187 protein-coding genes and 5 pseudogenes (1 of these 192 cut by a window edge) are annotated in these 230,686 nt (G+C 57.2%); 87 read left to right on the forward strand and 105 right to left on the reverse strand.

Annotated features, from left to right (window positions below):
- Nucleotides 1-622: 622 nt before the first annotated feature.
- Nucleotides 623-1,954, forward strand: a complete 1,332-nt coding sequence (locus tag PspCFBP13509_RS07955) for an ABC transporter substrate-binding protein (protein WP_065927721.1) — start codon at nucleotides 623-625, stop codon at nucleotides 1,952-1,954.
- A gap of 3 nt (nucleotides 1,955-1,957) precedes the next feature.
- On the opposite strand, the gene PspCFBP13509_RS07960 is transcribed toward PspCFBP13509_RS07955, so the two are convergent.
- Genes PspCFBP13509_RS07960 through PspCFBP13509_RS07980 form a run of 5 tightly spaced genes read right to left on the reverse strand, consistent with a single transcriptional unit; the run spans nucleotide 1,958 to nucleotide 9,511 of the window.
- The gene (locus PspCFBP13509_RS07960; RefSeq protein WP_137211777.1) at nucleotides 1,958-3,589 is read right to left on the reverse strand and encodes a dipeptide ABC transporter ATP-binding protein; all 1,632 of its coding nucleotides are present in this window, start codon (nucleotides 3,587-3,589) and stop codon (nucleotides 1,958-1,960) included.
- On the reverse strand, nucleotides 3,586-4,470 hold the full coding sequence (locus PspCFBP13509_RS07965) for an ABC transporter permease (protein ID WP_065927719.1): 885 nt from the start codon (nucleotides 4,468-4,470) through the stop codon (nucleotides 3,586-3,588). Before PspCFBP13509_RS07965 ends, PspCFBP13509_RS07960 begins: the two co-directional genes overlap by 4 nt.
- A gap of 3 nt (nucleotides 4,471-4,473) precedes the next feature.
- Nucleotides 4,474-5,424 (reverse strand): ABC transporter permease, encoded by a 951-nt coding sequence (locus PspCFBP13509_RS07970; protein ID WP_137211778.1) that lies wholly within the window; start codon nucleotides 5,422-5,424, stop codon nucleotides 4,474-4,476.
- Nucleotides 5,421-7,034, reverse strand: coding sequence for an ABC transporter substrate-binding protein (locus PspCFBP13509_RS07975; RefSeq protein ID WP_161985723.1), 1,614 nt, complete (start codon nucleotides 7,032-7,034; stop codon nucleotides 5,421-5,423). Before PspCFBP13509_RS07975 ends, PspCFBP13509_RS07970 begins: the two co-directional genes overlap by 4 nt.
- 44 nt (nucleotides 7,035-7,078) lie before the next feature.
- Nucleotides 7,079-9,511: a TonB-dependent receptor plug domain-containing protein gene (locus PspCFBP13509_RS07980; RefSeq protein WP_065927716.1), complete on the reverse strand. Its 2,433-nt coding sequence runs from the start codon at nucleotides 9,509-9,511 to the stop codon at nucleotides 7,079-7,081.
- Between the two features lie 527 nt (nucleotides 9,512-10,038).
- Between PspCFBP13509_RS07980 and PspCFBP13509_RS07985 the strand changes: the two genes are divergently transcribed.
- The 13 genes and pseudogenes from PspCFBP13509_RS07985 (at nucleotide 10,039) to PspCFBP13509_RS08040 (ending at nucleotide 23,765) form a co-directional block, all read left to right on the forward strand.
- Entirely contained in the window at nucleotides 10,039-12,912 is a 2,874-nt protein-coding gene (locus PspCFBP13509_RS07985) for a PAS domain-containing sensor histidine kinase (protein WP_137211780.1), read from the forward strand.
- On the forward strand, nucleotides 12,912-13,541 hold the full coding sequence (locus PspCFBP13509_RS07990; RefSeq protein WP_065927714.1) for a response regulator: 630 nt from the start codon (nucleotides 12,912-12,914) through the stop codon (nucleotides 13,539-13,541). Before PspCFBP13509_RS07985 ends, PspCFBP13509_RS07990 begins: the two co-directional genes overlap by 1 nt.
- A 316-nt stretch (nucleotides 13,542-13,857) precedes the next feature.
- Nucleotides 13,858-14,889 (forward strand): methyl-accepting chemotaxis protein, encoded by a 1,032-nt coding sequence (locus PspCFBP13509_RS31935; RefSeq protein ID WP_256098235.1) that lies wholly within the window; start codon nucleotides 13,858-13,860, stop codon nucleotides 14,887-14,889.
- A gap of 13 nt (nucleotides 14,890-14,902) precedes the next feature.
- Complete coding sequence (locus PspCFBP13509_RS08000; RefSeq protein WP_027605685.1) at nucleotides 14,903-15,271, forward strand: response regulator; 369 nt, start codon at nucleotides 14,903-14,905, stop codon at nucleotides 15,269-15,271.
- Between the two features lie 33 nt (nucleotides 15,272-15,304).
- Entirely contained in the window at nucleotides 15,305-15,622 is a 318-nt protein-coding gene (locus PspCFBP13509_RS08005) for an STAS domain-containing protein (RefSeq protein WP_065927713.1), read from the forward strand.
- Between the two features lie 4 nt (nucleotides 15,623-15,626).
- Nucleotides 15,627-17,759, forward strand: a complete 2,133-nt coding sequence (locus PspCFBP13509_RS08010) for a chemotaxis protein CheA (protein ID WP_137211781.1) — start codon at nucleotides 15,627-15,629, stop codon at nucleotides 17,757-17,759.
- A 23-nt stretch (nucleotides 17,760-17,782) separates the two neighbouring features.
- Nucleotides 17,783-19,300 (forward strand): annotated as a pseudogene (locus tag PspCFBP13509_RS31665) (MCP four helix bundle domain-containing protein); the annotation flags it as partial.
- 63 nt (nucleotides 19,301-19,363) lie between these two features.
- A pseudogene (locus tag PspCFBP13509_RS31670) lies at nucleotides 19,364-20,080 on the forward strand (methyl-accepting chemotaxis protein); the annotation flags it as partial.
- A gap of 123 nt (nucleotides 20,081-20,203) precedes the next feature.
- On the forward strand, nucleotides 20,204-20,716 hold the full coding sequence (locus PspCFBP13509_RS08020) for a chemotaxis protein CheW (RefSeq protein ID WP_161985719.1): 513 nt from the start codon (nucleotides 20,204-20,206) through the stop codon (nucleotides 20,714-20,716).
- 118 nt (nucleotides 20,717-20,834) lie between these two features.
- Entirely contained in the window at nucleotides 20,835-21,359 is a 525-nt protein-coding gene (locus tag PspCFBP13509_RS08025; RefSeq protein WP_065927710.1) for a chemotaxis protein CheW, read from the forward strand.
- 21 nt (nucleotides 21,360-21,380) lie between these two features.
- Nucleotides 21,381-22,184, forward strand: coding sequence for a CheR family methyltransferase (locus PspCFBP13509_RS08030; protein WP_027605691.1), 804 nt, complete (start codon nucleotides 21,381-21,383; stop codon nucleotides 22,182-22,184).
- Nucleotides 22,177-22,662: a chemotaxis protein CheD gene (locus tag PspCFBP13509_RS08035; RefSeq protein ID WP_065948700.1), complete on the forward strand. Its 486-nt coding sequence runs from the start codon at nucleotides 22,177-22,179 to the stop codon at nucleotides 22,660-22,662. The genes PspCFBP13509_RS08030 and PspCFBP13509_RS08035 overlap by 8 nt, the downstream gene beginning before the upstream one ends.
- Nucleotides 22,663-22,694: 32 nt before the next feature.
- Nucleotides 22,695-23,765, forward strand: coding sequence for a protein-glutamate methylesterase/protein-glutamine glutaminase (locus PspCFBP13509_RS08040; RefSeq protein ID WP_065948701.1), 1,071 nt, complete (start codon nucleotides 22,695-22,697; stop codon nucleotides 23,763-23,765).
- An 86-nt stretch (nucleotides 23,766-23,851) separates the two neighbouring features.
- Here the strand turns inward: PspCFBP13509_RS08040 and PspCFBP13509_RS08045 are convergent, their stop codons facing one another.
- The 9 genes and pseudogenes from PspCFBP13509_RS08045 to oxdA form a co-directional block, all read right to left on the reverse strand.
- Nucleotides 23,852-24,415: a TetR/AcrR family transcriptional regulator gene (locus tag PspCFBP13509_RS08045; RefSeq protein ID WP_065927797.1), complete on the reverse strand. Its 564-nt coding sequence runs from the start codon at nucleotides 24,413-24,415 to the stop codon at nucleotides 23,852-23,854.
- A gap of 58 nt (nucleotides 24,416-24,473) precedes the next feature.
- Complete coding sequence (locus PspCFBP13509_RS08050) at nucleotides 24,474-26,114, reverse strand: AMP-binding protein (protein WP_137211783.1); 1,641 nt, start codon at nucleotides 26,112-26,114, stop codon at nucleotides 24,474-24,476.
- A gap of 95 nt (nucleotides 26,115-26,209) precedes the next feature.
- A pseudogene (locus tag PspCFBP13509_RS32100) lies at nucleotides 26,210-26,476 on the reverse strand (methyl-accepting chemotaxis protein); the annotation flags it as partial.
- Nucleotides 26,477-26,479: 3 nt separating this feature from the next.
- Nucleotides 26,480-27,478: pseudogene (locus PspCFBP13509_RS31940) on the reverse strand (PAS domain-containing protein); the annotation flags it as partial.
- Nucleotides 27,479-27,497: 19 nt separating this feature from the next.
- On the reverse strand, nucleotides 27,498-28,757 hold the full coding sequence (locus PspCFBP13509_RS08060) for a GTP-binding protein (protein ID WP_137211785.1): 1,260 nt from the start codon (nucleotides 28,755-28,757) through the stop codon (nucleotides 27,498-27,500).
- A complete protein-coding gene (gene nthB, locus PspCFBP13509_RS08065; RefSeq protein ID WP_074846644.1) occupies nucleotides 28,754-29,416 on the reverse strand; it encodes a nitrile hydratase subunit beta in 663 nt (220 codons plus the stop codon). Before nthB ends, PspCFBP13509_RS08060 begins: the two co-directional genes overlap by 4 nt.
- 40 nt (nucleotides 29,417-29,456) lie before the next feature.
- Nucleotides 29,457-30,041: a nitrile hydratase subunit alpha gene (gene nthA, locus PspCFBP13509_RS08070; protein WP_137211786.1), complete on the reverse strand. Its 585-nt coding sequence runs from the start codon at nucleotides 30,039-30,041 to the stop codon at nucleotides 29,457-29,459.
- 84 nt (nucleotides 30,042-30,125) lie between these two features.
- Nucleotides 30,126-31,640, reverse strand: a complete 1,515-nt coding sequence (locus PspCFBP13509_RS08075) for an amidase (RefSeq protein WP_137211787.1) — start codon at nucleotides 31,638-31,640, stop codon at nucleotides 30,126-30,128.
- 277 nt (nucleotides 31,641-31,917) lie between these two features.
- A complete protein-coding gene (gene oxdA / locus PspCFBP13509_RS08080) occupies nucleotides 31,918-32,976 on the reverse strand; it encodes an aliphatic aldoxime dehydratase (RefSeq protein ID WP_074846650.1) in 1,059 nt (352 codons plus the stop codon).
- 240 nt (nucleotides 32,977-33,216) lie between these two features.
- Between oxdA and PspCFBP13509_RS08085 the strand changes: the two genes are divergently transcribed.
- Nucleotides 33,217-34,152 carry an AraC-like ligand-binding domain-containing protein gene (locus PspCFBP13509_RS08085; protein ID WP_065927700.1) on the forward strand — a complete coding sequence of 312 codons (936 nt, stop codon included), beginning with the start codon at nucleotides 33,217-33,219 and terminating at the stop codon, nucleotides 34,150-34,152.
- Nucleotides 34,153-34,429: 277 nt separating this feature from the next.
- Here PspCFBP13509_RS08085 and PspCFBP13509_RS08090 read toward each other — a convergent pair whose 3' ends face one another.
- Nucleotides 34,430-35,011: a helix-turn-helix domain-containing protein gene (locus PspCFBP13509_RS08090; protein WP_065927699.1), complete on the reverse strand. Its 582-nt coding sequence runs from the start codon at nucleotides 35,009-35,011 to the stop codon at nucleotides 34,430-34,432.
- Between the two features lie 156 nt (nucleotides 35,012-35,167).
- On the opposite strand from PspCFBP13509_RS08090, the gene PspCFBP13509_RS08095 reads away from it, so the two are divergent.
- Both PspCFBP13509_RS08095 and PspCFBP13509_RS08100 read left to right on the forward strand, forming a co-directional pair.
- Nucleotides 35,168-36,061: a DMT family transporter gene (locus PspCFBP13509_RS08095; RefSeq protein WP_065941370.1), complete on the forward strand. Its 894-nt coding sequence runs from the start codon at nucleotides 35,168-35,170 to the stop codon at nucleotides 36,059-36,061.
- Between the two features lie 223 nt (nucleotides 36,062-36,284).
- Nucleotides 36,285-38,093 (forward strand): ABC transporter ATP-binding protein, encoded by a 1,809-nt coding sequence (locus PspCFBP13509_RS08100; RefSeq protein ID WP_137211788.1) that lies wholly within the window; start codon nucleotides 36,285-36,287, stop codon nucleotides 38,091-38,093.
- A gap of 52 nt (nucleotides 38,094-38,145) precedes the next feature.
- Here PspCFBP13509_RS08100 and PspCFBP13509_RS08105 read toward each other — a convergent pair whose 3' ends face one another.
- Nucleotides 38,146-38,889 carry a GntR family transcriptional regulator gene (locus PspCFBP13509_RS08105; RefSeq protein WP_065927695.1) on the reverse strand — a complete coding sequence of 248 codons (744 nt, stop codon included), beginning with the start codon at nucleotides 38,887-38,889 and terminating at the stop codon, nucleotides 38,146-38,148.
- Nucleotides 38,890-39,025: 136 nt separating this feature from the next.
- Here PspCFBP13509_RS08105 and PspCFBP13509_RS08110 point away from each other — a divergent pair, with 136 nt between their 5' ends.
- The 4 genes from PspCFBP13509_RS08110 to PspCFBP13509_RS08125 all read left to right on the forward strand — a co-directional run bounded on the left by PspCFBP13509_RS08110 (nucleotide 39,026) and on the right by PspCFBP13509_RS08125 (nucleotide 44,060).
- Entirely contained in the window at nucleotides 39,026-39,865 is an 840-nt protein-coding gene (locus PspCFBP13509_RS08110; RefSeq protein WP_065927694.1) for an ABC transporter ATP-binding protein, read from the forward strand.
- Nucleotides 39,862-40,863 carry an ABC transporter substrate-binding protein gene (locus PspCFBP13509_RS08115; RefSeq protein ID WP_065927693.1) on the forward strand — a complete coding sequence of 334 codons (1,002 nt, stop codon included), beginning with the start codon at nucleotides 39,862-39,864 and terminating at the stop codon, nucleotides 40,861-40,863. Before PspCFBP13509_RS08110 ends, PspCFBP13509_RS08115 begins: the two co-directional genes overlap by 4 nt.
- Before the next feature lie 13 nt (nucleotides 40,864-40,876).
- Complete coding sequence (locus PspCFBP13509_RS08120; protein WP_065927692.1) at nucleotides 40,877-41,626, forward strand: ABC transporter permease; 750 nt, start codon at nucleotides 40,877-40,879, stop codon at nucleotides 41,624-41,626.
- Nucleotides 41,627-41,687: 61 nt separating this feature from the next.
- Nucleotides 41,688-44,060, forward strand: coding sequence for a hypothetical protein (locus PspCFBP13509_RS08125; protein ID WP_074846655.1), 2,373 nt, complete (start codon nucleotides 41,688-41,690; stop codon nucleotides 44,058-44,060).
- A gap of 229 nt (nucleotides 44,061-44,289) precedes the next feature.
- On the opposite strand, the gene glcF is transcribed toward PspCFBP13509_RS08125, so the two are convergent.
- Genes glcF through glcD form a run of 3 tightly spaced genes read right to left on the reverse strand, consistent with a single transcriptional unit; the run spans nucleotide 44,290 to nucleotide 48,128 of the window.
- Nucleotides 44,290-45,561 carry a glycolate oxidase subunit GlcF gene (glcF, locus tag PspCFBP13509_RS08130; protein ID WP_137211789.1) on the reverse strand — a complete coding sequence of 424 codons (1,272 nt, stop codon included), beginning with the start codon at nucleotides 45,559-45,561 and terminating at the stop codon, nucleotides 44,290-44,292.
- 3 nt (nucleotides 45,562-45,564) lie between these two features.
- Nucleotides 45,565-46,629, reverse strand: a complete 1,065-nt coding sequence (glcE, locus tag PspCFBP13509_RS08135) for a glycolate oxidase subunit GlcE (protein ID WP_137211790.1) — start codon at nucleotides 46,627-46,629, stop codon at nucleotides 45,565-45,567.
- On the reverse strand, nucleotides 46,629-48,128 hold the full coding sequence (gene glcD, locus PspCFBP13509_RS08140) for a glycolate oxidase subunit GlcD (RefSeq protein WP_065948711.1): 1,500 nt from the start codon (nucleotides 48,126-48,128) through the stop codon (nucleotides 46,629-46,631). Before glcD ends, glcE begins: the two co-directional genes overlap by 1 nt.
- A gap of 194 nt (nucleotides 48,129-48,322) precedes the next feature.
- Between glcD and PspCFBP13509_RS08145 the strand changes: the two genes are divergently transcribed.
- From PspCFBP13509_RS08145 to PspCFBP13509_RS08195, 10 genes are all read left to right on the forward strand, one after another.
- Entirely contained in the window at nucleotides 48,323-48,535 is a 213-nt protein-coding gene (locus PspCFBP13509_RS08145; protein WP_137211791.1) for a hypothetical protein, read from the forward strand.
- Between the two features lie 133 nt (nucleotides 48,536-48,668).
- The gene (locus tag PspCFBP13509_RS08150) at nucleotides 48,669-49,613 is read left to right on the forward strand and encodes a fatty acid desaturase (RefSeq protein WP_137211792.1); all 945 of its coding nucleotides are present in this window, start codon (nucleotides 48,669-48,671) and stop codon (nucleotides 49,611-49,613) included.
- Nucleotides 49,614-49,643: 30 nt separating this feature from the next.
- On the forward strand, nucleotides 49,644-50,675 hold the full coding sequence (locus PspCFBP13509_RS08155) for an ABC transporter ATP-binding protein (RefSeq protein ID WP_053187662.1): 1,032 nt from the start codon (nucleotides 49,644-49,646) through the stop codon (nucleotides 50,673-50,675).
- Nucleotides 50,672-51,301 (forward strand): ABC transporter permease, encoded by a 630-nt coding sequence (locus tag PspCFBP13509_RS08160; protein ID WP_074846667.1) that lies wholly within the window; start codon nucleotides 50,672-50,674, stop codon nucleotides 51,299-51,301. Before PspCFBP13509_RS08155 ends, PspCFBP13509_RS08160 begins: the two co-directional genes overlap by 4 nt.
- Complete coding sequence (locus tag PspCFBP13509_RS08165) at nucleotides 51,301-51,984, forward strand: ABC transporter permease (protein WP_137211793.1); 684 nt, start codon at nucleotides 51,301-51,303, stop codon at nucleotides 51,982-51,984. The genes PspCFBP13509_RS08160 and PspCFBP13509_RS08165 overlap by 1 nt, the downstream gene beginning before the upstream one ends.
- A gap of 49 nt (nucleotides 51,985-52,033) precedes the next feature.
- The gene (locus tag PspCFBP13509_RS08170) at nucleotides 52,034-52,939 is read left to right on the forward strand and encodes an ABC transporter substrate-binding protein (protein WP_137211794.1); all 906 of its coding nucleotides are present in this window, start codon (nucleotides 52,034-52,036) and stop codon (nucleotides 52,937-52,939) included.
- A 36-nt stretch (nucleotides 52,940-52,975) separates the two neighbouring features.
- The gene (locus PspCFBP13509_RS08175) at nucleotides 52,976-54,304 is read left to right on the forward strand and encodes an LLM class flavin-dependent oxidoreductase (protein ID WP_137211795.1); all 1,329 of its coding nucleotides are present in this window, start codon (nucleotides 52,976-52,978) and stop codon (nucleotides 54,302-54,304) included.
- 34 nt (nucleotides 54,305-54,338) lie between these two features.
- The gene (locus PspCFBP13509_RS08180) at nucleotides 54,339-55,112 is read left to right on the forward strand and encodes a phosphate/phosphite/phosphonate ABC transporter substrate-binding protein (RefSeq protein ID WP_137211796.1); all 774 of its coding nucleotides are present in this window, start codon (nucleotides 54,339-54,341) and stop codon (nucleotides 55,110-55,112) included.
- Nucleotides 55,113-55,530: 418 nt separating this feature from the next.
- Nucleotides 55,531-56,151: a TetR/AcrR family transcriptional regulator gene (locus PspCFBP13509_RS08190; protein ID WP_137211797.1), complete on the forward strand. Its 621-nt coding sequence runs from the start codon at nucleotides 55,531-55,533 to the stop codon at nucleotides 56,149-56,151.
- A gap of 387 nt (nucleotides 56,152-56,538) precedes the next feature.
- Nucleotides 56,539-57,810, forward strand: a complete 1,272-nt coding sequence (locus PspCFBP13509_RS08195; RefSeq protein WP_137211798.1) for an OmpP1/FadL family transporter — start codon at nucleotides 56,539-56,541, stop codon at nucleotides 57,808-57,810.
- A gap of 71 nt (nucleotides 57,811-57,881) precedes the next feature.
- Here the strand turns inward: PspCFBP13509_RS08195 and PspCFBP13509_RS08200 are convergent, their stop codons facing one another.
- Both PspCFBP13509_RS08200 and PspCFBP13509_RS08205 read right to left on the reverse strand, forming a co-directional pair.
- Nucleotides 57,882-58,667: an SDR family NAD(P)-dependent oxidoreductase gene (locus tag PspCFBP13509_RS08200; RefSeq protein WP_137211799.1), complete on the reverse strand. Its 786-nt coding sequence runs from the start codon at nucleotides 58,665-58,667 to the stop codon at nucleotides 57,882-57,884.
- A 39-nt stretch (nucleotides 58,668-58,706) separates the two neighbouring features.
- Entirely contained in the window at nucleotides 58,707-60,164 is a 1,458-nt protein-coding gene (locus tag PspCFBP13509_RS08205; RefSeq protein ID WP_137211800.1) for an efflux transporter outer membrane subunit, read from the reverse strand.
- Nucleotides 60,165-60,464: 300 nt separating this feature from the next.
- Here PspCFBP13509_RS08205 and PspCFBP13509_RS08210 point away from each other — a divergent pair, with 300 nt between their 5' ends.
- The 5 genes from PspCFBP13509_RS08210 to PspCFBP13509_RS08230 all read left to right on the forward strand — a co-directional run bounded on the left by PspCFBP13509_RS08210 (nucleotide 60,465) and on the right by PspCFBP13509_RS08230 (nucleotide 67,440).
- Complete coding sequence (locus PspCFBP13509_RS08210; protein WP_137211801.1) at nucleotides 60,465-61,574, forward strand: efflux RND transporter periplasmic adaptor subunit; 1,110 nt, start codon at nucleotides 60,465-60,467, stop codon at nucleotides 61,572-61,574.
- Nucleotides 61,571-64,660 (forward strand): efflux RND transporter permease subunit, encoded by a 3,090-nt coding sequence (locus PspCFBP13509_RS08215; RefSeq protein WP_065927677.1) that lies wholly within the window; start codon nucleotides 61,571-61,573, stop codon nucleotides 64,658-64,660. The genes PspCFBP13509_RS08210 and PspCFBP13509_RS08215 overlap by 4 nt, the downstream gene beginning before the upstream one ends.
- Nucleotides 64,661-64,841: 181 nt before the next feature.
- Nucleotides 64,842-65,747 carry a transcriptional regulator GcvA gene (gene gcvA, locus PspCFBP13509_RS08220; protein WP_065927676.1) on the forward strand — a complete coding sequence of 302 codons (906 nt, stop codon included), beginning with the start codon at nucleotides 64,842-64,844 and terminating at the stop codon, nucleotides 65,745-65,747.
- A gap of 74 nt (nucleotides 65,748-65,821) precedes the next feature.
- Complete coding sequence (locus tag PspCFBP13509_RS08225) at nucleotides 65,822-66,649, forward strand: DMT family transporter (RefSeq protein WP_065927675.1); 828 nt, start codon at nucleotides 65,822-65,824, stop codon at nucleotides 66,647-66,649.
- A 29-nt stretch (nucleotides 66,650-66,678) separates the two neighbouring features.
- Nucleotides 66,679-67,440 (forward strand): SDR family oxidoreductase, encoded by a 762-nt coding sequence (locus tag PspCFBP13509_RS08230; RefSeq protein ID WP_137211802.1) that lies wholly within the window; start codon nucleotides 66,679-66,681, stop codon nucleotides 67,438-67,440.
- A gap of 37 nt (nucleotides 67,441-67,477) precedes the next feature.
- Here the strand turns inward: PspCFBP13509_RS08230 and PspCFBP13509_RS08235 are convergent, their stop codons facing one another.
- Nucleotides 67,478-68,446, reverse strand: coding sequence for an AraC family transcriptional regulator (locus PspCFBP13509_RS08235; RefSeq protein ID WP_065927673.1), 969 nt, complete (start codon nucleotides 68,444-68,446; stop codon nucleotides 67,478-67,480).
- A 102-nt stretch (nucleotides 68,447-68,548) separates the two neighbouring features.
- Between PspCFBP13509_RS08235 and PspCFBP13509_RS08240 the strand changes: the two genes are divergently transcribed.
- From PspCFBP13509_RS08240 to PspCFBP13509_RS08260, 5 genes are all read left to right on the forward strand, one after another.
- The gene (locus PspCFBP13509_RS08240) at nucleotides 68,549-69,799 is read left to right on the forward strand and encodes an MFS transporter (RefSeq protein ID WP_065927672.1); all 1,251 of its coding nucleotides are present in this window, start codon (nucleotides 68,549-68,551) and stop codon (nucleotides 69,797-69,799) included.
- 49 nt (nucleotides 69,800-69,848) lie between these two features.
- Nucleotides 69,849-71,198: an MFS transporter gene (locus PspCFBP13509_RS08245; RefSeq protein ID WP_137211803.1), complete on the forward strand. Its 1,350-nt coding sequence runs from the start codon at nucleotides 69,849-69,851 to the stop codon at nucleotides 71,196-71,198.
- On the forward strand, nucleotides 71,195-72,847 hold the full coding sequence (locus PspCFBP13509_RS08250; RefSeq protein WP_137211804.1) for a N,N-dimethylformamidase beta subunit family domain-containing protein: 1,653 nt from the start codon (nucleotides 71,195-71,197) through the stop codon (nucleotides 72,845-72,847). The genes PspCFBP13509_RS08245 and PspCFBP13509_RS08250 overlap by 4 nt, the downstream gene beginning before the upstream one ends.
- 124 nt (nucleotides 72,848-72,971) lie before the next feature.
- Nucleotides 72,972-73,271 (forward strand): hypothetical protein, encoded by a 300-nt coding sequence (locus PspCFBP13509_RS08255; protein ID WP_065927670.1) that lies wholly within the window; start codon nucleotides 72,972-72,974, stop codon nucleotides 73,269-73,271.
- An 80-nt stretch (nucleotides 73,272-73,351) separates the two neighbouring features.
- A complete protein-coding gene (locus PspCFBP13509_RS08260; RefSeq protein ID WP_065927669.1) occupies nucleotides 73,352-74,134 on the forward strand; it encodes a hypothetical protein in 783 nt (260 codons plus the stop codon).
- 270 nt (nucleotides 74,135-74,404) lie between these two features.
- Here PspCFBP13509_RS08260 and PspCFBP13509_RS08265 read toward each other — a convergent pair whose 3' ends face one another.
- The 5 genes from PspCFBP13509_RS08265 to PspCFBP13509_RS08290 form a co-directional block, all read right to left on the reverse strand.
- Nucleotides 74,405-74,626 carry a hypothetical protein gene (locus tag PspCFBP13509_RS08265; protein ID WP_235865585.1) on the reverse strand — a complete coding sequence of 74 codons (222 nt, stop codon included), beginning with the start codon at nucleotides 74,624-74,626 and terminating at the stop codon, nucleotides 74,405-74,407.
- Nucleotides 74,627-75,190: 564 nt separating this feature from the next.
- Entirely contained in the window at nucleotides 75,191-75,547 is a 357-nt protein-coding gene (locus PspCFBP13509_RS08275) for a type II toxin-antitoxin system RelE/ParE family toxin (RefSeq protein WP_058426049.1), read from the reverse strand.
- Between the two features lie 2 nt (nucleotides 75,548-75,549).
- A complete protein-coding gene (locus PspCFBP13509_RS08280; protein WP_027605753.1) occupies nucleotides 75,550-75,840 on the reverse strand; it encodes a type II toxin-antitoxin system ParD family antitoxin in 291 nt (96 codons plus the stop codon).
- Nucleotides 75,841-76,041: 201 nt separating this feature from the next.
- Nucleotides 76,042-76,257 carry a hypothetical protein gene (locus PspCFBP13509_RS08285; RefSeq protein ID WP_058426048.1) on the reverse strand — a complete coding sequence of 72 codons (216 nt, stop codon included), beginning with the start codon at nucleotides 76,255-76,257 and terminating at the stop codon, nucleotides 76,042-76,044.
- Nucleotides 76,258-76,545: 288 nt separating this feature from the next.
- The gene (locus tag PspCFBP13509_RS08290) at nucleotides 76,546-78,201 is read right to left on the reverse strand and encodes a GGDEF domain-containing protein (protein ID WP_223271420.1); all 1,656 of its coding nucleotides are present in this window, start codon (nucleotides 78,199-78,201) and stop codon (nucleotides 76,546-76,548) included.
- A gap of 374 nt (nucleotides 78,202-78,575) precedes the next feature.
- Between PspCFBP13509_RS08290 and PspCFBP13509_RS08295 the strand changes: the two genes are divergently transcribed.
- Both PspCFBP13509_RS08295 and PspCFBP13509_RS08300 read left to right on the forward strand, forming a co-directional pair.
- Nucleotides 78,576-82,523, forward strand: coding sequence for a response regulator (locus tag PspCFBP13509_RS08295; protein WP_223271427.1), 3,948 nt, complete (start codon nucleotides 78,576-78,578; stop codon nucleotides 82,521-82,523).
- Nucleotides 82,516-83,631, forward strand: a complete 1,116-nt coding sequence (locus tag PspCFBP13509_RS08300; RefSeq protein WP_058426041.1) for an HD-GYP domain-containing protein — start codon at nucleotides 82,516-82,518, stop codon at nucleotides 83,629-83,631. Before PspCFBP13509_RS08295 ends, PspCFBP13509_RS08300 begins: the two co-directional genes overlap by 8 nt.
- A 109-nt stretch (nucleotides 83,632-83,740) precedes the next feature.
- Here the strand turns inward: PspCFBP13509_RS08300 and PspCFBP13509_RS08305 are convergent, their stop codons facing one another.
- The 8 genes from PspCFBP13509_RS08305 to PspCFBP13509_RS31685 form a co-directional block, all read right to left on the reverse strand.
- Nucleotides 83,741-83,986, reverse strand: coding sequence for a hypothetical protein (locus tag PspCFBP13509_RS08305; RefSeq protein WP_058426040.1), 246 nt, complete (start codon nucleotides 83,984-83,986; stop codon nucleotides 83,741-83,743).
- Between the two features lie 200 nt (nucleotides 83,987-84,186).
- Nucleotides 84,187-84,399 carry a hypothetical protein gene (locus tag PspCFBP13509_RS08310; protein ID WP_103451591.1) on the reverse strand — a complete coding sequence of 71 codons (213 nt, stop codon included), beginning with the start codon at nucleotides 84,397-84,399 and terminating at the stop codon, nucleotides 84,187-84,189.
- 45 nt (nucleotides 84,400-84,444) lie between these two features.
- Nucleotides 84,445-84,738 carry a hypothetical protein gene (locus PspCFBP13509_RS08315; RefSeq protein ID WP_135196284.1) on the reverse strand — a complete coding sequence of 98 codons (294 nt, stop codon included), beginning with the start codon at nucleotides 84,736-84,738 and terminating at the stop codon, nucleotides 84,445-84,447.
- A gap of 31 nt (nucleotides 84,739-84,769) precedes the next feature.
- Nucleotides 84,770-85,300: a hypothetical protein gene (locus PspCFBP13509_RS08320; RefSeq protein WP_103451589.1), complete on the reverse strand. Its 531-nt coding sequence runs from the start codon at nucleotides 85,298-85,300 to the stop codon at nucleotides 84,770-84,772.
- A 395-nt stretch (nucleotides 85,301-85,695) separates the two neighbouring features.
- A complete protein-coding gene (locus PspCFBP13509_RS08325) occupies nucleotides 85,696-86,151 on the reverse strand; it encodes a VOC family protein (protein ID WP_137211805.1) in 456 nt (151 codons plus the stop codon).
- A 472-nt stretch (nucleotides 86,152-86,623) separates the two neighbouring features.
- Complete coding sequence (locus PspCFBP13509_RS08330) at nucleotides 86,624-87,265, reverse strand: hypothetical protein (protein ID WP_065873175.1); 642 nt, start codon at nucleotides 87,263-87,265, stop codon at nucleotides 86,624-86,626.
- Between the two features lie 148 nt (nucleotides 87,266-87,413).
- Nucleotides 87,414-87,761 carry a chorismate mutase gene (locus PspCFBP13509_RS08335; protein ID WP_058426038.1) on the reverse strand — a complete coding sequence of 116 codons (348 nt, stop codon included), beginning with the start codon at nucleotides 87,759-87,761 and terminating at the stop codon, nucleotides 87,414-87,416.
- 88 nt (nucleotides 87,762-87,849) lie between these two features.
- Complete coding sequence (locus tag PspCFBP13509_RS31685) at nucleotides 87,850-89,712, reverse strand: NAD(P)-binding domain-containing protein (protein WP_242001057.1); 1,863 nt, start codon at nucleotides 89,710-89,712, stop codon at nucleotides 87,850-87,852.
- Nucleotides 89,713-89,831: 119 nt separating this feature from the next.
- Between PspCFBP13509_RS31685 and PspCFBP13509_RS08350 the strand changes: the two genes are divergently transcribed.
- Nucleotides 89,832-90,692 (forward strand): LysR family transcriptional regulator, encoded by an 861-nt coding sequence (locus PspCFBP13509_RS08350; protein WP_056859940.1) that lies wholly within the window; start codon nucleotides 89,832-89,834, stop codon nucleotides 90,690-90,692.
- A 1-nt stretch (nucleotide 90,693) separates the two neighbouring features.
- On the opposite strand, the gene PspCFBP13509_RS08355 is transcribed toward PspCFBP13509_RS08350, so the two are convergent.
- The gene (locus PspCFBP13509_RS08355) at nucleotides 90,694-92,106 is read right to left on the reverse strand and encodes an MFS transporter (protein ID WP_223271418.1); all 1,413 of its coding nucleotides are present in this window, start codon (nucleotides 92,104-92,106) and stop codon (nucleotides 90,694-90,696) included.
- A 267-nt stretch (nucleotides 92,107-92,373) separates the two neighbouring features.
- Here PspCFBP13509_RS08355 and PspCFBP13509_RS08360 point away from each other — a divergent pair, with 267 nt between their 5' ends.
- Nucleotides 92,374-93,132, forward strand: coding sequence for an SDR family oxidoreductase (locus PspCFBP13509_RS08360; protein WP_056860326.1), 759 nt, complete (start codon nucleotides 92,374-92,376; stop codon nucleotides 93,130-93,132).
- Between the two features lie 85 nt (nucleotides 93,133-93,217).
- Entirely contained in the window at nucleotides 93,218-93,718 is a 501-nt protein-coding gene (locus PspCFBP13509_RS08365; protein ID WP_056860327.1) for a nuclear transport factor 2 family protein, read from the forward strand.
- A gap of 60 nt (nucleotides 93,719-93,778) precedes the next feature.
- On the opposite strand, the gene PspCFBP13509_RS08370 is transcribed toward PspCFBP13509_RS08365, so the two are convergent.
- Together PspCFBP13509_RS08370 and PspCFBP13509_RS08375 are read right to left on the reverse strand one after the other, a co-directional pair.
- Nucleotides 93,779-95,173, reverse strand: coding sequence for a heavy metal sensor histidine kinase (locus PspCFBP13509_RS08370; RefSeq protein WP_056859942.1), 1,395 nt, complete (start codon nucleotides 95,171-95,173; stop codon nucleotides 93,779-93,781).
- Nucleotides 95,146-95,841, reverse strand: a complete 696-nt coding sequence (locus tag PspCFBP13509_RS08375; RefSeq protein ID WP_056859943.1) for a heavy metal response regulator transcription factor — start codon at nucleotides 95,839-95,841, stop codon at nucleotides 95,146-95,148. The genes PspCFBP13509_RS08370 and PspCFBP13509_RS08375 overlap by 28 nt, the downstream gene beginning before the upstream one ends.
- 215 nt (nucleotides 95,842-96,056) lie before the next feature.
- On the opposite strand from PspCFBP13509_RS08375, the gene PspCFBP13509_RS08380 reads away from it, so the two are divergent.
- The 4 genes from PspCFBP13509_RS08380 to PspCFBP13509_RS08395 all read left to right on the forward strand — a co-directional run bounded on the left by PspCFBP13509_RS08380 (nucleotide 96,057) and on the right by PspCFBP13509_RS08395 (nucleotide 99,470).
- Nucleotides 96,057-96,668 carry a hypothetical protein gene (locus PspCFBP13509_RS08380; RefSeq protein WP_056859944.1) on the forward strand — a complete coding sequence of 204 codons (612 nt, stop codon included), beginning with the start codon at nucleotides 96,057-96,059 and terminating at the stop codon, nucleotides 96,666-96,668.
- A 71-nt stretch (nucleotides 96,669-96,739) separates the two neighbouring features.
- Nucleotides 96,740-97,363 (forward strand): cytochrome b/b6 domain-containing protein, encoded by a 624-nt coding sequence (locus PspCFBP13509_RS08385; protein ID WP_056859945.1) that lies wholly within the window; start codon nucleotides 96,740-96,742, stop codon nucleotides 97,361-97,363.
- Complete coding sequence (locus PspCFBP13509_RS08390) at nucleotides 97,356-98,126, forward strand: molybdopterin-dependent oxidoreductase (protein ID WP_056859946.1); 771 nt, start codon at nucleotides 97,356-97,358, stop codon at nucleotides 98,124-98,126. The genes PspCFBP13509_RS08385 and PspCFBP13509_RS08390 overlap by 8 nt, the downstream gene beginning before the upstream one ends.
- 951 nt (nucleotides 98,127-99,077) lie before the next feature.
- Nucleotides 99,078-99,470, forward strand: coding sequence for a RidA family protein (locus PspCFBP13509_RS08395; protein WP_056860328.1), 393 nt, complete (start codon nucleotides 99,078-99,080; stop codon nucleotides 99,468-99,470).
- Nucleotides 99,471-99,624: 154 nt separating this feature from the next.
- Here PspCFBP13509_RS08395 and PspCFBP13509_RS08400 read toward each other — a convergent pair whose 3' ends face one another.
- A complete protein-coding gene (locus tag PspCFBP13509_RS08400; RefSeq protein ID WP_056859947.1) occupies nucleotides 99,625-100,566 on the reverse strand; it encodes an AraC family transcriptional regulator in 942 nt (313 codons plus the stop codon).
- Nucleotides 100,567-100,592: 26 nt separating this feature from the next.
- Nucleotides 100,593-101,426 carry an oxidoreductase gene (locus PspCFBP13509_RS08405; protein WP_058426034.1) on the reverse strand — a complete coding sequence of 278 codons (834 nt, stop codon included), beginning with the start codon at nucleotides 101,424-101,426 and terminating at the stop codon, nucleotides 100,593-100,595.
- An 874-nt stretch (nucleotides 101,427-102,300) separates the two neighbouring features.
- Between PspCFBP13509_RS08405 and PspCFBP13509_RS08410 the strand changes: the two genes are divergently transcribed.
- Both PspCFBP13509_RS08410 and PspCFBP13509_RS08415 read left to right on the forward strand, forming a co-directional pair.
- Nucleotides 102,301-102,525, forward strand: coding sequence for a hypothetical protein (locus PspCFBP13509_RS08410; RefSeq protein ID WP_137211806.1), 225 nt, complete (start codon nucleotides 102,301-102,303; stop codon nucleotides 102,523-102,525).
- Nucleotides 102,526-102,739: 214 nt separating this feature from the next.
- Complete coding sequence (locus PspCFBP13509_RS08415) at nucleotides 102,740-106,489, forward strand: hypothetical protein (RefSeq protein WP_137211807.1); 3,750 nt, start codon at nucleotides 102,740-102,742, stop codon at nucleotides 106,487-106,489.
- A 355-nt stretch (nucleotides 106,490-106,844) separates the two neighbouring features.
- Here PspCFBP13509_RS08415 and PspCFBP13509_RS08420 read toward each other — a convergent pair whose 3' ends face one another.
- The 8 genes from PspCFBP13509_RS08420 to PspCFBP13509_RS08455 form a co-directional block, all read right to left on the reverse strand.
- Nucleotides 106,845-109,511 carry an AAA family ATPase gene (locus PspCFBP13509_RS08420; protein ID WP_137211808.1) on the reverse strand — a complete coding sequence of 889 codons (2,667 nt, stop codon included), beginning with the start codon at nucleotides 109,509-109,511 and terminating at the stop codon, nucleotides 106,845-106,847.
- Nucleotides 109,512-109,729: 218 nt separating this feature from the next.
- On the reverse strand, nucleotides 109,730-111,601 hold the full coding sequence (locus tag PspCFBP13509_RS08425; RefSeq protein ID WP_242001058.1) for a hypothetical protein: 1,872 nt from the start codon (nucleotides 111,599-111,601) through the stop codon (nucleotides 109,730-109,732).
- Between the two features lie 91 nt (nucleotides 111,602-111,692).
- Nucleotides 111,693-113,636 (reverse strand): hypothetical protein, encoded by a 1,944-nt coding sequence (locus PspCFBP13509_RS08430; protein ID WP_137211810.1) that lies wholly within the window; start codon nucleotides 113,634-113,636, stop codon nucleotides 111,693-111,695.
- Nucleotides 113,633-114,283 (reverse strand): hypothetical protein, encoded by a 651-nt coding sequence (locus PspCFBP13509_RS08435; RefSeq protein ID WP_137211811.1) that lies wholly within the window; start codon nucleotides 114,281-114,283, stop codon nucleotides 113,633-113,635. Before PspCFBP13509_RS08435 ends, PspCFBP13509_RS08430 begins: the two co-directional genes overlap by 4 nt.
- A 980-nt stretch (nucleotides 114,284-115,263) precedes the next feature.
- Nucleotides 115,264-118,395 (reverse strand): ATP-binding protein, encoded by a 3,132-nt coding sequence (locus PspCFBP13509_RS08440; RefSeq protein WP_137211812.1) that lies wholly within the window; start codon nucleotides 118,393-118,395, stop codon nucleotides 115,264-115,266.
- Nucleotides 118,392-120,224: a trypsin-like serine peptidase gene (locus PspCFBP13509_RS08445; protein WP_137211813.1), complete on the reverse strand. Its 1,833-nt coding sequence runs from the start codon at nucleotides 120,222-120,224 to the stop codon at nucleotides 118,392-118,394. Before PspCFBP13509_RS08445 ends, PspCFBP13509_RS08440 begins: the two co-directional genes overlap by 4 nt.
- Entirely contained in the window at nucleotides 120,221-121,312 is a 1,092-nt protein-coding gene (locus PspCFBP13509_RS08450) for a trypsin-like serine peptidase (protein WP_137211814.1), read from the reverse strand. Before PspCFBP13509_RS08450 ends, PspCFBP13509_RS08445 begins: the two co-directional genes overlap by 4 nt.
- Nucleotides 121,305-122,717, reverse strand: a complete 1,413-nt coding sequence (locus tag PspCFBP13509_RS08455; protein WP_137211815.1) for a lipase/acyltransferase domain-containing protein — start codon at nucleotides 122,715-122,717, stop codon at nucleotides 121,305-121,307. The genes PspCFBP13509_RS08450 and PspCFBP13509_RS08455 overlap by 8 nt, the downstream gene beginning before the upstream one ends.
- Before the next feature lie 493 nt (nucleotides 122,718-123,210).
- Here PspCFBP13509_RS08455 and PspCFBP13509_RS08460 point away from each other — a divergent pair, with 493 nt between their 5' ends.
- From PspCFBP13509_RS08460 to PspCFBP13509_RS08495, 7 genes are all read left to right on the forward strand, one after another.
- Nucleotides 123,211-126,891 (forward strand): ATP-binding protein, encoded by a 3,681-nt coding sequence (locus PspCFBP13509_RS08460; protein WP_137211816.1) that lies wholly within the window; start codon nucleotides 123,211-123,213, stop codon nucleotides 126,889-126,891.
- Entirely contained in the window at nucleotides 126,888-128,057 is a 1,170-nt protein-coding gene (locus PspCFBP13509_RS08465) for a hypothetical protein (RefSeq protein WP_137211817.1), read from the forward strand. The genes PspCFBP13509_RS08460 and PspCFBP13509_RS08465 overlap by 4 nt, the downstream gene beginning before the upstream one ends.
- A gap of 39 nt (nucleotides 128,058-128,096) precedes the next feature.
- On the forward strand, nucleotides 128,097-128,780 hold the full coding sequence (locus PspCFBP13509_RS08470; protein ID WP_242001059.1) for an OmpA family protein: 684 nt from the start codon (nucleotides 128,097-128,099) through the stop codon (nucleotides 128,778-128,780).
- Between the two features lie 276 nt (nucleotides 128,781-129,056).
- Entirely contained in the window at nucleotides 129,057-130,271 is a 1,215-nt protein-coding gene (locus tag PspCFBP13509_RS08480; protein ID WP_137211818.1) for a restriction endonuclease, read from the forward strand.
- 432 nt (nucleotides 130,272-130,703) lie between these two features.
- The gene (locus PspCFBP13509_RS08485; protein WP_137211820.1) at nucleotides 130,704-131,939 is read left to right on the forward strand and encodes a phosphoribosyltransferase-like protein; all 1,236 of its coding nucleotides are present in this window, start codon (nucleotides 130,704-130,706) and stop codon (nucleotides 131,937-131,939) included.
- A gap of 186 nt (nucleotides 131,940-132,125) precedes the next feature.
- Nucleotides 132,126-133,301, forward strand: coding sequence for a reverse transcriptase family protein (locus PspCFBP13509_RS08490; protein WP_137211821.1), 1,176 nt, complete (start codon nucleotides 132,126-132,128; stop codon nucleotides 133,299-133,301).
- A 26-nt stretch (nucleotides 133,302-133,327) separates the two neighbouring features.
- Nucleotides 133,328-134,470, forward strand: coding sequence for a hypothetical protein (locus PspCFBP13509_RS08495; protein ID WP_137211822.1), 1,143 nt, complete (start codon nucleotides 133,328-133,330; stop codon nucleotides 134,468-134,470).
- Between the two features lie 373 nt (nucleotides 134,471-134,843).
- Here the strand turns inward: PspCFBP13509_RS08495 and PspCFBP13509_RS08500 are convergent, their stop codons facing one another.
- From PspCFBP13509_RS08500 to mobH, 3 genes are all read right to left on the reverse strand, one after another.
- Complete coding sequence (locus PspCFBP13509_RS08500) at nucleotides 134,844-136,238, reverse strand: hypothetical protein (RefSeq protein ID WP_137211824.1); 1,395 nt, start codon at nucleotides 136,236-136,238, stop codon at nucleotides 134,844-134,846.
- A 107-nt stretch (nucleotides 136,239-136,345) separates the two neighbouring features.
- Nucleotides 136,346-142,288, reverse strand: a complete 5,943-nt coding sequence (locus PspCFBP13509_RS08505; protein WP_137211825.1) for an AAA family ATPase — start codon at nucleotides 142,286-142,288, stop codon at nucleotides 136,346-136,348.
- Between the two features lie 584 nt (nucleotides 142,289-142,872).
- Nucleotides 142,873-144,600 (reverse strand): MobH family relaxase, encoded by a 1,728-nt coding sequence (gene mobH, locus PspCFBP13509_RS08510; protein WP_137211826.1) that lies wholly within the window; start codon nucleotides 144,598-144,600, stop codon nucleotides 142,873-142,875.
- Nucleotides 144,601-144,823: 223 nt separating this feature from the next.
- Between mobH and PspCFBP13509_RS08515 the strand changes: the two genes are divergently transcribed.
- A complete protein-coding gene (locus PspCFBP13509_RS08515) occupies nucleotides 144,824-145,018 on the forward strand; it encodes a DUF7740 domain-containing protein (protein ID WP_137211827.1) in 195 nt (64 codons plus the stop codon).
- Between the two features lie 139 nt (nucleotides 145,019-145,157).
- Here PspCFBP13509_RS08515 and PspCFBP13509_RS08520 read toward each other — a convergent pair whose 3' ends face one another.
- Together PspCFBP13509_RS08520 and PspCFBP13509_RS08525 are read right to left on the reverse strand one after the other, a co-directional pair.
- Complete coding sequence (locus PspCFBP13509_RS08520) at nucleotides 145,158-146,120, reverse strand: ArdC family protein (RefSeq protein WP_137211829.1); 963 nt, start codon at nucleotides 146,118-146,120, stop codon at nucleotides 145,158-145,160.
- 131 nt (nucleotides 146,121-146,251) lie between these two features.
- A complete protein-coding gene (locus PspCFBP13509_RS08525; protein ID WP_137211830.1) occupies nucleotides 146,252-146,581 on the reverse strand; it encodes a hypothetical protein in 330 nt (109 codons plus the stop codon).
- A 447-nt stretch (nucleotides 146,582-147,028) separates the two neighbouring features.
- Here PspCFBP13509_RS08525 and PspCFBP13509_RS08530 point away from each other — a divergent pair, with 447 nt between their 5' ends.
- Nucleotides 147,029-147,427 carry a DUF3742 family protein gene (locus PspCFBP13509_RS08530; protein ID WP_137211832.1) on the forward strand — a complete coding sequence of 133 codons (399 nt, stop codon included), beginning with the start codon at nucleotides 147,029-147,031 and terminating at the stop codon, nucleotides 147,425-147,427.
- On the opposite strand, the gene PspCFBP13509_RS08535 is transcribed toward PspCFBP13509_RS08530, so the two are convergent.
- The 5 genes from PspCFBP13509_RS08535 to PspCFBP13509_RS08555 all read right to left on the reverse strand — a co-directional run bounded on the left by PspCFBP13509_RS08535 (nucleotide 147,416) and on the right by PspCFBP13509_RS08555 (nucleotide 151,985).
- Nucleotides 147,416-148,957 carry a conjugal transfer protein TraG N-terminal domain-containing protein gene (locus tag PspCFBP13509_RS08535; RefSeq protein WP_137211833.1) on the reverse strand — a complete coding sequence of 514 codons (1,542 nt, stop codon included), beginning with the start codon at nucleotides 148,955-148,957 and terminating at the stop codon, nucleotides 147,416-147,418. The two genes, PspCFBP13509_RS08530 and PspCFBP13509_RS08535, sit on opposite strands and share 12 nt — an antisense overlap.
- 10 nt (nucleotides 148,958-148,967) lie before the next feature.
- Nucleotides 148,968-149,276 carry a hypothetical protein gene (locus tag PspCFBP13509_RS08540; protein ID WP_137211835.1) on the reverse strand — a complete coding sequence of 103 codons (309 nt, stop codon included), beginning with the start codon at nucleotides 149,274-149,276 and terminating at the stop codon, nucleotides 148,968-148,970.
- A 3-nt stretch (nucleotides 149,277-149,279) separates the two neighbouring features.
- Nucleotides 149,280-150,662: an integrating conjugative element protein gene (locus PspCFBP13509_RS08545; RefSeq protein WP_370467908.1), complete on the reverse strand. Its 1,383-nt coding sequence runs from the start codon at nucleotides 150,660-150,662 to the stop codon at nucleotides 149,280-149,282.
- Nucleotides 150,659-151,615, reverse strand: a complete 957-nt coding sequence (locus PspCFBP13509_RS08550; protein WP_096480581.1) for a TIGR03756 family integrating conjugative element protein — start codon at nucleotides 151,613-151,615, stop codon at nucleotides 150,659-150,661. The genes PspCFBP13509_RS08545 and PspCFBP13509_RS08550 overlap by 4 nt, the downstream gene beginning before the upstream one ends.
- A gap of 115 nt (nucleotides 151,616-151,730) precedes the next feature.
- Complete coding sequence (locus PspCFBP13509_RS08555) at nucleotides 151,731-151,985, reverse strand: helix-turn-helix domain-containing protein (protein WP_046062023.1); 255 nt, start codon at nucleotides 151,983-151,985, stop codon at nucleotides 151,731-151,733.
- 157 nt (nucleotides 151,986-152,142) lie between these two features.
- Here PspCFBP13509_RS08555 and PspCFBP13509_RS08560 point away from each other — a divergent pair, with 157 nt between their 5' ends.
- Together PspCFBP13509_RS08560 and PspCFBP13509_RS08565 are read left to right on the forward strand one after the other, a co-directional pair.
- Nucleotides 152,143-152,415, forward strand: a complete 273-nt coding sequence (locus PspCFBP13509_RS08560; RefSeq protein ID WP_137211836.1) for a LasR-specific antiactivator QslA — start codon at nucleotides 152,143-152,145, stop codon at nucleotides 152,413-152,415.
- Between the two features lie 247 nt (nucleotides 152,416-152,662).
- The gene (locus PspCFBP13509_RS08565; RefSeq protein WP_137211837.1) at nucleotides 152,663-153,946 is read left to right on the forward strand and encodes a hypothetical protein; all 1,284 of its coding nucleotides are present in this window, start codon (nucleotides 152,663-152,665) and stop codon (nucleotides 153,944-153,946) included.
- 197 nt (nucleotides 153,947-154,143) lie between these two features.
- On the opposite strand, the gene PspCFBP13509_RS08570 is transcribed toward PspCFBP13509_RS08565, so the two are convergent.
- The 9 genes from PspCFBP13509_RS08570 to PspCFBP13509_RS08610 are packed head-to-tail and all read right to left on the reverse strand — an operon-like array spanning nucleotide 154,144 to nucleotide 161,611.
- Nucleotides 154,144-156,897: a conjugative transfer ATPase gene (locus PspCFBP13509_RS08570; protein ID WP_137211838.1), complete on the reverse strand. Its 2,754-nt coding sequence runs from the start codon at nucleotides 156,895-156,897 to the stop codon at nucleotides 154,144-154,146.
- Nucleotides 156,897-157,313, reverse strand: a complete 417-nt coding sequence (locus PspCFBP13509_RS08575; RefSeq protein WP_137211839.1) for a TIGR03751 family conjugal transfer lipoprotein — start codon at nucleotides 157,311-157,313, stop codon at nucleotides 156,897-156,899. The genes PspCFBP13509_RS08570 and PspCFBP13509_RS08575 overlap by 1 nt, the downstream gene beginning before the upstream one ends.
- A complete protein-coding gene (locus PspCFBP13509_RS08580; RefSeq protein ID WP_137211840.1) occupies nucleotides 157,276-158,793 on the reverse strand; it encodes a TIGR03752 family integrating conjugative element protein in 1,518 nt (505 codons plus the stop codon). Before PspCFBP13509_RS08580 ends, PspCFBP13509_RS08575 begins: the two co-directional genes overlap by 38 nt.
- Nucleotides 158,783-159,595, reverse strand: coding sequence for a TIGR03749 family integrating conjugative element protein (locus PspCFBP13509_RS08585; RefSeq protein ID WP_137211841.1), 813 nt, complete (start codon nucleotides 159,593-159,595; stop codon nucleotides 158,783-158,785). Before PspCFBP13509_RS08585 ends, PspCFBP13509_RS08580 begins: the two co-directional genes overlap by 11 nt.
- Nucleotides 159,592-160,233: a PFL_4703 family integrating conjugative element protein gene (locus tag PspCFBP13509_RS08590; protein WP_137211842.1), complete on the reverse strand. Its 642-nt coding sequence runs from the start codon at nucleotides 160,231-160,233 to the stop codon at nucleotides 159,592-159,594. The genes PspCFBP13509_RS08585 and PspCFBP13509_RS08590 overlap by 4 nt, the downstream gene beginning before the upstream one ends.
- Nucleotides 160,230-160,643 (reverse strand): TIGR03750 family conjugal transfer protein, encoded by a 414-nt coding sequence (locus PspCFBP13509_RS08595; protein ID WP_137211843.1) that lies wholly within the window; start codon nucleotides 160,641-160,643, stop codon nucleotides 160,230-160,232. The genes PspCFBP13509_RS08590 and PspCFBP13509_RS08595 overlap by 4 nt, the downstream gene beginning before the upstream one ends.
- A 7-nt stretch (nucleotides 160,644-160,650) precedes the next feature.
- Nucleotides 160,651-161,022, reverse strand: a complete 372-nt coding sequence (locus PspCFBP13509_RS08600) for a TIGR03745 family integrating conjugative element membrane protein (protein WP_003174125.1) — start codon at nucleotides 161,020-161,022, stop codon at nucleotides 160,651-160,653.
- 17 nt (nucleotides 161,023-161,039) lie between these two features.
- Nucleotides 161,040-161,279 carry a TIGR03758 family integrating conjugative element protein gene (locus PspCFBP13509_RS08605; RefSeq protein WP_137211844.1) on the reverse strand — a complete coding sequence of 80 codons (240 nt, stop codon included), beginning with the start codon at nucleotides 161,277-161,279 and terminating at the stop codon, nucleotides 161,040-161,042.
- A complete protein-coding gene (locus tag PspCFBP13509_RS08610; protein WP_137211845.1) occupies nucleotides 161,276-161,611 on the reverse strand; it encodes an integrative conjugative element protein, RAQPRD family in 336 nt (111 codons plus the stop codon). The genes PspCFBP13509_RS08605 and PspCFBP13509_RS08610 overlap by 4 nt, the downstream gene beginning before the upstream one ends.
- Before the next feature lie 305 nt (nucleotides 161,612-161,916).
- Here PspCFBP13509_RS08610 and PspCFBP13509_RS08615 point away from each other — a divergent pair, with 305 nt between their 5' ends.
- Nucleotides 161,917-162,288 (forward strand): histone-like nucleoid-structuring protein, MvaT/MvaU family, encoded by a 372-nt coding sequence (locus PspCFBP13509_RS08615; RefSeq protein ID WP_137211846.1) that lies wholly within the window; start codon nucleotides 161,917-161,919, stop codon nucleotides 162,286-162,288.
- Nucleotides 162,289-162,559: 271 nt separating this feature from the next.
- On the opposite strand, the gene PspCFBP13509_RS08620 is transcribed toward PspCFBP13509_RS08615, so the two are convergent.
- The 12 genes from PspCFBP13509_RS08620 to PspCFBP13509_RS08675 form a co-directional block, all read right to left on the reverse strand.
- The gene (locus PspCFBP13509_RS08620) at nucleotides 162,560-163,291 is read right to left on the reverse strand and encodes a TIGR03747 family integrating conjugative element membrane protein (RefSeq protein ID WP_137211847.1); all 732 of its coding nucleotides are present in this window, start codon (nucleotides 163,289-163,291) and stop codon (nucleotides 162,560-162,562) included.
- Between the two features lie 90 nt (nucleotides 163,292-163,381).
- Nucleotides 163,382-165,487: a type IV conjugative transfer system coupling protein TraD gene (traD, locus tag PspCFBP13509_RS08625; protein WP_137211848.1), complete on the reverse strand. Its 2,106-nt coding sequence runs from the start codon at nucleotides 165,485-165,487 to the stop codon at nucleotides 163,382-163,384.
- 9 nt (nucleotides 165,488-165,496) lie between these two features.
- Nucleotides 165,497-166,012, reverse strand: a complete 516-nt coding sequence (locus PspCFBP13509_RS08630) for an integrating conjugative element protein (RefSeq protein ID WP_137211849.1) — start codon at nucleotides 166,010-166,012, stop codon at nucleotides 165,497-165,499.
- Nucleotides 166,009-166,557: a lytic transglycosylase domain-containing protein gene (locus PspCFBP13509_RS08635; protein ID WP_137211850.1), complete on the reverse strand. Its 549-nt coding sequence runs from the start codon at nucleotides 166,555-166,557 to the stop codon at nucleotides 166,009-166,011. Before PspCFBP13509_RS08635 ends, PspCFBP13509_RS08630 begins: the two co-directional genes overlap by 4 nt.
- Complete coding sequence (locus PspCFBP13509_RS08640; RefSeq protein WP_137211851.1) at nucleotides 166,539-167,258, reverse strand: TIGR03759 family integrating conjugative element protein; 720 nt, start codon at nucleotides 167,256-167,258, stop codon at nucleotides 166,539-166,541. Before PspCFBP13509_RS08640 ends, PspCFBP13509_RS08635 begins: the two co-directional genes overlap by 19 nt.
- 9 nt (nucleotides 167,259-167,267) lie before the next feature.
- A complete protein-coding gene (locus PspCFBP13509_RS08645; RefSeq protein ID WP_137211852.1) occupies nucleotides 167,268-167,939 on the reverse strand; it encodes a chemotaxis protein in 672 nt (223 codons plus the stop codon).
- Nucleotides 167,936-168,478, reverse strand: a complete 543-nt coding sequence (pilL2, locus tag PspCFBP13509_RS08650) for a PFGI-1 class ICE element type IV pilus protein PilL2 (RefSeq protein ID WP_137211853.1) — start codon at nucleotides 168,476-168,478, stop codon at nucleotides 167,936-167,938. Before pilL2 ends, PspCFBP13509_RS08645 begins: the two co-directional genes overlap by 4 nt.
- A 106-nt stretch (nucleotides 168,479-168,584) precedes the next feature.
- Nucleotides 168,585-169,331: a DUF5983 family protein gene (locus tag PspCFBP13509_RS08655; RefSeq protein ID WP_137211854.1), complete on the reverse strand. Its 747-nt coding sequence runs from the start codon at nucleotides 169,329-169,331 to the stop codon at nucleotides 168,585-168,587.
- 52 nt (nucleotides 169,332-169,383) lie between these two features.
- Complete coding sequence (gene radC / locus PspCFBP13509_RS08660; protein WP_137211855.1) at nucleotides 169,384-169,878, reverse strand: RadC family protein; 495 nt, start codon at nucleotides 169,876-169,878, stop codon at nucleotides 169,384-169,386.
- Nucleotides 169,879-169,978: 100 nt separating this feature from the next.
- Nucleotides 169,979-170,236: a hypothetical protein gene (locus PspCFBP13509_RS08665; RefSeq protein ID WP_048392834.1), complete on the reverse strand. Its 258-nt coding sequence runs from the start codon at nucleotides 170,234-170,236 to the stop codon at nucleotides 169,979-169,981.
- 70 nt (nucleotides 170,237-170,306) lie between these two features.
- Nucleotides 170,307-170,888, reverse strand: coding sequence for an STY4534 family ICE replication protein (locus PspCFBP13509_RS08670; protein ID WP_137211856.1), 582 nt, complete (start codon nucleotides 170,886-170,888; stop codon nucleotides 170,307-170,309).
- A 900-nt stretch (nucleotides 170,889-171,788) separates the two neighbouring features.
- Nucleotides 171,789-172,130 (reverse strand): helix-turn-helix domain-containing protein, encoded by a 342-nt coding sequence (locus tag PspCFBP13509_RS08675; RefSeq protein ID WP_048392839.1) that lies wholly within the window; start codon nucleotides 172,128-172,130, stop codon nucleotides 171,789-171,791.
- 208 nt (nucleotides 172,131-172,338) lie between these two features.
- Here PspCFBP13509_RS08675 and PspCFBP13509_RS08680 point away from each other — a divergent pair, with 208 nt between their 5' ends.
- A complete protein-coding gene (locus tag PspCFBP13509_RS08680) occupies nucleotides 172,339-172,596 on the forward strand; it encodes a hypothetical protein (protein WP_137211857.1) in 258 nt (85 codons plus the stop codon).
- Between the two features lie 43 nt (nucleotides 172,597-172,639).
- Here PspCFBP13509_RS08680 and PspCFBP13509_RS08685 read toward each other — a convergent pair whose 3' ends face one another.
- From PspCFBP13509_RS08685 to PspCFBP13509_RS08735, 11 genes are all read right to left on the reverse strand, one after another.
- Nucleotides 172,640-174,607 (reverse strand): DNA topoisomerase III, encoded by a 1,968-nt coding sequence (locus PspCFBP13509_RS08685; RefSeq protein ID WP_137211858.1) that lies wholly within the window; start codon nucleotides 174,605-174,607, stop codon nucleotides 172,640-172,642.
- Nucleotides 174,608-174,829: 222 nt separating this feature from the next.
- A complete protein-coding gene (locus tag PspCFBP13509_RS08690) occupies nucleotides 174,830-175,300 on the reverse strand; it encodes a single-stranded DNA-binding protein (protein WP_063321073.1) in 471 nt (156 codons plus the stop codon).
- Entirely contained in the window at nucleotides 175,297-175,815 is a 519-nt protein-coding gene (locus PspCFBP13509_RS08695) for a DUF3158 family protein (RefSeq protein ID WP_137211859.1), read from the reverse strand. The genes PspCFBP13509_RS08690 and PspCFBP13509_RS08695 overlap by 4 nt, the downstream gene beginning before the upstream one ends.
- On the reverse strand, nucleotides 175,812-176,567 hold the full coding sequence (locus tag PspCFBP13509_RS08700) for a PFL_4669 family integrating conjugative element protein (RefSeq protein WP_137211860.1): 756 nt from the start codon (nucleotides 176,565-176,567) through the stop codon (nucleotides 175,812-175,814). Before PspCFBP13509_RS08700 ends, PspCFBP13509_RS08695 begins: the two co-directional genes overlap by 4 nt.
- 144 nt (nucleotides 176,568-176,711) lie before the next feature.
- Nucleotides 176,712-177,899 (reverse strand): STY4528 family pathogenicity island replication protein, encoded by a 1,188-nt coding sequence (locus PspCFBP13509_RS08705; protein WP_137211861.1) that lies wholly within the window; start codon nucleotides 177,897-177,899, stop codon nucleotides 176,712-176,714.
- On the reverse strand, nucleotides 177,896-178,444 hold the full coding sequence (locus PspCFBP13509_RS08710; RefSeq protein WP_137211862.1) for a DUF2857 domain-containing protein: 549 nt from the start codon (nucleotides 178,442-178,444) through the stop codon (nucleotides 177,896-177,898). Before PspCFBP13509_RS08710 ends, PspCFBP13509_RS08705 begins: the two co-directional genes overlap by 4 nt.
- Entirely contained in the window at nucleotides 178,441-180,012 is a 1,572-nt protein-coding gene (locus PspCFBP13509_RS08715) for a ParB family protein (protein WP_137211863.1), read from the reverse strand. Before PspCFBP13509_RS08715 ends, PspCFBP13509_RS08710 begins: the two co-directional genes overlap by 4 nt.
- A 194-nt stretch (nucleotides 180,013-180,206) precedes the next feature.
- Nucleotides 180,207-181,049, reverse strand: coding sequence for a ParA family protein (locus PspCFBP13509_RS08720; protein ID WP_137211864.1), 843 nt, complete (start codon nucleotides 181,047-181,049; stop codon nucleotides 180,207-180,209).
- A 4-nt stretch (nucleotides 181,050-181,053) separates the two neighbouring features.
- On the reverse strand, nucleotides 181,054-181,284 hold the full coding sequence (locus PspCFBP13509_RS08725) for an AlpA family phage regulatory protein (protein ID WP_137211865.1): 231 nt from the start codon (nucleotides 181,282-181,284) through the stop codon (nucleotides 181,054-181,056).
- Nucleotides 181,285-181,392: 108 nt separating this feature from the next.
- On the reverse strand, nucleotides 181,393-182,148 hold the full coding sequence (locus PspCFBP13509_RS08730; RefSeq protein ID WP_137211866.1) for a hypothetical protein: 756 nt from the start codon (nucleotides 182,146-182,148) through the stop codon (nucleotides 181,393-181,395).
- Between the two features lie 295 nt (nucleotides 182,149-182,443).
- Nucleotides 182,444-182,935 carry a MarR family winged helix-turn-helix transcriptional regulator gene (locus PspCFBP13509_RS08735; protein WP_137211867.1) on the reverse strand — a complete coding sequence of 164 codons (492 nt, stop codon included), beginning with the start codon at nucleotides 182,933-182,935 and terminating at the stop codon, nucleotides 182,444-182,446.
- 50 nt (nucleotides 182,936-182,985) lie between these two features.
- Between PspCFBP13509_RS08735 and PspCFBP13509_RS08740 the strand changes: the two genes are divergently transcribed.
- A complete protein-coding gene (locus PspCFBP13509_RS08740; protein ID WP_137211868.1) occupies nucleotides 182,986-184,500 on the forward strand; it encodes an FAD-dependent oxidoreductase in 1,515 nt (504 codons plus the stop codon).
- Here PspCFBP13509_RS08740 and PspCFBP13509_RS08745 read toward each other — a convergent pair.
- Nucleotides 184,459-185,133: a TetR/AcrR family transcriptional regulator gene (locus PspCFBP13509_RS08745; RefSeq protein ID WP_137211869.1), complete on the reverse strand. Its 675-nt coding sequence runs from the start codon at nucleotides 185,131-185,133 to the stop codon at nucleotides 184,459-184,461. The genes PspCFBP13509_RS08740 and PspCFBP13509_RS08745 overlap by 42 nt on opposite strands.
- Nucleotides 185,134-185,253: 120 nt before the next feature.
- Here PspCFBP13509_RS08745 and PspCFBP13509_RS08750 point away from each other — a divergent pair, with 120 nt between their 5' ends.
- From PspCFBP13509_RS08750 to PspCFBP13509_RS08785, 8 genes are all read left to right on the forward strand, one after another.
- Nucleotides 185,254-186,456: an efflux RND transporter periplasmic adaptor subunit gene (locus PspCFBP13509_RS08750; protein WP_137211870.1), complete on the forward strand. Its 1,203-nt coding sequence runs from the start codon at nucleotides 185,254-185,256 to the stop codon at nucleotides 186,454-186,456.
- Nucleotides 186,457-186,469: 13 nt separating this feature from the next.
- Nucleotides 186,470-189,625, forward strand: a complete 3,156-nt coding sequence (locus tag PspCFBP13509_RS08755; protein WP_137211871.1) for an efflux RND transporter permease subunit — start codon at nucleotides 186,470-186,472, stop codon at nucleotides 189,623-189,625.
- An 845-nt stretch (nucleotides 189,626-190,470) separates the two neighbouring features.
- Entirely contained in the window at nucleotides 190,471-192,333 is a 1,863-nt protein-coding gene (locus PspCFBP13509_RS08760) for a DUF1302 domain-containing protein (RefSeq protein ID WP_137211872.1), read from the forward strand.
- A gap of 15 nt (nucleotides 192,334-192,348) precedes the next feature.
- Nucleotides 192,349-193,710 carry a DUF1329 domain-containing protein gene (locus PspCFBP13509_RS08765; protein WP_445261754.1) on the forward strand — a complete coding sequence of 454 codons (1,362 nt, stop codon included), beginning with the start codon at nucleotides 192,349-192,351 and terminating at the stop codon, nucleotides 193,708-193,710.
- Between the two features lie 204 nt (nucleotides 193,711-193,914).
- The gene (locus tag PspCFBP13509_RS08770; RefSeq protein WP_137211873.1) at nucleotides 193,915-195,678 is read left to right on the forward strand and encodes a thiamine pyrophosphate-binding protein; all 1,764 of its coding nucleotides are present in this window, start codon (nucleotides 193,915-193,917) and stop codon (nucleotides 195,676-195,678) included.
- 158 nt (nucleotides 195,679-195,836) lie between these two features.
- Complete coding sequence (locus PspCFBP13509_RS08775) at nucleotides 195,837-196,463, forward strand: cupin domain-containing protein (protein WP_137211874.1); 627 nt, start codon at nucleotides 195,837-195,839, stop codon at nucleotides 196,461-196,463.
- 175 nt (nucleotides 196,464-196,638) lie between these two features.
- Nucleotides 196,639-197,616 (forward strand): hypothetical protein, encoded by a 978-nt coding sequence (locus tag PspCFBP13509_RS08780; protein WP_137211875.1) that lies wholly within the window; start codon nucleotides 196,639-196,641, stop codon nucleotides 197,614-197,616.
- Between the two features lie 159 nt (nucleotides 197,617-197,775).
- A complete protein-coding gene (locus PspCFBP13509_RS08785) occupies nucleotides 197,776-199,152 on the forward strand; it encodes a spinster family MFS transporter (RefSeq protein ID WP_137211876.1) in 1,377 nt (458 codons plus the stop codon).
- A 149-nt stretch (nucleotides 199,153-199,301) separates the two neighbouring features.
- Here PspCFBP13509_RS08785 and PspCFBP13509_RS08790 read toward each other — a convergent pair whose 3' ends face one another.
- Nucleotides 199,302-200,267 carry an AraC family transcriptional regulator gene (locus tag PspCFBP13509_RS08790; RefSeq protein WP_137211877.1) on the reverse strand — a complete coding sequence of 322 codons (966 nt, stop codon included), beginning with the start codon at nucleotides 200,265-200,267 and terminating at the stop codon, nucleotides 199,302-199,304.
- A gap of 200 nt (nucleotides 200,268-200,467) precedes the next feature.
- Here PspCFBP13509_RS08790 and PspCFBP13509_RS08795 point away from each other — a divergent pair, with 200 nt between their 5' ends.
- Both PspCFBP13509_RS08795 and PspCFBP13509_RS08800 read left to right on the forward strand, forming a co-directional pair.
- Complete coding sequence (locus PspCFBP13509_RS08795) at nucleotides 200,468-201,088, forward strand: carboxymuconolactone decarboxylase (protein WP_137211878.1); 621 nt, start codon at nucleotides 200,468-200,470, stop codon at nucleotides 201,086-201,088.
- 195 nt (nucleotides 201,089-201,283) lie between these two features.
- The gene (locus PspCFBP13509_RS08800) at nucleotides 201,284-202,780 is read left to right on the forward strand and encodes a CoA-acylating methylmalonate-semialdehyde dehydrogenase (protein WP_137211879.1); all 1,497 of its coding nucleotides are present in this window, start codon (nucleotides 201,284-201,286) and stop codon (nucleotides 202,778-202,780) included.
- 89 nt (nucleotides 202,781-202,869) lie between these two features.
- Here the strand turns inward: PspCFBP13509_RS08800 and PspCFBP13509_RS08805 are convergent, their stop codons facing one another.
- Entirely contained in the window at nucleotides 202,870-203,583 is a 714-nt protein-coding gene (locus PspCFBP13509_RS08805) for an NAD(P)H-dependent oxidoreductase (protein ID WP_137211880.1), read from the reverse strand.
- Between the two features lie 272 nt (nucleotides 203,584-203,855).
- On the opposite strand from PspCFBP13509_RS08805, the gene PspCFBP13509_RS08810 reads away from it, so the two are divergent.
- Together PspCFBP13509_RS08810 and PspCFBP13509_RS08815 are read left to right on the forward strand one after the other, a co-directional pair.
- Nucleotides 203,856-204,848 (forward strand): GlxA family transcriptional regulator, encoded by a 993-nt coding sequence (locus PspCFBP13509_RS08810; RefSeq protein ID WP_137211881.1) that lies wholly within the window; start codon nucleotides 203,856-203,858, stop codon nucleotides 204,846-204,848.
- Between the two features lie 171 nt (nucleotides 204,849-205,019).
- Nucleotides 205,020-205,751 carry a TetR/AcrR family transcriptional regulator gene (locus PspCFBP13509_RS08815; protein WP_137211882.1) on the forward strand — a complete coding sequence of 244 codons (732 nt, stop codon included), beginning with the start codon at nucleotides 205,020-205,022 and terminating at the stop codon, nucleotides 205,749-205,751.
- A gap of 168 nt (nucleotides 205,752-205,919) precedes the next feature.
- Here PspCFBP13509_RS08815 and PspCFBP13509_RS08820 read toward each other — a convergent pair whose 3' ends face one another.
- The 9 genes and pseudogenes from PspCFBP13509_RS08820 to PspCFBP13509_RS08860 all read right to left on the reverse strand — a co-directional run bounded on the left by PspCFBP13509_RS08820 (nucleotide 205,920) and on the right by PspCFBP13509_RS08860 (nucleotide 216,324).
- Nucleotides 205,920-206,498: a plasmid pRiA4b ORF-3 family protein gene (locus tag PspCFBP13509_RS08820; protein WP_137211883.1), complete on the reverse strand. Its 579-nt coding sequence runs from the start codon at nucleotides 206,496-206,498 to the stop codon at nucleotides 205,920-205,922.
- Nucleotides 206,499-206,501: 3 nt separating this feature from the next.
- Complete coding sequence (tnpC, locus tag PspCFBP13509_RS08825; RefSeq protein WP_137211884.1) at nucleotides 206,502-208,007, reverse strand: IS66 family transposase; 1,506 nt, start codon at nucleotides 208,005-208,007, stop codon at nucleotides 206,502-206,504.
- Nucleotides 208,008-208,044: 37 nt separating this feature from the next.
- A complete protein-coding gene (gene tnpB, locus PspCFBP13509_RS08830; RefSeq protein WP_029571618.1) occupies nucleotides 208,045-208,389 on the reverse strand; it encodes an IS66 family insertion sequence element accessory protein TnpB in 345 nt (114 codons plus the stop codon).
- Nucleotides 208,386-208,682, reverse strand: a pseudogene (locus PspCFBP13509_RS32105) (transposase); the annotation flags it as partial. The pseudogene PspCFBP13509_RS32105 and the gene tnpB, both read right to left, overlap by 4 nt.
- Nucleotides 208,683-208,913: 231 nt before the next feature.
- Nucleotides 208,914-210,332, reverse strand: coding sequence for a sensor histidine kinase (locus PspCFBP13509_RS31695; protein ID WP_137211886.1), 1,419 nt, complete (start codon nucleotides 210,330-210,332; stop codon nucleotides 208,914-208,916).
- Nucleotides 210,329-211,042 (reverse strand): response regulator transcription factor, encoded by a 714-nt coding sequence (locus tag PspCFBP13509_RS08845; RefSeq protein ID WP_199275493.1) that lies wholly within the window; start codon nucleotides 211,040-211,042, stop codon nucleotides 210,329-210,331. Before PspCFBP13509_RS08845 ends, PspCFBP13509_RS31695 begins: the two co-directional genes overlap by 4 nt.
- A 75-nt stretch (nucleotides 211,043-211,117) precedes the next feature.
- Nucleotides 211,118-214,204, reverse strand: a complete 3,087-nt coding sequence (locus PspCFBP13509_RS08850) for an efflux RND transporter permease subunit (RefSeq protein ID WP_137211888.1) — start codon at nucleotides 214,202-214,204, stop codon at nucleotides 211,118-211,120.
- Nucleotides 214,201-215,406 carry an efflux RND transporter periplasmic adaptor subunit gene (locus PspCFBP13509_RS08855; RefSeq protein ID WP_137211889.1) on the reverse strand — a complete coding sequence of 402 codons (1,206 nt, stop codon included), beginning with the start codon at nucleotides 215,404-215,406 and terminating at the stop codon, nucleotides 214,201-214,203. The genes PspCFBP13509_RS08850 and PspCFBP13509_RS08855 overlap by 4 nt, the downstream gene beginning before the upstream one ends.
- Nucleotides 215,407-215,538: 132 nt before the next feature.
- Nucleotides 215,539-216,324, reverse strand: a complete 786-nt coding sequence (locus PspCFBP13509_RS08860) for a MipA/OmpV family protein (RefSeq protein WP_137211890.1) — start codon at nucleotides 216,322-216,324, stop codon at nucleotides 215,539-215,541.
- Between the two features lie 527 nt (nucleotides 216,325-216,851).
- On the opposite strand from PspCFBP13509_RS08860, the gene PspCFBP13509_RS08865 reads away from it, so the two are divergent.
- The 5 genes from PspCFBP13509_RS08865 to PspCFBP13509_RS08885 all read left to right on the forward strand — a co-directional run bounded on the left by PspCFBP13509_RS08865 (nucleotide 216,852) and on the right by PspCFBP13509_RS08885 (nucleotide 222,791).
- A complete protein-coding gene (locus tag PspCFBP13509_RS08865) occupies nucleotides 216,852-218,387 on the forward strand; it encodes an amidohydrolase family protein (RefSeq protein ID WP_137211891.1) in 1,536 nt (511 codons plus the stop codon).
- 111 nt (nucleotides 218,388-218,498) lie between these two features.
- On the forward strand, nucleotides 218,499-219,542 hold the full coding sequence (locus PspCFBP13509_RS08870) for a zinc-binding dehydrogenase (RefSeq protein ID WP_137211892.1): 1,044 nt from the start codon (nucleotides 218,499-218,501) through the stop codon (nucleotides 219,540-219,542).
- A gap of 55 nt (nucleotides 219,543-219,597) precedes the next feature.
- Nucleotides 219,598-220,041 (forward strand): DoxX family protein, encoded by a 444-nt coding sequence (locus tag PspCFBP13509_RS08875; RefSeq protein WP_137211893.1) that lies wholly within the window; start codon nucleotides 219,598-219,600, stop codon nucleotides 220,039-220,041.
- Nucleotides 220,038-220,871 carry a pirin family protein gene (locus PspCFBP13509_RS08880; protein WP_137211894.1) on the forward strand — a complete coding sequence of 278 codons (834 nt, stop codon included), beginning with the start codon at nucleotides 220,038-220,040 and terminating at the stop codon, nucleotides 220,869-220,871. Before PspCFBP13509_RS08875 ends, PspCFBP13509_RS08880 begins: the two co-directional genes overlap by 4 nt.
- A 261-nt stretch (nucleotides 220,872-221,132) precedes the next feature.
- Nucleotides 221,133-222,791, forward strand: a complete 1,659-nt coding sequence (locus PspCFBP13509_RS08885) for a bifunctional 3-(3-hydroxy-phenyl)propionate/3-hydroxycinnamic acid hydroxylase (RefSeq protein WP_137211895.1) — start codon at nucleotides 221,133-221,135, stop codon at nucleotides 222,789-222,791.
- Nucleotides 222,792-223,111: 320 nt separating this feature from the next.
- Here the strand turns inward: PspCFBP13509_RS08885 and PspCFBP13509_RS08890 are convergent, their stop codons facing one another.
- From PspCFBP13509_RS08890 to PspCFBP13509_RS08900, 3 genes are all read right to left on the reverse strand, one after another.
- On the reverse strand, nucleotides 223,112-223,963 hold the full coding sequence (locus PspCFBP13509_RS08890) for an SDR family NAD(P)-dependent oxidoreductase (RefSeq protein WP_137211896.1): 852 nt from the start codon (nucleotides 223,961-223,963) through the stop codon (nucleotides 223,112-223,114).
- 277 nt (nucleotides 223,964-224,240) lie between these two features.
- The gene (locus PspCFBP13509_RS08895; protein ID WP_242001060.1) at nucleotides 224,241-225,434 is read right to left on the reverse strand and encodes an amidohydrolase family protein; all 1,194 of its coding nucleotides are present in this window, start codon (nucleotides 225,432-225,434) and stop codon (nucleotides 224,241-224,243) included.
- Nucleotides 225,435-225,477: 43 nt separating this feature from the next.
- Entirely contained in the window at nucleotides 225,478-226,551 is a 1,074-nt protein-coding gene (locus PspCFBP13509_RS08900) for an amidohydrolase family protein (protein ID WP_137211897.1), read from the reverse strand.
- A gap of 387 nt (nucleotides 226,552-226,938) precedes the next feature.
- Between PspCFBP13509_RS08900 and PspCFBP13509_RS08905 the strand changes: the two genes are divergently transcribed.
- The 4 genes from PspCFBP13509_RS08905 to PspCFBP13509_RS08920 form a co-directional block, all read left to right on the forward strand.
- On the forward strand, nucleotides 226,939-227,550 hold the full coding sequence (locus PspCFBP13509_RS08905) for a TetR/AcrR family transcriptional regulator (RefSeq protein ID WP_137211898.1): 612 nt from the start codon (nucleotides 226,939-226,941) through the stop codon (nucleotides 227,548-227,550).
- Between the two features lie 91 nt (nucleotides 227,551-227,641).
- A complete protein-coding gene (locus PspCFBP13509_RS08910) occupies nucleotides 227,642-228,733 on the forward strand; it encodes a VOC family protein (RefSeq protein WP_137211899.1) in 1,092 nt (363 codons plus the stop codon).
- A gap of 115 nt (nucleotides 228,734-228,848) precedes the next feature.
- Nucleotides 228,849-229,805, forward strand: coding sequence for a fumarylacetoacetate hydrolase family protein (locus PspCFBP13509_RS08915; protein WP_137211900.1), 957 nt, complete (start codon nucleotides 228,849-228,851; stop codon nucleotides 229,803-229,805).
- Nucleotides 229,805-230,686, forward strand: partial view of an acyl-CoA synthetase gene (locus tag PspCFBP13509_RS08920; RefSeq protein ID WP_137211901.1) — the 5' end (the start) only. 1,020 nt of this gene lie beyond the right edge of the window; the window shows 882 of its 1,902 coding nt (coding positions 1-882); it begins with the start codon at nucleotides 229,805-229,807; its stop codon lies beyond the right edge, outside the window. The genes PspCFBP13509_RS08915 and PspCFBP13509_RS08920 overlap by 1 nt, the downstream gene beginning before the upstream one ends.

The following is a 230,686-nucleotide window of genomic DNA, read 5'->3' on the forward strand; positions in this document are numbered from 1 at the left end:
ACGCAGGCTTGAATCCGTGGGTAACCCGGCAGGACGCCGGGTTAGCCGTCCTGGGCCAAGGATGGCCCATGACGGCGGCCCACGGATTCAAGCCGGAGTGAGGGAACACCGAGCCTAAGCGAGGTGCCGAGTGTTGGGGCAAGAGCCCTTTTGGTTACTTTTGGGGCTCTTTTCCAAAAGTGACCCGCTGTAAGAGCGGAACCATAAGCAGCCGTGACCGCAGCAACGGATATGTACTCGGTCAAATCCAGCGCATGGTCGGCCCTAAGGCCGCCACGGAAGCAACCACCCTCACCACTCGGCACCTCGCCCAGGCTCGGTGTGCCCGTCACCCGGTGAGTGCAGCGACGCTTTGGCGCCGTCCGGGCCATACCAGGCGTACCCGTAGTAGCGGTTGGTGAGGTTTTTCAGTTGCAGGTCAACCCTGACGACCGAGCGCAGTGTTGGTAGCGCAACAGCGGTTCAATAAAGTGTTCGATTGTCCTGGTCGTGAAGGGTGACCGGTACAGCGCCAACCCTCGAATTTGAGGGCTTCCAGGCTTGGCATGAATTGTGTTGTGACCCGATTGGCGCTGACCCGACAACGGGAGGGAAACCTCACCTTTCATAAGAAACCACACCCATGCACAACGTCTTGCATCGCACAGTCATCGCCAGCCTGCTGGCACTCGGCGCCTTGGGCGGGCCGGTTGCCCAGGCCGCCAACGATCAACAGTTCATCCCGCTGGCCACCTACCGGGTCGGCGCCTACGCTTCCAGCGGCATTCCGTGGTGGGCGGGGGAGATTGATTACTTCCGCTACATCAACGAAGTCGAAGGCGGCGTGAACGGCGTCAAGCTGGTCTGGCAGGAGTGCGAGACCGAGTGGAAGACCGACCGCATCATCGAATGCTATGAGCGCTACAAAGCCGGTCTCGACGGCGCACCCACCGGGTTCTTCTTCACCCACAGCACACCGGCCTCCTATGCGCTGATGGACCGTGCCGCCATTGACCACATCCCGCTGATCGATGGCGCCGGCGGGCGTACCGAATCCACCGATGGCCGCGTGTTTCCCTACGCATTCCCGTTGTTGCTTAACTACTACGGCCAGGCGTCGGTGGGCATCAACTACATCGCCCAGCGCGAAGGCGGCCTGGACAAGCTCAAGGGCAAGAAGATCGTCACCGTCTATCACGACTCCGCCTACGGCCGCGAAACCCAGGCAGCCATGCAATTGCTGGCGCAAAAATACGGGTTCGAGAACATCCAGATCCCCGTGGCCGACCCCGGCAACGAGCAGTCGACCCAGTGGCGCCAGGTGCGGCAGATCAACCCGGACTGGGTGTTCCTGCGCACCTGGGGCGTGTCCACCCCCGTCGGCATCAAGACCGCCGTGCGCTTTGGCATCCCCGTGGACCGCCTGATCGGTGATGTCTGGGCCGGCTCCGAAGCCGACGTGATACCCGCCGGCACCGCCGCTAAAGGTTACCAGGCGTTGGCGCCGTTCCCCGGTGGCGACAGTTTCGACATCCATAAAAAGCTCAGGCAGTTCATCCTCGATCCCGGCAAGAGCAACCTCAAGGACCCCAGCTACTTCGGCAAGGTCTACTACAACATCGGCCTGATCAACGCCGCGATTGCCGTCGAAGCGCTGCGCACCGGCCAGGCCAAATTCGGCAACCGCGCGCTGAACGGCGAGGAAACCCGCTGGGCGTTCGAGCACCTGGACATCGACGCCGCGCGCCTCAAGGCCATGGGCTTCGAAGGTCTGCTGGCACCGTTGAAGCTGTCCTGCGCCGACCACGAAGGTGGCGGCTCCGCCCGGGTGCAGCAGTGGGATGGGCAAAAATGGGTGCTGGTGACCGACTGGCTGCAGGCCGATCGCGCCACCTTGCGTCCGTTGATCGAAGCCAAGTCCGCCGCGTATGCCCAGGAGAAGGGCATCGTGGCGCGTGATTGCTCGGCACAGTAAACCTCAGGCGGCGCTTGCCGTAAGTTGCCGGCCAGGGATGGCGGCAATCAGTTCGCGGGTGTAGTCGCTGGCCGGCTGGTTGAAGATCTGCGCGACCGAGCCTTGCTCAACCACGCGGCCATTGCGCAGCACCAGCACCTCATGGGCGAAGTTGGCCACCACTGACAAGTCGTGGGACACCAGCACATAGGCAATGCCCATCTCCCGTTGCAGCTCTTCCAGCAGGTCGAGGATGCGCGCCTGCACCGACACGTCGAGGGCGCTGACCGGTTCATCCAGCAACAGCAGGTCGGGTTTCAACGCCAAGGCCCTGGCGATGGCGACCCGTTGGCACTGCCCACCCGACAGTTCACGGGGCAGACGATCCAGAAAGCTCACCGGCAGGTGCACGCGGCTGATCAACGCCCGCGCCGCCTGCTCCAGGGCGGCGCCCTTGAGCAAGCCAAACGACACCAGCGGCTCCACAATGCTGTCGAATACCGTGAAGCGCGGGTCCAGCGCCGCGAAGGGGTTTTGTTGCACCAGTTGCAGGCGTTGGCGCAACGGGCGGAAGTCGCGCCAGCTCAGGTCGGTGACGTCTTGCTGCTCGAACCGCACCCGGCCCTGGGTCGGCTTTTCCAGGCCCAGGGCGATACGCAGCGCGGTGCTCTTGCCCGAGCCGGACTCGCCGACGATGGCCAGGGTCTGGCCGGGGTAGACCTCCAGGCTCAGATCCTCCAGGGCCACGAAGGTCGAGGGCTCGCCCTTGACCTTGGGCAGGGCAAACGTCTTGCCGACGTTGTGCAGGCTCAGGATCGGCTCACGTCCCACGTCGAGGTTGAGCAACGGTTCACGCCGCCTGGCGAAGGCGGGTGCGGCGGCGATCAGCGCGCGGGTGTAGTCGTGGCTGGGGTGCGCGAGGATCTGCCGTGGCGGACCTTGCTCGACCACTTCACCCTGTTGCATCACCAGGATGCGGTCGGCACGGTCGAGCGCCACGCCCAGGTCATGGGTGATGATCAGCAGGGAAATGCCGCGTTCACTGACCAGGCGCTGCAAGTGGTCGAGGATCTTGCGCTGCACGGTCACGTCGAGGGCGCTGGTGGGCTCGTCGGCGATGATCAGGCGCGGGTTGCCGGCCAGGGCGATGGCGATCAGCACGCGCTGGCGCATGCCGCCGGAGAGTTCATGGGGATACTGGCGTGCGCGAAGTACCGGCTTGTCGATGCCCACCTGTTGCAGCAGCTCGACAATGTCGGCGTCGACAGCGGGGTAGCGTTTGCCCTTGGCGAGTACCAGCGCCTCGGCGATTTGCTGGCCGATGCGCAATGTGGGGTTGAGGCTGACCATCGGGTCCTGGGGCACCAGGCCGATGGTGCGCCCACGCAGCTTGCGTTTCTGCCGTTCGCTGGCGTGGGTCAGGTTGTGGCCATCCACCCACAGTTCACCGGCGCCGATCTGCGCATTCTCGGGCAGCAGGCCTAGGATGGCGTTAGCCAGGGTGGATTTGCCCGAGCCGGACTCGCCGACAATCGCCACGGTCTCGCCCTGGGTGAGTGAAAACGACAGGCTGCGCACCGCCGGATTGAGCTGGCCGCCGGAACGGTAGTCGACACTCAGTTGGCGCACATCGATTAAAAGCGGCTGGGTGCTCATCGCTGGATCTCCTCGAACGTGCGGGCGATATGGTTGAGGCTGAACACCACGGCCACCAGGAACAGGCCAGGCAACAAGGACACCCACGGAGCAGTGATCAGGAAGTGGCGGCCGTTGGCTATCAAGGTGCCCCATTCCGCCGCCGGTGGGGCGGCGCCGAAACCGAGAAAACTCAAGCCTGCGGTGGCGAGGATCGCGGCGCCGAAATCCAGGGTCGCCAGCACGGCTACCGGGCCCCAGGCGTTGGGCAGGATGTGCCGCAACAACGTGCGGCCCCAACTGGCACCGCCCAGGCGAGCGGCTTCGACATAGGGCAGGGTTTTCACCCGCAGCACTTCGGCACGGGTGGTGCGGGCAAAGCCGGGAATGATGCCAATGCCCACGGCAATCGCCACGGGTACCGTACCGAAGCCAATGGCCGTGACAATCGCCAGGGCCAGCAACAGGCCGGGCAGGGCCAGCAGCACATCGACAAAGCGCATGATCAGGGCATCGATACGGCCACCGGCAAACCCGGACAAAATGCCCAGCCCCAACCCGCCCACCAGGGCGATGCCGACCGCCAGGGAGGCGGCCAGCACTGACAGGCTGGCGCCGTAGACCACGCGGGTGAACAGGTCGCGGCCCAGCTCATCGGTGCCGAACCAGTGGGTCAGGTTGGGGGCGCTGAGTTTGGCGGCGGGCGCGGTGGCGTAAGGGTCGAAGCTGCTCAGCAACTGCGGCGTCACGGCGGCGACCAGCGAGAACAGCACCACCAGCACCGCCAGGCTGAACCCTGGGCGGCGCAGCAATGGCAGGAGTGTCGCCGTTGCGCGTTGTAAGGGGCTGCGGCGGCGCCAGAGTGGTTCGCTGCGGATCAGTTTCCGGGTAAGCGTGGTCATGGTCTAGGACACCTTGGGCGTGTGGGAGATGCGCGGGTCGAGCCAGGGGTAAAGCAGGTCCACCAGCAGGTTCACCAGGACAAATGCCGCCGCCGAGACCGCGACGATGGCCAGCACCACCGGAATGTCCTGGCGCAGCACCGCTTCCTGGGCCAGGCGGCCGATGCCGGAGCGAGCGAAGATGGTTTCCACCAGCACCGCGCCGGACACGGTGTTACCCACCTGCAGGCCGATCAGGGTGAGGATCGGCAGCGCGGCGTTCCTGAACCCGTGGCGCGCCTGCACCTGGCCCCGGCTCAAGCCCTTGGCGTACGCAGTGACGATATAGGCCTCTTTCCACACGCCCTGGAAGCTGCGTTGCAGCACCTGGGCGTACACCGCTGCGCTGGGAATCGCCAGGGTGATCGCCGGCAGCACCAGGCTTTCAACCCCGCGGCTGCCAGTGGCGGGAAACCAACCCAGGCCAAACGCAAACACCTGGATCAACAGCAACCCCATCCAGAACACCGGCACCGAAAAGCCCAGGGACGGCAAGCGCGCCAATGCCTTTTTCAACAGTTGCCAGCGGATATACGCGGTGAGGTAAGCCAGGCCGATACCGCCGAGCAGCGAGAGCACAATCGCCAGGCCGGCCAGGGAAAGGGTCTGGGGAAGGCGTTCGGCGAGCAATTCGGCCACCGGGCGATTGAGTGACAGCGACTGCCCGAAGTCCCCGCGCAATGCCCCCAGCAGCAGGTCGATATATTGCTCGAACAGGCCTTTGTCCAAGCCGTAGTAGGCGCGCGCCTTGGCCAGGTCTTCCACCGACAGGGCGTCGGCTTCCATGCCGGACGCGCTGAGCATGATCGACAAGGTATCGCCCGGCAGCAGATAAAGGATGAAGTAGGTGATGCTATAGGCCCCCCATAGCACCAGCAGCGCCTGGCCGACCCGGCCGATCAGGTAGCGGCTCATGGCGTGCCGACCTCGATATCGCCCAGCAGCGCGAAGCCTTCGGCAGTCCAGCGGAAGTTTTTCACCTTGGGCGACGTCGCGGCCTGCCACACGCGCTCATACACCGGGAACGCCGAGCCCTCGTCGATCAGCAGGTCCTGCAGGTCGCCGTAGGCTGCCGCCCTTTGAGCGCTTTGGGTGGCGGTGATGCCGGCGTCAAACAGGCCCTTGGCGCGCTCAAGCACCTGCGGCTCAAAGATGTTCGTCGCTACGGTTGAGCTGTTGGCAGTACGTGGATCAAGGATGGTTTGCAGGATGATCGGATCGGCGCGGGTCATGTAGCTGATCGTCAGGTCGTAGTTGCCGGCGGAGTTGTTGGCGACCCATTCGGCACGCGTTACCACGCTGAGTTTTACCTCAATGCCGACTTTGCGCAGTTGGTCCTGCAGCAGCACATCGCCGGCGGTCTCGGCCTGCATGACGTTGTAGTTCAGGCTCAGGCGCTTACCGTCCTTCTGCCGATAGCCGTCTGCGCCTTTGGCCCAGCCGGCAGCGTCCAACAGGCGCTCGGCGCCCACCGGGTCATAGGCGAGCTTGGCGCCCTGGCTCTTGAAGTAAGGCGTGGTCACATCAAAGATGCCGTCTACCACCGCGAACTCGTCGTTGTAGACGGTACTCGCGTAGCTCTTGCGGTCGATGGCTTTCTGCACGGCGAGACGCACCTGTTTATCGGCCAATACGCGACTGCCACGGGTGTTGGGCAACAGGTTCAGGGAGGGCCCCGGCAGCGAGCGGCTCTGGATGGTGGCGCCCTTGGATTGGAACAGTTTCAGGTCGACTTCCGAGAACGGGTTGCGGGGCCACAGGATGTCGGCCTTGCCTTGCAGGAACAGGCCGTTACGCACGCTTTCCTCGGGGATGTAGGTGACGTCCACCGCATCCAGGTGCGCTTCGCCCTGGTTTTTCATATTGGCAGACGCCCAGGCGTAACCCTTGCGCTTGGTCAGGTGCGCGCCGACTTCCGGGGTGTAGCTGGCCAATACGAACGGGCCGGTGCCGATGATCTTGCCGAGTGAGCGTTCCTTGACGCTCAGCGCGTAGGAGGCCGGCGCGAGGATGGCCAGGTTGGTCGTGGAGGTCGCCTGCAGGAAGCCCGCATTGGGTTTGGCGAGCACCAGCTTGACGGTCAAGTCATCGACCACTTCGGCGTGATCAAAGCCTGCCAGGTACGTCGCGCCGAAGGTGGCCGGCAGCTCGGTCGCCAGTGCCTTGTTGCTGTCAAACGCGGTTTTCACGGCCTTGGCATCGAAGCGTTCGCCGTTGCTGAAGGTGACGTTGTCGCGCAGGTGGAAGGTGTAGGTCAACGTGTCGTCACTGACTTCCCAGCTTTTCGCCAGCCAGGGAATGATCCTGCCGGTCTGCGGGTCCTGGTCGGTGAGGGATTCGGCGATATTGCGCAGCAGCACCCGGTGTTCGAGCCAGTAGACCTGGAACGGATCAATGCTGACCAGGATGGTGTTGTCGCCAAAGAAGGCGATGTTCAGGGTCTTGCCGGCCTGGCTGTCACTGCCCGCAGGTGAGCAGGCGGCCAGGCTCAACATCAGGACGCAAGGGGCCAATAGACGGCTCATCAAGTTGGAGGTGTTCAATGGGATGCCCTCGTATGGCGATTGGCTTAGAAGTCGTAGGCCAGCTTGGTGTACCAGTAGCCACCGCCGGGGTAGAACGGCGGGTTACCGTAGGGCGCCAGGCCCAGGTTGCTGTAGACGGCGTGCCGGTCGGGGCGCACGTCGAAGATGTTGGTGCCGCCGATGCTGACGGTGATCTGGTCGACGAAGGTGTAGCTGACGTCCAGGTCGGTGATCCATTTCGCACCGAAGCTGCGGTCGCCGGAGGGGTTTACCGCCAGGGTCTTGACCGCACCGTAGCGGCTGGTTTGCAGGTTCACTGCGAGGTCCTCGACCTTCCAGTTGGCGCCCAGGATCCATTTGGTCTTGGGCGAGGCTTGCGTGAGATCGCCTTCGCGGTCGCGGCCCACCAGGGTGACGCCGGAGTTGGCCAGCGCACTCGGGGTGTCCCGTGTGCCTTCGATAGTGGTCTTGTTCCAGTTGAAGCCCAGGCTCCAGCGCACATCGCCCCAGGCATCCAGCGGCGTGGTGTGGTCGGCGACCACGTCCAGGCCACGGGTGCGGGTATCGAAGGCGTTGGTGTAGTAGTTGACCCAGGTCCCCGAGGGCACGCCTTGGGCGGTGAGGATGCCGTTGATCACGCCGTTGCCCTGATCGTAGATATTGCTGGTCAGGGCGATGCGGTCGTCGATGTCGATCAGGTAAGCGTCGGCGGTGATGCTGGTGCGCGGTGCCGGCTGCCAGGTCAAGCCCAGCCCGAGGTTGCGTGACTTTTCCGGCTTGAGGTCATCGCCACCCAAGGCCTTGGCCAGGTTGCTGCCCGACGGGGTCAGGCGGGTCACGGCGGGCACCACGTTGCCGTTCACGTCGACGGCCACCCGGTTGTCGGCCACGGTGTAGCCGATCTGGGTCAGGGATGGCGCCCGGAAGCCGGTGCCGACGGTGCCGCGCACGGCGACGCTGTCGGTCAACTCGTAGCGCGAATTCACTTTGAGGCCGAAGGTGTTGCCCGAGTCGTCATCGTAATGTTCGATGCGCCCGGCGACGTCGAGAAACCAGCGTTCGGTCAGGTCGAAGCCCAGGTCCAGGTAGCCGGCGTAGTTGTTGCGGATCAGGCTGACTTCATCCTCCGGGCGAATCGTCACCGCCGCCTGTGCGCCCGATGCCGCCGGGTAGGTGCCGGTGATATAGGCTTCGGGGTCACCGGCGAAGGTGCTGAAATGTTCCCAGCGATGCTCCAGGCCGGCCGACACTTGCACCGGCGAGGTCAGGTTGAACAGGCTGTCGTAGCGGCGGGTGACGTCCAGGTTGTTCACCCACTGCTCGAAGCGAAAGGTCGCCAGGTTGTCGAACCTGGTCGGCGAGGCGGTGCCCAGGGACGGGTTGATATTCAGGTCGCTGGAATGGTGGACGTTGTTGCGTCCGTAGGTGGTGCTCAGGTCCCAGTTCCACTCGGCCGCCTGGCCCTTGCCGCCGAACAGCAGTTGGTAGTCGCGGTCCTTGATGTTGTTCAGCGGGTAGTAGCCGTCGGGGAACACCTCGGGCACGGCGGCCCGGCCGGTCGGCAGGCGGAAGTAGTTGGCGGCCTCGGCATCGCGCTCGCCGTAGGTTGAGAACGAGTAGAGCGTCAGGTCTTCCAGGGGCAGTTCGGTGTTGTAGGCGAGGTTGAAGGCCTTCAGGTCGGGGTCGCCGTTCTTGATTGCCACGCGGTCCCAGGCCGCTTCCCTGGCCGGGTCGTTGAAGGCGCGTACGCTGCTGTCGGCCTTGTCGTTCCACGCGGCCTCGCCGCGTTTGCGGGCGTCGGCGGAGAGGTGGAAAAAGCCGCCGTCGCCCAGCTTGAAACCCTGGTCGCCGGCCACCTTGATCGTCTCACCCTGGCCGGAAAACAACTGGCCGTAGCTGGTTTCCAGATGCCCGCCGCTGTTGCCGGTCTTGAGGATGATATTGATCACCCCGGCCACGGCATCGGAACCGTACTGGGCCGCCGCGCTGTCTTTAAGCACCTCGATGTGGTCCACCGAACTGACCGGGATCAGGTCGATGTCCACCGCATTGGCGCCGCTGTTGTCGATCGACCCGCGCTGGCCGGTGGCGCCGTTGTGCCGGCGTTTGCCGTTGACCAACACCAGGGTATAGGCCGGGCCGAGGCTGCGGTTGCTCAGCGGACGCGTCACCGAGTTGTAGCCGGCGATATTGGTGCCGAAGTTGAACGACGGCAGCAGCTTGGCAATCGCCTCGGACAACTCGGCGCGCCCGGTCTTGAGCAACTGTTCGCTGTTGATCACGTCAATCGGTGCCGGGCTGTCGGCCACGGTGCGTTGCTGGCCACGCAAACCGGTGGAGATCACGGTCACCGTATCGAGCTTGGCCTCGTCGGCGGCGGCTTCGGCGAAGGAGGGCGCGCCGGCCAGCAGCAGGGAACTGGTCAGCAGTGACAGGTGGAATCTTCTGCGGGGTAGGGGGGCGGCGATGTCTGGCATGTCGGGAAGGGTCCATGTAAGCCTGCTGAAGGCTCCTGGTGATCGGGGGTACGTCCTCCGCCAGGCATGGGGTCGGTGTGTGGAATGAAGATATCCCTATAAAAAACCGTGGGGAAAGTCTTTTTTGGAATAAGCTAATTATTAGATATTGTTATCTTGTAAATTTATAAGATCATCTATTTTTATTATGTGCAGGGCCTTGGCGTGGGTTGAGTGTTCGACATCCAAAACATCGACGTGGGGTGGCATGCCTGAGGTCGGCGTGAGGATTCCCTGCGGCTGAACGTAAATCTTTAGTCTGGCTGGCGCCGGCCGTAAATGAGACTACGATAGTCTCCATCAAGTGCCGGGCAACGCTATCCATAGGGTGTTGTTTTTGTGGGCACCCGTTGGGCATACATTCAATTGACTGGTTCGGTTACCGGCTTCGCCAGATACCCAGGCTTTTATGGGCCGAACCAGCAACAACTTTTGAAGTATTTACGGTGGGGTCTTCATCGTAAGCGTGGACGTATGCAGGAGCGGTAATGGCAGTCAAGGAATTGCTGCAAACCCTTAAAGGCGTATTTGCCTGCCTGTCGGGTGCGGTTGTGGTCCTGGATCGATCTGCACGGGTCGTGTTGGGCAACCCTGCGTTTTCAACGTTGCAGTGTCAGAACGGCGTCTCTCCTGAGGCAAACACCGAGTTTCTGTCCTTGCTGCGCCCGCAGGACAGCCAGCTTTTTTATGCGGCGCTGGAAAAGGCCGATGGGCAATCCCGGGTGTGTTTCGAGGCGACCGCGAGGCAGTCCGGCCGGTTGAACCTGTCGATGACACCGTGGCGCGACGACTATTTTATTGTTGAAATCCTTCCCCTGTCTGGGCCCCCAACCGCGCATTCCCACAGCGAGCGCTTCTCCGAGATCCCCCTTGAAGCCATTTTCGATTCCTCCGGCACTGGCTTGGCCCTCGTGTCACTGGACGGTCGTTGGCTGAGGGCCAATAGCGTCATTTGCAGGCTGCTTGGCTACAGCGAGGCACAGCTGCAAAACACCACGTTCATGGCCTTGACCCACCCCGAAGACCGCGAAGTGGGCAAGCAGCTGATAGAAGAGTTGAAGGGCGGTGCACGGCAGGGCGCTACCTTGCATAAACGCTACATCCACCACGACGGCCAGGTTGTCTGGGTGCGCCTGACCGTGGGGCTGGTGCGGGACGACCAGGGGCAGCCGATCTGTTTTGTCTCCCAACTGGAAGACATCACCGAGAACTGGCAGCTTCGCGAAACCTTGCTGGGCAGCGAGCTGAAATTCCTCACCCTGGCGGAGAATTCCCCCAACATCATTGTTCGCTACGATCGCAACCTGTTGCGTACGTACGTCAACCCGACGTTCCTGCTCTTGACCGGCATGTCTTATGACGAGGCCATAGGCGCCAGCCCCAGGGAGCAGCCCGGCGATTACCTCGACCATCTGCGTCATGTGGCATCCACAGGCGAGACCGCTCAATTCCTCAACAGTTGGCCGGCCGGCCCCGGTGGTGAAGCGGTGAGTTGTGTCGTCAGCCTGATGGCTGAACGCAGCCCATCCGGTGAGGTGGCAGGCGTGCTGGCACTGGCCCACGACATCACTGAGTTGCGCAAACAGCAAGTGCTTGAGGACGCACGTCTGCGCATCTTCGAAACAATGGCCACGGGCGCCTCACTGGACGAAACCCTGGGGTTGCTGGTGAGCTATCTTCAACTGGCCTTGCCTCACTGTTCCTGTGGCGTAGTGCTTGCTGAACCGCAAAGCCTCGATTCGTCGGTATCCAAGCCTTCTTCCGCCTGCTGGTACGAGCCCATCCTCGACAATCAGGGGCAGACCCTTGGGGCTTTCGCGTTGTCGCGCTCGCCCGGCTCTGCGCTGGATGAGAGCGACCTGCAGCGCGTGCGCCAGACCTGCCACATTGCCGCGATTGCCATTGAACGCTGGCGCTCCGAATCCTTGCTCAGGGAGCGCGAGCGCCGCTACCGGGATATTTTCGACCATACCCTGGACATGTTGTGCCTGCTGGAAGCAGCGCCACGGGGTGAGCTGCGCTGTGTCGAGGTCAATCCGGCCCTGTTGCAGGTACTTGGGAAACCCCATGGCGAGGTTATTGGCGAGGCGCTGGCGTCGATCTTTGGCCGGCTCAACGCGGAAAGAATCCAGGCCCTCCATGACCAATGCAGGGCCGCCGGACGGGTGGTGGAGTCTGAGGAGAGCATGGTGCTGCGCAACGAAGTGCGCAACCTGCACTTTACCCTGGTGCCAGTCGCCGACTCGGGCAGCTTGGGCCCGCGGGTCTTGGTGATCGGTCGTGATGTGACCCATTTGACCCGGGCCCGACAGAAAGAACTGGAACGCCAGCACGACATCAACGCCCTGGTGGAAAACAGCCCGGACGCCGTCGCTCGCTTGAGTGTTCTCGGGGAGGTGCTTTACGTCAATGCGCAGTTGCGAAAATGGGTGGGCGGGGCCTGGCCGGAACTGATGGGCATGCCCATGGATGAAGTGGTGCCCCTGAACGCCCAGTCCCAGCTTTTTCGAGAATTGGTGGCCCAGGTGATTCGCCAGAATAAAGCCACGGAACAGGAGTTCTTATTGTCGGGTTTGAAAACCGCGCCCAAGGTGGTGTTGATCCACTTTGTTCCCGAGGTCGACGGCCAGCGCGTTGTCAGCGTGCTGGCCGTCGGGCGCGATATTTCCAAGCTGCGCGCGGCGGAGCGGCGCCTGGCCAATTCCAACGCACAATTACGCGACCTGTCGACCCGCCGGGAAACGGCGCGGGAAGAGGAGCGCAAACTGATTGCCAGGGAGATCCATGACGAACTGGGCCAGCACCTGACGGCGCTGCGCATGGGCATCTCGTTGCTGAGGTTTCAGTTCGGCGCCGATACGCCTGAGCTCACCCCTCAGGTCGAGCGCTTGATGGGGCTGACCGACAAGACCATCCAGGTCGTGCGCAATGTGTCCACGAGCCTGCGCCCCTCCGCGCTGAACCTGGGGCTGGTGTCCGGTCTTGAATGGCTGACAGCCGAATTCGTCACCCTGACCCAGGTTCCCTGTGCGTTGAACCTGCCGCTGATTCCCCTGACCCTTCCGGATACCCACGTGACCGCAGCGTTTCGCATCGTGCAGGAATCGCTGACCAATATCGCGCGTTATGCCCAAGCGACGCAGGTCAGCGTCACCCTGAGCCCGCAGGAGACGCACTGGGTGCTCGAGGTCCAGGATAACGGCAAGGGCTTTGACCCCGATGCCGTCGGCCGCCAGACCCTGGGCTTGGCCGGCATGCGTGAGCGCGGCCTGATGCTGGGCGGCAAAGTGATCATTTTCAGTCATCCTGGGCAGGGCACTACGGTCCAGGCGTTCATTCCGATGCACAAGGATAGGTATTGATGATTCGCATGCTGATCGCCGATGACCACACCATCATGCGCGAAGGGCTCAAGCAACTATTCTCGCTGGTCGCCGACGTGCAGGTGGTGGCCGAAGCCGAGAGTGGTACGCAACTGATCGAACTGTTGCGCCAAGTCGAGATCGACCTGTTGCTGCTCGACATGAATATGCCGGGTATCAGCGGCGAGATTCTGATTGCGCGCCTGCATACCCAATACCCGAAACTGCCGATTCTGGTGTTGAGCATGCATAACGAAATCCATATCGCGCAACGGGCATTACGCGCCGGTGCACTTGGCTACCTGACCAAGGACCGCGATCCCGAAACCCTGTTGGTCGCGATGCGTCGAGTGGTCAGTGGCCAACGCTACCTGGACCCCGGGCTGGCGGAACAGATCGCGCTGCAAAGCAGTGGCTTGAAGCAGCAGACCTTTGTCGAGAGTTTGTCCGATCGCGAGTTCCAGATCCTGCGCCTGCTGGCGCACGGTATGAGCGTCAACCAGATCGCCGAGCAGTTGGTCATCAGTAACAAGACGGTCAGCACCCACAAGACCCGGCTGATGGAAAAAATGGGGTTTTCCTCCACCGCAGACATTGTGCGCTTCGCCATGACCCTGGGTATTTCGTGAAGCGTGTACGGGGGTAGGGATTTTCCTAGGCGGTTTTCCAGGATCCCTACCCCAGAATAGGGATGCTCCGATGGTGGCAGTGCCATTATCGGGCCAGTATCTCTTTCAAGCAGTCGAATGACCGGTCAGGTCGTGACGACATGCCTTGACAGGGAGACAAACCGTGAGCGCACCGACACCACCCCCTTCCGCTGCTTTGACCCTGTTTCCGGTTGCGTTCGCGGGTCTGCTGGGCGGGCTTGCGATTGCCTGGAGCGAGCGCTTCAGCATGGTGTCGCTGGCCGCTGGTGGCGCCTTGTTTACGTTGTGTATCGGCATGGGCCTGTGGGCAAACAGCAGGTGCCGGGCGCAGTGGCGTGGCCTGCAACAGCAGCTCGATCAACCGGCATCCATTGCTCCGACGCTGGCCGTCGATAACGGCCTGGCACAGGTGTGCGTCAGCGTGCTGCCGATCTGGTCGCGGCAGATAGAAGCGGCGCGTTCGATCAGTGAAACCTCGATTCTCAGCCTCAGCGAGCGTTTTGGCGCGCTGTCATCCAACATCAGCCACAGCGTCTCCAGCAATGGCGGCCAGGACGCTTCGCAACAATTGGTCGACTTGCTGGAGGTGGGCCAGGCCGACCTCAACTCCATCGTCGTGGCCCTGCGCGCCGCGCTCACCAATAAGGAGAATGAGCTCAAGGAAGTCATGCAGCTCTCGGGCTTCACCGAGCAGCTTCAGCAGATGGCCAAGTTTGTCGGCGACATCGCCAGTCAAACCAACCTGCTTGCCCTCAACGCGGCTATCGAAGCTGCGCGAGCCGGGGAGGCGGGGCGAGGGTTTGCGGTGGTCGCCGATGAAGTGCGCAAGTTGTCGAGCATGTCCGGCGAGACCGGGCGCAAGATCAGCGAAACCGTGATCACCGTCAACGCCGCCATCGCCCGTACGGTGCAGATGTCCCGCCACCACGCCGAACAAGACACCCTGACCCTCGCCGATTCGGAGCGCGTGGTGTCGGAGGTTATCGAACATTTTCGCGCAACCGCCCAGACCATTGTGCGCAACAGCCATGACCTGCAGCAGCAGAGCGCCAACGTCGCCGACGAGATTGCCCAGGTGCTGGTTGCCCTGCAGTTCCAGGACCGCGTCAGCCAGATGTTGACCTTGATTACCCGCGACCTCGACAAGTTGCAGCAGCAGTTGGACGAACGTCATGAGTCGAGCCTCAGCGGACAGTCCCTGGCGCCAATGAGCAGTGACCGTTGGCTGCAGGAGCTGTCAACGGCCTACACCATGCCGGAGCAGCACGCCATTCATGGCGGTAAAGCGCCTGCCCAGGCCGCTGCCAACGAAATCACGTTTTTCTAGAGGAGTTTTTCCGATGAGCAAAACCATTCTGATCGTCGACGACTCGGCCTCCATCCGCCAGGTGGTGAGCATCACCCTCAAAGGCGCCGGTTACGACGTGATCGAAGGCTGTGATGGCAAAGACGCCCTGAGCAAACTGGACGGCCGCAAAATCCACCTGATTGTCAGCGACGTGAACATGCCCAACATGGATGGCCTCAGTTTCGTCAAGGCCGCCAAGCTGTTGCCGGCCTACAAGTTTACGCCGGTCATCATGCTGACCACCGAAGCCAGCGATGCGATGAAGCAGCAAGGCCAGGCTTCCGGTGCCAAGGCCTGGATGGTCAAGCCCTTCCAGCCTGCGCAAATGCTGACTGCCGTCTCCAAGTTGATCCTGCCATAGCGATGACCAGCGACCGCTGGCCAGGAGGTTTGCATGAAAAGCTCCGTCCCGATGCTACGTCGAATCCAGGTCATGGAGGGCCCCTTGACGATCTACACGGCTGCCGAGCAAAAGGACGTGCTGTTGTCGTTGTTTCCCCTGGCCCATGAAGTCGAGTTGGACCTGTCCAGTGTCGATGAACTCGACAGTGCCGGTTTGCAGCTGTTGATCCTCATCAAGCGCGAGTCTCTCAAGGAGGGCACCCAGCTGTTGCTGAGCAACCCCAGTTCGACGGTGAGCGAAGCCTTTCGCCTCAGCGGCCTTGACGACTACTTCACCAATGCGAGTTTCACCCAGTCGGTCGGAGCGTAAGCGTATGAACATGGATGACGTGCTGCAGACGTTCATTGCCGAAAGTCGCGAGCTTCTGTTGCAAATGGAAGATGCGCTGCTGCAGATCGAGAAGTCGCCCCAGGACCTGGACACCATCAACGGCCTGTTCCGCGTGGCCCACACCATCAAGGGGTCGGCCGGCCTGTTTGGCTTGATGCCGATCGTTGAGTTCACCCATGTCGCCGAAAGCGTGCTGGACCGGGTGCGCAGCCTGGAAGTGCGCGTCGACGAGGCGTTGAGTGCGTTGTTCCTCGACGCCCGTGACCATATCGGCCAATTGATCGACCTGCTGGCCGAGGACGGCAACCTGGATCGCCTGGACGAACCGGTGCGGGCTCAGGGTCAAGCGCTCATTGAGCGGCTGTCGCTGTATCTGGACGCGGCGGTCTCGACCCCGGCGCCTACCCTTCAAGCGCCGGCGCCGGCGGATGAGCCAGGCGCCAGTCCCGGCCATTGGCATTTGTCGCTGCGCTTTGGCCCGGATGTGTTGCGCAATGGCATGGACCCCTTGGCGTTCCTGCGCTATCTGAGCACGCTGGGGCGTTTGCTGCACACCGTTACCTTGTTCGATGGGTTGCCGCCCATGACCGCCATGGACCCGGAAACCAACTACCTCGGGTTTGAACTCGCACTGGCCAGCGACGCGTCCCTGGAGGTCATCGACGGCGCCTTTGATTTTGTCCGCGAGGACGCGCTGGTTCGCATCCTTGCGCCGAATGCCACGGTGCAGGCGTGTCGGACCCATCTCGACGAGTTGCCGGAAGACAACGCCGCGCTGATCGAGCTGCTGGTGCGTTGCGGCACACTGACCGAGGCCCAGGCCTTGCTCGTGACCCAGGACGCCGAGCAGGCACCGGTCGAAACGCGCAGCGAGCCTGATGTCCAGGATTCGACAACGCCGCCGGTCAAGGCCGGCAAAAGCGCGGCGAGTAACGAAGGCAACCTGATTCGGGTCGATGCCGCCAAGCTGGACCAACTGATCAACCTGGTCGGCGAGCTGATCATTGCCGGTGCCGGCGCCAACCTGGTGGCGGTACGCAGTGGGATTGGCGAGATGATCGAAGCCACCAGCCTGTTATCGCGGCTGGTCGAGGAAGTACGCGACTCGGCGCTGACCCTGCGCATGGTGCAGATCGGCGCAACCTTCACGCGGTTCCAGCGGGTGGTGCGGGACGTCTCAAAAGAGTTGGGCAAGGACATCGTGCTGCACATCGGCGGCGGTGAGACCGAGCTGGACAAGACCGTCGTCGAACGCATTGGCGACCCGCTGACCCATTTGGTGCGCAATGCCATGGACCACGGCATCGAGCCTGCGTCGACGCGCCTCCAGCGGGGCAAGCCGGCCCAGGGCACGGTACGCCTGAATGCCTATCACGAATCCGGCAGCATCGTGATCGAGGTGTCCGACGACGGCGGTGGCCTGGCCAAGGACAAGATCCTGGCCAAGGCCCGTGAGCGTGGTTTGGTGGGAGAGGGCCAGCAGCCGTCGGACAAAGACATTCTGAATCTGATTTTCGAGCCGGGATTCTCCACCGCCGACCAGGTCAGCAACCTGTCCGGGCGTGGCGTAGGCATGGACGTCGTGAAGCGCAATATCACGGCGTTACGCGGCAGCGTCAGCCTCGAGAGCGAAGTCGGGCAGGGCACCACGGTGCGCATCCGCCTGCCGCTGACGCTGGCGATCATTGACGGTTTCCTGATCGGGGTGGGCAAGGCTTCTTACGTGATTCCGCTGAACATGGTGGAGGAGTGTATCGAGCTGGCCCCTCAGCGGGGCACCGAAACCGGCTACCTGGACCTGCGGGGCGAGGTGCTGCCAATCCTGCGGCTACGCGACATGTTTGATGTGCAAGAGCCTGGAGGCAACCGGGAAAACGTGGTCGTCGTGCAATACGCAGGCTTGCGTGCCGGCCTGGTGGTCGATCGCCTGCAGGGGGAGTTCCAAACCGTGATCAAGCCACTGGGCAAAGTGTTTGGTGATGCCCATGGGCTGGGCGGGTTCACCATCCTCGGAAGTGGAGCCGTTGCGCTGATCCTGGATATCCCGAATTTGCTAGGACAGGTTGCCAAGGAAACCCCACATCGTTCGATCCCAAGCCCTTTATCGACTCATTGAAGCGTCATCAGGAGTGCCTCGCCATGACTGTTATTAGAAATATCATGTTGCTGGTTTTCACAGCCATGCTGGGTGTCTGCGTGTTGGGTGGCACCAGCCTGTACCTGGCCGGTGAAATCAATACGAGCGCCAGCTATGCCAACGTCAACACGGTGCCCAGCCTGCTGGAGATCGACCGCGCCGCCGCGGCCTTCACCGACCTGCACGCCTTGCAATGGCAACGCTTGAACGAGACCGACAAAACCAGCGTGCCGGCTTACGCGGCCAGCGTGGCGCAGGATTTCAGTGCCGTAGGCAAAGCCCTGGATCGCTATCAGGCCGAGTTGACCTCCGACGAGCACGATACGGCGTTGTTGAAACAACTGCGCGGCCACTTGGCTGAGTTTGCGGCGTTGCAGACGCACTTCGACAAGCTCATCGATGACGGTGACCAGGCCTCGGCCCGTGCATTGATCGAGACGAGCCAGCCCCTGCAGACCGCCGTGCTCACGGCGATCGGCGAGCTGCGTGAATACAACCTGGAACTGGGGCGCAAGGGCCAGGTGCTTGCCACCACCACCGAGAAGAACGCACGCACCCTCATCCTGCTGGTGAGCGGCCTGACCCTGGTGGCTACCCTGCTGATCGGTGTCTTGCTGGGGCGCAATCTGATGCGCCGGCTCGGGGCGGAACCTACCGTGGTGCAAGCCTATGCGGCACGTCTATCGGCTGGCGAGTTGAATGCCAAGGCAACGCTCAAGGCGGGAGACACCACCAGCCTGATGGCGAGCATGCAGCAGTTGGGCGCGAACCTGCATGAATTGATCGTGGAGATGGACCGTATGTCCAGTGAACACGACAAGGGCGAGATCGATGCACAGATCGATGCCGGCCGTTTTCATGGCAGTTACCGCTCCATGGCCCAGGGCATCAACGATATGGTCAACGGCCACATCGCGGTGAAGAAAAAAGCCATGGCCTGCATACGCGCCTTCGGTAACGGTGATCTGTCTGAGCCCCTGGAACAATTCCCCGGCAAAAAAGCCTTTATCAACGACAACATTGAGCTGTTGCGCACCAACATCCTGGCGCTGATCAATCAAATGCAGCACATGTCCAGCGAGCATGAAAAAGGTGACATTGACGTGATGATTGACGTCGAGGGCTTCTCGGGTTCGTACCGGGATATCGGCCAGGGCATCAATGACATGGTCAACGGCCATATCAACGTGAAGAAAAAGGCCATGGCCTGTATTCGCGCGTTCGGCGAAGGGGATTTGTCCGCGCCTCTGGAGCGTTTCCCCGGCAAGAAAGCCTTCATCAATGAAAACGTCGAGCAACTGCGCGCCAATATCCTGGCCCTTGTGGAAGATACCAGCGAGATCAGCGACAGTGCGCTGATCGGCAAGCTGGACACCCGCCCTGACGCCGCCCGGCACCAGGGCGATTTCCGCCGCATCATCCTCGGTATCAACGGTTCTCTGGACGCGATCATCGTACCGATCACCGAGGCCATGGAGGTGCTGTCGGCGATGGCCGCCGGCGACCTGACCCGCAGCATTACCGGCGACTACCAGGGCAAGTTCCTGGAGCTGAAGCACTCGGTCAATGGCACCGTGGAAAAACTCTCGGAAATCATCGGCGAAGTGCGCGGCTCGGCGGACTCGCTGTCGAGCGCTTCGGAAGAGATCTCCGCCACCGCCCAAAGCATGGCCCAGTCGGCTTCCGAGCAGGCGGCATCGGTCGAACAGACCTCGGCGTCGATGGAGCAAATGTCAGCGTCCATTTCCCAGAACACCGAAAATGCCAAGGTCACCGACGGCATGGCGGGCAAAGCCAACAAGGAAGCGTCGGAAGGCGGTCGAGCCGTGAAGGACACCGTGGCGGCGATGAAAACCATCGCCGAAAAAATCGGCATCGTCGATTCCATTGCCTACCAGACCAACTTGCTGGCGCTCAACGCGGCGATCGAAGCGGCACGGGCCGGCGAGCACGGCAAAGGCTTTGCGGTGGTCGCGGCCGAAGTGCGCAAACTGGCGGAACGCAGCCAGATTGCCGCACAGGAAATCAGTGAAGTGGCCAAGAACAGCGTGGCCCTGGCCGAACGGGCGGGCAACCTGCTGGACGAGATTGTGCCGTCGATTGCCAAGACCTCCGACCTGGTACAGGAAATTGCGGCTGCCTCGGAAGAACAATCCATCGGTTCCGAACAAATCAACAGCGCGATGTCGCAGATGAGCCAACTGACCCAGCAAAACGCGTCGGCCTCCGAGGAACTGGCGGCGACGGCCGAGGAAATGAGTGGCCAGGCCGAGCAGTTGCAGGAACTCATGGGGTTTTTCACCGTGCAAAGCAAACGTGCCGGGCGCAATGTCTCGATGCCCCAGATCAGCCGAGCCATGTCCACCCAGGACCTGGACAGTCGCTCCTCGGACGGCGGTTTCGTCCGCTTCGGGAGTTGACCCATGGGCACCTCAGCGGTCATGCAGGGCGCTGTCGAACCTGCGTCTCCAGTGGATGAACCCTTGCAGTACCTGACCTTCCTGGCGGCCGAGGAGATGTACGCGGTCAATACCCTGAGCGTTCGTGAAATCATCGAATACAACCAGGTGACCAGCGTACCGATGATGCCGGAATTCCTGCGGGGGGTTATCAACCTGCGCGGCTCGGTAGTGCCGGTCGTGGACCTCAAGGCGCGTTTCGGCAAGGGCACGACGGTACTGGGCAGTCGCACCTGCATCGTCATCCTTGAGGCGGCGAAGGAGGGCGAATCCCAGGTCCTGGGGGTGGTGGTGGACTCGGTCAGCGAAGTGATCGAGATACTCGAGATCGATATCAAGCCCGCTCCGGCGTTCGGCAATCACATTCGCACCGACTTCATCGGGGGGATGACCAAGGTGCGAGGCGAGTTCGTCACGCTCCTGCAGATCGAGCATGTGCTGTGTGTCGATGAGATAGCAGGCCTGATCTCTGTATAGGTATCTCAACGCTGAACCCCCCCGGCGGATAGGGCTGTTGTGGTGAGCGGGCTTGTCCCGCGCCGGGGTGCGAAGCGCCCCTGATGAAGACGAAAACGTATTTGAACCGAGGTGAATCATGGCCCCACCCATCGACAGTCCAGGCAATGCCAGCGTCTCGAGCCCGAGCCAGTACCTTACCTTTGTGCTGGGGGAGGAGATGTTCGCCGTGGGCACGCTCAACGTTCGGGAAATCATCGAATACGGGCCGATCACCAGCGTGCCGTTGCTGCCTCCCAGCATACGCGGGGTGATTAACCTGCGCGGCGCGGCGGTGCCCGTGCTCGACCTGGGGGTGCGCTTCCGTGGCGAACGCACGGTGCAGACTCCAAGGACCTGCTTTGTGATCCTTGAGGTACAGGCCAATGCCCAGCGCAAGCCGGTGGGCATCATTGTCGATGCGGTCAGCGAGGTCCTGGAGATCGCCGACCAGGACATCGAACCCTCGTTGAATTTCGGCACCGATGTCAGGGCCGACTTTTTACTGGGCATCGGCAAACTGGAGAGCGGTTTCGTGCTGTTGCTGGACATCGGTCGCGTGTTGTCCCTGGAACAGGTCGATGCGCTGGCCAACCTTGAGTCTTCGCTACCTTCGATCGCCTGAACAGGCTGGGGGAATGTCCTGATGAACGTGATCCTCTCTGACGCCGAGTTCGTGCAGTTCCGTGACCTCATTTATCAAATCGCCGGCATCAGCCTGTCCGACGCCAAGAAACAGTTGGTGAGCGCTCGCCTGGCCAAGCGGCTGCAAGTGTTCAAGCTCAATACCTACGGTGCGTACTACAAGGTGTTGATGAAGGACAGCGTGGAGTTGCAGGTCGCGGTGGACATGCTGACCACCAACGAAACCTACTTTTTCCGTGAGCCCAAGCATTTTGACTTCCTGCGCGATGTTGCGTTGCCCGAGCTGCGGGGCAGCGGGCCGTTGCGCATATGGAGTGGCGCCTGCTCGACCGGCGAAGAACCCTACACCCTGGCAATGGTGTTGGCAGACAACCTCGCCGGCCGGCCCTGGGAGATTGTCGCGTCGGACATCAGCAGCCGGGTATTGGAAAAAGCCCGCCTTGGGCGTTATCCCCTCGACGGCATACGCGGCATCCCCGAGGCGCTGTTGAACAAGTATTGCCTCAAGGGCGTGGGCGCCAACCACGGTTGTTTCATGGTCGACCCGGCGCTGGCGGCGAAGATCGATTTCCAGTCGATCAATCTGAATAACCCGCTGCCGAAACTGGGGATGTTCGATGTGATCTTCCTGCGCAATGTGATGATCTATTTTGACAACGACACCAAAGTGCAGGTGGTCAAGCGCCTGGTCAGCCACCTCAAGCCGGGCGGGTACTTTCTGGTCAGCCATTCGGAGAGCCTCAACGGCATCACCGATCAGCTGCGACTGGTCAAGCCTTCCATCTACCGGAGGCCGCATGCCTGACAGTCGACCGCCCAACGAGGTGTTCCTGAATCCCGGCGATTGGTTTTTCGGCTCGGGTGCGATTCGCCTGCGTACGGTGCTGGGATCGTGTGTTGCATTAGTGTTCTGGCATCCCCGGCGCTTGCTGGGGGGCATGTGTCACTACCTGCTGCCACAGCGCGCCGTGACCAAACAGGGCGTCCTGGATGGTCGCTACGGCAACGAAGCCTTTGAACTGTTGCTCGCTCGAATACAGTCGATCAAGGCCCTGCCGACGGAGTTCAGGATCAGCGTATTCGGCGGTGGGAACATGTTTCCCGGGCTTGTGCGCTCGGACAATGATTACGTCGGCCAGCGCAATGTCGAACAGGCCATGCGCCTGCTCGACCTGCATCAGTTGCGGTGTCAACACTTCCATGTGGAAGGCGTGGGTTATCGGACGATTGTGTTCGATCTGGCCAACGGCGAAATCGAACTCAACTACCTGGCCTTGAAGTGAACCCCCAGCAGCCCTCATGGAGAGCGTGCGACATGAGCCTTATCAAAGTGCTGATCATTGATGATTCCGCCGTGGTGCGTCAGGTGCTGACGGCGACCCTGGGGCAAGACCCCGCTATCGAGGTTATCGGCGCGGCGGCAGACCCGGTGTTCGCCATGGACAAAATGAACAAGCAATGGCCGGATGTGATTGTGTTGGACGTGGAGATGCCACGGATGGATGGCATCACGTTCCTCAAGAAGTTGATGGCCGAACATCCCACGCCCGTGGTCATCTGCTCCACGCTGACCGAAAAGGGTGCGGCCACCACCATGCAGGCGCTGGCGGCCGGCGCGGTCAGCATTGTGACCAAGCCACAACTCAACCTGCGCCAGTTTCTGACCGACAGTGCCGATGAATTGGCGGGGGCCGTCAAGGCCGCCGCGCGGGCCAATATGAAACGCATGGTGCCTTCCAGCGAGCGCGCTCCCGCCAGGCTGACGGCTGACGTCATATTGCCGGCGGGCGCCCAGGCAATGGCGCGCACCACCGAGAACATTGTCGCCATTGGTACGTCCACGGGCGGCACCCAAGCCCTGGAATTGGTATTGACCGCCTTGCCCAGGGTCTGCCCGGGCATCGTCATCGTGCAGCACATGCCCGAACACTTCACCGCCGCGTTTGCCGAGCGCCTCAATCGATTGTGCGAGATCGAGGTCAGGGAGGCGAAGAATGGTGATCGGGTTATCCCCGGTTGTGCGCTGATTGCCCCTGGTGGTCGGCACATGGTGCTCAAGCGCAGCGGTGCCCAATACCAGGTGGAAATTGTCGACGGACCTCCGGTCAGCCGGCATCGACCTTCCGTTGATGTACTGTTTCGTTCGGTGGCCCGCAGTGCCGGGAGTAACGCGCTGGGGATCATCATGACGGGGATGGGCGACGACGGCGCCCGGGGCCTGAAGGAAATGCACGACAACGGCGCCCGCACCCTGGGCCAGGACGAAGAGTCCTGCGTGGTGTATGGCATGCCCAAGGAGGCGTTCAAACTGGGGGCCGTGGAGCGTGAGTTGCCCCTTGAGCAGATATCGGCGGCGATTCTGCACTCCATGCATCAGCGCCGCTGACGGTTCGGGGTTCTGTGCTGATTGATGAGGCGTTCCGGCAATCCGTTCCGGGCCCGGCTGGCGTTTCAGTATGGGGCATGGTGGGCTCAGGGCAGGGAATCAATAGCCTGTAACACCGCACAGGCAATGGTCTTCGTAATGGTTCGACGTTGAGCGTTATCGAGCATCGGGCTTAACCAGGTGGGTAGACTGTTCAGCATGGGCAAAATGGCCGTGAGCGCACCCTCGCGCAACGGCCCGCCCGGTGGATGGCCTGCCTGGCCGATCAGATCCATTATTTCCGACTCATAGGCACGCCGCAGTTGCTGGACGCTTGCCTGCATCGAGTCGCCCAGGCAATTGGCGTCCATGACCGCCAGCTTGAAGTGTCCGGTCATGTGTTCATGCAATTGAAGGTGACAGTCGATCAGTTGGGCCAGGCGTTGATCGGGTGCCAATCCGCGATTCTTGATGCCGTGCACCTGGGACAACAGGGTTTGATACAGCTCCATCAACAGTTCGTAAAGCAGCGCCTCTTTGCTTTCCACATGGTGATAGATCGCCCCCGGGCTTATACCGACATGCGCGGCGAGTTCACGCATGCTGACCTGGTTGAAACTGCGCTCCTTGAATAACTCCGAGGCTTTGCGCTGGAAGTCTGATCGGTTCAGCACACGCCGTGCCTCGGATTGCGCACACGCCTGGCGCTCCGGCACACCGGCCACGCGTTCATGTCCCGGGCGCCTGCTGCCGGGCAATTTCCTGATTGCGCAGGATAAAGCGCTGCAACTTGCCGCTGGGGGTCTTGGGGAGTTGCTCGACGAACTCCACTTCCCGGGGATAGGCATGGGCAGCCAGGCGCTGCCGTACATGCAGGCGCAGTACTTCGGCCAGCTCGGCGCTGGGCTGGTACTGGCTGTCGAGCACGACAAAGGCTTTGATCAGCTCGGTGCGTTGCGGGTCAGGTTTGCCGATCACCGCCGCTTCGATCACCGCGGGGTGTTCGATCAGCGCGCTCTCGACGTCGAACGGCCCGACGCGGTAGCCGGACGTCGTGATCACATCATCATTGCGGCCGACGAAGCTGATACTGCCGTCGTCATTCAGCTCCACACTGTCGCCGCTCAGGTAATAGCGCCCCACAAAGGTCCGGGTGGGCATACCCAGGTAGCCATCGAACCAGCACAGGGGCGAGCGCTCGCGATCCACCGCCAGGACGCCCGGCTGACCCGCCGGCAATTCCCGATGCGCGTCGTCCAGCACGACGATGCGGTAGCCGGGCACCGCATAACCCGCCGAGCCCTCACGGACCGGGTGACGCAAACCATGGTGATTGCACAACACCATGCCGATTTCCGTCTGGCCGTAATGATCGTGAATGGTCACGCCGAGCTGCTCGGCAAACCAGCGGATCACGTGTGGGTTGAGCGGCTCGCCGGCACTGCTGACGGCACGCAGGCGGCCGCGCACGGCGTCGGCGAACGTTGCCCCCTCGGCGATCAGCAGGCGGTACGCCGTTGGGGAGCCGGCCAGATTGCTGATGGCGTACTTGGCAATGACTCGGCACGTACTCTCCACCGTAAAAGGGCCGTTGTAGAACAGCGTGGCATGACCACAGGCCAGCGGGCCGGTCACCGCGTAATACAGGCCATAGGCCCAGCCGGGATCCGCCAGGTTCCAGAACCGGTCGTCCTGCTGCAGGCCAATGGAGTCGCGCATATAACCCTTGAAGGCGAGAATGGCGCGCAACGGCACTTCCAGAGGCTTGGCCGGCCCCGTGGTACCCGATGTGCACATCAGCAGGAATGGCGCGCTGGCGTCCAGCAGTACCGGTTCGCACTCGACGTCTTGGCCGTCCAGGATGCTCCAGAACGGGTAGTCGCCGGGGTTCTGCGGGCCCTCGCCGGTTACGATCACGCTTGGGCAGTTGCCGATCTCATCCAGCTTGGGACGGTTCTGCGCATCCGTCACGATCCAGCGCGCGTTGGAGCAGCCCAATCGTTGCTCGATCGCCTTGGGACCGAATGCGGTGAAGAGCGGTTGATAGACCGCGCCCACCCGCCAGGTCCCCAAGATGGCAATCAGCAGTTCAACCGTGCGCGGCATCAGGCCGGCAACGCGGTCGCCCGGTTTTACCCCTTGCTCGCGCAAAAAATGGCCGAAGCGGGCGGCGCTGGCCTGCAATTGGCTGAATGTGTATTGGGCGGCGCTGCCATCCTGCGCTTCGCAATACAACGCCACGGCGTCGTCGTGGGCGTGCCGGTCGCAGCATTCGACGCAGGCGTTCAGGGCAGTCAGGTCGCCTTGCAAAGCCAGTTCGGCGGTCTGCTGGTAATTGAAGGATGTGGCCACAGCTTGATAATCACGCATAACGACACCTGGTTCTTATTGTTGGGTTTGTACGGCCAATAGTTGCGCTGCTCACGACTCGGCCCGTGGCGCTAGCTGTCCATCATGTCGGCCGCTTGCTGGGTCGCCTGGCTGGTGCGGGTCGCCAGCTTGCGAACTTCATCGGCGACCACCGCGAACCCGCGTCCGGCTTCGCCAGCGCGGGCGGCTTCAATGGCGGCGTTCAAGGCCAACAGGTTAGTCTGGCTGGCGATGCCCTGGATGGTGGCGACAATGTGCGTCAGCTTGCGCAGGGTCTCCTGCATTACTCGGTGCTGGTGTTCCTGAGCCTCACGCATGCTGTTTTCTTCATGGTGGGCATGGATATCGGTGATGGCGCCCATCACTCTTTGCGGGGAACCGTCCTCTGCGCGTCGCGTTTGCCCACGGCCGCGAAACCAGCGGTAATTGCCACTGCTGTGCTTGAGCCGATAATCGACATCAAAGGGTGTTTTTCCGCTGCGGTCTTCGACGTGGGCGACAAACGCCGCGATTGCCCGTGCGCTGTCGTCTGGATGCAAGCGTGAGGTCCAGCTTTCCAATGTGTTGGGAAATTCCTCAACCGTGGTGTACCCCAGCAGTCGCCGCATTTGCGAAGACCACCAGATGGTGTTGTTCGGGTTCGCCGGATCACCCGCCACCACCTCTATGTCCCAGAGCCCGTCATGGAGCATTTCACGGGAAATCTCGAAGCGTGTAGCCGCCAGTTCGAGTGACTCTTCGTGCAGGCGCTGTTCATGAATGTCACGCAGGCTTCCGCCGATGGCGACCGGTACGCCTTGCGCATCCCGGCGCGCCACACCGCTGATCCTGCGCCAACGATAGTCACCGTCTGATGCAAGGGCCATGCGTACGTCCAGCGCAAAGGGCGTTCGCCCGCTGCGATCACTCAGGTGCCGGGCCAGCGCGTCGAGAAGGCGTTGCCGGTCCGTCGCGTGCAGGTGCTCGTTCCAGCGGCCAAGTTGATCAATACCTTGGGTCGGGATCGACGCGGACCCTGTCCACCTCATGGCCCACTCCGGTGCGGGTGCAGCAACACCTGCCGGTTGCAGTTCCCAAAACAGGTCACCTGCGCCTTGAGCGATAAGTGCCCAGCGCGCCTCCTGCTCCTGTAAAAGCGCGTCGCGGCGGGCCAGGTGCTCGGCCAGTTGGGTGGCTTCCAATGCCAGCGCGTGTGTCTGTGCTTTCAGGGCTCGCCGCTCTTGCAGCAATGTCTCTACGCCCGCCAGGATGCGACGCAATAACGGGTTGCTCGACGACAGCGGTGTACTCGCCTGGTCAGGCTCATCCAGTCTGTCGGCAAGCGGAGCCAATACCCAGCGGCTGGTTCGGCTGAAAAAGAGCATGGGGCACCTCTATCTCGGATCAAATGGGGTCAATCGCCATGGGCTGTGTGGGTATGCGGGCAAGGGCCTGTTGGTCAAAGGCTGTCGCCCCTGGCAGCGCTTGCCAGGCCAGTGGGCCGGCGGCGATTTCCGGCGCGCTCAGCAGGCAGTGGTCGAGCTCGCGCTGTAACGCGTCGGTGTCGAGTCCCTGGCCGATAAACACCAACTCCTGCCGGCAGTCGCCGACCACGCTGTCCCATTTGGCCCTGATGCCCTGCAGCCGGTATTCGTCCCGGGGCCATTGCGACGGCTCGATGAAGTTCCACCAGCGCCCGACATAGTCCCACTGGAACCGCTTGCCGCTTTGCACCAGCAGGCCGGTTTCCAGGTGGCGGCTGGCGAGCCAGAAGTAACCTTTGCTGCGCAGCAACCGCCCGTTGCACCAGGGCTGCTGGAGAAAGTCGAGCAACCGTTGCGGGTGGAAAGGCGCGCGCTCACGGTACACCCAGGACGTCACGCCATAGGTGTCCGATTCGGACAACGGCGCGTCGGTCGCTTCCATTTTCCGCATCCAGCCCGGCGACGCCGCGAGGCTGGGTAAATCAAACAGATGGGTGCCGAGGAGGCTGGCTGATGGGATGTTACCGTGGGCCATCGGCATGATCCGCGCCGTCGGGTTAAGCCCTGTGAGGATCGCCTGCACGGCCTGGTACTGCGCGGCATCGATGAGGTCCAGCTTGTTGACGAGAATGACGTTGGCGTACTCCACCTGTTCGATCAGCAGATCGGCCAGGTGGCGCTTGGGTGCGTCTGGCGTGGCGTCGTCGCGATCAACGGTGTCCGGCGATTCGAGCAGTTCCTGGAAGCGACTGCCATCGACCACCGTCACCAAGGTGTCCAGGCGCGCCAGTTCGCTGAGGCTGAAGCCGTCAGCGTCAAGGAAGGCGAACGTCTCCGCGACCGGCATCGGCTCGGAGATCCCCGTGGATTCAATCAGCAGGTAATCGAAACGCTGTTGGCGTGCGAGCATACTGATCTGCTCGAGCAAATCGGCGCGCAGGGTGCAGCAGATACAACCGTTGCTCATCTCGATCAACTCATCGCGACCACGGTGCAGCGCGACATCGCGCTGCACCTCTTCGGCATCGATATTGACTTCGCTCATGTCATTGACGATGACGGCCACGCGCAGGCCTTCGCGATTGCGCAGGATGTGGTTGAGCAGGGTGGTTTTGCCGGCGCCGAGGAAGCCCGAAAGGACCGTCACCGGCAGTCGGCTTGCCTGGGCGCCGTCTGTCATGGGTTCACCGCGTGCGCGCCGGCGGCCTTGTCCAGGTAGCTTTCGAACAGGTCGACCACCACAAAACCCTCATCGGCCGCATCCCCCCACAGGTCTTTCACGGAAAACTCGACGTGGTAGGTGGGTTGATGGGCGGCGCTTACATCGCCATGCCCAATCGCGTCGGGGAACGGCCATTTCTCTGACGTGCGGTGCAGGACCACGCCTTCCTTGCCGCGCACGTAGGCGGGCATGCGGATGTGCCCAGCCACATATTCGTCTCGCACCACCACCCGATCCCCCACCTCGAAGGGCGGCCGCCCCGTGATCGCCGGGCGGCCCTCGGCATGGGCGGGATTCGCCAGCTTGAAGTGGGAGCCCAAGGCCTGATCAAGCTCCGCCTGGGTGATCACGCCGGTTTCGACCAGCAGGGTGGCGGTCGCGATGACGTAGCGTTCGTAGTACTGGGTGCCGACATGCTGGCGCACATCCAGGCGTTCGACGGCGTGACGCACTTCGTCCACGCTGAACTTTTTCAAGTGGTCGGCACCGATGAACATCAAGCTGTAGGCCAGATGCTCCCAGTCCTGCTTGAACACCTGTTTGTAGCTCAGGCTGTTGATGGTGTGAGGGACTTTTCCAAAGCCTTGGAAACCGCCGAGATCGTGAAAGCCATCCATAATCAAAACTCCGGGAGTGAACGATGATGAGGTGTTGTTTTCAGCCCACGCGGGGCAGGGCGACGCCGATCAGTACGTCTTTGGTCACCAGCGTTCGAAGCTGCTCTTCGCTCATGTGTGCTGAGCCTTCAGGCCTGACCGGCAGCACCAGGTAGCGGCTTTCGGCGCTGGTGTCCCAGACCTTGACCACCATGTCCCGGGGCAACTCCGTCCCCAGCTCGCGCAGTACCGTGCGCCCCTCCCGGACCAGGCGTGCGCGAAACTCGAAACCCTTGTACCACTCCGGTGGCAGGCCGAGGACCGGCCAGTTGGTGCAGGAGCACAGGCTGCAGACGATCACGTTCTTCAGCGTCGGCGTATCCTCCAGGGCGACGATGTATTCGCCCTGGGGGCCGGTGTAGCCGAACTGGGCGCAGGCCGCGGTGCCGTCCTTGAGCAACAGTGCCCGGAACTGCGGATCGACCCACGCCTTGGCCACCACACGGGCGCCGTTCTCGGGGCTCCAGCCGTGCTCCATCAATTGCGTGAGCTGCTCGACATAGCCCTCCGGGATGAGTTCCTTGCTCTTGAGGACTTGAAACAATGCCCAGGCTCTTTCGCCGGGCGTTGAAGTCGCTGTATTCATGGGGTCATTCCTATCAGTCAACGCGGTGGTAAAGTCATTGGATTTCTTATTGTTCTACGGGCGCCGGCGGCGCCCGTAGACGGCTCAGAGCGTGCGCCAGTCCACGGATGCTTCAAACGCCGCCGCAGCCTGGTAAAGGGTGCCTTCGGCATAGTGTCTGGCGACCAGCATCAGCCCGACGGGCAGGCCGTCTACCCGCCCGCACGGAATCGACAGGGCGGGATGCCCGGTGATGTCCTGTGGCGCGGTGTTGCCGATCATTTCCAGCGCGCGCGCGACGTACTCAGTGATCGAGCAATCCGCCGGTGGGTGAGGTTGGGCAATGATCGGCGTAGTCGGCATCACCAGCAGGTCGTAGGTCTGCAGCGCCTTGTCATAGCCCTGCCGGGCGAAGCGCGCGAGGTTTTGCGCCTTGGCGTAATAACGTCCGTTGTAGTGGTTCAGCCCGTATTGGCCGACGAACATGCACAGCTTGAGCGACGCGGACAATTGGTCGGCCTGCTCGCGCCAGCCGACCTGTTTGTCCAGCAGGCCGACATCGTAGAGGCCTTTCCAGTTAAAGCCCGCGCCGTTGCCATGCATCATCTGCATGGTCAAGCCTTCGCAGCCGATGGGGTGCCACAACGAGCCCGCCAGGTTGTGCTCGGGAACGGACACCGCCTCGACCTGTGCGCCCAACGCCTCGAGACGGGCGATGGCGTCACGCACTTTCTCGGCGACGCGAGGGTCCTGGTTGGCCAGTGCGAAGCCCTCTTGCAACACACCGATTTTGAGCCCGCGCACGCCCCTCGACAGGTAGCTGTGATAGTCGTCGACTTGCGGCGCAGCCTGGCGCGGGTCAAGCCCATCCGCGCCGGCCATGGCTTGCAGCATCAGCGCGTTGTCGCGCACGTTGGCGGTAATGGGCCCGACATGGTCGATCGTGGCTTCAATCGCCATGACCCCGGAGTAGGGCACCAGGCCGTGGGTCGGCTTCATGCCGTAGGTACCGCAGAAGGATGACGGGATTCGGATGGACCCGCCTTGATCACCGCCAACGGCCATGTCCACCTCTCCGGCCGCGACCAACGCTGCACTGCCCGAGGAAGATCCACCGGCGGCGTAACCGTGACGATGGGGGTTGTGCACGGGGGCAGGGTCTGAGGTGTGACTGCCGCCGGACAAACAGTAATGCTCACAGGTGGCCTTGCCCAGGATCGTTGCCCCGGCATCCAGCAGGCGCGTGACCACGGTGGCGTCGAATGACGGTACGAAACCGGCCAGCGGCGCGGCGCCGTTCATGAGCGGCACGCCTGCCAGGGCGACGTTGTCTTTCAGCGCGACGGTTTTGCCGGCCAGGAGGCCCTCCCGGGCCCCGTTCACTTCAGCCCGGTAGTACCAGGCGTTCAACGGGTTTTCCTTGTCCGAGGGTCGATAGCCCGAACTGCGTTCGTAGCGTACGGGCGGAACGAAATCAGGCAGCTCATCGACCAGGTCGTACGCGTCGAAACTCGGTTGCATCAGGTCCAGGTACTGCGCAGCCTGCTCCGGTGTCAGCTGCATGTGCAACTGGGTGGCGAGGTCCTGCAGTTGATCAAGCGTGGGTCGAATAATGGCCATGATTTTCCTTGATTTCATCGATGATCGGCGGGAAGACTTGAGGCTGTTCAAACACTTCCAGCACTTTCGGGGTCGGATCGTTCCGGGTCGTAATGGAGAACAAATTAGGCCTCTTTTGCCACTGCGGCTTGGTTGAACAGGACACTCGCTTGGCTGAACAGGACAGCTCAGCCCGGTGCCACTTCATGGTCAGATGCCTGTCAAAAAGTGGCCCCGACCCCATGCGCTAGAGATGAGGGCCAAAAAATAATCGGGACGAATGGGGCGGTGCCGGGTGTCAGCTTTGCGCGACACCTGCATCACGCAACATGCCGGTCTGCGGGTGGCAGTTGATGTACTCGAACAGCTGGCTCCTGGCGTCCGAGACCGACACTTCGTGGTACAGCCGCAACTTCACCAGGCCGGCCGCCACGCGGAAGAAGGTGACAAAGATGCGCAGGTGGGTGGGATGGGATTCCGCCCAGCGTTCCAGTTTCTCGACCGAGCGCCAGTGGCCGATGTTGTAGCTCATGTCGAGGAAGTTGCCGTCGAGGTCGATATTGCGCACGAATCGATTGCTGTAGCAGCCCAGGGGGGCTCCGTTATCGCGCAGGAAATCCATGCCGTCCTGCAATGTCGGCAAGATTTCGTCGAGGTACAGTGAACGCTCGTCAGCCTCGGCGTCAGCCCAATCCTGGCCGGAGCGAATCAGCGCGATGTTGTCATGGCCCATGACGATGACACGGCCACCTTTGGCCGGGTCTCCCTGCACCACCTTCAGTTCGCCCGTGGGGCTCATCCAGTCGGTCTGGGACGCCGGGAAACGATCGCGCATCGAGCCCCAGTAACCGTGCTCTTCGATCTCGCCGCTGGTGGTGTCCATGATCGCGCCCACCCCCGGCAACTGCGTCTGGAACGCATAGAGGGTTTCGAACTGCTCGGCACGCGGCGCGGTGATTTCGCGAAAATAACCCAGGCCGTCGTTCAGGCGATCCGGCGATGCCCACCAGTCATTGACGGGCGGTGATCGCAGCCAGCGGCAATAGGCTGCGGCGTCCTTCCAGTAGCCGACGATCATCAGGTTGTCGTAGCCACTGTTGTCCGTGTGATGGGTCAAGTCGTGGGTCTGCGGGCCGTCGGGCAGGCTGAAGCTGCCAACGATGTCGCGCATGGCCTTAAGGGCACGCTCACGCTGCGCCTCACCGCGAAACTGCACGCCCAGGTAAGCCATCGCTACCTGCTTCAATTGTTCGCCAGCGCGGCCGACCCACATAGGGAAGGGCGGCTGGTAGTCCTCGGGCACCCGGCGGGACAACGTCCGTGGGCATCTAAGGTGTTTGTCGATCGCAGATTCCATGGGCGGCTCCTTGTTTTTTTCAGGTTCAGGCGTAGCGGGCTGGACAGGCTGTGAGGTCATAGTCAGGCAGGTACGAACCGCCTCGCTTTGTTCGCCAGGACAACCGTTTGGTTGGAAAAGACAGATGCCCGATGCCAGGGCTCAGGAGTGATAAAGGGGCAGGGCGTGGTCTGAATTTTGCTTTCCAAGATCGACCGGCAGCGTGTCGCTGCTTCAAGTCGTTGCATTAAGGTGAGTGCCATGGCTCAGAACAATCACTATTCCACCCTTGCCGTTTCGCAACCGCGTCGCTTCGATTACTGGAAAGAAGTGGTGTGTCGCCATTGTCTTATGGCTGACAGCAAACCCTCGACCCAGAGCGATTTCAACGGAACGCTCCAGGTCTCCGGCGTAGGGGCGTTGGATGTCTCCAGGCTGTCGTCCCCGCTGCACCATTGGGTCCGTTCCGAGCGGCATTTACGCAGTGGCCCCGCAGACGACCTGTGGCTGGGCTTCACCCTCAATGGGTATGGCGAACTTGAGCAAGAGGGGCGCAAGGCCACACTGGGTGCGGGTAATTTGTTCCTTTATGACGCAACCCGGCCGTTCCGATTCAGCCTGGGGGGGAGCGAAAACCACTTGATGCGCATCCCTCGACAGTTGCTGACTGAGCGGTTGCCGCGTGTTGCGGAATGCACCGCAATGGTGCTGGATGACCGCCGCCCCGGCGTGGTGCCGCTGCGCGAGATGCTGCGCCAGATGGCGAACACTCCCGTGCTTCTGGAGGATGGAGGCATTTGCAATCGTTACTCCAACACGATAATCGACCTGCTCGTGATCAGCCTGGAACTCCAGGACCTGAAGACGACCCATCAGGAGCTGGATCTTTATGCGCGGATAATGACCTACATCCAGCACCACCTGAGCGAGCGAGAACTGTCGATCGAACTGATCGCCCAAGCTCACCACGTGTCCACCCGCACGGTGACCCGTGCATTCGCCCGTCATCAGAAAAGCCCGGTCGCGGAGATCTGGAAAGAACGGCTGAATGCCAGTCGCGCGGCTATCGAGTGCGGCCAGGTGCGCAGCGTTTCCCAAGCCGCACTGGACTTCGGTTTTTCCGATTTCTCCCACTTCAGTCATGCTTTTCGCAAGGCGTTTGGGGTTGCGCCGCACACGCTCTTGACGCGCAACTGACGGGGCCCCAAAAAAAAGGCGGGGGTTATTAGCGTCCTGCTCGATAAAATTGACGAGATAAAAGGGTTAAGTTGCTAGCGATCCCCCTGCCCACCTCACGGACTTGCCCCCCGTAGATACCGTCTTATCCAACCCCCATCAAGGCCCCCCGTAGCAGCTGCCGAGCGCAAGCGAGGCTGCGTCGGGCGCGCTGCCGATTCAAGCCCGAGTCGCGGCCGACGCCGCCTCGCCAGGGCTCGGCAGCTACGGATTTGACAGGCGTCAGGGTGCTCCCACCTCAGGAATGCTCGATCACCATCACCGCCGTGGTGTCCGCCTCAAGTGCCTCGAACACATGCGGCACATTCGCCAGGTAGCTGATGTAGTCGCCGGCGTTGAGCAACACCGGGCCACTCGCCGGGCCGATACGTGCACTGCCACTGCACAGCACCACATGCTCTACGGTGCCCTGCGGGTGAGGCTGAGACAAACGAACTTCGCCGGGCTGCACCTTGAGTCGGTAGATGTCGCGCTGTACGCCGGCCGGGCAATCGGCAAGCAGGGTCGCAGCGTAATGGGCCGTCTCGGCATAGGCGGTCATGCCCTCGTTGGCGCGAATCACCCGCAGGGCCTGCCGGGGTTGTTCGAAGAACCGGGTGACTTGCAAGCCCATGGCCATCGCCAGCGACCACAAGGTTTCGATGCTGGGGTTACCGATACCCGACTCCAATTGAGACAAGGTCGACTTCGCTACCCCGGCGCGCTTCGCCAGCTCGGTCAAGGAAAGCCCGGCGGCCAGGCGCTCGCGCTTGATTGACAGCGCCAGCAGATCGATTCGACTCAGATTATTTCCCGGCAGATTGTTCGTTATATCGGTCATTTGTTTTATAAACCATCCTTAAATGGGTTGACGCTCTTGGGCACCATGTTCAGTATATCGGCCATACGTTCATTATAAAGTTGTATTTGCCAGCCTATTTCCCCGCGAACGGTGGCTTGGGCCATGGCGATGTCGATAGCAAGGAAGCCGTGAGTGATGAAGTCGCAAACCCGTGGGACGCTCGAAATGATCTCGGCCATGGTCATCTCCGGCACAGTCGGCTGGTTCGTCGTCATGTCGGGGCAGAGCCCGGAGGCGGTGGTGTTCTGGCGTTGCCTGTTCGGCGCCCTGGCGATGCTGGTCGCGTGCCTGGCGCTTGGGGTGCTGCGTCGCTCCCGGATCACTGCCCGGCAATTCCTTCTGGTGTGCCTGGGCGGGGTGGCGCTGGTCCTCAACTGGGTGCTGCTGTTCGGTGCCTACACCCATTCCTCTATTGCCATTGCCACGGTGGTCTACCACGTTCAGCCGTTCATGCTGGTCGGCCTGGGTGTGCTGTTTTTTGCCGAACGCCTCAGCATCGCCAAGGTCGGCTGGCTGCTGTTGGCCTTCGCCGGGCTGATGCTGATCGTGTCCGCCAAGGGCCGTGGGCAGGCCACCGGTGCCGACTACGTGCTGGGCGTCTGCCTGGCCCTGGCTTCAGCCTTCTTCTATGCCGTGGCGGCGGCGATCACCAAGCGTCTCAAGGATTTGCCCGCGCACCTGATCGTGCTGATCCAGATGGTGGTCGGCGTGCTGGTGCTGGCACCGTTCGTGGACTTCACTGGGGGCGAAACGCTCAAGGGCGCCTGGACTTACCTGATCATTATCGGCGTGGTCCATACCGGGCTGATGTCGACCCTGCTGTACAGCGCCATCCAGAAAATCCCCACGGCGCTGGTCGGGGCGCTGTCGTTCATCTATCCGATTGTTGCCATCCTGGTCGACTGGGTAGCCTTCGCCCATCCCCTCAGCACCCTGCAGGTGATGGGCGCAGGCGCGATCCTGCTGGCGGCGGCGGGCATGAATTTTGGCTGGTCGCTGGGCCGCGCGGGGCGTCAGGACGTGACGTAAGGTCGGGCGCCCAACCGCCATCGAGTCAAAAGACGTCACGCCAACCACTGGCGACGACGCGCCAGGGAAGAACATCGATGAATGCGCGTGGTTCTGGCGTCACGGCCTGTCATAATCCGGGGCGCGCCTGGATCCGGGAGCGAGTGGCGCAGTGAACTGCCCATCTCCATGGCTCTCGGCCGTCCGGCCTGATTTCACCCCCCTCAAGGAGTCCGTGCCATTCATGGTGCTGTTCAATCGATTGAGCGCGTTTTCGACCCAGGCGCGCAGGGCACTGGGACTGGTGTGGGAAACCTCGCGGCCACTGTTCACGGGGCTGTTGCTGGCGACGATTGTCGCCGGACTGCTGCCTGCACTGGCCGCCTGGATTGGACAGCGCATCGTTGATGGCGTGGTCCACGCCATGCAGGTTCATGCGGCCGGCAGCCAGGCCCCCGTGTGGCCGGTGATGCGCTACGTGCTGGCCGAGGCCGGGGTGCTGGCTTTGTTGGCGGCGGCGCAACGGGCGCTGTCGATGCAGCAGTCGCTGTTGCGGGTGAAACTGGGCGTGAAGGTCAACCTGATGGTCCTGGAGAAAGCCCAGACCCTTTCGCTGCTGCAATTTGAAGACGCCGAGTTCTACGACAAGCTGGTGCGCGTGCGCCAGGGGGCTTCGACGCGCCCGCTGAGCCTGGTGACCAAAGGACTGGGGTTGGTGCAGAACCTCATTTCGCTGGTCAGCTTTGCAGTCCTGCTGGTGCACTTTTCGCCGTGGGCCCTGTTGATTCTGGTGGTCGGTGCGTTGCCGGTGTTCTTCGCCGAGACGCATTTTTCCGGCAATGCGTTCCGCCTGTTCCACCGGCGTGCACCGGAGACGCGCCGGCAGAACTACCTGGAATCGTTGCTCTCCCACGAGTCCCATGCCAAGGAGGTCAAGCTGTTTGGCCTGGCACCGCTGTTCCTCCAGCGCTATCGCGACAACGCCCAGCGTTTGTATACCGAGGACCGCCAATTGACGCTGCGCCGCGATGCCTGGGGCTTCGCATTGGGCCTGCTGGGCACCGCAGCGTTTTACCTGGCCTACGCCTGGGTGGTACTCGACACCGTGCGTGGCCAGACGAGCCTGGGCCAGATGACCATGTACATCGTGCTGTTCAAGCAGGGGCAGGCCGCAATCACCGCCAGCCTCAGCGCCATTGCCGGGCTGTACGACGACAGCCTGTTCCTCTCGGACCTGTATGAATACCTTGAAACCCCCGTGATCACGCCACATGGCCGGCTCACCCAGGGTGCGCGCCCTGGCGATGGCCTGCGCTGCGAGCAGGTGGGGTTCACCTACCCAGGCGCCGGATCCGCCGCGCTGCGCAATATCAGCCTGCACCTGGCACCGGGGAAAAGTCTGGCCCTGGTGGGTGAAAATGGTTCCGGCAAGACCAGCCTGATCAAACTGCTGACCCGTCTGTATACCCCGGATGAAGGCCGCATCCTGCTGGATGGCAGCGACCTGCTGGAGTGGGACGAACACACCCTGCGCCAGCGCATCGGCGTTATTTTCCAGGACTACATCCGCTACCAGATGAGTGTCGGCGAAAACCTCGGCGTGGGGGACGTCGAGGCCCTGGACGACCAGGCCCGCTGGCGCAGCGCTGCCACTCAAGGCGTGGCGGCGGAATTTATCGAGCGCTTGAGCCATACCTATTCAACCCAGCTGGGACGCTGGTTTGGAGGCCAGGAACTGTCCGGGGGGCAGTGGCAGAAAGTGGCCTTGTCGCGGGCGTACATGCGTCAGGATGCCGATCTGCTGATCCTCGATGAACCCACTGCCGCGCTGGATGCCGGGGCTGAAGCGGCGGTGTTCGAGCACTTCCGTGAGCATGCCAGGGGCCGCATGACCCTGCTGATTTCCCACCGTTTTTCCAGTGTGCGCAGTGCGGATCACATTATTGTGTTGGAACGCGGGCAGATTCTGGAGGAGGGCAGCCATAACCAGCTGATGGCTGCGGGTGGACGTTATGCCGAGCTGTTCGACGTTCAGGCGCGGGGCTATCGCTAGAAGACCCACCGTCGCGTATCTGCCGATCCCTCCAAATGACCTGTACAGATCGCTATTTGGCAGGGCTGGATTTGAATACGCCGCTGAGGACAAACGCATAGCGTTCCGGACGGATAAAGAAGGTGGTGCGGTCGCAGCAACGGCCGTCGGCAAAGTAAGAGCTGCGTTCCATCACCAGCAATGCGGCACCGCGTTTGACGTGCAGGGCACTGGCCAGGCTTGCATCGGCTGCTTGCGCACGAATGGCCAGGTCGGCACGGGTGACGGCCTGGCCGGTGATCGACTCCAGGATCGAGTAGATCGGTTGATGCTCGACGTCCGTCCAGACCACGCCGGCCAACTCGGCCGGTAGATGGCTGCGGCCCAGGGCGATAGGTTCGTCATCCACGAAATGCAGGCGCTCCAGCAGCAGGCAATCGTGGGCGCCTTCAAACAACTCCTTCAAGGCTTCCGGAACGGGCTGCAGCGTGTGGCTGATCACCTGCATGCTCGGTTTGAGCCCTTGCAATAACAAGGCTTCATGGAAACTGCGCAACGCATCCAGGCCATGCCGAACCTGCTTCGCGGCGACGAACGTGCCCTTGCCTTGCTTGCGCTCCACCACGCCGTCGTCGCTGAGCTTGCCCACTGCCAGGCGCACCGTGACGCGACTCACGCCAAAGCGTTCGCCCAGTTCGGCTTCTGACGGCAGTTTGCCGGTGGGTTCGAAATCGCCGCGCTGAATCTCTTCCAGCAAACGATGGGCGATCTGTTCGTAGAGCGAGGTGGTGCTGTCGCGCAGAATGGACGTGGACACGGTCGGCTTCCAGGGGCCTCGGAGTGGGGCGTTGCGCCTTCACTTCTAAGGTTATAAAAATAGGTTATTGGGACAACTTGTATTAATACGTATTATGTCAGGCATTCCCATTGTAAACGACCTGACGATACTTGCCATGCCCGACTCCTTGCCTTACGCACCAACGCAAGCCGACGCCCTGACGGTCGATCACATCAGTTTCAGCTACCCCAACGGCCATCGGGTGTTCAACGCGTTCAGCCTGAACGCCAAACCGGGCGAATTCGTCGCGATCCTCGGGCCGTCCGGCTGCGGGAAAACCACGCTGCTGAATCTGTTGTCGGGCTTTCAGCAACCCCAGAGCGGCCGGATCAGCATCAACCAGACCGCCGTGCGCCCTGAGCGCTCGGAGTTGGGGTATGTGTTTCAGGCGCCGCAGCTGTTTCCCTGGTTGAGCGCGCTGGAAAACGTGCGTTTCGGCCTGCGGATGACGGCGCAGCTCAGCGAGGCGCAACAGCGTGCCCAGGCGTTGCAGTATTTGCGCCTGGTCGGCCTGGAGAACGCGGCACAGCGCTTGCCCCATCAGTTGTCAGGCGGCATGCAGCAGCGCGTCTCCCTGGCCAGGACCTTGGCATTGGAGCCCAGCGTATTGCTGATGGACGAACCCTTCGCCGCGCTGGACGCCATCAGCCGCAACAGCATGAATGAAGAGACGCTGCGGATCTGGGCCGAGCTGGGTCAGACGGTGCTGTTCATTACCCACGACATCGACGAAGCGGTGTTCCTGGCCGACCGGGTCATCGTGCTCAACATCGCCCCCGGCGGTATCCATAGCGAACTGGATATTCATTTGCCGCGCCCGCGTTCCAACCTGAAAACCCGTCGCCTGCCGGCCTTTCTCGATTACCGCAATGAGCTGATGGAGCGCATTTCCCAGGTCATGGGCGCGGCCGAAGCCATCGCTAACCCCACCCGCCAACCCGAGTTAACCCCATGATCAAACGTTCGCTGCTTGCTCTTTCCTTGTCTGTTGCCGCCTTGGCAAGCAGCACAGGTGCCGTGGCCGCTGAAGAGAAACCCCTGCGTGTGGGGTATGTGTTCGCCATGGCCAACGCCCCGGCGCTGATCGCCGACAAGCAGGGTTACTACCGCGAGGAAGGCTTGAATGTTGACCTCAAGGCCTTGGGCGATGGCCCGGTGATCCAGCAGGCGCTGGCCGCCAATGAGCTGGACGTGGCCTATGTGGGCACGCCGCCGGTGTACCAATGGTTTTCCCGAGGTTTGCAAAGCCGGATTCTGGCCAAGGTCAATTACGGCCAGGCGGCGGTGATTGTCGATGCAAAAAGCCCGATCAACAGCCTGGAGCAGCTCAAGGGCAAAAAGCTCGCCGGGGTCAAGAAGGGCAGTGGCATGGACGTGCTGTTGCGCGGCTATGTGCTGAAAGAAAAAGCCGGGCTCAACCCGGACAAGGACCTGGACATCATCGACATGCCACCCGGCAACATGAACGCGGCGCTGGAGCGCGGCATCGTCGACGCGGCGTTTTCCTGGGAACCCTTTGTCAGCCAATCGTTGCTGCGCGGGTCGAGCCGGATTCTGCTCGACGTCAACCAGGCACTGCCGAACTACCCGTGGTACGTGGTGATCGCGCTGCCCAAAACCTTGCAGGAACGACCGGACGACGTGGTCAAGCTGCTGCGTGCGCACCGCAAGGCGATCGCGTTTCTCAACGAGCATCCCGACGAGTCGAATCGCATCATCGCCGAGGCGTTCAAGCTTGAAGCGGTCCAGGGTCCTGACGGCAAGACCATTGCCCCGGAGGCCATCGTCGCCCAGGCGCGCACGCGATTGGGCTGGTCGGCGGACTTGCAGCCTGCGGATATCCAATTCATCCAGCGCCTGATGAATTACTCCCACGACCTGGGCTTTATCGACACCACGCTCAAGACCGAGCAGATCGTGGATACCGCCTACCTGGAAAAAGCCTCGCGCTGAGTCTGAGCCTGTCATGTCCTTGCCAAAACCGAATTGGGGATGGGCTTCGCTGCCATTCCTGCTGTTGATCTGGATGGCCCTGGCCAGCCGCTTTCCCACCTACATCCTGCCGCAGCCCTGGGATGTGGCGCGCGAAGCGCTGCGTTGGCTCAGCGACAGTTCGCTGTGGCAGCACCTCAGGGCGAGCGTCCTGGAGGAAGTCGGCGGCTTCTGTGCGGCGGTGCTTGTCGCGATCGTGCTGGGCACGGCCGGCGGCTTGTCTTCGCGCTTTCGCGATTTCATCTCGCCGCTCAACAGCCTGTTCATGGCGATCCCGCCGATAGCCTGGGCGCCGCTGATCATGATCATTTTCGGCCTGGGTTATGTCTCCATTGTGCTGGTGATTTTCATTGCCGCGATGTTCCCCATGGCGGTGACCATCCAGGAAGGCGTACAGAGCATTCGCGGTGGCGAAGTCCGCGCGGCGCGCACCTTGGGCGCCAACCCCTGGCAATTGCTGGCCCACGTTTACCTGCCGGCCTCATTGCCCTTCGTGACGGCGGCCTTGCGCATCGGTTTCAGCCAGGGCTGGCGGGCACTGGTCGCCGCAGAAATGATCGGCGCCTCCCAGGGCATCGGCTGGATGGTCTCCACCGGCGGGCAGATCGGCAACAGCAGCCAGGTGCTGCTGGGCATCGTGCTGATCGGCCTGATTGCCTGGCTGATGGAGAGTTTTGTGTTCCGGCGCATCGAGCGCCACTACCAGAAATGGCGCGTGCAGTAAGCATCGTCCTTTGCTTTCGAACCCTTTCAAACCTTCAGTGGACCACTGCACGAGGTGTCATGTGAGTAACGTATTCGATCCCCGCGAAGCCGGGCATTACATCGCCCCCCAAGGCCTCTACGAGCGCAACAAGAAACGCCCGTTCCTCGGTAGCATCGACTGTGACCGAGACACGCTGATTGCCGGGCAATGGGATGAAATCACCCTGGTCTACGAGGTCGGCGGCAGCGGCCTGGCGGATGGCGCCTGGTTGAAACTGGCGTTCAAGTTCTACTCCGATTGGGCGCTGTTCCAGACCTCGAACCCGGCCGGTCCCAACTACGTCAGCGCCGAGTACCAGGCGGGCGAGTTGGTCCCCGGGCAGAGCCAGGCCACCGTGCAGCACCTGAAAGTGCGCTTCGACCAGAAGGGCCACGAACGGCCGTTCCAGAAAGCGATCATCATCGACATCATCGACGGCTACCTGAATCCCGGCGACAAGATCACTATTCGCCTGGGCGACCGTCGCCAGGGCGGGGCGGGCACGCGGGTGCAGAGTTTCGTCGAGAAAGACTTCCGTTTCCGGCTGTTTATCGACCCCTTGGGCAGCTCGAAATTTGCCGAGGTGCCAGGCGATCCGTTGCTGAACATCGTGCCGGGACCGGCGCAGCGTGTGCAGCTGATTGTGCCGCGCCTGATCAGCGCCGGTGAGGCGTTCGATGTGCTGCTGCGGGTCGACGATGCCTGGGGCAACACGTGCCGCAACCTGCCGCTCAACGGGGTGCTGACCCTGGTTGATCCGGAAGGCGGCGAGCGCCAGCAAGCGTTTACCCTGGCCAATGAAGGGTGGTCGACGGTGCGGCTCGAGGGGTTTGACCTCGGGGCGGTGGGCGAGTGGCGTTTGTCCGCCGAGGTGCAGGCGCCCGGCGTGCGTGGCGCCCAGGCGTTTGTCACGGTTGACCCGGCCGGCAGCGCATTGCGCCCGCTGTACGCCGACCTGCATGTGCACTCCGATGACACCGTGGGCACCAACGACACGCTCTACAACCTCAGCTATGGCCGCGATGTCGCCGGCCTCGATGTGCTCGGCTACACCGCCAACGACTTCAATATCACCGAGCAACGCTGGGATCAGGCGGTGAAGCTGATTCACGAACTCAACGAGCCCGGCCGCTTCGTCTGCTACCCCGGCACCGAGTGGTGCGGCAACTCCTGCGCGGGCGGCGACCGCAACGTGGTGTTCCTGCATGATCGCAAGCCCGAGTTTCCGTTCGATAACCAAGGGCGCCTGGTGCGCTCGTTCGAGTGGAACGAGTTCACTGCGGGCACCATCAAACCGGGGGCCTGGCCGGTGGACGAATTGTACGCGGCCTATGCAAAAGACCCGGAAGGTCACCTGATGATGCCCCATGTCGGCGGGCGCCGTTGCAACCTCGACTGGCACCATCCGGAGCTGGAACGCTTGATCGAAGTCGGCTCTGCCTGGGGCCAGTTCCATTGGGTCTACGCCGAAGCCCTTCAGCGCGGCTATCGGGTCGGCGCCGCGGCGAACAGTGATGAGCATCAAGGCCGTTGCGGCGGCGGGGTTCCGGCCACGGCGGTGTTTGGCTCTCGCGGCGGGCTGACCGGTGTGATTGCCGAGTCTTTCGATCGTTCGAGTGTCGGCAAGGCCCTTCGCGCCCGTCGCACCTTTGCCACGACGGGCGAGCGTGCGTTTGCCAGCCTGCGCCAGGGCCAGCATTTCATGGGCGAGGTCTTCACGGCCGATTCGAATGCCACCCTGGACTATCGATTGCTGGGTGAGGCGGGCTGGGAGCAGGTGGACCTGTTCGACGGCGATAAACTGATCTGGTCGCGCAACCTGCATCAGGAGCTGGGGTTTTCCGCCCAACGCATCCGGCTGCGCCTGGGCGGCGCACGCATCAAGGACCGTTATCGCGGCGCGTACTGGACCGGCGAAATCCGGGTGACGGGCGCGGTCATCAATGGTTTTCGCGCCCTGGGCCTCGATCATCCGGAGCAAACCGTATGGCGCAAGGACGCCACGACCCTGGCCTTTCGCACCGACACCAACGGCGACACCGACAGCATCGAAATCGACCTGTCGCAATTGGCCGGCGCGAGGTTGCAGGTCCGCAGCCGCATCGACAACTACATCAAGGTCGGCGATCCATCCGAACCGCAGCCCTACGTGCATGCACCGACGGTGCTGATGGAACTGTCCGGCGAAGAACTGCTGGCGCAATCCCAGGTGATCGAAGAGCTGCCCGGGGCTGAACTGAAAGTCTCCCTGGAAAGGACCACCGCCGAAGCGCTGCCCCGTGAACTGCAGGGGCAGATCGAGCTGGCACCACTCAATCTGCAAGCGGGTCGCGAGCATCCATTGTTCATCTGCGCGCGTCAACGCGACCAGTCCCGGGTCTGGACCTCGGCGCTGTTCCTCACGCTTGCTTAAGGCCGCCGTGTTCGAACCCGTTCGAGAGCGCGCAAAGAACCCTGTGGCGAGCGGGCTTGTTGTGGCGAGCGGGCTTGCCCCGCGTTGGGCTGCGCAGCAGCCCCAAAACCAGGCGCAGAGGCGTGCCTGATACACCGCATTCGTCTTCATCAGGGGCTGCTTCGCACCCCAACGCGGGGCAAGCCCGCTCGCCACAGGAGGCCGATTCAATCCAGGCATTGCGCCCCGGCTAGATTGCTGTGGGCTTCGGTGCGTGCAGCCGCAAGGATTCTGCAGTACCTGGTGAGGGCAACGCGGCCTCGACCAGTTCGATCCAGTGCCTGACCGGGGTGCGTCCTGCGCCGTCGAGGTGGGACTGGCAGCCAATATTGGCGGTGACGATGACGTCGGGGTGGCCGCTTTCCAACGCATTCAGCTTGTTATCGCGCAGTTGCCGCGACAATTCGGGCTGGGTCAGCGAATAGGTGCCCGCCGAGCCGCAGCACAGGTGGCCGTCGGGAACCGCGGTCAGGTTGAAGCCCAGGCTTGTCAGCATGGTTTCAACGGCGCCGCCGAGTTTTTGCGCGTGCTGCAAGGTGCAGGGGCAGTGGAACGCCAGGCGCTGGTCGCTGTGTACGCCGAGCTTATCCAGCGGCTCGCCACGCAGCACTTCAACCAGGTCCCTGGCCAGGGCACTGACCCTGTGCGCCTTGTCGGCATACGCCGGGTCGGTGCTGAGCAGGTGGCCATACTCCTTGATAAAGGCACCGCAGCCGCTGGCGGTTTGCACAATCGCCTCGGCCCCGTTTTCAATGCTCGGCCACCATGCATCGATGTTGCGCCGGGCACGCTCAAGGCCGGCCGCCTGAGCGTCGAGGTGATAATCCACCGCACCGCAGCAGCCTGCCTCGCGGGTGGATATGACGCTGATCCCCAGGCGATCCAGCACCCGTGCCGTGGCGGCGTTGGTATTGGGGGACAGACTCGGTTGCACGCAGCCCTCAAGCATCAATACCTGGCGGGCGTGGCGCGTGGTCGGGCGCGGTTTGGGCGGGTAGACGCGGCGAGGCAACTTGGCCTGCAAGGTGTTGGGCAATAAAGCTCGAAATAGCTGGCCACTGCCGATCAGCAGGTTGAACAGCGCGGGATTCGGAACGACGCTGCGCAACCCTTCGCGCAGCAAACGCTGACTGAGCGGGCGTTGCACTGCCGCGTCGACCACCGCCCGGCCGATGTCGAGCAAGTTGTGATAGTCGACGCCGGAGGGGCAGGTGGTTTCGCAGTTACGGCAAGACAGGCAACGGTCCAGATGCTCCTGGGTCTTGCGCGTGACTTCATTGCCTTCGAGCACCTGCTTGATCAGGTAGATACGCCCCCTCGGGCCATCCAGTTCATCGCCCAGCAGTTGATAGGTCGGGCAGGTGGCATTGCAAAAACCGCAGTGCACGCAACTACGCAGGATGCTTTCGGCTTCTTCGGCGCGAGGCAGTCGGCGGGCGTCTTCGCTCAAGGTGGTCTGCATGGTTCAAAGCTCCGCGTACAGGCGACCGGGATTGAAGATGCCCCGGGGATCGAGTTGCTGCTTCAGGTTCCGGTGGTAGCGCATCAACGTGTCGGGCAGCGGTTGGAAGGGACTGTCGATCAGGCCCGGGTGGTAGCAGGTCCCATGCCCGCCGGCTTTTTCGACCACCGCGCGAATGACGCTCGCGTCGGCGTCGGATTTGAGCCAGCGCTGGGCGCCACCCCAGTCGATCAATTGGGTACCTGGCAGCGACAATCGGGGTGTGTTGTGCGGCAAGGACAGGCGCCAAAGGGGCTGATCCTCATCGAAAAAAACCAACCGGTGTTCGTTCAGGTCTTGCCAGTAGGTCGCGTCCAGCAACTCGCCGCCCAAGCGCTCATGGGCCGCCGCCACCGAGCCTTCACCCCCTTCGAGCCGTAGGTGCAGGCGCTGGCCATCGTGACACGCGGCGCTGATCGGCAGCGGTTGCTGCCCCCATTCCGCCAGGCGCAGCAAGGCACGGTCGGTGTCCATTTCCAGGCTGATACTCAAGGTTTGCCGTGGTTTGGGCAGGACCTTGAGGGACACTTCGGTCACCACCCCAAGCGCGCCGTAACTGCCGGCCATCAAGCGCGACAGATCGTAGCCGGCGACGTTCTTCATCACCTCGCCGCCGAAGCGCAAATGCTTACCCTGTCCGGTGATGACCCGCGTCCCGAGGACAAAGTCGCGGACCGATCCTGACCAGGGACGCCGCGGCCCCGAGAGTCCGCAGGCAATCATGCCGCCGACGGTGGCGTGCTCACCGAAGGAGGGTGGTTCGCAAGGCAGCATCTGTTGCGCGGCGTCCAGCACTTCTGCCAACTCCGCCAATGGCGTGCCGCAACGGGCGGTGATCACCAGTTCCGTCGGGTCGTAGCTGACGATGCCCCGGTGGGCGCGGGTGTCGAGGACTTCCCCGGTGACTGCGCGGCCGAGGAACGCCTTGCTGTTGCAGCCCTGGATACGCAGCGGCGTGGCGTCGTTCAGCGCCTGGTTGACCTGCTCCAGCAGCGCTGCGCTGGCGTCGATAGGGTGTTCGCTGCGCATCAGAAACGCTCCAGGTCGGGGAAGGGCATCTGACCCAGATGAACGTGCATGGCGCCAAACTCGGCGCATCGATGCAACGTCGGGATGTTCTTGCCGGGGTTGAGCAATCCGCCCGGGTCGAAGGCGGCTTTGACGGCGTGGAACACGGTCAGCTCATCGCTATTGAACTGGGCACACATCTGATTGATCTTCTCGCGGCCCACACCGTGTTCACCGGTAATGCTGCCGCCGACCTTCACACACAATTCGAGGATCTTGCCGCCCAGGGCTTCGGCGCGGTCGAGTTCGCCCGGTTGATTGGCATCGAACAGGATCAGCGGGTGCATGTTGCCGTCGCCGGCGTGGAAAACATTCGCCACCCGCAGGCCGTACTCGCTGGATAACGCCGCGATAGCGTGCAGCACCCCAGGCAGTTCGCGACGCGGGATCGTCCCGTCCATGCAGTAATAATCCGGTGAGAGGCGGCCCACCGCCGGAAACGCATTCTTGCGCCCGGCCCAGAAACCCACGCGTTCGGCCTCATCCCGAGCCTGGCGCACTTCGGTGGCGCCGGCCTGTTCCAGCACCTGGCGCACGCGGTGGCAGTCGTCGTGGACGTCGGCTTCCACGCCATCGAGTTCACACAACAGAATCGCTTTGGCGTCCACCGGGTAGCCGGCGTGAATGAAGTCTTCGGCGGCGCGAATGGCCAGGTTGTCCATCATCTCCAGGCCGCCCGGGATGATGCCGGCGGCAATGATGTCGCCCACCGCACGGCCAGCCTTTTCGACGCAATCGAAGGCGGCCAGCAGCACTTTGGCGGTTTGTGGTTTGGGCAGCAGCTTGACCGTGACCTCGGTGATCACCCCGAGCATGCCTTCGGAGCCGGTGAACAATGCCAGCAGATCGAAACCCGGAGAGTCGAGGGCCTGGGAACCCAGGCTCACGTGTTCGCCGTCGACGGTCAGGATGTCGACCTTGAGCAGGTTGTGCACGGTCAGCCCGTACTTCAGGCAATGCACGCCACCGGCGTTTTCCGCCACGTTACCGCCGATGGAACAGGCGATCTGCGAGGAAGGGTCAGGCGCGTAATACAAGCCAAACGGCGCAGCCGCCTGGGAAATCGCCAGGTTGCGTACCCCCGGCTGAACCCGGGCGGTGCGGGCGGCGGGGTCGATGTGCAGAATGTTGTTGAAGCGCGCCATCACCAGCAGCACGCCTTTTTCCAGCGGCAGCGCACCGCCGGACAACCCGGTGCCCGCGCCGCGAGCCACCACCGGTACACGCCGCTCATGGCAGACTCGAAGCACGCCCTGGACCTGATCGATGTGGCGCGGCAGCACTACCAGCATGGGCGTGGTGCGATAAGCCGAGAGTCCGTCGCATTCGTACGGCTTGAGCGCTTCGCGCTGGTGCAGGATTTCCAGGTCAGGCAAGCGAGTCTGCAGGGCGTGCAGGAGTGCCTGTTTGTCGACGTCAGGCAGGACGCCGTCGACGCGTTCATCGTAGAGAATGTTCATAGTCGGTAGGCAACCCTCCGTTGTTTTTATTCGAGGTCTGTTCCGATGCAGCTGGCTTGCATCATTTGCCTGGATCACTTATTCATTTTAGGAATAAGCATAATAAAATATATTCCTTGATCGTATTAGTCATCATGCTACCTTGCTGTCACCGGACCGCCGGATATGTTCAATCCTATTGTTATGGTACGACTATGTCCGGCGCCCGAATCTTCCAAATCAGCCTTGAGGCTCTGTCACATGACGGCGCCCATGTCGCGATTTCTCACGCCGACAATATCAGCACCCGTCCTTTTTCCTCCATTGCCGTTCCATCCGTTACCGGCAAACCTCTCCCTTGTCAGGCCAACAGCGAAGCCTGCAGTGCAATCAGCGAAGGCTTGGCGTTTCTTCTCTACGCCATGTGAATCGTCGTTGTGGGGCACTTCCATACCGTTAGTCCAGCCAATCATCTTCAGGTAATCCCGGTTTATGGGTTGCAGCTTGAAGTGTGAGTGATTGGGCGCCCGTTCCGAGCACGTTCTATCGCGACTGACAACAATGCCAAACTATTTGGATGACGCTCATCGAGCGGAAATCGTCAAGCTGAGCACTACCCTGACCAGTAAAACCGAATGGCCCACCTGGCTTTTGTTAGTCGGGTTTTATCTGGCCTGGGCGTTTATTGTTTTTTATGGGCAAGTACTTGGCGAAGTATTCAGCCTTGTCCTGCTGGTGCCACTGGTTGTGCTGTGGATGTCGATTCAGCATGAGCTTATCCATGGTCATCCAACCCGTTGGCCCGCCATAAACAAGGCCTTGGGATTTCTGCCATTTGCCGTGTGGTACCCCTACGACATTTATAGGGACACCCATTTGGCACATCACAACGACGAAGTGCTGACGGTACCCGGGCAAGATCCGGAAAGTCGTTATGTCAGCGGTGCTTTTTGGTTGCGCTCGCCTCGATATATCAGAACGTTGTTATGGGTAAACAAGACCGTGGGCGGTCGCTTGCTTATGGGCGCGCCATTGGCGGTGACGGCCCTTGTGGGTAGCGAAATCAGAGGGCTGTTTCATACCGGTCGAATCGCTTGGCGGATGTGGGCCGCGCATCTACTCAGTGTTGGCGTAGTGCTGGCTTTGGTTGAGGAATACAGCGCCATCAGTGCCATACAGTACTTATTCCTGGTTTCGTTGCCGGCTTTGTCGATTGCCATGATCAGGTCGTTTTACGAACATCGTCCGTCAACGTATCCGGAACACCGCACGGTTATCAATGAATCGTCGGGGCTGTTGAGTTGGCTGTTTCTCAACCTCAATCTTCACCTGGTTCATCACGATCTTCCCGGTTTGCCCTGGTTTTACTTACCCAGGGTGTATAGAGCCAGGCGTGAACAATGGATCGCGCGAAACAATGGCTATGTCATTCATGGCTACTTCCAGTTATTGCAGAAACATCTGGTCAGTCCCGTGGATTGTCCTCGCCATCCTGCTGAGCACTAACACTAGGCAAGCTAATATGGGCGTCGGAAAATGATACGTTTTGAAGCCATCAGGAAAACTCATAAAGGCAGCCCGCGAATGGCCGTGAGCGATTTAACGCTTCACGTCCGGGAGGGGGAGATCTGTGTATTTGTCGGGCCGAGTGGCTGCGGCAAAACCACCATTTTGCGCATGATCAACCGGCTGGATACCCAGGACAGTGGCCGCATCTGTGTCAACGGCGTGGCGACCGATGAACTTGACGTCGTTACGCTACGCCGCGGCATTGGTTTCATGATGCAGAGCGCCGCCTTGTTTCCTCACCAGACGGTTGCCGAAAATATTGGCGCAGTCCCACGGCTGCTGGGCTGGAGCCAACATAAAATCCGCCAGCGCGTGAGCGAGCTCATTTCCCTGGTTGGGCTTCAGCCGGAATTTCTGGACCGCTACCCTAATCAGCTCTCGGGCGGGCAGCAAAGTCGTGTCGCCCTGGCAAGGGCATTGGCCTCGGACCCACCGGTTGTATTGATGGACGAACCCTTTGCCGCGCTTGATCCGGTGATACGCGAGCGACTGCAGGATGAACTGGTTGCGCTTCAGAGACGTTTGCATAAAACCATTATCCTGGTGACCCATGATATGGAGGAGGCCATCAAGATTGGTGATCGGATTGCGATCTTCGAGGGCGAAGGGAAACTTGTTCAGTTCGATACCCCTCACAACATCCTTGCCCATCCTGCCAGCGAGTTTGTGAGGAACTTTATCGGCAAAGATCCGCTGTTAAAAAGACTTTCGCTGATGAAGGTTTCTGATCTTCCGGTGGATGAGGTCAGTTGTGAATTCAAACTTCTACTGGATGACAAGTCCAACCCGTTGAAGTGGGTCAGTGACTCGGACATGCCTGTTCCGGAGCTGACAACAGTGTCGAGTCACGACTCGTTGCATCACGCACTGGTTAAGATGCTAACGGCGCCTATGGGTGTGGTTGTTCGCGTGGACGAGGCCGGCGGTTACGAAGGTTGCCTGTCGATTGCCAGCCTTCACAGCGCACTTAATGAACGCCGCTTCGGAAGTGCGCAATGATTGACTGGTCCTGGATCGTTGAAAACTGGCAGCAGATCGGCCAGCTGTTAGTCGATCATATTCAACTGGTGACCCTGGGCCTGTGTATAGGGATGCTGTTAGCGGGTGCAATGGTGCTCTTGACGTTGTGGCAGCCAGGATTGGCGCGGCCGATGATTTATGTCTGCGGCCTACTTTTTACCATTCCGTCCCTGGCACTGTTTATTTTGATAATGCCTTTTACCGGGTTATCCAAGACCACGGCGGTCATTGGTTTGAGCCTGTATGCCTTGCTTATTGTGTTGCAGAACACCTTGGCGGGACTTGCGAGTAACCCTGCGGACGTATTGGAGGAAGCCCGTGCGCTCGGGTATACGCGCATGCAGAGATTCCTCGGGGTTGAACTTCCACTGGCGCTGCCTGCGTTATTGGCGGGCTTACGAACAACCTCGGTTACTTTGGTGGGACTGGTGACTGTTACTGCCTTGATTGGTCAAGGTGGACTGGGCCAGCTGTTCATTACCGGGCTGGCTCAAAGTTTCACCACACCTGTGGCGGTCAGCCTGGTCCTGACCGTGATGTTGGCGTTATGTTTTGATTTTCTGTTTTATTCAATCAATAAATGGCTGGTGCCTTGGGTGCGCTGATGAACATGATCGCGGGTGTCTACCTTTGGTTTTCTCTACCTGATAATTGGTTGGGTGAAAACGGCATACTGACTCGGCTGGCAGAGCATATTTATTATGTGTCCTTGAGCCTGGTTATCGCTTGTGCAATAGCGTTGCCGCTCGGCGTACTGTTGGCTAACTACCGAAAAGGCGCGCAGGTGGCGATAGGGCTGTTCAATATTGGGCGAGCATTACCGTCCCTGGGTATTGTGATACTTGCAATCATGCTTATTGGCTATGAAACCAGCACGGTGATTATCGCGTTGGTGACCATGAGTATCCCGCCGATATTAACCAATACCTATGTTGGCATCGATCAGGTGGATACATCCCTGAAGCAGGCTGCCAGATCGATGGGCATGCGCAGAGGGCAGATGTTTTTTCAGCTCGAGTTGCCGCTGGCTTTTCCGTTGATCTTTGCAGGGTTCCGATCAGCCCTGGTGCAACTTATCGCCACGGCCACCATCGCCGCGTATGCAGGCTTCGGCGGGCTGGGCAGGTTTCTGATTGATGGACTGGGCCGAAATGATACGCCGCAAATCATTGGCGGCGCACTGATGGTGTCGGCACTGGCGATTGTCAGTGAGTGGGTTTGTTCAATGATAGAAACATTCATGGTTAGAAAATGGCGGGCGGGAAAAATCGAACTAAGCGCTACATGACCTGAGGCATTTGAAAGTGTGTATTAACTCTGCAGAGGTGCAAACCCACATGAAAAACAAACAACGTTCGAAGGCTCGCTCAGCGCACGCGGTTTCATTGTTGCTGGGGTTAGGCTTGCTGGTGGGCAGCGCGTTTGCCAGCGCTCAGTCCATCACCATTGGAGGGGCCAATTTTTCCGAGCAGACGATTCTCGCCAACATCTATGCGTCAGCCTTGAAAAATCAAGGGATAGACGTCAAGACCCGACTCAATCTGGGCAACCGCCAGATCATCGCCCAGGCCCTGGAAAACGGCGATATAGACGTCGTCCCCGAATACCTGGGGTCACTGTTGAGTTTCTATGACGACAAGACCGCCCTGACCAGCCAAAAGGAGATCCTCAGCGCTTTGCAACAGAAGTTGCCGGCGGACCTCCAGTTGCTTGAACCTTCGTCCGCGGGCTCCATTACCGCTTGGGCCGTCACCCAAAAGACCGCAGAAAAGTACAACCTGCGTATCTTGTCCGACCTGGCGCCCGTCTCGGGTGATTTCACCCTGGGCGGGCCTCCCGAAGTCGCCACGGCTGCGTTAGGCCTGCCCGGCTTGAAGGCGGTCTACGGCATTAATTTCAAGAGCATCAAGTCGCTGGACATGGGCGGGCCCTTGTCGCGGCTGGCGTTGAACTCCGGTGCTATCGACGTGGCCACGGTGGTCTCCACGCAAGGCATCCTGGCGAAAGAGCCTTGGGTTGTCCTCGAGGACGACAAGCACCAACAGCCCCTGCAAAACATCACGCCACTGGGTCGCAAGGCGTTGCTGACCCCGGAAGTCACCCAGGTGCTCAACGAGGTCTCTGCAAAACTGACCGATGACGACCTCAAGCAACTCAATCGCCTGGTTGATATCGATCACAAGGACCCCGCGAAAGTCGCGGCGCAGTGGGTTGCCGAACATACCGTCAAGACGGCCCAGTGAAAATCAATGCGACGTGGGTAAGGTCGCGGAGGCGTTATGTCGAATAAAAGTATGATTTTGAATTTGTTCTTTTTTAACCCCCAGGGCGATCATCGTTTTTCCTGGCGCCACCCGCTGGCACCGACCCAAGAGATATTGACCCTGGGTTACTACGTAAAACTGGTGCAGGCGGCGGAGGCGGCGAAGTTTGATGCGGTTTTTGTTGCGGATCACGTCGCAGTCTGGGACTCCGTGGCCAGCGGGTTGAGGCACTATGCCAACGCCCGCCTGGAACCGATTACGCTGTTGTCCGCACTGGCTGCGGTTACCGAGCACATCGGGCTGATGGGCACGGCTTCGACTTCCTATAACGAGCCCTTCAACCTCGCGCGCTATTTTGCTTCGCTGGACTACCTCAGCGCAGGGCGAGCCAGTTGGAATATCGTGACGTCCTGGCTGGAAGAAGAGGCTTCGAATTTCGGATTGTCAGGCGTGACGAAACACGGCGATCGTTATCAGCGGGCCGAGGAATTCATCCAGGTCGTCAAGCAGCTTTGGGACTCCTGGGAGGAGGGTGCGCTTGAATTTGACAAGGGCACCGGCGCCTTTGCCGACCCCTCGAAAATTCACCCGATCAATCACAAAGGCGCACATTTCAGCGTACGTGGGCCGCTTAACGTGCCGCGTCCACCCCAGGGCCACCCGGTCCTTGCCCAGGCGGGGTCTTCTGAAGCCGGCAAGAACCTGGCCGCCGCCCATGGGGACGTACACTTCTGTTTTATCAATTCGGTCGAGGAGGGAGTGGCGTACAGGGCCGATTTGAATCGCCGACTCGAGTTGAAGGGCAGGCATTCCAGTGATCTGAAAATCATCACCGGCGTGCTGCCGGTGGTGCTCGGGGATGAGACTGAGGAGGAACGACGTCGGCACCTGGAGGACAGCCTGATTATCGATGCGGTGGCGATTGACCTGGTCTCCAGCTACACCCGCCTGGACCTGACAGGACTATCGCCGGACGGACCATTGCCAGCGTTGCCGGATGAGTCCGAGTTTGATGGCATTCGAACTGAGCTGGCGTTGCTCAAGCAGTACGACACCTCCCTGTCCATCCGCGAGATAGGGCGCCGGTTGGTCAAGAGTTCAAGTACCTGGCTGCTGATCGGAACGGCGGAGCATATTGCCGATAAGCTTGCAGCGTTATACGAGTCGAATGCCGTCGATGGCTACAACCTCATGTTTCCGTTTTTGCCCACTGACTTCGAAACATTCACCCGTGGCGTGGTGCCTCTGCTCCAAGCCAGAGGGGTGTTCCGCCAGGAATATGAGCCCGGGACACTGAGGGATCGTTTGGGCTTGAAGACGCCGGCCAACCGTTTCCTGCTGTGAGCAGTATCAATCGCACCCTCTGAATGGATGTCATATGACCAGCGATCTATCCATGTACCTCGCTCCCGCCAGGGTTCTACACGCACAGGATGCCTGGCTTGAGCGCATCCTGGCGATTCTCGGCGAGCGCCGTGGGCAAACACAGATCGTTGATCTTGCGGCGCACTGGCTTTCCCCGGATCTGTTGTTATCCCAGACCTGCGGCTATCCATTCGTTACGTCGCTGCGGGGAAAGGTAAAGCTGGTAGGGCGCCCGAGCTATGAGCTTACCCATGGCTCTGGAGGGGACCATTGCAGTGTGCTGCTCTGCAGGGCTGATTCGGCCGTGACTGACCTGGCGGGTTTCCAGGGCCGCCATGGCCTGATCAACGCCCCGGATTCCAACTCTGGAATGAATTTATTTCGCCACACGCTGGCCGGGATCAGCGACCGAGGTTTCTTCTCGAAACTCACCTTCACCGGATCCCACAGGGAGAGCCTGCGAAGGCTTAGAGAAGGCGAGGGTGATTTGGCTTCCATCGATAGCATCACCTACGACTATCTTGCGAGAGATAACAGTGCCGAGATCGAAGGCCTCAGGATCTTGACACGAAGTGTGCGCAGTCCCTGCCTGCCTTACATCACCTCGATTGGTCAGGACGCCGCTTCAATCAGGAACGCAATGAACGAAGCCTTGGAGCAGCTTCCTGAGGTGTCCCGTGACCTGGCGATCAAGGAAGTCCTGCCCGCCAGTGAGGCTGACTATGAGTGTCTCCTGGAATATGAGCGCAGTGCGGCCAGTCGCGGCTTTTCGTTTGTAGCGTCCTGAGCGGCCCCATCTCAAACACCTGCTATGCAAAGGCCAACCCTTGATCTGCGTGCACACAGCCTGGGTGGAAATACCGTAGCGATCGTGCAACGACGGAAGCGCACCCGCATCGAAAAACGCGTCCGGCAACAGCTGACAGGGATTGACAGGGGAGACGCCCACGCTCGGTGGCGCGGGGTGTTTTTGGCCGGTCAGATTGAAGCCCCTTGGCTTGGAGGCCGCCGTTAGTGAGCTAGAGAGTTCGATGGCGGGGTACGGCGTTTGCACAACACGTCGAAAAAACTGATTGGGGGAGGTGTTTGACCCTCCGCGTAGAGACAATTGACCTGAAACCAACCCTGATCATTGCGAGCTTGTGACAAAAGTATAATTTGGTCACTCGTTGTCAAGCGCTTTTCGGATGCGTAAGCTAGCTCGTATGAACAAGACATCCATAGCTTCCCCCAGCATCCGTGGCCCTGCCGATCATGAGATCCGGAATCAGATCGTCGCGGCGGCCAATCAGCACTTCAGTCAATACGGCTATAGCAAAACTACGGTTTCCGACCTGGCGAAAGCGATCGGGTTTTCCAAGGCGTACATCTACAAGTTTTTTGATTCCAAGCAGGCGATTGGTGAGGCTATCTGTGGCAATTGCCTGGCGGAAATCATCGCGGCCGTAGAACAGGCCATTAATGCAGAGGACATCTCGCCGACCGAGCGTTTTCGACGTTTGGTGAAAACGCTGATCGCTACCGGGGTGAATTTGTTCTTCAGTGATCGAAAGCTCTATGACATCGCCGCATTTGCAGCGTCTGAGAACTGGCCCTGCGCTCAGCAATATGATGCGTTGGTCAGGGGCTTCGTGGTGCAGATTGTGCGTGAAGGCCGAGAGATCGGCGAATTTGAACGCAAAACACCCTTGGACGAAACAGTCGATTCGATCCACCTTGCGCTGCGCCCTTTCGTCAATCCGTTGCTTTTGCAATACAACCTTGACTTCGTCGAGCTGGCTCCGGTCCTCACCTCCAATCTCATTCTGCGTAGCTTGATGCCGTGAGCCTGCGTTAATCATCTCTATCACTTTGCTCTGATATCAACGCTTGGATGATGGTGAACACCGATCCAGGTGGACACCATTTTCCGGGGCGCGGTATTAATTCCAATCCGGGGCCTGATCCCCACATTCACAGCCATGTATCAACCCTCACTACGTAACTGAGTGGATTATCCGCGCAGCATTTGCCGCGTAGCCATGCATGCTCATTTGCTGAATTTGTGACGATTGACATAAATGGTCACATGAATAAATATGCTGTACCTATCCTGGAGGAATCGACGTGGCGCGCACGATCTTCGTAAATCTGCGCTGCGGCCCCTCCCGGTAGCCCGCGCTCAGCGTGACGCTCTCTACCGCTTTATCCCGATGATCTATCGAGTCCTAATAATGAAAAAAATACTGCGCAGGACCCCGCTTGGCCTTGCTGTTGCCCTCTCGTCGACTCAATTGTTCGCGAGCGGTTTCGCTCTCAATGAACAAAGCATCAGTGGGATGGGCTCCGGATTTGCCGGCCGTTCTTCATCTGCAGAAGACGCGAGTACCGTCTTCGGTAATCCGGCCGGTATGTCTCGCTTGAAAAAAGAGCAGGCCAGCGTCGGGGCGGCAACGCTTTTCGCAAAGGCCAATATAAGCCAGACGCGCAGCACATTCGGGGGGCAGGAGGACGGTGACATGGTGCCGACCACCACAGTGCCCATGGGTTACTACGTCAAACCCATCGATGAGCACTGGGCGTTCGGTGTGGGTTTCTATGTGCCGTTTGGGCTAATGACCGATTATGGCAGTGGGTTCGCCGGCCGCTACTACGCCAACAAAAGTGAGGTCACGACCCTTACGTTTCAGCCCACCATCAGCTATGCGTTCAACGACAAGGTCTCGATCGGTTTCGGACCGACCATCAACCGTATCAGTGGTGAGCTTTCCGGGATGGTGCTCAATCCACTCAGCCCGGGCCGCAATGACGGAAAACTCAAAAGCACCGGCGATGACACGGCGCTTGGGTTTAACGCGGGTATTCTAGTGCAAGCGACAGATCGAACTCGGTTGGGTCTGACCTATCACTCCAAGGTCAGCTACCAGTTGGATGCCAAGACCAAGCTCACCGACGGCATCTTCAGTGTGCTGGGTGTAAGCGGTACGAGCTATGACGCTTCCTTGGATGTGGACACCCCGGAATCAGTCGATTTTTCCGTGACTCATCAACTCAACAGTGACTGGACGCTCTACCTGGGCAGTACGTGGACGCGCTGGAGTCGCTTCAAGGAGTTGGTGTTCGAAAACAGTGGTTTGCCTGCGGCGTTGAGCGGAACACTGAGTCGCATCACCGAGGAGCAGAACTGGCACGACACGTGGGCGCACGCTATCGGCACGGCGTATAAGCTGAACAATCAGTGGGTTCTTCGCGCCGGCTTCTCGGTTGACCAGTCCCCCGCCAACAACGTCAACCGTGGGCCGCGAATCCCTACCGGTGACCGGAAAGTCATCAGTGTGGGGGCAGGGTGGACGCCGGCAGAGAATGTCACGATCGATGTGGCGTATTCCTACCTATGGGAGGAAAGCGTACAGGTCAATGACGTATCCGCCTCAAGAGGCGCCTACAGCTCGAAGTATAAAAATAGCGCGAGCGGTTTGGGGACTTCTGTCAGCTATCGATTCTGACTCACTGCGGGGCCTGAGAGCGGATACCTAGTGGATCAGGTATCCGTCGTCGGAGGCATTGCCTGGCCCGCTCAAACACCCATTACTCGCGACATCAGGCCCTGATGAAGTCGACGGGGTGTGGCCCAGGTCAAGACCGCAATAGCCTTGTTGCCAAAGCCCGGCACGACGCTCATGCGGCCTGCGTGCAACGCTTGTATCCCCGCTCGCACTACAGGCTCGGGTTGCATCATGACCCTCTTCAAGACCGGTGTTATCTTTTGTTTGGCACTTGCTGCAAACCCGGTATCCGACATGCCTGGACAAAGCGCTGTGACCACCACACCGTCTTGTTTGAGTTCACGATGCAGGGCGTCGGAAAATCTGAGTACGTAAGCCTTGGCGGCAGAGTAAACCGCAAAATTCTTCACGCCCTGGTAGGACAGCAGGCTGGCAGTCATCAAGATATGCCCTTTGTGCCTGGCCCGCATATCCTCTGCAAACAGACGAGTGATGGCGGTCAGGCTGGCGACGTCCAGGTCGATCATCGCCAGGGAACTTTCCAGGGGCTCATCCAGGAATGCTCCCTGCAAGCCGTAACCCGCATTGTTGATCAGGACATCGACCACCGTATTGCTGTCACGCAGGCGCCGATGCAGATCGATAATCACATTTATCGATGAAAGATCTGCTTGCTGCACCATCACGTCGACGTCGAAACGACTACGCAATTCGTCCGCGAGTGCTTCAAGCTCGTTCAGCCTGCGGGCTACCAGAATCAGCGATTTCCCTTTTGCGGCGTACTGTCGGGCAAATTCCTTGCCGAATCCGCTGGAGGCTCCAGTAATGAGCACCCATGAATTTTCTCTCACTGTCATCTTGCATACCCCTTGTTTGAATCTCGAAAACCACCCGTGTCATCGGCTCGTCAGTCGGCTATCCGAGGGCTGCCAGCCGCCGCCCAGCGCCTTGAACGCGGCGACTGCCGCGCGTGCCGATTCGGTTTGTGCCTGCGCCCGAGCGTCGGAAGCCTGAAGCAGGGTCTCGTCAGCGTGCAGAACGTCAATCAAGCTGGCCGTGCCTTTCTCATAAGCAGTGAACGACGATTGGCGCGCTTGCGTCAGAGACGTCTCGCCTCCAACGAGGGTGGTCGCTTGGGCGTCCCGATTCACCAGTGAGGAGAGCGCGTTCTCGACATCCTCGGTGGCGCGCAGCACAGACTGACGGTAAGCGGCCAGGGATTCGGCTTCCTGTCCCTTGGCTTGGTCGATTTGGGCGTTGATGCGGCCAAAGTCGAAGAGTCGCCAGCGCAGTCCCAGTACGCCCGACGATTGACTGGCGCCGCCGGAAAAAAGATTGCCTGCCGATACAGCCGTTGCACTCCCCAGTAATGCGCTCAGAGAGAACTTCGGGTAGTACTCGGCAATCGCCTCTCCGATGCGTGCGTTTGAGGCGGCAAGGCGGCGCTCGGCCACTATGAGGTCAGGCCTGCGGCGCAGTAAGTCGGCTGGCGTTCCCATGGCCTTTAACTGCGGCGCTGCCGGAATGCTTGCGACCATGGCAAGTTGCGTGCGATGAGTACCGGGTGGCGTGCCGAGCATGACATCGAGTGAATTCATGGCCGCATCCAGACCGGTCTGCAGGACCGGTACGGTGGCTTGGACCTGTGCTAAAGCCCCCTCGGTCTGACGAACCTCATGGCTGGCGGCAAGTCCCTTGCTGTAGAGCAATTGGACTTTCTCCAGCAGCCCCTGCTGGGTTTTGACTTGTCGATTCGCGATGTCCAGCCGAGCCTGCAGTCCGCGGACAGTGATGTAGATATCCGCAGTCTGTGCAGCGATGGCCAATCGCGTGGCTGCGGCGCCAGCCTCGGACGCTTGGTACTCGGCCAGTGCCGCCTCGCGTCCGCGTCGCAGGCCGCCAAAGACATCCACTTCCCAGCTGGCATTGAGGTCGGCCTCGTAGGAACTGCTATAGCGATCATAGCCGGGGGTTGAGTTCAGCACCTGGCCGAGTGGCGTCTCGACTGATTGGTAGGCGCGGGCGGCCTGACCGCTGATGTTTCCCGAGGGCCATAAAGCGGCATTGGCGGCGCCTAGTCCTGCCCGCGCCTGCGCGACTCGTGCCTGGGCCTGTGCCAGATCAAGGTTCTGTTCAAGCGCCTTGGCGACGAAGTCGGCGAGCAGTGGATCACCGAAGCCCTCCCACCAGATGACGAGGCTGGCAGGCGTCGCCCCTGGTCTCTGCTCGACAGAAGGCTGGCCCAGGTAACGGTCCGGGAGCGGGGTGTCCGGACGGCGATAGTCCGGACCGACCGCACAACCTGTCATCAAGCTGGCGCTGATCAAAAAAGCAGCGGGGCGGAGGGCGTGCATTGAGATTCCTTGAATCGAACATTGTTGGTGACCATAGTACTGTATGGTCACTCCCTGTCAATTGAGGCCTCTGGGCTAAATTCAGGCATGACTGAAAAATATCGTTCATCTCCGTCATGTGCTCCTTTGGAATATGCAGTCCTGCATTCGTCGGGTCTTGTTTCAAGGGGGGTATGAGCGATTGCGTTGCGGGGGAGCGCATCCCTCTGCGTTATTTGAGATCTCGATTGTGACCATTGACAATAATAGTCACCGGTCTGAATATACGATCCCTGTTCTTTCTATTCAATAAGGGAACCTATGCTCCGGCTCCGACCCATCCCCCTTGCAGCCTGCTTGCTGCCTCTCGTCCTGACGGCGTGTGGTGACTCATCCAACATTGACGATCCGCGTACGCAGGCTCCTCTGGTAAGGCCCGGAACGGTTGAGGGTTCCTCAGAGACGTCACGTTCATTCACGGGGGTAGTGGCGGCCCGCGTGCAGGGTGATCTTGGCTTTCGGGTCTCCGGCAAGATCCTCGAGCGGCTGGTCGATACCGGCCAGAGCGTTAAACGCGGTCAGCCGCTTATGCGCCTTGACCCTATCGACCTGGGGTTGCAGGCGCGAGCACAGCAAGAGTCGGTCACCGCCGCCAGGGCCCGCGCCAGGCAGACCGCCGATGACGAGGCGCGATATCGCGACCTCGTCGCCGCAGGGGCTGTTTCTGCATCGGCCTACGACCAGGTCAAGGCCGCAGCGGATAGCGCAAAGGCGCAGCTCAGCGCCGCACAAGCCCAGGCCGATGTCGCCCGTAACGCTTCCGGCTACGCGGTGTTATTTGCGGATTCCGACGGTGTCGTGGTGGAAACACTCGCAGAGCCCGGGCAAGTCGTCAGCCCGGGGCAGCCCGTGGTTCGACTGGCCCGCGCAGGCCAGCGCGAAGCCATCGTGCATCTGCCCGAGACGTTGCGTCCCGCAGCCGGATCCACCGCGCAAGCGACGCTTTACGGCAGTACCGCAGGGGCTGTTACAGCGAAGCTCAGGCTGCTTTCTGATTCTGCCGACCCAGTGACGCGCACGTTCGAGGCGCGGTATGTGCTTGAGGGCGCGCTGGCCAATGCCCCGATAGGCTCGACGGTCACGCTGCGGATCGCAGAAGGCGCCGCGCACGGGCAGGTGCTGCAAGTCCCCATCGCAGCCCTTTATGACCCAGGCAATGGCACCGGTGTGTGGGTGATCGCAGGCTCGCCGGCAAAGGTGAGCTGGCGTCCTGTTCAGGTGCTGGGATTGAGCGACGATGCCGCACGCGTGGCAGGCGATCTCAAGGTCGGTGAGCAGATCGTCGCGTTAGGCGCCCATCTGCTGCGCGATGGAGAAGACGTGAGAGTGCCCCGGCAGGATGAAGCCAATGTTGCCGGGAGTCATCCATGAGCGAAGGCCGCTTTAATATTTCTGCGATCGCCGTTCGTGAGCGATCCATTACGGTATTCCTGATCTTTCTGATCGCGGTTGCGGGCACCCTGGCGTTCTTCCAGCTGGGGCGTGCGGAGGATCCACCGTTTACGGTCAAGCAGTTGACGGTCATTACTGCCTGGCCGGGGGCTACCGCGCAGGAAATGCAGGACCAGGTCGCAGAGCCACTTGAAAAACGCCTGCAGGAATTGAAATGGTACGACCGCTCGGAAACCTATACGCGGCCCGGTCTCGCTTTCACCATGGTGTCGTTGTTGGACCGCACGCCACCCTCACAGGTGCAGGAAGAGTTTTATCAGGCACGCAAAAAGCTCGACGACGAAGCCACCAAGCTACCGGCGGGTGTAATCGGGCCCTTGGTCAACGACGAATATTCGGACGTGACGTTTGCGCTGTTCGCCCTCAAAGCCAAAGGCGAGCCGCAGCGGCTGCTGGTGCGTGATGCTGAGTCGTTGCGCCAGCAACTGTTGCATGTGCCGGGCGTGAAGAAGGTCAACATCATCGGTGAGCAGGCCGAGCGAATATTTGTTTCGTTCTCCCATGATCGGTTGGCCACCCTGGGCATTGCGCCTCAGGACATCTTTGCCGCGCTGAATAATCAGAACGTGCTCACGCCCGCCGGTTCGATTGAAACAAATGGGCCGCAAGTCTTCCTCCGCCTGGACGGCGCCTTGGACAAGCTGGAGAAGATTCGTGACACGCCGATTGTGGTTCAGGGGCGCACGCTCAAGCTCTCCGACGTGGCCACTGTCGAACGTGGCTATGAAGACCCGGCAACCTTTCTGGTGCGCAGTAACGGAGAAGAGGCCCTGCTGCTGGGGGTCATCATGCGCGAAGGCTGGAACGGCCTGGACCTGGGCAAGGCGCTGGACGCCGAGACGACCAAGATCAATGAAGGCATGCCACTGGGCATGACGCTGACCAAGGTGACCGATCAAGCCGTCAACATCGACTCGGCCGTTGGCGAGTTCATGGTCAAGTTTTTTGTCGCGCTGCTCGTGGTGATGCTTGTGTGCTTTCTCAGCATGGGCTGGCGTGTAGGCGTCGTGGTCGCAGCTGCCGTGCCATTGACACTGGCGATCGTGTTTGTGGTGATGGCGGCCACCGGAAAGAACTTTGACCGTATTACCCTCGGTTCATTGATCCTGGCGCTCGGGTTGCTGGTAGATGACGCGATCATCGCGATCGAAATGATGGTCGTGAAAATGGAGGAGGGCTACGACCGCATCAAAGCCTCCGCGTATGCCTGGAGTCATACGGCCGCGCCGATGCTCTCTGGCACACTGGTAACAGCGGTTGGCTTCATGCCAAACGGTTTCGCCCAGTCCACTGCCGGCGAGTACACCAGCAACATGTTCTGGATCGTGGGCATTGCTCTGATCGCTTCCTGGGTTGTCGCAGTGGCTTTCACCCCTTACCTGGGCGTGAAGTTGCTGCCAGACATCAAGCAGGTAGAGGGTGGGCATGCGGCTATCTACAATACCCCGCGCTACAACCGCTTCCGCCGGGTCCTGACCCGGGTCATCGAGCTCAAGTGGCTGGTGGCTGGCACGGTTATCACGCTGTTTGTCGTGGCCGTCCTGGGCATGGGCCTGGTGAAGAAGCAGTTCTTCCCGACGTCAGACCGTCCCGAGGTGATGGTCGAGGTGCAAATGCCCTACGGAACCTCCATCGAGCAGACCAGTGCCACTGCGAAAAAGGTCGAGGCCTGGCTGCAAAAGCAGGAAGAGGCAAAAATCGTCACGGCCTATATCGGGCAGGGTGCGCCGCGTTTCTTCCTGGCGATGGCGCCAGAACTGCCGGATCCGTCATTCGCCAAGATCGTGGTGCTGACGTCCAGCCAGGAGGCACGTGAAACCCTCAAGCTGCGTTTTCGCGAGGCGGTCGCTGCCGGGCTTGCCCCCGAGGCCCGTGTCAGGGCGACTCAAATTGTGTTTGGGCCGTATTCACCCTATCCCGTCGCCTACAGGGTAATGGGGCCTGACCCGACGAAGCTGCGCGAGATTGCGGGTCGTGTACAAGCGGTCATGCAAGCGAGTCCGTTGATGAGGACCGTCAACAGCGACTGGGGCCCTCTGGCGCCGACTCTGCATTTCAGCCTGGATCAGGATCGCTTGCAGGCGGTTGGACTGACCTCCAGCGCCGTCGCCCAGCAGTTGCAATTCCTGCTGACGGGCGTGCCGATCACGTCGGTTCGTGAAGACATTCGTTCAGTGCAGGTGGTTGGGCGCGCCGCAGGCGATATACGTCTGGACCCTGCGCGGATTGAAGGGTTTACATTGGTGGGCGCCGCGGGCCAGCGGATCCCGCTGTCCCAGGTCGGAGAGGTGGATGTGCGTATGGAGGATCCGATCCTCAGGCGCCGTGACCGTACACCGACGATCACCGTGCGTGGCGATATTGACGAAGGCCTTCAACCACCTGATGTATCGGGTGTGATCATCAAGCAACTGCAGCCGATTATCGACACGCTCCCCGCCGGCTATCGGATCGAGCAAGCGGGTGCAATCGAGGAGTCGGGCAAGGCAGGCCAGGCGATAGTGCCGCTGGTTCCGATCATGATTGCACTGACGCTGCTGATCATCATCGTCCAGGTGCGTTCGATCTCGGCAATGATCATGGTGTTTTTCACCGCACCGCTGGGACTTATTGGCGTGGTGCCGACGCTGCTGATGTTTCATCAGCCGTTTGGTATCAACGCCCTGGTTGGGTTGATCGCGCTGTCGGGCATCCTGATGCGCAACACGCTGATTCTGATCGGGCAGATCCATCACAACGCCCAGGAAGGCCTGGATCCCTTTCACGCCGTCATCGAAGCCACGGTACAGAGGGCCCGCCCGGTACTGCTGACGGCGATGGCGGCCATCCTGGCATTCATCCCGCTGACCCATTCTGTTTTTTGGGGCACGCTGGCCTACACACTGATCGGCGGTACTTTGGTCGGCACCATCATGACGTTGGTGTTCCTGCCGGCGATGTACGCCATCTGGTTCAAAATCCGCCCAGGCAACGCGAGCAAGGCTCAAGCAGTGCGACCTGCCTGAGCAAGGGGTGTTCGAGGGGAGGGCGCCGGTGTCCTCTCGTCGGTCAATTCGCCAAAGCTGCTGCTTCTGTAGGCGCGGACTGAACAAGGACGAGGATTCAAATGGTTACAGTGAAGTAAGCTGCTGCATGAGCTAACGTTCATGCATGCGCTTTTCCTATAACTCGCTGGATCCTGCCCCGATGAGAGACCTGCCGCCTACCGCGACCTTGCGCGCCTTTGAAGTTGCCACCCGCCACCCGACGTTTACTGCAGCCGCACAGGAACTGCATGTGACTCAAAGCGCGGTCAGCCACCAGCTCAAGCACCTTGAGGCGCTTTGGGGGCTGCCGCTGTTTGAACGTGGCAAGGCGTTACGCCTCACGGCAGCGGGGGCTGCGCTGGCGCCCATCGTGCGGGAGTTTTTCATCAGCCTGGAGGCGACTTTGGGTGACCTGCGCGAGCAAAAGGGCCGGGTTCGGCTCAGCGTCAGCACCACCTATTCCTTTGCGCTCAAATGGCTGCTGCCACGCTTGCCGCGTCTGTCTCGCCAGCACCCCGAGCTGCTGGTCTCGCTGGACACCACGGATAAAATCATCCACTTCTCGCACGGCCAGGCTGATGTTGCGATCAGGCTCGGCAAGGGCAATTACCCAGGCCTGTATTCGGAGTTCCTGTTTGGGGAGCAGGTATTTCCCGTGGCCAGTCCCGAACTGCTGCGGCGCGTTGGCACACCGCAAAGCCCGGCAGACTTGTTGCATTTCCCGCTCCTGACTCGGGATGGCGCCGAGTTGGTGCCAAAGTGGGAGGTGTGGTTTCAAGCCGTCGGGTTGGCCTATTTGCCGCTCCAGGAAAGCGTCAGGTTTGGCGATACCAACATGACGGTCGAGGCGGCTTTGCTCGGCCAGGGCGTTGCATTGGTGCGCAGCGGGCATGTGGAGAACGAAATCAGCGATGGCCGTTTGGTGCGGCTGTTCGACGTACCGCTTCCATCGCCGCTTGCTTACTACTTCGTCTGCCCCAAGGGCATCGAATCCCAGCCGCACATCGCCAGCTTTCGCCAATGGCTGGTCAGCGAGGCACTGAAAGTCCAGCGACCGGATGAATGAGTCATGAGTTTCCGCTCATGCTGCGCTGAGGAGACTTCGCTTTAGCCCCGGCGCCGGATTGCCTACAGTGGGGCATGCCTACTCATCTCATCCTCCTCGTGCTTTTCGCCGCGCTGCTGCATGCCAGCTGGAATGCGCTGCTGCGTAGCGGCGCCGACCGGCTGTGGTCCATGACGGTGATGTGCATTGCCATCGCCATCGCCAGTGTCGTCGCCGCAGCGTTCATGGTGCCCCCCGCGATTGAAAGCTGGGGCTACGCGGTGCTGTCGGGGTTGCTGCATGTGGGCTACAACCTGTTTCTGGTGCGCAGCTACCGCGTCGGCGACCTGGGGCAGATCTATCCGATTTCACGTGGATCGTCGCCGGTGCTGATCACCTTGGGTGCCGCCGTGTTTGCCGGGGAAAGCATCACGCCTGGCGAGTTGCTCGGTATTGCGCTGGTGTCCGGCGGGATTATTTCGCTGGCCTTCAGAGGGCGCAGTCTGTCGGTTCCCAGCCTGCCCTATGCGCTGGGAACGGGCGGCTTTATCGCGGCCTACAGCGTGGTCGACGGCATCGGCGCCAGGCTCTCCGGTGCGCCGCTTGCCTACACGGTGTGGATGTGCGCGCTGTGGGGCGTGCTGATGCCGGTGGTCTACATCGGCCTGCGCGACACCCGCAGCTTGTTCCGCGTCCGGCCTGGAACAGTGACCGCGTTGGTCGGCGGGCTGGTCTCTTTGCTCGCCTATGGAATGGTCATTTACGCCATGAACGAAGCGCCACTGGGCGCGGTATCCGCATTGCGCGAAACCAGCGTGCTGTTTGCGGCGTTGATCGGCTATGTGTTCCTCGGCGAGACGCTTACCGCACGCCGGATACTGGCATGCGTAGTGATCGCCAGCGGCACCCTCATCATCGGCTGATACAGCCAACGGCTCAGGAGCAATGTTTAATGGTCAATGTCTTGCAGGCACCGCTGATTCTAATCACGGGTGGAAGTCGTGGAGTGGGGGCGGCAACCGCCCGGCTGGCCGCCGAAAGAGGTTATGACGTCGCGATCAGCTACGTTGCCAACCAGTCCGCAGCGCTGGCGGTGGTGGCGGATGTAGAAGCATTGGGGCGCCGGGCTTTGGCGATGCGGGCCGACAGTGCGGACCCGCAACAGGTGGCCGATATGTTCGCGGCCATCGACCGCACGTTCGGTCGCATCGACGTACTGGTCAATAACGCCGGGATGCTCGCACCTCAGTCACGCCTTGAGGACCTTGGCTTCGAGCGGATGCAGCGCATCTTTGCGGTCAATGCCATCGGGCCGATACTCTGTGCCCAGCAGGCGGTTAAGCGCATGTCTTACCGCTACAACGGCCCAGGCGGGGTGGTGATCAATGTCTCTTCGGCGTCGGCACGCCTCGGCAGCCCCAATGAGTACGTCGACTATGCGGCGTCAAAGGGCGCGCTGGAGACTTTCACCATCGGGTTTGCCAAGGAGGTGGCCCGGGAAGGCATACGCGTTAACTGTATTCGCCCCGGACATATCTATACCGACATGCACGCCAGCGGCGGTGAGCCGGGGCGGGTGGATCGTGTCAAGGATTCGATCCCCATGGGGCGGGGCGGTCAGCCGGAGGAAGTGGCGCGCGCGATTCTATGGCTGGCGAGCGCGGAGGCATCCTTCGTTACCGGTACATTCCTCGACGTAACGGGGGGTAAATGAGTCAAAGGCTCGGATCATCGGCTACCTGCGCTCGGCCTCACGTAACAGCGTGCGGCCTCACCTTGCGACTCAAACCCGGTGTCTTGCCCGTAATGCGCTTGAATGCGCGGCTGAAAGCGGCCTGGGAGGTATAGCCCAAGCGCTGCGCCACCTCTTCAATCGGCAGCCTTTCGAGCGTCAGCCACTGGCTTGCCAGCCGCATTCGCAGTTCGGTGACGTAGCGCAGCGGGGTCATGCCAATCGTCACTTGAAAGCGGTCCGCGAAGGCCGAACGCGAGGTATTGCAGTGCTCGGCCAGCTGCGCAACGGTCCAGTCGCGGCCCGGTTGTTGATGGAGCGCCAGCAGGGCACCGGCCAAGCGTGGATCGCGCAAGGCGGCGACCAGGCCAGAGGCATTCCCGCAGGCGCACTCCACCCACCCGCGAACGACCATGGCGGCCACCACGTCGGCCAACCGCGCGAGGATACCGGCGAAGCCGATACGCGCGGCGCTGACCTCGCGCTCCATGGTGGTCAGGATCGGCACCAGTCCGGGGTAACGCTGGCCGCCGGCATCAATCAGCATCAGTCCCGGCATCAGCCGGCCAAGGCCATGGATACTGCCTAGTTCGAACTCCATGCAACCACTGAACAAAATAGTGCTCGGCGTGGGGCTGGCATCGGTTCCGGTATCCACCGCGCTGACGGTGTCACCTAAGGGCGCGCCGTCCAGGCGGTCGATGTCTTGAACAGGTGCGTCCGGATCGGAAAACAGTTGGTGGGCCGCGCCGTGGGAAATGAACACGGCGTTGCCGGCAGATAAAGCGTAGGTGCTGCCGTCCTCCATTCGCAGCACTGCGTTGCCCACGGCAATGAAGTGGAACCAGGCGTGCCCAGGTTTTTCCGCGAAGCTCAAACCAAAGGTTGGACCTGCCTGGATACGCCGGTATTCGACGCCACGCAGGCGCATGCCGCGCAACAGCTCGTTGATGAGGTCCGAGGAAAGAGCAAATTGATCTGCTGGCATTATTCAGGTGTTTTAGTCAAAAAGGAGAGATTTTTGATCATAGATCATCCAGCTTCCCGCGCCTAGACTTCGGCTCGCCATGAAGATTGGGAGATCCGTGCAATGACTGACTGTGTATGTAACACCGTATCCGACCGCCATTCCGGCGTCGGTGCGGACGTAGAGCCTGCGACGCCCGCGTGGATGGCAGTATTTTCGTTGGCAATGGGCGTATTCGGATTACTGACCGCTGAGTACCTTCCGGCCAGTTTGTTGACGCTGATGGCTAACGATCTGGGGGTGTCCGAAGCGTTGGCTGGCCAGGCGGTGACGGTGACAGCGGTGGTTGCGCTGTTCGCTGGCTTGCTGGTGCCAGGCCTGACCCGCGGCATCGACCGACGCTGGGTGCTGCTGGGTTTTTCCACGTTGATGGTCGCCTCCAATCTGTTGGTCGCCGTTTCCTCCAGCTTCGCGGTGCTGTTGGTGATGCGCATCTTGCTGGGCATTGCCCTTGGCGGGTTCTGGAGCATGGCGGCGGCGGTGGCGATGCGCTTGGTGCCGAGTGCGTTGTTGCCCCGGGCGCTGTCGATCATTTTCAGTGGCATTGCCGTCGGGACGGTCGTTGCAGTACCGCTGGGCAGCTATCTTGGCGGGCTGTACGGCTGGCGCAGCGCGTTCTTTGCCGCAGCGGCGGTAGGCATGGTGACCCTGGCTTTCCAGTCGTTCACGCTGCCGCGCCTGGCGCCGCGCCGGCCGGCACGTCTGCGCACTGTGCTCGAGGTGTTGCAGCGCCCGGGCATCGCCATGGGGATGTTCGGTTGTGTGCTGGTGCACAGCGGCCACTTTGCGATGTTCACTTATGTTCGGCCATTCCTTGAAGGGACGACTGGCATCGGCCCGCAGGGGCTGTCGTTGATGTTGCTGGGTTTTGGCGTGGCGAACTTCGCCGGCACGCTGTTGGCCGGCAGGCTGCTGGAGCGCCACCCGCTGGCCACGCTGGTGTTGATGCCGGCGCTGGTCGGCGTTGCAGCCCTGGCGTTGGTGCTGTTGCCGGCCTCGGTGCCGGGGCAGGCGCTACTGCTGGCGGTCTGGGGCTTGGCCTTTGGTGGTGTGCCGGTGGCGTGGTCGAACTGGGTCGCCAGCGCGGTACCTGACCAGGCGGAAAGTGCCGGAGGGATGGTAGTGGCCTCTGTGCAGTCGGCCATCGCCACGGGCGCTGCCGCTGGCGGTGCAGTGTTCAGCGTCGGTGGCAGCGCAGGCGTATTCGTAGCGGCGGCCGTACTGATGCTGCTGGCCGCGCTGCTGATTGCGCTGCGTGTCCGCGTCCCTTCTGCCCAGGGCGTACGTCAGCCCAAGCCCGCGTTGCACCTTTGATCCGGTTTGCCAAACCGCTTCGATCCCGTTCGTCACCAGGAGATACCCCATGAACAATACGACGTCTCACCAAGGACGCCTCAAATCGTTGCGCGCAGCCGGTATCGGCAATGCGCTCGAATGGTTCGACTGGACCCTGTACGCCACCTTTTCGGTGTACCTGGCAAGCAACCTGTTCGACAAGACCGATGCGCGCTCGGCGATGCTCGCGACCCTTGCGGTGTTTGCGGTTGGCTTTGTCGCACGCCCTGTCGGCGGCTGGTTGTTTGGCCGGCTGAGCGACCGACTGGGGCGCCGGGCCATCATGGTGCTCACCATGCTGCTGCTTGCGATCAGCAGCCTGGGCATCGCGCTTATCCCTGACTACCAGAGCATTGGCCTGTATGCGTCGGGCGCGCTGCTGTTTTTCCGGCTGATGCAGGGGCTCGCCCATGGTGGCGAGACAGGGGTGTCCTACACCTATGTCGCCGAGATCGCCCCAAGCAAGCACCGTGGCCTATGGTCAAGTTCCGTCTACGTGGGGGTGACGCTCGGGGTGATGGCGGCAACGGCCGTGGCGGCGACGCTGACCTGGCTGCTGGGTGCCCAGGCCATGGGTGACTACGGCTGGCGGGTCGGCTTCGCCATTGGTGGAGTGCTCGGTATTTACGCGCTGTTTTTGCGCCGTGGTGCGCAGGAATCTCATGTGTTCGTAGAGCAGCAAGGGCAAGCGCGGCCGCCGCGCAAGCTGTCCAGGGGGGAGATGCTACGGGTGGCGCGCAACATCGTCATGCTTGCTGCGGCCGCCAATGTCACTTACTACGCGTGGGTCACGTTTGGCGCTTCGACGGCGATTGCCCAGGGCATGGACGCCACGGGTGCCTATGTGGCCAGTCTGCTCGCGCAGCTCCTCTGTGTGTGCTGGTTGCCGGTCTGCGGGATGGTGTCCGATCGGGTAGGGCGCCGGCCCATGGTTATTGCCTGGGGCCTGGGCGTGATCGTGCTGACCTATCCCCTTTCGATAATGGTGACCACTGAACCCTGGACGCTGTTCCTGGCCCAGGTGCTGGGGCTGGGCGCCTGGTCGCTGATCGCGGCGATTTTCCCTGCTGTGCTGTCCGAGCAGGTGCCGACCCAGGCACGGGCCCAGGGCGTCGGTTTGGTCTCGTCGGTTTCAGTGGCGATCTTTGGCGGCACCGCCCCTTATCTACACAACTATCTCAGCGGCGCCGACCTTGGCTATCTGTACGTCAGCTATGTGATCGGGTTGGGCGTTGTCACCGTCCTGGCAGGGTTTCTTATCGACGAAACAGCGGGCATCGACCTTGCGCACATCAAGGCGCCTGGCGCTCGAGTCAGCGTAAATACATTGGCTGGTCGAGCTGCAGAATCAGCCGATCAAAGGAGTACGACTCAATGAATTCCACAGACCTCAAAAACGCCGCTGCGCGAGGCGAACGCCCGGGCGCCAACGTGACCGTCAGCCAGACTTCGGGCCCACGTCAGGCCGCACGCGAGACCTGGGTCGAAGTCCCTTGCGAGTCGGGCCCGGCGGCCGCCTGGTGCTATTCGGACCGCCGCGCCTATAGCCCGGGTGATTCGGTTTGCCTGTATCTGTCGTCGAACCGCCCGCACGTGCGGCTGCGGATCTATCGTGATGGCGCCATCGCCCGCACGCTGCATACCACCGACAGCCTTGACGCTCGATTCCACCCCATACCCGAACGTGCCTATGAGCATGGCTGCCAATGGCCTGTCTTCATGCAATGGTCAATTCCGGCGGATGCCGAGCAGGGTGGCTACATAGTGGAAGTGCGGGACGGCGACGACAGCGTCCTCGGGCATCATCTGTTTATCGTCAAGGCGCTGCGCAAGCGTGCCGATGCCTTGGTGCTCGTTGCGGCCACCTCGACGTGGGCTGCTTATAACGACTGGGGCGGAGCCAATCATTACTTTGGCGTTCATCCCGGCACGCCACGTGGCCGCTCACCGTTGCTGTCGGCACAGCGCCCCTGGGCGCGAGGGCAGGTGTGGCTGCCAACCGATGCGCCACGTTGCGTCAACGCGAGCCGGCCCCGCACGCCAGGGCCGGCGCGCTATGAGTTCATCGAATGGGCCTCCCTTAATGGCTACGCCAAGTACTACGCGCTGGCGGGGTGGGCTTCCTTCGAGAGACCTTTTGTAGTCTGGGCCGAGCAGCAAGGTTATACGGTGCATATCGTGACCCAGGACGATTTGCATCACGACCCCCACGCGCTTGAGGGCTACGCCTGCGCCGTCTTCATCGGGCACGACGAGTACTGGACGCGGGAAATGCGCGACCATGTCGACGCCTTTGTCGAGGAGGGCGGCAAGGTCGCGCGCTTCGCCGGCAATTTCATGTGGCAGATTCGCCTGGAGGATGAAGGCCGGCGGCAGGTGGCCTACAAGTACGACGCCGGTGCGCTCGATCCTGTGGCCGCTACCGAGCCTCATCGGCTAACGGGGGCATGGGAAGATCCGAGGGTGAATCACCCCGGGGCAACGACGTTCGGGGTGAATGCTCTGCGAGGGATTTACGCCAGCTTTGGAGGCATGGCGCCGCGCAGCCCGCGCGGCTACACAGTCTTCAGGCCCAAGCACTGGGCGTTCCTGGGGACGGGCCTGGGTTACGCGGATATGTTCGCGGACGAAGCCAACATCTTCGGCTATGAGGTGGATGGCCTGGAATACACCTTCGTCGACGGCCTCCCGGAACCGCTCTACACAGACGGGGCGCCCTGCGGATTGCAAATTCTCGCCATGGGCTGGGCGACCAATGCCGAGCATGGTCGGTCCGAGGATGCCTATTCATTCATGCTCGGCGATGGCGATGCACGGTTTCGTGCTTCCATCCTGGCGCCCGACCTCAGCGACGCCAGCATCGATTTGCATAGCCGCGGGGCCGGCATGGTGGTGCACTTCCACAAAGGTCGAGGCGAGGTGTTTACCGCCGCCACGTGCGAATGGGTGCATGGGCTCATGCAGGCGGACATTTACACGGTGATGATCACAAAAAATGTGCTTGAGCGTTTCTTGCGCAATACGTAACTATTGAGAGCTAGGTCCGCCGCGTGCTTAACCACCGTTGGCGCCGTTGACCTGCCGATGTTTGGAACGACCGTCAATGCCTGTCAGTCTATCTATACCTACTCATTTGGTAAGGTATAGCGCCATGGATAAGACCATCACCGTGGATCAATTGGATACTACCGACCTTGGATCAATCAACGAGATATGGCTCGGCGCAACTCATGCCCAACTGTGCCTATGGCGTGGCGAGCAGGTCTTCACTCACGAGATGATGAGCGAGGGCACCCACGATCAGAATGTCCGACGCCTGTGCGTGCAGTTGGTCAATCCTGATGATCAAGCCGCAGTGGCCCGGGTTGAGATAATGGTGCGCGAACGGCTGAAAAAGAGTGGGAAGGCTGGCGAGTTTTATCCCGCTGAGGAGGCGGACTCTCATCAATAGTAAAAGGAGTATTGGGCAGGCAGAGAGGTCCTTGGGATTACCCACTTATTTCAGTAACAAGACGGAGCAGACCACTGTTTATGGATATCGAATTTCGCGGTAATGGCATGCGTGAGAACCCGTCTGTAGGTACATGCGATGAGTACGGCGTAAGCGGGATTACCCGCTTTGACGATCTGGCTGAAGCCCATCGTAGGATTGCTGAGTTGCACCCAGGCTTTAAACCTCTGTTCTCGCTCGATGACTTGCACCAAGCCCGCTACACCTCGGGGCATGCGCGCAACAATTCAGGAATGGACGATGCATCGGAGCAGGACATCGCGGCGTTACCGCCGGAGTGCTTTGAGAATGGTGAATACATTGGCTATCCGACAACGAAAGCGGAATTTGCAATGTGCTTTCGCAATTTCATGAACCTGGTTGCATTCACCTCTTTCGAAGATGCTTGCGCCCATGGCTTGACGCTTGATGAGCAGGCCCTACAGGAGTGGATCGCTTACCAGAACGACCCTGTCTCTCTTCTAGATCAGCCCCTTTCAGCGCTCTTGGTACCCGTTCAGCAGTCGTGCGAGGCACTGGCGGCTTTTCCGAACGGCTATTTCACTTCAGATCTTGATCCTGCAAAGAACTTTGCGGTGGCGCATCATTTTTTACTGGCGCATGGTTATGAACTGATGGGAGTAGGTGCCTCTTACATCGGCTTCATTCGTGCTGAGCCGCCTGACCTGGCCCTGGCTAATCTGGTTGCCAAAGACATTTGTGCGCTCTACAACACTAGCGATGAATACCTGCAAGCACGCCACCTCGCAGTCGCCCAGGCGATCTCCGGTCGGACCCATCTTTGGCTGCGTTATGTGGAATGACCGCGATCGTGGCACGTACTTGGCCTTAGTTTGCATTGCTGCAAAATGGCCACGCCTGGCGAGTTGACTGGTATTTCCAACTTGCTCCCTTGCGTGGGATTCAATTTATCAGTCAGGGCGCACGTCGACAGATCCGGAGCAGCTGCGTGGGCACTGGCTAGTCAGATGTTTCCCGGCCTAGCCGCGTGATGCAGGGGGCCTATCGACGAGTTTTGGCCCAAAGCGTATGTGGTCGCAGGCCGGAGCGGTTTTGGGCTGCTGCGCCAGGTATTAAATGTCGAGTTCAAGGTGTCGATGCAGTTTATTGCCGATAGCAGGCAAGATGAGGTTACTCAGCGCACCACTAGACCCTGTAATGGATTTGGTCACCCGTTCGGCAGACTTAAATGCTAGCCATTGCTTGGCGACATACTCGAAGGTGCGCTCTTCATTGAGCAACTGTGCCTCGAAGTTGGCGGTCTTGGCCTTGAGCGGGGCGATGTGGTTGACCACGTCGCAGCGTGCTTGTCGGGTTCATAATGTTTTATATCCGTTTATAGAGCCTGGTAGAGTTTTTTTACAAACTCTCGGGGTCCCCAAAGAACATTTTGACTAGGCTCTAGGACAGTAGTTTCAGCTTGAAAAAAGCGAATTATGCCCCCATTTATGCCCCCAATTGCACAGGGTGTGCGAGCGATCGCGAATGGCGATTTCTGACATGGATCTGGGTGGCCGTCACTGGTATTCAGTGCGCCTCCGTATACTGGATGAGCAACCCGTATCTGGCAAATCCTTGGTCGCTCGGAAGAGGATTTGGGTAATGAGTCGACATCCTTAAGTGGAGTTGTCGGGTCTGTCTCTCTGCACCTATCCTGAAATTGACCCGCGAGATGCTCGTGCTCTGCGTGATGTTGCCAGGGCTCTGGTCGTGGGTCTCGATAGCCCGGTGGACACCGAACCTCCCGCCTCAATTGGCCGCCAAGTCGGCTGACAACGAGGGCGCTCAGGTTGAGATATAGAGGGGACGCCTTACCTTCGCTATTCCTGGCCAGTTAAGCCGTTGGGCCAGGTCGCTGATCAGTCGTTAGGTAAGTGCAACTGCACTTCCATGGCGTCATGAAGGAGTCGGACGACCTCGATCACGTCGTCATTTGCCAAACGATAAAATACGACGTGGCGTGGGCTTTTGACCGTTCCATGGGGATGTCTGGCCTGCTGGCGTGAATAGGTGAGATGATAGCTGCGAAGGCCCGGTGCAAGCTCATCGCGGTCATGGCTGCCAATGCAATAAGGCGTGTCGGCAAGCGCTTGCAGCGCCGCGAGGATCAGCGCCTGGTAGCGCTGGCGTGCTTGATCGCCGAACTGCGCTTGGGAGAGCCTGAGGATGTCGACAATGTCGGCACGCGCCGCGTTGGAAATCCGATACTGCGGCATGCTCAGTGTTTCTCTCGCGCGGGGAGGGTGGCCTCCAGGCTCAAGCCCTCGAGGTAGTGCTCCAGATCTCCTTCGTTCACCTGAGTAAAGCGCCCGTGCTCAAGGTCCATGATGCCGATCGAGGTCGCCTGACGCAGGGCCTCAATTTTGGCGGTATCTTCGGCGACGCGTTGCTCCAATAGCCTTAAGCCTTCTCGCATTACTTCGCTGGCATTTTGATAACGGCCGGACTGGACCAGGTCCTGGATAACCTGTTCTTGGTGAGGGGTGAGCACAACGTTTCGCGTCGCCATCATTAGCTCCAACTCTGGGCAAACATATTGTTTCGAACGTTGGCATATTATGCCATTTTACATAAAAGCAGGGAGTTTAGGATTTGTACCTGACGAACTGTAAAGTGTGGGGTCATCCTTTGCGCCGAACAGATGGCCCGGACTGTAAGCGCACAAAGTCCAAGCAAGGCTGTCGCATGCGGGACGTCGTGGACAGCTTAATTAGTGTGGGCCTCGGGCCTTCAGTTTTGCCAAACCTTGTTTGATGTGTCCGGCGTTCTCTCCAATCGTTTGTAGCGCGCCGCGGATATTGTCGCCTGTGTCCGTCGTACCCTTGCGCTCAATCCACAACGTCAACTCCATCACCGCCGCCTCTAAGGCGAGCTGGTTTTGGTACAGACGCTCAAGGACATCAGGCAGTGAATATTCAGTGGGCATTGTTTCGACTCCAATGAAGGAGCCGAAAGCGTAGCAGCGGGGGAGGCGGATGTCCTGAGCCACCCGTGAGTTAAGTGCATGAAACGGTTTAGAGTGAGGGCCAGCATTCGCCAAAAACTGCCGTTGCGACAGGCAGCAGACGGCCAGAAGTGGCCATTCAGCTTTCACAATCCGGGCCAGTCAACTGCGCTGAATTGAAGCCTCATGCGAAGGACGACACACGCACACCGCAATGGCGCACTGGTTTCTAACCACCAAGTCTTTTCGCAGGGGCACCACGCAGCAGCTTCAAGCGTGCGCAGCGATACTGGCTTTGCTTTGGAACATGTCGGTGTCAGCCTTGAAAATCAAATCGTCGAGGCCTTCACCATCTTCCGGATACCACGCCACCCCTAGGCTAGCGCTAACCTTGATCTGGCTGTTTTCCCATGGAATGGGCAAGGCGACGGCTTCGCAGATTTCACCTGTGATGCGCTGGATATCGCTTCTGCGATGCGCGCCGTCGAGCAGCAAGATAAATTCATCACCGCCCATGCGGGCAGCTATTTCGAACTCGCAAATATTGGATTTGATCGCCGAGGCTGCGTGGATCAGCATGGCATCGCCCGCCTGGTGGCCATAACGATCATTGATCTGCTTGAAGTGGTTCAAGTCGATATAGCACAGGGCCAGATGCTCTCCACGATTCTTTGCATCGAGCAGCCTCTGACTAGCGAAGGGAATAAAACTATTGCGATTGGGTAAGCCAGTCAGGCTGTCATAGAAAGCCAGCTTGTGTACTTCCTCTTCGGCGAGTTTGCGCAACTTGATCTCGTTGCGTAGATGGCGCTGGGAATTCAACAGAACCAGAGCGAACATCAGGACAAGCACAGCGCCGATGCTGATCAGAACAATGGTCTTGCGCAGTCGCTCAACGAGTTGCGGCGGGTTGGGATCGTAAATGAAGTTTTCCAGCCCGGCGATAGTGTCGACCATACCCAGTTCGAGGAAAGTTTCAGCCATACGTTGCCAACGCCCTGGGTTCATATGACCGATCTCGATCAGGTCAGATACCACCAGCGGACGCATGGCCTGAGCTTCGAACTGCAAGTGCGCGCGACTTTTGTCCACCGAATACTGATTGAGCAGCAGGTCTATGATTTGCTCGGGGTTATCCATCGCGTAGCGCCAGCCGCGCAGGGTAGCGCGGCGGAAGGCCTCGACGCGCTGTGGATGCTCGTCAATCTCGGCCTGGCTGGTGAACAGGATGTCGCTGTAGAAGTCGATCCCGTAGGTGACGGGCGAGATGATGTTGTATTCCACGCCCCGCTGTTGCAGGTAGAAGGGCTCGTTGGTCAGGTACGAGTTGAACGCCGTCACTTTACCGCTGGCCAGATCCCCAATTTGAAAACTGCTGGGTAGCAGTTGTAGTTTTTCGAGGGGTATACCCTCGCTACGGAACATCGCCAGAAAATCGGCATCTGTCTGCGCATCCATCAGCATCAACGGCTTGCCGATCAGGTCGTGCGCAGTGCGAACACCCTGGTCTGTGCGAGCCACGAGCACGGAAGGTGAGTGCTGAAAAATCACCGCCAGCGCTACCAAGGGCTTTCCATGCAGGCGTGCGTAGAGCAATTCGCTATTAGCTTCGCCGTATTGGGCACGCCCAGAGAGCACTTCTTCGACCGGTGTGACATTGGGGCCACCTTCGTGCAAGCGCACGTCCAGTCCTTCTTCACGGTAATAGCCCTGAGCGATGGCGGCATAGTAGCCCGCGAACTGAAACTGATGCCGCCAACGTAGCTGTACATCAATAACCTGCTCAGCACTATTCTGTTTAGTGACCGGACTCGCCCACGCAGCCTGAGCCGAGAGCAACACGAAACACAGTAGTCGACGCAGCCGAACCAACAGAAGTCTCTCCGGCCGGTCGAGCGCGTTAGAACAGCAACAGCGGCTGGGCATCGTGAGAGTCCATGGATCGCGCTCGTGGTTGAGCGTGCAAGGCGTGGCGCGACATTGTGACATCACTCATACAGGGCCAGCAATCGCGCGCCACGCCGCAAGCGGCCGCTATACTCGCTTGCGGCGTGGCTGGCGTTTGCTTCCCTGGAACAGACAGCTCCCGGCCATTTCCGGACATTGGAGAAACTTAGGTGTGCGAGTATTAAGTAAGCGTCCGGAAACTCACTCTCCGGACGGTGAGTAGCAGTGGGAAGTTGCTAGCTGGCCCTGTTTTTGTTGCTGGCGCTTGCTGCACCGTATGCCTACACTCCAAAAACCTATAATACCAGTGCAGAACGGCGGACAAGCTCGTGCAAGGGCGTTCACAAGGATATGTGGAGTTGGATAGTGAGCAATTACCTACCAGCAGGAGCATTTTGAAAACAGAGCCGCGCTTGGGAGCGTTGCTTGCACTGGTAAGCTTGTTGGTGTTGGGCATGCCATGCGTGGAAGCACGTACGCTGTCCCAGATTCGGGAAAGCGGCGTCCTGCGCATATGCGTGGCTGGCTCAAGCGCTTCTTTCTACCGGACTAACGCGGAGGCGTTCGCGCGGTCACTCGGTTTACGCCCACAGGTAACGGAACTGCCGAGTTTCGATGCGCAGTTTCACGACGATCGGGGCGAGACCGTACGCGAGGCAAGCTACGACCCGAAGCTACTCGCCGAAGGCCGCTGTGATCTTTATCCAAATGACTTGCAGATCGTCCCTTGGCGCGAAACGAAGATGTTGCTCGTGCCCTATTACCGGGTACGCAACCTGGTCATCGCCCATCGCTCCAACCAGTCCCTTGGCAACGAGGTGTCTGATCTGCTCGGTCTGACGGCGGCAGTGCAGAAGGGTACGGGCTACGAGCAGTGGATCGATGAAGCCAACCGCGGTCCTCTATCCAGTCAGCCGGTCAGAATCGTCTATGCGCCAACCGAGCAGGCGGTGAAACTGGTAGCCGATGCGAAGGTGGACTTCACGGTGTTGGGTAGTGAAAGCGCGCTGCGCTGGGCTCGTGAAGATCCCGAACGTCTCTCCATTGCGTTTCCGGTCAGCGAAGCGACCAGCGTTGGGTGGGGTGTTGCGCGCAACGCGCCGGATCTCGCACGAGCGCTGGAGCAGTTCTTCCAGTCCAGCAATCGCATTGATTCGCCGCTCGATGCGAGCTGGCGGCGGTACTATCGCGTATCGCTCATGGAATACCGGCTGTTCGAGGAGTCCCTCAACGAGGACGGCCTCGATATTAAAACCGTAATGAGCTGGGCGATACCGAGCTTGGTCGCGGTCCTGCTGTTGCTCGGCGCCATGCTGGCCTGGAACCGACGCCTCAACCGGGAAGTAGACGAGCGCAAGCGCGTTGCCGCAGAGCTAGCCGAGCGCGAGGCTTTCACCCGCGCGCTCATGGATACCAGCCCCGCCAGCCTGGTGCTGGCAGATCGGAACGGAGCTGTCAGGGAAGTAAGCCAACGCTTTTCACAGGCGACCGGTTATGTCAGCGAGGACCTGCTCGGGCGCAACGCCACGAGCCTGTATTTCGACCCTGAGGAGCGCGAACGCTTCCTCGAACTGCTGACACGAAACGGCAAGGTCGAAAACTTCGAGACCCGCCTGCTGCACAAAAATAGATCAATTCTCTGGGTTCTGGTCGGTGCATCATTCGTGACAATCCACGGTGAGACCCTGGTCGCCAGTTGGGTGCGCGATGTCACGGATCATCATGCGGCAGCAGTGGCGCTTAGCGAAGAACGCGCGCGGCTGCAGGCAATCCTCGATACGAGTCCAATCAACATAGCCTTTTCTACCCAGGGCGTGATCCGCTTCGCCAACCCCCGCTTCTGTGAAACGTTCGGCGTAGGCGTCGGTGACGCTGCTTCGCAGATTTACGCGAATGGGCATGATCGCGAAGCCATCGTCGAACGCCTCACGGACGACGGCATCGCAAAGGACCAGGAAGTGCCGATGCGTGACCGGCAGGGGCGCGAACGCACCATGCTTGTCACCTACCTGCCAATCCAGATCCAGGGGGAGCAAGGGCTGCTCGGCTGGCTGCAGGACATCACCGAGCGCAAGGCAGCAGAGCACGCGCAGCAGCGGGCGAAGGAGATTGCTGAAGAGGCGACGCGGGCAAAAAGCGACTTCCTTGCAAACATGAGTCACGAAATCCGCACGCCCATGAATGCGATCATCGGCATGTCTTACCTTGCGCTGAAGACTTCTCTGGACCAGCGGCAGCGCGATTATGTCTCGAAGATCCACAACGCGGGCACTTCGCTGCTTGGCATCATCAACGACATCCTCGACTTCTCCAAGATCGAGGCCGGCAAGCTTAGCGTCGAGGCAGTGCCATTTGAGATAGACGCAGTGCTCGACAACGTGTCCTCGCTGATTGCGCAAAAGGCCTACGACAGGGGCATTGAGCTGCTGTTCGACCGGGCGTCGGACGTTCCCGATACGCTGCTTGGAGATCCGCTGCGTCTGGGCCAGGTCATCCTGAACCTGGTAGGCAACGCAGTGAAATTTACCGAACAGGGGCAGGTGACGGTCGTGGTTCGCAACCTGGGCCGCACCGGCGACAAAGTTCAACTGCAGGTTCGTGTCCGCGATACCGGTATCGGCATGACTCCCGAGCAAACCGGGCGACTCTTTGAGGCCTTTGCCCAAGCCGATAGCTCCACAACGCGACAATTCGGCGGTACCGGCCTGGGCCTTGCCATCTCGAAGCGCATCGTCGAGCTGATGGGCGGAACGATCGCGGTTGACTCAGAACCGGGCAACGGCAGCACTTTCTCTTTCAGCGTCTGGCTTGGTCTTGACCAGCACATGCGTACGCAGCGCCAGATTGTCCCTGCGGAGCTCGCCGGAGCGCGCGTCCTGGTCGTCGATGACAATGCCGACGCGCGCCAGATCCTTTCCGACATGCTTCGCGTAGCGGGGCTTTCGCCGGTCGCGGTGGCGTCAGGCGAGGCTGCTCTGGAGAGCCTTCGCGGTGCTTCGGCCGACCACCCATTCCTGGCGCTATTGGTGGATTGGCAAATGCCAGAGATGGATGGCATCGAGACGACGCGCCGGGCGCTTGGCCTGCAGCCTGCACTGTACGCCGTCATGGTCAGTGCATTTGGGCATGACGAAATGCACGCCGCTGCGCAAGCGGCCGGCATTCGCGCGTTCCTGGTCAAGCCGGTCAACCAGTCCTCGCTGGTAGAGGTACTGATCAACTTATTCGCGCCGCAAACGGGCGTGGTGGCGCTAACCGTACCCATTGCGCAGGCGAAGGTGCTCGCCGGAGTGCGCCTGCTCGTCGCGGAGGACAACGAAATCAACCAACAGATTGCCAGGGAGCTTCTCGAGGCTGCCGGTGCCCTGGTGGAAGTTGCCGGCAACGGCTGCGAGGCGCTGTCGATGTTGGCTGCAGCGCAATACGACGCGGTGCTGATGGACGTACAGATGCCGCAGATGGATGGTCTCGAGACGACCCGGCGTATTCGCGTCGGGCCTCACTGCGCACAGATCCCGGTGATTGCTATGACCGCACATGCCAGGGTCGAGGACCGGGAGCGCTGCATCGAGGCGGGCATGGTCGACCATGTGACCAAGCCCGTGGATCCGCAAGCACTCATCGCCACGGTTCTGCGCTGGGTCGTACCTCGGTCGGCGGCAGTGGAGCCGTCCAGCGCCGCATCGGGCGAGGAGCGCCTACCGGACATTCCAGGGCTAGATAGCGCCGACGGACTGAGGCGAGTGGCGGGCAATCGCCAGCTATACATCAAGCTGCTGGGTCAATTTGCCGACCGCAGGGCTATGGAAGGGCAAGCGCTGGGGAACGCGCTACGCGCGGGTGATCGGGCGACGGCCGAGCGAATGGCCCACACCGTGAAAGGCGTTGCAGGCAACCTCGGTTTCAGCGGCCTGCAAGCCATGGCCGGTAAGCTGGAAACCGCGATCAGGGCACACGCTGAGTCGGACGCATTGGTGAATGAATTGATCGAGGCGCTCTCGCTGGCCGTGCATGCAATCCGTCAAGCGCTGGGTAGCGGCCAGGCAGCACCGGCGGTGGTATCGAGCGTCGACTGGGCACAGCATGCCATAGCGCTCATCCACCTGCTGGAGGCCAATGACGGAGCAGCGCCGGATTATATGGAACAGTATGCGGATTCGTTGCGCGGAGCACTCGGCCAGGACAGTTTCGAGCAGTTGATGAATGAGGTGAACAACTTTGACTTCGAGGCCGCACGGCTAACCCTCAAACGTGCATCGACGAACCGCGATACCCCGTGCTGGAGGGAGCATCATGAGTGAAACGCTAAACTACTCACTTCGCCCGATCATCCTCATTGTCGATGATACGCCGGAGAACATTACGCTGATCAATGGCCTGCTGAAGGACATCTACCGCACGCGGGTTGCCATCAGCGGTGAGCGCGCGCTGAAGGCAGCGGTGCAGGAGCCTCGCCCGGATCTGATTCTGCTCGACATCATGATGCCTGATCTGTCGGGGTATGAGGTGGCAGAGCAGCTCAAGCGCGATCCGCGCACCGCTCATATTCCGATAATCTTCATCACCGCCATGGCAACAATGGAAGACGAGATCCTGGGTTTGCAGATGGGCGCCGTGGACTACATCACCAAGCCGATCAACCCACCCATCGTGCTGGCACGGGTGGAAACCCAATTGAAGATCAAGGCGGCCGCCGACTTTTTGCGTGATCAGAAGGCTTACCTTGAGCAGGAAGTCCAGCGCCGCACCGCCGAGGTCATCGCCATCCAGGATGTGACCATTCAGGCCATGACCTCGCTGGCCGAAACCCGCGACAATGAGACGGGTAACCACATTCGACGAACTCAGCACTACGTCAGACTACTGGCCGAGATGCTTCGCGAACATCCGAGGTTCCAGCAGTTTCTCAATGACGAAAGTATCCGCCTGCTGTTTAAGTCAGCTCCGTTGCATGACATCGGCAAGATCGGCATCCCCGATGACATACTGCTCAAGCCGGGGCGCCTCACGCCGGAAGAGTTCGAGACGATGAAGACCCATACGGTACTGGGACGCGATGCAATCCGGCATGCCGAAGAGCAGTTGGGCACCTCGGTGGGATTTCTGCGCCTGGCCAAGGAGATCGCCTACAGCCACCACGAGAAGTGGGATGGTACCGGTTATCCCGATGGGCTGAGTGCCGATGACATCCCCATCAGCGCCAGGCTCATGGCATTGGCGGATGTCTATGACGCGCTGATTAGCCGACGCGTATACAAGAAAGGCATGTCACACGATCAGGCGCTGGAGATAATCCGCCAGGGATGTGCTACGCATTTCGATCCAGATATTTGCGAGGTTTTCCTGGCCAACCATGAGCAATTCCAGGCTATCGCGGTGCGTTTTGCTGATCGCGGTCAGGATGGCTAATGAACGCGTCGCCGTGAAATCAATGCCATGTACGGGACAACCACCGTTTCGCGGATCGCGTGCTGGCTGACCAGGGCGCTCAAGGTGTCTGACTGGATCGCTTCACCATTCATGGCGCCAGATCCCGCCGGCGGCGTGCTGCGGCGTCTTCAACAGCGATAAACAACCGCTCAATCGTAGCGGGGGTTAGCGCACGTGCGGCTTCCACCCCCTCCACAAAACCTTCTGCGCGCTCTTCGGCCAGTGCCAAGGCAGGCACATCTGCTGCGCGGCCGAGGCGTGCCAGGTGATTGGCGAGTTTGGTGCGGACCAGATCGGGCATGCTGACACCATTGCGCGAGAATACGACGCTCATTCTTTCACCCATTATTGTTGAGGTGAGGGATAACGCCAGGAAGGCGCTTCCTGATCGAATTAGCGGTCACTGCGTAAAACCACCGCTGTGGGGGTTGGTCTACCAGCGCAGGGGGGGCTGGTTTTCACCGGCCCACAAAAAAGCCCCCACACTGGCTTCAAGTGTAGGGGCCTTTTGAACATAAGCGGCGTTATTGGTAATCAGGTACGGCTGGCCCGACCGATCAAGGCATACAGCGGCTCTAACTTCGCCTGCACACTGGTCTTGTTTGCCACGCTGATCAGGTACTGCTGGGCAGCTACGCCTCCGGCTTCCGCCAGGGCCGCATAAATGGGCTGGAGCTTTGCGTCCACGCTAGTTTTATTCGCCTGTTCGATCAGGTAAGTAACGCCTGGGTTTGCTTCTACTGACATGCTCGTACTCCGGGTATCAGTCGTACTCATGGTGGGGGTTGCTTTCTACAGGCTCTGCGCGGCCGTGCGCGCCTCGGCAATCATTCCGGCAAGCTCGGCACCGTCCTCGGTGTTTAGCGTCACCTGCCAGAACTGATTATCGCCAGCCTCGCCGCTCACCTTGCACACCGCAACCCCACCAAAGGTAGCGGACTCGATACGCACTCGCTCAAACGGGGCACGTAGGCTGATATCTGGATTGCGCACGTCGAATTGCACAAAGTTGATGGCTACCGTGACCGTAACCGGCAGCGCGCCGGGCACTTGGGCCAAGGGGTGATATGTGCGGGTCATCATCATTTCTAAGGGTCCTTTCTGTTTGTCATGCGCGTCATTGGAATGCTTGCCATAGCTGATAGCAGAAAAAACCCACTAAAAGAAAGCCAGCACTAAGCCCACTAATCAAAGATGGGATTAAGAAAATCCACCATACCCGCTGGGAACGAATTTGAAATTTTTTCGTAGATGCAAGAAACAGTTGTAGAAGTTTAGGCCCTCTCATGCTCTCAATCATCGCGTTTGTTCTGGCCATATGGATACTTCCCCAGATCATTTTGATGATTTCCCATGATATGAAGAGCATCAAGGACAGTAAGCCGAGGAGCCCGCAAAGCGCGTAAAGCATGGGTGGGAGTTTCGTGGACAAAGTGGACCAAAAACCAAACAGGCCCGCATACCCAGCGACCAATAGGAGATTTGTGTAATTGGTTGCGCCCGCCATCTGCTTTTCATTCAGTTGCATCAACAGGTCAGCATCTTTATCTCTTTCGAGATGAAGCTGAAATTCCTTTAACTCCTGAATCTCTTTGGCGTGCGCATTCACTACATCGCTTGCCCGCTCATTCCATTGCTGCTGATCCATTCTTCTCCGCTCCGTTGAGAGTTGGGTTATAGGAAATTCTGATCGGTCCAAAGCGCGAATATGCCCTGGTAAGCGTCATCAGTGAGCCACATTTTTTCGCACCAAAACAGCGCGCCAGTCCCATGGCGGTCCCATGAGGCTATTTTTTGGACGCCAAAAAGCACAAACCCCCGACTTTCTCTAGGAAAATCAGGGGCTTGCGTTTTTTCAATTTGGCGGTGAAGGAGAGATTCGAATCCTCATCACCTCACGTGTCCACAGCCTCCGATTCAGCGCCTAAGCAATGACTGCTATTGGCCGATTTCTGCCTGTCGCGACCGGCTGAAACCGACCCATAGCTGTCGGTTGCGCCAGACAATAAAACGGCCGCAAGCAGACGTTCACCGCCGCATAATTCAGGAAAATGCAGCTTCTACAAATGCCTCTAACGCCATGTCTTCCAGGATTTCGATAGAGAAGTGCCCAAAGCGCTTGGGCAACCAGATAATGCGTGTCCCGGATGGGGATTGCAGGTTCGCACGGGCCAATGGCTTTCCGTTTTCGTCTTCTGGCTGAACACCGGCGACCATCAGTTCGTCGTATGCCTTCTCGATGTCCGGCGTCGAATAGCAGTGGCGATAAATCATCCCTTCTCCCGAGGAGTCTAATAGCTCCCGCAGGTTTCCCGCCAATGGCTGTACCAACATGAAACGCTCTTGACCGATCAGCGCTATCGCGTAGCGCACGTGCAGGCCACCTCGTTCCCAAACGAGCGTTTTGGATATCCTGGCATTAAGTATCTGTGCGTAGTAAGCACAGGCTTCTTCGAGATTATTGACAAGTACATCTACGTGACTGAACTTCAGATCCATTGCAGCCTTCCTGTTGAACCGACGTCCATGTTAAGCCGGAGACTCTCAGAATTCCAAGGGCTTCATGAATCTATATTGTTGGTGTAGAAGTGCGCCAATTCAGCGGTAAACCAGCGTTCAAACTGAGGTAAGCGAGGGGTTGTCCATCGCTTGAGACGAACAAAAGTGACTGTCCGCTTCTGGCCGAGAGCTGTCAGTCATAGCTGCTCCATGTTGACAGAGCTTCCGAAAAACATTTTGACTAGGCTCTAGGAAGGCGTTTTCAGGTCGATAATGCTGTTATTTGCCCCCCCTTTTGCCCCCAATCGCATTGAGTGTGCGAGTGATCTTGAATGGTGACCTGCGACTGACTCCAGTATGGCAGTACCTGGTATTCGGTGCACGCAAGCTAAAGCGGCGCTCCCGAGCAACGCAATCAGCGTGAGCGAGGATCTTTATTTGATCCGAAACACACTGGTTTTATGCTTGCCTCTCATTCAGCCCTGATTGTTTCGTGAAATATTTCTGCATAAAGCCGAGCGACGGTCGGTGTGAGGTTGTGTACTGAAGGAATCAGAAAATTTGAGTTGGGGGCGAGTCGTTTTGCGTAGATGACTTCGTAAACCCTGCGAACGATTCCTGGCTCTGTTTCCTCTTGGTCGAAGCCAGGCATTATTCCTACGGCTTTGTAACCCGCATGCTCCAGTGCTTGTTGCATATACGGAGCGCTGGTTGTCGCCATACCATAGATCAAGCCCGCTCCCATGAACCTTCCCATTTTTTCTCCGAGGTCTTGGGCAGCTACGGCCAGTTTGGTTTGTCTATGATGTTTGGCTACCGCGCCCACTCGCCCGAAGATGACATCAGCGCCGTCAATTTTTTCCCACGTTGCTATCGCGACGATTTCATGATTTCGGCGGACCACTATAGCGAACATCGCCCGCTCCAGATCGTCTTCGAGCACCACGTTGTCTTCATAAAATTGCTGGTTCAGAAAAGGGCTCCCTAACCCCACCGTAATGGAGGGAAACCACGTCTGGAAAAAAATTATCGCTACATCGATCTCCTCGCGTTTCAGGTAATCCCATGTGTAGCCAGAGGGTAAAACAGTGAAACTGCGAATCTGATCGATCATTGGCCATTTCATGCGGTTCTGCTCGTCTTGATAGTCTAATTGCCTTTCAGGAATCGGTCGGAGAAAGGGGCTTATTCAGTCGCTTCTCTATCGAGTTGTCTGCGATCTATCAGCAATTCCCGGGCGTCTAGTGAGGGGAGGCGGCGGGTTAGACGGCGGTGTTTTCAGGTTTGAGGACAGCGCCCTCGCAGAGTCCTGGGTTATGCCTGGCCGCAAATTGTCTGTGGCGGTCGACCACTTCACCGATGACAAACTGCATCAGCTTCTGGACGAAGGCCGTATCGAGGTTGGCCTCCTGGGCGAGGGCTGTCAGACGTTCGTATTGATGCTGCTCTCTCTTCTTGTCCACCGCTGGCAATTGATGTCGGGCTTTAAGCAAGCCGACCTCATCAGTACAGCGGAACCGTTCAGCAAGCATGTGGATGAGCGCGGCGTCGATATTGTCGATGGTTTGTCTGAATGCCGAGAGTTGACGCGTGATGTCGGAATTGTCCATGGATAACCTCGTGGCAGTTGTTCTAAGGGGCTTGTCTGTACCCTTCCTTGGTCCTTCCATGATTGGACGGAGAACCTGAGCAGGCGCTTTACGCGGGATCGGGCATGTTCAACGATTCCTCCAGCCACTGCATGACTACCTTGAAAGCCGAGTCTGAATTGCGTTCATAGATCAATCCGTGGCCGTTGCCGTGAATACCCAGTGCCGGTAGATCCAGGTGGTGAATGTTGGCACCGGCATTTCGCAGGAAAGGGACAATGCTGGATGCGTAAGAAGCAAACGCTGATGTCTCACCTGTCATCAGCGCTACCGGAACGCCCTGCAATCCGGGAATTTTCAGGGTTGATGGTTCTGCTGTGCGGACTTGCTCCGCCGTCTCGCGAGGCGGATCAAAGGTCAAAGGGGCGGCGGTCAGTCCCCATTCGAGGCTGCCTATACCCGGCGTATGGCCAAATACCGGCCCCATAGGCTCCACTGCCACAATCCCTGCGATCAGGTCGGGTCGACGATCGGCGACCAACCAGCCACTGGGCCCGGAAGCGGAATGCGTAACGATGATGGCCTTACCGATTCTGTCGAGCAGTTCGGCCAGTCGGTCCGCGTCCAGGGTCTGCGAGGCCGCAAGGTCAGCCGGCATGGGGCCGTAAGCTGCAATGAAGGCGTCAAACGCTGCTTCGTCATCCGACTCAAACGGCCACTGCGTTTCTCCACCTCCCTCTGGAAAGTAAACTTCGCGGGCGCGTTCATAGGAGAACGCTGGCCCCATCGGTCCCATGATGTCGGGGTGATACGGCGATCGCCCGTGGCCGGGTCTGTCGACGCGAAAGACTACGAAGCCCGCTTCGAGGAACCGCTGCGCCCATCCCGGGCGACCATCGGGTGTATCCAGCCATTCGGTGCCCTGCAGCGTGCCGCCGTGCACCAGCACCACGGGATAGGCTTGAGTGATGTGCTCAGGGGATTCCCAGGCTACGTACATCGGACCCTTCTGGAAATTTTTACCGTTCTGGGTAACACGGGCGCCGGTCACCCAGAAGTTGCCACGCCGCGTACGTTTTATCGGTGCGCTTCGCCAGGGTTGCTGGGCATGATCGGCTGATTGGGTAAGTGTCTGCGTAGCGAAGACCGACCAGTCCTTGTGCCCGTCTCCCCGGGCAACTGCCGACGTCATTTTCGATCGCACTGCATCCGCAGCAGGCAGTTCCAGGTCCTTGAGACGGCCCGCATCAATAGCCAGATTTATATCCTTGAGGCCAAGAGACAGTTTGAAACCCGGTTCAAAGCTGTTGTTGGCGATGTTCTGCCCATACCGTTGATAACTGGGGCAGGCGAACAGGGTCTGGGTCATGAGGTTGACGAAAATCGAAGGGGTCAGTCCGTGGCGTTGAACGAGTCCGCTTGCTTCGCCCAGCGACTGGATGGCTTGAGTGATCATCATGTTGCCGGCGATTTTCGCGATACACGCGTGTTCAGGCTGATCGCCCAGATACCAGGTTTTTTTCCCGAGCAGGTCAAACAGCGGTTGAACCGTCGAGACAGCTAGCTGCGATCCGGCCGCCAGGATGTTCAACTCGCCGCTCGCGGCCACGGCGGGCACGCCGAAAACCGGTGCCGCGACCAATGCCATGCCGACTGCATCATGCATGCCCTGCAACTCGACCATGAGTGAAGGCGACAAAGTCGACATCACGACATGCACGCAGGCCTTGTCTGCATTTTCCAGAGCAGCGCTGGACAGCAGCACTTCCCTGACGGCGGCATCATCGGCCAGCAGGCTGATGACGACCTCTTGCTGAAAGGCCGAGGACGGGGATTCGAGAACGCTTACTCCTTCGAGATCCATAATCGCAGCGTGACTACGGTTCCATGCCGATACGTGATGGCCGGCCCGGATGAGCAACGGAATGATCGCTCTGGTCATGCTTCCCACACCGATAAAGCCAATCTTCATTTGCAGTCCCTCGGTTGGTGTTTCGACGAAGGTGTATGCAGAGAAGTATGTCGAGCCTGGGATTGCTACGGCACTGCCATTACTGCACTCTCACTGTTCATTTTTGTACGGGGTAGAGTATGGACTGGAGTGATGTGCGGATCTTTCTCGCGATTGCCCGCAGTGGGTCATTGGGCGCTGCTGCCAAGCTGTTGGGTGTTAGCCATCCGACCGTGGGGCGGCGCTTGCAGGTGCTTGAGCAGTCCAGTGGCCAGCCCATTTTCCTGCGTACCACCCAAGGTTTGGTACTGACCGACAGCGGAGAGAAGCTGCTCAGCCTAGCGCAGGAAATGGAGCAGAGTGCGTTGGCCATCGAAAGGCGCCTGGCGGGCGACAGCGCCCAGCCAGAAGGTGTGTTGCGCATTTCTTGCGCTGACTGGTTTGCCTGTTATGTGCTGGCCCCCGTCCTCAGTGAACTGGGGCGACGTTACCCTCTGATTGTGCCTGAGGTTATCGCCGGGCATCGATTGTTTGACCTGGCTCGTCGCGACGCCGATATCGCGTTTCGAATCGTCCCTTTCACCGAACCCGATATTGTTCACCGCAAGCTGATCTCCCTGAGCTATGGGTTATACACGGCCGTCGGATCTGCTGATCCCGAGCCACAGGGCGAGGGGGTTGGTTTGATTACCATGAGTGTTGCCCAGTCTCATTATCCCGATGTGCAGTGGCTGCAGCAGCGTTACCCTCTGGCGCGTACCTTGTTCACCAGTAGCAGCCGCACAGTCCAGGCGCAAATGTGCACGCAGGGGCAGGGCGTTGCCGTATTGCCCCGCGCCTTGGGTGACCAATTAACGGCGCTGCGGTTGATTGATCCGCACGAGCCGCCACCGGGTCGCGACATATGGATGGGCTACCACCAGGACATGCGCCAGATGGACAGCCTTCGTGCTCTTGCCGATCTTGCTTCCATCATGATCGGCAATCAGGCATGCGGTTGACTCACTCTGCTGGGTGCATGGCCGCCGTTTGCGGATCAGTAGCAGGTTGGCGCGTCAGGGTAAGGCTCAATCCCGCGCCTACCGCCAGGCATGCTGCGATGCAGAGTATGGAGACGGTGAAAGCGTGGGTGATGGCAGCCGCGTCCGTATCCGTGCCTAGAAGGGTGTAGAAAATGCCGCCTATTATTGCCACGCTCAGTGACGTGCTGATTTGCAGGGTGGAGCTGGTAATGCCTGCAATCATGCCGGAGTATGCGGGTGCCACACGTCCTGTGATCATGCGCATCAATGTCGGAAGGGCTAATCCTTGTCCGAAACCGATCAGAAACAGAATGACGGCAAGGGGCAGCGCAGCGGGGCTGGCGGACATCGGCGTGTGCGCCACGAGCCAGGCCAAGAGCACAAATCCCAACACTTCAAGCCCCATTCCGACGGGATTGACGTATGCCCCCAGAAAACGCCTGAACTGAGGGGTGGAAAGCGGTCCCAGCAAAAATCCCGCGCCGAAAGGAAGGAAGACGAGGCCTGCATTGAGTGGGCTCGTGTGCAGCGCTCCCTGTAGATAAATGGAAAGCAGCAGGAAAAACACGCCGATCGCGTAAAAGGTGAGGGCGACGAGCAGTGCCCGGGCAAGACCGGGCGCGCGCAGTGCGGCAGGATTCAGCAACGGAGCACCTTGCGCTTGATGCAGGCGGGCTTCGTAGCGCCAGAACAGCCAGGCCAGCAGCGGCACCGCTGCAAGCGACAGCCAGGCCCACAAAGGCCAACCCGATTCACGCCCCTCGATCAGAGGAATGATCAGAGCCGCAAGCGTCACCATCGACAATAGCGTTCCGCCCAGATCCAGCTTGCTTGTCTGTGGTGCGTGGGTTTCCTTGACCACTGGAATGGCGACAAGGATGACCAGTAACGCAATCGGTAAATTCACCAGAAATATCGCCCGCCAGCCCAGGTTCATCAGGTTGAGCGATATCAATATTCCGCCAAGTGCCTGGCCGACTACCGAAGCCAGACCAAAGACCGCGCCATACAGGCTCAGTGCCAAGGGCTTTTCGGAGTCGGGGAATATCGCCTGCACTGATGCGAGTGCCTGAGGTGCCATGATGGCTGCCGTCACGCCTTGCAGCGAACGTCCGGCGATCAACACCCAGGGTGACTCGGCTACACCGCAGATCAGTGAGGCAACGGCAAAGCCAACCAGACCAACGAAGAACATTCTCATGCGGCCATAGATGTCACCCAGCCGTCCACCGGTAATCAGTGTCACGGCATAAAGCGCCGCATACGAGGAGATGATCAACTGTTCGGCGGAGGAGGCCGTGCCTAGCGATTGCTGAATTGAAGGCAGCGCTACGTTGACGATGAAAAAATCCAGCGGCGGTAAAAATGCACCGACCAACAAGATGGTGAACATCAACCAACGCCGCGGTTCCGGGGGGGCGACTTTTGTCTTAGGCATAAGGTCTCCTTCCTGGAACCCCTCGGTTCCAGAATATTCTCGATTGCAGGTCATGCTCTGAATCAGCTGACTCCAATCTAAACGATCAAACCTTCCCTTACGCCTCACATAAATGAACGGCCAATGTTCATTTATGGCAGTGCCGCTCAGCCCCTGACTCCTCTCAAAATGGCCGCACTGTGGTTCCAGTCGAGCCACACAATCGAGACTGAGGAGTCAGATATGTCAGGCAAATTCGCTAATCAGGTTGCAGTCGTCACCGGGGCATCCACAGGGATCGGGTTTGCAATTGCGCAAGGTTTGATTGCCGAGGGAGCCAAGCGTGTTTACATCACGGGTCGTTCTGCAGCCACGCTGGAGGCGGCGGTGGCGAAGCTAGGCGACAGAGTCGTAGCGGTCATTTCCGATGTCGCCAGCCAGGCTGATCTCGATAAACTCAAAGCTACAATTGAGGCGCGCGACGATCAGCTGGACTCAGTGTTTGCCAACGCGGGTATTTGCGAAAAGAACCCGCTGGGCGAGACCACCGAGGCGGCTTATTTCAACATGTTCGACATTAACGTGAAGGGGGTTTTTTTTACCGTTCAAACGTTGATGCCATTGTTGAAAAACGGTGCGTCGATCGTGTTGACGGCCTCTATCTGTTCCAGCAATGGGATGGAAGGACTGAGCCTCTACAACGCATCCAAGGCCGCAGTACGGTCCTTCGCCAGGACTTGGGCCAACGAACTCAAAGGTCGCAAGATTCGAGCGAATGTCCTGAGCCCTGGCTTCACCCGCACGCCTCTGATGGATAACGGCTTGAAGATGAGCGAGAGCGACATTGCCGCGCTGCGCCAACACGTCGAGCAGATCACTCCGCTGGGGTATATGGCCCAACCTGAAGAAATCGCCTCGTCGGCGCTGTTCCTTGCATCTGCCGATGCGAAATATGTCAACGGTGTGGAGCTGATGGTCGACGGCGGCCTGTCGCAGATCTGAACACGTGCTCAACCGTAGCGCAGCCCTCGCGGAGGGCTGCCTTCGTCGCTTATGCGAAGCCTCAGCAGGAAACCCCATCATGAACATGGAACAACTGACCGCCCGACTGGACGCCCTGGAAAGTCGCGCCGCCATCGAGTCGCTGATAAACGCCTACGCCAATGCCTTCGACCGCATCGACGCCTCGCTCCTGAGCGGTATCTGGCACGAAGAATCAACACTGGATCTACCGGGTTTTGGCCAAGCCGGAAACCGTGACGAAATCCTCGCGATGGCGCAAAACAGCTGGCGCCAGATGCCACATATGCATCACTGGATGGCCAACCCGCTGATCGATATTAAGGGTGACAGCGCGGTGGGTACGGTGGCTGCGGATTGCCTGTTTCACGACATTGAAAAAGGCCCGGTGCAAGTCAGCGGGCTGTACCACGACAGGTTTGAACGTCGGGACGGAAGATGGGCGTTCTTGTCACGTCGTTTTGAACTGCACTTTCTTACACCTTTGAAGGACTGGGTACCCGTTGCTGGCGAAGAAAAGTATGCGCCGGTCGAGCACCAGAGCCTGGGCAAGCCCTCAGACAGTTGACCTGCGCGCATGAGTTTCAGTTGGGGGCAGCGAACGACAAGCACTGTCCGCCGACGTCGTTCAAGCTCCAGGGAATGACAGCGAAAAACAGATAACCCCGGGCTTTGGCTGTTCGACACGCACGTGACCTTCATGCAGTTGCATGATTGCCACGACGATGGCGAGGCCAAGGCCGTAGGAGTCAGAGTTCTGGTGGCGAGACGCATCGCCGCGGTAAAAGCGGTCGAAGAGTTTGCCCACGGTTTCATCACTCAGCACAGGCCCTTGGTTCTTCACTTCAATGCGGGCTCCGCCGGGGGTTTCCATCACCCGGATCTGAATCTCGGTGCCCTCGTAGGCATAGCGAACGGCGTTTGCCACCAGGTTGCTCAAGGCTCTGCGCAGCAGCAAAGGGTCAGCGAGCACGTTTCCATCGCCTGTTATCTGTACGGTCATTCGCCGCTCTTCAGCCAAGCCTTCAAAATAGTCGGCAATGCGCTGCGATTCGTCATGCAGCGATAGTTGCTGGCGCTCCACCAGTGCGTGCGCTTCATCGGCGCGCGCAAGGAACAGAATGCTTTCGACGATGCGCGAGATCCGTTCGAGCTCTTCAAGGTTCGAAGCGATCAGTGCCTGATAGTCATCCTCGCTGCGGCGCTGGCGAAGGGCGACCTGGCAATGCCCCATCAGCGACCCCACCGGCGTGCGGATTTCATGGGCAAGGTCAGCGGAAAATTGCGTCAATCGTTGATAACCCCGGGCAAGACGATCGAGCATCGCGTTATAGGCGTCACTCAGCTGTTGCAGTTCAACCGGCGTATCGGAGCTGTCCATACGGCTGTGCAGACGCTCGGGTGTTATCGCTGCCGCATGCGCGGCCATCTTGCGTAACGGACGCAGCCCTCGACGCAGTACCAGGTAACCCAGCAACGCGGTGGCCAGAAACGCAAGGGCAACGGCCAGGTAGATACGTTCGCGATACGCCGCGAGCATAGCCATTTCCTTGCCCATGAGGTGCGCGGCGGTCAGGCGCACTTCACGTCCCCCCGACGTCGTGACGACGGAGGCGGCGCGCAGCATTGTTCCCGAGTCGGTCACGCCGCTACGCAGGTCACTGACGCTCAGCTTTGTATCCTGGCCGATCACGGGCAGTTCAGGCAACGTGACGTTCAGTGGATTTACCTGGATTACCGGTTGCTGTCCGGGCTCTTCAATGATGAAGATGTCGTCTTCGCTGTCGAGCATGTTCTTGAAAATCTGCGGGCTGTCGCGCAGCTTTTCGATGGCGAGCTCGTAGTGCAGCAGCTTGCGAAAATGTTCCAGGCGGCCCATGACCGCATGATCGCTGTACACCAATACCGAGGCTTTCATCGTCTGATACAGATAAACGCCTGCACCGGCCACGGCCAGCATCGCTACCATGGAAAACGCCACGGTCGATCGCAGGGTCAGAGAGGGTTGGCGTCGGGACCGCATGGCCTCACCTCGCAGACATAGCCGATACCGCGAATGGTATGGATCAGCTTGATAGGGTAGGGCTGATCGACCTTGCTGCGCAGGCGCTTGACCGCTACGTCCACCACGTTGGTATCGCTGTCAAAATTCATGTCCCAGACTTCCGAAGCGATCTGTGTCCTGGACAGCACATCGCCTGCCCGGCGCAGAAATAGATGCAGCAGGGCGAACTCCTTGTTGGTCAGCACGATCACCTGCTGCTGGCGTGTAACGCGGCGCCGGACCAGATCCAGCTCGAGGTCGGCGAGGTGGAAATGGTCGGCTTCGCGCACGACACCACGACGCAAGATGGTGCGGATGCGTAACAGCAGTTCAGTAAACGAAAAAGGTTTGACCAAGTAGTCATCGGCGCCCAGTTCCAAGCCGCGAATGCGGTCCTGCAACTGGTCGCGCGCGGTCAGGAACAGCACGGGGACGTCTTGTCTGGCGCGCAAAAGCTCGATGATCTGAAACCCGTCAATCCCGGGCAACATCACGTCCAGCACGATCAGATCGTAGGTCGTATGCAAGGCCATGTGCAGGCCGTCGGCGCCGTGCTGGGTCCAGTCGACGTTGTAACCGGACTCGCCGAGCCCCTTTTTGAGGTACTCACCTGTTTTGGTGTCATCTTCGATTAGCAGGATATGCATCGTGAGGCGCGCTCGGGTCTCTTCATGACAGGATTCAGCCCGCGACATCGGTATCTCGGCTGTGCAGTGTAACGGGATGAGCGGGCGCAGTCGGTTACATTTCTGTCATTCATGGGCAGGGCTGACGAATGACAAAAATGTCATTCGGCGGTCATCGTGACGTCCCGGTCTGCGGTCGAGGATGGCGGCACATCACCCCATGAGGAATCGTCACCATGCAACTAAAAAACGCCTTGTCTACCACATTCGGTTTGTTGATGCTCAGTGCTGCCGTCATTGCTACCGCGGCTGACATGCCGGTGATCAAACCGCTGCGTGGCACGGTGGAAAGCGTCAGCAACAATACGCTGACATTCACTGTCCGCTCCGGCGCCCAGCAGACTATCGGACTGACTGACAAGACCGGTATCAACCGGGTATCGAAGGCCAATATCGAATCGATCAAATCCGACAGCTTCATTGGCTCGGCGGCCATCCCGCAGGCCAACGGAACATTGAAGGCGCTGGAGGTGACGGTTTTTGACGCCAGCCTGAAGGGCAGCGGCGAAGGTCATTATGGCTGGCAGAACGCGGATGGCAGCACAGGCACCATGACCAACGGTACAGTGGGGAAACTGTCCAAAGCTGACGGCCGCACATTGACCGTCAACTACAAGGGTGGCGAGAAACAAATCGTCGTACCGGACGATGTGCCAATTGCCTACGTCGAGCCAGGCAAAGCCGATGAACTGGTCAAAGGTACGAAAATTGTCGTGTTCCCCGCCGCAGATGGAACCACCGCGCGCGGCATTGCAGTTGGCAAGGATGGCTTCCAGCCACCGATGTAATCACCTGAAAAGGCAGGGGCGCTGCCGCTTGGCAACGCTCCGCTACATGGCTGGTTTCGAGGGGGAAACACGTGAGACAGAAAAAGCTTCATCCCTGGCCGGTTCGCCTCACCCACTGGCTCAACGCCGCCTGCATGGTCTGCATGTTCATGAGCGGTTGGGCCATTTACAACGCCTCGCCACTGTTCGGCTTCAGGTTTCCAGTGTCGGTAACCGTGGGCGGGTGGTTGGGTGGGGCGCTGGCCTGGCACTTTGCATTCATGTGGCTGCTGCTGATCAACGGCGCAATCTATGTGCTGTATGGCGTCGTCAGTCGCCATTTCAAACGTGAGTTGCTGCCCATTGGGCTTGTCGCATTGAAGCGTGATTTTACGGACGCTTTGCGCTTCCGGCTCGTGCATGAAAAGGGTGTCTATAACGCTGTGCAGCGCCTGATGTACTGGATGGTGCTGGCAGCAGGCGCACTCGTCGTCATTTCGGGTGTGGCGATCTGGAAACCCATTCAACTTCAAGAGCTGGTCGCGCTACTGGGCGGCTATGACGTCGCTCGCTACGTACATTTTGCGGCGATGGCGGTAATTGCTGCATTCGTCGTGATTCATCTTGGGTTGGTAATGCTGGTACCCAAAACCCTGCTGCCAATGATTTCAGGTGGGGTGCGGTCGCTTGATATCAGGAGAAATGGCCATGACTGAATCCAGAAAAGGAACTGTTCAGCGCGTCAGGCTTGAACCTGCGCAACAGCTTGAGTTGGAGAATATCCAGCGCCGGCATTTCCTTCGTGCCGGCTTGACCGTGGGTGCGATGTCGATGCTGACCGGCTGCAACCTGCAGGACGGCGATCAGGTTGACAAGGTCCTTTGGGCCATGTCGCGCTGGAACGATAGGGTCCAGGCATGGCTGTTCAGCGGACAGAAACTGGCGCCGACCTTCACCCGCGCGCAGATCACTACGCCATTTCCGTTCAACGCATTCTATGGCCAGGACGATATCCCTGAAGTGGACCTCGCCAGTTACTCGCTCGCCGTCTCCGGCCGGGTCAGGGACAAGGCTCCATGGACACTCGAAAGCTTGCGCAAACTGCCGCAACGTAGCGATATCACCCGTTTGATCTGTGTTGAAGGTTGGAGCGCCATAGGACAATGGGGAGGTGTACCGCTCAAAACCTTTCTGGAACACATCGGTGCCGATACCACAGCGAAATTCGTCGGTTTCAAATGTGCTGATCGCTATTACTCCAGTCTGGACATGCCGACGGCCTTGCACCCACAGACACTGCTGGCGCTGGATTACGCTGATGTCGCGTTGCCGCCCGAGTACGGCTATCCGCTGCGGGTTCGAGTACCCACCAAATTGGGCTTCAAAAACCCCAAGCATGTTGTCGAGATTTTCGTGAGCAACGACAACCCGGGCGGGTATTGGGAAGACCAGGGATACAACTGGTTCAGCGGGATCTGATGGCGCAAAAACTGAACAGCCACGCCAGGAATGCTGGCGAGACTCATGACACCAGACCTGATATGAGGCGTCCCCATGACCTATATATCTGCGGTACCGCCAGCTTCATCAGTGTTACCGACTTCAGAAAACAAGAAGCGGGCAACGACCCATAGTGCAGATTTCCAATCCCAATTGCAGGCTCAGTCCAGATCACCTGTGCAGGAGCCGGATACAACCCGCGCTCATCTGTTATCGGAATCGACCACAAACCTGTCATGCCGGCCGGAGATGCGAGCGCTGCTTCAATTGTTGCCATGGCGAAGGAACGCCGACGGTTCTTTCAGCAGACCGGGCCGATCAGTGCCAGGTACGCGAGCCAGTGGCTTGGATATTGCGGACTTCAACTTCCCTGATCGAAACATTCTGGATAGCAGTGAGATTATCAAACACACCTGCGGAAATGAGGAGGGTAGACGGCCCTACTCAAAGTCCTTTGATGAGCGAATCGTGTGTACTTTCAATGGCGAGGAAAGCGAATTCTCTTCTGATGTGATCTGCAAAGAGGGATTGAATGCGTTCGCTACCGCAGTGGCTCTTTCCCCGATAACCCTCACCTGGTTACCGATTGAGATTGTTAGAGCACCGCTACGGTCGCCTGGCGTACGGATTTTTCGCCGTCGCAAGTCCTCTTCAGTCGAGAGCCACCTTCTCGACAAGTCAATTTCAGAGTAAGGGCGTTAAACGGGCGGATCTCGATAGCTCTTTCGCCGCGGGGCTAGTATTTCTATCGAGAAAGCAGCTACGCCAATGCGCGTCTTTATTTATTAGTGGTCTGTCGTTCGCTTACTGGCCGGGGTTTCTAGAGTGGCGAATGCGGTTTTATGAGGCTGAGTCCCAGTGACCCGATTGGACGCCGTTCTGGCACGTGAGTTAGCTTTCGTATCCGTTTATATTTTGGGCTCCACAACCATGACTGATCGTCAGATCATTGTTCCAGATGGCATGAGATTGCTCTGCGAGCATGCTGGTTATGCACCAGCTGTAAAGGTAGGAAAGACTCTTTACTGCGCTGGTCAGGTAGGCCGGACGCCGGAATTATCAGTTATCGAAGACCCAGAGCAGCAGTTTTTGGCAGCTTGGGACAATCTCCGGCTCGTCTTGGAAGCCGGCGGGTGCGAATTTGAAGATGTCGTCGAAATGACAACTTATCACGTCGATATGCACCGCCACATGCCAATTTTTAGACGCGTGAAGGATAAAGTCTTTCCTCGGAGTACTTGTGCATGGACATGCATAGGTGTCGGTGAACTGGCTCGCCCCGGCCTTCTCGTGGAGATCAAATGCATCGCCGTAGAGCGATAGCTTTTCTGATAGGCCCCTGAATATACAAATCCTGGATGGGTGTTTATCTATGCGGCAGCAGATGTGACACTTCACTCGCCCGTTGTGTCGGCAGGCACGCCATCCGCACGTTCCCACGCCTACTGGCGACGGGCAAGACAGGATTGTTTGAAACTCAGTGTGATGACACGAAGGGCGACGGGGTTGTCGGTGCCGGCAACGTATAAGCCTGCTTCATCCGCGCCACCTCCGCTATTGGCGTGCGTCCGAAGAGGCGCTTGAAATCGCGGCTAAATTGCGAAGCACTTTCATAACCCACCAGAAATGCCGACTTGGCCGCTGTCAGGTCGTTACGCAGCATCAGTAATCGCGCTTGATGCAACCGCGTCGACTTGAGGTACTGCATAGGCGAGGAATCGGTCACCTTGCGAAAATGCAGATGAAAGTTAGGCACGCTCATCTGCGCTTCCTGGGCGAGGATTTCTACATCCAGATGCTCGTGGTAACAGCGGTGGATTTTGTGAATGGCGCGCGTCACCTTGCCGAACTGACCCTGCTGGGCGATAGCCGCGCGTAGGGTACCGCCTTGTTCGCCAGTGAGAATGCGGTAGTAGAGTTCGCGCAACATCGCTGGTCCGAGGATTTGCGCGTCGGTGCAGTCGCCCATGACTTCCAGAAAACGCAGGGTCGACTGGCGCAGCGGTTCGTCCATGGGCGAGGCGTACATACCCATAGGCTGAGCCACGCGGATGTTCCATACCTCATCTACCTGCTGAATCAGCTCGCCGGCCAGATTGAAATCCAGACGTATGTACACCGCCAGCATTGGCTCCGCCTCGCTAGCGTCGGTCTCCATTGTAAAAGGCACTGGCACTGACACCACCAGATAATGCTGGGCGTCATAGATGTAAATTTCATCACCCAGATAGCCGCGTTTCTGCCCCTGACAGAGGATGACGATGCCCGGCTCATATAGAACCGGGGTGCGCTTCAGCGGCCGGTTGGAACGCAGAAAACGCACATCATCCAGCGGACTCAGGTTGTAACCCTCCAGCGGTGCAAGCTGGCCCATCAACTGCACCATACGCGCAGTGCTCGGGTCCTTGGATTTCGGCATCGATTGTACGTTCTCCACTTTTATGCTCAGCCGTCCGTGGAACAGCTCAGCGCTTCCCATTGCTCAATACTCTCCGCCGTCCGCTGCAGCTTGTCACGCACCAGAGCCAGGGCGTCGCTGCCCAGCAGCAGTTGAGCCGGCGGATTAGGGCTGGTGATAATAGTCATCATGGCGCGTGCGGCTTTCTGCGGGTCGCCCAGTTGAAGGCCGCTTTTTTCCTCACGGGCTTTTCGCACCGGGTCGAAAGTCGCATCGTAGTCACTGATGCTGCGCGGCGTACGCTGCATCGAACGACCTGCCCAGTCCGTTCGGAAAGACCCCGGCGCCACGGCCGTTACAAAAATATTGAAGGGCGCAAGCTCTTTGTTCAACGTATCAGAGATGCCCTCCAGGGCAAATTTGCTGCCGCAGTAGTAAGCAATACCTGGCATGGTGATATAGCCACCCATGGACGTGATATTGAGGATACGTCCCGCCCGCCGCTGGCGAAAAAAGGGCACAAACGCCTTGGTCATCGCCACCGCGCCGAATACATTGACGTCGAACTGACGGCGCATTTCCTCCAGCGACGACTCCTCGAAAACCCCTTCGTGGCCATAACCCGCGTTGTTAACCAGCACGTCCACCGGGCCATACTGACCCTCAATAGCGGCGACGACGGCGTCGATGGCATTAAAGTGGGTAACGTCCAGCACCACGCCATGGGCTCTCTCAGGCAAGAGCGCCTGGAACGTTGCCAGAGAGGATTCGCTGCGAACAGTGCCGATCACTCGATGGCCCTGAGCGAGAGCTTCCTTAGCCAGGGCCTGGCCAAAGCCGCTACTAACGCCCGTGATAAAAATGGTTTTTTCTGCACGCATGGGGCGCACTCCTGAATATATAAGGTCAGGCTATGCTAGGGCGGAGAGTGGCTGGGAACTATGCCTGATTCGATTTTAGTATTGCCTGATTCTATCGGAGTGCTCGGTGAGCAACCTGAAATCTGCTGGCAAAAAACGAGGCCAAAGGAAGAAAAACGACGGGCTTATTTACCTGCTCTAATGTCTGCTTCGTGTCGCAAGTCGTTTTTCGGTAACGCTGATGTGCATGCGGTCTGGCCGAAGGTGTCGCACCTGCGCTCCAAGGTTTTCGCATTGGCAGTAAAGGCTGCGCGCGCAGTTAATCGCCGAACAGATCGAACATCAGGTGCCTGAACCATTTATTGACGGGGCGCGGTTGTATTTGCTGGGCCAGAATAAATTGATGGCGATTTCGGTGAGGCAACGGGACTGGCGGGCTTGCAAATGAATGGATCTCCATGCCCATGAAAAGCCAGAAATGCTCAGCTAAACAGCCTGCCAGACGAAGCCTAAAGGCTCTCAGGGGCGCCGAAGAACATTTTGACTGGGCTCTAGCGCAGTATTTTCAGGTCGGAAAAACTAAAGTATGCCCCCAGTTTTGCCCCCAGTTGCGCGGGGCACGCGGGCGATCGCGATTGGCGATTTCTGAGGCGTAGCAGGGTGGTCGTTGATGGCTTTCAGTGTACGTCAGGCTCGACTTGTAGGGGAGGTGCCCGGCCGTTGGTGATCAAGTCTTTCGAGGAAGCTTACAGACTCATTACACGGCCTTCGAGATCGGTAAGATCACCGCCATTCCCTTCGGTTTCGCTGCGGTGAGGATGCTGCGGCGCGCACTCTATACCGGAAGGTCAGGCATCGAGGCCTGGCATATCGCGCTGCCCCGGTGGCATGCGCGGTGTCCATCGGCTTTGCATTGGCGCTGCCTTCTTCAGTGCTGATCATGGTGGCTTTTCGCGATCGCTTGCGCGGCCTGCTTTTCTTCGATGGAGTCGTTCTGGCGATTACCCCGCAGATTGCTGTCGGGCAGGGCCGCCGAGGCGGCTATCGGTTTGATCGCGGCGTTGGGGGCATCAGCCCGTTTCTTGCAGCACTATCTAATCGGCTGGGTCAAAGACCGTAGTGGCTTATTCGAACCGGCTTTCCTGAGCGTTGGCGTTGTCATACTGGTTGGGACAGCGCCGGTGATGCTCTTGGATAGAAATCCATCACCGAGTGTAAACAAACGGGCAACATGAAGATTCGTTCATCTAACTGCGCGCATAAAATTCAAATGCGCCCCTTAAGCTAGAGTGGTAGCGTGACCGGCTATTTCCAGTCGCGCAAGGAAGCATGGGGTGAATACCGCTCGTCTCATTCAAGATCTCGAGAAGAAACTCGATTTTTACGAACATCCGGACCGGGGCGGCCCCGACGTCATCACACCCCTGCATGGCTATCTCGCTGAGTTGCTGGCGGCCGGCACTATTTTTCCTCGCGTGCTGAACCGCGACACGGTGCTCGATCTTTTGCAAGAGCAGGCGACTTGGTTGCATTACGAGGACTGGCAAGCGTTGAAAGACCCTGTGCCGCTGGCAGAGCTTGAACAGCAGCGTGTGGTGACCTTTAAAAGTGGGCTGCTGGAGGTGGTCAGACCGATTCCCGTCGCCGACGACATGCCGCAAAAGCTGAGGCAACAGCTTGCGACAGTGGCTTCTCTTTATGACATCAAACACGGTGGCGAGGGCTGGGTGGCGCCGCATGTGCGGGTCGATGAGTGCTGTGTCACCGAAGTGGGCTACCTGCAAGCATGCCACAAGTTGTCTGCGTCATACGGTGGTTACAAGATCTCCTTTGAGGACGAAGATCTTGTCGGGGTCGGCACGCTGCTTTGGGAGCAGTTGAGGGCGTCAAGGGCGGACCAGGAGGTGGCATTCAAGGAATGGTGGTTGAAAATGGTGCTGGCTTACAGGCGGCCGTATGTTTTTCACCTGAAGTTCCGCTCTGCGCAGTTGCGCGAGGACTTCCTAGCGGGTGCATTTCATTACGTGATGGCTGATGACTCCCTACATGACAGTTGGGAAGAATGTGCGGCCGATATCGCGTTGTCCGAGAATCGAGTGAATGCGATCGTGCGACCTGCACGGCGGGATTCAGATGAGGTGCGTACCGGCTTCGTTGCGAGCGAGCAGGAGCCCTATTGCTCAGCACTGGATCTGTCCCAACTGGACGACGTGATCGAGCACTATCGGCGCCTGCGGAACGAGCGCGTTTTTGATTGTTTCCAGTGGTGGAAAGAGGCGAGGAACTATTACGACTACGAGACGACCCATCATCTCGTGGCAGGCATAGTGAAGTACGAATGCGAAGAGGGTGTAGGGCGAGACAGTTCTCCTTACACGCACCTTTTGTTGCAGCACTCGGCGCAGGCGCCGCATCTGGCAGAAATCCTGTTCAGGAAAATCCAATCTTCACGTTATGCGTGCCTGCTGCTGCGCGACAGGGCCACCAGTCATATCGGATTGATCAAGATCCATGAGTGGCTGCACCGTGCCGCTCAGCGGTTGTCGGAACGCTATGACTACGACTGGGCCTGGCAGCAATTGGTGTTCGCCCAAGCCCTGGAGCTGTATACCATCATCAATGATGAGCCGACTGATACCGAGTCGGCCAGAGACACTGTGCTGGCGATTGCCGAGGTTTTCGCCTGGATGGCGGCGCGTGAGACCGAATCTCATGCCGAGGGCAAGGAGTTGCTACCGGACTTGAAGCAGGCAGTCGAGCGTATGGAGTATCGTAGGCCTGAAGACGGCAAAGCCTCGCTCCTGTTTAAAGACCACTGCCTCCTGGCTGCTGATTTTCTGATCGCCAGGCGCAAGCGGCTGAGGGGGCGATTTGACGAGCTACCGGTTGCTGAATGGATGTTTTCGTTCTGGTGCATCGAGGCGTTGTCAGAGGGATACAAAGGCATCGATGCGCGAAAAATAGCGGGTGTCGAACACGTTGCCACGTTATTGGCAACGGACTACTTGAGGCATCTAAAACAGTGCTTCACCAGCGTGCATATCGGCATAGATGACGGTCCCGTGTTCGACAGCTTTGACTGGAGTGGGCTGCTGCGCTGTTGCAATGAGCGCCTGCGCCGCAGAGTGATTCATGCCTTTGATGATCTACTCGCACATGACACTGAGGCCACTGAAGAAAGTCACAGGGGGTTATTTGGCGCAGTAAGGACTCATTTGCGCTTTCTGCTACGGCTTGTCGCTGATACTGAACCAAAATCTAAGAAAGATGTGTTCGACGCCTTGCTGAGCTTGATTCAGGATTTTGGATTTGCCGCAGATCGCTTAGCCGGGGTATTTGAAGTCTTCAACGATAGCGTCGGCCACAGCAAGGTTCAGCTGTGGGCGCGGGTGTGCCAGGCAAGCAACGTGTTCAAGATGGATGATTTCAAGAAGTTCCTCTGCGTACTGCAGGAGGGGCCAACGCCCCTTGGCGGATGGCTTGAGCTGTATGAGGCGACGCGATCGTCTGCAAGGAGGTCGCGTATTCTAGAGCAGTTGGCCACGCTGGACTTCGATGCTGAAAGGATTGTCTGGATTCCAGAGATATCCCGGGTGGCCGTGATGGCGGCCAACGCCGGCCAGTTAAAGCTTGCACAGCGTCTGGTGAAGTATGGCGCTTCCTGTAAACGCAGCCATTCTTCTGTTTCATTTGAGCCGTTGGACGAGTTGATTGCGCTTAAAGCGATTGCCGACGATGCGGCCCTCAACGATAAGGAACGGATTGCCAAGCTGGACGCGTTCCTCGACGACGCCAGGGATATCAGTGATGAGGTCTCTCGGTATGCCCGGCAGTTAATGGCGAACTGTTATTTGAGGGTCGATGCCCAGCGGGCGTTCTACCTGTTTGACACCCTGCTGAAGGAGCGGCGACAGATCACCTACGCGACGGGAAGGCTCAAGGCGAGTCGTGCCCTCGCAGAACGAGAGGGGGTGAACAAGGTAGGTAGCGAGAGCTGGCAACGCTATGAACAGTGGCGCGAGGTCTATCGTGCTGTTGAGTCGCAGCACGTGGGTGTCTTGGATTTCGAGGAGGCACTGTGGCTTCTGTTGGAATGCAAGCAGTGGCAAGAGTTTGATCGTATCTGGTGTGAAGTGCCAGAGCGCTATCTGCTCTCTTGCGAGCTCATGCATGTCCGTTGCGCGTACCTCCAAGAACAAGAGCGGGTTGAGGAGGCACTGACGTATTTGCATGAGGTCGAAAAGTTGCATCTCGAATTACCTGCCGAGCAGAAGCAGGCATTCGAAGAGCTGGTAAGGGATCTCAGGAAGAACAACGTCTTGCGCTTGAAGCGCTCTCCTTATGTGATTGACCTGTACATTAAGCCCAATCACACGCAGGCGAGGGTCATGTGGCAGGAAATCCGCGCATTGTCACCGCACGAGAAAAGCCTGGTGTTTGGTCAGGCAGAGCAGGGCGATACGTTGGAAGCTTTCCTTGCAAACAACCTGTACGGCGTGGCCCAGGAGCTTCTGACGCGAAAGAACAACTTGTACCGCCCAAGTGACGGTGACGCACCGATGTCGATAGACCACGAAAACATGATCAATGACTGGTTGACTTCGCTGCTGGGCCATCGCTTGGATTACCTGAGCTGGACGGTGAAAGACCAAGCGAGGGTGGGCAGTTCTGCCTCAAAAAAAGGGGTAGGGGAAATTGATGGTGGCATCTACGTAGGCACGAATTGCATTTCGATTGTCGAGGCTTTCCACCTGCGCAGCTTAGGACGCAATACGTTCGAGGACCATCTCGACAAGGTTGCAGGGTACAATTCGTTGGGGGTTTCCTCTATTGCCATTGTCGTCTACTCGACCGGCGACTTCCGACGTCTGTGCTCTGAATACGAGCGATGGGTCAATGAAACCATTTATGCCGGTTTCGACAGCCAGGGCACGCTCACGCTCGATAAAGAGCACCCCCATTTGAGAGGCTACCGGGAGACGCGGCCGGTGAACGGCTCGGCTGTCCATATTTACCACTATCTTCTGGATCTTCGTCTGGACCCGGCTGACGACAGCCATGAAGCGCCTGCCGCTACCCCATAGTGGTGAGCGCCTGGGGCCGGTCATGCCTTCTGGAAAGAGAGGGGGTGGCCCCGAGGCAGCGCCACAAGGGCAGCATTCTTTACGTTTTATTAATGCCCGGCTTTACGCCGGGCGCGGATATTAGCGCCGTTTTTTCCTGCCCCCACCGCACTCGAGAGTGACGAGACGCTAGCCGTGAGCCAGACCGCAACCGTTGCAAACCACATACGCATGTGGAACGGCTACATTACTTTCAGTTCGCAAACCGAAACGCCGGTGACAGCAAGTGACCACCCCCCTGTAGCTTCATATGATCCAATGGCGTAGCGTTATTTGAAGGCCACGCGATTTTCGCGAAGCTCGCTGAGTACCCCACTTACTTTTTTGGCCTTAGGTTGATTGCATCCAGCGTCTCGAGGATCTGAACTACAGTCTCAACCACTTCGGCGTCGAAGTCGTCGCGATCCGCTTCCTCGTGGGTCCCTTTGTTTAAGTAAGTCCATACAAGGTTGTTCGAGGGTATCCCGAGGATCGTGTCGTATGCGGCTAATAATGGGGCCTTGCTCTCATGGTTGAATGTCGTGGCATCTTTGAGTTTCCTTGCAAGGGCCTCGCAGAGGTTGCGCAAGCTTGGTTCTGCACCGACTCCAGGGAGAAGCAAGCTGATCAGTCCTAGGTCGTAACTGCCAAGCCAGCGCCATGCTTTCTCTGACAACATTTCGAGCGCCTGGCGCGCCGAAGCCAACGCCTCTCGATTCTCCAGATTGTCCTTGGCCTCTCTTGCTTTGACGATGTAATTCTTGGTCGGGACGTTATTTCGGACCCTGGGGCGGTAGTCGCCGGTATGGTGTCGGAGCAGATAGACTACACAGTCGCCTCGCTGCTTTTGCGGTAGGTGTTGCTGGATGTCCTTGATGAACTCGTTGCTGTGGCACGTAACGATAAGTTGCATATCCGAGAAGTTGTCATTCTCGAAAATTGCCTCCCTGATTCCGCCGCGGTGATCGTGGTCAATCGCATTGATGGCATCGTCGAAGACGACCAAGGGGCTTTCGATACTCTTTGCCTTTGCCAATAGGATTGCCAAGCCAAGGCAGCGGACGTGCCCCTCACTTAGGACGTGCAAGGCGTCGACTCGCACCCCAGGATTACCTCGGAAGGTGATCTCGATCTTTCCGTCGCCGGTTAGAGGTAAATGCAGTTGCTCAAGTTTATCGACGTCGTGGTCATTTCGATTGAACTCGTTGTAGAGGTTCATGGCCGACTCGTTGAGGCCGGCGATAAGGGTACCGGGCAACTGCTCTCGATATTCTCTGAGTTTTCGTAGGAACAAGTCGTAGGCGACCTTGATCGGCTGATCTCGGGCGATGTCTTGTCCTTCCTTTTCAGCGTCATCAATCAATTGGGCGTTTGCTTCATCGAAGGCGGCAATTCTGGCTTTCGCTTCAGCAACATTGCCGAGAGACTGCTGTCGTTTCTGATCTTGGGTATGGACCAAGAGCTGGAGTTCGATCAGGCGATCTCGTTCTTCGATTCTCATTTGTCGGTCTTGAAGCGCGAGTCGCGATGTGGCGTCTTGCTTCTCGATGCGGACAGCGAGGGAGAGAAGGTCTGTAAGTCCCGATCCCTCTGGATGACCTTCAGCCTGAATCGGATAGAGACTCATCCACCAAGAGCCTGAGGGTTCTATTTCTAGACCAGAGAGGTAACGGCCAAGAGGGGTATCCATCTCCAGCTGGGAAGCAATGAATTTTCCCATGTCTGCAAGTTGCTGGCGTAAAGCACGTGAAGCAACTGCCATATTTGCCTTGGTGCTCTTCAGGCTTTCTTGAAGCTCGCCAAGGTCTTTTAATTGCTCCAGGCCCGCTCGCGATTTCTCGTAAGGATTGGTTACGACATGAGATGGGCCTTCAAGTGGTGTATCGCATGCCGGGCAATGGTCACCCTCAGTTTCCTGAAGCGCGATCACCGACGTGTACAGATCCTTGAACGATACTTGAGCGCTACGCTCTTCAAGTACACCTGATATTTTCTCGGCCTGTTCATGCCACCGGTGAGCCTCTTCAAAGGCTGTTAGCAGACCTGCAGACGTCAACCCTATGACTGCTGGAGGGATTGAGTTCAGGATGTTATTCAACTCGTGAAGCCGGCCTGGGGCTTCCTCGCTGCCAATCAGTCGCTTGAGCTCAACGTAACTGGTTTCTGTGAAGTAGCGATGGCCCAGTTCCATTTCTTCCGTCGCCAAATCTGCAAGAGATTGAGCCACGGCCTCAACCGTCGCCTGGTCATTCGCGAGTGCTCTGCGGCGCTCTGTCAAGACAGTCTCGTTCTTTGCTTCCAGAACGAGCTGACTGTCAATGCTCTCATTAAAATGGCTTACAAATTCATTGAACTGCTCCATACCAAACAACGTCGCGATGAGCTCAGTGCGCTGACCGGCTGGTCTTGCTGCAATCCTGGAGAAGGAGTCAATACGGTTCTTTTCAATGAAACAAAATCGAAAAGTATCGGGGTTCGAGACAATATCCACTTCTCGATTCTGGTGGTCTGTTGCTTTCAAGACTGGAGCAGAAAATTGTCCCGCGTGAAGATTTTTGAGATAGGTTTTGGCGTCGATACGCTTGTTTTCAGCTTCTTCGACCGCACCTAGTAACCCGTACTCCAATCCTTCACAAAAACTGGTCTTGCCACTGCCATTTGGGCCATAGAACAAGACGATCCGCTTCTGAAGGTCGAATGGCTCCGGAGTGCGGAAGCCCCTAAATGGCCCCAACGTTAGATGCCGGAGCCGCTTCCAGGGCCATGCGCCGTTGGCGGCCGCTGCTGGGGCTGCAGGGGGTGCATCCGATGTATGCGCCAGTGCCGGCCGGAGCAGGCCTTCTAAATAGATAGAACGCTGGCTGCGATGACGTGAAGTAGCCGCCAGAGCATCGAAGTTCGCCAACGCCAGATTGGCCAGACGTCGCACATCTGGGGGAGCTATCTCATCATGTTGGTGAAGCCATGCTACAAATCGTTCGAAGTCCTGTTTGGCGGATGCCATATCTATCCTCATTTAGCTAATCAAGGTACGGTTTTTCCTTCAACTCTGAAGGTGCGTCAAACTCAGACCGAGCCTAACGCCAAGACTACGTTGTGTCGGATATCTTTGTTTTGAACGGTTTGAAAAGGTCGTCTTTTCCTACCCTGAGCATCCGCCACGAGCCGACACCTATCAGGTATACATCGCGAAACAGGCTGCAGCGAAGTCGTCCCCATGCGTTATTGGTCGACCTTTTTTTTCCTGGGTTTTGGAGTCTTCGATGACATCGAGGACGGCGATATGAGATTGCCGGGCACTCTGAAAATAATCAGATGACGCGCGATACTGCTGCCTGTTGGCAGCACGGCGTCGTACCAGATGCATTCCTCCAGGCTTGGTGGCGGCCCTGTGCGGTCTGCAATCTCCAGCACACCTAAAAAGCCGAGCTTGACGTTTGTGTTTTGATAGCTGGCTGCCTGATTGCAGTAAGCTCTCGCAGCAGTACGATCCAAATGTCCATGATGGCGCTTCAATTCGATGACGAATCTATGGCCACCGAATCCGGTATAGAGGTCCGCTCGGCCTGTCGCAACGCCTTCTACCTCGTCAAGGACTTCACCATGGCGAAAGTTTCCAGATAACCATTGCCAAAGGTCTTGCTGAAGTTGGAACTCCGTTGCATCTCGGTCACGTAAATAGTCGCCGCGGTCACGCAACTCTTTGGTTCCCCCATCTTGACGAGTTTTACAAAAGAGGATGATCTGAGCCAAAAGCTCATTGAAATGGAATCGGACCTCCCCTGAATAGTCCAGACAGGACGCGAGATTAGATGTGGCTTCCTGAAGTAGGCGCTGTACCACAGGGTTGCTGAAATCGTGATAGGGATCGTAACGGTCCTTCAGCGTCGTTTCTAAACGGTGTAATAAGTCGGAAGCCCAGTCGGACGGAAGCTCGGGGATTCCGAGTAGCCGCTCCAGAATAGGATAATTCGTGTTAGGCGAACGCTTTCCCAAAGGAGCCCCGTTGACCTCCATTTGCGTGATGCAGGCACGAAGAGCACGTCCTGTCTCCTTGTATTTCGGTTCCCAGTCCGGCTCATCGAGCAGCTCCTCAAGAAGCGCTAACTGCCCCCTTTCTCGTACGAAACTCGCTTCTATTTTGGGGCGCAGAAGCTGGCCAAGTCCGCCTCGTGTTTCGAAGGTGCGGTCAGCGTCAAAGACCGCCAGCAGATTCTCAATGATCGCGCTCGCTTTTAGCCAGCTTGGACGCGTCAAATCGTTGCAAGCCTGCTGCACCGACCTCATCAATCGTACCCATTGAATTTCACGGTCAGCCCGTGGGAGCAGCCAGTCCGGAAGGTGCTGTTTATCTAGAACCAAAGCGCGGTCTTGAACGGCTCTGGTAAGAGCCTCTGCACGTCCGTTTATGAACGCCGGCTCTGCACCCGCATGGAATCCTCTAATGATATCGATGACTGCTGTATAAGCGGCGGCATCGGCCCGGTCTTCGTCCACTGCCTGGGCGTCGCGCAAAAGTATTCTTGCGACTTCGAGGTGCTGGTCAATTTCTTTGAGGGATCCGGCATCCAAAGCTTTCGAGAGGTTCACCAGTGCAAGTTCAAAGGCTGCTTCCCCCTCTGCGCCGTCAATTTTGCGCAGTACGTTCAAAGCATTGATCAAGTCAGATTCTTGCCAAGTGCTAAATGCAGCACCTGCTAGCTTTGCCGCATGCTGTGCATACAGGCTGTTGATGTCTGGTTTAATGCAGGCCAGGATCTTGAGCGGAATGAATCTTGTGATACAGGAGACAAAGGAAAGGCGGAAGAGCGCCTCAAGCGCGTAGGCGGCTATTAGTGCCTGTTTATCAGTATTCTGAGATTCGATGCGTCGTTCCAGTGTTGCGGCAAGTCGACCACTGATTCGCTGACGCAGAGGAAGGTCGCAGATTACGATATCTGCCGCAGCGCGAATTGCGCAAGGATCCTGGCACTTCGCAAAACCTTCGAGCAGCAGGCTGTCCATCTCTATCGCCTCATCAGGCAGCGCGCAGCCTGCAAGTTCTGCGATTACATCAAGGAACGGTGATGCCACGAGCGACTGGGCTTGCGCCATTAGGTCTGCTATCCCTCCCAATGACGCAATCGTCAGCGGCCTCGCTGATTGTAGATGTCGTTCTATAACCTCTAACAGGCAAGTCTGCTCATTACCAGGCATAGCCGCCTTCCGGCGCCACTCGGCATTGGTTCTCTCCGAGGGCATTGAGTACAGCGGGCGCATTCGCGCTCGCAATGAAGATCTGCAGCCCCTGTGTTTCATTGGCGACCCGCCGAAGCTCGGTCAGGAGCTTGGCGAGGTCTCCCTCGCTTGTTTCCTCGGATCCGGGGGAGTCGATGATCAATAGACCTGGGTGACGCCCGACCCCCAGGCTCTGGCCAACGCGCAGTAATGCGATGGCCGTCGCAATGCGTAACCTGAGACGTTCACCTGGAGTCAGCTTACTAAAGGGTGACTTCTGATTACCTTTGCCGACAGTCATTCTTGCATCCGAGCCAAGCTCAATGGACTCGAGTCCTAGCGCACCAAACTCATTTGCCAGTCTAAGGATCTCCTGGTTGAGTTTAACCATCAGATCAACCTTGCCTTCATCAAAGGCTTTTCTCGCCTCTTTTAAAGCAAAATCAATCAACCCAGCGTCCTCGGGCGGCTTAGGTGCCAGAAGGGGAGTGGTGTGTGCTTGGAGTTCGCCCTCCAGGCGCGCTACGAGAATTTCGGCAGCTCGCTGCTGCTGATAACTCATACTCTTGCTTGCGTCGGTTAGTGCTTGCTGGGCAAGAAAGAGTTGATGGGCCACGGACTTGGTCTTGGACTCAATATCCTGGTGGATCGTCTTCGCAATTTGATAGGCGGCTTGCGAAGCGGCTGCCTGCGTCTCTGCTGCGCTCAGCATCTCGGAGCTATCGTCTTGCTCGTCTACGCTAATAGGCTCTGAGCACAGCGAGCAACTCTGCTCGACGCTTTCTCGCTTGATCCGTGCCTGCGGTACTGCTTTCTCGCAACGAGGGCAGCAGCTAGGCTGCAACCCAGTGAAGAAGGCAGTAGTGACTAGATTCTCTCGCAGGTCTCGGAGTGCTCGCTGGTCGCCATCTGATGCGCTTCTAAGCGCGGCTAACTCCGCCGCTGCATGGGCTTTTGCCTGTTCGAGCTGCAGCGTCTGAGTGGTTAGCTCCCTCGTGTTTTTAGTCAACTTATCTAGGGATTCTGCAGTAATACCTGTGCTATTTAGAGAGGTGAGATCTCGACGGGCCTGCTCAAGCTGGACTGATATTCGGACTCTTGATTCTGTTGACTGATGATTTTGAGCGGTGTGAGTTCGGTTGGCATACGCCAGTTGCTGCTCGATTTCCTTCTTGGCAGTGCCTGCTTGCATCACAGTGCTCGCCCACGGCAAGCCGATATACAGTTGGAGCATGCGCGCGGGTAGTCCCGCCATCAGCACGTCGCCCAACAGAGCCTTGTGGTCCCCGCCAAAGTAAAGCGCTCCGGATAATGCTGGCCAACCATGGGAGACGGTACTACCGCCTTCAATACTATCCTTGCGGGATGGTATTGACTGAAGATCAAAGGCGCTCATCATGAAGCGCGACATCGCTGCAGCAAAACCTCCATCGCTGCTAAACCGGTCAATGGTATCAGTGACTCCATTAGGTCGGATGACGTTGAGCACCCCATTGGGCCTTTTATCATTGACATCGAACTCAATGATGTGGGGGCGATCATCAAGATTGAAGCTGAGCTGCACCCATGAAAGCCAGCTGCGGACATCCTCCTGCAGGCCTTTCACCTCACCACGTAAACACCAAAGGATGATCTCGAGAACGCTCGATTTGCCCACGAGATTAGACTTTCCAAGACTTCCGTGACTGGTGACGGCCCATACGCCAGGGCTTAAGTCTGTCCAGCTAAAATCGATAGCACCTTCGATCTTCCCGACTTTCTGCCCCTTGAATGCAATACCCGTCACGCTTAACTTGGGTGTTGGCCTTACGGGCCGATCTACGTAAACACCACGCTGTTGAAGACGCGATTCAGCGTCCGCTACTGACAACCCGGCGTCATTGGCGACTGATTCGAGCCAACTCATGGTCATGCGGCATTTCCTTGCAAAAGAGCTTCCAAACGTTGACGTACACGATCCGTAATCGGCGCAATGATGTGCTTGAGTGCGGTGTCGGCGTACTCAGCCTGAAGATACTGGCGGTCCTTCAGTGCCTTGCCTCCCGCGCCGCCGGCTATCCGGGCTACCACGCAGGCTCTATCTCTGTACCAGTTGATCTCTTCAGACATCCCCGACAGCTCGTTCATGGCTTCTCTACCTTTGAGCGTCAATAGGTAGATATGCTCTTGCACCTTACCGGGAGATCCTTGACGTTTGATCTTGATGAACTCGGCAGCGCGCAGAATCGATAATGCGTTGTCCAGCGGTTCAAAGGCGCCGAAGCGATAGCGGATCATCGGAACACGACGCAGGTCGGGCTCTCGGGAATCGAGTATCTGTTGCGCCAGAGCTAATGACGCCGGATCACCTCCTGCTTCAAACTCGGTGAGCAATTCGTTGGCAAGATAGTCTGGATTTCGCATCCAGAAATCTAGGGCTTGAAGTCGGGACTGAGCGCGCAGCACTGCTGCAATTTCGCTCCCCCACGAGTCATCGGTGACCTCTGTGGACCCAGCGTCAATGCAAGCAAGCAGTCGTACAGCGCTCTGGCGATCGCTGGCTACGTGAATAGAACTCAACGGACGGTGCCTCCCTATTACGCCAGGCGCGTCAATGCGCAGATGAAATCTTGGCTAAGGTATACTCATGGATGGCACATTAGCATCAATCTGTGGGGATTTGTCAGGATGGGAAGAATGAACGGTGGTTTTGGAATTGGTGCACGCTGTAACCAGCGCTAAAGTTCGTTCCGCGTGATCTTGCCCGTAATCAAATGGGCTCGGGATTTCCTGCTAGACAGAGGCTACAGCACGAGGGGGCTCTCCGCATGAATGTTCACACTGCCGGTTTAGAGAAGTTAGCTGCAGTTGTTTTTCCTGCCCATCGATCCGCGACGAATCACACAAATCACGTTTCTTAATGCTCTGTGTCCTGATCGGATGCTACGAAGCATACTGATAAGTGGTGGTGAGGAGCGATAAGAGCATTGAGCCGATCTTTGGTGTCGTTGGTGCTTTCGGGACATTGAGACATACCGTTACGGTGACTACATAAGGTGAAAAAATGGATGTTCATTGGAATGCGAAACGTAAGTGCCCCGGCTGTGGCCAGGAGTTTCCCTTTGCCGCGCTGAAAGCCTGGGGGCAGCACAGATTATCGTGCATTGCGTTGTCAAAACCTGCGATCCAGAAGGTTCCGCAGAAAGCGAAGAAATAGATCTTATCAAGCCGCGACGAAATGTTGAGACAGCCCTACTGGAGCCTGGCGTGGATGTTCATGCTAGCGGCATCCGGGCGACTCCTCTCGTCACTCTGCAGGGCTTGTTTCAGCTTTCGATACTCAAAATAAAACGCGGCGACGCTAGCATGGATACCAATCACGTGAAGGCCACAGCACTAGAAAAAAGGTGTGAACCGATCTCTAACGGTCAGCTCGAAATCTCTTGCAAGGTTCCAGGTCGGTGCCAAATTCGCTGTTAACTCACAGTCGTTTTCAGCACTCCCGATAACTTGCCTGCTCCTTATGCGCATTGGCTGGAGCGTTATCGCTAAAGTGTTGATTACCGTCCGATGTAATTCGTTTGCCTGGCGCAGACTGCTTCGAGCCTGCGCCAGGCATGCGCCAATTCATGCAGCGAATGCCCTGTCTCACCACCGGATATTTTGGCAGCGAGACTGCAAACGTAGGAGAGTTGTCCCAGTCGCCCACACCATTCAATCAGTGGCAAGGTGGCCCGCAGGCCATCACCTTCCGAGGCAGCCTTGAACCACTGGTTAAGTTTCAAGTCACTCGGCGTAAAGTCGGGCAACGGGGAGTGGGGGTCTTTATGCAGATAATGAGCAAAGGCTTCTCGTGAGCGCTCATCAGCGATGAACAATCGCAGCATTCGACGGGTCGCGGGTTGAAGTTCGGTCATCAGGCCAGGAAGGAAATCCTCTGGGCGGAAACCCGCAGCTTCCAAATTACTTCGAAGGTTGACCTGATCATCTTGAATGACATTTTCAACATTGCGCGCCACTTTTCCTGTCAGCATCGCGACTGGAGCGGGCAAGCGGATTTTCATTCCCAGGCGCAATTCTTGGTCTCGACGCGCATCGGGGAAGTCATCCCAGAGTCTCGCCAGTTTGCTCGACAACTTTGGGGTCAACGCCAGCGAGTCGGCGAGAATCGGAATCCTGTCATCAGGTTTTAAGTACCCAGCTTTCCAGAGCAACAACCACAGCCGAGCCTCGGCTTTGGCCTTCATCGCATCTCTTGGATGAAGTTTGAAACCCGGCCCAAGCATCTCCCGCATCGCAAGCCACCCTGGATGCTTGATCTTTCCATCAAGCAAAGCGCCCACTCCCCATGCCGCGGCAGCCCGTAAGTGAGCGGTGCCCGTACTCAATGAGCGCTTTTTTGTGAGCTCGTCATCAGCAGGGCTTTCGATTTCATGAAATTCCCCACGCCACAGGTGTAGAAAGGCGGTCACTGTTCTTGCTTCTTCAAAGCGCTCGCGACTTTGCGTGGTGGGTTCGTTGGCAGTCCTGACACGGTATTCGAGATCTAGGTAATACGGGGGGAGTCGCCATTGCACAGTGTCATGCAGCGCCGTCAGGTGCCACACGGGCACTGGTAGTTGGTCTTGGTAGAGTGCCAGCGCATCTTCGGGACGGCCCGTGTCGATGGCCGCCCAGGCGACCTCCGCGGTGGCGCTGCGTTGATAGACCTCAGGTAAAAACTTGAGGTCATCAACTGTCGGGCGCTGTCCTGAATGAAAGCGCGCCAAGGCGGCCGTGTGGGGCGGTAGTTCATCGAATTCGCCTGCCATTGTGAAGTTTACGAGAGTGTGCTCACTGGTCGGCAGATCCTCGTCGGGGGCCAACAGCATCAAACGGTGGTACACCAACTCAAGGCGCGCCCGATCAGCTGGCAAGTCAGGGTCACGGGTGTTGGTGTAATACGCGATCGCCTTCGAGTGCAATTCATCGACCAGCGGGCCCACGGCGCTGTCGTTGCGCAGCAAACGCAAGGTTATCTCCCGCAGGTCTCGGCGATGACGCACTCGGCGCTCGGACTCCTGATCCACAAGCCAGACCTGTTGAGCTAGGCGCTCAAACAGTGCGGCGTTTTCCTTTGCACCGTGCACGCTGTTTTTCAGCACGATAGGAGCCAGGACATCCCGCAACAACCCAGGCGTGATCACCCGTAATGCCAGGCCAGGATAAGCCAGCTTGCGTAACGGATCGTGGTCGCCATTACCCACGCGGTTGAGAATGCGTCGGTACAACACACCCTGGGTCAGGGCTTCGTCTACCTCGCCACCCTCAAGCAGTGCATCTCCTGAGACCTCGGGATGCTCGAGCAGGTAACGGCTGGCCAGGCGCAGGACCAGTGGATTGCCCCCCAGCGAACTGGCGACCTCTACCGCGCGCTTCTCATCCAGCCCGGATTGTTTCAGCATTCGTATGGCATTGGGCGGGGTCAATGGTCCAAGTCGGTAGATGGCGCTTTCTCCAACGCGCAACAGGTTCGCCGCTGATTCGGCTGCCCGACCAACAACGATGGCGCGAACACCGCGCATACCGACGTCTTGGGTCAGATACGCCAGCCAATCGCGCAGCGCCGTGACCGCGGTATGGCCTTGAGCAGCGGCCATTTCGAATGAGTCGAGCAAGACGAGCACGGGATGTCCGGTAAAGTCGGTATCGATGATCTCGCGACCGATCATCAAGCCGGCCTCGCCGCTGGATGACACAGCGCTCGTTTCTGCGCTCTGCTTACGGTCCGACTGGCCGCCGCCGCGCTCGAAGGTTTCGCGGATCAGGGTTCTTGCCTCGGACAGCGCATCCGCGGATTGGGGCAGGTGCTGGGCGAGTTGCCTGGTGAGCTCCAGGGTCAGGCCAGGGCCAACGGGATCAAGAGCGGGTCGGTCAAAGTCGAAATTGAGCACGGGCGTCGGGTGCTTGCGGGCCCCCAAAGCACTCGCCAGGCGGGCGACCAGCGTGGACTTTCCGATTCCGCCGGCCCCGGTAACGATCATGATGCCGCCGGCTGTCTCAGGGCTATCGACAAACGCGAGCAACTTGTGCAGGTCCGATTCGCGGCCAACCATGCCACCTGAGAGCAAACTGCGGATTTCCGCGTTACGTCCTCGGCGTGCCTGTTCGCGCTGGACCTCGCCGATCTGCGGCCATGGCAATACGTCCTGGCCATTGGCGTCTTTGGACGGCGCCAGCCCTTGCAGCCAGCCCAGGGCAATGCAAAGGATGCCAAGGCGCTCGGCTCTGAGCCGTCGCAGGTCCGGCCGCCAGCCCGCGAATAGCTTGCGCAGCACACGGCCTTGGGCGTCCTCGCGAGCCGGCGCAAAGGAGTTGAGCAGCGATTGCAGCAAGCCAGGGCGGGTGAGCAGATCTGCCAATATTCGCCGGCGCGTGGTGATCTCCAACAAGCGTCGGCGGCACCCGTTAACAGTCAGGCCTTCGGTTCTGTTGATCAGTTCTGTTACGAGCATCATCTGCTCGGATTCGCGGGCGAATCGCACCAGACGATGAACATCGAACGGCCCGCAAAGCGCGGCCAGCGCCAGAGCCCAGGCGACCGGATCCGAGGCTGGGTCACCCGGCTGATCAGTTGTGCCTATGGCCTCAAGGCCGGCTTTGAATGCGTCGAGGAGTTCGGCAGATTGAGCTTTTGATTCAGTCTCCATCATGCTTGTACTCCCAGATTCATCAACAAAAAACGGGCGTAGTCAGCCGCGATGGGCAATTGTTGCTCCGGTGGGAGGTTTTCAAGTTGCTGTTGGTTTCTGTCAAACAGAGAGCCGTAGCCATTTCGCTGGCCTTGATCGGGTATACGATCGATAAGCCCGCGTGAGTAGTCCACAAATGCACTCAGGGGCACTTCCTCAAATTTTTCGTTGGTCCAAAAGTTCTTAATTTTGTCGGGTGCCACGCTGTCGTAACCCAACAAAACAATGCGCAACCAGTCATATCCCGCCACCGACTCGTAGATTAAATCCAGGCATTCTCTTAAGCCTGTGCCCTCCGACAGCGGGACGTGACTATCGTCCGGGCGTCGCAAGTCATCCAGGATCAGCCAGAACAGGCGCCCGTCGCGAATTTTCTGCAGTTTGCGAATCAGCTCGGGGACCAAGGTGTTGCGCATGTAGGCCACGGCGGTGGTTTCGCCATCGGGAAGAGGGAGATCCCTTGGGGAGGGCGCACCGCAGGCTTCGATCAGCATTTGCACAAAGCCCAGAGGCGTTTGAGAGTGAAACCGCAGCGCGGAGAGCTTTACCACGCGATGTTCCGCGTTAGGCAGCAACGCTGAGATGAGGTCTGCTGTGAAACTCATGCCGGTCCTGCACCGTGGGGCGGGGCTGATCGCCAGGATGCGGCTGCTGTCGCCGGTGGTCGCTTGTTTCAGCCAGTCGAGCGTCCTTTCACGTTGCACGATCGGGTGAATGGTGCCCTTGGCGCACCGGAAAAAATAAGGCAGGGCAGGTTCGCCTTCCGCTATCCATCTAGTTACTTCTATGGCCGGTAGGTTGATGCCCAAGGCGACGTTCCTCGCCGGATCCGAGCCTATCGCTTCGCCAGTGTGTACCCCGACGACCTCGAAGTTGGTGTTGAAGCAAGGTGCACCGGAACTGCCCGGTTGTGAATTGACCGAATGCAGAAATACCGTTGAGCCAGTTATCGGCTCTTTGACTAGTCCATCATGGTGGCATAGGGCGCTGCCCTGGGGATGCTGGATGATCAGGAGCGGGTCATTGTGGAAGGGTGCGGCGCTTTGCATGTGAAGCGGGCGCGCATAGGGGAGTGGTGATCCGGCCAGACGGACCAGGGCATAGTCTGGCTTATCGATATCGGCAGTGGCGACACCGCCGGCGTTGCTCGGGGGAGCCTCATGGGCCAACAACCAATTTTCTACAACCTTGAATGGGCGGGGCTTGAGGCGCACTCGCACAAGATCCCTTTCGATGAAATCGAATCGATCGTCGAACAACACCTCAATTCGCTCCCATGAATGGGGCTCCACGGCACCTCCCTGGATCAGTGGGTCTTGATTGAGGAATACATGCCCGGCCGTCATCACCAAGTCGGGGGGCACGAGCAAGCCAGTGCCTGCGTGTTGTCCATCGATCACAATGCGGCAAATATAGTTTGTGACATAGATCAAACCCTTTGCATGCAAAGCGGTATGTTTGAAGGGCGAGTCTTGTTCGACCATCTTCTGCCAGCCCACCAGCCTTTGACTTGGCGTTTGCCTGGTGGCTGCTGAGATGAAGTCGCGTGACACCACGCGTTCAGACACGCATTGAGTGCAAAGCTCGGTGAGCCATTTCCCGAGGCGAGCATAGGCAAAGGCGGCAGCGATTCGCTCCTTCAACTCTTTATTCGAGGAGACGACCGCGTCATACGCAACGGTTTTGTCGCTCCCGTCCTGGGCTGCCGCGAAGCATTCAGCAAACGCAGAATCGCCCACGCAGACGTGCTCCGCCAACAGCCAGTCGTCGTCGCTGATGACCACACTCATTGAACGCACGCCAGTTCATGTGCCAGGTTTCGTACGCCTGATCGACCACCAAAATGCAGACCTATCACTTTCCAACTACCTTCCAGGTCAACGATGCATGAGCCGGAACTGCCGCCGAGGGTGGAGGCGTCATGGCTGAAGCAGCGGGGGGGATTACTGTCACCGGCCACTTGACCGTGTACCTGGTCCACCAGGCCGGGCGAGACGCGTTTTACCTCAAACACGTCCCCGAACAATCGCAGCAGAATCTGGCCACTCTCGGTGCCGGGTTGGGGCCTGGCGGGAAAGCCGACCGCAAACACGTTCTTGCCTGAATGAAGACTGGTGCTGTCCCGTTCAATCTCCAGAAAAGCCGGGAGCGCGACAGCCGCGGTGTCTGCCTGCACTTCGATTAACGCTAGGTCAAGCAAGGCCGGGTTGCTGGTTTGGCCGATCTCATCGGGTCCGCATTCAAGCACTCGGACTGGGCGTGCACGAGGTGTCAGGGGCTCCGTCCTGGCGTGCTCGGCCCCGAAATCGATGATGACATCTTCGTGGAAGCGCCACCGGCCGGGGGCCTGATCGTCCGGCAAGGCAATGTATTGCAGCACATGGCGATTGGTGATCAGTCCGCTTTCAGTCAGAAAACCGGTACCCACGGTGCGGATCGGCTGCTCCGGAGTGGCAGAAACAATGCTGATTCGGGCCACGGCCCTTATGACTTTGCGCAGTTGCACCGGCTCCTGCAAAAGCTTGACCTTCCACGACCCCAGCGTCGGATCCAGTGCGTCGATACTGTCATTGCACGTCATCACCGCAGGCCGGGATCCGTCGGCATGGATGATTGCCTCGATACCGACGCGCATGGCTCTGGTCAGCGGTACGGCGGCGCCATTGGCAATCGCATCCAGGCCACAACTTGCATCGATCAGCAACTGACGACCTGCGGTGTCACCGCCAAGCCCGCGGTCGTTTATCAGGGACGCCAATCGTTCAAGGGAGGCCTCGCGTCGCGCGGGGCTCAGGTTTGCAGTGCCGAGCTGGCTCTCCTGGCCCGTTGACAGCGCACCCGCGGCGAGGCGCTGCCGCAACTGCTCGATCTCAGTCATTTGCGGTGACCACAAACGGCAGCGCCTCCCTCAGGCTCGGTTTGCCTTCGAAAGTCAGTCGGTAAAGTCCTGCGCTTGAGGTGATATCGGCAAGCAACGTGCTAAGCCGCCGCAGGGGCGTGCCCTGGTAGGTTAGGGGCAGACGGGCGATCGTCAAAGGCACCAGGCTGACTTCGTGCAGACGCTCCAGAACCAGCTCGCCCGTGATCTTATCGATCGGCGGTGCTTCATCCGCCAGGCTGCGATTGACAACCTGCAGCGTCAATTCGACTTCTTGGCCAATGGCATAGGCTTGACGGTCCAGTGAACCCGACAGCAGGCTGCCTTCTATGTCCAGGTTGTCCAGGTTGTCCAGGTTGTCCGCGTTTTCCAGGGCCGTGCCAGCATCACCGCCCAAAAGACGAAAGAACGCGCGACGAAAAGAAGAGCCCTTGAACACCGTCGAGTGTTCATTGATAACGATCTGGCGCTGCCCTTTGCTCGGCAGCGAACTGTACAGCGGTACGGTTCCGTCGCCGGCGTCGTCCGTGAAGGTCAGCCGTGATTGCGAATGCTGAACCGCTTGCCCAGGCGTATGAACCACATTGACTCGTGTGAGGGTGCGGTGGCCGCTACCGGCAAAATAGACATATCGCACATGCTCTGGGCGTTGCTCGCGCCCCAGCACATCATGCACGGCGCGAGCTCGCTCCAGCAATTCTGGGACCAGGCCCAGGTCTTTTGCGCTATCGGTGTCGTAGGGATCTACGCTGGCCAGGTCTGGGCTTTCCATAGACCAAATGGCTGCCTCATCCGGAGCCGGGATCAGCTGGTAGGCCGAGGGGTACGCCGGATTATTGGCCAGCTTGGCAACGTCACTCGCGTTAAGCCCCGCGACGCCATCCAGACCGAAGATACGGGCCAATGCCAGCGGTGCTCCAAGGTGGGGCGTGGCCAGGGTGACCAGCAGTCGGATGCTCTTGAACCAGGGCCTTTCGTTGTATTTTCCGCCTTCCAGCAGCAGCCGGGCGACCATCCCGCCCATGGAGTGAGCCACCAGGGAAATACTGCGGGCGCCCTTTGCATACTCGGCCTCGATACGCTGCGCGAGCAGGTCGGCGGTATGAACGTTATCGAGTCGCCAGTCATAGCCAAACTCCACTCGACGCTTGGCACTGTCGTCGTTTGGATAGCCAAGATCATCCAGGTGAGTTCGCAGCAGACTGTAAAAGTTGTAACAGGCGACCTTGTGAATCGGGCTGCCGGGCTTGAGGGCGGGGTCCATCAACTTATGCAGGCGCTTGTACTTCAGGGCCGCTTCCGCCGGCGTTGGTGGCCAGACTTCTTCGTCTGTATCACCGGGATTCTTTGCCGGGAGAACCAGGCTGGTGCCCATGATGCCAGGGATCAAAAACACGACTTCCATTGTCTCTTCCTTTTGTGACTTAGCTATTAGTTTGCCGTTGTGCGAATTGAATTGCACTCATGATATCCAGTGATATCGAAGAAAAAGACTTCATAAGCAAAGTTTCCGGCAGCGGCCAATCCCACTTCTAGCGCAGCATGTTTTCTACATCGGCGAGAGTCGAATCGAGATCGCCTGGGTTCAAACCAGCTACGGAATGATCCAGCGTTTAAGTCTGTAAGCACAACTTCTTCGCTGGCCGTTCCCTCGAACACTCAAGCCGAAATGCTCCCATCTGAAACCCGCGCCCCGATGCCCCGACCGATGGCTTCACTTTTTGATCAGTAGCGGCATCAACGGAATACGTTGAGCTAAGGCGAGACATTCGCCCGCGTCAGATGACATGATTGTGTTCAGATTAAGTGATTTTCGGAGCGTTTCGATAACAATGGAGCAGGCATCTTCAGCGCTACCGGCACCTATGCGCGCCGGCGGCCGTGCCACAGAAGCTGGCATGGCTTTCCAGGCGGAGGTAGCGACCTGGTTTGCCGTTCACATACTTACGCGCATGCCAGTAGGAGGCAGGTTCGGCATCAACAATCAGGCGCTTCCGATCGCTATACGGCTCGAAACAGGGGAAGGACTTGATGACATCGAGGTGACCCAGTCGGACGGTGGTGCACTTCATATGCAGTGTAAGACCAGCGCGACCTTAGGTCTCGGGCCAAGAGCACCGCTGTCCAAAACGGTTGGACAGCTCGTGCGCTGGGTTGCCGATGCAAAAGCTATGGGCGGCCTTCCTGATCTGAATCGAAACGTCGCCCTGTTTGCGGTGCACGCCGACGCGGCGCGTACGTTGGACACTCTTGAATCAGCTTGTCGGGCGTTCGATCTGGGTGGTGCTTGGGCAGTGACGCGCACTCAACGCAATCAGGCAGAGCGGGAGGCCCTCGACATATTTGAGGCGATTGCGTCCCCGGCTTGGAGCGAATATCGAGGTGCGGCACCTGGAGATGGTGATCTTTCGGACTTAGTGAGAATTTTTCGTATCTCGCGCTTCTCCATGGATGAAGGTCACAGTAATTGGCGCGAAGCCTCACAATTATTGGGGCGTTTCCTGTTCGGTGGGGATGCTGCGGGCGAAGCGCCTCTGCGCGACCTCAAGGGCATCATGCGTGATCTGATTGCCAACGGCGCGCCTGCCGATCGTGATGGTTTGTTGCGCGCTCTGCGTCGTCGTGGTCATGTCGATGTCGGCGCACCAGGCTTTGAGCCGGATATCGCCAAACTGCGCACAGCAACCGCCAGCGAGCTTACTCGACTCGCGAGCCATGGTCAGTTGTCGGTTGGTGATGGCGTGCCAATCACGCGCGAGAGCGATGCACCGTTGTTGGCAGCCATCATGTCGGGTTCGCTGCTAGTAGTTGGCGAGCCGGGTGGGGGGAAAACAGGCGCATTGATCCATGCCGCGGCTGCAATCGCGGCTGCGGGCGACACCGTCGTATTTCTTTCACTCGATCGTTTTCCTGGCGTCACTATGGCGACTCAACTTACCTCTGAGCTTGGGCTCACGCACCCGCTCGTTGAATCCCTTGCAGCAATGCCCGGAGTCGGTCAAAAGATACTTTTCATTGACGCGCTCGATGCTGCGCGTGGCGCACCCGCAGAAGGGGTATTTGCTGCGCTGATTGAAGATGTTCGTAAACAACTCGCTGATGAGTGGATCGTCATAGCATCGATCCGTACCTTCGATCTCAGAAACGGTCGTCGTTACAAGAAAGCTTTTTTGGGCGAACCTGCCAATGCCGGATTTGCGGAATCTGGTCTTTCAAACGTACGTCACTTTCTTGTCCCACGTCTGAGTGAGGTCGATCTCGCTGCAGTAGGTATTGCATCATCGGAGTTGGGCGTATTGCTCAATTCGGCACCTCGGCCTTTGGCGGAACTTCTGTGTAACATCTTTAACTTGTCCTTGGCTGCAGAGTTACTCGCCGACGGCACCGCACCTGAATCATTCCGCGCAATTCGTACACAATCAGGACTTATTGACGTTTATGAAGATGCGCGGCTCAACACGACGCAGCTTCAACAGGCCGCAACTACAGTGGTGAGGACGATGATAAGCGGCCAACGCTTGGTAGTGCGCAAGGTGTCGGTAGAACATGCTGCTCTCGACGCGGTTATCCAGACAGGCGTTCTCACTGCCACGGGGGACTTGGTAAGCTTTGCCCACCACGTATTGTTTGATCATGTCGCCAGTCGTTTCCATCTCGCCTGGGACGACCCTGAGGCACTCCTTGCTCAGATCGCCGGTGATGCATCAACGGCGCTTTTGCTCGCGCCAGCGCTTCGATTTGCAATTGAAAGAATCTGGCGTTTCGATCAAGTGGGACGACCTACGAGCTGGAAACTGATCAGCGGGATTTACGGGACAAGTACTATTAATCCGGTGTTGGGGAGCATGGCGCTGCGGATCGCAGTCGAAAACATCGAAGATGAGAGTGATGTCGCCGGATTGATGGCGCTTACGGCTACCGCCTCAAAAGAGCCAGGATTCGCATCGCTGCTCGCGCGCCTTGCTCGTTTCGCCAAAATGGTTTCTGAATCGGTCAAAGTCATTGCAACCCCTACAGCCATCGCGTGGGGTCAGCTCGCAAATGCTCTTTTAGCAAGCGAAGAGCAGATGCTGCTGGATCCGGCTCGGTACCTGCTTCATACGCTGATTGATCATGGTGATCTCGAGGATCCAAAGCTTCTGGCAGAGTTCGGGCAGGCAGCACGAACACTCCTGGAGGTGGGTTGGACAACCTCTTCATCGCACATCGCAGATTGCGCAATTCGCTTCGTCGGCAGAAGTTTCGCCTCGGACCCGGTGGCATCACGGACACTTCTAGACCGCGTATTGCGTGAACCCCATTTTTCGAAACATGCTGACCGAGAGGCCACACGGCTCGCCGGAGAGATTGTTCCGATCACACGGGCTGATCCTGAGTTTAGTGTCGAAATCTACGCGGCCCTCTACAGCCAGCAGATTACTGACGACGCTCCCACTGCGCTCGGTGGGCAGCACAGTCGCATTATGCAGCTTACCTCTAATAGACGGCAGAACTATGAGCATTGCCGTTATCAATTGGGTGCAGCCATGGGCGAGGTTTTGGCGATTTCGCCCGAGCATGGCACGCGCGCATTGATCGAGGCCCTGATAGGTACAGTCGCTATTCGAAGTCGTGGCGGTAATTTTGCGGCTGAACTGATCGATATCGGCAGCTCGATGCTAGAGCTTCGCGGGCTCTTCACTGAGTTCAGGGCGTGGGATCAGCAGGAAAGTCATCCGGCAAAGGAAGATTTGTTGCATCACTATGTACGCTTTCTGCGTGAGTGCAACGTTGCAACCTTTAGGCTCTGCGTCACTGCCGCATCGCGCGATTACGCCACCGCGTCAGTCTGGACGCGGATTTTTGGTGTTGGCAGCGAACGGATTTCTGAGTTGGGTGACCTTCTCTGGCCGTTGATTGAGCGACCTGATTTTCTCGAAAATAGGTTTACCTCGCGCGCCGCGGCTCAGTTTTTAAATGCCGCCTGGACGTCGCGTACGCAGGAAGAACGCGTGACATTTGAGACAATGGCGCTTGATGCGACGCGCTTTACTGATACAGAGTTTCTTCACCAATGGCATCGCGTCTTGGGCCACATTTTAGCGCCAATGCCACCGGAAACCCTTGAACTGGAGGCAATGCGCACGCTGCAAAACTCGCTCACTACTCGGGAGCTCCTGATAAATGACGAGCCGTATCGACCCCAGGTTGCTTGGGTAGACACAGAAGATTACGAACTTGAGCAACTGCGCCGGGCGGGTGTCGATACGAACGCCGGACCCCACCGAGAGGTGCTCGATGCTTCAAACGCTCTTTACTCCCGCGTACAACGCACATCCAGCGACAGCCTGGCGCCCGAACTGGTATTGCTATGGGACAAGGCAACGGCGTTGCTTACCTTGATTGATGCGAATCCTGATCTGCACGATCAAGTCGATCGCCCAGCCTGGGGACATCTTGCGTGTGCAGTAGAGCGGGTTGCGTCGAGCTCCAGTTTTATGCCGGGCGCAGATGGCTTGCCGGATATTGAAACGCTTATTGCAGTCTTGGATCGGCTCTCGACTAGCCGCTATCCCGAACCGAACGAGACTGAGTCATGACCATCAGCTGGGGGAATTGGGACGTGCGTGTATATGCTGCCGATGCCTGGGTGTCACTTGCTTCTCGTTTTGGGGCAGAGCATCCGGTGATCATCGACCGACTCGAAGAGTTTCTCCAAGATCCTGAGCCCTCGGTGCGGCTCCAGGTGGCTCAAAACCTTCAGGTCATAGGCGTTGTCGCGCCCGAACGCATGTGGGCGATGGGGCAGCGCATAGCGGCTCAGGAGACCAGCGCTGAAATAGTTGGCTTTTACCTCCAGTATTCGATGGATCCTTTCAGTGTGTCGGAGCCAGAGCGATGTGAGGCTGTTTTAAGCATCATCAAGAATCGACTGTTTGTAGATCTTTATTTAGATGAACAAGAAAACCAACATCTTCAAGATACTCTTGGCGGCTGGCTTGCCCAGCTGTATGTAGGTCAGGGCCGAGCACTCTCGCGTACCTGGTTCGAGGAGTGGGTAGTCGAACCAGAGCGCTTTGGCGGTTTGCTTAGCCGTTTTACTTTCAACCTGCGCGCAGCTTTTTTTGAGCGCTATAAGCCCGAGAACACGACCCAAATCTGCACCATCTGTGATCGCGCACAGGAGAGTCTCGCGCTTATCCTGAGGCAGGCAATCACCATCTCAGCCGAAGCCCATGGGGTGCTTATTTCTGATGCCGGCGATGCTGACAAAGAGGCAGCAGGCAAGCGGTTCGAAGCAGCAGAGAAGGTTATCCATCAAGGGATGAATCAGCTTTACTTCGGCTCCGGTGCCTTTGAGAACCATGGTGATGAGAAACCCGGGTTGCCGAATGAGTCCGCAATGGCGCGTTTCCTAGCTGACTATGCTGAAATACTTGCGCTTATTGCAAACACACGCAATCCCGCGACGTTGCACCATTTGATGGAGCTTTACGGCTTCTTGATTCCCGGCAACCCAATCGCTGTCTTTGAGACCATTCACGAGATTCTGCTCGGACGCGGTAAGGAGGAGGGCTATCACTACGAAAGTCTTGGTGGCTCGGTGATCGTAGAGATTGTGCAGCGTTACATTGCTGACTATCGCTCAATTTTTGAGGACGAAGATCAACGTAATAGGCTGGTGGGGATTCTGCAGATTTTCTCTGAGGTTGGATGGCCCGACGCGCTTAAACTTCTTTACGATCTTCCAGACCTGCTGCGTTGAGCAAGCAGTTTCGACCAACTGCTGCTGCGCAGTGTAGTAATGACGGCACACAGTGTTCCAGAACTGGTTCAACTGGACACCGAGCTGGCACGTTTGCATGCGTGTTTGCTTCCTCAGCTATCCAGTCCTCTGCTGACGTTGCAGGCTCTGCGCCACCAGATCGGTAGTCTGACCCAGCACCTGGGACAGACCTATTCATCGGGCGAAAGGGTGCTCGCGCCCATCAGGGTGGTGGCTCCTTCTTTGGTGACACCTGTCGTGATTCTACCGCCCCCTGAAGTGGAATCGCGCAGGCCACGTATGGCCCTGTGGCTGTTCGCCGGGGCGCTCTTCTTTGCCTTGGCCGCGGGGTTTAGTTGGCGGACATGGTTGGCAGGCCCAGACAATGAAGCCCTTATGCCCGAACCGGTGCGGTTGGACAGCCTGTCGCTGTTCGATACCGGCAGCGCAACGCTGAAGCCTGGCTCGGCCAAGGTGCTGATCAATGCCTTGGTTGGCATCAAAGCCCAGCCGGGATGGTTGATCGTGATCGCCGGGCATACCAATGCAATAGGGGGTGTCGAACAGAACCTAGCCCTAACCCAAGCCCGTGCCTCAGCCGTGCGAGACTGGAAGCAGCGCATGGATGACATTGCCGACAGTTGCTTTGCGGTGCAGGGCTTCGCGGCCAATCAGCCGGTCGCCAGCAATGACACCGAGACCGGCGTGTCGATATCCATCTGATGCCACAGGTGGGGGGGGTGAGCAGGCTGCATTGACGATGGAAGATCGCCAGTCATGATGAATGCTGGAGCTAGTCGGATATGCCGACTGCTCCCGATTTCTATCGCGGAATGCTCCAACTTTACCGAGATCTTGAGCCGTTAGCCGCATTCGGTGCAGTGACGCCAATGCTGAACATCGTGATCAACAAACTTGATGCATTATCCTGCCGTATCTATCGATAAGCTCCGTGAAAAAACCGAACGAATCATGGAGCACTAAAGACCTGGAGGTCATGTGGGTATCCTGGATTTTCGTGAAATTCCTTCCGCCAGCCCTAAGCTGCGAAAGGCTAGAAAAAAGGCGTTGATGAAGGACGAGCTGGATGCATTTGAAAAATTTGCGGAAGAGTATTTTGAGAAGGTACTAGGCGGAGTTGTACTGGCAGGTACCACAAGAGGCCCCGATAATGATCTGGACCTCAAGGTCCAATTGAATGGTGAAACTCTGCTAGTCAGTTGCAAGCATTATGCTCATGGTGATAATGCCGTGGGCGCCGATCAGGAATACGATCCGGTGTCAGCTATCTACTCCAATGGCTGCACAAAATTCATCGGCTTCTACTCCACGGTTCCCAGCGCCCCTCTAATCACTAAGCTGGAAGGCTTGAAGAGCAACAAAAGCATACCCTTTGACTACGAGATCCTGAAAAACTCGGACATCGAGTCGCGCCTTCTTGATAAAGACAGTGTCGTGGGTTGGTTATTTGCCGCCCGGTATTTCCCCGTCAGTTACGCAAACCTGTTCAGGCGATTTGTCGTGCCTATCGAACACTACAAAGAAAAAGACTTGAAACAGATCGCCCCAACAAGCTGGAGTCTGGATGGGCCCTTTGGCGGAATCTTCTCTGGTGCGGGCGTTGATAAGGCTCAAATCGTTCATGAGGCAAACGATGCGTTGACCAACAATGTCCACTCCAGTTTTTTCACTGAGGCATTGAAAGACGCCATCGATTGTTTCCCTGAATACTTTAAGTACCGCGCGGATGCGGATCTGCAAGCGCTGGAAAGTAGTGATATCTCACCTGATTGGAATAGGGCTTTGACCTATGAGGGTGAGATGGATTGTAACTTACCTATTATGGTATGCGGCCTCTGGTCTTTCTGGTGCCCCAGAAGAGCGCTTGAAAAATATCTGATTTTTACGCAAGCCTGCGAACTGCTGAATGATCCGCCTGACAGCAAAGCGTTAATCATTGCCCGCGCGCAACAAAGCCTGGCTTATTCCTCATTTTTGTCCGCCGGCAGCATCGCGCTTAAGTCCTCAGGTAAATATCGAGATATATTTGCCAGGCTGACTGCTTTTTGTCAGCTTTCACTTCCAGAATACAAGGGCGCGAACAGTACCAGTTTTAGTAGGGAGACTGGCGAGCGGGTCATCTGGAAGTTCAAGGCAGGCGAGGGGTTGAGCTTTCTCTGTGACAGGATTCTGGGCAACTCGAGAAAAACATAGCTTGGGCCAGCAAAGGCACAGATCAGTGCGAAAGAGCTCGATAATGTACGGTTATCCGTCGGTGAATGTTTTTGACGGACGTAAAGCCTGAAGATATGGCCGCCGAACGCCGCTTCCTTGATGGTCAAGGTTGGACTGAGGTCGACGCGGGCGATTAGAGGCATACGCCTGCTGACCGATCCAATCACTATGTGGGATGCTACCCGCCTATGCTGTAAGCATTCTCTGCCGGGTCTGCAGAACCATCAGGTGGGCGGAGCTGGACACTCCTCACCCGGTCCTGGAAAAATTTAAGGCAGCCAATCTGCTTGAGTACCGCGTGATCTGTTTGAAATGCGGGTATCGGGCCTCTGATACTTACAACTGGTTGCGGAACTCGCTCACGCACACACACACGTGATGCTTACTTGGATACAAGGGAATTGGAGTCGAATGGATCTGCACGAGACTGAGCTAGGCATCGCATGGGCGAAGCAATTCAAAATTCAAGACCTTCCGGCAGCTCAGCAGCTCCTCCAAGCCGTGCGTTGGATTTCAGCGGCCGAATTCGCAGACGCCCTGACCAAAAGTATCGAACTTCAAGCGAAGCTGATCGATGGGCCCGTTGCACTGTTTGTCGAACAGGATTTGCATGTCAGAAACGAAATAGTCGAAAAATTTTATAAAGAAGAAGAAAGCCCCCTACGGGCACATGGAGTGGCAATTCCCCCGGTAAGGAGTAAGCGGTTAAACGACTATGAGATCGGATCTGAAGGAATTATCGGAAACGTAGCCACCGCCTTGAAGCGTCGGTTTCCCACAAAATTTCTTCTTCACCCCACCGCTCAAAAAATTCGCAGAGTGAAGGTACGTGCATTTTTTGTTTTGGCCGACACAGTTGGCTCTGGCCGACAGGCTGGAGACATGCTGCAGTCACTTTGGAACGTCGCTTCTGTCAAGAGTTGGGTATCTGCTGGGTTGCTCACCAATCGCGTGATCTGTTTTGCGTCGACGAAGGTCGGAAAAGCCTACCTTGAGGCGCACCCAATGCGAGCTAAAGTCATCTTCGATCTTCCCTGTCCAACCATTGCGAGTATTTTCGATCCGGTCGACGCCGAACGTATGATTGACCTCTGTACACGTTACAACCCGAACAAGCTTAAGAGTGACGGGCTTGGGTTCGGGGGAGAGGGGGTGCTCATGGCTTATGCGCACGGCATGCCCAACAATGCTCCTGACATTTTTTTCAAGGGTAAGGGGAAGTGGAAGCCGCTCTTTAAGGGAAGGGTCACCAATAGGGTAGCAATTGAGGTTGAGACCGGTCTCCATCAGGTCGATGCCCAGGATCAATTGCAAAAGATGAAGGCTGATAAGCTTGCGGCGTCCAGATGGCTTAAGCGCCTGAGCAAGGACTCCAAAAAGATGCTGCTGGTCATGGCGTCGCTGTCTCGGTCGCCCAGGACTGAAAGCGCTATAGCTGCGCGCACCGATTTGACCATCCCGGATGTTCGTCGCTGGCTTCAGTCGGGGAAGCATTACGGTTGGATCAGCCCAACTAACCGTCTCACTGATACCGGGATGCTGCAGCTTAGACATCTCCAATCGTCATCGCATGTAGGTGAACGACACCGTCTACCATGGGCTGAAGATGTCGAGTACTATCCTACTTCGCTGAGGGCGCCGGATTGATTCATCTAGATTGGTATGGCGACATACCCGGTATCTGATGATGCATAGGAGGACATATTTTGTCCTTTACGGAGTAGCATGCGCTTAAAGTGTAAGCATCAACGCACCTTCGCCCATAGGCCACTCGGTCGCAGGCTCGCCTCGCTGCTCGGCGCGCTGATTCTCACCCTTCGGGTGTCAAAGTAGATGACAGTCTGGCGTCCTCAGCACTTTCGTAAAAATGGCCTTAAGGCCGGCGCTGACAAGGCAGTAATCGCGAATGCCATAGAGTACGGCAAGGCGATCGTAAGGTGCGATTCCGCATTGACTCCGGTCTTCACGCTGCGACATTTAGCTGCGCTATCGGGCACGACTTATGAAGTTTTGCGCGAGATTGTCGGGCGCCAAGAGGTGGTAGGGAAGGAGCAGCCCTATCGAATATTCCGCATACGCAAGCGTAAACCCAGACCGGATGGCGCCGAACGGTTCCGTACCATCTGCATACCGTCTCCTATGCTTATGCGTGTCCAACGGTACATTCATGATCACATTCTTACCCATCTGGCCGCTCATCCTGCGAGCATCGCTTACAATGACGGCAAGAAAATAGTCGATGAGGTTGCCATCCACTGTGGTTGCAAGTGGCTCATCAAGGTCGATATCAAGAACTTCTTCGAAGCAATTCCTGAGCAGTCGGTCTACCGGGTTTTCCGGGGCGCAGGCTACCCAGCGCTGGTTTCATTCGAGATGGCGAGGCTTTGCACGCGGGTCGTCCCCCTTAATTGGACTGAAGGGCCAAGGGGGGATAGCCAGAATCTCGATTCAAAATACTCCATTGCCCGTTATTCAAATCGCTACCAAGGTTCGTTGCCTCAGGGCTCCCCCTCAAGCCCTCTACTGGCCAATCTGTGTTCCCGTCGGCTTGATGACCGAATTGAGCAGTTGGCAATTCAGCATGATCTGGTCTACACCCGCTACGCGGACGATCTGTCACTGTCCACTGATGATCCGGAATTCAACCGAACGAAAGCAAGTCAGGTGATTGGTCGGCTTTATGCCATCCTCGCCGAGTGCGGATTTGCTCCGAACACCATGAAAACGGCAGTCGTCCCTCCCAGTGGGCGAAAGATTCTGCTCGGGCTGTATGTCGATAGCGATCGCCCAAGACTTTCCCGCGAGTTTCGCTACAAGCTGGAGCAGCATCTGCACTTCTGCCTGCACGCTGGTGTGGGGCCCGTTGAACACGCCAAGCGTAGAGGTTTTGATGCGGTGTTCGGCTTCAGGAACCATGTCCGCGGCCTCGTTGCGTATGCTGTTCAGATTGACCCTGATTATGGAGCCAAGCGGCTAGCTGAGTTCCACAAAGTCGCGTGGCCATTTTAAACATCTGCAGCCCAGGAGGCTCCAAATTGCAGCAGGCAGGTTCACCCGTGTCAGTGACGCTTTTGGGCCACAACGAGGCGTTGCCGCCTAATGTTGATGGCTTGATCCTTGGCAACATCACCGCAAAGCCCCTCACGCTTGACGATTGGTTTAAATATCAAGAAGGCCAAGCCTTGGCGGTTGAAATCAGCGGCCGCGTCGAGGAGGGAAGCAATACCTCTATTCCCGGCGCTCCCCCGATAGGTAGCTTGATCAGCAGGAAGTTACAGCTTGATCCCAAAATTAAGAACGAAAGTATTTGCCTGGTCGATGGCGGATGGTTGCCTCTGATCTACTGCCTCGCAGGCACGAATATCTTTGTGGACAGAAACATCGTCTCCGAAATCAAGGCTCGATTTGAGAGTGGAAAGCTGAAGCCTGATGGGGCAGGGGGAAGGGACTTTTTCGACATGCTGGAGCAGGAAGCGTGCGGGTGCGTGCTCAACCCATTGCCCTTCGCACTTGAGGGTAATGTCACGGATCTGCCTAGCGCTGAAATGGTGGGGGAACAACTGAATATTGCCTTGGCCACTTTGAAGGAGGCTCTACCGCATATTAGGCTATGGCCTGAAATTCCATATGAGGTTGAGCAAACCAGAGTCCTGCTGGAAAGCTACCGGCCCTACTTTGCTCAAGGCATGGAGTTTCTGCGGATGGTTGTGCCTTCTTTGATGAAGACAACCAGCAAACGCAAGCGTCGCGCGGCCTGGGAGAAGATCATTCAGGCTGCGAAAGAAACCGGGATTTCATTGCAACACATTAGCGTTGCAATCACGTTGAGCGCGCTGACTGCCGAGCAAAAATTCAACCCGGCTAAAAAGGTCTTGAAGCCCGCAGCCGTCTACGGTGATGCCCAAGCCTATAATGCGATGTGGGATCTGTTCCTCCTGTTCCTGCTGAGGCAATCTCAGGTGCATCACCCGGAGTGTCGATCCGCGTTGCTTACTCGCGACAAGAACCTGGCACTCCTTTGGATGGGCATGATGATCAAAAACTCGCCGACCAAACCGGGAGCTAAGTCCGAGATATTCTTCGATGAGCGATTGATGGAGTGTGACCCTGAGGAGATGGTGTTCTTACAGGCGCTGCTTGGGGAGAGCAATATCCGCCACGAACGCCCTTTGACCTAGACGCCCACACAAGCACGGCTCGATTACTTGGCAGGTGGACTTGGTGGGACTACCGACACGACCATGGATTTTCGCTGAATTTTTCTGAATGGGGCTCACTTGACGTCTGGGTGTCAGACGATGACGCATAGCGTCACTTACGACTGTCACCGCTTGTTTGGATGCTTCTGACGAGCGCAAGCTGGCCAGCTTGGCTGGGCAACACCCTAGAGGCTTGCGGCGATGGCCAGCGCTGGAGCTGGCGTCTTTCGGCGATGAGTGATTTGCTGCTTCGTTTTGGCTGCTTGCCATTGGTGTGCTGCAGGCCACGGTCACGGTGCAAACCAGTTGTCGGGAGTTATCTTTAATGGTCGGTTGATTTACGATGGAGCTGTCATTCAGTTTTACGGTTTATACCGCTCGCAATCCACTCCCTGAACCATGGAGTGTCAATGCCATAATGTTCCAGAAAGCGAAGGCAGTTTTTGAGGGTTGATGTTGAGGCGTAATTATCTTGGATGTACCTTCTACATAAGCCCGCGAGTAGAGGAGCCTGGGCGTCGGCTAAGAATATAGCAATATAAAATGGTTCGGCGTCTGAACTCTCCGGGGTTGACGCCATTATGTTTGCAGCATGTTTCTCCATTGTTCGTTCAAAGTCTGGAAGGCTGATGTGTTTATTGATATAGGCTTCGGTAATGGAGGAGGGGGTAATTAAGTCCATTGTCCCCTTGTGAAAATCTTCAGTGTCTATTTTTTTGTAATCACCATTATTTATGAAAGTCCTAATAATGTCGGGCGGGGGTGAGAGAATTGAGAGTGACTCAATCCATTCGCTTTGCCAGTGTTCTAGTCCGTAATGCTTCGCAATTATGCGTGCAGTAAAAATTCTAATGATCTCCCCAAGATTCAGAAGATCCGAGTGAAGCATGAAAAAAGGCGGTAGAGGCCAAATAAAGCGATCTATAAAAACTTGGCGTCCATGAGCAATTGAGTTTCTGGCTTGAACTAGTTTCTGTACTAAATTTTTTGTTCGGCTATCAAGAAGATTCAGCTTTTCAAGCATATAGTTGATTTTTGATGCGATGGAGAATAGATCGCCATTAGCCAGGATGCTTGTTATTAATTTTGTTTTTTCTGATATTTTTTGCTTGGCGGAAGGGCCGCTATGTTTAAAGGTGTTTGTTACCAAATCATCTAGAAATGAAGAGATTTTTTCGTCAACTTCCAATTTTTGAGTTGGGCTGTATTCTGTGCTTAATAGTTCAAGAACATGAAAGAAAGATAGTAGGGATTCGTCTTCAAGAAGTCCTTGGCCTTCGCTTTCTATTAGCTGGCTTTGTGCCTTTCTCCAGCGATCAAGCAATGAAAAAAGTAGTGCGTTTTGGTGAGGTGTATTATTGTTTATGTTGTTGCATAGCGTTTTTATATCTTTTGAGTAATCGGAGCCATTGAAAATGCATCGTGCCACAAGATTCTCTTGAGGTGGCGCTTGTGTAGTGATATTAGAGCTGGATTCTGTGACTTGATATACTGTGAAGTCTCTTCCGGAGAAAAAACTAAGTATTCCGAGTGTTACAAGTAAAGTTGGTCGGCTATATCTCGCTGCTTCAGAGGCAGAGTCATGGGCTTTTACTTCCCCTTGTATTTGTATTACAAGAGAGTTTTGTGTTCTTGGTTTGGCGGTTTTTTCTGTTTTAATTGTGGCACTTAGGAAAGAAAATTGTATGTCGTCACTTTTCTCAAGTTTAATTTTAGATGTTTGGATAAAATTATTTAGACTTTTCAAGGTTGAGTACTCATGAGTGGCTACGGTGTGAGTAGCTAAAGCTATATAGCCCTCTAATATGCAAGACGCCCCATCATTGTTCTGACGGGGCTATTCCAGTCATGAGGTTATCGCTCGACTCGGCTCAGGTAGCTTTCGGCGGATTTATCACCGTCTACTGAGCGACGAACGTGTACCCAGATATCAAGAGGGCCAGCAACATCTTCTAGAATTTTACGACCATTCGGTGTAACGACGAGCGCGACTCCTTCGCCCCAGAATTGATCTCTATCAACATCCAACTGGGCGCCATCACGCCACCAGATTAGTTTGGCAACGCATTCGCCGGTCTGATCGATATAGTGCATCCAATTGTCTGGATCATATTGCCACTCCAGATGCTGCAGCCACTCAGGGCACAGCACCAAGAAATGCTCTGGATAACTAGTTATGTGGCTGATCGACACCCTCCGGACAATAGTCGGAGATGGCTCCTCAGGCGCCCACACTCCTTCAATCCACAGGGCGCCGGGAAGTGAGTAGCCCGTACTCGCCCTGCGTTCCTTGTCGGAAAAGAACGGCGCTCTTGCCCTTGTCATTTCAAGGTTGCGTCTGACAAGACGGCAGTAAAAATGGGATATCTCGGCAATGACGGAGTCGCCGTTATCCATCAGTGGCGAAAGATCGAGTTCAGTCTCATCCAGCCACTGCATCTGCCCCGAATGCCATCCTGCGTCTGGGTGTGCGGCAGGACGTGGCATGAAATCTGGTCGTACCGTCGGACCAATGAGCGGTGGTGCGTCGGCTTGATAGTTCATTCCATAGAGCAATTGAGGGACATCAGATGCCCCAACTAGTCCTGCCAGGCGAAGCTCTCCTGCTACATGACGAAGCGCTCTGAGCGCTGCGAGTGCATGTGGTTTGCTAAAAGTGATCTTCAAATCGAGTTGGGACAGCTCTGATTGCGAACGCGCTGTCTCGGATTGACCGAATGCGTCCAACCCACCCCATAATTCAATCAGGGAGTAGCAGCGATGGCGTATGGTCTCAGTTGATATGCCGGTTCGGGCTAGGTCGGCAACTTGAGAGGTGAGTGCGGCGGTCCATCCAAGGGGGTCATTCACACGCATAGCGCCGGACGATGGATCGGTCAAAAACGAGGGCCCGAGCTCATCCGTGCTAGCAGGCATCTGCAAACGATAGAAAAATGGTAGCTCTTGTAGTGTCATAGTCCAGGCGCGTCCCCAACGATCCAGAAGACAACCTGCAAAGACAGCTACTACGTAGTCCGGATCGCTTACCAGCGGCGAAATCCGCTCGACCCAATCCGTCGCAGCTGTATGTGTGTCACGCAGAAGTAGCTGAAGCGCCTCCGCGGGCTCATCCGCGTGGCCGTCCAATAGGGCATCTACCAGCAAATAAAATGCTGTCCTGCCTTGAGTTGCCGTAGATAGCTGCAGAGCACCAGAACGGGCAAGTCTTGTCAGCTCGATGGCAGAAAGAGAAAAAGCCCATTGAAAAAGTGCAGCAATCAGAGCCTCATCAGATTCAGGGGCCTGCGCCGGCAGCTCGAGTCTAGCGAGCGAATGCTCTCTGGTTGTTGCAAGTTGTTCGGCAAGTTGCTCCCATATCGCGGTCCAATCTGGCGTCGCGCAGATGGTTGAAAGTACATCCTTTGTGTCAAACAGAATGGGTGACGTGCTGCCCGGTGCAGCAATGAGCTCATCCAGCAAGTCCAAGTAGGCTTCTTCATGCACCTTTGGCCCATCCAGCACAATGCGTGCTTGAAAGTACTTTAGCTTAGCTGCGCCTCTCCAATAGCTCCAGCCAGGGCGTCCATCGTCGTGGCCCTGGCTATCATTCACCAGACGCCTGGCCAGTGTCTTATCATCTTTGGCAAGTGCTCGTTCGATCAGTGAGAAGCGAGCATGGCTGTCCCGTTGGATGGGGGGCCAGCGTTCAAAAATGGAAACTGCTTCTTCCAGTGTTGCGGTATCCAAGAGGCGTGAGAATGCGCGGGCGGAATCGTAGCTCGGAGCTTCATCACGGCTAAGCTCCTCATCAAGAAGCCTCAATGAGCCAATGTCATCGTACTTTCCTGGCGTGCCCCTATCAGGGTGTGTAGGTGTTTCAGCCTGCCAGCGACGCAGTGCATCATTGGCACGCCCGTTGTTGACCCCCCTTTGCGTTAGCGCCGCGACGAGGCGCTGAAGCAACTTGACTCGTGCTGCGCTCGTGCTGTGAATCTCGATGCCATCCAGCAGGGTTTCAGCAACAGTGGAAAGGTCTGTCTCTGAAGCAATGGCAACGACTTGGCTAACGAACTCGCCGGTTTGATCCTCCCGGTAGTACGGTTCGCTGTAGAAAGGAAGGGCAAGTGATCTCCACGTGACCGCGCATGACGCGGCTAATTCTGGATTTCGTCGGACTACTCCGATCATCAGCGCATTGATGGCGCGATCCCAGCTCAAAAGTCCCTCTGAGGTGAGCACTTTGGCGGCGCGGTACCCGAATGCAGGATCGCACAACACCGCCTCTGTCAGCACTCTGGATGCCAGTCGGTGGGCTGCATCACGGCCCTCTGTTAGGTTCATGCCGGCAAGCTGTTCTAGCATAAAGACAACGCGTTGCGCGCGACCATCAGGATTCTGTTGATTGGCGCATTCTAAAAGATCCCCCCACAAAGAGTATTGTGGATCTTTTTTGGCCGGCAGGGCGTAGCCAAGTGTGTTGGTATGCAGCTGTTTCAACAATTCGCGGGCGCGTTCGGTATTGCCCATCTCAGCGAAAAGTTTTGCCAGGCTTGCCATCAGATCGATGTGTTCTTCAGGAGTGTTTCCGTGGATCTCACCCAAAAGGTCTTCCAGTCGATCGAAGGCTACTTGCATATCGCCATTGCTGTGAAAAATCTCTTCAATCGCCGCTCTGCGTGAAGGAATGTTCAGCCTGGTGGTCCCCTTTCTTTTGGCAAATGACGAGTCAAACAGTTGCACTACAGCTTTGAATTCTTGCTCGCCACACATTGAGGCGATCCGTATCATCATCCGGCTCAAGATCGGATCAATGTTACTCAGTTGATGGGTCGCATAGAGTTCACTAGAACTCGCCGCGCGAGCATTGTCGAGGAAGCCAAGCAGGGCTTGAGTCGCCTGAACGACTTCGCCTAACACGACGTCATGACCTGCACGTGCTCGACCCAGCAGCATGCCAATCGTGTTGGCATGGTGCTGCAATGGTTTCAGTACAGTACTCTTCGACTTAGCGGTATTGGCAATGGGTAGCCTGAGTGCTGCCGCGAGTGCCGCGTGCTGTATGACTGCATGGGTGATGTTTTCCGCATTATGCTCACCGATTGCGTCATCCATTAATGAGATGGATGGCGTTTCCAGGCGCTCAAAAATCGTGGCGGCTATTGTTTCGTTACCGAGGCGTAGTGCGAGGGTCGCCAATTGCCTGCGTATACCACTGGCAATGCCTGGGAAGCTTGGATGGGTATGCGCCACATCGACAAATGTGTGTGCTCTATCAAGTTCTCGACGATCGTATGCGCGTAGACCGGCTTCTATCAACAGGTAGGGCAGTTCAGAGTCACTGACACCAAGCTGCCTTGCCGTGAGCGATGGGTCGCTATCAGGATCAGCGAGCATGGCCGAACGTGCAATGTTGCAGCGAAGCGCGGTGATGTCCTCAATGTCCAACCCGTGTCCGCCCTCGGTGGCGGTCAACTTCGCCAAACACGTCTCTATCTGTTCCGCGTCCCGAAAGTGGAAGACCCGCTGTGCCCACTCTTCCAATTCTGAGTGAATAGGGGACGACTGTGAGTCCTTGGAGAAGGGGTCAATTTCATTGAATAGCGCCTTTGCACTATCGATTTCGTCCGCTACAAGAAGCGCATCAATAGCCTTGTAGTGGTCGCCGATTTTCCCCTCTGCCATCGTTCGGACCGCATCAATATCGCCTAGCGCCAGCAACGCATCGACAATCGCAGGAGCGTACTCAATTGCTGAGGAGCGGCGTTCCATTTCATCTCGTGCGAGCAGCAGACGAAAGACCGCAGATGCATCTGGTTTGTACTTGGCGCAAATCAATGCCAGGCGAATGTCACCTTGGATCTCAGTCGTTGGGCGTGAATCTGCCAGTTGATGCCTGAATCGGGGCGGCTGTGCCAGCCTGAGCACGTCCTGGTGTCGCTCGGCGCGTGCCAGGTACCTCAATTCGAGCCAGCGCTGCGGGTTATCGGATTCTGCAAAGCGAGTGAGCTCCGCCAGCTTCCGATAGATGGATGGTGCATAGTCTGGGTCGAGTTTCCCAAAGCGAAGTTTGGGCTGTTCCAGTACAAACAGGCGGAAGCTGTTGTGGAACACACTCCAGCCGTGAGTGGTCCGGCTAAGCAGATGGCTCGTCGATCTCAATGCCGTTTCTACAGCGTGTTCTGACGTGGCCATTGCCAGCAATTCGGGTGAGATTGGACCTTCAGCGCGTGCAATAAAATCGATGACCTTTCTCGCGTCTGCATCATCGGAAATTTCGCGCCATGCCGCCTTGTAGACGCGCTCGATGTCGCCTTCAAAACTGAAGGCCCCGTTCAACAGTGCTATCTGACGAGATTCGTCTGCTTGACGCAGAGCTTCTATCAAGTACCGTGCTACTAGAGGGTGTCCCTGGCAAAGCTCGTAGATGCTAGGTCGAGGCACAGCTTCGTCCAAACCTAGCTTCAGTGCCATCTCGCTAACGGCTTCTGGTGAAAGCGGTGCGATCTGAATATTACGATCCGCCTGAGAAGCTTGTTCCCGAACCTGATGCTTCAGGCTAGTCAGTTCCAGTCGCTGGGTTCCGAGCAGGATCAATACGCCCGCTGGCAGCGCCTCTGGGAGTGGCAGCTCTGCTAGCAGTGAGCGAGCAGGGTGCTCTTCTCGGGGGATGTGATCCAATCCATCGACGATGATTAGTGTGCGGATGTATTCATCACGATAACGATCTCCAGCTTGGCGTAGCAGTTGCTCAAGCTCTAGCTGCCGCTCTTGAAGGGTGTTGTTGCGGGCCAAGCGTCCCGTCAAGCCACTTTGCCTGAGTTGAGTGTTGAGATCATCGAGGAAGTCATCGGCTTCGGCGCGGCCAATGCCTTGGCCTTCGCCAGGCATGTAGGCAAGGTATCGCACCAGCTGCAGCGTCGGCCCGCCACTGAGCGCCGATTGGAGTAGGGTGGACTTACCAGCTCCTGGAGGGCCGACAAGGGCCAGGTATCCGTGGTCCAGGCGGTCAATGCTTTCCAGAAGTTGTTGTTCGGTTTTGCGATTTCGCTGAACGTGCTCGCCAATAGGGAATTGGTGGGGGCGGTGCACAATGAAGCGATCCTTCCAGCCAAGTTCTGCAAGCAGTTCGGCGCGACTCCAACGATCCTTATTGCGTCGATCAGCGACCAAGTCGGGGAGCTTTGAGGCAATTTGTTGGACTAACTTTAACGACTCTGACGACAGGCGATGGCGCAAGCTGAAGTCAGCGGCTGATCCCGTTAGAAAATGGATTGCATGTAGGAACGTCTCGAAATCTGCTTCAGGGAGTTTGGACGCCGCCGCAAGCTTGTCAATGAAGGGCTGCCAGCGGGTGGCTTGCCATTCGGATAGGGTGCGGCTGTGGTAAAGCTCGAACTCTCGCAAGAAAGCAGCGCTGTGGTCGTCCTTGTCGCTTAGCAGGTGATCATTGGTGGTGGGTATGTCGTTGGTAACGAAGCGAACTTCTGTCAAGGCCTCACCATGAGATTGGCGCAGACTTGTCCATGCGGTCACCAGCTTCAGCAACATGCCTTCTGCGCCAAGCAGCAGGGCTTCAATCTGAAAAGCTTTGGGGAACGTGGAGGTTTTGAATTGGTGACCGACTGCCTTTCCCGGAAGACCTAGTACGAGATCGTCAGCAATACCTGCGCTACGGTCAGCTAGGCCAACCCAATTCAACTGGTCTTTATCTAACGCGGCATAGATGGCTGCTGCGCCGGATTGATACTGTTGAACGAATCCGCGTTGCGCGTTGCGTTCGCCCTCTCCTGAGGTCATGGTGTTGGATGACTCTGTCATTATGCCTCTCAACTATCCGTACTGTCCGTGAATGACGGACGTTGTTCAATCCATGACGTAAAGCAATTCGGTGGTCTGGAGTGCGCGGGCGCACTGCGGGGACAGTGTGACGACCCACGAGTGATCATATCAACTCAGCTTCAAATGAAAACGCGTTACCTTGACAACCCACTGGATCGTTGCCAATCGGGGGGTAGTAGTTGTTTCAATAAGAGGGTCTGCGCGTTATCGCGGAGTTTGTTGCGTCGATTTGTGACGTGTTTACAGGTAGTGGCGGGACTTCATCCGAGCTGCTGGGAATCTTGCGAAACAACAGTCTTCACGTAGCAAGCTGGTTTCAACCGCTCAGATGTTTTCCAACTTGAGGTCGCACGCTATGCAGGCGCTGCTGCCCCAATCGTCCCAGACGAATACAGTCCGAGTGGAGCGGAAAGGTTAGGCAGGGCGGGGTTTTCGGTGCTCACTGCATCCAATCCACCATTGAACACTATGAGCCGCTGAGGGGCTGCAAGAGAGCGGTTCAGTCGCGGGTGCCCCCCAGCGTCGATTCTGCGTGTTGAGCTCTTTTGGGATGCTACGGAAGTTTATGCTTTTTCCACTTTAAGGAAAGGATTGTCGGCAGGTACAGTCTCGAACAACAGTGCCGGGTTTTCTAGTAGATAACCTTTGAGTTTTGCTTTCTTCCGAGGACCTTCGACCCGACAGATCCATATGTTCAAGCCATCGTCTCGCTTCCTGTGGACCTTCAGTTTCTCGAACTGCTTCTGCACCCAACGCCATTCTTCTATCTCTTGATCGGCCCCCTGAGAGATACCAGGAAATTCCTGCGCGTAGCGTTGGAAGAGGCCAGGTGTGACCAGTAATACGCTGCCACTCACCGTGTGGATTTTCGCTTTGCTGTCATTCATGATCAGCTTGTGGCTCTGGATGCCTTCCCTGACCCAGTTCATGAAAGCCTGAGCAGGGTTGTCCGATAGGGGGGTTGAGACTTCGAGAGCAGTTGCTGGCGGTGCATCACGGATCTCGGGCTCCTCTAACTCGAACATATCCAGCAGCCTCCCGAGGTAATCGGCATTCTCCATCATGGCCAATGTATCTGGTTGAGATTCGCTTTGACGTGTTCCGGTACTGACTTCCTTGGGTGCCGGTGCTGATGCAGGAGCGTCAGTCGGGTGGTCATCGACTGCCACGCTCACCGTTCCGCTGAAAGCCTCAGGCCGATCTTCGTTCCCCCAGATCAACGCCGGTTGCAGGCGCAGAAAGGTAAAGCTCTGCCGCCAGTATCCCTGTGCCACTAGCGCAGTCCAGATGGCTTTGCCTTCCGGTGTGGACTCGACCAATCCATGCGATTGCAGTTCGTCGAACACCGCAGTGTTGGATGAGGGAATGCCGTCAATCGATTGTGACAGCAGAAAGGCTCGCAGCTTGTCCGTGACCGTCTTGCTGACCAGCCAGAGGGCGTCTTGAGTCAACCAACCCGCGGCACCCGGCTGGTTAAGTTTCAGTTCGTGTTGAACCAGATGACGCAGTCCGCTGATCAAGTGATGTTGCAGAGAGTGAATAGGGGCCTGCAGCGCCTTATTCGGGTTGCCCCCGATGTTCTGCGCGGTGGAAACACGGTCGGCTTGAATGACCAATTCGCCCAGCACACCTGCGCGCTCGTACTGACCCGCCAGGACATACAGCAAGCTGGCCCACAGCGAAGGAAATCCACTGAGCCAGTCGAGGATCGGGCGGTCGAGAATCTGGATATAGAGCAAACCTGCGGCGGCGCCATGCAGATGGTAGTCGCGACCTTTGATATAGCGAAAACGGTAGGGTTGATCCAGGGGGCCGTGCCAAGGATGCCAAAGACGGCCATCCTGGCGTTCGACCAGCAGGTCCACGGCGATCTTGCCGATGTCATGCAGCAGGGCGCCATAGGCGATGCCAGCCGACCAGGCATCGGTCTGGGCGGCTTGGTCTTCGGGCGCGGCGCCGGTGGGCAGCAGATACGACTGACGCAGTTTCAAACTGCAAGCGACCAGCTCAAGGCCATGGTCGAGCATGCCGCCGAGATACGCATGGTGGTGTGTCTCACTGGCCGGGAGTTGCTGGACCTGTTCGGCGTAGCGATGGATCGGATTTAAGTAGAACTGGGTGAATTGGGCGTGGGAGAGGGCGGTGTATTGCCAGATGCGATCAAGCAGCTGGCGGCGATGCTCCGCGGCTAACAAGCTCTGGGCCGACTCGATGGGCAGGTAACCTTCGGCGACGCTCATGGTCGGTGGCGGAGTGGGCTTCTGCCTTTTGTAACGAAACAGATTGAGCATCGTGACCTCCGGGAAGTGGCTGGGTCAGTAGCCTTTTAGCCTTTTCGGATAGCGCTCTTACCCTTGACTCCCCATTCCTTTCCAACCCTTACCCGTCCTTTTGGCTCGTGCCCCTTTGTGCGGCAATCGGATTATCGATACTGCTACACGTCAGTTTGTTGGGGGGCTGGTATGGAAAAGACAAGAGTCGGTACACTGCGGTGCCTATTTTTTGGGTCTTGCCATGAACCTCACTGACGCCACGCTCGTGCTGCTGCTCGCGGCACGTATCCATGGGACCGACGAAGCCGTCAGGGCCTCGGCGAGGAGCGTGGTCAAGAAGTTGCCGCGCAGTAAACGCGATCTGATCTACAAGGTGATCGACAGCCGGAGTCCGCTCGAGCTGGTGGATTTTCTGGCGCAGAACCTGGATACATAACGGCATGCTGCGGGTGTGCGCCCCTCTCTTGTTCTTTGCGTGAGGGCCCGCCGTATGATTCCGTCTGTTTTCTGGAAACAAAAAAAAGGGCTCAACTCGCGTTGGGCCCTGTGAAGCGTTTGCAGCGGTGAGGTAACGATCAAGCTCCATCGTTCATGCACAGTGAGTCATCCAAGACCGCTTGCTTCAGTTGCTGCTCCAGGTTGAGTACATACTCCGAGGCGCTTCGGGCCTGGCCACTGGCGCGGAAGATCGCGCGTTTGTCAGCCTTGAGCAGGCTGAGCCAGGAGTCGATGTAACCCTCGTGCCGCAGCTCTCCCTGTATACCGGTGTAGGCACATAAGAACGCAGCGCCCATTTCGGCGATCAACTCCTCAAACGCGTAGCTTGGCGAGCCGAACGAACAGGGTGACGTCACGCCTTCGCGCTGCAACCGAGAGTGATGCCCGGTCCAGTGTGTCAGCTCGTGAAGTGCGGTGGCGTAGTACCCACCTTCATCGTGAAATTGCGCTTTTGTCGGCAGTTGGATGAGATCCCTGATCGGGTGGTAAAAGGCTTCGTCGGCAGATCGATGAACGATGTGTGCGCCTGAACTTAACAGCAGATTTTCCGCAGCACTGTTGGCCAGGAAGGGATCGGTCGGGTCCGTATCGAGCAAGGTTTCGTTGAACGTTTCTAGCCCCTCCGTTTGCTCGATGTTGAACAGAAAATGCGTCCTGAGAATGCCAAAGTGAGCGACCTTGGGTTGACCGTTCTCATCGAGGACCGGTTGGCCTGACTCGGTCTGTTCCTCGCGCTCCATCGGCTTGTAGAGCACCGCTAGGGCACTGTGCTCACCCTTACGGATGTGCCCGCCGGCCTTTTTGGCTTGATTGAAGGTCAGCCAGCGATCTTGAGTGAACCCCTGCAACCTAGCCTCGGCCCAGAGCAACGGTAAATTGATGCCCGAATAGGGACGCTGCGTGACGGCGTTGATGGGATAGGGTTGGTGATGACCGACGTCAGTTGAGCCACTTGAGGACCAGGGCTTGATCCAGGGCGCTACGCCTTGGTCTAACGCGGCAACAATTTTGTCAGTCACGTCTTGATAGATATTACGCATGGCATTTTCCTCGGAGAAAACGGAGGAACGCCTTTCCCGTCGGGGAGGGTTCCCCGGTGGGTGTTGATTGGATTGGTGCAGGACTGCGTATAGCCTGAGTTGGATCAGTGGCCGTGTATGGCCGTTTGCGTTCAGCGTTCCTGCTCTTCAGCAAGCGCTATTAGTAAGGCGTTAGGCTGGTCTGATGCCTGAAGTAGGCTGAGGCTCAGTCGCAGCAATGGTTCATGTTCGGCATCACTCACTGAGCCGAACTTGGCTATCTCGAACACCACGTAGGGTGCGTTTGGATCGGCTAGGTGAGCTTTGAAGGCTGCGCGTACCACATTGCTCAGCTGATCGAGCTGCAGCTTTTGAGAATGATTTGAACCGTCGAGCAGTACTGCGCGTTGCCACGCGTCTGGAGTAAACACAACGGGCAAGCGCAGGCTATCCAGTGTTTTGGATGTGAGTGAGTCGGACATGGTGTACCTCCGTTGAGAGCGAAGAAACCTGTCCCATAGGGGAAAGAATTTCCCCGCGGTGGGTTGAAGAAAAACAAGAGGGTTTGGGACGAGCTGAGCTCGAAAGGCGCTCGGAAGAGCAGTAGGCGTTCATCATCGTAAACGATGATCGTGCGAGCCACCGAACGCTAATCGCACTTGGGGGAACCATCACCGGAGTGACGTAGCTTTAAAGGCTCTGGCTACCTGGGAAGTTGCTGTCGATAACAGCGATCCGTATTCTCTATGTAGCTGGATGATTGGGATGGGTCAACGGCCTTAGAGGCGCTGTTGTACGAGGTGCGTCTTCTGTCTTCCAGTGAAGAGTTTTCGACCGAACAAGCTGATAAACGGTTAAGCATGGGCGGTTTTCAGTAGTAGGCTGTAATCTCGATTTCCACAGGAATACGCTCAGAAGAGGGCGCAATCATGCCGGCTCAGCAGCCAGTTCAAATCTCTCGCACACACCGCTGGGCATATGCATGCGGTATGTTCGCAAAACGTGGTTATCGCAAGTTGAAAGGGTTTGAATCCCGCGTAGCTAAACGTGCGGTGACGGCAGGTATACCTGCGGGTGGGCTATTGGTTCGTGGGGGCTTTCTGGTTACGAAGCTGGCACTTATCCTTGGGTTGCTCTTTATCGGTTTCTGGTTGGTAGCTTCTGTTGTAACGATGATTGCTGTGATTGGTCTCCTGTTGTCCAAGGCAGCCATCGATGGGGATCTTAAAGAACCGGAAACAGGGCCAGACTATCTCGGTGCCGACCTCTATATCGGTGACTTCGACGACAACGGGCACTATATCGGCGACAGCAAGTCATCTAACTGAGCGCTTAGCAGCCCCCATTATTTGATCCGTACCTTTGCTTGCTGAATCACTTGCGGCTTTGCTGCCATTGGCCAACATGCCTTGAATCCCGTTTCCTACTGCATATCCCGTCCAGCTCATGGCTCCAAGGAACAGCATCGGCAGTACGATGAACATCGCCCCCATCACATACTCAATCACCTGCGCCGTGACGGTTCCGTCCATAAAACCGGATGTGGGTAGGGACAACAGCACCTGATTGGATGCTGACACCTGGTTGTACAAGGTATCGAGCATGCTGGAGTCGACCCAACGGGCCAGCTCCCACCAGAAGGTCAGCATGTGCAGCGTGAACAGCGCGAACGTCACCGTCATGACGGTCTTTAGCTGGTAGGTACTGACCAGCAGGATCAGCGGCAAGCTGATGATGACGCCCATGATCAGGAAAGCCTGCACCATGGGCAGGGCGGCGCGTAGCGCATTCATCGCCGGGAAGTTGCTAAAGGAGCCGAGGGCCAGCCCAGTGTTGGTCGCCAGGTTATTGAGCCCCTGATTGATCGACCCACCGCGAGCACTGGAGCCATAGTCCTGGTACACCTGTCCGGGCGACATGGACATCGATTGCTGGCGCGGGCTGACCAGCTCGCGCAGGGTGGCATCTTCGATCTCGTTGCTCGAACGCCCAGTCAACCAACCTTTGAGCTGAGTCAGCAGCGAAGGATCGACCTGCTCAATCAAGCGCTCGCGTAGCCCGACACCACTGTCGCTCCACCACTGCTTGCAGGTGGGGTAGCCCGCGCCATTCTCCAGCCGCGGCAAGGAAACATCGCGGCTTTCGTCATACGGCCAGTTGACTCGCGGTGTACGTGAGCGATCGGTGTCGTAGTAGCCGGGCGTGTCGAGAAAATAGCTTGAGCCGATCCAGGATGCGTCGTGACTTTGTGCTTTTTCTAACTGCGGGCGGTTGGTGAACAGCCGAGAACGGGAATAGCCGTAGCAGTCGCGTGTGAAATCGGCGACCTCCTGCAGCAGTACCTGGCTGTCGATGCGCGAGCTGTCGATCTCCATGCGCATCTGTCGGATATCCGGTGCGCAGGGGATGGAGGCGGTGGCCGCCGCGGTTACCCCTTTGCTCAAGGCGTGCACCAGAAACCACCAGATCGGTACGTTGGCGGAGCGTTCGCCGATGGTGTTGAAGGTGGTCCCCCAGGCCGTTTCCGCTGGCTTGGCCACACTGACACCGCAGCGCTGGCTCGCCGCATCATCGAACGCCATTGAGGCGAGGCTCAACGGAAAGACCGGGGCGCAGCCAAATAACACGATGATGTAGGCCAGCCACAACCGGTTTTCGATCCGCGGTACCGACAATAGTCCCTTATTGCCTTCATCCGCGCCTTGCTGACGGGCCGACAACCACTCTTGCAAGATGATCGCGCCGAAGGGTGCGGCGAACAGTCCGGTGTCGGACAGTACACTCCAGATACCGTTGTTGATGATCCAGGCCAGTAGGGAAAGGTAAAACTCTAGGTAGCTGTTAGTGCTCATGAGCATGATGGTGGCCTCACTGTCGGGTGAGTTCGACGCAGATAAAGAGCACGAATCCAAATACCCCGATGCGTTTCGCGCATAGCAGATCCTGTGGTCGATGTCGGTAGCGTCGAAGCAGATCCCACCAGAGCGCAAAGAAGCCGCCATAGAGCAGGGCGCGCCACCACCGCAGATGAGGTTGTAGGGATTCCAAGGCTTGCTGCCAGACCCCGAAACTGCCCAGCGCAGTGCAGCCGATCCAGGCGATCAGTGCGGCGGTCATGATCATCCCCGCGGTGATCCCCAGACCTGAAAGCAGAGTGAATAGCGGTGAGCGTTTCATGGCTCACTTACGCCTGGCGTCAGCATCATTGAGTCGGCCCGGCTCAGGGTCGCCTTGCTCGACGGTACGCGAAGCATCGGCGCCTCCGGCATGCCGATCGAGCACCAGGCTGGCGGTGTTGGTGGCCAGCATCTGCCGAACCTGCAGTTCGGTCTGCAGCAGGCGGATTTCGCGTTCCAGAGTGTCGATGTTTTTCGTCAAGGCCGTTTGGGCCGGTTCGGCGGAAGCGATGTTAGGTTCGTGGCTGCCTGCCAGCAGAGTGCGCAATAGCAGGAGCGCTTTGTCGAGCACGCTGGATAGAGCCGTCTCACTGGCCAGGCGCCGCGCCAGGAGTTCCTGATCAGGATCGTCGCGCAGGGCTTCGATCACACTCCGGGTCACCGGCAGCATCGGGCTGGAGGCTTTGCTCAGATTGTCAGGAGTAGGCGGCAGAGAGCCGGACAGTAATCCTTGCAGGGTCTTGAGGTGTTCACTGTAGGCCTCCTGGATCATCGGCGTCAGTCCGCTGCCAGCGGTAGCCCGCAGAGTCTCGCAGGTGTCGCAGGTCGCGACTTCGCTCTCGCCCAACACACGAACGGCCCATTCGGATTCCTCTTGGGGTGAAGTCCATGTTTGGCAAATAGCGCCGCCCAGGCAATCACTGCTGCTGATCGAGGCGCTGTCATCCACGGACCGGTTATGCAGCAGGTTGTAGCCCGCGCGCACCACATCGGAGGTTGCCCGGATGGGTGTTTGTCCACTACCTCCAGCCTTCTGCCCGCCGACCCATGACACCCCATTATTGCCGTTATGGGCCTCGGTGTTTTTCACCGCGGCCACCGCATCACCGCCGGTTTGTTCGAGGTTGCCCTGCATCTCCTGGTTCTTGGCCAATGCGCCCCAGCCGGCTTGGCCGACCTTGTCAGCCATCTTCTCGGCCATGGCCTGGCAGGTCAGTTTGGAACGGTCGAAGTCGATGCGCCCTTGCATCACCCCGTTACTCAACAACTCATAAAGCCCGGGGTTGGCGCGCTGGATGATCAACGCAGGCAGCGACATCACCGCTTGGGTCGCGTTCTGCATAATGCTGCCCATGATCTGCTGGAACCCTTCGGTGACGCCGTTCAACTGGTTTTGCAAGGTGTTGGTGAGGCTCATGTTTCCGCACATCATGTTCGCCTGCCAGGACCCGCCGACACCGAGTCCGTTGGGGCGATAGAGCGAGCTCGGCGAGCCCGCTGCCGAGCCGCCACCAATGGTGTACATCACCCGATCGTCGAGCACTTCACCTTGAGTGCCTAGGCGGTAATCGTCCTCGACTGCATGAGCATAAGTGGCCACTGCGAGCAGTCCACAGAGCAACAGACTCATCGCGTCGAACGAGGATCGTGTGAGAAGCAGGCTCATGAAGCACCGCCTTCGAAGTCGATGCTGAACAAAAAGGTCTGTCCTTCACGCTTGCAGCAGCTATAGGGACGCCACAGCGACCAGGCGTAGCCGCCATCCGCGCTCTGCACCGAATCGCTGGGGAAGATGGCACATGTGGGTTGAACCACGGGGGAGAGCAATTGCCATTTGTGGGTCGAAGCGTCGTTTTCAACGATTGGGCCAGGCGGCCAATAACCCTCGCGTGGTACGGGTGTGAGCGGGACATACACGTGCGGTTGCCAGTTGCGGGTAATGACATCACCCGCCCGCTGCGCCATCACCGCAGCGGCTTTGAAATCGTCGGGTTGCACCAAAAATCCTTGCCGGGGATAGACGTTGCCCCACATGTTTCCCGCGAGCTGACGACCGATTTCACGGATCCCAGGCACAAGCGACTCGGGGTAGAGGCTTTCCGGGATGCCATGACGCCAGGCCAGTGAGTCCAAAGTGCTCAGGTAATAGGGCATGAACGCAGTGGCGCCGCTGGCGCAGGCGTAGCCGGATTGCGAGGCAAGTTGCGTGGCGGCCCAGCCACCGGGATGGCCGATGCCATCAACGTTTTTGAAACGAGGCAGGTTGTCGCGTTGCGTGTTCGGCGTGATCAGGTTACCACCACCTTCCGCACCGCTGATGGGAGAGGAGAGTGCGGCCATCTCGGTCCAAGGATTGGCACCGGTGGTGGCATAGCTCGAGACCACCAGTTCAGGAATGAAATGACGAACCTTGGTCGAGGTTTTAACCGTGCAGCCGAAGGGGGTACAGAGTAACCAGAAGCAGATGCCGACGACTTTGTACTCGAGGCAGTCTGGAGAAAGTACGGAGGCGGTAATGCTGCCGGTATCCAGCGCCACGCTCGACCCGGATGCCAGCAGAATGCTCAGCACCAAAGGATGTAACTTCTGGGGCGAAATATGCGGGCAGGCAGCAGACATGATCCAGGCTCTGGGCGTATGGCCTGGACAGGTTCAATGATCGAAAGAGGGGTGTCAGTGAGAAAGCCGAACGCAGGATAGTCGGTTTACAGCGACCTTCTAGATCAGCAGATAGTCATTCAGCGCTCAGCGTACGAGCAAGCGCGTCAGACTCGATGAGCAACTGATCCGTTTTGATTTCGAAAATGTTGGCGAGTTTGCAGAGGACCAATAACGATGGGTTGCCTACCCCTCGTTCGATTTGACTCACGTAGGTACGATCCACCTCGGCCATGAGCGCCAATTGCTCCTGGGTGAGATTCTTCACGCGTCGCATCGAGCGGATATTTTCCGCTAGTTGCAGACGGAGCTGTTCGTAGTCTTGAGTCATGCGCGCAAACTGCGCCTTGAGGGACTCTCAATCCACGGGATATAGTCTACATTGGTCTGATTGGGCGCTTTTTTGATCCTCAAGCCAAGTGATGGCTTTGTTTCTATGCTGCTTGAACAGACCCAGCATTAATAAATAATCGAAAGCTAAGGTGTCTATGAACGAAAATTACGTTTCAATTCCTGCGGCGGATGGTTGTCCGAGTCTTCTGACACCTTGGGGCAACGAATTTGCCCCGATGATCGAGCGTGGCGTGCAATGCGCCCAGGCTTGGCTCGATACTCCCGGCGAGATCCCACTGTGGTGGGAGCTGGTGCAAGCGCGCAAAACCTTTCCTGTCGGTGACTGCCAAGACGCCTTTGAAGCCGGATTCCTGTTGAGGATTCAGCAGCGGCTTCAGCGCGGTACACGGATACCTGTATCGACTTGACTACCCGTTTGCACTTAGCCTGTCCTATCGCTTGGCATAGACCAGCAGGATGCGGTCCTGAATCACTTTTGGTTTTTAGGTGCAGCGTCTTTGTCCGATGTTTGCTCTGAGACTCGCGCTGCCCTCGACGAAAGCGAGTGGGCATGGGTTTACGCAATTAGTCCAGATATGTGGCAGCAATCCACCGATTTCTCTTACTTTTCCGCGCGACAACCGCACCAGCATATCTTCAAGAGGGCACAACACGATGGTAAACAAACTCGATTTGCATTTTGAAATGAAAAAGATGCTACGCGTAAAAACTGCCATCCTCTGTCGCTCACCAGGTGACTCCCTCTTAGACATCGTCGCTTCTGATCGTGAAGCGTTCTCGGGCATTCGTGTGTTGTTCGCGAGCGATGAGGGAGGGGTTCCATTGCAAGGTTTGGGCCGGTCAGATAATCCAAATGTGCCCGTGGTTCCTCTATTTGCTGGAAAGGGAATTTTTGCATTTTCCGATGCTATCGAGAAGCAAATGAGCAGCGGTCGTGCGCCGTTGGAGTTTCCATTCTTCTCATTACTGGATACAAATTTTCTTACCGAATTACCAGGCTTTTTCCGTCATGAGAATTCGAAGCACCGCGAAAAGGTGCGGGCCACCCTACAGTTTATTGGCGATCAGGGCGGACGCGGTTTCGATTGGATGTTTGCATCGTTGGAAAACCTACGTGAAGTGGTAAAGCCTAATAACCCATGGCCGTACCAGAAAGTTGCGGCTGCGAAGATGTTTGATGCCATGATGCATGTCCCTGAGGTCAGGGAAAGGGTGCTAAAGGGGCACGCTGAGCAGATTCAAGATTACATATCCGCAGCTGAGGAAATGTGGGATTCATTTCTGACCAATCGGGAAGTATGGGCCTGCATCCAACGACGAGATATGATGCAATCGATAATGTTACGTGCGCTGCTGGAGTGCTGGAATGGTCGAAGCGTAGATGATGGTATTCGCTGCCTAGTGGATTTCTGTCTTGATAATTTTGACGCCATGCCCTTGAAGGAGATTTACTTTGGCTGGAAGGCTCTGAGCGGATTCGCTGATAAGCAGGCTAGAATGCCCATCTTTGACGAGCCCGCGTTGCGGAACCCAAACGCGGATTCGACTAACAGGATTTCTGCGCTTGCGTGGGATCTTTATATGTTTCGACATTGTGAAACACTGATGACAGAAAGGAAGGGTAATCAGTTCATGATTCCTGTTGTAACCACGCTTGATGATGGTTTGTTAAAAGCCATTAAGAGCTGTCCTCTAAGGGCGATTTTGATTCACGATGAGGCACGAAAAGTAGAAGCGATATTTGATGATGAAATTGAGTTTTCTACTTGCCTAGATCGCGCACTTTCGAATGAAACAAAGATGCGAATTAATGACCCAGTACGTATATCCAGACCGAAGCGTATCTCGAAGCATGATCTGAGTTATTTGATAAACAGCTTGGAGTCAGAAGTGAAGAAGGCTGCGAAAGCAAGAGTGCAGCCAGGGTCTCATTATTAACAGCGGAAAATTTATATTGAACTGAGAGATATTAAAAATGCTGAAAACGCCCCGCGCGCGGTGGCCAGTAACAGACTGGCCTGCTAAGTGTAGAATACGAATACAATCGGCTTTTCAGTTGTCGTGCAAACGCCTAGTCAGCTGCGATGCAGTTTCGGAGTTCAATCTTTGAAAGAGCAGTAACTGAATAGCTATTCCTATGTTGATTTTATTCCTCGTGCTCTATCGATCCGTTCAGCTACCCGGTAAGCGGCTTCCAACTCCGAACAGCCAATGTTCTGCATCAGTGTCCAGCGCTCGGCCTTTTCCTCGGGTTCCGTCATGGCCAGGGCGAGATAGAGGCTGGGTGGCACGGCCCGAAACAACGTTTCGAGCTTCTTCGACAGCACAACCCCTTCGGTGAACTTACCCGCTTCCTTGCTGGCGGAGAGCAACAAGGCTTTCTGCGCCGGTGAAAGCTTCTTAAATCGCGCGATTTCTTCAATCTCCGCTGGCGGCATGTTCAAACAAACCCACCATTCGATCATGTTGAGCATGGTCTGCGCCGCAGTGGGGAAGTCAGCAATGTTCTGCGTCGCCAGCCAGAACCAAGCGCCGAGCTTGCGCCACATCTTCGTCCCCTTGACCACGAACGGCGCCAGCAACGGGTTCTTGGTGATGATATGGCCCTCGTCGGTGACCATGATGATCGGTCGGCCCAGGTACTGGTCGCGCTCGGCAAGATTGTTCACGGTGTTCATCAGGCTGATGTAGCTGATGGACATCTGTGCCTCGTAGCCTTCGCGAGCGTAAGTGGCGAGATCGACAATGGTCACATCGCTCTCGGGCCAAGGCGTGCCTTCGCGATCGAACAGTTCACCCTCGAAACCCTGGCAAAATAGGTCGATGGACTCGCCCATTTCCTGGGCACGCTCGCGACGTTTCTCTGGTAAATGCTGATCGGCGGCGACGCCCAGCAAGGCGTTGCGCACGTCGCGGGTCAGCACCTGATTACCCGACGCGACACAGGTCTGTGCCGCATCGAGAATGCACTCGCGAATCAAGCTGCGATCGGCTCGACCCAGACGGGCTTCTTCCTTGGCCTCGCCGCCAGTGATCATCAGACGGGCGGTGATTTCCAGTTCGCCGAGTACATCACGCTGGTCTTCGCGACTGGTTACCACCTCATCGTCCAGCTCATCGATCGACAGACTCGCCACCTGATCCGGCTGTTCGACCAGGCGCCAAGCATCGGCGAACGGGGCGAGACTGACCGAAGCGCCAGGTTTCAATTGGACCTTATTGACCGACAGGCCCTGTGTCGCGAAGTAGTCGCCCTGCAGGCCGAATGAGTTACCGGCCTCGACGATAAACAGGCGAGGGCGGTATACCGCCATGACCTGCATCAGTAGGGTGACCAGAGTGGCCGACTTACCGGCGCCGGTCGGGCCGAACAACAGCAGATGGCCGTTCATGGCCCGGTCTAGTCGTGACAATGGATCAAAGCTCAACGGCGAGCCACCACGATTGAACAGGGTGATGCCGGGGTGGCCGGTGCCGGTGCTGCGGCCCCACACCGGAACCAAGTTTGCCAGGTGCTGGGCGAACATCAGGCGGGTGTACCAGTTGCGTGTGTCGCGGGCCGGGTTGTAAGCCATCGGCAGCCAACGCAGGTAGCTGTTGCAGGCGGCGACTTCATCGCTTTCGCGTACCGGTTGTAGGCCCGCACCCAGTAGAGCGTTAGCCAGGCTGACCGAGCGCTCGTGCAATTGCTGTTCATCGTGACCGCGCAGGTAGAACGCCAGAGTGCCGCGGTACAGCTTGTGCTGACGACCGATGATCGCGCGAGCCTCTTCAACATCCTGGCGGGTCTGGGTCGAGGCCAGGTTTTCTCCGATGGCTTTGCGGACCAGGCGGTTTAACTGATCCTCGAGCACGTCCTGCGGCTTGACTACCAGGGTCAGGCTCATCACCGTGCCTTCAGGCAACTGGTCAAAGAGCGCATTCACCGCGTCACCCTTGCGGGTTTCGCCGGTGAGTTGACCAATCGATGGTGCCCGCCGCAGTTTGTCCACCACCATCACCTGGTGGGGTTGATCGTCGAAAAACCAGAGTCCGTGCTGCACATCCGAGCGCGGTTCGTTGAAGAGCAGCCGCTCGGCAAAGTCATGATCAAAGGGCAGTTCCAGCGACTCACCCTCGCCCGACTCTGGATAGGCCACACGCTGATAGAACTCCTCGGGCGTTTCATCGGTGAGCCTAGGTGCCGGATTGAACCAAGGCAATAACCAGGCGCACAGGCCTCGGCCATCGACTCGGGTCGATTGCACCCCGCACACCTGCAATGAAGCTGCGATACGTTCGCAAGCCTGATGCAGGGATTGCACCGGGGTGAGTCCCGTCTCCTCAGCGTCAGACTCGAGCCAACGATAGACCACTAGGCGCACCCGGCGGTTATTGCCACGCCAGGGCAGGCGTGTGACTGCCTTGTCCTCAAACAGACCACCGGGCTTGGCGATGGCCTTCAGATGTCGGAGGCTGAGTTCCAAATAGGCTTCGGTGAAGACCGTGCCTCGCGCGCGGTCCTGAATATAATCGGTGAGTCGAGTCAGGTAGGGGGTGAAGTCGTTGTCGTCCTGGCAGAAAAACTGCGCCACCCAAGGCGCTTGGTCCAGCTCGTCAAAGCTGTCCTGCAGGGTATCCTCCAGGGCATCGCGAGCCGCCATCAACCAATCGGGTTCGCGCCCTTCGGTGCCGATGGGCAGCAACTCGAACACCGCGCCCGCCGAGCGATTGTCATCGAGCAGAAAACACTGCTCGGTGTCGAGGTACTCGACCCAAGGCAGGTGATCGGTGAAGCTGGGGTTGTGCGCGTAGAGTGCAGCTTCATCGGCCAGGGTCGCGCGAGGGCGCAATGGGTTGCGCCAGGCCTTCCACGCAGAAGTGCGCTTGCCCGAATCGGCGGTACGCACTACAGGTCTTCCTGACGTTCACCCGGCAATGCGTACTGCACCCGTTGGTAGAACGGAAAGACGGTGGAGTAACCCGGGACCGGCGCTTGTTCGGTACCACTCAAATGCGGATACACGTACAGAACCAGATCGGGATTGGGCAGGCGAGGGAACAAATTGTGGATCTCGTTCGTCGCTGTGCGCGTGTACGGCTCCTGGAGAGCAACGGAGAAATCTGCCTGGTCCAGCGGACGGCGTAACCGCTCCCGAGCATCCAGCAGTTGCTGCTGAGTACCTTGCGAACCGGCGCCGTTCCAGATCTCCAGCATGGTTTGCTCGCCATGGGGCAGTAGCGTCTCCTTGTCGGTGGAGCACCCCGTCATGACTAAGCAAAGCACGCTAATCCAGGTCAGGCAGAGAAGCATGGTTTTTTTCATGGCGAACGCTCCGGCCCTTTGGCTCGTAGTCGATGGTGATCTCATGATCGAGGTGCAGGGCGACCTGTGCAGCCGGTGGCACGTACACAGCAGCAAAGGTCTCGCCATAGAGTTTGTTGATCCACTCACGGATGTCGCTGGCCCCACCACTGAGAATTGAATTCAGCGCGCTATTGCCACTGCTGCTGGTGACCCCGAGCGTACTGCCGCCCGAACTGATCACGCTGCTGTTGTTCTGCTCATCCCTGAGCAAGGCGGCGACACCGGCGCCGGCGGCAGTGATCAAGCTCTGGCTGCCGAGGTACTGTTGAGCGTTTGAGCGGCGCTCACCGGCAATGCAAGGAATGCCATACGGATCGGACAGGTAACCGAGTCCGCCACGAATCTTGTCGGTGTTCGAGCTCTGGGTGGTGGAGGCATTGCGGCTGGCTACCGCCTTCGGCTGAGGCACCGTTCGGATGGTGCCGTCTGTGAATACGAAAGTGATCGACTCCACTTGCCCACGAACACAGGATAGCGTCCAGTCACCGGACGCTGTGCCGCTCATCACGGCGCCCGCGACGTCTGGCAGGTCGATGCCGTTGGCCGTTAGGTTCTCCGGACCAACCAGTACCTTGAAGGGATAGGGATCATTCACGGTGCCGTCCACCGGGACTCGGCCGATCAGCGCGGTCATGGCGACCGAGCCCATCAGCGTGGCGTTTTCGGGAATGGTGTAGATCGGCTTCGCGCCTTTGTTACGATCAGCGGAGCGTGTCAGGTCACGTTCACCCTTGGTAACCTCGCGTAACTGCTTCTGGCTGCGGTCGATGGCATTGTCCTTCATACCCTCCAGTGAGTTGAAGGCAGTAGGCAGACTCAGGGCGGACGCGGTCTTGGTTTTGCTCCGGGCGTCGGTGGGCGGAGAATCCGAGGGCTCAATCCAGTGCAGTGAATCATTAGCAGGATGCTGCCCTTCGAACTGAGCACTGTCGCCCGGCTCAAGCCCCAGTCCGATCGGCATATCCTTGTCTTTGCCGGTCAGCCCCGACAACTGTTCCTGCAATTGCGTCAGCAGACCGCGAGCCTGACGACTGTCTTGTTCTGCTTTGAGTCGGGCCTCGTTGGCTTGGCGGCGGCCTTCGTCGACCTGCTGGGTCACACTGCCAAGCGCCGTCTGGATTCGCGAATCAACACTGTTTTCCCGCTCGCGCAGGCGGTTGTTCTCCGTCTGCAGCGAATCGTTGTGTTTCTTCAAACCGAGCATGTCGCTGCGCATGGCCTTCACTTGGCCGATCAGGGTGGCGACCGTGTCGCGTGGGGTGTCGCCCGCAATACCGAGTGACTTGGCTTGCTCGGCGGATAACTGAAGATTGCGTTGATCAACCGACTTCTCTGGAGAGGAACTGTTGCCACCCGCGACCCAAGTTTTCAGGATAATCAGCACCACGCCCAGCAGCGCAGCCGGTACCAGCCATTTGAGCAATGCGTTAGCCTTCATCGCCAGCACCTCGCGCAACCGGCGGAAGCAGAACTGCGTGTTCGAGGTCGGCACCGCGAGTGACGAGGTAGGCGATCGTGGTGTCCTCTGCACTGCCGACCGGCCCGAGGAAAACATGCTGGAAAGCCGCGGCGAACAGCTTGGCCTGAAGTCGACGTGGATCGAGTTGTATCCTCTCTGAACCACGATTGTGCAACTTCACCGCCGTCACCCAGTAATCACCGAGTCGCCAGGCGGCGATGGGGGTGCTGGACACGTTTTCGGTTGGCAGCAGGGTTGTCAGTTCGGTGCGCAACTTGAGCGGGACGCGGCGTACACCGGGCAGGGATTCTACGGTGCGTAGCGGCGCGTACAGGCTCTGTGCGGCGTAGCGCGTCAAAGCGACCGGGATCGGTGTACGTTCTGGAGCAGGCACGGTGCTGGACTCGGCCTCGGCAGACTGCGCCTGAGCGTTCTTGAGGATACGCACGGGCTCCAGCGGTTGATCACCAGGCGTGGCCGCGATATCCAGCAGGATGATCTCGCCCGTTGTGACTGATTGCAGTTGCAGTCGGGTCGGTGCAATAGCTTCCGACGCGCGTAGGTACAGCGTGCCGCCAGTTGATTGCACGCGCAGCTTGCCCGTCAGGGTTGAGGGCACGCCGACTCGAACAGCCTCATCGATAAAGACGACTCGTTCCTGATTGATCACCAGAGGGACCGCGAGGGGTAGGCGTTCCCAGTGCATCAGTTCGACGGCCTGCGCTGCTGCTCCCCATAGCATCAATGCGACGGTCACTCCCAGGGTAGGACTCCGCTTCATGGCTCACCTCCAGGCAGGGAGATTTTTTGCGGAGTGCCCTGATAACAATCCAGTGCCAACCCCCACTTATTGCGTTCGGGGTCCAGATCAAAGCGCACCACGCGTAATGGATAACGCACCACCACCCGTTTCACCGGTTCGGCGGCGTAATACTCATCGGCGTTGAGGTCGAGCTTGACCAGCCAGCTGTCGCGATCGAGTTGCTTGACCCTGAGTTCCGGATCTTCGCTGTAGCCTCGGCCCAGAATTTCGTAGACGCCACGCACCCGCTGGCGCAGTTCGCCGGCGGCCTTGCGGTACTCGTAGTCGCCATCGAGGAAGGCCTTGCAGGAGGGTGTCAGGTAGGACTGCAAGCCATAGATGGCGCGGCGATAATCCTGCTCGCCATCTGAGGGCCAGCGGTTGAGCTGACCGAAGATATACAGGGCAAAGGCATAGATATTTTCTGAGGGGATATCCCACCACTTGCGCGTGCTGCCCGAGCGCAGATCTGGCGGTACATGCACGGTCAGATCGGTCGGCGCCGAGCGCCAGCCATACCAGAGTCCGGCACAGACAAGGGCGAGGATCATTACCGCCAGACGCAGGCTGAAGATGTGGGCCTGCTGGGCATCCACCTTGTTCCGAAAACGACTCATGGTTGCCACCGGGACAGGGCAGGGCGCAGTCGACGCGAACGGCGAACCGTCCAAGCGCCGGAGTGGAGAATCAAACTTCCGCGCCCCAAGCTCCAACGGCTGGCGAGTATCCATTCGAGCTTGCGGTACAACCAGGTCTCGGGGCGAGCCCGTTTGGTCCGACGCAGTAGCGTGCCACCGGCAAATAACACCACGGTCATGCCTGCGATCATGGTCGTCGGTGCCACTGCAATAGAGGCGGTGGCGATCGCCAGAGGAACGCCCAACATCAGGCCAACGACTGCGCCGGCGCCAAGTGCTACCCACATCTCATCATTGGTTAAACCGCGCAATACGGCAGGATCACGATTGAGTCGCTCCGGCAGAAAGACCAAAGTGCCGTCGGCAAGGCATTCGATAGATTCATTCATACCAACCTCACAGAATCGCGGCCGCCTTGGTCAGGAACCAGATGATGATCACCACCAGCAGGGCACCGATACCGACCACCGCGCCAAGGTCTTTCCAGGTCTTGCGCTGGTTCTGCACGTCGGCATACACCGTCAGGGAATGCCAAGCCACGCCGAGAAACGCGAGCAGGGCGATCAACAGGCCAAGTAGGATGCCGCCGTCGTAGGCGTAGTTTTTGATTGTCTCGATCAACCCGGAACCTTCACCGCGGGAAGGAGCCTCCATGGTGGGAAGCTCGGCAAAAGCCAGGCTTGGGCCGAGTACCAGCAACAGACCGATCAAGCGTTGGCTAGCACGATCACGCAGGTTGTTTTTCAGGGGGACAAGGCACTTGAGCATGACGGTAATCTCCAGTGTTAGGACAGGGTGAAGAACATCAAAACCAGCAAGGTGAGCAGCACGCGAGCGGCGCTGCCGCCGAACGCTGCAAAGCGCACACTGCCGACGGCCCAACCTCGGTAAGCCGTCCACATCACCCAGGCACACCAAAGCAAAGCCAGGACCAGAACCAGGGATAGCCAGAGCATCGAACTGCTCTGCGGTGAGAAGCCGGAAGCGTTTTGGAAGGCCGCGGTCTGGGCGTCGGTCATGCTCATGGCGAGGACTCCGCGGGCGGAGTGTCGAGGCGGTAATCGCCGACCAATTCAGTGGAGTCGCGTGGCTGAGCGCGGGAAGGGGAGAGGTAGCCCTGCACGCCGTTGCAAATACGTTGGATGTCCTGAGACAGGCGGAGATAGTCGAAGCGATAGCGTTCGTGTGGTTCAGCTGTATTGGCTGCCTCAGCACGCGTAGCAAGGCGTTCGATAGTGTCGAGTTGCTGCTGGATTAGGCCGAGCTGTTCCTGCTCATACCCAGATGCGGCATAGCTGCTGCCTTGAACGATGGTCAGTGAAAGGAGTAAAAAACAGCGAAAGGCGGTAGTCGACATGATGCTGGCCCATGTAGAGAAGGCGCCAGAATCAAGTTAAGGGATGAATTATTCAGTAGTAAACGCGAGGTGGGATGTATCGCTTTTTTTAGCGGAAAGCGGAAGAAGACACTCACACTAAATCAGCAATCGATTGGACCATAAAGAAAGCTCAGACAGCACTCCTACCCCAGTAATAATGTGTTGTTCATGCGGCAATGAGTGGATTAGCTCGTGCTTGAAGGCAGCATGGGTGACGAAGAGCTAATCATCGCTTAGCATTGGAATGTTCACTCCTCATTTCCCTAACCTTAAGGAAGTTTCACATGTCTCGTTTGGCTGAATTTCGCAAGCTTGAGCAACAACTGGCCGAACAGCTCGCAGAGCTCGAGTCGATGAAAAGTGATTCCGGTCTGAAAAAAGAGATGGAATTTGAGAGCAAACTACGTGCGATGCTTGGCGAGTACGGCTTCAGCTTGAAGAACATCATTGGCATCCTGGATCCAGAAGCTGGCCGTCGTACCTCGACACCAATCGCCACTCCCGTAAAGGCAGTCCGTAAGGCTCGCGAAGTGAAGATTTACAAGAATCCGAACTCTGGTGAGGTGATCGAAACCAAAGGAGGAAATCATCGTCAACTGAAAGAATGGAAAGCCGAGTTTGGCGCAGACGTTGTCGAGTCATGGCGTACTCAGTAAGAAGGGTTTGACTATAAGGGCTCCGCAAGGGCCCTTTTTTGTTGGTGAGGGTGATGAGTCCTGAATGCGCATCTTGGCCCCATTCCTGCACCAACTTTGAGGCACACCCCCAAACTTCGGAAGCCTGCCTTACGTTCAACGCTCTGCTCGAACTGGGGGAATCTAGGCCGAATTCTGGCAGGTTAACTCGTGCGGTGTATCAGTTCTGCAGTCGCTGGATAACTATCCTGGCACCAGGGGATATATAAAGGAAAAACATAATTTTTCCGAATCAGAGATATTTCTTAAATGTAGTTGCCGTGATTGCCATTGCGATGCCAAGCATCACAGCACAAGGTAAAAATACGGCCATAGGGTTGAGCGAAAAGGGCAGGGACAGGTAAATGACCCAGGGCACGACCAACAGGGGGATCACTGCTCGTTTAGCACGGTGATAGACAAAACTGCTTTCTCGCCCGGCTCCAAACTTACGCAGGTCGCGGCGCATCAAGCCATCGACAAAACCGGTGAGCGTGGCCAACAAAAATAGTGGTGTTACCAGGACCAGAATGGTCAGGCGTACCACGAAGGTAAAGGTCACATACACTGCAGCCAGCACGAAGTCCTCGATGCTCACGTAGAGCTGGTTGATCCAGCTCCAGAAGCTGTTGCCCTGGCTCGACACCCGCGCCTGTTGGGCAAAATCCGCAAAGCCAGTCTTGACCAGCAGCCACTGTTTGAGGAACTCCAACTCCTGAACAATCGTCGGTCCGGGTTGTTGGAGGATAAGTGAAGATTTGAAGTGCTCGCTGAGCCAGCCCAATTCACTGGTAAGCATGGCCTGACTATGCCGCCAGCCCTGATCGTCCCAGAACAGTAGCAGGCCGGCGAACTCGATGAGGATCGAGAACAGCAACGAGGCGATCAGCAATCCGATGATGCGCAGGACCAGGCTGATCGCCGAGATGATCAACCCCGGGCGCTGGACCGGTTGTGGCGGCGTGTTCTGGGCGGAAGTCGCCATAGTTCACTCCATTGCGCGCTGCAAAGTTGATGTCGCCACAACGCCTTCTGGATCGTTTTCTGCTGAGTCAAAACCTGTGGCAGGGGCGGGCTACCCCACCTGATCCAGATCAAAGTGTGTTGTTGGGCCGCCGCCACTGGCGCTCCACCATTGCCCTGCCTGCTCGTTGTAGGTCGCCCGCATCCGTTGAGTGAGCTCCTGCAGATCCTTGGGCATGGCATCGTCGTTGGAGGGTTTAGGTAATGGCATGCGGACTTTCCAGAGCTGCCCGCCGGTCTGGAAAGAGAACATTTGCCCCTTGGGCAGACTGACGATATGCGCTGGCTCGATCAACGGCACGCTGGTACTGCTGACGCGGTCTTGGGAGGACGAGGTGAAGTCCGTGTTGGCCTCAGGATCGGAGGTATCGGTCGCCCCGGAGACCAGAGTCTTGGTCAGCACGTTAACCTTGGGCAACTGCTGGGTGAGCAGTTCAGCAGTGGCGGTCTCGCGTACCCGCAGCATCTGCAAGGTGTTGAAGTTACCGATGACCTGGCCGGCCTTGGCCCGGTTGCCGATTCGCGCTTCGATATCGCTGAGGGTCTGGGTGTAGGCCGTCACCTGGATGCCGGCCCCGCCGCCCTTGTTGATCAGCGGGATGAATTCATCACCCATCAACTCGTTGAACTCATCGGCGTGGAGGTTGATCGGCAACTTGTCACTGTTGTTACCCGATGGGGGCAGGCCATGGTCGATGCCGTGTTTGTAGATGTGTCCGGCGACCGAGACCAAGTCGGCGAACATGGAGTTGCCCACCGCGGCGGCCACCTCGGCGTCGGTCAGTGCATCCAGACCGACGTAGACGATGCCGCGTTTTCGGATGATCTGCATCCAGTCGAAGATGGGTCGTGGGTCATCTAAATCGGTGTAGTTGGGAGCCAGTAACTGGGCGGTCTTGCCGGTGGTGAGTTTTTCCAGCAGAGGCAGTAGCGAGGCGACAATCTTGTCGAAATAGGTACGGTCGTAACGCACCGCCGAACGCAGTCCGTCCAGTACCGGATCAAATACCCGCTTCACCGCCAGGTACTGCTCGATGGCCACCACACGCTTTTCGCGCCCGATCATATGCCGGGGAATGTTCTTCTCGGTGAGCTTGCCTTCAAGCTGGACGATCACTTCCCACGCTTTCGGATCGGTTTTGGCGAAAAACTGCTGGGCGTATTCGATGAACAGCGCGTCGATGTTGACCACATGGCGTTGGATCTGCAGATAGTCCGGACGCCGACCCAGCTCGATCAAAGCCCGGGCAATGATGTTGACGAAGCGCCAGGCGAACTCACGGAAGGCCGCAGAGTTACCTTCACCGCTGAGCTGCCCAGCAATGCGAGACGCCACCTCAGAAATGCGTCCGAAACGTCCCACGGCGTTGTAGCGAGCGGAGATCTCCGGCCAGCCTAGATGGAAAACATAAAACTCCTTTTCCCGACCAGCGCGTTTGGCTTCGACGTACATCCGTTTAAGCAAGTCGGCATCGCCCTTCGGGTCGAAGACGATGACGACCTCATGTTCGATGCGATGAATGTCCTGGGTTATGTATACCTCGGCGAGTCGCGTTTTGCCGACACGGGTAGTGCCGAGCACCAGGGTGTGTCCGACCCGTTCGCCCAGCGGCAGACTGACTTCCGTTTCATCGGGCTCGACCCCATGCAACAGTGGCGACCCACCTACTGGGGGTAAAGGGCGCAACGGATTGAAGGCGCTATCCCAGGCCGTGACACCTGCCAGTATCGAGAGCGGAAATGGTGCATGCTCCAGTCGCCGTTCGAGACCACGGGCCAGGCGGTAGCTGGTCGGTTGGTCGACATAGTGGGCGACCGCCGGATCCTGCGCCTCGACCAAGCGCTGGGTGTGCAGGCGGCTCCAGCGAAAGCCGCGCCCCATGAACAGACGTCTGCGACTGACCGGAATCTGCCGACTGGTCAGCTCGTAGCGGGGCAGCCGACGGATATTTCGCCGATAGCGCAGCACCTCCCAGGCTTGTCGCAGCCGGATCAGGCCGAACAGGGCATAGGCCAGCGCTGCAACCAGACCGATCTCGGGTGACAGGGCGACAGCCCAGGGCGAGTACACGCACAACACCGCGGCGGCGATGCAGATCGCTACGGTGTACAGCTCCACTGCTGGCCGGAGCTTGGACTCCATCGCATGCTCGGCCATGACGTGGACTCACTGTTCCAGTGAGCTGGCGGTGATCAAGACGGGGTAGTGCTCAATCTGCAGGCGGGTGGCGATGTCGTTGCCGTTGACCGGCAGGATGGTGATGTCCGGAGCGGCTGCTCGAATCCGGGCCAGGGCGTCATTGTCGGCCACTTCGACGGCTAGGCCAGCCGCGCCCATTTCCTGCAGTTCAGCCGCACGTTGACGCAGCCAAGCCAGCGACTGGGGATCGTCGCCCACCAGAAAGAAGGGTTGCAGGCCAGGCATACTCAGGGAGCGAGGCTTGACCGAGCCGGGGCTCAACCGAGAACTACGGATCGGCAGTATCCAGGCCACGTCGGTAGAGGTGGACAGGTCCGCATGCATGGCCCGATCAGTCTGAGCTCTGTTATTTATGGGCAGGCCCGTGGCTTGGAAATGGGGTTGGGTGACATCGCCAACCGGATCCCTGCTTACTGTTGGTTTCGCCTGGGCGACAGGTGCCAAGAACAGGATGAAATAGCAGGTAAGGAATATTCGCGTCATGGTCGTGTGCCCTGTTTGAAGGAAACCAGCAACCGTTCAAGTTGCCGGGAAAAGTCGGCTCGGTAACGCGCAGCCGGCGCTCCTCCTGCCGGGCGGTGATAGCGTCCGGCAGCCAGCACCCAATTACCGGCGGCGACGTGATGCTCCCGCAGCAGCGCGGCGGTGACAGCGAGATTTCGGTAGGGATCAAGGGCTTCGCAAGGGCTGGAAAAACGTTGTCCGTGATAACCCAGGTTGGTTTGCCCGAGCCCGACATCGACCCGCTTGGCCTCGTGCCTGGCAAGCGCTTGAAGTAAGGCGTGACAGGCGGCCTGGCGAGTGGCGAAGCGGTAGGGTGTTCCTGCAATGTTCAGGCTCCAGGGCCAGGGCAGCAGCCGACCACGGACGCGGATCCCACTCTCCTGCAGAGCAATCGCGAATAACACCATGGAAGGAATGTCCGCGTTATGCGCTGCCAATTGGTACGCAGGGGGCGGAAGTTCATCAGCCTGGACGGCGAGCACCGTCAGCATGAGTGCAATACCGCTCAATCGAGGCGTTGCCATTGTCCATTCACCTGCTGGAGCGTGGCGGGCAATGATCCTGGGGCACCCAGGCTGAACCAGCGACCACGATCATGGTTCAACGTAATCTGCCGGCGCTGAACCTTGGCCGGATCGATGTCCGCTTGCCGAGCCCAGCGACGGACGCGTTCATCCTCGCCTTGGCTGCCCACCAGGTAAATATCAAACGCCGTATCACTGCTTTGCAGACGCTGCGCTTCGGCGGTGCACGCTGGGCAATGGTCCTCGACAAACAAAGCTCGGCGCGGCTCAACCGGTGAGCTAGCGGTGGGCGGGGATGCCATACCCTGAATCGGCAACAGCCCAGGAAACAGCTTGGCCCAAGCCGCGGTGTAAGCGTTTTGGTAAGCCAACTCGCGCTCGGCGCGTTTGGCTTCCAATGCTACCTGCAACTCCGCATAGCGCTGGCGCTCTTGGTCGGTCTCTGCCTCGACGCCGAGCGCGGTCAGCGGATCGAGATTCGGGCTCCAGAAACCACGCGGGCCGGCTTGGATCTGTTCGAAGCGTGTCCACTCCCTCTCCGTGAGCCCCCAGCTCGTCGCCTGTTCAGAGTGCGAACGCCCCAGCGGAGTGGACTGTGTGTCCTGGACCTGTGACGGTGTCGTGACAGGGTTGCCCATCGCAGCGCCTGTGCTAAGCAATGAAACGAGATAGACGAGGGGGGACAGTAGCGCTCGGTTCATGATCGTTTCTCAAGGGAGTTGTACTGTCTGGTCCGACTGAGCGGTCACCGCGAAGATGGCCGCGCTCTGCTCCAGCACCTTCAGCTGCCATGTGCCGAGCTGTTCGCCGTTGTGCAGCAGCTGGATATCCTTGAGCGAGCGACTATCAGGAGGTGAGACGGCCAGAAACCGCTCGCCACCGCGAGACTCAATACCCAGCACTGAGAATGGCGGCGAGAGCGGGGCAGGCTTGCGGCGAGCGGCTTTTTTCGGCTTAACTGAGGTAGGCGTAGGGGATGGGAGTGGTGGCTGGGTCTTGAGGTCCAAGAGTTGCTGCTCAACGTGCTCAAGTCGTGCGCGTAGCGCGATCATGTCGGCTTCGGTGGCACGGTCTGCCAGGCCGTCGCGTAGCTCCTGTATCTCTTGTGCCCATTGATCCAACATCGGATCGAGGGTATTGGCCTGTTGCTCACCGGTATCGACCATTTGCTTCAGGTCTCTCAGTGCGTACTGCAGCTTCTCCTGTGCATCCATGAGGGTGCTTGAATCACGTTGCAGGGTATCCAGGGTCTGTAAGCGTTGGGCGTTCGCATTTTCCAGCTCGGTCACGCGTTGATACTGGTTATACAAGCCACCACTCAGCCCGGAGACCGCCAGGCAAAGTGAGCCGACAATGAGGGTTTGAAACGTCGAGGCTTTCATGGGCGTGCCTCCGACTGATGGGACGAGGTTGGTGTGGCCCGCACCTTGGCAGCATCATTTTTCTCCCGTTCGAAGCAGACCGAACGGCTGACCTCATCGGTCGTGAGTTGCCATGCGGGGCCTGCCAGCACTTGTAGCGCGTTGCGTAATGAGATCGGGCCGAGTCGGTAATGGGCGGCGGGCAGAGCCCGGGTAAACAGTATTTTCACTGGTTCCTCGGCAGGGCAGAGCGAATAACCCGAGCGCTGCAGCACGTAGTGCATTGCTTCCTGTACCGAAGGATTCAGGTTGGACGGAATGCTCACGTCAACGATTTGAGCGAGAAGATCACGTTGTTCCGTGGTGGGCTCGGTGCTGACCAGCGTATAGCGGCCATAGCGGAGCTCTGACGGATGGCTTTCGTCGGCCGGGCTCCTCGATAACTGGGGTCGATTGGAGCCACCGTCAATCTCTGGATGAGTCGGCAATGGGGTTGGGATTGGCGCGGTGCAGGCGCTCAACAAGCCCAGCAGGCAGACAGGTGTGAAAAAACGCTCCATGGAAAAAACCTCATGTCAGATTCCGTGCAGAACCTGACATGAGGTGAAGGAGTCATTCAGTGAGAAAGTTGATTCAAGGCGAGTCGTGTTAACGCCGAAGGCATTACTACTCATCAAAAATGGCTAGCCCATCCAAGACGGCAGCGTCGGGGTCGAAAATCAACAATCTCACATCCGCTAATGCCGCCAGATACAGTACGTTGACCAAGGCCTCTGGCGTGCCGGCGTCGAGCTGCTCTTGCCTCAGCGAAGAGTAAGGATTGCCCTCGATCTTCACCAAGTTATCGTCGGTCCAGGGCGTTCCGATCAGCTTACATCCGACGCCATTGCAGTCTGGCAGGGCAAAGGGGTCAAACAGCAGTCCGGTTGGCTTGGAGTCGAAATTGCCAACTCGGCTTTCCAGGTGGCGCAGTGCTTCGTCAGTGAGGTGTGCGGCACTGATCTCCCAGGCTCGACTGTAGTGTCCTGTGTCGAAGCTCAAACGATGGACCATGGCTTGGGCTTCTTCCAGGGAATACAGGTCACCGACGTGATGTCGTTCGTTGAGCATTTCGCCAGTTACGGCATAGATCACTTGCCGCACCAGTCCGGTGGACTGGAAGCGTTCATTCAATTCATCCGGAGTGGACTGGCCCTCGCTGATCAGAGCGAAGTCGTCGTTGAACAGACAAGGGAACAGTTCTAACGCATCGTCGGGCAGATGGGATTGTGCATCGTGTACGGGGCGAATGCACGGAGGGCAGTCATTTGCATAGGCGATCTGTAGCAGTCGTTCGATATGCAAGTTGTCGTAGCCGCGAGCAAACGGGTTTGAGGTTTCCAGCAGAGCCGGGGGTTGGGTTGTTGGGTTCATGAGGATTCTCCAGAAGGGAAATGAACAAGGCGTCCGAAGACGCCTTTGGGGGTTAAAGCCAGCCATGCTCGGCAAGGGAGAGAGGGCGACCTTCACCGACGATGAAATGATCCAGTACGCGAACTTCGACCAAGGTCAAGGCCTCCTTCAGTCTTGCGGTCAAGGCGTGATCCGCCAGGCTGGGTTCCGTGCAACCGGAGGGATGGTTGTGAACAAAAATCGCGGCTGCTGCGTTATGCGCTAGGGAGCGCTTGACGACTTGGCGGGGGTAAACGCTGGCGCCATCGATGCTCCCGTGAAAGAGGATCTCGAATGCCAGAACGCGATGGCGAGCATCGAGAAAAATCACACCGAAAACCTCATGCTCTTGGGGTGCAATATGCAGTTTTAAGTATGAGGCCACGGCGTCAGGTGACGTCAGGTTGGGGCCGCGGGTGAACAGCCGACGATCCAGAATGCGCAGCGCTTCGTCGATCAGCTGGTTTTCCTGGGCGATACGATCAGCCTCGACATCCGAGGCTTCAATCAGGGTGAGCTGGGTGTTCATGAGGTACCTCCGAAGGGAACAATTCGGGGGTACACACCTGAGGGGAGTGTTGTCCCCGAGGTGGATATAGAGTGACGGGCATTGCCCGATGACGCGCTGTTTACAGCCGAGTGAATCGGTGGCGTTGTCCGTGCAGATGTGAGTCACAACCGTCGCAGGGCAACGGAGAGAAGGTTCTTATTCCCCGGCCAGTTTCGGGATCGAAGTCGGCACTGATGGGCATTAGCCGGACCAGTCCAAGATGGATACCGGCGATGCGTTTCTCGATCTCATCGGTCGTGTAGTAGAGCGATAACGTGCTGTAGTCCTCGTAAGCCGCAGCGAACAGGCAGTCGTCGCAAAGCCAGAAGGATTCCATGTGGGGTCTCCTGTGCTGATTGAAGAAAAGGCGCTCGATTGAGCGCCTTAATGTAAACATCGTGAATTGTTCAGGCGGGCTGAACAGAGCGTGTGGTGACACGGCGGGCCGTGCGGGGAGTGGGTGCAGATTCAGATTCAATCCTGGACTCTGCTGGGTTGTCGGTATCCTCAGCTTCGGCATCAGCCGACGTTGGGGATGGCTCACTGTTTGGCGCTTGCTCAGCAGGTGCTGTTGCCTCCTGCCTGGCAGGCGCTTTGTATTCGAACGTGCCGTTGACCTTGATCCAGTCGATGTACAGCAGACGACCTTTCAGGCTAGCGCCCGGTTGGCCTTGCTTATCGCCTTTCTCATAGAGAAATGGGTCGATCCACAGGTCGCCGATACGGAACGACAGCAAAACCTTTTTCTCGGCTTTGACGGCGTCCATATAGAGACGAATCAAGCGTTCAGCTTCGCCTCCAGCGACTTTGCAGTCGAAGCGAGTGTACTCGACCGCATCTGTGGCACCGTGCAGGGCGGCGATATCGCAGGCCATGAACGGCTGGCCACGGCGGACTTGTACTTCACGAACACGGTTCAGGTAGCCGATACCGATGGTGAGCAGATTGAAGTAAGAGGTCGCTTCTTGGGATTGGTTGGCGTGGGCCATGGTGGTTCTCCTTTCAGGGGAAAACGGCGACGCACGACCCCTGACGGGGAAGTGAGCCCCGTCAGGGTGGGTAAGGTGAAGGCAAGCGATGACGACACGCCACCGGCAAGCCAATGACAAACAGAACGATGCACCGTGGGAATAGCGGTGCAGCAAAAGAGAATCCGCAGCAGCGGTCTGCGGACCTGGGGTAGTAGGCATTCATCACCGCTGAAGCGGCAATCGTGCGAGCCTCCGAACGCTGATCGCACTTGGGTAAACCACCACAAGCGTGGCGTAGCCTTGAAGGTTCAAGCTACCTGGGCTGGGCTGTCAACGACAGCGAACCACACCCTTTGTATAAGCCTGTCATAGGGGAGCGTCAAGACGCCGAAAGCCGTTTTTTTATGGCCGGAATACAGTGGAAATTACTGGACTGAAGAAAGTGAAGAGTGGGCCTGGCTGGGGGCCAGGCGAGGAATAGAAAAGCCACCTTAGGCGGTCTGACGCAGTCGACAAGCTCCTCGCAAAACTTGATTTACCTGCGCCATGACCCGCCAACCGACCCTTGTCGTGGCCTGGGTCGGAACACGCTGGCACGCATCCGCGCACAAAGGGTGCCCAGTGATTCCCCGGCGGGCTCCGGGACTGAATATGATCGCCGAAGCGGATGACCACTGTTGCCTTGGAGGCAACAGTGGTCATCCGCCACCACGATCAGGTCGAGCACAAAACGGGAATGAAAAATTCCGCAGAAGAGAAGGCTCCGAACTCAAGGAGTTCGACCGAGCTACCCGGAGCGAATCGGTCTTGGGTCGCCGTTGGCGATGATCCTGAGGCACTACAGCAGAGAGGGGGAGATGACGTCAAGGCAGAGAGCCTCCCCTCAAAGGCCCGGATATCGAATACCAGCGCATAAGCTCATTTGTTGGCGAGATGAGCAGCCAGTTGTTCGACAGTAGCCAGGATAAAGGCACGGTCGCTTTCTTTCAGTCCACGCAGCAAACCCGCGATCATCTGGCCTTGGTCATTGGGGCGATTGCTCGACTCCGTCAGCAGTTCATCCATCCGGCAATCGAAAATATCTGCTAACTGCATCAGCTTGACCACGGAGAGCTCCACCACGCCTCGCTCCAGGCGCGAGATGGCTTCACTGCCAATCCCCAGGCGTTCAGCCACCTCTTCCTGGGTCAGATTACGCTGGGTTCGGTGCTTAGCGATCATGCGCCCGATTTGGGCTTGGGTCGGATGTTTATGTGCCAAGTGATGAGTTCTCCAGTTCAACCCGAATGGTTGAGCAAAGACCCGTTGACATGAACATCCTTAAAGGTTGTGTATCGACTTATAAGGTTGCTATATTGGCTGAAATAGCTGTGTAATGCGACGAGGGTTCTGTTCCTCCAGGGTCAGACTCCAAGATGGCCATTGAGAACGAACGGTCTGATAAGGACAAGCTGAGGATTGGTTGAGCATGGAAGAGGAGAGCAAGGATGTTATGGATCGGATCTGGGAGCGAACACTGGAGCTGTTCATCAAGATTCATGATTGCCCTGAGAATCCCGAGCATTTCGACAGCCTTGTCCATTGGCTCAACGAAGATCCTGCTCACCTGGAAGCGTTCAACGAACTGGGGCAGATATGGATTGCGACAGGCCTCGCCTTGGCCCGTGAAATTGGACAACCACTAAGTGAGTTTGAGAGGGATCAGCCGCCGTTAATGATGCACTAACCCCTACATCGCCCCAACACTCATATTGATCTCCAATGGCGCGTCACGGGCGACGCGTATCTTTTCTGATGGGCACAGTGCCTTTGCAGTCCGGGTAGTGGGAGCATGACCAGAACGGTCCTGATTTTCCCTTCCGCCTGAGCATTGAGGCATTGCAAATGGGGCAGTCCGGTCCGGCTTCGACCGGTACCGACAAGGTGAACGCCCCGAAGTTTGCGATCAATTGCGTTATCCAGTGCGCCTGCTTGCCAACGAATGCATCCAAGCTCAGACGTCCCGCCTCGATTTCATCCAGAGCTTGCTCCCAGATCGCTGTCATACCCGGATCTGCGACTGCTGCGGGTACCGCTTCGATCAGGGTATGGGCTGCTGCGGAGGCCGTTAATGCACGTTTTTTCTTCAGCAAGTAACCGCGATCAATCAAGCCCTTGATGATGCCGGCTCGCGTGGCTTCGGTGCCGATACCGGTGGTATCCCGAAGTTTCTGTTTCAGGCGTGGGTCGTTGACCAGCTTGGCCACGTTTTTCATCGCCTTGATCAGATCGCCCTCGGTGAGCGGTTTGGGCGCAGCGGTGTGCATGGACTTGAGTTCGACGTCGTCCACTGCGCACTGCCTACCCTGTTGTAGGGCGGGCAATACCTGGGACTTTTGACTGGGTTCATCGTCTTCGGCATTGTCGGAGAGTAAGCCTTTCCAGCCTTGGACCAGGATCTGTTTGCCAACAGCAGTCAAACGCTCGGCGCCGCACTTCAGTTCGACCTCGGTTCGATCAAACTCGTAATGCGGCAGGAATTGCGCGAGGTAGTGGCTACGAATCAGTTCGTAGACTTGACGCTCTTGTTCAGACATCCGCCCAAGGTTCGCCGGCTCGGTGGTGGGGATAATGGCGTGGTGCGCGGTGATCTTGGCATCGTTCCATGCTCGTGAGCGCAATGATCGATCGACGCTTCCGAGCGCTGGGCGTAACGCGGGATCCATTCTGAGCAGGGCATCGAATACCGCGGCCACCTCGTTGAACATGCTCTCTGGCAAATAACGGCAATCGCTGCGCGGATAGCTGGTGGCTTTGTGAGTTTCATACAAGGCTTGGGCGATGTTCAGAGTTTCCTGAGCGCCAAGTCCCAACTTGCGTGAACAGACTTCTTGCAGTGTGCTCAGGTCGAAGGGCAGGGGTGGCGCTTCGCACAAATGCTCAGTCTGCAGCGAGACTACGGTGGCGGTCTTGCTGCTAGAAATCGCTTGGAGGGCTTGGCTGGCAAGCGCCTGCTGCAGGCAGCGACCGGCTTCGTCACGTCCTGAGCTGGGCGGTATCCACGACGCGATGAAGGGTTGCCCCATTGAAAGCAGGTGCACATCCACCACCCAGTACGGCACAGAGACGAAGCTGGCAATCGCGCGGTCTCGTTCAACCACCAAGCGCAAAGTGGGCGTTTGGACGCGTCCAACCGACAGCACGCCGTCATAGCCCGCCCGCCGTCCTAGGAGGGTAAACAAACGACTGAGGTTCATACCAATCAGCCAATCGGCACGGCTGCGGGCGAGGGCTGAGTGATAGAGCGGGAAGGTCTCCTGACTTGACTTCAGCGAGGACAGTGCTTTGCGAATCGACGCTTCGTTGAGTGCGGATAACCAGAGGCGCTCAACAGAACCACGATAGTTGCAGAGCTCTAGTAACTCGCGGGCAATCATTTCACCTTCGCGATCGGCGTCGGTGGCGATGACGACGGTGGTAGCTTCGCTGAGCAGGTGTTTGATAATTTTGAACTGCGCGACAGTCTTGGGTTTGACCTCAACCCTCCACTGCGCTGGAATGATCGGTAGATGATCCAGCGACCAGGTTTTGTACTGATCGCCATAGGCTTCAGGTGGGGCCGTTTCCAGCAGGTGACCGATACACCAGGTGACGGTTGTCTCGCGTCCGATCAAGCAACCATCGCCACGTCGGCTGGCTCCGAGCACCTTGGCGATGTCACGACCTTGGGAGGGTTTCTCGCAGAGAAAGAGACGCATAGAACTGCTCCGGGTTGAGTTCGGAGCAGCGTTGTTGGAAACAGCAGTGGCAAGCTATGAGAAACCTGAATGGCAGGTTCCTCATATTAGTCGGTGAGGGCAGTCTTGATTGGGGGTGAGGCTACTACCTTGTAGTCACGTGGACGACAGTGCTTCACGAGCAGCGAGTAATGACAGGTCAGGAACTTCGCGCAAAGGCGCAATTTTTATGCCTCAAGTTAGTCATGCCGATGGTGGCTGTCCTCTGCGTTTTTTGGACTTCGACGCAGGCGAGCTGGCCTGGTCTGTAGCCTGCCCGACGGGAGCCGCAGACGAGGCTGATTCACTTGAGCGCTCCCGCATGACCACGTTCTGCACGCGATGAGGCAGGATGCCGACACGACGCGCCTCGATCTTGAAGGTGACCCGCGCATTGTCTTCACTGTCCTCCCACTCATCGCGCACGGTACGGCCCTCTACCAACACGCGCATGCCTTTCTGGTACAGCGTGCTCCAGTGTTCAGCCTCGCGGTGCCAGAGCTCGACTGGCGCCCAATAGCCGCCTCGATCCTCATAGCTACCCTCGCGTGGCACGGGGTTGTCGAAGTAAACATTCAGGCGCAGCAAACGCCGTGGCTCGTCATTGCCTGACGGGAACTCCTGGAACTCTGGCGCACTACCGATGTTGCCTTCGCCGACGAAAAAAGTACTCATCGTGATATCTCCGCTGCTGGTGTGAACTGGCGCAGCAGCCGTTCGGCGCTGGCCATTTTGATCGCGCAGGTTGAGGCCTGACGGTAGAGCGAATGCACCACGCTCATCTGCAAGTTCAGTGCGATACGCTCGCATTCGAAACGGTGTAATCCCTCGCGTACGGATTGGGGCAAGGCTTTGTTGGAGACCTGGCGTTCCCAGACTGCAACACCCATGCGAGCGAAGTCACGGGTGCGCCAACGCAAAAAGGTGCTGCCCGCACTGGTGTTCTGCAGCACCAGTCGAATATCCAGCAGTGAGTAAGGAGGTTGTCCGGCCTGCTGCGCCACAGTCTCCATCAGGTGGCATAACTGCGCCTCGATTTCCCTCGCCATCTGCGCCAGGTATTCCAACTCCCCCTTACCCTTAAAAGGTTTTAAAAGGCCTTTTAGGGAGGCAGCGTGTTCGAGTTGTCGATAGGCATCCGTTGTCAATGTTTCGAGGGGCAATGGTCGAGCCGGTGTCATGGGACTCATACTTCGTCCTCCGGCTCATCGACTGTCGCAGATGGCTCGACAGCTTCCTCTGTCAACGCGTCAGCGTTATCCACTGCCACAGCACCACGACGAATGATGGGTGGCGCGAACTGGGAGCGGCGATGTCCCTCAAGGATGTCCATAGGGGGTAATCCAAACTTCTCCATGGCCGCCAGAGCACGAGCGTTGTTCGCCGCCATGTCATCACGGGTGACGCCAGCATGCCGGTAGCGCTGCGCCTGACCGAACAGGCTGCGCAGCAGATGGGCGCCGTCGTCGATCCAGGCTTCCATGTCTCGGCGACCGATCAAGGCGGTGTGATGGGCCAACAGGGTATGCCGCACCAGCGTGTCGTAGTCAGTCAGTAGGTAGACGGCGAGAAACCCCAATTGGCTGCCGATGTACAAGGGCAAGGTGACGGGGTGGATATTGAGGTTATCGCTCATGTCAATCTGCGTCGGCAGATCCTGTCTGATCCGATCCAATTGTTGGGTCAGTTCCAGCATCCCGGCTTTGGCCTGCATCAATTTTTCTTCGAGTTGAACGATGGCCCAATCGGCATAGGGGTCGTCCTGGGCCGCAGTTTGTTTCATCAGGTTGGTGACACTGATGTAGCCGGCCATGCCCATGATCGAATGAACGCCTTCACGTGCGGTTCGTCCTTGCCAGATACGGGCAGCGTGGTGGGTGTGCAGTGTCAGGGTGATGCTGCTGCGCAATGAGCCAAGGTTGAGCTGATAGTGATCGGCCACGGTGTTGTCCTCGCATCTGCTTGGACGGGAACGTTGCGACAGATAAAGGTCAAGGACAGCCAAAAAGCTGAATGCGGTCTGTTCGGTTTGGTTCGAGACGGCTAATTTCTAAGACGCTCGGCACTGATGCCAGTGGCATCAAATCTACTGACGTCCAGGGCGTTTGCCACACAGCTGGCGCAACTCATTCAGACATGCTTGGGCGAGGGCAGAGGCGGGTTCGCCCTTTTTTCTAGGGGCGCGTGAGAGGACTGGTGACGATTCTGCAATAGGTAACGACTCAGCCTGACTTGCCCAAGGACGAAAATCGCCTTTCAGTGCTCGCTGGATTAGGCCCATCAGATACGCCGCTGGCTTGCGGATACCGCCGGCTGCACATCGCGCGCCCGCTTCGTTGAGCACTGCCTGCCGATCCGCCGGTTTTAGCTTGTTCAGCGTCACGGTGACGGCCTGCCGCTCGCTCGGACTCAGGTGCAGCGGATTAGGCCAGTGCAGGTTGTCCACCGCTGGGGTCGCGCGCGGTACCGTACAAATACTTTCTTTTAATACAGTACAGGCAGTGTTCGGATTCCGAACGCTGCCGGAACCATTGGCGTTCGGACGCGGTTCGGAATCCGAACGAGGTCCCACATGATTCCGAACGCTGTGATCGCCACCCAGTTCGAAATCGTGTAACGCTTCATCGGTTACCTGATCCAATCCTTGCGGTGTCCAGTGTTCGCTCCAGCTCTCAAGTCGGGTAGGTAGTCGACCTTGATCTATATCCGTGTCTTGGCGAATTTCTTCCACAACGTGCTGCGCGACAATACGCACAGCCTTGGTTGTGTGATCGAGGGCGTGTCCGACCAGCTCGAGGTAATCCTGATCCAGTTCCATGGCTTCGGCGGGGGTTAACGGTTCATCGTGCAGGACGTACAGAGAACCTTGTAGGCGCCCGCTAAGCTGATCGCGGCCACGACTCACCAAACTGAGCCAGCGGGTCAGCCTGAGCATCGTCAACACCCGAGCGATGGTTTCACGGGAGGCTGATGCCCCATAGGGCACGCTCGACAGGTAAGGTTGCAAATCTTCATAGCGCGGCGTGACCACGCCCTGGCCTTGTAGCATGAGTCGAAATACTTGCCATGCATTACGCTCCAATGGCGTCAGCCGACAATCCAGCAGCAAGCGACGCGGCACGATTTCGTGTGATTGGCCACTGAACAGAAAGCCCGCCTGCAGGGCCTGGTTGGAGGGTGGTTCCGTGGTGGGGCGTGCGGGCCAGCGTTCAGTCAACTGCTGGGTGCATTGCTGCAGGACACGCTGCCAGCGACTGGAAGGAGCAGTGTTCATGTTCCGTTGCTGTATTGGGCGATCTGCTGCCAAACGATGGTCAAGCTGATCTGTTGCTCCTCCGCCAACATCATCATAGCGTCCAGCTGATCCTCAGTACCGTCCTGAGCGCGTAATTGGCACCAGCGCTGCCAGAGCGCATGTTCCTGCGCTTCGCTCAAGTTCTGGGGGCGACCCTTACGGGTTTCTATCTTTAGCAGACGTCGGCGCAGGGCAGTTTCCGAATGCGCCAAGCCGAAACACTGATACATGATGGTACTGCTGGCACCGAGCTTGAGCGCTCGGTTGATCAAACGCTCGTTCTGTTCGTCGCGTTCGGCCTGGTCGATCAACCGACGTAGCACCGGCGAATCAATCTTGACCTCAACCCAGGGGATGGTGGCATGGGCCAGGCGTGACAGTGTGGTGGGCGGTAAGGATTGCAACAGGTAGATGTCCTCTTCAACCAGTCCAAGTGCTTTGCAGCGTTGCAGGTTACCTAGGCGCAACTCGTGAAGGACCTGGGTGAGCATGGCCTGGTTGAGCACATTGAAGGACAGGTTCATGGTCGCTCCCTTGATGAGTTGTCTTCAGGGGTAAGCGTTAGGTCGATCAGACGTCGAGCTAAGCGAATGAGGCGATACAGTTTGATTAACAGACCGTCGGGCAGTCTCTCCAGTCCTATGTTCACGGCGGGACGATCTGTCAGCGGGAGTTGATAGACCCCCAATAGCAGTTGTCCGAACAGGGCCGAGGGCAATTGCTTTCGATCCTCCCAGTTCACTTCGTCTTGAGCGCGGAGCAGGGCCAGGAGCAATAGGTGAACGCCGGTCGCACGAGGTGCTGCAAGATCAAATTGCTCGATGTTCAGGGTAAAACCCAAGCCACACTTCTGATCGATGATGCTCTCGGGATGCCCGGCATAGGTCGCCATTTCCCGAGCCAGTCCTGCAATGGCTAAACGCAGTTGTTCGGGGGTATCCAGTGCCGGTGCGATGATCCAGATGTCGTCGATCCTGCAGGTTTCGACGGTCGGTGCTGGTTCGGCGGCAGTGTCGCGATCAATCTGTTCGCGAATCTTTTGGACTCGTGACGGAGGGTTGACTGCTGGTGCGACATTCATTTCGGGCAGCGTGAGCTGCTCCTCTTGCGCTGTTTCGGCCCGGGATCTAGTTTCAATTGATTGGGGGCGGGACTCGAAGGAGGGAGGTCCTGCTGCGGCTTCATCAACGCTCGGCAGATGGCTGTTCTCTGAGGGCGTAATGACAATGCCAGGCCGTTGTGTGGTGCTCAGCTCCAGGGCCAACATGCGATAGGACTGTCCGAGTAAGAGACTCATGCGTTCGAGCAGTTCATCCTCGATTTGTTCAAGTTCGAAGGATTCGTGATCGGCATCAAATTGGCCCAAGGTGTCGAGCCAAAGCTCGGGGAACGCAATGGTGTCGGTTGGATAACGATTCCAGGTTCGTTCAGCCTGGCTACGCAGAGCGATCAGACGTTCTATTTTGGGTTTACCTAATCCGGCATACAGAGTCTGTGGAATGGCGGGCAGTAGGTGTTCGAGGGTGTCGAGCATTCGGCTGATATGCGACTGTGAAATGGGGTAGCCACCAGCGGCAAGACGTCGTGCCAGTTCTCGTTGCGAGAGGGTTGCTCCATCTGATTCGAACATAGTTTTGAGTTTGGCTACCGCTAGAGCACGTTCGATGAAGGTGAGTTGTCCGTGCAGGTCGCTTTCAGCCAGATGGCCGAGTAGGACAGTGATTTCATTGCACCAGGGGCGGAACAGGCAATGAATGCGGAAGAAACGCTCGTCGCGGGTTTCCTGCCATAGCTCGCTGAGAATCGCCAAGCGCGTATTACCGCCGTTGCGGATGATGAAATAAGTTTCTCCCGGGCGGCGAGTAATCGGTGGAGGTTGATCCAGCCCGCGTTCACGGATTGACGCCTTGATGTCCTCATACAGCGGGTTACGGATGAAGCGGGGGTTGTGTTCGTATGGCCGCAACTGCTCCAGGGTGACCAGCATAGGTGTATCAGTGAGTGGGTCGGACAGCCGCTCCAATTCTAGACCCCGAGGGAAGTGGCCTTGGTGCAGCTTGTCGGTGATCTCCTCCTGACTGAGCTTTTTCATCGGAACAACCTCAGTCAACGCCGGTTGCGCAAATGGTCACCGAGCTCGAACTTGACGATCTTGGCAGTGCCCTTATCTTTGAAATGAACGAGTATGAGAGGTCGATCCAACATCAACAGACTCCTTGCCAAACTCTGTTGGCACTAAGCTCAAAATAAATGTTTTGGCGAGATAAGCCGGTTTGATGATTCATCTCATTGAACCCCAGAGCAGCTTCTCACCCTAGAAATCGCTTCGCGCCACTCCGGAAACAGTTCAATGGCCAGCGCTTGCATGGTGTACAGCGCTGACGGCGAACGTCGTTCACGTGTCTGACGTGTATCGATTCGGTGGACGGGTAGGCTGAGGGTAGCGGCATTGAGGTATGCCACTCGGTCCGGAATGACGGTGTCGAGTACTGAGATGTTGGTAGCCTTCAAGAAGGTCTGTCGCAGACTACGGACAATCATTCGAGTGTCTAAACGGATGCTATTTACCTGATTTAGGAGTAGTCGTAACGGCGGCGGTGGTATTCCTAAGTGACGGAATGGTTCCAGCTCTGCGAACAGCTTCACAGTGCCGCGGCGCAGCTCGCGGGCAGCCAACATTTCAGGCGTGATGGGAGATAGGGTTAGGTCAGAGGCCAGGATGGCCATCTCCAATAGCACGCTACGTGCCCCTTGTGTATCGATCAAAAGCAGGTCATAACTGGAGTGGAAACTATCGAGCAAGTTGCGCAGTCGTAAACGCCCATCAGGGGCGTGCAGCAGTAGTGTATTCAGTTGGCCTTGATCGTCATTGGAAATGATCAGGTCGAGCCCTGCGATCATACTTCGGGAAATAATTTGCGCAGGCGTTGTTAGGTTGAGTGCAATGAGCTCGTACGCACCAGCAACAGCTTTCTGGCTCAAGGTGTAATAGCTGGAGAGGGTAGGTTGGTTGTCCAGATCAAGAAGCAGGACACGTAGGCCCGCATCCGCCAGCAGACCGCCGAGATTGGCGGCTACTGTGGTTTTCCCTACTCCACCCTTGGTGGACACCACGGATAACACACGCATGGCATCAGGCCTGTTGACCTAATCGCTCAATGACCCACCGTTCGATCTCCAGCGAGTCCCAACCTACAGCACGTATCCCAATGCGCTTCGCCTGCGGGAATTTTCCTTCTTTCATCAAGTTGTAGATGTGCGCACGCTTGAAGCCGGTTTTTCGCTCCACTTCGTCACGCCGCATGATGTGGCGTTCGACTTGCGGTTGAGGTGTCTCTGCAATGGGGGAGAATTGGCTGGGCATCTTGGTCGCTCCTGTCGCCCATCGGCGCGTGGTGGAAGTGACCTGAATTGAATAGCAGAAATGGAGGAGAGTCATTGCACTGCAATCGCACCTATTGCAGTGCAATCCTCACCTTTTAGCCTGAGCAAGGCTACGTCTGCCAGCAGCAAACTTTTCGTCCAGCGAGCGCTTACTCAGTCCTGTGATCCCGCCGTAATGTGCAGTTATAGAGTCGACAATGGACGCTTGGCTGTCGAATATTGAATGCCGTCTTCCTGCTGTAGAAGAGCCCAGCATAATATCGACCAGCGCTCCAATGACGTTCAGGAAGCTGACTTTGCTGTGGTCGCTGAGTTGTTGTTTGTTTTCTGCAAGCATGCGGAGGTGCTCACGCTCCAGTCCCGCAGCCTTTAACTCGCCTATCAGCGCTTGGAGTTTGGCTTCGGTAGCTTTTAACTGTACCTGTAGGGCATCCCGGTCTGCCTGTAATATCAAGTACGTGCTGTAGTGGATAGTTTCCTGACTAGAGGCGGATTGAATGAAAAGAAAAGATGGTCGCTGATCTGGATGGTAATGAAGTATCCATCGTTTCAAGTCTGAATGCCTGATGGTCAGCAGCTTGATATCAACGGGAGTGCCTGGTATGACAGTAGTCCCTAAAGCTCCGTAAGGTAATTCTTGATTTCGAATGGCATCCAGAATTTTTCCTGTATTTGCATGCAAGCATGGCCATTGCGGAAATGTATTGATGAGCCGTTCCGGGGTTGCCCATGCGGCCTCTAGAATTTCTGCCTCGTGAGCAATTAAATCGCACCAGCGTATTGCTGCTTCGATGGGCCGATAGAAAAGCTTCTCAGTGGAACTGAAGCTGTTCGGTTCGTACATAGGGTCGCCTCCAACATAAGGGCAGGCCCGCTAGGTACTGTCTCGAGATCATTATAAGATGATCTAGGCTTCCGTGCGGTTACTGTCCGTACTTTTATGATGACTCTTTCAGATATTTATATCCTAATGAAGATTTCTACTGCACCACTTCAACGTCATTATCGGTGCTTTTGTTGAGAGCGAGAGCAACTTCATGAACAGCTATCGCACAAAATTATTTTTTGAACGGTGACTCAAGACTGTAATGGATTAACTCTCAATGATCATGATGTCGACGGCCCAACCCTATCGTTAGTCAATTTTTTTGAGCCATCCAGTGATCTTTTTTGATGTCATCGGCGAACCTTCCCATAAGACGAACTAGATCTGAAACATCTCGCTCTTTCCACGCTGCAAAAATAGACAGTCCGATTCTCTCTCGAGCCTCATCGACGCGATCAGTCATTGCCTTGCCTCCTTTGGTAACAACGGCCTCACGGACCCGGCGGTCATGCTTGCCTTGCTTGCGGTCGACTAATCCAAGATCCTCCAGCTTTGAAACTTGGCGACTGACAGTGGTGTAATCGCGTCCGACGCGGTCAGCAAGCTCGACTATGCCAATGGGTCCCAGCCGCTCCACTAGGACCAGCAGCGGGAACAAGGCGCCATCTAAAGAAATACCGGCTTCTCGCACCATCGCCTCATCACGCTGAGGGCGATTCATCACTCCTACGATCTCTAGCAACGCTCCGTGAAGCTCTCGAAGCTGAGCGCTAATATGTGTATTTTGCACTTTTTTTGTTGACACAGCACTTTACTCCTCTAAGTATGTGCATAGTGCACTTAATCGGGGGCGTTATGAAAGAGCAATTTGCAGTAGATGTTTTGATTTGCGGCGCGGGAGCTGCTGGTCTGATGCTTGCAATCGATCTAGCGAGGAGGGGGATATCATTTCGTCTGATCGAGAAAGCGGCGCAGCCGTTCCACGGATCCCGCGGCAAGGGTATTCAGCCTAGAACTCAGGAAATATTCGAGGATATCGGCATCCTCGATCGAATTGTTGCCGCTGGAGGCGTCTATCCGCCTGAGCGGCTATACCACAACGACGGTAGCTACAGCGACGCTGATGTAATGGAACGCGGGAAGCCAACCTCGGCCGAACCTTATCATTTGCCTTTGATGGTGCCGCAATTTTTAACCGAGCGGGTGATGCGTGAGCGCTTGATGGAACTGGGGCAGATACCGGAATTTTCCTGCGAGTTGGTCGATTTCGTGCAGGACGCTGACGGTGTGACAGCGCAACTGGCAGGCAAGGGCGGCGAAGAAACGCTGCGTGTGCGATGGTTGGTAGGTGCAGATGGTGGCCGCAGTTTCGTGCGTCATTCTTTAGGTATTGGCTTTCCAGGCAAGACTCTAGGCGTCCGTGCCATGGTGGTCGATGCGGTGATAACGGGTTTATCGCGTGATTATTGGCACCGATTCAACGATGGCGATATGACTCGGCAGATCTCGTTATGCCCGCTGGCTGGTACTCACTTGTTTCAAATACAGGGGCCGGTTCCTCTCGAGGGTGACATTGAACTTTCCGCAGCGGCGTTGACGACTTTGGTGGCGCAGCGCACGGGACGCGATGACATTCAGGTTCAATCGCTGTCCTGGACTTCACTCTATACGATGAATGCCCGGCTTGCCGATCACTACCGCATGGATCGAGTATTCCTCGTGGGGGATGCGGCGCATATTCATCCGCCCACAGGGGGGCAGGGCCTCAATACCAGCGTGCAGGATGCCTATAACCTGGGCTGGAAGCTGGCTGCAGTTATCCAGGGAGCACCAGAAGCGTTGCTTGACAGTTATGAGCAGGAGCGACGGCCGGTGGCGGCGTCAATGCTGGGCCTGGCGACCCGACTGCTCGAGGCCCAGAAGCATGGCAATATGCGCCGTGGCCGCGAGGTGCACCAACTCGATATCGGCTATCCCGAGTCCACGTTGTCCCAGGAACAGCCTGAGCGACTTGACGGTTTGTCAGCGGGCGATCGAGCCCCCGATGCGCTGATCAGGGGAGCAGCCGGACATCCTTCGCGGTTGTTCAATCTTTATAAAGGCCCCCATTGGACTTTGCTGGGTTATGGTTTGGATCGCGACGCTGTGCCGTCTCGTGCAGGACTGCATATCCATACTTTCGGCCCCCATGGCGATGTCATTGATGAACAAGGGCACTTTTATGAAGCGTATGAGCCGGCCATGGGCGATTGGATATTGGTGCGCCCTGATGGCTACGTCGGGGCGATCGTCACACATGAAAACCTACACGCTTTGGAACGTTATCTCTTACAGGTAGGACTCGGTGTTCCCGGAGTTTTTAATGGCTAGCCCTACTGCTGATGTTTCTGTTGGCTGGTGTGAGGTGGCATAAGCGGCAAGAAATGTCTTCACGGCTCGCTCAACAGAACCTTTAATCTCTGACTTCGTGAGTTTTTCTTTTATGCCCAGCATCAGTGGTGTAACGGTTTCACACTCAAGTAGCGCGGTGAGTTGAGCGGCTGCCAGTAGCGGATCCGATCGTCTGAGGTTTCCCAGGGTCATTTGTCTCTCGAGAAACTCGGCTGTTCTCTTTATTCCTACCTTGGGGCCCAGTTCATGAAAGCGCTTTCCGATAGTGCTTCGTCCGGACTCGGCGATGATGGCTCGTCGTGTCTGGATTCGCGTCGCTGAGCACAGGAACTCCAATACGTGCTCGCCACAGACCTGCAAGGTCTCTTGCAGGTCTTCAACCTCTTTGTCCAGTGTCCCGAAGACGGGCTCAAACTCTTTCACGGCTTCCTCATTCATGGCGGCCACAAATAACTCTTCCTTGGAGCTGAAGTAGCCATACAACGTGGCTTTTGACCCGCCCACCAAGGCAGCAATCTCTCCCATCGAGGCGCCTTCAAAGCCTGCACCCTGAAAGACCTGGGAGGCAGCTGCAAGGATAGCTTCACGCTTCGCTTCTGTTTTGACTCTCATAGCGGAATCTCTTTTTCTAAACCAATGCGTTCAGTATTGCTTGACTTGGAACGCATCGTCAAATAACTATACCGTACCGTTTAGTTATTGTTTGCGTCTTCCTACTTTTGGAGCTTCGTCATGCGCAAAGCAGTTCTTTTACCATCCGTCGCTGTCGTGGCGATTTCCTGCCTCATCAGTGCGTGCGGCAAACCCCCGATGGGCCCTCCACCTGCAGCCGGGACGCCGGTTGTGGGTGTGATTACGGTCAAAAAGCAGCCGGTTGAGTTGAGTACAGAGCTACCGGGTCGCACTGTTCCTTACTTAGTCGCCGACGTCCGTCCGCAGGTGAATGGGATCATCAAGGCTCGGAACTTTCGCGAAGGAAGTGACGTAAAGGCTGGGCAGACGCTCTATGAAATTGATCCTGCGCCCTACCAAGCAGCCTACAACAGCAATGTCGCAGCGCTGGCCAAGGCCCAGGCAAGCCTTAGAACCGCTCAGCTAAAATCTGATCGTTACAAGGAACTGATCATCATCAATGCGGTGAGTCAGCAGGAGTACGACGACGCCGTCGCCAACCTGGGCGAGATAAAGGCAGATGTCGCAGCAGCGAAGGCCAATGTGGAAACCAGTCGTATCAACCTGGCTTATGCCCACGTGGACGCGCCGATATCTGGACGCGTAGGGCGGTCAGCCGTGACTCCCGGCGCGCTGGTGACCGCTAGTCAGGCCACAGCAATGGCTACGATTCAGCAACTCGACCCCATCTACGTAGACGTAACGCAATCCAGTGCGGCGCTGCTCAACCTCAAAGAATCCCTTGCAAAGGGGGAGATCCAGAAAGTCGGAGCTAACGCCGCAAAGGTAGCGCTGGTGCTGGAGAATGGTCGTACTTACCCCCTGGAGGGAAGGTTGGAATTCTCTGACGTAACCGTGAATCAGGATACTGGCGCAATCACCCTGCGTGCGGTGTTTCCAAATCCCAATGCGGACCTGTTGCCGGGTATGTATGTACGGGCTGTTATGCAAATAGGGATAAAAGAGCAGGGGTTGTTAGTACCGCAACAAGCTGTCAGTCGAGACAGCACTGGTAAACCGACAGTTTATATTGTGGGGGCCGGCAATAAGCTGGAGCGTCGCGTATTAGAAACCGACCGCGCCATTGGTGATCAGTGGTTGATTCGTAGCGGTTTGCAGGCAGGTGACCAACTGGTTGTGGACGGTCAGCAACGCGCTGCGCCTGGCTTAGAGGTCGAGGTAACGCCATGGGCCCCAGGGCAGCCCACGCGCTCATACACTGCCGATCTTTCTGCAGTGAAACCATCCGCTGAAAATCAATAGGAAGCAGACGAAAATGGCGCGCTTTTTTATTGATCGTCCGATCTTCGCATGGGTCCTTGCCATCATTGTGATGCTGGCGGGTCTTATCTCCGTCCTGACATTACCTATTGCACAATATCCAGCCATTGCGCCACCTGCCGTGGCAATTGTCGCGACCTATCCTGGTGCTTCAGCTAAAACACTGGAGGATACAGTTACCCAAGTTATCGAACAGAAGATGAAGGGGTTGGATCGGCTGAGTTACATGGCTTCGACCAGTGAGTCCTCAGGCACCGTCACCATCACGCTGACATTCGAGAACGGGACCAATCCAGACACAGCCCAAGTACAGGTGCAGAATAAATTGGCGCTCGCCACGCCGTTGTTGCCGCAAGAGGTACAGCAGCAAGGCGTATCTGTCAGTAAATCGGCCAGCAACTACCTTAACGTTCTGGCTTTTACATCAGAAGATGGAAGCATGAACGGTTCCGATCTGTCGGACTACGTGGCGGCGAATGTCCAGGAAGCCATCAGTCGTGTTGAGGGCGTCGGCGATACGACCTTGTTCGGATCGCAATACGCCATGCGGATTTGGCTCAACCCCGATGAGCTCACCAGCTTCAGTCTGACGCCGGTGGACGTTAAAACTGCCATTCAGGCGCAAAACGTTCAGGTGTCTGCAGGCCAGTTGGGTGGCCTGCCAGCAGCGAGCAACCAACAGCTGAATGCGACGATCACCGCGCAAACCCGTATGCGAACGGCCGAGGAGTTCGAGAACATCGTGTTGCGCACTCTGACCGATGGTTCGAGAGTGCGTTTGCGCGACGTTGCCCGTATCGAACTGGGCAGCGAGACCTACAACACGATAGGTCGCTATAACGGAAAGCCTGCGGCTGGATTGGCGATTAAGTTGGCCACCGGTGCCAATGCGCTGGATACCGTCAAAGCTATTGATGCGCGCCTGGCGCAGCTGGAAACGTTCTTTCCCGAAGGAATGAAGGTGCACAAACCCTATGACACCACACCGTTCGTGCGCATCTCAATTGAAGAGGTCGTGCGTACGTTAGTCGAGGCGGTGGTGCTGGTGTTTCTGGTCATGTATCTGTTTATGCAGAACCTTCGCGCCACCTTGATCCCGACCATCGCGGTGCCGGTAGTGCTCTTGGGTACTTTTGGGGTCCTGGCTGTTTGCGGCTTCACGATCAATACCTTGACCATGTTTGCCATGGTGCTTGCCATCGGACTTCTGGTGGATGACGCAATTGTTGTCGTTGAAAACGTCGAACGGGTCATGAGCGATGAGGGTTTGCCGCCCAGGGAAGCGACGCGCAAGTCGATGGATCAGATCACCGGTGCATTGGTCGGAGTCGCGCTGGTATTGGCTGCTGTGTTCGTCCCCATGGCGTTCTTCAGCGGTTCGAGTGGCGTTATTTACCGCCAGTTTTCCATCACCATTGTCTCAGCGATGTCGTTGTCGGTACTTGCCGCATTGGTCCTCACCCCAGCCTTGTGCGCGACGATGCTCAAACCGGCTGCGCAAGGGCATACGTTGGCCACCCGCGTTTTTTTTGGCTGGTTCAACCGTACTTTTGAACGAGGCAATCTCCGTTACCAGGGCGTCGTCAGCCACATGCTGAACAAGGGTTGGCGGTACATGCTGGTTTATGCGGTGGTTGTAGCGTTGGTGGTTTTCGTCTTCATGAAGTTGCCGGTCGGTTTTTTACCGAACGAGGACCAGGGGACGCTTTTCACCAATATGCAATTGCCGCCAGGTGCCACTAGGGCGCGAACGGACGAGATTATCAAGCAAGTTGAACATCACTTCCTGGTCGATCAAAAAGATGCGGTAGAAGGCGTGTTCTCCGTGTCAGGCTTCAGTTTCGCGGGCAGCGGCCAAAATATGGGCTTCGCTTTTGTTCAACTCAAACCCTGGGACGAGCGCACGGGGCCTGGCCTGAGTGTCACCGATGTCGCGGCCAAGGCTGGCGCCTTTTTCAACACCATTAGGGACGCCAGGATCTTCGCCTTTGCGCCGCCCGCCGTCTCGGAGCTAGGTAACGCAACGGGGTTCGATCTGATGCTTAAGGACGAAGCAAACCTCGGCCATGCAGCTATGATGCAGGCTCGTAATCAGTTGCTGGGCATACTCACCAAGGATCAGCGCTTGGTCGCTGTACGGCCTAATGGTCTTGAAGATATGCCAGATTACCGATTGCAGGTTGATACCTTCAAAGCCGGTGCTCTCGGTATTTCCATGGCCGATATTAACAACACTATTTCTGCAGCCTGGGGCAGCAATTACGTCAACGACTTCATCGACCAGGGGCGTGTCAAAAAAGTGATGCTGCAGGGTGACGACCGTTTCCGAATGCTACCCACGGATATTGACCGGTGGTACGTACGGAACAACGCCGGGACCATGGTTCCGTTTACTTCATTTGCGACTGCAACCTGGGCAACCAGTTCACCGAGACTGGAACGCTACAATGGCGTGCCGTCGATTGAAATCCTTGGCATGGCTTTTCCGGGGCGTGCATCAAGCGGCGAAGCAATGGCTATTGTCGAGGCCGCAATCGCGCAGTTGCCCCCCGGTATAGGCTATGAATGGACGGGGCTGTCGCGGCAGGAAAAAGCCTCAAGTGGCCAGACGGGAATCTTGTACGGGTTGTCGATTCTGATTGTGTTTCTTTCACTTGCAGCGTTGTACGAGAGTTGGGCGGTCCCGTTTTCGGTGATTCTGGTTATTCCTTTGGGAGTATTCGGCGTCTTGGCGGGTGCGGTCCTGACATGGAAGTTTAACGACATTTACTTCCAGGTCGGATTGCTCACTACCATCGGGCTCGCCTGTAAAAATGCCATCCTCATCGTAGAGTTTGCCAAGGATCTTCACGAAGAGGGCAAGGATCTGCTAGACGCTACGATGGAAGCTGTGCGTATGCGCTTGCGCCCTATCCTGATGACATCGCTTGCGTTCATTCTCGGCGTGCTGCCATTGGTCTTGGGCAGCGGGGCTGGTGCTGGAGCCCAGCATGCGCTTGGCACGGCCGTTATTGGTGGGATGTTGTCGGGAACCATTTTTGCAGTGTTTTTTGTACCCCTGTTCTTCGTGCTCATCATGCGGAAGTTCAATGCCGGGGGGAGCCGATCGCGTCTAACGTCGCCCGACTCGTCGGCGGCTCCGACAGCCTAGCAGGGGGAGTGATATGTACCGTTTTACTTCTCACGTGCGGCGCTGTGCACAAATCCTATTGCTGCGCTTGGCGGTGGTTGGATTCATTGGTGGATGCAGCATGACTCCTGGCTATGAACAACCTGAGGAGCCTGTAGCCGCAGGCTTTTCTTATTATGTTTCAAGCGGCATCAGCACTTTTCCGGCTTCCGCAGTCAGTGGGTGTGGGCGCGTTTGCTGCTGAGAAGCGCGATGTTGAATGTTGAGTCACGCAGTGATTCTTGAAAGTCATCGTCATCTGCCGCGCCATTTTACTTCCTAAGAAACGCTCGACTGTTGGCTCATTTCCCAAGTGGAAATGAGCCAACGTGACCTTATGGAGAGCGCTGTTTCTGTGGTCTGGATCGTGTGCATTTTGCGACTGAATAGTCACCAATAATTAGGAAGGAGCGAGGGGAGCAAGGAGAACAAAATTTCTCAGAAATGTACTTGAAATTTGAATTTGAATTAAGTAGATTCCAGATTGAGGCCCAACCAAAGAGAAGCAGAATGAGCATTGTCTAAAGGCATTTGATCGCAGATTCAAGCCAAGTCCCGCAGACAGATTTACGGGCAACTCATGTGCGTTTTGAAGTTCGTTGGTTCATCTCGTGGGGCAATCACGAGACGCCATCAGAATCAAAACCTGCAGGTTGATGTGCTCAGGGCTTGAAAGCAGGCATCCGGTTCGAGTGAGTCGTGGTTCTGTTTTTTTAGAACATCTATGAGGTGTCTCCGTTGCGATGTAGATAACCTAACAGCAGGTTAGGTCGCGTCAGAAAAAACTGTGTAGTACCAAAAATAAAAATAAAAAAGAGTGAATACATATGAAAAAAACAATACCTATTCCCAAGGTTGGTCGGCATTTGCTGTTGCTTGGGTTTATGAACCTTGTAGGCACCTCCGTCTCGGCTGCGCAATTCAGTGTTGGCGAGATAGAAGGTAACTTTGATTCGATATTGACATTGGGTGGAAGTTGGTCGCTACAAAACCCGGACGCTAATCTACTGAGAAATCGTGGTACCGACGATGGGCGGCGAAACTTCAAAAAAGGTGAAAACTTTTCTACGATCTTCAAGGGCATTCATGACCTGGAATTGAAATATGAAGGTGGTGGTGTGTTTGTTCGTGGCAAGTATTGGTACGACTTTAAACTCACCGACGACTCTCTACGCTATAAAGATATTAACAATAGTCACAGGGATACCGGTAGTCGGTCTTCCGGGGCTGAGGTGCTGGATGCTTTCATCTATCACAACTATCAAATAGGCGAACTGCCGGGCAGCGTGCGTCTTGGCAAGCAGGTTCTCAGTTGGGGGGAAGGTACCTTTATAACGGGCGGACTCAATGTTATTAACCCTGTCAACGTTGCCGCCATCCGACGTCCCGGCTCCGAGATCAAGGAAGGGTTGATACCCGTTAATCTGCTGTATGTTTCGCAAAATCTGACGGACGAAGTATCGCTTGATACGTTTTATCAGTTGCAGTGGGAAAAGACCGTCATTGACAACTGCGCTACCTTCTTTTCGCAAGTGGATGGGCTTGCCCATGGATGCAATGGTCAACCGGTAGGTCCTGATCTCACAACGAATGCGGCAGCGCGAGCGGCGTTGATACCGCTGGGCATCGATCTGTCCTCTGAGGGTATTATCGTGCCGCGTTCTGATGATAAAGAACCTAAAAACAGCGGCCAGTGGGGGACCGCGCTGCGTTGGCTGGTTCCGGAGATAAACAGTGAATTTGCTGGCTACTTCATAAACTATCACAGCCGGCAGTCCTATTTGGGTGTGACCAGTGGACCGCACGCAACAGATTCGGGGTTTGCTGGTGCACTTTGCGGAAATCTTGGAATCCCAGCCGGGGGTTGTAATAATTTCCTGTCCAGTGCTGCGGGTGGTTCGCTTGTTCAAGCGTATCGACTAGGCAGCAGCAAGTACTTTGTTGAGTATCCGGAAAATATTCAGCTTTATGGGATCAGCTTTAATACAAGCCTCCCTTCCGGTACGAGTTTGGCAGGTGAGCTCAGCTATCGACCTAATATGCCTTTGCAAGTCAACGCCGTGGATCTCATCTTGGCTCCCACGGGTGTTGCGACCGCAAGCCCGCTGATTTCCTCCGGTGACGTGGCAATAGCCAACAATCAAGATTTGAAAGGCTACCGACGTAAGGAGGTCACCCAAGCTCAGCTGACAGCAACGCACTTCTTCGATCAGTTCATGGGCGCAGAGCGTCTTTCTCTCATTGGCGAAGTTGGCGTCACACACATTGGCGGGCTAGGCGGAAAAGGTGGTTTGCGTTACGGGCGAAGCAGTGCATTTGGACAAGGTGAATTATTCCCGAATAATTCAGTCTGCATCGCGCAAACTAATAGCACCACGCCCTACAACTGCACAAGTGATGGGTTCGCCACCAGTACATCCTGGGGGTACAGGGCGCGCGCCATATGGGAATACACGAATGTAATTCCAGGTGTCGAGCTGCGGCCCAGCGTTGCATGGTCCCACGATGTCAGTGGTTATGGTCCAGAACCGGGCTTTAACGAGGGTTCAAAAGCGATCAGTATCGCTCTTGATACCTCCTACCTGAACACCTACTCAGCGAATATTTCTTATACAAACTACTTCGGTGGTGATTACAACATAAACATTGATCGCGACTTCCTGGCTGTTAACGTCGGTGTCTCTTTTTAGAGGGAGTAATTCAACGTGAAAAAATCAACAATAATTTTAGTGGCGGCCGCATCACTTTCCACTCAGATGAGTGTGGCTGCGGTTTCTCCTGATGAAGCCAAGCAACTAACTACCACGCTCACGCCCGTCGGTGCGGAAAGGGCGGGTAATGCACAGGGAAGCATACCGAAGTGGACGGGAGGGCTTGATAAGTCTGCTGGCACGCCAAACCCTATAAATGGTGCACTTAGCGACCCATTTGAAGCTGAAAAACCGCTATTTGTCATCGACTCGCAGAACGTTGGCAACTACGCTGACAAGCTTTCACCGGGCCAGATGGCGATGTTCAAGCGTTATCCGGACACTTATCGGCTGCGTGTGTTTCCCACGCATCGTACTGCTGCGTTGCCAGATAAAATCTATGAAGTTGTAAGCCGGAACGCAGTGAATACTCGATTGGTCACTGGCGGGAACGGACTTGAAAACTTCGATACTGCGATCCCGTTCCCCATTCCTAAGAGTGGACTTGAGGTGGTTTGGAACCACATCACTCGTTATCGTGGAGGAAGTTATCGTCGCACCTATGTGCAGGCGACGCCATTGGCGGATGGAGTCTTCGTCCCAGTGTATTTTACTCAGCAGTTGACCTTTCGCGATCATATGAAAAACTTTGATCCGAATAACCCTGGAAACATACTGTTCTACTATAAACAACTGATTACAGCGCCGGCGCGGTTAGCGGGTGATGTTGTGCTTGTTCACGAACCCTTGGATCAAGTTAAAGAGCCGCGTTCAGCGTGGATTTACAGCGCAGGCCAGCGACGGGTCAGACGCGCTCCCCAGATTGCTTATGACGGCCCATACCCCGCGTCCGAGGGACAGCGTACAGGTGATAATCTCGATATGTACAATGGCGCCCCCGATCGATATGACTGGACGTTAGTGGGCAAAAAAGAAGTCTACATTCCTTACAATAACTACATGCTTGAGTCGCCCACCTTGACTTACAGCGATATCGTCAAGCCAGGTCACATTAACAGCGATTTGCTTCGTTATGAGCTGCACCGTGTCTGGGTCGTAGAGGCTAACTTAAAGCCAGGTGAACGCCATATATTTTCAAAGCGCGTCATGTACATCGATGAAGATACCTGGCAAATCGTGCTGGCCGATCAGTACGACTCAAGAAATACGTTGTGGCGTGTAGCGGAAGGGTACATGACACAACGCTATGACCAGCAGATTCCATGGTTGGGTCAGGAGGCAATCTATGACCTGTCCAATGGAAGATACATCATTTCGGGTATGCGCAACGAAGAGAAAAAGCCTATTGAATTTAACTTTTTTTCCTCTGCTGCCGACTATACGCCCACGGCATTGCGCAACGACGGCGTGCGTTAAATCTGGAGGGGCAAGTCATGTTAGGTTACCAATAATTTGGCGACGTTTTCGACCGCCGCATAAATGATAACTTCCGTCATACAGTGTTCTTAAACCATTTTTACATGTAAAACACTTGATGCAGGCTTAAGTCGAGGAATGATTTGTCTATGGGCTTTTCTGCACCCTTCGGCATTTTTCAATGCCGAGAAATCGAAGGTTTAAGTGCATTTACGTAAGTCTGTTTTTATGGTTCGCCGCATACTTCATTCATTCAAGCAATATCGATACTATTTATTCTCACCCACCCAAAATAGATTGAAGGTTCTAATGGAAAAAAAATCAGGAAATCGGGTTCTTGCAGAGTCACTCAAAGCCTACGGAGTTGACCATTTTTTCAACGTGCCCATGATTATTCCGCCAGGAATAAAGGAAATGACCGCTATCGGTATAAAGTCTATCGTCACCCATTCGGAGAAGGCTGCGGTCTATATGGCCGATGGCTACGCGCGTGAATCCGGCCGTGTTGGCGTGTGCGGATCGCAAGCTATCGGCGCAACTAACCTCGCAGCCGGGTTGCTGGATGCGGTTATGGCAAAGTCTCCGATTCTTGCCATCTCGGGAGGTAGTACGCCTGATACTCGCGAGCGCAATTTTTATCAGGAGCACGACCAGCGCTCAATTTTTGCTGGTTTGACGAAGTTCAGCGCTAGAGTTGAAAAGGCGCAGCGGTTACCGGATCTGCTTCAGCAAGCTTTCCGTGTGGCCACCACTGGCTCGCCAGGGCCGGTGCACCTGGAACTGGATGGGTTCTGGGGAGGGGTACTGCTGGAAGAGTTCGAGAGTGTCATGCGGCCTGACCCGCGCTATGGTTCGTCCCCGGCAATGCGCCCAACCTCAGCCCCCGAAGACATTCGCACCACCGTAACAGCACTTCGGGAAGCTAAGCGCCCGATCATTATGGTCGGCTCTGGCATCCGTGCCTCGCGTGCGCAATCAGCGGTTCTGGACTTTGCGCATTTCTCAAGAATTCCCGTCGCAACGTCTCTTGATGCGAAGGCGGTCGTTCCCGAAAGTGATGGGCTTTGTGTCGGTGTCGTAGGGGACTATTCGCGCGACACCGCAAACATTGCAGTCTCCGAAGCCGACTTTGTGCTTTTCATTGGTTCGAGTACGGGCAGTATGGCCACCCGTTTGTGGACGGTTCCTACACCTGGCGTGAAGGCAGTGCAGATTGACATCGATCCGCGTGAGCTTGGTCGTAACTACCCTTTGTTAGTAGGGTTGCTGGGAGATCCGGTTGCCGTCTTAGAACAACTCAGCGCAGAGCTGGCTGGGCCTGTTGGTACTCCTCAGTGGCTTGAGCGAATTGCAGCGTTACGCAAGCAATGGGCTGGGATGGCTGCCGAATATGAAACTTCGGATATATCCCCCATCCGGCCAGAACGGCTTTGCAGGATGTTGTCCGACTTGCTTCCCGAAGGTGCGCTTGTGGCAGTTGACACTGGGCATTCTGCAGGCTGGGCCGCTCGTAATATCTACTTGGATCGCCCTGGTCAATCACTTATCCGCGCTGCCGGTTCGCTTGGCTGGTCGTTCCCAGCGTCGCTGGGTGCGAAATGCGCTAACCCTGATCGGCCGGTTGTTTGTTTCACGGGCGATGGCGCGTTCTTCTACCACATGGCTGAAATGGAGACAGCCGTTCGTTACGGCATCAATACCGTGACGGTTGTAAACAATAATCACGGCTTCAACCAAGAACGTGTTCTATGGGACGACAGTGCCGCACTGGAAAAGAATTGGAAGTTCGGTCCTACGGATTTCGCCTCTATCGCCGAGGCATTTGGCGTGAAGGCCTACCGGGTCGAAAAGACTTCTGATTTTGAAGCTGCTTTCAAGGATGCGCTGTCATGTGGTCGTCCCGCATTGATAGACGTATATACCGACCCGACCGCTCTTGTTCCTATTCCCTGGACTCAAAATCGTTAATAGATAGATGCCTTGTTGCATTTTCGGTCGGTAGGTTAAAAAGCCAGCCACACACACACATCAGCAAATGTGCACGGAAATCAACAGTACTTATATGCAATATGCCCTGATTGCCCCGGGGACCATTTTGGCCATTAGATAATCCCGAAGGAAAAAATATGAACAACGAGAACCCTTCCCAGACCGCAGCAGATGTGTCACATGACGAGTTCACTGTCCGCCGCGTTGTGACTGGACACGATAAGAATGGCAAGTCTGTTGTTTTGGCAGACGGGGCCCCTCCCAATGTATTCTCGACGCCCGCACTGCCAGGTTACATTTCAATCGACACGTTCCGGACCTTCGAATCGCCTGCCGTCATTGCAGGACAGCCCGCTGAAACAACCGATGGGCCTCGACGTCAATTGCCGACGCCTAACGGCACGGTGATTCGCATCAGTCATGTGCCGCCTACCAACGAGGTTTTTAAGAAGCTGGATTCTGCCACCTCCAATAATGCGTTCCAGGCGCTGGGTAATGCAGGAGGCCACACGGGAAACGCGCAGTCCAAAAATGCTCTAATGCATCGCACGGAAACGATCGACTATGTTGTCGTACTTTCAGGTGAGCTTACGTTGGTGCTGGATGATTCAGAAGTTGTCTTGCGCACTGGCGACGTATTAGTGCAGTGCGGAACAAATCATGCTTGGGAAAACCGATCAAATGTCCCGGCGACTGTGGTGTTCGTTCTTTTGTCTGGAGTCTATGACCCAGAACTTACTCAGCTCCTGTCTAGCGTGCCTTGAATCAGATGATACTCAGGAGGGGCATACCCTCTGGTTGGAGTGCTATTGAGTACGTAGCGTATGAGGTATGAGTCGAATAACGCTAGCCAGTAACTCAGCTCAATCGAGCCGGCTGTTGCTCAGGTTAATTTCTTAGGGGCAGAAGAAACTTCTGCTCAGGTCACGGGAGGCCCTAATGGTTAGCCATTACCTGAAACACTATACGATGTGCGAAGTTGCATCTTTCGATCCAAATACATTTTTGGAGAACATCGCTGTCCGCGTCGATGGATCAATGCTGGTAACTGTGGTATTTCACCGGGCGCTCTGGTTGGTTCCAGCGGTTGGCAGCCCGCAAGCTGGTAAACCGCAATTACTTCACACTTTTGATTGCCCCGCGATGGGGATTGTAGAAATGGAGCGCGACGTCTTTTATGTATGCTCCTCCGCCCCAGGTAAAGGGATGTTGTATCGAGTTGATCTGCGTGCGTGGTCGTCTGGCGATACTTTGCAACCTGAGCTTGTGGCTACATTCCCGGCGCCAATCGGTATGTTGAATGGCAGCTGTAAGGCCAGTGAGGGTGTGATATTAATTGCCGATTGCTTTGCCGGTCTGATCTGGCGGGTGAACGTTAACCCAGATGGCAGAGTATCAGCCCCCAGCGTCTGGCTTGCACACCCAACCATGGAGCATCAACCATTAGGCCCGTTTCCTCAGCAACCCGGAGTAAACGGCGTGAAGTTTGCTGCGACCACCGGTTGGTTGTACTACACCTCGACGGCACAAGGACTCTTTATGCGCGTGGCTGTCGATCCGAACACCTTCAACGCTATCGGTGTCCCCGAGCAAGTTGCCTGCGGAATGATGGGCGATGATTTTTGCCTAGATGAAGCGGCAGGTTTCGCCTACGTGACTACCCATCGGGAAAATACGATTGACCTGATATCGCTGACGCCGGGGGAAAACGATGGAAATCGACGTAGCATCGTCGGGAATCCGTACGACGAGCGTATGACCGGTCCCTCTGCGATCGCATGGGGGCGAGGTTCGGAGGAGACGGGCGTAGTCGCTTATATAACAACAGACGGTGGTGTCATGTCGCTTAAGCCGGGTAACGTCCTCAAGCCTGCCAAAGTGTTGCGTGTTGAATTTTCTGAATTGGAATCAGAGTAGACCCGGATGGGGGGCAGCCACCGGCGTTGAGTGGGTGGCTGCCCGGCCAAACGCTATAAATAGTATGGAACGTGCAGATTACATCAGGTGGGGCGTCAAACGCGGTCAAGGTTAAAACTCTCAGTGTTCAGATTCCAAATATAATAAGAGGAACTTCACATGTCATTCGATTCCGGCAATCATTCAGGCAGTGCCCTGTCTGAAGCAAACGCGACGCTTGATGATAGTGTGCAGAAGGCAAGTGTGGGGGTATACCCATGGTTTGTCATCGGCGTTTTAATCTTTGCCTTGACGTTATCGTTTATTGATCGTCAGATTCTCAGCTTGCTGGTCGGACCGATAAAAAGCGAACTGCAGATCAACGACACCCAAATGAGCATGCTGCAGGGATTTGCGTTTGCAATATTTTATGTGTTGCTGGCTATCCCGGTTGGACGGGCAGCAGACCACTATAATCGTAGGAATATCATTGCCATAGGCATTGGGGTCTGGAGTTTTTTCACTGCATTGTGCGGTTTCGCGAAAAATTTTGGGATCATGTTTTTGGCTCGAGTCGGTGTGGGGGCAGGGGAGAGCTCACTCATGCCAGCTAGTTACTCCTTGATTGCTGACTACTTTCCTAAAGAGCGCGTTTCCACGGCTATCAGTATTTTTCAAACCGGGGTATCACTGGGGGTCGGCCTTGCCATGTTGTTTGGCGGGATGGTGGTTAACTACACAGAGAGTTTCAAAGAGGTCACGTTACCCTTAGTGGGCACTGTGTCTTCATGGCGGTTGACTTTTGTCATTGTGTCCATCCCCGGAATTCTAGCAATCATAGCCTTGATGTTTGTTAAAGAGCCTAAAAGGAAAAGTCTCGAGGCACATCACAAGACGCACTTCACGATTGCCGAAGTGTTAGCGTATATGTTCCAAAGAAAAAGACTCATCCTGTCCCATTTTTTGGGTTTTTCATTACTGGCCACTGTCAGCTCAGGGTTGATGGCCTGGAGTCCTACCTATTTTGTTCGTAGCTTTGGATGGTCTGCCGGGGACGCAGGCGTTTATCTGGGGCTGGTGGCGCTTTTTATCGGAACCACGGCAATTATTGCCGGCGGTGCCTTGGTCGATAAACTATTCAAGGCGGGCTATCGGGATGCCCCCCTGCGGATCGGTATCTTTACCGCAATCGGAATGGCCATTTTTGGTTCGGCTCTGGCGTTCTGCAACAGTGCAGGCATTGCGCAGATTGTCATGTTACCGCTGATGTTTTGCTCTTTCAGTTTTCTCGGTGTTGCTCCGGCCGCTCTGCAACTGGTCCTGCCGAATAATCTCAGGGCCCAGGTGTCGGCAATTTACATGCTGACTGCCAATTTGGTAGGCCTTGGTCTAGGGCCAACGGTCATAGCGATAGTAACCGACTATGGATACCGTAATGAGGCGATGTTGAAATACTCTCTAGCGACCACTATTCCAATTGTTGCGCTACTGGCAGCTATTGTTTTGCTCAGTGGATTCAAGGCGTATCGGGCGGAGCATCTTGTCCAGAATCCGTAATGGTTGACGATTTGAGTTGTCGACTGCCGTGATAGACCGTCCCATTGTGCTGTGCAACTGGTCTTTTAGCTGTATCGGAGTCAGCCTGTTTTTTGCTGATACCAGAGGGTGTGTCCGGCCGCCTTGTCAGCGCCAAGGCGGACCGCCTTTTAATTCAATCGCCGCGCAATACGCCATGCGCGTGGGCTGAGTCCATTAATTTTCTTGAACATTGTTGCAAAGTGGTTGGGCTGTTCGAAGCCGCATTGCATCCCGACTTCGATCACTGGCAAATCGGTATTTTCGAGCAAGTTTCTCGCCCGGTCTATCCGTAAATCCAAGAGGTAGCCATGAGGTGGTTTCCCCACAACGGCCCGGAAAGTCCGCGCAAACTGCGACGGACTCAGCCCTGACAAATCGGCGAGGCTCGATAAGGGGAGGGGTTCGTCCATGTGCGTTTGCATATGGTTAATCACGCACTGGAGTCTTCCTTTGCTCAACGCAGGCTGAACAACTTCTTTCTCCCGCGACTGGCTGGAGTGGTTTTGCAGTAGATGAATGATTAGCGCCTTGGTCAAAGCATCCAGCATCAATTCGGTACCGGTCTCCGAATCATATGCCGCCGCCAATAAAAGTCTTCCGAGCCTTTCGACAACTTCGTCAGCCACTGCCAGGCGGGGCATGAGCGCCGCATGGCTGTCCAAGAGACCGCTTTCCCTCGCTGTTTGTCTTACCAGATGTTGAGGCAGATGGACCAGCAGCACTTCGGAGCTGCCTTTAAACCGGCGCGTCGTTTCAGTGCCTGCCGGAATCAGACTCATTTGCCCGCTTCCCGCCCACCTACGCGCTCCAGCGCCGTTCGCTTGGTCCTCTTCTACCAACACATGACCAGAAAGCACCACGATCAGCAGGTGATCTCGCAAAGGCGACACCGTGACGCGCTCTGGCGCCGGTGAGTTTCGGAAGAGCTGAACCGTTGCACGTCCATGGCCTGCGCCACCTACGCAAAGCAGCGGAGCACTGGGTAGCAGATGAGTCAATGTAGAGGGGGTCGTCTCGCTTTGGGGTGACATATTCCACCGCCTGATATTAATGAGTGACGTGATGGGCATGCACGAAAGCCTGCGATGTCCCATGCGTCTTTAGAAGACCGTTAACAACGGTTCAAATTGTAGTCCTTCGCTCGCGGTGTTTTCTATATTTTTCAATGCTGGGAAATCGAAGGTCGCAGTGTGTTCTCGAAAGTTTACCCGTGTCGCCACGTTGAATAATCGGCAGATGCGGGCGTGATTGCCCACCAATGCTTGCCAGTGGCAAAAGACATGAGGTATCGGAAATGGCGACCCATCCAGAAGCAGTAAAGAAACTCATTGCGGCGGCCCATAAACTAAGGGAGTCACACTTCGGCACGTTCGGAAGATTCAAGGAGCACCGGCATGAAGAAATGTCCGGCGATGAAAAGAAGGCTTACGATCTTGTCAAAGGCACGCGAAGCATGGTTCCCGGCCCTTACAAGATTTGGGTGAGAAATCTGAAGTTGACAGAAGTCATGGTGCATATGGGCAGCCATTACCAAGCCCAACATACCTTGTCAAAAGCAGAGATCGAAATCGCGGTTCTTCTCACCGCAGGGCGGTGGATGGCTTCCTATGCCAGCTATGAGCACGAATGGATGGCCGAGGTCGTAGGTGGTTTACCGGCTGAAAAAGTGCAGGCCCTGGTTGCCGGGTTACCCACCTCATTTGAGGATGCGCGCCAGCAGGTCATCTATGACATGTCCTCCGCTCTGCTGGCGCCTCGCATCATTCCGGTAGGGTTATACCAAAGAGCGGTTGATGCGCTGGGGCATGATGGCCTCACCGATCTCATTGCCTTCATCGGGTACTTCACGACGGTGTCTCTGACGTTGCGGGCTTACGATGTTCCCGCTAACGCAGTGGGTTTGGATGACCAGTAATCCATCGTTTTCTTACTGATCCTTGGCCCAAAACACACGGCCATATCCAGAGTCAGCCGCAGTTTCGTATCCACACTTCAGAGCTGGAACCGAGGCTGCCAACAGTTATTCCAGACGCGCACAAGCCGGAAGGTGTTGACCCGTAAACCTATTGCGGGACAGTGCCGTCTTGTTAACAAAAACAGGAGTAAACACATGAAAACTATAGGGCACCTGATCAACGGCGAGATCGTCACCGATGCCGAGCGATTTCAGGACATTTTCAACCCGTCCACCGGAGAAGCGGATAAACAGGTCGGCCTCGCTTCCAGGCAAACCGTCGAGTCGGCTATCGCTGCTGCCGAAGCGGCTTTCCCGCAGTGGCGCAATACTCCGCCGATTAAGCGTGCCCGGATTATGTTTCGCTTCAAAGAGCTGTTGGAGCGAAACGCCGATCGTATTGTGCAAATGATCGGTGAGGAACACGGCAAGATAAGCCACGACGCGTTGGGTGAGCTGCAACGCGGCATTGAAAATGTGGAGTATGCCTGCGGCATAGCTGAACTGCTAAAAGGCGAGCACAGCAAAAACGTAGGGCCCAACATCGACTCGTGGAGTGAGTTTCACCCCCTCGGTGTCGTCGCAGGCATTACCCCGTTCAACTTTCCGGTAATGGTACCGCTGTGGATGTTCCCGATGGCTATCGCCTGCGGTAACTGCTTTATCTTGAAACCATCTGAGCGCGATCCTGGCTCGACGCTATTCATCGCCCAATTGCTTCATGAGGCCGGACTGCCTAAGGGCGTCATGAATGTGGTCAACGGCGACAAAGTGGCGGTGGACACCCTACTTAATGATGCGCGTGTTCAGGCCGTCAGTTTTGTGGGTTCCACCGCTGTGGCCGAATATATCTACACAACAGCCAATGCCAATGGCAAACGCTGTCAGGCCCTGGGTGGCGCGAAAAACCACGCCATAGTGATGCCTGACGCGGATATCGATAACGCTGTCAATCAGTTGCTGGGTGCGGCTTTTGGTTCCTCCGGCGAACGCTGTATGGCGCTGTCGGTAGCTATTGCGGTCGGGGAGGGCGTCGGCGATGCTTTAGTCGAGAAAATGCGGGTCGCCATGCAAAAGCTGAAGGTGGGAGCCTACAGTGATAGCAGCAATGACTTCGGTCCATTGATCACCAGGCAGCATCAGGAAAAAGTCATTGGCTATATCAACAGCGCAGAGGCTCAGGGTGCCAGCGTTGTTGTCGATGGCCGCAATCCAAAGGTGGCTGGCTACGAAAGCGGTTTTTTCGTCGGCGGTACGCTGATCGACGGCGTCACGCCTGCGATGCTCAGCTACAGAGAAGAAATTTTTGGCCCTGTCCTGCAAATCGTGCGGGTGAGCAGCATGCGCGAAGCAATGGACCTGATCGATGCTCACGAGTACGGCAATGGCACCTGCATTTTCACCCGAGACGGTGAGGCGGCTCGATACTTCTCTGACAACATCAAGGTGGGTATGGTCGGCATTAATGTGCCACTTCCCGTGCCAGTGGCCTATCACAGCTTCGGCGGCTGGAAGCGTTCGTTGTTCGGCGATCTGCATGCCTATGGTCCGGACGCCGTGCGCTTTTACACCAGACGCAAGACGGTCACCCAGCGTTGGCCCTCCATCCGCGTGCGCGAAGGCGTGGAGTTCGCGATGCCAACGATGAAGTGAGGACAGTTGGCTGACGGTGAGTCGTTGCGTAGGAGTGGGAACTAATGCGCAGCGACAGCGGATAATGGGCTGCGCTGCACAGGTCTCTGCTAAATCTTCTGATTGGAGGCCGGATGCAATTTTTCATCAAACTGGTTGAGTGATACGAATCTAAGGGGTTTTAGTGTGTCCAGGGAGCATAAGTGCTGTCTGTATTGCGCTAGCAGTTGGGTACGTGCCTCCTGGGGTATATAGGGTACGTGATAAGCCACGAACGGGGGCAGAACAGTCATTCCTGTGTAAGCCAGTGTGCCGCGTAAGAGGGGGCGGAGCATTTCATTGAGGTCTCCATGTACACCCTCTGCGTCGAACATGTGAGGTTGGCCGCCAAGGGTGATGCTAAGCATGGCCTTCTTGCCTACCAGACCGCCATGGTCGTAAAAGCGTTTGCCGCCGTAACAGACACCTGAAATCAGTACTCGATCTATCCAGCCTTTCATGATTGCTGGCATCGAGAACCAATAGATGGGGAAGTTGAAAACCACCAGGTCCGCTTTCAGTAATTTGTCCAGTTCGCCCTGAATATCGGGGGCTAGAGAGCTATGTGCGTGGTTGTGTCGTTGCTCCAGGGCATAGGTCAGGTACTCGGGATTGGCGCGACTGCCAAAATCAGCGGCACTGGCGACTGGATTCCATTTCATTGCATAGAGGTCAGAAGTTTCGACTGAGTGCCCTTGAGCGCGTAACTCATCGATTGCGAGATCTTTCATGGCCGCGTTGAACGACTGAGGTTCGTTATGTGCATGGATAATGAGGACGTGCATCCAATGATTTCCCCCGTGATCGAAGTGGTTAAGTCAATGAGTCGGCCGTGTCGTTAAACGCTCGTACGTGCAGGTACACAGTTCCTGTCCTGGTCAATACCCTGATGCGTTTCGGCTATTTCGCAATCGTGATAAATCGCCTCGACGAAATAACGGCGTCAGTGTGAATCGCAATGTAGCGAGAACTTTAGAGAACCGTAGCGAATGCCGTAATAGGCAAAAACGACGAAAACTATGCGAATGCCGCCATACCCAACTTTTAAGGTGCCGCCATGCCTGCCGTTGCAATTTTAGGATTTGACGACTCCTACGCTTCCGTTATTGGAGGATTTGCTGACATGCTTCAGGTCGCAAATGCGCACATATCCAGGCAAGGGGACGCGTCAGCCGGGTTGTTTGAATGGCATTTCTTATCCCATAACGGGCTGCCTGTGCGGGCGAGCAATGGACTTGAGTTGGCCATGCAGCCCCTTCCGAAAAACCGGTATTTCGATCTGATCTTTATCCCGGCTCTGCGTTATCGGGGTTGGCTGCATTTTCAGAAGTTTCTGGAGCGTCAGGCAGTCCTGCGTGCCTGGCTGGTTCAGCAATGGCAACATGGTGCATGGCTTTGCGCGAATTGCACGGGCACCTTTCTGCTTGCTGATACAGGTTTGCTCGACAATAAAGTAGCGACGACCACTTGGTGGCTGGAAGGGCATTTTCGTGAGCGCTTCTCGCTGGTCGATCTACAAATGCGTCCGGTGGTGACCGAGGTTGATCGTTTGGTGTGTGGCGGTGCGCATGCCGCATTTTTGTTGCAAGCCGTTCACATGCTCGAAAAATTTGCGGGAAGGCCTATTGCAATGCAGTGTGCTCGCAGCATGTTGATTGATTTGACCCAAACGATACAGATGCCGCGGCAACTCCTGATCGCCGACCAGGCACACAGTGACGCTTTGATTCACCGTGCTCAGAAGTGGTTGCAGGATCATTTTGCGGAGAAGGTGCGCATGGCTTACCTGGCACGGAGGTTGGCAGTCAGCGAGCGCACCTTGACACGTCGCTTCAATAGGGTGCTTAAGCAGTCACCGCTAACCTACCTTCAGAACTTGCGCATTGACACGGCGAGGGCATTACTGGAAGCCGGTGATCTGAGCACCGAGCGAATCGCTCACTATGTGGGTTATAGCGATATTAGTTCGTTTTCACGCCTGTTTCGCGAGCGCGTTGGATTTGCTCCGGGGGCCTACCGAGCCCAATTTCAGTTGTCGAAGTCGAACTAAAGTGTCGTCCGTTTCGACCTGACAGCCTCTGCGGACGTCTGGACGGCACAGCAACATCGGCCTGCGTGCATATATCGTGGTCGAGCCTCGGGCTACCCTTGTGCCACGCTCGACTGATGCGTATGCTTTTCGAGCAATTCAATTTACCTACCGCCAGTTTTGTAGAAAACCGTGGAACTACCCAAGGCTCCGATGGCCAGTCTTCGCCGACCTCTCTCTTCTGAACGAAATAGCTGCCCTCCCCGAGTAGAGCGCGGCTCACGCTCCGATGGTACGACTACACGCATCCATATCCTTGAGACTGCGGGCGAGCTGTTTGCCGATGGGGGTTATAGTCGCACCACGGTCAAGGAAATCTGTGTTCGCGCTAACACGAATGCTGCTGCCGTTAACTACCACTTCGGCGGACGGGACGGGCTTTACGAGGCTGTGTTGATAGAGGCACACAGCCGTATGGTCAGTCTGGAGGAGTTGCATAGCATACTGGGTGACGGCACACCGCCAGATGCACAGTTTGAGAGATTATTGCGTACATTGCTCGGTCCCTATCCGGAATCCCGGAAAGGTTGGGCTATGCGGGTTCTAATCAAAGAAGTCATGGCTCCGACCGAACACATCCCGGTGTTGTTACGTGAGGCCATCCTGCCGAAAATGCAAATACTGTTCTCTATCGTGGCACGTGTACTTGGATTGCCTGTAAACCATCCGGGCGTTCAGCGCGGGGTCCTTTTCGCAGTGGTCCCCTGCATGGTGCTCATTGTTTCGCCACCGCCTATTCGCGACATTGTGTTTCCTGACATCAATGCGGATCTTACCGGCACGATCAATGAACTCACCAGCTATGCGCTTGCCGGTTTGAAAGCGCTCCGATTGCTGCACTCACCAGAGTCAATATCCCTCTGACCCCGACAGCGACCAAATAGGCGTGACTGTATTCACTCTGCTCGAGTCTGTAAGTCCGGCCTGTTGGGGGCAGGCGAAGAAGGGGTTCTTGCGTTGACCTGTCGTTTGAACATTGATGTTCCCTGGCATTGTTGAGCCGTAAGCGTCCGAGCTACACCGCCTTACAACTCAAACCTTAATCCGTTTCAACCACTGGTTCACGCGCTCGCACTCAAATGCCGCAGGATCAAAAACATCGCCATGCCATTCAACCATGGCGTCATGCTCTGGATGATTGGGGTTGCCCATCGCCTCCAGAAACTCCTCGTAACCAGGCCCGCCACCCACGTCTTCCGGTGGGCAAGCATTGGCGCCGTCGATGCAATACGGCACCTGAGGACAGGCAATAGCGGGTAGCGTTTTTTCGACCTTGATACTGTGATGCCAACTGTCACCAAAGTCGTAGAGATAATTAAATGTCCGCTTTCCGTTCAGCGCCTTGATCAGCGTTTTACGGGCTTCCGGGTTTACCGTCGGCCCCCAGCCATCAGGGTCGGGCATGCCGTAATTCTCACCGGCAATTTCAAACTCATGCAGATGGCTATCACTCCAGCCCATCACGACCTGGATGACATGGTGCAATTTTCCCAAGGTGATGTTTTCAGGCACCGCGAACCGACGCCAAATCTTCGGAGTGATCCACTTCAGCTCGATGTGCAGCAGCAACAGGTCGGGCGCGGGTTTGGGTAAACGGACAGTTTTAACCATGAATCAGGCGGCCTCACAGTGTTCAGTGTGGTTCAAGGATATGTTCCAGGGCAGCAACTCGCTCACCCGATTGATCGGGTGCTCGGCAATGTGTTCAAGCACGGAGGTCAGATAGGCCTGTGGGTTTAACCCGTTTAGCTTGGCAGTACCCACCAGGCTGTAAATCGCTGCGGCTCGTTCTCCGCCGGCATCGGAACCGGCAAACAGGTAGTTTTTGCGGCCCAGCGCGACGGCGCGTAGCGCCCGTTCGGCAGCGTTGTTGTCGATTTCGATTCGGCCGTCATCGCAGTAGCGCATTAAGGCCTGCCACCGGTTGAGGGCATAGAGGATTGCACCGCCCAATGCCGACTTTTTCGACAATTGAGTCAGCGTCTGATTGAGCCATGCGTGCAGGTGTTCCAGCAGCGGACTGGCCCGGCTTTGCCGAATCGCTTTGCGTTGGTCGGGCGGTTGCCCTCGAATTTCGCTCTCGATGGCATACAGGGCCGCAATCCGTTGCAGCGCCTCGGCGGCAAGGGGTGAAGCCTGGTCTTTGTAGACATCGTAAAACTTGCGTCGGGCATGAGCCCAGCAGGCGGCTTCCTCAATAGTGCCTGTCGCATACAGTTGAGCAAAACCGGCGTAGCCGTCAGCCTGCAAGATCCCGCTGAAACTCTTGAGATGAGCGCGCGGATGTTGCCCCTTGCGATCCGGCGAGTAGGCAAACCAGACCGCCGCCGGTGTCGAGTCACCCGCAGGTCGGTCGTCGCGCACGTATGTCCACAGGCGAGCCGTTTTGGTCTTGCCGTTGCCCGGCGCGAGTACGCCAATCGGCGTGTCGTCGGCATGGACTTTGTGACCGCTCATGACGTGGTGCTCAAGCGCGTTGACCAGTGGCCTGAGCAATTGGCTGCTCTGGCCCACCCAGTCGGCCAGGGTTGAGCGCTCCAGTTCCACGCCCTCACGGGCGTAGATTTCGGACTGCCGATACAGTGGCAAATGGTCAACAAACTTGGAGACCAGCACGTGGGCCAGTAGCCCAGGGCCTGCAAGGCCTCGGGCTATCGGGCGACTCGGTGCCGGCACCTGAGCGATGTGCTCGCAGCAGCGGCAAACCAGCTTCGGGCGAACATGGCGGATCACTTTGAAACGTGCCGGAACGTACTCCAGGACTTCGGACACATCCTCACCCAAATGGCGAAGCTTCCCACCGCAGCCGGTGCATTGCGACTCAGGCTGATGGACGTAAGTTTCGCGAGGCAGGTGTTCAGGTAACGGCTTGCGCCGAGAGACAGGGCGAGGTGGCGGTTCGGTTGGCGGCGTCAGTTCAGTCTGGCTGACTTGCAACTCTTCAAGACTCAGTTGGAGCTGATCGATCATCGCGTCCAGTTGTTCGGAGCTGCGACCGAACTGCATACGACGCAGCTTGGCGATCATCATTTTCAACCGTTCAATCTCTGCCCGTTGGGCAGAGACCAGAGCCTTCAAGGCTTGAAGATCGTTAGGCAAGGAGTCGGTCGCAAGAGTCATGACCGAATGTTACTTGGGATTTTTTCAGCGTGGCAAGTCAGACCGCGAGGACGGGTGCTGTACGAATTGGCCTGCGCCAATCAATGCCTTCCAACAGCATCGACAACTGCGCGGTCGTCAGCGACACGCTGCCGCTGGTTGCTTGCGGCCAGACAAAGCGTCCCTGTTCAAGTCGCTTGCAGAACAGGCACAAACCGTCGCCATCCCACCACAACAACTTGATCCGGTCACCGCGCCGTCCGCGAAAGGCGAAGATCTGACCGGAGAACGGGTCGGCTTCCAGCTGTGTCTGCACCAGTGCCGCTAAACCATCGAAGCCACGACGCATGTCGGTGACGCCTGCGGCGATCCAGATACGGGTTCCAGCGGGCGGGGCAATCATCGCAATAACTGCTGCAAGACGAATTGCAGCGTCTGCGGATCGGGTGCGCCCGTGATACGCAGCTTGGCTTTTCCGACCTCAACTGCGATCTCGGAATGACACTCCGCCTGTGGCTGGACGACCTGTGGCAGATCGATTGGCGCCTCGATCATCTGAACGGGCAAGAGCGTTACACCCTGGCTAACCGGGCCGAATAACCCCTCCTGGTACTGTTGCCGCCAGCGAAATACCAGGTTGGCATTGACGTCATGTTCGCGAGCGATCAACGACACGGAGGCGCCGGGCTGGAAGGTGGCTTCGACGACTCGGCGTTTAAAGTCGAGCGGGAAGTTGGGGCGGCGACCGGTTCGACGGGCTGGGGCAACTGTATCCAAGATAGTGTCCACTAAAAATGGTGTCCACTATCTTGGCTAATTTGGAGGGTTGTCAGGAGAGGGTGCAGGGCGGACGGTTACGTTGAGCCTGGCTTCTGCGATGTTACAGAAGCCTTGTTCTATACTGGGAGCCTCATGTGACACCGTCAATCAGCGGGTTTGGCTGGAGGGATAGGGCGAGCGCACATGAATGCCCGATCCGAAGTCGATGGTGGCAGAAGTACCCACGGACACTGAGGATTCCAAGCGTAAACGCCAGCCGAACCGCTCGCATATTCGTTGGGTCAGAAACAGTCCCAGGCCTGCACCACCAGGTCGTTTTCCGGGTTGTTTCAATGACTCGGTGAAGCGATGCGCGGCCTGAGTTGTATCGAAGCCGGAGCCGGAGTCACGGATGCACAATTTTCCATCAGTAATGGATACATGGATCTCGCCTTCGTGGGTATGTTCGGCTGCGTTTCTGAGCAGGTTCCCGGCAGCGATGCGAACCATGGATTCTGGAGCCTGTAACGTTATGGACTCAAGGGCGTCGAGCACGTAGCGCACGGGTTTTCCGGCAAGCAGATAGCTGTGGTCGTGTACAAGGTCCGGGAGAAGTCCGTGCAGCAGAGTGACCTGCCTACGCTCTTCCGGACTCGGCTCGCGGGACAAGTACAGAAGCGCGTCCATAATCTGAGTAAGCGTTTCTACCGCCTCGTCGATACGATACAGCGGCCGCTGAGCGTGCTGGGGCAATTGTTGCGCGTGAAGTACGTCAGCAGCACCGGAGATGATTGCCAGTGGGGTACGGAACTCGTGGCTGGCTTGGTCCAATAGGCTGCGCTCACGTTCAATCGCAAGCTCTACACGCTCAAGGTGTTCATTTGCTTCCTGAGCGATGGTATTAAGTTCGCTTTTACGATAATGCGTGGGTAGCCGCTGAGAGGGTTTTAATGGGTCAAGTTCGCGCATCCGCCGTGCCAGATCTTTTATGGGGCGAGCCAGGTTCAGATGGAGCCACCAAATCACCAGGCCAATCATTATCAGATTTAGCAGTAGAAACACTACGCTGAGTTGGACACTCCCATTCTGTTCGTTCTCAAGTTCGGTCAAATCGACCACCATAATCAATCTGCCCTGCGGCACAGGCGTCACTAAGGCTGCGTAATCGCGGGGACGGGTTGTGTCGTCCGGTGCGTCGGCGAAGGGCCCCCATCTTGGTATGAGAATTGATAAGAACGATGCGAATGGCGAGGCGTTTGTGAGGTCATCCAATTCGCTTTCTCCGTGAAACCCGGGTGTTAGCGTGGCCAGTAAAGCAGGCATGTCGGGAGGAGCGGCCACATCATCGGGGAGTAGCCATCCCTTCACCGGGCCTTTGGTGGGAAGTGTCCCACCAAGATCGGTCTTGGGCGATTGCAGGATACTCTGAGTGCTCGACTCGAGGACTTGTCGCCAGATCGGGTGCTCAATCAACCCTTGACTCAAGTTACCTTGAACCACCAGTGCGAGCGCGAGCATTGCACCAAACATCACAAAGCTGACGTTGATCAGCCACTGCACACTGCGCAAGCGCCAGGGAAACTTCATTGGGACGCTCTGCCGAGGCGATAACCCACACCGGTAACGGTATGCAGCAGCTTATCATCTCCATTTTGGTCGATAGCGCGTCGTAGCAAATGCATATATGAGCGCAGTAAATCACCCTCGGGGACATTTTCACCCCAAATCAGGTCCTCGATTCGATCGCGACGCACAGTCTTGGGAGACTCCCGCATTAATAGCTCCAGGATGTTTCTTAATGTCCCGGAGAGCGTGAGAAGGCGTGGGCCCCTGGCCACCTCCAGACTATCGAGGTTGTAGCTCAGGTCATGTACACATAGCGTACGCCCGGCCGGTGCATTGGCCTGTGCGCGACGGACCAGCACGCGTAAGCGGATCTCGAGCTCGGGCAAGGCAATAGGCTTGACCAGGTAATCATCAGCTCCATTCTCGAAGCTCAACATCTTGCCTTCAAGTTGATTCTTGGCTGTGAGCATGATGATGGGGGTTAAGCACCCATGCTCTTCACGAAGTTTGCGCAGGACACTGATGCCATCCATTCTAGGTAGCATCCAGTCCAGGATGATTGCGTCGTAATGATTCCGAATGGCGAGGTTTAATCCCGAGTTGCCGTCCGGTGCAGCATCCGGGATGTGTCCACAAGCTTCCAGATAGTCGAATATGTTGGCGGCCAGCGAGTGGTTGTCCTCAATAATGAGTATCTGGAGGGGGGCAGAATGAGTCGAGTTAGTGTTCACTGACAAGCAGATCCATAGCAGCGTTAAAAGACATCCTACGTGGATTTGGTGCGTATTTCCCCGCTCTCGTTATTGTCATGAGTGAACTGGATTCCCGGCTGCGAAGTGCGAGGATAGCCAGAATCGTATCCGGCGCCGAGCACCCTCCATGCAGGAAAAGACTACAGGCACGACCAGCAAGCTAAGGGCCGTGGATGTAATAAGTCCGCCGATCACGGCTACAGCCATTGGCTGCCGGAAGCTCGCATCGGCACCCAACCCCAAACCTATCGGCAGCATTCCGGCGATCATGGCGAGGGTCGTCATTACGATAGGGCGCGCGCGTTTGTGGCAAGCATCAAGCAATGCGGTATTCAGTCTCATTCCCTGTTCACGCATCGTCACAATCGTGTACTCGACAAGCAAAATAGAATTTTTGGTCACGATGCCCATGAGCATGATCAGTCCAATCATGGAGGGGATATCCAGTTCACTTCCCGCCAGAAGCAGCCCGATAAAGGCACCGCCCAATGACAAAGGGATTGCCGAAAGAATGGTAAATGGATGAAGAAAATCTTTGAAAAGCAGCACCAGGACACAGTAAACGCACACGACACCGATGAGGATGGCCATACCAAATCCCCGGCCTAACTCTTCCATGAGTTCGGCGTCATCTGCCTGGATAACGTGCACACTGGACGGCATGGCTCGTGCCGACGGCAACGCCAGGGTGTCAGCCAACGCCTGACCCAGCGGTGTTCCGCCCAGTTCGGCGCTGATGGTCACGTAACGGCGCCGGTCGTAGCGTTCAATCTGTGCCGGGCCACTGCTTACGTTGATGTGTGCAACGCTGGCCAGCGGTACAAGTCCTTCGCGTGCGCGCACCCTGAGATCGCCCAGGGCTTTTAGATCTTGCTGAACAGAGTCAGGCACTCGTGTGCGTATGTAAACCTGTCGGTTGTCGAGATTGAGCCTCGCAAGTTGTGAGTCTGTATCGCCAGCCGTAGCAATTCGCACCGTCTCTCCTATGGAGGCGGTGCTCACGCCCTGTTCAGCAGCGCGCAATAGATCGGGCCGAACGGTGATTTCCGGGCGCTCCAGGCTCGCCGTGGAACTGACGTTGGACAGCCCCTTTACGCCTCTGAGTTCCGACTCAAGACCCTGAGCCCCGGCTTTGAGCGCTACCGCGTCATCACTGCTCAAAATGATCGACATCTGTTCGCCGATGTTGCCACTGCCGACAGTGAAGCGAGCGCCCGGCACATTTTGTAAGGCGATGCGCATGGTGTTTTCAATAGACGTCTGATCGCCACGTTCACCCCTTGGCATTAGAGTGATGTCCAGGGTTCCTCTGCGCACGTCGCCACCCTGCAAATCATCACTGTCTGCCTGTGCCGCGCCGACGGTAGATAAGACGCGCAGGATTCCAGGCAACGCGGCCATGTGAATGCGGGCGGCTTCGGCTGCCGTAAGCGTGTCCTGTAATGCGCTGCCAGGGGGAAGCTCAATGCTGACTGTCGTGTATCCGCGATCAGAGGCCGGCATCAAACCCGTTGGCAAATAGCGCACCAGGGCCAAAGAACCGCCCATGAACGCGAACGTTAATACCAGTGTGGTTCCGCGATGCGTCAGGCACCATTGCGCCAAGCGCAGATAGGTGCCCATCACACGACCATCCACCGCTGTTTTGGATGCTTCAGTACCCATAGGGTGTGGTTTCAGCCAATGCACGGCCATCATTGGCGTAATCAGTCGAGCAACCAGCAACGAAGCAAGAACTGCCACCACGGCCGTCCAGCCAAACTCCCGAAAGAACAGGCCTGGTACTCCGCCCATCATTGCGGTGGGTAGAAACACCACGACTAGCGCCATAGTGGTGGCAATCACCGCGAGCGCAATCTCCGTGACGGCATCGGCTGTTGCTTCACCCATGGGCTTGCCCATGCGGGCGTGGCGTTCAATGTTTTCCACTTCCACGATGGCATCGTCCACCAGAATCCCGACTATCACCGCGAGCGCCAGCAGACTCACCGTGTTCAGCGAGAAGCCGAACCACGCCATCGCGGCGAACGTTGGAAGGATCGAAAGCGGTAGGGCTGACGCGGCCACCAGCATCGCACGCCAGTCTCGCAGAAACAGCCAGACCACCAGCACGGCGAGAATCGCGCCCTCGTAGAGCATGTACAGCGAGCCCTTGAATTGCTCTTGCGTGTAGTCCACGCTGTTTGTCATCAGGGTCGCGTGCATACCCGGTCGCGCTTGTTGCAATTGTGCCAGCGCCGACTCGACCCCGGCGGCTATGCGCGTAACATCCTGGCCCTTGGCCGGGTAGATCCGAAAACCAACAACGGGCTTTCCATCCAGCAGTGCGATCTGACTACGCTCAGCAACGGTATCAGTGACAGTTGCCAGTTGATCGAGTCGTAGCGATCGCCCGTCCGCCAGTGCAATCGGCAGCGCCGATAATTCCGCAGCCTGGCCGACCAGCGAAATAGTGCGCACCGCTTGCTCACCGCCACCGAGCTTGCCGCGACCTCCTGAGCTTTGCTGCTGAACACTGCCCAAAGCGAGAGATACTTCACCGACAGTAGCGGCGTGCGCGATGAGAAGCGCCGGGTCAAGCGTCACCCGGACTTCCCGCGTCACGCCTCCGATACGCTCAAAGCGACCAACCCCTTTCACACCCAGGATCGTTTTGGCCACGGTGTCGTCAACAAACCATGACAGAGCTTCTTCGTCCATGGTCGGTATAGCAATTGCGTAGGTCTGAATCGACTCACTGCTGGCACGCGCCGCACTGATCGCAGGCTGCAGCAGGTCGCTGGGCAAGTCCGAGCGCACTCGATCAACGGCATCCTTGGTTTCAATCAATGCGTCGGAGACAGGCTTGCCTAGCTCAAACTCCACCGATATGTTCACGTTGCCGTCGGTGACTAGGGTCCGAATATGCTTGATTCTATCGAGAGTCGCCAGAGAGTCTTCGACTTTGCGCGCCACCTCGGTTTCAAGTTGAGCAGGTGCCGCACCGGGCTGTGAGAGCTCGATGCGAACGGCTGGCATATCCACGTCGGGTAGATCCTGAATCGGTAACGCCCACAGTCCCCATATGCCCGCCAGCGTGAGCAGTGCGAACAGCAGGATGGAAGGAATGGGGTTGCGGATGGACCATGTGGCCAGGTTCATTGTGATGCCCTCTGCGCAGTCGCAGCGGTCGGAATGACAATATCGGGTGCTTTGACGACCCGCACGCGGTCGCCATCGTTCAGGAAGCCGGCGCCTTGCACCAGCACCCGGTCGCCATCGGTTAGTCCCTGCAAAATCTCAACATCCTGAGCCTGGCGACGGCCGACCTTTACGGCCTGGAGAGACGCTTTCATCACACCTTCCTGCGTAGTAAGCCTGAATACATGACTGCGCCCATCCCGGATAACTACGCTGCTTGCGGGCACCACTTCTGCATGCTCCTGTGCCACCACTATGCGTCCCTGTGCATACATGCCCGCGCGCGCTGTACTGCCAGGGATGATGTCCGCGTACACCATCGCCAGACGCGTTTGCGGATCCAGTGACGGCGCCATTTGCCGCACCTTTGCCTTGGCGATCTGACCATCAGGTAGTTCTAGCGTCACCCACTGCCCTTGCTCAACCTGGTTCAGTTGCGACGCGGTGAGTTCACCCCGCCATTCGAGCCGGTGTTGACGGATCAGCCGGAACAACTCCTCGCCGACTGTGCTGACGGAGCCTATCGTTGCGCTGCGGTCGCTGATGACGCCATCGTCAGGTGAGAGCACCGTGGCGTACCCCAGTTGTAATTTCCGCGCGTCCAACTGAGCCTGGCTCAGTTCAACTTGTGCCACTGCCGTTTCGGCGTGTGTAACCGCCTGCGACACCTCCTGCTGGCTCATGCCGCCGTCTGTCTTGAGTTGGAGGGCGCGGTCACGATTGGAAATGGCTTGTTTCGCTTGTGCCTTGGCTTGTCTGAATGCTGCGTGCAGTTGTGCGACGTCTGTATGAAGGAACTCCGTTTCGAAACGAGCCAGCACTTGACCGCGGTGCACGGCATCACCCGGGCCGACGAGAATCTCCGTGAGTCGAATCCCGCCGACCTGCACTCCGATAATAGCCTCCTGCCATGGCGCGATGGCCCCTGAAGCATCCAGTTGCACTGGCCATTCAACTCGGCTTACTGCTGCATCAGTAACGGTAAGCGCCGCGGCAGCGCCCTCAACGGGGTCACCAGTCTGAGTGTCCGTAGGATGCCGCGCCAACCACCGCAGGGGCACAACAGCCAGTACGATCAAAAGAATGACAGCCCCAATAAACGTCGGGCGTCGAAGATTGCCCGGTGGTCGACCGTCATGCGGCGCACTGGTTTTCCCGGTCATAAAAGGACAGGCTCTTTAGTTTGTGTATGGAGCGCGGGCCGCCATCATGGACTGATCAACAGCGCGGCACTTTGGGCTAGATGCCACGTTGTGACCTGTCCCAACTGGAGCGGCATTGACGGGCACAGTGCATCAGAAACTCCTGGAGAGAGCGAAAATGACTGAACCCTCACCATCGGTGTCGGCTTCAATAAGCGGGCTGTCGCTTATGTCGTTGGGCAGAAACTTGTATTGCACTGAGCTCATGAAGTGCCAGTTCTCACCGATCGGGTGGGTGTAGGTCAGACCCAGCTCGGGAATAGTGGCGGCGCCAGGCTTGTAATCAACAACGCCTCGCGAAACCTCGTCTTTCAGGGTGCCGTAGTAGTAATTAGCCATATCCTTCGAGAGGTAGCTAACGCTGATGCTAGGTTCAAGGTTGCCGCGACCGACGTTAAATTCATAGCCGTACTTGGCGGACAGCTCGAATCCGTCGCTGGCGCCGGTTGCATCGGCTTTTGCAGTCAGCTCCAGCTTGCCAGCCACACTACGCCATTCGGCAGAAAGGCCAATGTCCACACCATTATCACGATCATCTAGTAGGTCTCGATCAATGCCGTTGCGGGCCAGGTCCTTTCTTCCAAAGTCCTTGGCATCTATCCCGTCAGTGCGCAGCGAGGCGATGGCGTTCAGCTCGAAGAAATCGTTGCGGATCAGGTGGGCGCCGCCGGTCGTGGCCCGGATAAAGAAGCGCTCACCTTCATAGTGAATCAATGGCAACGGTGTGATTTTTGTTCCTTCACCGGCGTAGGGGCTTTCCGATATTCCCACGGCCAGCCCGAGACCCCACGTAGAAGAATCTGCCGGTGATGCCGTCTGCGCGGCAGCGAACGTTGGCAAGGTAAGTAAGCAGGCGAAGACTGAGTATTTTGTGTTCATCATTGAACCAGAGTGCTGAACGGTTTCAGGAAATGGAGTACGGCACGCCATGGCTGGAGAGCGTGCGCCATGCTGTGTTTGCCTCCAGAGTCGAAGCCATAGAAGCGTACCGTCGCTATGTCGCGACAATGTCGTGACTGTGGGGGATGAATCACAGGACTATCAGCGTTGGCATGGGCGTGAGATTGATGAATCATTAGAATGATCATGCGTGTTCATATTTTTCGAGATGTTTATCAGGATGCAGAGGTATTTCTTCGATTTTCTCCATTAATAATCGCGGATTCTGGCCTCTGTTTTTGGTGCTTTCAGGTATTGCAGGCGATTCAGGCTTGACTGAGATTGATCATGTGTGTTCAATTTGCTTGAATTTCTAGATCGGAATTTGGATGCTCCGCCGCCCGTGAGCAAGATAGTTGGGGCTGGATTGCGACAGCAGAACAATCTGATAGACGTTTGGCTAGATGCGTCGCTTTTGAAGCAGATGGCCGTTTTCACCTACTCCAACAAAAACCAGGGATCAGTTAATGCTCCAGCGCACTTTGATTACGAACGCCAATCTGCTAACCATGGCTGAAACGGCCCCTATTTCGGGATTGGCGGAGATTCTGGTTGAGGACGGTCGTATTGCGGCGATCGGAACCGACCTGGGTATTTCAGGAGTGCCGATGATCGATGCTCGGGGGGCTATTGTGATGCCCGGCATGATCGACACGCATCGCCACGTTTGGCAGTCGTTGCTTCGCGCTCAATTGGGCGATGGCACTTTGTACGACTATATGGCCAAGCTCAGATACGGATTCGCTCCGCACTTCACCGCGGAGGATGCTGAGTTAGGTAACTATGCCGGAGCCCTGGACGCGCTCAACTCCGGTGTGACGACGGTTGTCGATCATTCCCATCTTGTCGCCACGCCGGATCATGCGGATGCGCTGCTCTCGGGGCTGGAGGCTGCGGGTATACGGGCGGTTTTCTGCTATGGGTTGGCAGATGTCTGCGATGCGGGAAAACCTGTCGATGCGGCGCGAACGTTCACCACGACCTGGCGGCACAGAGATGCCGAGCGATTTCGTGCGAGTCGTCTTTCGGCCAGTGACGGATTGATTCGCTTTGGACTGGGCGCGAGCGAGTTCCTTTTTGCGCCCCTTCACTTTACAGAAGCGGAAGTGCGACTTGCCCGAAATCTGGACGCACACCGATATTCAATTCATGTCGCCAATGGGCCTTTCGCCCGCGGGACACGCTATGTCACTCGTATGCTCTCCAAAGGCCTGGTGGATGATCGAACACTCTTCGTCCACGGAAATGTGCTCACAAAAGACGACTTATCCCGCATAGCGTCGCTAGGTGCCACGCTTTCCGTCACTCCTGAAAGTGAGATGCAGATGGGCATGGGAACGCCTGTATGGCCACTTGCCAGAGAGTTGGGTGTTCCTTGTGGCTTGGGAGCAGATATTGTTTCTGGAGGTTCGGGAGATATCTTCACCCAAATGCGCCTGGCCCTTGCAGCAGGCAGAATGGCCGCCAACGACAGGCTGGGTGCCCGCCGGATCATGCCCGAACGCTTGGCCTTGACTGCGGAGGCTGCATTGCGAGCGGTCACCATTGAAGGCGCTCGTGTCGCGGGCCTGGAAAATGAAGTGGGGAGTATTGAGGTCGGTAAGAAAGCGGATCTGATTTTCCTGCGAACGGATAGCACGCATATGGCTCCTGTTCTTGATCCAATAAAAGCCGTTGTTATGCAGGCCAGTGTTGCAGATGTCGATACGGTGATGGTTGAGGGGCGAGTGCTCAAGTCGAATGGGAGCCTGGTGGCAGTGGATCAACAGGCGCTTGCATTAAGGTTGCACAGTGCAGCGCAAAGAATTGTTTCAGCCGTAACGACTCAGGATCTCAAGGATGCCTACGACTTTGTGCGTCTTGCGTTCCCGCTCGATGCCAGCTCGGCATTTGCCGCACGTTTTGCCGGATGGGCTTTGCGAATGCCCGGCTTGGATAAAGTGGTGTTCAACATGATGTTGGCGCAATCGGATTCGGCACGCAGAACCACGCTCAAAAAATAAAGCTTGAGCGGTTTGCAAGATGCTATGCGTAAAGGGTGCCTGCGTTGAATGCGTCCTTCAAAAACGGATAAAAATTAAGCGTTTCGTATTTTTTCGTGGCAGAGAGAAATCATGAGTAACAGCATGAAATGCGCGGTAGTTCGCGAGTATGGATCGGCCTCTGAGGTTTTGAAGATCGAGAGCTTACCTGTGCCGGATGTAGGTCCGGACGAGGTCCTAGTTCGGCAGTACGCCACTTCTGTTAATCCTATCGATTGTCGCGTGCGCGAAGGGTACGGCCGGGTCGTATTTACCAAAATGAGGGGGTTCGGACTTCCACTCGTTCTGGGGCGAGACGTCTCTGGAGAAGTGCTCAAGATCGGCACAAAAGTGAAGAGTTTGGCAGTGCGCGATGCTGTGTACGGAATCTCCAGCACTAAATCGAGCGGTGCGTATTCACAGTATGTAGTTGCCAAATCCACAGAAGTCGTACGTAAGCCGGTATCGCTTTCGTATGAGGAAGCGGCGTCATTTCCCTACGTGGTTTGTACAGTATGGGATGCGCTTGTCGTGGAGGCGGGGCTGAATGCGAGCAATGCCAAGGGGAAGCAGGTTTTCGTCCAGGGGGGCGCAGGTGGAATAGGCTCTTTTGCAATTCAGTTGCTCAAGTCCTGGGGCGCGCATGTTGCCACTACATGCAACAAAACTCAGATGGAGAGTGTGCGTGCGCTCGGAGCTGACGTGATAATCGACTACGAACTAGAAGACTATGCCGCAAGCCTCTCAGGCTATGACGTGGCCTTGGAAACAGTGGGTGGAGCACTTGAAGAGAGGACGTTGAATATCCTAAATAAAGAGGGAACGGGGGTATTTGTGACGATCATTCATCCGTTACTGAAAACGTTTGATGAGTATGGCCTGTTAAAGGGCGCAATAAAAAACTTTGTTCTCTTTCAAAAGCACAAAAGGTACGCAAAAAAAATAGGGGTGCATCGTTATTACTGGGCGACCTTCAAACCCAATGAAAGCGCGATGCTCGAACTAAATGCTCGCGTAGGCTCGGGTGACATTCGCCCTCACATTGGTCGCGTATTTAAGCTGGATGAAATCGTGGCTGCTCAGCAGTGTTGCGAGCAGGGAAAGTCAAACGGGAAAATCATTGTGAAAATCGAATAGAGGAGGAGTCCATCGGCGGCTCATGAGTGTTGTCGTGTGACAGGTGGAGGCTGAAATGAAAATAATAAAGCGCTGTCTCTTTGGTTCGGCAGTAGTTGTGGTTGCGGTTGTTGTTGGCAGTGCAGGTTTGGCAAATCTTGCTGGAGTGCCCGCCATTCATGACGGTTTTTTCAAGATGGGTATGCCCGCCTGGGTTGGATATTTTATTGGCGTATGCGAAATGTTCGGGGCTTTTGGTTTGATCATCCGTCCTTTGCGCGCACTGTCGGCTCTTGGTATTGCTATCATCATGCTCGGAGCCATCTACTACCATGTCACTTATACTCCTTTGGTCCAGGCCGTGCCGGCTGTTTTTCTTGCGATACTTTGTGTGTACCTGTCTTTTAGGTTGCGTGCTGAGCTTCTTAAGTTTGGCTCCGTCGTACAGAAGGGCATTCGAATCAACGACCCCACCTCCGGGAACTCTATCGAAGTCAAGGCTCGGAGGCGCGCGCTATGACGCTCTCGATTCTGAAAATAGGACATGCAGGTGAGCCACAGTACCGTGGTACCAATCATTTTGCTCGCTTGGTAATATCGCCTGAAAATGCCGTGGAAAATAGTCCATTCCTGCTGATGGCTGAGGACTGGTTTGCACCACCGGCGGGATTTCCGACTCACCCGCATCGAGGCATGGAGACGGTCACCTTTGTTGTTGATGGGCAGTTGCTGCATGAGGACCATACCGGTGCAAGTGGAACGCTAAGCGCTGGCGCTGTGGAGTTCATGACGGCGGGGGCAGGGGTTTTTCATAGCGAAATGCCTGGCCCGCACGGAGTCCATAGTTTGCAACTGTGGTTGAATCTTCCAGCTAGCCTCAAATCAATCCCTGCCAGGTATTCCGACCTTGATCAGGCGAATGCGCCGGTGTATCGCGAGGCTGGAGTTGAAGCTCGTGTCTATGCTGGCTCGTTAGGGGATGTCCATATGCCGTATGGATCAACCTGGCCGATTACCCTGATAGATCTGAAGCTTGATGCAGGCATTACCTTTGACCTGCCAGTTCCTGCGGAACAGCGGGTATTTGTATATCTTCTGGCTGGTGATGCTTTGCTGGGTATTGAGGAGCAGCAGGTAACTACCGGACACGTGGCGTGGACAAGCATTCCACCTGCCGATCAACTGTCCACGCTCAGAGTAAGCGCACGAACCTCGTTGCGCCTTTTAATGTACGCAAGCTGCATTATCAATGAGCCGATTGTGCTAGGAGGGCCGTTCGTCATGAATACCGAACAGGAAATTACCCAAGCATTTATGGATATAAATTCCGGACATTTTGTGAAGTCTTAATTGGCCTGAGTAGTTAAAAGGCTGGTCCTGTCCGGATGTGTAAAAAAGGAGCGCGCTTTTGTCTGTCTTCGTCCCCTGAGGTTTGTGTTTTAAGTTTTAACTTGATTTATAACCTGTAGATTTGAACTATGGTTGCATCATGAGTTGCTTTTCCGAGGTGTTCGGTTGTCCAGTATTGGCTCGCCTCTTTCAGCCGGCGCTCATGGGTACTACAACAATCTCTTGAATTTTTGACCATTACCACAATAATAAGAGCTCAAAATGAACAACAAAAACCACTCCAAGCAGTTACCTCTTTCGGTTGATGTAATAGTGGTCGGCAATGGTCCGGTAGGGGCTACACTTGCCGCGTTACTGGGACGATACGGCATCAAGGCGCTTGTTCTGGACAAGTCCCATGATGTACTGCTTATGCCTCGGGCCATTGCGCTGGATAACGAGGCCCTTCGCATACTGCAGCTCGCAGGATTAGCTGAAGATGCCTTTGAAAAGATTGTTATTCCGGAAGTGCGAATGCGTTCAACGGTGATTGGCCAATTTTCTCGTGCCAACACCAGCGGCAGCCTCGACGGACATCCCAAGCTCGTCACCTTCTACCAGCCCGACCTTGAGCATGCGATGCGGGCGCAGTATGCCAGCTTTGAGTCTGTCACAAGCCTGGGAGGCATGGAACTGGAAGGGCTCGTCGAGGAGGAGGGTGGTGTGACAGCGTCAATAATGGGTGACGACGGTCAAACCCACCGGGTCCATACTAAGTACCTTGTAGGTGCAGATGGAGCTAGCTCTAAAGTCAGGACGTTGATCGGTCAGGATTTTCAAGGCTGCACATACGCCGAGGATTGGCTCATTGTCGATGCCTGTGACCGTCTTCAAACAGCTATCAATCATGTTGAGTTTTTATGCGATCCGCAACGGCCGACTCCCCATATGCCTGCCCCGGGAGGGCGAGAGCGTTGGGAGTTCATGCTGCAACCTGGAGAAAAACGCGAAGATATGGAAAACGCCGAGAATGTCGCCAAACTACTGGCGCGCTGGTCTCCTGCTAAAGAGGTGAAAATCGAGCGCAAGGCGGTCTATCGTTTCCATGCACGCTGCTGCCAGAGCTTTCAAAAAGGCCGGGTGTTTCTCGTCGGCGACGCTGCTCATATCACCCCACCTTTTGTTGGTCAGGGTTTGGTCGCCGGTCTTCGTGACGTGGCCAATCTGGCTTGGAAGTTGACCTGGGTGCTTCGCGGTCAGGCTTCAAATGCAGTGCTTAATTCCTACGATTTAGAGCGTCGGCCTCATGCCCAGAAAATGATCAATATGGCCAAGTTCATGGGGCGCCTGGTGATGCCACGCAATAAGATTGCAGCCTTTTTTATACATGGGGTGATGCGATCTCTGACACTGACGCCGACCACCCGAAGATTTTTTGAAGAGCTGGACATCAAACCGAAGAATATTTTCAAAAACGGTCTCTTTTTGCGCCACCGCCGTGGCGACAAGTTGGTTCGCGGCGGCCTGTTTCCTCAAGCCTGGGTGCGTGACTCCAAACAACACACACGATTAAGTGACGACAGCCTAGGGGACGGTCTTACCCTGATCGGATTTGGTGTGGATCCAAGAGCGGTCCTGGACCAGCACCATAGAGATCTATGGGCCTCGGTGGGAGGTGACTTTTTACAAATCTGCCCTCATGGTCAATGTCGAGAAAACACCCCGAATTTTCTTGAGGACCTCAATAATGCTTTTTTGCCCTTGGCGGTCAAAGGTACGTTAGTAGTCGTGCGTCCCGATCGGATTATCATGCATCACGGCCCAGGCGATCAGGGCGCAAAGCTGATTCAGGAGTGTGTTGGTATGCTTGGTAATATTCCGGGCTCCAATATTGAGAACCTTTCAAGTCGCATGAATGAATCCGCTCGATTAAGCGTCTGAGATTTTTTTCTCGTCTCAATTGCGATGGCAGCCGAGTTTTCGGATGCCATCCGGCGCACTTTTAGAGGGGCGAACTGCCGACGTACACGATGCCCGTCATCTGTTCCAGCGTGTCCCGATGAGTTTCTGAGCCGTTAGGGCGTGAGCGATCATGAGACTGCCCCCCTCCCCACGCAAGACATGAGGGTTTCCTGCACGGTGGATTAGCGTAATTACAGGTCTGCATTGAGCGGCGCGGGGGGGGGGGCTTAAACATCTTTTGGGCGAGGGCATTGTTCAAGAATGAGCAATGCCAGGCATCTGCAACACTTATGGATACCCTAAGAAGAGCTACGGATATCGAGCGGGTCCAGCGAACCACCCGCCTCGCGTAACATAGCCAACCGCGCACCTTCTTGGGCGGTTAAAGCATAGAGCTGTTCCGGATTGGCAGCGCTTAGTTTCAACGCCATTGCCTCGATGCCTTCGGCAATCGGAATTGCCGATTTTCGTTCGGCCAGGCCGGTCAGAATCAGCTTAGCGGCCACCGTCACATCCATGCCGTTTTCGATATTCGGGTCGGAGTACCCACGTGCACTGCCATCGCCGGCTAACGCATTGACGGCCAAATCGGTGCGTAACGAGCCTGGCAGAATTACGCTGACGGTAATACCGTAGGCTTGTTCTACCTCGGCGCGGATGGTATCGAAGTAACCGATCACTGCGTGCTTGGCTCCCGAGTAGCCGCTTCGCAGTGGCGTGCCGACCTTGCCTGCGACCGAGCTGACCACTGCAAGGTGCCCGGCTTTACGCGCGACCATTTTCGGCAGCAACAATTGGGTTAGCGCCAGGGGGGCCATGTAATCGACTTCGATCAGTTGCCGATACACATCTAGATGAGTGTCAAGTGCCAGGCTGCGCTGGCTGATCCCTGCATTGTTGATCAGCATGTCAATTCGGCCGCTCCACGCCCAGGCGCGTTCGACAATATTGGGCAGGGCAGGGTAGTTAGTACTTTCGAAGGGAAGAATAAAGCAGTGTTCTGGAGCTTGGGCGGCCACGCGCTCAAGTTCCTCGACCCTGCGACCAGAAAGAATTACTTTGGCGCCTTGTTGTAAAAACGCATTCGTCAGCGCTTCGCCGATGCCCGATGATGCGCCGGTTATCCAGATAATTTGGTTTTCGAACGACATAAGTTTCTCCGTTATTCTTATATATGCGGAAGCTGCGGCATAAGCTATAAGCTTGTGCGACCGATTATATGGCTTGCGAGGGCGGCACGATGAGCTTTTCGATTAAAGGGAATTAATTTTAACTGCTTATGAAATTACACGTCAGCACTATTCTAGATGCTACGAATGCCGTATTCAGCGCGTTTATGTTGGGGTGGTTATCTGTAACTGAGGCTCATGGACTTTTCGTAGTGGTGCGCAAATTTTCATTGGTTGGCATGACGCGCATAAGGTTTGATTAATTTTTCAATTGCTGGACAAGGGCGCCAATAGGTTTTTTTAGTGTACGTTCCCATTTGTGTAAAGTAGTTTCGGATTCATGAACCGGCGCCAATATCGGAACCTCCCCCTTCGTTGCATAACGAGGAAATAATCCCAGCGCGTTACCGCGATCGATACCCTGCTGTTGTCGTGGACTCCACAATAATGACCTGCTTATTCCTTTTATCTCATCGGCGACTGTCTCGGATCGCACTAAAGAAAAGCCGCTACCGTATAAGAGCTGCGTCGGCTCGACTAACTCCTTGAGTACCGCCATAGGGCCAGGGTAGGTCGTCAAAGCCGTATCGAAGTAAAAGCGCCTTAGATAGGTCATCACGCCTTGAGGAACGGCGTCGCTAAATTCTGGCAGGACATTCGCAAGCGAGATTCGCCACGCTGCATAAGGAAGAAATCCACCACCGTTGGAGAGAATCCAATTGATATGGGGGTATCGCTCCAGCGTGCCTGTAAAAATCAGATTGAGTGCCGCTCGCGTTGTATCGCAATCCAGTTCCAGACCAAACTGCGGCCTCTCGAGCAGCAGTTGGGAGCTGCTTGGGTGCAGATTTGGCGACAGAAAAACACTGGCGTGACGGCTATCCAGTTCTGCCATCAATTCATCAAATCGCGGATCGCCAAGAAATACCCCATCATTGCTGCCCATCAACGAAACGCCGTCAGCGTGCAAAGTATCGAGAACGTACGTGGCTTCGACGCAAGCACTTTCAGTGGCGGGTAGGGGTAGCACGGCAAACGATCCAAAACGACCAGGATGAACCGCAGCCATCTTGGCCGCGAACTCATTACAGCTTCGTGCAAGCTCGGCTGCGGAGCGATCATTTCCGAAATAGACGCCCGGAGCCATTAGGGAAGTGATAGCGGTATGAATGCCCTGACTGTCCATCAGCGCCACTGATTGCTCTACCGTCCATTTGGGTAGCGGTGTACCTGTAAGCTTGTCTAATCCCTTGCGCGTTAAAGCGTCAAGGAATACGGGTGGCACTATATGATGGTGCACATCGATACGTCCTACGGGCGTGGCTACATCAGTCGTCGGCAAGGACTTCTGCGTGGTCATGTCGGCAACAACCACATGCTCAGGTGCGGTTGTAGCGAGCATCGTTGCGCCGGCGAGTAGACCTGCGCTGGCTATAAATTCTCGGCGTTTCATGGCAACCTCAAAGGTTAAAAGGTAGAAGTGACTAAAGATTGGGTTAGCGATCGCGCATACGTTCCGCCAGCGCAGCCATCGGTTTGGTCAGCCCGCGCTTGATCCGACTGGACAACGATTCCTCCTCATAGATGGGGCTCGCCTGAGTCACTTCACCCGCTCTCTGATACTGCGCAAACAGCCGCAATGCATTACCGCGATTGATGGCGTAGAGTTCATCGGCTGACCAAAGCGGGTTTTCGTCCAGCGTCTGACATTGCAAGCTGGTTACAGGAGCAGGTGCGAATGGAAAGTCACTGCCAAACAGTATGTGCCCGGGCTCAACCAATTGTTTCAGGGCTGCCATCGAATAGCTCGACGGTGATAAAGCGGTGTCAAAATAAAATCTACGAATGTAGGAGAGCATCCCGTGGGGCAGCTTTTCCTGAAGTTGAGGTGTCGCATTGAACAGCGATACGCGCCAGGCGACATAGGGTAAGAAACCGCCACCATGAGCCAGTACCCAGCGAATTCGCGGGTACTTCTCCAAGGTTCCGTTAACGATCAGATTCACTGCACCGCGAGTAGTGTCACAGAGGAACTCGATTAAAAAACCGGGTGTTTTAAAACCCAGCTGTTCACTGCTCTTGTGAAGATTGGGATGCACGAAAACCACGGCACTCCGATCGTCGAGCTCGCTCATTAACTCATCAAAGCGCGGGTCGCCGAGAAAAAAACCATCGGTGCTGCCGAAGAGCACTACACCTTCTGCCTTGAGCACATCCAACGAATAAATCGCCTCGTTGCAGGCGGCTTCTGTGAACGGCATAGGCAGCACCGCAAAATTACCAAATCTCTCAGGGTAATCATCACGCATTGTTGCCGCGTATTCGTTACAAGCTCGAGCCAAAGCTAGTGCCGGCCTTACGCCGTTACCGAGGTGCACTCCCGGTGTGGAAATAGAGGTTATGGCGCGTTGGATGCCATTCATATCCATCACATCAATGGATTTTTCAGGCGTCCACTTGGGCAGCAACGCTCCCGCGTGCCGTTCCATCCCTTTGCTGTAGATCGCCTCTTGATAGGCGGGAGGAACGAGGTGGTGGTGGAGGTCAATACGACCTTGTTTGATCGTCATTATTATTATTCCGAATGAGGGCTTGAATAGAACTGGATATAACATAGTGAAATTGGACAGGGCGGATCGATTCTGAACACATTTGTTCATTTGTGTCAAACGGCTCAGCTTCGGGCTGTCCATGGCCCTCGCTGGTACAGCTTCCTTTTGATTTTTTATCTGCAGAAAGCGGCGGCGCAAGGTGAGAACTGATCATGCGTGTTCATTTTTTTTGCAGATAGATGCTCGAAAAAAGGTGATCATCCTCCTGAAGGCACAAAACAAGACCAATATTCATAAGGCTCAACGGGCTTTTTGAGGGCCGGGCTCTGTGTGGATGGAAAAAACACTGTTGACGAAAATTGATCGCGAGTGTTCAATTGGGTCATTGATAGTTGGAGATTGAGTATGGAATCCCTGAGTCCGACACAGCGTCGCATTCACCAAGCAGCTTTTCGCTTGTTTGTTGAGAAAGGTACCGCGCAAATCAATATTCTCGACCTGGCGCGAGAGGCAGGCGTGGCGCGTGGGACTGTCTATAGCCACATTGAAAGCATGGACAGCTTGTTTGAAGCCGTTGCCAGTTATCTCGGACGGGAAATGCACGAACGCGTACGAAGAAGCGTTGACATGCTTGCGGATCCTGCTCAGGGCCTGGCTTACGGCATTCGCTTTTTTATTCGTCGAGCTCATGAGGAGCCGCAGTGGGGAGCATTCCTGCATCGGTTTGCCACCAGTAATGCTTCGTTACGGGAGATGTTTTCGAGTCAAGCGATGACCGACCTTTTGAGAGGCCTGTCCAGCGGGCGGTACAACTTCCGACAGGAGCAATTGCTGAGCGTCGTAACGCTGATTTCCAACAGCGTGCTGGGTTCGATTTTTCTGGTGCTCGAGGGGCATCGGACATGGCGTGACGCGGGTGCAGATAATGCAGAGCTTGTGCTAAGAGCGTTAGGTCTGCCCCCCGTAGAGGCGCGAGAGTTGGCGACGAGCGAATTACCAGCCCTGCCTTCTCTCTAATAAGGGCGTAATCACAGTCGATTGATTGACATCCCTCTAGCCGAGGGATGAGGGCGAAGCCTTGCCCGGAGAATTACGGAGAATAAGAATAATGAGTAGCACAAACGTTACGCCCTTTTTATCGACACACCAGCCCGCCCGGCATCCGCAACCAACAGTCAAGGCTCAAGGCCTGGCGCACCTTATTTTTGAACGGCCAGCGCTTGATGAAGCGGCACGCTTTCTGACGGACTTCGGGCTGATCGTCATTGAACAATCCGCCGATACGCTCTATCTGCGCGGCACCGAACCGATGGCTTACTGTTATCGGATTCATCGGGCAAAACAAGCACGCTTCATCGGCATTGGATTGAAAGTCCTGACCCTTGAGGACCTGAACCGACTTGCGCAGATACCCGGCGCTTCGGCAGTCGAAAATATCGCGCATCCAGGCGGCGGGAAATGCGTACGGCTGACCGATCCTTCAGGTTTCATCGTCGAGGCCGTTTGCGCTCAGAGCTATAGCAAGGCGCTTGAGCACAGACCTGCTCTGGCACTCAATCTGGCGCTGGAGCATGCTCGGATCAACGTCGCTCAGCGGCCACCCCTCGGCCCGCCGGAAGTACTCAGGCTCGGTCACGTCGTGATCGAGGTGGCTGACTATCAAGCCACGTGTGCCTGGTACACCCGACATTTCGGTTTAATTCCAAGCGACGTGCAAGTGCTGCCTGATGGCTCACCCATCGTCTCTTTTTTGCGTCTGGATCTTGGACAACAGCCTGCCGATCACCACACCCTTGCGATCGCGCAAGGATTCATGGCCGGTTACAGCCATAGTGCGTTTGAGGTCGTTGATGCTGACGCGGTTGGCATGGGGCAGCGTGTTCTGGAAGAAAAAGGCTGGACTCATGCGTGGGGAATCGGGCGCCACATTCTGGGAAGCCAAATTTTTGATTATTGGCAAGATCCTTGGGGTGACAAGCACGAGCATTATTGTGATGGGGACGTCTTTACGTCTGCTCATCCAACCGGGACCCACGCGGTGAGTGCCGAGGCGATGGCGCAATGGGGCCAGCGCATGCCCAAAAGCTTCACCAGACCCCGGATAAGCCTCGCCAGTCTGCGCATTCTTGTTCGTAGTCTCAGGCGGAGTCCGGACGTCACGCTGCGCAAACTCAGAAGCCTTATGCGGTTGTTCGGCTAGGGGCGGTCGTTGCCGCGTGTTCCTTCTTTTACAACATTACCGACACCCATCCAGAACAATCATTACGTTCAAGCGCGACGTAGCGCCGACCCATCGAAGCTCAGGAGTACCGTCAATGTCAGTTGTACATGTTGTCCGCTTCTCTTATCGCAATGACATCCATTGGGGCGTGGTACGCCAGGGTCTTATTACGGTTATTACGGGTAGCTTTGAAACGACCGGTGATTTTATTCGCAATAACAACATTGATGATCTTGCTTTAACAAAGGGAACAGAGTTGGTCCTAAGCGACGTGCAGTTGCTATCACCGATTACCCGAAATCAGCAGTTTGTTTGTCAGGGCGCCAATTATCGGCAGCACATGATTGAGTCAGGGATGGACCCTGACGTGAAGAAATACAACATGATCTTCACCAAGGCGACCAGCTGTATTGTGCCGGCGGACAACGACCTGATCAAACCGCGCGAGGTGCGTTTTCTCGATTATGAGATTGAGCTCGGGCTGGTCATGCGCAGCGATATCAGCAGCAAGGTCAAGGTCGACGAAAGCAACCTGCATCAGTTCATTGCAGGCGTGGTGATCGTCAACGATTACTCGGCGCGCGACATCCAGATTCCACAGATGCAGTTCTACAAAGGCAAAAGCTTTCGTACGTTCGGTCCAGTGGGGCCGTACCTCTGCCTGCTGCCCCCGGAAAAAATGGCTTACCTGAAAAATTTGCAGTTACGTCTGACGGTGAATGGTGAGGTGCGTCAGAGTGATTCAACCGCAAACCTGGTGTTTGGTCCGGCGGAGACGCTCAGCGAGTTGTCAGGTATCCAGGACCTTGCAGCGGGCGACCTGATAGCTACTGGTACGCCCGCAGGGTGTGCGTTGACCGTACCGTCACCGGCCAAGCAGCGCATCGCGGCGTTACTGCCCGAAGCCACCAAATGGAAAATGTTCCTCAAGGCACAGGAGGGCCGTTCTCAATACCTCAAGGCTGGCGACCTCGTCGAAGCAAGCATCCGCAGCACCGATGGTGTGGTTGACCTGGGCGTGCAACGCAATCGTGTGGTGGAGCAAATCTGATGCCAATACGAGACTTTGCCGACATACAGGTTGTGGAATCTGTGCCACTGGCCGAGCGTAATCTCGCTCCGAGCACATATGAGGCACTGCGGCGCAGCGCGGAAAGTCATCCGCAAGCGACCGCGTTGAGTTTTTTCCTTGATGCCGCAGACTTCGCCCATACCCATGACTGGAGCTACGCCGAGCTCTTCGCCGACATCACCCGTGCGGCCAATGCCTTCCACGATTTAGGTGTTGTGCCGGGCGAGGTGATCGCGTTTGTCCTGCCTAATCTGCCGGAAACTCACTTCACTATTTGGGGGGGGGAGGCTGCAGGCATTGTCATGGCGATCAATCCGCTGCTTGAGGTGCCGCAAGTTATTGATCTCTTGCGCGCTGCTCGTGCCAGGGTCGTGGTGGCACTGGCCCCCGGACCTGGCAACGATCTCTGGCCTAGGTTAGCCGGTCAGCTCAATACCTTGCATGACCTGAAGCACATCGTGTGGGTGAGCCTGGAACCCTACGTTAATCATGAAAGGGGGGCTGCTCTGCGCAGCATCGCCTTGCACGAGAAAAGCTTGCACAAAGATGTCGTGATTCATACTGACCTGCGCACATTGATGCTGGCGCAACCGGATGACACCCTCAAAAGCGGTCGGCAGATAGGTCAGGACGAAGTTTCTTCTTATTTCTGCACTGGGGGCACCACAGGCCTTCCGAAGATTGCTGCGCGCACTCACGGTTCGGAAGTTTTCAATGCCTGGGCAATGGCCACTCACATGCAACCGCGTGACATTGGTCAGATTGTTTTCTGTGGGCTGCCTCTGTTTCATGTCAACGGTCAATTGGTCACCGGGTTGATGCCCTGGACTAAAGGCGACCGAGTCATTCTCGGCACCCCT

Source organism: Pseudomonas sp. CFBP13509 (genome assembly GCF_005233485.1).
Taxonomy (GTDB): domain Bacteria; phylum Pseudomonadota; class Gammaproteobacteria; order Pseudomonadales; family Pseudomonadaceae; genus Aquipseudomonas; species Aquipseudomonas marginalis.

Bases quoted from the DNA above. Each gene is read 5' to 3' on its own strand.
- PspCFBP13509_RS08670 (WP_137211856.1), bottom strand. From the start codon at position 170,888: ATGGCCCACGCCAACCAATCCCAAGAAGCGACCTCTTACTTCAATCTG.
- PspCFBP13509_RS08210 (WP_137211801.1), top strand. From the start codon at position 60,465: ATGCTCCGGCTCCGACCCATCCCCCTTGCAGCCTGCTTGCTGCCTCTC.
- PspCFBP13509_RS08110 (WP_065927694.1), top strand. From the start codon at position 39,026: ATGCCCGACTCCTTGCCTTACGCACCAACGCAAGCCGACGCCCTGACG.
- PspCFBP13509_RS08690 (WP_063321073.1), bottom strand. From the start codon at position 175,300: ATGAGTACTTTTTTCGTCGGCGAAGGCAACATCGGTAGTGCGCCAGAG.
- PspCFBP13509_RS08760 (WP_137211872.1), top strand. From the start codon at position 190,471: ATGAAAAAAACAATACCTATTCCCAAGGTTGGTCGGCATTTGCTGTTG.
- PspCFBP13509_RS08620 (WP_137211847.1), bottom strand. From the start codon at position 163,291: ATGGCGACTTCCGCCCAGAACACGCCGCCACAACCGGTCCAGCGCCCG.
- PspCFBP13509_RS08375 (WP_056859943.1), bottom strand. From the start codon at position 95,841: ATGCATATCCTGCTAATCGAAGATGACACCAAAACAGGTGAGTACCTC.
- PspCFBP13509_RS08520 (WP_137211829.1), bottom strand. From the start codon at position 146,120: ATGCGTAATATCTATCAAGACGTGACTGACAAAATTGTTGCCGCGTTA.
- PspCFBP13509_RS08645 (WP_137211852.1), bottom strand. From the start codon at position 167,939: ATGAAAGCCTCGACGTTTCAAACCCTCATTGTCGGCTCACTTTGCCTG.
- PspCFBP13509_RS08490 (WP_137211821.1), top strand. From the start codon at position 132,126: ATGACAGTCTGGCGTCCTCAGCACTTTCGTAAAAATGGCCTTAAGGCC.
- pilL2 (WP_137211853.1), bottom strand. From the start codon at position 168,478: ATGGAGCGTTTTTTCACACCTGTCTGCCTGCTGGGCTTGTTGAGCGCC.
- PspCFBP13509_RS08680 (WP_137211857.1), top strand. From the start codon at position 172,339: ATGGAAGAGGAGAGCAAGGATGTTATGGATCGGATCTGGGAGCGAACA.
- PspCFBP13509_RS08425 (WP_242001058.1), bottom strand. From the start codon at position 111,601: ATGGCGCAAGCCCAGTCGCTCGTGGCATCACCGTTCCTTGATGTAATC.
- PspCFBP13509_RS08430 (WP_137211810.1), bottom strand. From the start codon at position 113,636: ATGACCATGAGTTGGCTCGAATCAGTCGCCAATGACGCCGGGTTGTCA.
- traD (WP_137211848.1), bottom strand. From the start codon at position 165,487: ATGGCCGAGCATGCGATGGAGTCCAAGCTCCGGCCAGCAGTGGAGCTG.
- PspCFBP13509_RS08810 (WP_137211881.1), top strand. From the start codon at position 203,856: ATGCCTGCCGTTGCAATTTTAGGATTTGACGACTCCTACGCTTCCGTT.
- PspCFBP13509_RS08560 (WP_137211836.1), top strand. From the start codon at position 152,143: ATGAACGAAAATTACGTTTCAATTCCTGCGGCGGATGGTTGTCCGAGT.
- PspCFBP13509_RS08115 (WP_065927693.1), top strand. From the start codon at position 39,862: ATGATCAAACGTTCGCTGCTTGCTCTTTCCTTGTCTGTTGCCGCCTTG.
- PspCFBP13509_RS08405 (WP_058426034.1), bottom strand. From the start codon at position 101,426: ATGCGTGCAGAAAAAACCATTTTTATCACGGGCGTTAGTAGCGGCTTT.
- PspCFBP13509_RS08245 (WP_137211803.1), top strand. From the start codon at position 69,849: ATGAACAATACGACGTCTCACCAAGGACGCCTCAAATCGTTGCGCGCA.
- PspCFBP13509_RS08170 (WP_137211794.1), top strand. From the start codon at position 52,034: ATGAAAAACAAACAACGTTCGAAGGCTCGCTCAGCGCACGCGGTTTCA.
- PspCFBP13509_RS08275 (WP_058426049.1), bottom strand. From the start codon at position 75,547: ATGCCGCAGTATCGGATTTCCAACGCGGCGCGTGCCGACATTGTCGAC.
- PspCFBP13509_RS08635 (WP_137211850.1), bottom strand. From the start codon at position 166,557: ATGGCAACGCCTCGATTGAGCGGTATTGCACTCATGCTGACGGTGCTC.
- PspCFBP13509_RS08910 (WP_137211899.1), top strand. From the start codon at position 227,642: ATGAGTAGCACAAACGTTACGCCCTTTTTATCGACACACCAGCCCGCC.
- PspCFBP13509_RS08865 (WP_137211891.1), top strand. From the start codon at position 216,852: ATGCTCCAGCGCACTTTGATTACGAACGCCAATCTGCTAACCATGGCT.
- PspCFBP13509_RS08730 (WP_137211866.1), bottom strand. From the start codon at position 182,148: ATGTACGAACCGAACAGCTTCAGTTCCACTGAGAAGCTTTTCTATCGG.
- PspCFBP13509_RS08535 (WP_137211833.1), bottom strand. From the start codon at position 148,957: ATGCTCATGAGCACTAACAGCTACCTAGAGTTTTACCTTTCCCTACTG.
- PspCFBP13509_RS08400 (WP_056859947.1), bottom strand. From the start codon at position 100,566: ATGCCGAAATCCAAGGACCCGAGCACTGCGCGTATGGTGCAGTTGATG.
- PspCFBP13509_RS08165 (WP_137211793.1), top strand. From the start codon at position 51,301: ATGAACATGATCGCGGGTGTCTACCTTTGGTTTTCTCTACCTGATAAT.
- PspCFBP13509_RS08555 (WP_046062023.1), bottom strand. From the start codon at position 151,985: ATGACTCAAGACTACGAACAGCTCCGTCTGCAACTAGCGGAAAATATC.
- PspCFBP13509_RS08540 (WP_137211835.1), bottom strand. From the start codon at position 149,276: ATGAAACGCTCACCGCTATTCACTCTGCTTTCAGGTCTGGGGATCACC.
- PspCFBP13509_RS08095 (WP_065941370.1), top strand. From the start codon at position 35,168: ATGAAGTCGCAAACCCGTGGGACGCTCGAAATGATCTCGGCCATGGTC.
- PspCFBP13509_RS08205 (WP_137211800.1), bottom strand. From the start codon at position 60,164: ATGCACGCCCTCCGCCCCGCTGCTTTTTTGATCAGCGCCAGCTTGATG.
- PspCFBP13509_RS08785 (WP_137211876.1), top strand. From the start codon at position 197,776: ATGTCATTCGATTCCGGCAATCATTCAGGCAGTGCCCTGTCTGAAGCA.
- PspCFBP13509_RS08285 (WP_058426048.1), bottom strand. From the start codon at position 76,257: ATGCCCACTGAATATTCACTGCCTGATGTCCTTGAGCGTCTGTACCAA.
- PspCFBP13509_RS08025 (WP_065927710.1), top strand. From the start codon at position 20,835: ATGGCCCCACCCATCGACAGTCCAGGCAATGCCAGCGTCTCGAGCCCG.
- PspCFBP13509_RS08395 (WP_056860328.1), top strand. From the start codon at position 99,078: ATGACTGATCGTCAGATCATTGTTCCAGATGGCATGAGATTGCTCTGC.
- PspCFBP13509_RS08230 (WP_137211802.1), top strand. From the start codon at position 66,679: ATGGTCAATGTCTTGCAGGCACCGCTGATTCTAATCACGGGTGGAAGT.
- PspCFBP13509_RS08820 (WP_137211883.1), bottom strand. From the start codon at position 206,498: ATGGTTAAAACTGTCCGTTTACCCAAACCCGCGCCCGACCTGTTGCTG.
- PspCFBP13509_RS08860 (WP_137211890.1), bottom strand. From the start codon at position 216,324: ATGAACACAAAATACTCAGTCTTCGCCTGCTTACTTACCTTGCCAACG.
- PspCFBP13509_RS08030 (WP_027605691.1), top strand. From the start codon at position 21,381: ATGAACGTGATCCTCTCTGACGCCGAGTTCGTGCAGTTCCGTGACCTC.
- PspCFBP13509_RS08195 (WP_137211798.1), top strand. From the start codon at position 56,539: ATGAAAAAAATACTGCGCAGGACCCCGCTTGGCCTTGCTGTTGCCCTC.
- PspCFBP13509_RS08190 (WP_137211797.1), top strand. From the start codon at position 55,531: ATGAACAAGACATCCATAGCTTCCCCCAGCATCCGTGGCCCTGCCGAT.
- PspCFBP13509_RS08600 (WP_003174125.1), bottom strand. From the start codon at position 161,022: ATGCTCAAGTGCCTTGTCCCCCTGAAAAACAACCTGCGTGATCGTGCT.
- PspCFBP13509_RS08715 (WP_137211863.1), bottom strand. From the start codon at position 180,012: ATGAAAAAGCTCAGTCAGGAGGAGATCACCGACAAGCTGCACCAAGGC.
- PspCFBP13509_RS08465 (WP_137211817.1), top strand. From the start codon at position 126,888: ATGACCATCAGCTGGGGGAATTGGGACGTGCGTGTATATGCTGCCGAT.
- PspCFBP13509_RS08260 (WP_065927669.1), top strand. From the start codon at position 73,352: ATGGATATCGAATTTCGCGGTAATGGCATGCGTGAGAACCCGTCTGTA.
- PspCFBP13509_RS08525 (WP_137211830.1), bottom strand. From the start codon at position 146,581: ATGTCCGACTCACTCACATCCAAAACACTGGATAGCCTGCGCTTGCCC.
- PspCFBP13509_RS08605 (WP_137211844.1), bottom strand. From the start codon at position 161,279: ATGAGCATGACCGACGCCCAGACCGCGGCCTTCCAAAACGCTTCCGGC.
- PspCFBP13509_RS08360 (WP_056860326.1), top strand. From the start codon at position 92,374: ATGTCAGGCAAATTCGCTAATCAGGTTGCAGTCGTCACCGGGGCATCC.
- PspCFBP13509_RS08710 (WP_137211862.1), bottom strand. From the start codon at position 178,444: ATGAACCTGTCCTTCAATGTGCTCAACCAGGCCATGCTCACCCAGGTC.
- PspCFBP13509_RS08325 (WP_137211805.1), bottom strand. From the start codon at position 86,151: ATGGATCTGAAGTTCAGTCACGTAGATGTACTTGTCAATAATCTCGAA.
- PspCFBP13509_RS08470 (WP_242001059.1), top strand. From the start codon at position 128,097: ATGACGGCACACAGTGTTCCAGAACTGGTTCAACTGGACACCGAGCTG.
- PspCFBP13509_RS08240 (WP_065927672.1), top strand. From the start codon at position 68,549: ATGACTGACTGTGTATGTAACACCGTATCCGACCGCCATTCCGGCGTC.
- PspCFBP13509_RS08180 (WP_137211796.1), top strand. From the start codon at position 54,339: ATGACCAGCGATCTATCCATGTACCTCGCTCCCGCCAGGGTTCTACAC.
- PspCFBP13509_RS08060 (WP_137211785.1), bottom strand. From the start codon at position 28,757: ATGACAGACGGCGCCCAGGCAAGCCGACTGCCGGTGACGGTCCTTTCG.
- PspCFBP13509_RS07990 (WP_065927714.1), top strand. From the start codon at position 12,912: ATGATTCGCATGCTGATCGCCGATGACCACACCATCATGCGCGAAGGG.
- PspCFBP13509_RS08640 (WP_137211851.1), bottom strand. From the start codon at position 167,258: ATGAACCGAGCGCTACTGTCCCCCCTCGTCTATCTCGTTTCATTGCTT.
- PspCFBP13509_RS08705 (WP_137211861.1), bottom strand. From the start codon at position 177,899: ATGAACACTGCTCCTTCCAGTCGCTGGCAGCGTGTCCTGCAGCAATGC.
- PspCFBP13509_RS08725 (WP_137211865.1), bottom strand. From the start codon at position 181,284: ATGCCCAGCCAATTCTCCCCCATTGCAGAGACACCTCAACCGCAAGTC.
- PspCFBP13509_RS08655 (WP_137211854.1), bottom strand. From the start codon at position 169,331: ATGAACCCAACAACCCAACCCCCGGCTCTGCTGGAAACCTCAAACCCG.
- PspCFBP13509_RS08150 (WP_137211792.1), top strand. From the start codon at position 48,669: ATGCCAAACTATTTGGATGACGCTCATCGAGCGGAAATCGTCAAGCTG.
- PspCFBP13509_RS07965 (WP_065927719.1), bottom strand. From the start codon at position 4,470: ATGACCACGCTTACCCGGAAACTGATCCGCAGCGAACCACTCTGGCGC.
- PspCFBP13509_RS08290 (WP_223271420.1), bottom strand. From the start codon at position 78,201: ATGCCCAGCCGCTGTTGCTGTTCTAACGCGCTCGACCGGCCGGAGAGA.
- tnpC (WP_137211884.1), bottom strand. From the start codon at position 208,007: ATGACTCTTGCGACCGACTCCTTGCCTAACGATCTTCAAGCCTTGAAG.
- PspCFBP13509_RS08585 (WP_137211841.1), bottom strand. From the start codon at position 159,595: ATGAAGCGGAGTCCTACCCTGGGAGTGACCGTCGCATTGATGCTATGG.
- gcvA (WP_065927676.1), top strand. From the start codon at position 64,842: ATGAGAGACCTGCCGCCTACCGCGACCTTGCGCGCCTTTGAAGTTGCC.
- mobH (WP_137211826.1), bottom strand. From the start codon at position 144,600: ATGCTCAATCTGTTTCGTTACAAAAGGCAGAAGCCCACTCCGCCACCG.
- PspCFBP13509_RS08010 (WP_137211781.1), top strand. From the start codon at position 15,627: ATGAACATGGATGACGTGCTGCAGACGTTCATTGCCGAAAGTCGCGAG.
- PspCFBP13509_RS08685 (WP_137211858.1), bottom strand. From the start codon at position 174,607: ATGCGTCTCTTTCTCTGCGAGAAACCCTCCCAAGGTCGTGACATCGCC.
- PspCFBP13509_RS08120 (WP_065927692.1), top strand. From the start codon at position 40,877: ATGTCCTTGCCAAAACCGAATTGGGGATGGGCTTCGCTGCCATTCCTG.
- PspCFBP13509_RS08720 (WP_137211864.1), bottom strand. From the start codon at position 181,049: ATGCGTGTGTTATCCGTGGTGTCCACCAAGGGTGGAGTAGGGAAAACC.
- PspCFBP13509_RS08315 (WP_135196284.1), bottom strand. From the start codon at position 84,738: ATGATGATGACCCGCACATATCACCCCTTGGCCCAAGTGCCCGGCGCG.
- PspCFBP13509_RS08420 (WP_137211808.1), bottom strand. From the start codon at position 109,511: ATGGCATCCGCCAAACAGGACTTCGAACGATTTGTAGCATGGCTTCAC.
- PspCFBP13509_RS08545 (WP_370467908.1), bottom strand. From the start codon at position 150,662: ATGAGCCTGCTTCTCACACGATCCTCGTTCGACGCGATGAGTCTGTTG.
- PspCFBP13509_RS08235 (WP_065927673.1), bottom strand. From the start codon at position 68,446: ATGCCAGCAGATCAATTTGCTCTTTCCTCGGACCTCATCAACGAGCTG.
- PspCFBP13509_RS08515 (WP_137211827.1), top strand. From the start codon at position 144,824: ATGAACCTCACTGACGCCACGCTCGTGCTGCTGCTCGCGGCACGTATC.
- PspCFBP13509_RS31685 (WP_242001057.1), bottom strand. From the start codon at position 89,712: ATGAAGATTGGCTTTATCGGTGTGGGAAGCATGACCAGAGCGATCATT.
- PspCFBP13509_RS08225 (WP_065927675.1), top strand. From the start codon at position 65,822: ATGCCTACTCATCTCATCCTCCTCGTGCTTTTCGCCGCGCTGCTGCAT.
- PspCFBP13509_RS08215 (WP_065927677.1), top strand. From the start codon at position 61,571: ATGAGCGAAGGCCGCTTTAATATTTCTGCGATCGCCGTTCGTGAGCGA.
- PspCFBP13509_RS08445 (WP_137211813.1), bottom strand. From the start codon at position 120,224: ATGAGTGTGGTCATCAGCGACGACGACTGGCTGTTGGCGGAGCACGTC.
- PspCFBP13509_RS08255 (WP_065927670.1), top strand. From the start codon at position 72,972: ATGGATAAGACCATCACCGTGGATCAATTGGATACTACCGACCTTGGA.
- PspCFBP13509_RS08530 (WP_137211832.1), top strand. From the start codon at position 147,029: ATGCCGGCTCAGCAGCCAGTTCAAATCTCTCGCACACACCGCTGGGCA.
- PspCFBP13509_RS07960 (WP_137211777.1), bottom strand. From the start codon at position 3,589: ATGAGCACCCAGCCGCTTTTAATCGATGTGCGCCAACTGAGTGTCGAC.
- PspCFBP13509_RS08595 (WP_137211843.1), bottom strand. From the start codon at position 160,643: ATGAATGAATCTATCGAATGCCTTGCCGACGGCACTTTGGTCTTTCTG.
- PspCFBP13509_RS08005 (WP_065927713.1), top strand. From the start codon at position 15,305: ATGAAAAGCTCCGTCCCGATGCTACGTCGAATCCAGGTCATGGAGGGC.
- PspCFBP13509_RS08895 (WP_242001060.1), bottom strand. From the start codon at position 225,434: ATGAAACGCCGAGAATTTATAGCCAGCGCAGGTCTACTCGCCGGCGCA.
- oxdA (WP_074846650.1), bottom strand. From the start codon at position 32,976: ATGGAATCTGCGATCGACAAACACCTTAGATGCCCACGGACGTTGTCC.
- PspCFBP13509_RS08330 (WP_065873175.1), bottom strand. From the start codon at position 87,265: ATGATCGATCAGATTCGCAGTTTCACTGTTTTACCCTCTGGCTACACA.
- PspCFBP13509_RS08805 (WP_137211880.1), bottom strand. From the start codon at position 203,583: ATGCACGTCCTCATTATCCATGCACATAACGAACCTCAGTCGTTCAAC.
- PspCFBP13509_RS08665 (WP_048392834.1), bottom strand. From the start codon at position 170,236: ATGGAATCCTTCTGGCTTTGCGACGACTGCCTGTTCGCTGCGGCTTAC.
- PspCFBP13509_RS08630 (WP_137211849.1), bottom strand. From the start codon at position 166,012: ATGACGCGAATATTCCTTACCTGCTATTTCATCCTGTTCTTGGCACCT.
- PspCFBP13509_RS08755 (WP_137211871.1), top strand. From the start codon at position 186,470: ATGGCGCGCTTTTTTATTGATCGTCCGATCTTCGCATGGGTCCTTGCC.
- PspCFBP13509_RS08855 (WP_137211889.1), bottom strand. From the start codon at position 215,406: ATGACCGGGAAAACCAGTGCGCCGCATGACGGTCGACCACCGGGCAAT.
- PspCFBP13509_RS08900 (WP_137211897.1), bottom strand. From the start codon at position 226,551: ATGACGATCAAACAAGGTCGTATTGACCTCCACCACCACCTCGTTCCT.
- PspCFBP13509_RS08905 (WP_137211898.1), top strand. From the start codon at position 226,939: ATGGAATCCCTGAGTCCGACACAGCGTCGCATTCACCAAGCAGCTTTT.
- PspCFBP13509_RS08915 (WP_137211900.1), top strand. From the start codon at position 228,849: ATGTCAGTTGTACATGTTGTCCGCTTCTCTTATCGCAATGACATCCAT.
- PspCFBP13509_RS08085 (WP_065927700.1), top strand. From the start codon at position 33,217: ATGGCTCAGAACAATCACTATTCCACCCTTGCCGTTTCGCAACCGCGT.
- PspCFBP13509_RS31695 (WP_137211886.1), bottom strand. From the start codon at position 210,332: ATGAAGTTTCCCTGGCGCTTGCGCAGTGTGCAGTGGCTGATCAACGTC.
- PspCFBP13509_RS08550 (WP_096480581.1), bottom strand. From the start codon at position 151,615: ATGTCTGCTGCCTGCCCGCATATTTCGCCCCAGAAGTTACATCCTTTG.
- PspCFBP13509_RS08580 (WP_137211840.1), bottom strand. From the start codon at position 158,793: ATGAAGGCTAACGCATTGCTCAAATGGCTGGTACCGGCTGCGCTGCTG.
- PspCFBP13509_RS08485 (WP_137211820.1), top strand. From the start codon at position 130,704: ATGGATCTGCACGAGACTGAGCTAGGCATCGCATGGGCGAAGCAATTC.
- PspCFBP13509_RS07980 (WP_065927716.1), bottom strand. From the start codon at position 9,511: ATGCCAGACATCGCCGCCCCCCTACCCCGCAGAAGATTCCACCTGTCA.
- PspCFBP13509_RS08575 (WP_137211839.1), bottom strand. From the start codon at position 157,313: ATGAAAAAAACCATGCTTCTCTGCCTGACCTGGATTAGCGTGCTTTGC.
- PspCFBP13509_RS07985 (WP_137211780.1), top strand. From the start codon at position 10,039: ATGGCAGTCAAGGAATTGCTGCAAACCCTTAAAGGCGTATTTGCCTGC.
- PspCFBP13509_RS08390 (WP_056859946.1), top strand. From the start codon at position 97,356: ATGACTGAATCCAGAAAAGGAACTGTTCAGCGCGTCAGGCTTGAACCT.
- nthA (WP_137211786.1), bottom strand. From the start codon at position 30,041: ATGAATACAGCGACTTCAACGCCCGGCGAAAGAGCCTGGGCATTGTTT.
- PspCFBP13509_RS08020 (WP_161985719.1), top strand. From the start codon at position 20,204: ATGGGCACCTCAGCGGTCATGCAGGGCGCTGTCGAACCTGCGTCTCCA.
- radC (WP_137211855.1), bottom strand. From the start codon at position 169,878: ATGAACACCCAGCTCACCCTGATTGAAGCCTCGGATGTCGAGGCTGAT.
- PspCFBP13509_RS08050 (WP_137211783.1), bottom strand. From the start codon at position 26,114: ATGCGTGATTATCAAGCTGTGGCCACATCCTTCAATTACCAGCAGACC.
- PspCFBP13509_RS08875 (WP_137211893.1), top strand. From the start codon at position 219,598: ATGAAAATAATAAAGCGCTGTCTCTTTGGTTCGGCAGTAGTTGTGGTT.
- PspCFBP13509_RS08590 (WP_137211842.1), bottom strand. From the start codon at position 160,233: ATGAGTCGTTTTCGGAACAAGGTGGATGCCCAGCAGGCCCACATCTTC.
- PspCFBP13509_RS08610 (WP_137211845.1), bottom strand. From the start codon at position 161,611: ATGTCGACTACCGCCTTTCGCTGTTTTTTACTCCTTTCACTGACCATC.
- PspCFBP13509_RS08460 (WP_137211816.1), top strand. From the start codon at position 123,211: ATGGCTTTCCAGGCGGAGGTAGCGACCTGGTTTGCCGTTCACATACTT.
- PspCFBP13509_RS08075 (WP_137211787.1), bottom strand. From the start codon at position 31,640: ATGGCCATTATTCGACCCACGCTTGATCAACTGCAGGACCTCGCCACC.
- PspCFBP13509_RS08790 (WP_137211877.1), bottom strand. From the start codon at position 200,267: ATGGGACATCGCAGGCTTTCGTGCATGCCCATCACGTCACTCATTAAT.
- PspCFBP13509_RS08145 (WP_137211791.1), top strand. From the start codon at position 48,323: ATGTCCGGCGCCCGAATCTTCCAAATCAGCCTTGAGGCTCTGTCACAT.
- PspCFBP13509_RS08850 (WP_137211888.1), bottom strand. From the start codon at position 214,204: ATGAACCTGGCCACATGGTCCATCCGCAACCCCATTCCTTCCATCCTG.
- PspCFBP13509_RS08890 (WP_137211896.1), bottom strand. From the start codon at position 223,963: ATGTCGTTCGAAAACCAAATTATCTGGATAACCGGCGCATCATCGGGC.
- PspCFBP13509_RS08800 (WP_137211879.1), top strand. From the start codon at position 201,284: ATGAAAACTATAGGGCACCTGATCAACGGCGAGATCGTCACCGATGCC.
- PspCFBP13509_RS08300 (WP_058426041.1), top strand. From the start codon at position 82,516: ATGAGTGAAACGCTAAACTACTCACTTCGCCCGATCATCCTCATTGTC.
- PspCFBP13509_RS08040 (WP_065948701.1), top strand. From the start codon at position 22,695: ATGAGCCTTATCAAAGTGCTGATCATTGATGATTCCGCCGTGGTGCGT.
- PspCFBP13509_RS08780 (WP_137211875.1), top strand. From the start codon at position 196,639: ATGGTTAGCCATTACCTGAAACACTATACGATGTGCGAAGTTGCATCT.
- PspCFBP13509_RS08440 (WP_137211812.1), bottom strand. From the start codon at position 118,395: ATGATGGAGACTGAATCAAAAGCTCAATCTGCCGAACTCCTCGACGCA.
- PspCFBP13509_RS08100 (WP_137211788.1), top strand. From the start codon at position 36,285: ATGGTGCTGTTCAATCGATTGAGCGCGTTTTCGACCCAGGCGCGCAGG.
- glcF (WP_137211789.1), bottom strand. From the start codon at position 45,561: ATGCAGACCACCTTGAGCGAAGACGCCCGCCGACTGCCTCGCGCCGAA.
- PspCFBP13509_RS08380 (WP_056859944.1), top strand. From the start codon at position 96,057: ATGCAACTAAAAAACGCCTTGTCTACCACATTCGGTTTGTTGATGCTC.
- tnpB (WP_029571618.1), bottom strand. From the start codon at position 208,389: ATGATTGCCCCGCCCGCTGGAACCCGTATCTGGATCGCCGCAGGCGTC.
- PspCFBP13509_RS08370 (WP_056859942.1), bottom strand. From the start codon at position 95,173: ATGCGGTCCCGACGCCAACCCTCTCTGACCCTGCGATCGACCGTGGCG.
- PspCFBP13509_RS08160 (WP_074846667.1), top strand. From the start codon at position 50,672: ATGATTGACTGGTCCTGGATCGTTGAAAACTGGCAGCAGATCGGCCAG.
- PspCFBP13509_RS08740 (WP_137211868.1), top strand. From the start codon at position 182,986: ATGAAAGAGCAATTTGCAGTAGATGTTTTGATTTGCGGCGCGGGAGCT.
- PspCFBP13509_RS08365 (WP_056860327.1), top strand. From the start codon at position 93,218: ATGGAACAACTGACCGCCCGACTGGACGCCCTGGAAAGTCGCGCCGCC.
- PspCFBP13509_RS08305 (WP_058426040.1), bottom strand. From the start codon at position 83,986: ATGAGCGTCGTATTCTCGCGCAATGGTGTCAGCATGCCCGATCTGGTC.
- PspCFBP13509_RS08695 (WP_137211859.1), bottom strand. From the start codon at position 175,815: ATGAGTCCCATGACACCGGCTCGACCATTGCCCCTCGAAACATTGACA.
- PspCFBP13509_RS07955 (WP_065927721.1), top strand. From the start codon at position 623: ATGCACAACGTCTTGCATCGCACAGTCATCGCCAGCCTGCTGGCACTC.
- PspCFBP13509_RS08565 (WP_137211837.1), top strand. From the start codon at position 152,663: ATGGTAAACAAACTCGATTTGCATTTTGAAATGAAAAAGATGCTACGC.
- PspCFBP13509_RS08615 (WP_137211846.1), top strand. From the start codon at position 161,917: ATGTCTCGTTTGGCTGAATTTCGCAAGCTTGAGCAACAACTGGCCGAA.
- PspCFBP13509_RS08280 (WP_027605753.1), bottom strand. From the start codon at position 75,840: ATGGCGACGCGAAACGTTGTGCTCACCCCTCACCAAGAACAGGTTATC.
- PspCFBP13509_RS08200 (WP_137211799.1), bottom strand. From the start codon at position 58,667: ATGACAGTGAGAGAAAATTCATGGGTGCTCATTACTGGAGCCTCCAGC.
- PspCFBP13509_RS08035 (WP_065948700.1), top strand. From the start codon at position 22,177: ATGCCTGACAGTCGACCGCCCAACGAGGTGTTCCTGAATCCCGGCGAT.
- PspCFBP13509_RS08355 (WP_223271418.1), bottom strand. From the start codon at position 92,106: ATGTTCACCATCTTGTTGGTCGGTGCATTTTTACCGCCGCTGGATTTT.
- PspCFBP13509_RS07970 (WP_137211778.1), bottom strand. From the start codon at position 5,424: ATGAGCCGCTACCTGATCGGCCGGGTCGGCCAGGCGCTGCTGGTGCTA.
- PspCFBP13509_RS07975 (WP_161985723.1), bottom strand. From the start codon at position 7,034: ATGAGCCGTCTATTGGCCCCTTGCGTCCTGATGTTGAGCCTGGCCGCC.
- nthB (WP_074846644.1), bottom strand. From the start codon at position 29,416: ATGGATGGCTTTCACGATCTCGGCGGTTTCCAAGGCTTTGGAAAAGTC.
- PspCFBP13509_RS08175 (WP_137211795.1), top strand. From the start codon at position 52,976: ATGTCGAATAAAAGTATGATTTTGAATTTGTTCTTTTTTAACCCCCAG.
- PspCFBP13509_RS08000 (WP_027605685.1), top strand. From the start codon at position 14,903: ATGAGCAAAACCATTCTGATCGTCGACGACTCGGCCTCCATCCGCCAG.
- PspCFBP13509_RS08870 (WP_137211892.1), top strand. From the start codon at position 218,499: ATGAGTAACAGCATGAAATGCGCGGTAGTTCGCGAGTATGGATCGGCC.
- PspCFBP13509_RS08155 (WP_053187662.1), top strand. From the start codon at position 49,644: ATGATACGTTTTGAAGCCATCAGGAAAACTCATAAAGGCAGCCCGCGA.
- glcE (WP_137211790.1), bottom strand. From the start codon at position 46,629: ATGCGCAGCGAACACCCTATCGACGCCAGCGCAGCGCTGCTGGAGCAG.
- PspCFBP13509_RS31935 (WP_256098235.1), top strand. From the start codon at position 13,858: ATGGGCCTGTGGGCAAACAGCAGGTGCCGGGCGCAGTGGCGTGGCCTG.
- PspCFBP13509_RS08350 (WP_056859940.1), top strand. From the start codon at position 89,832: ATGGACTGGAGTGATGTGCGGATCTTTCTCGCGATTGCCCGCAGTGGG.
- PspCFBP13509_RS08505 (WP_137211825.1), bottom strand. From the start codon at position 142,288: ATGACAGAGTCATCCAACACCATGACCTCAGGAGAGGGCGAACGCAAC.
- PspCFBP13509_RS08775 (WP_137211874.1), top strand. From the start codon at position 195,837: ATGAACAACGAGAACCCTTCCCAGACCGCAGCAGATGTGTCACATGAC.
- PspCFBP13509_RS08880 (WP_137211894.1), top strand. From the start codon at position 220,038: ATGACGCTCTCGATTCTGAAAATAGGACATGCAGGTGAGCCACAGTAC.
- PspCFBP13509_RS08750 (WP_137211870.1), top strand. From the start codon at position 185,254: ATGCGCAAAGCAGTTCTTTTACCATCCGTCGCTGTCGTGGCGATTTCC.
- PspCFBP13509_RS08885 (WP_137211895.1), top strand. From the start codon at position 221,133: ATGAACAACAAAAACCACTCCAAGCAGTTACCTCTTTCGGTTGATGTA.
- PspCFBP13509_RS08320 (WP_103451589.1), bottom strand. From the start codon at position 85,300: ATGGATCAGCAGCAATGGAATGAGCGGGCAAGCGATGTAGTGAATGCG.
- PspCFBP13509_RS08335 (WP_058426038.1), bottom strand. From the start codon at position 87,761: ATGGACAATTCCGACATCACGCGTCAACTCTCGGCATTCAGACAAACC.
- glcD (WP_065948711.1), bottom strand. From the start codon at position 48,128: ATGAACATTCTCTACGATGAACGCGTCGACGGCGTCCTGCCTGACGTC.
- PspCFBP13509_RS08310 (WP_103451591.1), bottom strand. From the start codon at position 84,399: ATGTCAGTAGAAGCAAACCCAGGCGTTACTTACCTGATCGAACAGGCG.
- PspCFBP13509_RS08455 (WP_137211815.1), bottom strand. From the start codon at position 122,717: ATGGAAGTCGTGTTTTTGATCCCTGGCATCATGGGCACCAGCCTGGTT.
- PspCFBP13509_RS08250 (WP_137211804.1), top strand. From the start codon at position 71,195: ATGAATTCCACAGACCTCAAAAACGCCGCTGCGCGAGGCGAACGCCCG.
- PspCFBP13509_RS08090 (WP_065927699.1), bottom strand. From the start codon at position 35,011: ATGACCGATATAACGAACAATCTGCCGGGAAATAATCTGAGTCGAATC.
- PspCFBP13509_RS08795 (WP_137211878.1), top strand. From the start codon at position 200,468: ATGGCGACCCATCCAGAAGCAGTAAAGAAACTCATTGCGGCGGCCCAT.
- PspCFBP13509_RS08450 (WP_137211814.1), bottom strand. From the start codon at position 121,312: ATGACTGAGATCGAGCAGTTGCGGCAGCGCCTCGCCGCGGGTGCGCTG.
- PspCFBP13509_RS08745 (WP_137211869.1), bottom strand. From the start codon at position 185,133: ATGAGAGTCAAAACAGAAGCGAAGCGTGAAGCTATCCTTGCAGCTGCC.